This window comes from Legionella sp. PATHC035, assembly GCF_026191115.1.
Classification (GTDB): domain Bacteria; phylum Pseudomonadota; class Gammaproteobacteria; order Legionellales; family Legionellaceae; genus Legionella.
The window spans coordinates 2,251,884-2,462,500 of the sequence record NZ_JAPHOT010000001.1 but is presented as its reverse complement, the minus strand read 5'-3'; the positions used below and the strand labels follow the sequence as shown (position 1 = coordinate 2,462,500).

Genomic DNA, 210,617 nt, shown 5'->3' with positions numbered 1-210,617 from the left:
GGAAATTCGTGAGTTTTGATCAACGCATTTTCTAAAGAATCGCATAGGAGCACACCTTCAATTGAAGGGATACTTCGGCTTAAGACTACATTTAATCTTCCTGGCAAAGGCTTTCCTATAGAAGCAAACGTTTTTCTTCCCATAATAATGGGTTTACCCATAGTTATGGATTTGAAATGTTGTAAATCAGCAGGTAAATGGCAAAGCAATTGGTTGTTGAAGCCTAGCCCTCGTGCTTCATCAATTGCAGCAATTAAACTAATCATGATTTCATCCTTGATAAAGCCATGCTCTTAGCCATGTCGACAGCAGCAAGCATTGAACCTGCATCCAATAAATTTTTACCAGCGAGTTCCAAAGCGGTTCCATGATCTACTGAGGTTCTTATTATTGGCAATCCTAAAGTTACATTGACCGCATTGTGGAAGTCCGCGTACTTAATAACAGGTAATCCTTGGTCGTGATACATAGCAACAAAAACATCACAATCACTTAAATGATTCTTAATAAACAGAGTATCCGCAGGTAAAGGACCTTTAACATTAATACCCATCCTCTTTAACAACAGCAAGGCGGGAGTAATCACTTCAATTTCTTCTCGCCCCAAATATCCAGATTCCCCAGCATGCGGATTTAGACCAGCTACTTTAATGCAGGGATCTTGAATACCAAAATCTCGAATCAATGACTGATGTACCTGAGAAATAACCTTAACTATTAAATCTGAAGTAATTGCTTCGGGTACTTTATATAAGGGAAGATGGGTAGTAACTAAAGCTACCTTCATCTCATGACATGCCAACATCATCACGACATCATCTGCTTTGTAATATTGTGCAAAAAACTCAGTGTGCCCACTAAATGGAATACCAGCCTCGTTAATGTTTGCCTTATGCACTGGTGCTGTAACTAATGCGGAAAACTCACCGCGTTCACACAAAACTGCAGCCTTATGAAGCAACTCAATCACATAAGCAGCATTTTTAGGATTGAGGCATCCACTTTGGACATTGCTTGGACAGTTGACCGGAATCACTGATAGATGACCACTCTTCGTTTCAACAGAGTGTCCGCTCTGATATACATTAAAAGAAACAGTTCGATTTAATTCTTTTGCTCTTGCTTCTAAAACAGCCAGATCACCTAGAATCACTATTGGATAATCATATTCTGCCAGAGCCAAGCATAAATCTGGGCCAACACCTGCTGGCTCTCCGCTGCTAATCAGTAGTGGCTTCACGCCAGTTCCTTTTCGATAATATTAATGTACGCATCTGAACGAATATGTTGCTGCCAATTTTGTACTGCTTCAGCAAACTTACGTTGTTGTAAAAACTGTCGTACTTTCTGCTTTTTAAAAGCTTCTGAGTCATCTTCTTGCTTACGGCCAAGTACCTGAATAATGTGCCAGCCAAATTGTGATTTAACAGGAGGACTAATTTCATTTACCGCCAGCTTATCCATAACTTTTTCGAATTCGGGAACTAATACTCCAGGTGCAACCCAACCTAAATCACCACCTTTTACAGCGCTTGCTGAATCCAAGGAATATTGCTTTGCCATGAGCGCAAAATCTTTACCAGCCTTTACTTGTTGGTAAATATTGTTTACTTGTTTCTTTGAATCTTCAGGCAGCATACTTGGATCGGGTTTTAAAAGAATATGGCGAACATGAGTCTTTGTAATAATATGGTGCTGATTTTCACCGCCAATCGAAACCAGTTTAATTAGCTGAAAGCCATTACCTGCACGTAATGGACCAACTACTTGCCCCACTTTCATGTTCACGACTTCTTTTGCGAATAATTCCGGCAACTCAGCTAAGTGTCGGTCACCTAAATCCCCGCCTTCGAGTGCAAATTCGCCACTTGAATTTTCTATAGCCAATCGACTAAAGTCATCACCTTTCTTTATTTTCGTCAACAAGAATTCTGCTTTGCTTTTGGCTTTCTTTACTTCCTCTGAGGTGGGTTCTTCAGTGAGTGGAATAACTATATTTTGTAGATGATAGGTAAGTGCTGTGCGATCGACTATCCCACCTTCCGTTTTAAGATACTGCTCCACTTGTTCATTCGTCACCATCGCGTCTCTTCCTACCGCTTTTTGCTGTAAGTGCGAAAGAAGCATTTCTTTACGAATATTTTCTCTATATTCATTCCAGCTCATGCCTTGTCTCGCAATTTCTTCGCGCAGCTGTGTCAGAGTGGCATGATTCATCGCTGCAATTTTTTCAATCGCCTGGTTAAGTTCTGTATCATCTACAGTCAGGCCATGTTGTTTTGCCATTTGCAGTTGCACATTAACATCAATTAAATGTTGAAGTACTTGTTTACGCAGCACAGCGGGAGCAGGAACCTGCATTTTTTGAGCAAGAATTTGTTTTCTCGTTAATTCAACTTGTTTGTTCAGTTCACTCTCGGTGATCACTCCATTATTAACGACTGCAACCACTTTATCTAATACTTGTTTTGCCTCTGCCACAGCAACGCTAGCAAACAATATGCATACAAGGGCTATTTTTTTATACATGCCTTAATCCTTACTCACTTTTTTTCGAGCAATTTAGGTTATTTTTATCCAAAACACAAGTGACTTTGTTTTCCACTATTTTATTTAACGATGAAATGGATCATTGTATCCTGGGATATACGTATTCAATACACTTCCGGGATCGCTGTTTGCAACTGATCCTAAGCCTTTTAATAAGATTTGCAAATAGATATTGTTGTTATATTGGGGCGAAAATTCCGAATTCAAACTTTTAAAGGTTCTTCCACCCAAAATTCGCACAGCCCAGCAGCAACTATCATATTGCATCCCCAATAGGGACATCATACTGTAGTCCTTACTGATGTTGTGACTGTATGCCCCCAGCGCACTCCATCGATCACTCATTGGCCAGGAGACGGAGACGGTCCCTTGGTGTAAGGCATTATCTACCCCTGCATTATTCCTGACAGAGGTCACATCCCCATTATATAAATAGGTATATCCTACATTAATAATTGCATTTGGTTTAGGTTGATAATGCAAGTTTAAAGCACCATTATTTGTTGCTGAAGTAGCCGGATCCCATACATAATCACCCAGGATTTTCAAAAATGGACCGAAATGATAAGTTCCTCGCGAAGCGATTGGAGAAACACCATAAAATGGAGACACTTGTCCAATTTCAAGAGGATTAGCAACACAATCACCCGTTGGGTTACGACATAGCTGAACTTTTCTATCTGTGAAATATTTAATTTGCCCAATTGAAAGACTGGCCAATTCAATTCCATTACTTTCTGATAACCACCTGGATGTGAGTGCATAAGATAATTGATTCGCATCACCAATTCGATCAAACCCTGAGAAGCGATTGGTTCTAAAAAGTTGATCAAAATTAAAAATCATATTAGCAGTGTCGTATATAGGCAGTTGGTTTTGATTATAAAATGGAACATACAAATAATATAAACTGGGCTCTAAAGTTTGCGTGTAGGAATTCCCCAGCCAAGTATAGTTCCGATCAAAAATTAGACCACCCTGAGTGCTGAAACGTGGGATAAAGCGATTATAGTCCGTATGAGTATCATTCCAATTATTTTGCACCTGATAATAATTTTCGACGAACTCAGCTGACGGCGTAATATATCCCCAACTGGTTCTTTGGGGTAAAGAAAGCATGGGATTTAGATGAAATCGTGGACCTTGGGGCATTTCCATTAGTGGAGAGGTTGGACCTACAAAAAATTGGCCGGTTTCCAAAGCTTGGTCTATTCCACGAATCTGTCGCTTTGATGTTGGCCAAAAAAACTGATCGTATTGTCCCAATAGATTTAAATTCGCCTGTGCCGGCAAATCATAATAAAACCCACGAGCAGATAATTGCGGCAAGCGTTCATATTGATCAGCAATGGGCGTCTCATTAATCGGATGTAAGGTTTGAAAGCTTTGAACCATACCTCTAAACGTCCAATGCTCCGTTGAATACGTTAAATCGGCTTGTCGCAATAACTGCCGCTGGGTAATTAGAGCCAGGTTAGTACTGAAATCCTGAAAGTAATAGTCATCAGAAACCTGTTGAACATTCACATTGAGCCGCAAATTAGGATTTAATTGCGTGGTGTTAAGAAACCCATAAAACCATCGGTTGTTTGATTTGTCTTTAAATGAAGGAAACTCATCTGCATGACTATTCAGAAAATTCCGATACGCTGCATCATCTGGTAGAAAACTACCCGTGACTAAACCCACACTGTGGGTCGTTAAATAGCGAAACTCACCACCCAACATGACATTACGCTCTGTATAAACATGGGGTGTTAACGTCAAATCATAGTTTGGTGCTATATTCCAATAATAAGGAATTCCTAGATCAAAACCCCCTACATTAGAATAGCCCGATAAAGGCATTAAAAAGCCGGATTTACGTTCTTTGGTGGTGGGAAAACTTAAATAAGGAACATAGAGAAGTGGCCAATCATGGACACGCAACTTAACATGTCTGGCAACACCTATTTTTTTCTTATTATCAATAACAATCGATTTGGCCTCAATATCCCAAGCTTTATCTTGTGGCGCACACGTAGTATAGGTCGCCTGACGCAATAAGTAATCTGAATTAGGAAAACGCTGCATGAGACTCGCTCGTCCCCATGCGGGTAATAAAGCAGCATGCTTATTCATGTTGAAACGATAAAGTACATCTTCAGTTTGCCCCGATTTATCCTGAGGATTAATTGTTGCTTTACGAGCAATCATTAATTTATCGGGTTCCAGGTAATGGACATTACCTAAGAACTCAATTTTTGTAATCTGTTTACTTTGTGGATCCCGATACACATAAGCAGTTTGTGCATTAACTATTCTCTGGTCTTGCTGAATTTCTACATGTCCGCTTAAAGCTGAGGGTTTATCTTGATAAAATGAAACGCGATCCGCCATGATTTTTATTTCATCAGGTGAAGCAAGTGGCGCCACCGTGATCGGTTGATACGAGCCAAGACAAATAGGGGAACTTTGATCTGCCTGCCATCCCAAGCATTGAGCAAACTTTGCACGTATCGCATCGGTTAAATCGACATCACGCGCTATGACACACGCCTGTACGGGTTCATTAATCAAAGAAGCAGAATAGGCTAACGCATGATAGATTACCATGAGTAAAATGAGCAGTGTGGAACATACGCTCATCAAGAACCATTTAAATGAAATCTTGTTCACAAGTAATAAAATGCCTTATTATGCACACAAAATATGTAACTAATTACTTTGAATCGTCCTACTCGCATTGAGAATCGTGCTGTAGAGTTCTTACGACGTTCTTATCCTCTCCTAAAAAACCTGAGAGGGGTCTTAGTTATTATGTTACAACCAGAAATAATGATGGGGAAGTATACCATGCATGAACGAGAAAACGCACTGAAAGAATGGTTAATTGATACGCTAAAGCAACAGGATTTTCAGTTAGCGCCTTTGGCTGGGGACGCCAGTTTTAGAAGATATTTTCGTCTTCGATATAATGGACTAACGCAGATTGTTATGGATGCTCCCCCAGAAAAAGAAGATGTAAAACCTTTCATACATATTGCGCAGGCGCTGCAACAAGCTGATGTTCACACCCCCAAAGTCCTCGCGATGAATCCGGAAGACGGGTTCTTACTGCTAAGCGATTTAGGCGATGAACTTCTTCTAAATGTTCTTAAGCCTGAAACAGTAGATGGTCATTATCATCAGGCCATCAAAACTTTGTTTAAGATTCAAACTTGCTCAATCGATGACCCACTGCTTGCTCCATTTGATGAAGCGCATATGCTTAAAGAGATGAGTCTATGTCCCGAATGGTTTTTGAAAGCGTATCTTGCCTTAGATCTCAGTCAAAGCGAATGCACTTTAGTCCAACAGACTATGGAGTGGATTGCCAAAGAAGTAGCCCAGCAACCACTCGCTTTTATTCATCGTGATTATCATTCTCGCAATCTGATGCTCTTACAGGATCATGCCGAACCAATAAAACTGGGCGTTATTGATTTTCAAGATGCCATGCGTGGCCCATTCACTTATGATTTGGTTTCATTACTCAAAGATTGTTATATTTCCTGGCCTAGGAGTAAAGTACTCGAATGGGTTGAGTTTTTTTACACTCACAGTGCATTAACTAAAGATTACTCTTTGCCTGAATTTATCCGTGCATTTGATCTTTGCGGTTTACAAAGACACTTAAAGGTGTTGGGCATTTTTTGTCGATTGCATTTGCGCGACCATAAACCTGGATATCTTAAAGATCTGCCTTTAACTTTAAACTACGTGCTTGAATGTGCAGAGACTTATGAAGAATTGCACCCATTTTTCCGATTTCTGCAAATGAGAGTTTATTTACCATGAAAACTGCGATGATATTGGCTGCGGGTCGCGGTGAACGTTTGAAACCACTTACCGATGTTACACCTAAAGCCCTGTGTGTTGTTAAAGGAAAACCATTAATCGAGCATCATGTCGTAAATTTGGCAAAAGCGGGTTTTGAACGATTAGTGATTAACCATGCCTATCTTGGAGGAAAAATTCGCCAGCATTTGGGAAATGGGTCCCGCTGGGGAGTCGAAATTTATTACTCACCGGAACCTCCTGGAGGATTAGAAACAGGCGGTGGCATCGTCAATGCCTTGCCGCTGTTAGGAGCCAAGCCCTTTATTACCGTCAATGCAGATATCTATACCGATTTTGATTTTTCTCAGCTGCAGTTTGAAAATAATTCTTCAATTCATGTGATTTTAGTCACTAAAAATCCATCACTTAATCATTATGGGGACTTTGGGTTAATCAATCAAACGCAGCTCAGTAATTCAAATCGAGAATATACTCTTGCAGGAATCTGCTGCTATCACCCCCAAGTATTTAGCCACTGCCAACAAGGGCGCTATTCCGTAGCACCATTAATCCGACAATATGCCGCACAAAATAAGGCAACTGCCCATGTTTATAATGGCCTCTGGTATGACATTGGTACTCTAGAGAGACTGCATGCGGTGAATCAAATTTAAGATAATAAATTACCTATCATTAAAAGTTACTGGTAATTGCAACTCATCCAGTAACTTTTTGAACCCCAAAGTCAGAATTCATTCTATAGCGATGTACACCCTGCTTATTTCGAGAAGTGAACGACTCCTGAAAACAGCCTACGTTAAGAACGCCCCATGGTAGTAGGTTGAACCTCGGTTTCGACCTTTTCTTCGACCTTTTCTTCGGCCTCTTGTTCCGCTTTGATGATTTTGTCTATAGCTTTTTTCCTGCTCTCTTCCAGTCTGTGCTCGCCTGGATAATCACGTTGTCGCGATACAAGTTCCGTATCAACTCCTTTTCCTTTTAAATAGTCCTTATATTCTCGTGCCGAATCAGAGAATAGTTTTTCCACTTCTTCTCTGGTCAATTTATCTTTTTTGTGTCCCATTGCATCCATGTAATAGAAATCACCATTTTCTGTTACAATATTATGTTGGTCAGCTAACCATGCATTAAACAAATTATCTAAAGTTTCAATAGTCCCTTCATCTAGTTGAGAAGCTCCTTTTTCGGTGGAAGCATATCCGCGGACAAAATGTCCCGTCTCGCTGATAGCAAAATCGAATCGAATACCTGGATAATTTTTTTGCGCCAATGAAGTAGCAGCCTGTTTTGCAATTCCCTCTTGCATGTTGATGGTAGAACTCGTTGGTTCCTTACCCGACCAAACTTGCGAGTCCGCCGGATATTTATATGCGACAAGCTGGGCAAACTCCTCCACTGCTTTAAGTATTTGTTGCGTAGCTTCTCTTGCTTCGGGTGTTTTATTTAATAATCTTGATTTCTCCGCTATTTCACGAACTCGTTGACACAAATATTGAGCTACTTCTGGGGAGTTTTCCGCAATTTTCATTGCTCTTAAAAGATCTTCCCGAGTGGGCAAGGTTACATCTTTAGCTTGGGTTATTGGTGATATTGTTTTAGCTTCCATAAATTGATCTCACTACGCAAATTTAATTATCATATTGAATTAATTATAGCAAAGCAAAGTAACCTCTAAGTGCACTAGTTTTTTTGCATCCTGTTAAAAATTTGTAAATATCTTCTCCCTCTTATCTGCTTGCTTTGCTTCGCTTTTAAATCAATCCACAAATTTTTAAGGGTGACGTGATCGTATGTAAACCTAGGCGTGCCAACACGTTATCTCCGCTGCAGTGGGTCGGACTGAAGCCCGCCCCACTCTTGGTCTCTTTCTGGATAACACTCATACAGTGCTCTTAAAACAACGCAAACATCATCAATGATGACCATCATCATCCATAAAGGGCGACTTAATTGCATCAATGACTGAGTTAAATGATTGGTTTTTCATTGACTCAAAAGTAAACTCATCAACCAAAATGGCATCCCAGCGAGCCGCCTCCGTTGCGAGTAATGCATCCATTTCCTCTTGAGTTAATTCCTTGTTTTCAACCTTTTCTTTTAGTTTGCCTTTTAATTTACCAAATTTAACCCGTTTTAAATCACTCATTTTTTTGACAAGCTCATCGGTTTGTATGATTAGTTGTAGGGCATGCTCCACTCTGTCTATGGGTTGTTTCGGATCGCCGCTCAAGTAGACGATGTCCTTCAATCGGTCTCGATACTGATTATTCTTAGTCATCAAACGCGCTAATTTTTGTTCCAACTTATCCGTGGGATAATGCATTGTTTGCCCAAAAGGAAATGCCAAGATACGTGCCAGCCCCCCTAAAAATCGTGATGGGAAATTGTGGCACAATGCAATCATTGCTCGTTGTGCATGATAAAAACAATAAGAGACAGCCCATTGAGCATGCAATTGATCATCAGGACTTTCACCATTCAATTGCACATTCCGTAACACAGCCATCGCCATGTAAAGATATGACATTCCATCAGCAAGACGGGCTGACAGACGCTCTTTACGTTTCAAATCGCCGCCTAACACAATTAAAGATAAATCTGCAAGCCAAGAATAAGCATGACTGAGACGTGCCAACCGTTTGTATTCGCGTCTCATTTTAAGCTTGGGGGCCTTAATAAAGATCCCACCAGTCCAGGCGGAACAAATCGTTTTGGCAAAATTTTGCATGAAATATTGAATATGTTTCCAAATAACCTCTCTGAAAGCCTCTTTATCCTGATTGGAAATAGCATAAAATTCATCGCGTATGTAAGGATGACATGCCATTGAGCCTTGTCCAAAAATTAACAAGTTCCGTGACATCACATTAGCGCCTTCTACGGTAATTGAAATAGGAACCCCATTGTAGAAATTGGTTAAATAATTTCGCGGACCAACAACTACAGCACGTCCAGCATGTACATCCATGGATGCATTCACTACCAATCGTGCGAGTTCAGTATTAAAATATTTAGCAATTGCTGAGGTGACAGAAGGTTTTTTATGCTCATTTACAGCCGCCACGGTCAATAATCGATTGGAATTAATCAAATAATTTAAGCCCGCAATCTCCGCAAGTTTTTCTTCAATCCCCTCAAACTGGCCAATTTCTACATTAAATTGGCAACGTATGCGCGCAAAAGCACTGGTTGCCAAATAGCACGCGGAGGAAGTACCAGCACCCAGTGCAGGTAAAGAAATAGAGCGCCCAATCGATAAACATTCAACCAACATTTGCCAACCATTACCGATACGTTTCTGACCACCAATCACTGTGGTTATGGGCACAAAAATATCTTTCCCACGTATAGTGCCGTTCATAAAGGGCTGATCTGAAGGTAAATGGCGGTTGCCAATTTCGAGATTTTTGGTGTCGCGTGGAATCAAGACACAGGTAATTCCCTCCGTTCCTTCCCCTTGCAATAAACCGTCGGGATCTTTTACATTCACCGCAAGGCCTATTAAGGTTGCTACGGGAGCTAAAGTAATCCAACGTTTATCTAAGGTAATACTCAAGCCAAGCACCATTTTGCCATCCACTTTCTTTTTCATCACGATGGCGCTGGACTGAATGGAAGTAGCATCGCTGCCTGCTCCAGGTTCAGTTAAAGCAAAGCATGGGATATCGATACCTTTTGCAAGACGGGGTAAATAATGATTCTTTTGCTCTTCCGTACCGTAATAATTGATTAATTCACCTGGGCCTAAGGAATTAGGTACCATTACCGTTACTGCTGCGACACCGGAACGAGTGGCTATTTTCATCACCACATCAGAATGGGCACGCGCAGAAAAGCCTTTACCCCCGTATTCTTTGGGAATGACCATACCAAAAAAGCCTTTTTCCTTCATGTAATCCCAAACCTTTTCAGGTAAATCACGGGTTTGACTAATTTCCCACTCATCGATCAAGCCGCATAAAGCTTGTGTTTCATTATCAAGAAAGGCTTGTTCTTCTGCCGACAGTGCAGTAGATACATTCGCCAGTCGCTCCCAATCGGGTTTTCCTGTAAAAATATCTTGTTCTAGCCAAGTATCTCCCGCATTGAGTGCTTCTTCTTCGGTTTTGGACAATTTGGGAATCGACTTGCCTGCTTTTTTATAAATGAAATCGGCAATCGTCGCGCGTAGAGGATCGAGGTATACGACAAGTAATGCCCCAATGATTACAAGCCAAAGGATAAAGCCGACTATCCACGGCAGGCCAATCGCAAACGTCGCAACGATTAGATAAAAGACGCTCCCCAACTCCCAAACTAATGGATTCATTGCCCTATAGAGAACAATCAGGGTAAAGATCAGATAAAGTAAAAAAAACAGAATGCCCATAATATCAATACCTTCCCTTGCTTTGCATAATAAAGGTGTAGTATATACTCTTTATTTTGCGAGTAGCAATTGACTATGAACCAACGTTTGGTTTGGAATTTCGAATTTACCCCAAAAACAAGCGCACCTCTGGCCTCTTTTGTCGATAAAGAGGACGACCATTTGAAATGGGAGATACGTTATTTTTGGCCGGATAGCGAGATAATCATCCTCAATACGATAGACAGTTCATTACTTGATTTAGCCAATTACAAGCAGAAACATAAAGAAGATTATTATTATTTACTACCTGGCTGCAATTACAATATCAAAAAACGCCATGAGCAGTTGCTTTATAAACCCTTACTCGAACATGCAAATCATGCTGTCGGTTATGGGACAAAAATAATTATTAACCCGCTTCTGGAGGAGTCTCTTCCTTTGGATTTACAAAAAATCATCCCTGATATTGAAACGAATGCGGTCGGCATTAATGTTAAAAAAGAAGCCTTTATCTACAAATTTCCAACTACCCCCACAATAAAAATCGAACTGGCTCGTCTTGAGGTGCTTCACAAAATTTATTTTAGTTTATGCATCGAAGGAAAATCGCGTCATTTGGTAGAGACCATTTCCCAGCACTTGCTGAATGAACCGGTTTCCTGCGAATATGTAACATTCCTGAAAAATTTATTAAAATTATGCTAAAAACCCTTTTAGAAATTATCCTAAGCTTTGGAAAAATTGGCCTTATTGCCTTGGGAGGCGGTAATTCCATGCTAAAACTTTTGGAATATGAGGCCGTTGATTATCGACACTGGGTAGGACAGGAAGAATTTATCGCTATGGTGGGTTCAAGTTTTATTTTTCCAGGATTAACCGGTGTTAAATTATCAGCGCTCATAGGCTATAAAGCTGCTGGAATTACCGGTTTATTGCTTGCCGTGCTTAGCCTTAATTTGCCAGGATTGTTGATGACTCTCGCGGGATATCATTGGCTGACCAGTCATAATGGTCCTGGAATGCGTAAGATAATGATTGGCGTCCAGTATGGTGCGTTAGCTTTGCTGGCAGCAGCGAGCTACTCTGTTGCTCAGGGAGTTTTAGGTATGTATTTTTCGATTCCCATTGCACTATCTTGTTTTATTTTTTTTCTCGCTTTAACTTTTTGGAATTTATCACCCTTTTATGGGTTTATAGGCTTTATCGTGGTTTGTTTTTTTCTGGTTCGTTGAGTAAAGTGAGATGTAAGATAGTAGCATAGCAAATCTTATGTCTATGTTATGATGTTAAAAAATAATAGGCACCACATGTCGAATGCTTTGGGGGAAAAGTCAAAGTTGCGAGCAGATGCCCTATTTGACTTATCGTTGCGCGTGGTGACGGGGTAAAAAAATGGAGTTGCTCTTGGAAATAGGGTTGGATAATCCAGAATATTATATCAATCGAGAATTTTCGATTATTGCATTTAATCAGCGAGTTCTCATGTTGGCCAATGATGAACGCGTTCCTTTGCTGGAAAGGATGCGTTTTCTTAGCATTTGCAGTAGCAATCTTGACGAATTTTTTGAAATACGGGTTGCCGGTCTTAAAGAAAAAATTGCCATGTCTTCAGGAAAATTAACTATTGATGGGCTTCGTCCTGAAGAAGCATTCAGTCTGATCAGCCAAAAAACACATAAACTTATCGACCAACTCTACTCAATATTTAATAAACAACTCCTACCGGCCTTAAGCAAAGAAAAAATTTTTTTTCTCGATACCGAACAATGGACTGATGACATTCATTTATGGGCAAAACACTACTTCAAGCACGAGATTCAACCTGTAATCAGTCCCATAGCGTTGGATTTGGCACATCCTTTACCACAGCTGATTAACAAAAGTTTAAACTTTATTATTTCATTAAGTGGCAAAGATGCTTTTGACCGAAACATTAATTATGCAGTAGTTCATGCACCAAGATCGATTCCCAGGGTCATTCACTTGCCCTCTGAGTTATGCGGCGATGCGCATTATTTTGTTCATCTCTCCTCAATTATTACGACGCATGTCAACAGTTTATTCCCTGGTATGGAAATTAGTGGTTGCTATTCTTTTCGCCTGACTCGAAACAGTGATTTGTTCTTACGAGAAGAAGAAATTGATGATTTAGCCAAAGCACTGCAACGAGAGATTTTCTCTCGCCACTATGGCCATGTAGTTCGCCTTGAAATTGAAAAAAATTGTCCTGACAAAATTGTTGATTTTTTATTGCAAAAATATCATCTCCGCTATGAAGATACTTATTATTGTGATGGACCTGTTAATATACAGCGTCATTTAACTGCCATTAACAGTATTGATAGACCTGATTTAAATTACCCGCCTTTTACAGCACAATATCCTCAATTTCCTAAGTCAGAACGAAATTTATTCAATGTGCTGGATGAAGAAGATATTCTGTTGCACCACCCCTATCAAAGCTTTGAAGTAGTCATTGATTTTGTAAGACAGGCAGCAAGTGATCCCAATGTGTTGGCAATTAGCCAGACTTTGTATCGTACTCGCTCCGAATCAGTTATGGTGGATGCTTTAGTTGATGCCGCCCACTCAGGTAAAGAAGTAACTGCCGTGATTGAATTGCGGGCTCGTTTTGATGAAGAGTCCAATCTGAAATTAGCAAATCGTTTACATGCTGCAGGAATTCTGGTGCTTTATGGGGTTGTAGGGTATAAAACCCATGCCAAAATGACTCTTGTTGTTCGGAGGGCGCACGGAAAACTAAAGCGTTACGTCCATTTAAGTACTGGAAATTACCATGAGTACACAGCAAAACGTTATACTGACTTGGGTTTATTAACGTGTGAGCCAACGATTACTTCAGATATTCAAATTATTTTTCAACAATTAACCGGACTTGGTAAAGCGGTCAAACTTAAGGCGATAAGTCATTCACCATTTACTTTACAAAAAACGCTGCTGCAATACATTGAACAATGCACCGCAGCCGCTTTAAAAAAGGGAGACACGGAAATTCTCCTCAAAGTCAATGGCTTGGCCGATAAAACCATCATTCAAGCTTTATATAAGGCATCTCAAGCAGGGGTTAAAGTCAATTTGCTGGTGCGCGGGGTCTGTTGTCTGAAACCTGGAATACCAGGCATTTCAGACAACATAAGGGTCCTTTCTTATATCGGACGATTCTTGGAGCATCATCGAGTATTTTACTTTCGTATCCAAGAAGAAGAATATTATTTTTGCTCCAGTGCTGACTTGATGGAAAGAAATTTATACCATCGCATTGAAATAATGTTCCCTATTCTCGATGAACGCTGTAAAAAGCGCATCAAACAGGAGATTATTAAGAACTATCTTAAAGACAACAGTAATACCTGGGAAATGCAAAGTGATGGGAGTTATAAACCCATACACCAAGGTAATAATAGTGCGCAGGAAAAACTCATTCAGCTCTATCAAGAAGAGGAGAGTTCAATTTAGCCAGAATGGATCATCACATAAGCCTTTTGTCGAAGAGTGTTCAAGTCATTCTTAACTTATGTGCCATAATTATAGATACTATCAGCCGCTGGAAGCGAGTCAGAATATGGAAATTCACACTCAGCAGAAACCAATATCTATGTACCTGGTGCATCAAGATTCGAATCAAAAGGAGTTGATAACCAAAGAATTAAAAAGATCAGGATATCTCACTTCCTCTACCGATAATATGGCTGATGCGCTCATTCAACTGAATCAACTCAAACCGGATTATGTCTTAATCGATGAAGCGCTCTCAGCGGAACAGATCAAAAAATTATCTCAATCGACCTCCTATAAAACCATCATTCTCTCTTTAGACTCAAGCAAAAAAAACATGAGCCCTTATCAATTGGGCGCACATGGCTGTATTTATCAAACGAACCACATTGAATTATTTACTGCTCAGCTTAACCGTATTATTGAAGACAAGATAGATATTGAATTTTGGGGGGTAACGGGTGCATTTCCTGCACCAGGAAAAGATTTTGTTAAATATGGTGGACACACTTCCTGTATCACATTAAATTTTGTTAATGAACGTAATTTAATACTGGACGCAGGTTCAGGAATAATCCCTTTAGGTAATGACTTAATCACTAAAAAGCAAAATCAAATTGAAGCAGATATTTTCATTACCCACGAGCACTGGGATCATATCCATGGATTAACCTTTTTTAAGCCGTTGTATCATCCTGGAAATCAGTTTCGTTTTTATGGTCCACCACAAGGAGTAAAAAGCGTTCATAAGTTACTCTTGGGACTCATGGATGGGACCTATTTTCCCGTTAAGATAGATAATTTACCCTCGACAATTTCCTATCATGATTTAGTGGCAGAACAAAATTTTGAAATAGGTAATATCACCATTTCAACCATCGCACTTCAACATCCATGTGTCACATATGGGTATAAAGTTCAATATAACAATAAAATCATAAGCTATATCACTGATAATGAGCTATATGATCAATCATATCCCTCATATGACGCTGATTTTGTACAAAAACTTATTGAGTTTACGACGAATTCGGATATTTTAATTGTAGATTGCGCGTTCACAGATGAAGAATATGATGCCGGACGTGTATCGTGGGGGCATTCATGCCCTAGGCAAATAAGTCAGTTTGCCCATTTAACCAAATCAAAGCAACTTATCTTGCATCATAATGACCACTATGAAACAGATGATGTTGTTGATGCCAAATTGATTGCAACCCAACGCTTATTAAAAAATCTCGGTTCAGAAATGGAGTGTATCGCACCGGTGTACAGACAAATATTGCGTGTTTAGCCGGAGCCAGAAATAGAGTCCTCGCTCCTCCCCCTAATTGCTGTTCAGTTTGGTAAGCTCCTTCGCCTTGAAAGGATTCATAACCAACAAAAGACTTTCTTGCAGTCACTGTCATCGAAAACACGTTAATTGCGGATGAGTCCCCAATTGCAAATGGACCTCAGTTCCCAAAGGAATAGGATAATTAGTCGACCCATGACCGATTCCCGCGATTCTTAATACCGGAATCGCACAGCTTTCAGCAAAACGCCGTAAGACCGGCTCAATCAAAGAAGTCCCGTTGGGTTCCAGACCATCGAGAAAATCGCCCAATAGGATTGCAGCAGCATGGGTAAAAATATTGGCTTGCTTTAAATGTTCCAGCATACGATCTACACGATATCCTCGCTCACCAATTTCTTCAAGTAGGATAATTTTTTCACGTCCATCGATTTGCCAGCACGTTCCAACCCCTGATTGGATCATTGCCAAATTACCACCAGTGACCTGAGATGTGATCAAACGCTCCTTTTGAGCATCTATGTTCAGTGGGGTTAAATCATTAAACGGAATGGGTGCATCATCAAACAAAATCGAACGTACCGAAGCAATCGATTCCTTGGAAAATTTATCAGGCGCTGCCGCACCATGTATTGTTGGCCAATGCCAATGTTGCTGCAAATAAAGATGAAGGCAGGTGATGTCACTGATGCCAATAAAAATTTTGACTGTTTCTGGAGGATGAACCGCTGCTAACTTCGGGATTAAACGTGTGGCACCATAACCACCCCGCACGCAAATGACCGCTTTTGTACTAGGATTTAAAAGGGCATTTTTTAGATGCTTAAATCGCATTTCATCTGAATTGGCACAGAGTAAATCTCGTGCAAAAATATCTTCCTGAACAATACAGTTTAATCCCCAAGACTCCAATAATTCTTTCAACTCGGATAATTGACGATCAGTGCTCCGAGATGAAGGGGCAATGATTTCTATCGAATCCCCCGGGGTTAACACAGGTAAATTTTTCATTCTTTATCTCTTAAAAATGTCTTTTATCAATCTTAACCCTATATGCTGAAACTGAAGCATCAGTTAGATGAGGAGTGTTTTACTCTGCTTTCCAGGCTCTTCACACACCAATCGCGGCAATAAATATCCTGGTAAGCGATTTTGTAATTGCTGATAAAGGGATTGTACTGCATCAAAAGTTAAATCAAAATGAGCCGCTCCTCTTACCTTATCCAATTTGTGTAAATAATAAGGTAAGACACCATAAGCAAATAATTTTTGACTTAAATCAGCTAAAATACGAGCATCGTCATTGATTCCTGCCAGTAATACCGATTGGTTTAGCAAATAACATCCAATACCCTGTAATTCCTGAAGCACCTGGAGTACCGAATCATCTAACTCTTGTGCGTGGTTACAATGCAGGACAATCACTTTGTTAAATCGTGTATTTTTTAATAATGAAAGCAATCCTTGATCAATTCGCTCAGGAAAAACAATGGGAATTCGGGTATGGATTCGTAACGTATGCAAATGAGGAATTTCCTCTAATTGTTTTATTAGCTCAGCTAAAACCAAATCAGAAGCCAATAAGGGATCGCCGCCACTTAAAATCACCTCAGTAATACTCGGATCTTGGGCAATATAGTTACAAATCGCTTTATACCCATTTCGGCCAGGGTTGTTGTCTTGATAAGGAAAATGTCTGCGGAAACAATAACGACAATTCACAGCGCAAACACCCGTTACCGTTAATAAAACCCGACCATAGTACTTATGCATTAATCCGCGAATTGGATTAGTGTTCTGCTCTTCTAAAGGATCTAGACTGTATTCTTCACCTACGGTTAATTCATTTTCCGTAGCTAAGACCTGGAGTAATAAAGGATCATGAGGATTTCCTTTTTGCATGCGCGCAGCAAATCCCAGAGGCACACGACTGGGGAATTGCTTTTCGGCATGTACATTCCCAGTCGATAAGGGCAACTCTAGAAATGCTAATAGTTCGTTAACTGAAGCAAAACCTTGCGCCAATTTTTTTTGCCAACTTAAAGAGGTATCTCGCATTAATTACACAGACTTGATAAACTGTGCGAACTTTAACTAAAACCAAACAAAATCTCAACTCTGGAGTACTAATGGCAATTTATAGCACCAATGAATTTAAAAACGGCTTAAAAGTAATGGTTGATGACGCCCCATGTACCATTCTCGATTGTGAGTTTGTAAAACCCGGAAAAGGACAGGCCTTTACTCGCATTAAAATTCGTAACTTGAAAACCGGACGAGTTGTAGAGCGTACTTTCAAGTCGGGAGACACATTACCTTCAGCTGATGTTGCCGATGTAGAAATGCAATATTTATATAACGATGGGGAACAATGGCATTTTATGGTTCCTGATAATTTTGAACAATATGCTTTAGGTCAAGAAGTACTTGCTGATGCAGCACAATGGTTAAAAGAACAAGATATTTGCATCGTAACGCTGTGGAATAATGAGCCAATACAGGTGACACCTCCAAACTTTGTAATTTTGGAAATTACTGAAACCGATCCTGGATTAAAAGGCGATACTTCTGGAGGTGGTGGCAAACCAGCCATTTTAGAAACAGGCGCCGTAGTCCGCGTCCCCTTATTCGTGCAAACTGGCGAGCTCATTAAAGTAGATACCCGTAAAGGTGAATACGTATCTCGTGCTAAAGAATAATTAAAAAAATTCCTATGCGGTTTCATAGATCCTCGCTTTACACGAGGATCTGCTTTCAGCCTAATAAACTTGATAAGAATTATACATACCCCAGTAACCCACATCTCCCAAATCGTTATAGCCATAGTAATAAGCATCACTGTCATTGTAATAATCAATATCCCAGAAAGGACTGGTATGATAATACCCAACGGAATAGGCATATGCAGGAGTATAAGTGGGAGTATAGTAAACACGCTCTGTAACGCAACTTGTTACCAAGAACATGGTGCCTAATATCATTAAAGCAAGCATTAATCTGTTCATAATCCCTTCCTTTTCGTTAATTCTTAAGCGATTTATCTTAAAAATTAGTAATAATGCCAATGATGCCATCGATGCCATCGATGCCAATGATGCCACCTATGCCAGTGATGCCATCGATGCCAATAGGCATACCTTGTTCCTGCGGTGGGTAAATTATTAGTAACGACTGAGGCATCTGTCCTTAGTGCTGGATTTTCAAGAGCAGGGGATAGAGCTGCAGAAGCAGGAAACGAAATTAAAAAGAGAGAGGTACATAAAACTACTGAAATAATTAGTTTTTTCATAATAGCCTCCTGACTCTTACTCATAAAATCTAATTATGGGTAGGTTAAGTATAAGACAAGAACAAAATTTAATCAAAGTGGCTATTTTTTATAAATCGAAGGGATGTATTGTTATACGGGCGAAGGCTTTCCGGATCCTGAGCCTCTTTCTTTATTCACTGTGGAGATCTATGCAGCGCTTAAGGCTTCCTATTCATCACATAGGCTTGCACACCACGCTCCAAAACAACCTCCTGACCTGAAGTTATTAAATGGTTCAGTCGGAAAATCACCACCCATATGTATAAAGAATAGACTACCGAGCCCAGGTCCGTTTATTTTTTGCGCAATTTTTACTTATTTCATCTCTCTGTATAAATGATTGGCCGATGCCTGTACAGTCGGCATAATCGTCATTTCTTCGATATCCATATGTTGTGGACGGGTGATACAATAAACTATGGCATCCGCTATATCCTCTGCCCGTAATGGGTGAAAATCTTGATAAAACTCTTTTGCTTTTTGTTTGTCATTCCATCGAACTTCACTAAATTCAGTTTCGACAGCACCTGGTGCAATTTCAGTAATACGCACGGGCTTACCAAGCATATCCAGTCTCATTGATTTTGAAATAGCGTGTACTGCATGTTTCGTTGCACAATAAACATTACCATTGGGATAACACTCATGTCCTGCAATGGAACTGATATTTACGACATGGCCGCGCCCTCGCTCTAGCATTCCAGGAATCAAAGCCCGGCTAACATAAAGCAGGCCTTTAATATTGGTATCAATCATTATATCCCAATGCGCTTCAATCCCCTGCTGCAAGGGTAATGTATCTAATGCCAAGCCCGCATTATTAATTAGAACATCTATAGCCTGCCACTCACTGGGTAAAGAACCCAACTGCTGTGTTACTTGCTCATGATCACACACATCTAAAGGCAAAACATAGTGTTCTTTGCCAAAATGTTGGCTCAGCTCCTTGGCTAACGCCTCAAGACGCTCAATACGTCGAGCACAGAGTATCAATCGAGCCCCATGTTGTGCACATAAGCGGGCACAAGCTTGACCAATTCCGCTCGACGCGCCAGTGACTAAAATAATTTTATTCTCTAAATCATTCATCTTTTGCCCCTCATTGTTTACAACTGCAAAACGTTCTATTGATTTTGGCCAAGATAGTTGAATTGTCAACCGCCCTACTTGAATTTAGAAAAAGTAGAAGGAATGTGTGAACCTATTTGTCACCAAATGAAGTACAAAACATTTCAATAGGTCCTGCTAGGACAACTTAAATCGAACTATGAGCTCTTGGGATATCTAACTTTTCTGCAACAACTCAATTACTTCATCGTCTGTAGTTTGCGAAAAATCATTGTACCATAATCCTACTGCATAAAAATTAGTTGGGCGCTTTGGGCAAATAATCTCATCAACCAAGGGCGCAATTTCATCACAAGTCGATTGCGCAGCAACAGGAACTGCGACAATAATTTTTGCCGGTTTTTTCTGTTTCAAGGCAGCAATTGCGGCGCGCATTGTATAACCCGTCGCAATGCCATCATCGACAAGAATAATCGTTTTTCCAGATAACTCTGGAAAAGGTCTGTTGCCACGATAAACAAGCTCGCGTCGTGATAATTCCTCTTGTTCTGATTGTTTAATTTTATCAATAGCCTCTTTTTGTATATGCAGAATATCGACTACTTCTTGGTTAAATACGGCAATTCCTCCAGAAGCAATAGCTCCCATAGCCAATTCTTCATGTCCGGGAGTCCCCAGTTTACGTACAATAAAAATATCCAGTGGGAGCGATAACTTGGTCGCTACCTCATAAGCAACAGGGACCCCACCTCGAGGTAATGCCAAAACAACCACATCAGTCCTTGCCGCATAGTCCATTAGCAAATCCGCTAGAACACGGCCTGCTTGATTTCGATTATCATAATTCACGCCCTATTCTCCAAAATGCTCCATCAACTTGAAGTTTAGTCCATACTGATTGAGGTCAGCAAATAAGCACACCAAAAACGAGTTAACTCCAGTAGCGGTAATCCCAGAATAGCTCTCTGTGCTATATTTTAACAATCAGTTGTTCTCAGGGAGGAAATAAAGATGAATGTAACCGAAAAGATCATCAAAGCCCATCTTCTTGAAGGCAAAATGGAACCAGGAAAAGAAATTGCCTTAAAAATTGATCAAACGCTATGCCAAGACGCAACAGGAACTTTGGTCATGCTTGAATTAGAAGCCATAGGACTTGAACGAACTCAAGCAGAAATTTCTGTTCAATACGTCGATCATAATCTCATCCAAGAAGATAATAAAAATCCTGATGATCATCTCTTTCTTGCCAGTGCTGCGCGACGTTTTGGTTTTTATTTTAGCCGGCCTGGGAATGGGATCAGCCATGCCGTGCATATGCAAATTTTTGGAAAACCGGGTAAAACATTAACTGGCTCTGACAGTCATACGTGTGCTGCAGGCTCTCTAGGAATGATTGCTATCGGTTCGGGTGGGCTGGAAGTTGCCATGGCTATAGCCGGTTATCCTCTCTTCATTAAAATGCCTAAAGTGATGGGGATTCATTTAACTGGCGCGCTGCCCAAATGGGTTAGCGCAAAAGATGTGATCCTGGAAATGCTGCGTCGTTATGACGTAAAAGGTGGTGTAGGTTACATCTTTGAATATTATGGTGAAGGATTAAAGCACCTAAGCGCCATGGACCGCCATGTAATCGCCAATATGGGGGCCGAGTTGGGGGCAACGACCACCGTATTCCCATCGGATGAAATCACCAAAGAATTCCTGCACAGTCAAGGTCGTGAAAAAGACTGGTTGCAATTGAAAGCAGATAAAAATAGTTCTTATGATGAACATACAGAAATCAACTTATCTAAACTGATACCACTCATTGCAAAACCCACAAGTCCGGGAAATGTAGTTCCAGTTGCTGAGATAGCAGGGGAGGAAGTGTATCAGACCTATGTTGGCTCCTCTGCCAATCCAGGATATCGTGATTTTGCCATTGCAGCTGAAATAGTAAAAGGTCGAACCATCCATCCTAATGTGTCATTTGATATCAATCCAACCTCACGAACCATCTTAGAAGAGTTGGTTCGCGATGGACATTTAGGCAGTCTCATTCACGCTGGCGCTCGCATTCATCAGGCAGGCTGTAATGGATGTATTGGGATGGGGCAGGCGCCCGCAACAGAAAAAAATAGTTTACGTACGGTTCCAAGAAACTTTCCTGGCCGCTCAGGAACGGATGAAGATAAGGTTTTTCTGTGTAGCCCTGAAACTGCTGCTGCATCGGCATTAACAGGGGTCATTACCGATCCTAGAACTTTAGAAATACCTTATCCTGAAATCAAAATACCTAAGAAAAGGATATTAAACCCTGCGTGTTTTGAAAACCCTTTACCGTTAGAAGAGGCAAAAAAAATAAAATTAGTTAAAGGACCTAATATAGTCACCTTGCCCGAATTCGAACCCTTGCCTCATTCGTTGAAAATACCGGTGTTACTCAAAGTCGAGGATAATATTTCTACCGATGAAATTTCTCCAGCCGGTGCGAAAGTGCTTCCTTACCGGAGTAATATTCCTAAAATTAGTGAATTTACTTTCGGTCATGTCGATCCAGATTATGTGGCACGAACTCAAAATCATAAAAAAGGCCATGTGATTGTAGGCGGAGAAAATTATGGCCAAGGCTCAAGTCGAGAACACGCAGCGTTAGCTCCTCGCTATTTAGGTTTACAAGTAGTTATTGCCAAGAGTTTTGCCCGTATCCATTGGCAAAATCTGATCAATTTCGGCATTTTGCCTTTAACCTTTAAAAATCCTAAGGATTATCATGCTATCCAACTCAATGATGTGGTTGAAATCAAAAACCTTCCAGACATTCTGGAGAAAAAATCATTCAAGATAAAAATAAACGATAAAGACGTTGAAGTGGAACAAATGCTATCCCAACGCCAAATCGAATTATTGGTTGAAGGCGGCTTAATTAATTGGGCTAAAAGAGATTTGAAAAAGAAAAATCAAAGCCAATAAAGTGGCGAATTGCTCTACTATGAATCAAAATCCAATTTTGGTCCCAAAGGTACAATTTGCGTTGGGTTTATGGTTTTATGACTGAAATAATAATGTTGCTTAATATGTAAAAAGTTTACCGTTTCGCGCACTCCAGGATGGTGATAAAGACGTTTCAGATAGGGTTGGAGCCCTTCATAATCAGCAATTCGTTGCTGGTTTGTTTTGAAATGACCGTAATAAACCGCATCAAAGCGTATTAACGTCGTAAAAAAACGCCAATCAGCCTCTGTTAACTGTTCGCCCAACAAATATTTTTGGTTATGTAAGCGCGCATCCAGTTCATCAAGCAGAAGAAACAATTGGCCATACGCCTCTTCATAGGCCTGTTGTGTGGTTGCAAACCCACAACGATAAACTCCATTATTAATTGCATTATAAATTCGATCATTCAAGACATCGATTTCTGGACGAAGTGGTTCCGGGTAAAAGTCTTGATTATCCCCAGTTAAATGATTAAACGCCTGATTGAACTGACGAATAATTTCTGCTGATTCATTATTAATAATCGTTTTTTCTTTTTTATCCCATAAAACCGGTACAGTCACTCTACCCGTATATTGGTCATTGGCTTGCAGATAAAGTTCGTATAAATAGTTCAATCCATAAAGCCTATCCCCAGTTGCGCCCATCCCTTTCTTAAACTCCCATCCTTTTTCAAGCATATGCGGATGCACGATCGAAACCTCAATATAATCCTCCAGTTTCTTGAGTTTTCTGAAAATCAAAGTACGATGTGCCCAGGGACAAGCCAGGGAGACGTATAAATGGTAACGTCCCTTTTCAGCAGGAAATCGAGCATTGGGTTCATTACTGATTGCAAAGTGAAATTGGGATGATTCTCGTTTGAACTCCCCTCCAGTTTTCGAAGTATCATACCAGACATCATGCCACTGACCATCAACGAGAAGCCCCATGATTTTTCCTTATGAATTTAAAAGCGCCTGACAGCTCAGTTCTATTTTCATAATCATAGATTATGTTCTTTGTTTAGGCTACATCAAAAAAAATGGTAAGCGAGGTGCGAGCATCCAGAAAATTCGTCTACTGTAAGCCTAGCCTTGGCTCCCTTGAGTATCTTACGGCTAATGCACTAAAATCGGGTCATTCGAAACAACTATTTTGTCGGCCAAAGCCTGACCTTTACATCTAGGAAAGCCTGGTAGCAAGCGACCAGGAATAATGATTCAAGATTCTTGTCTTTAAAACTCAATTATTCCGCAAATAACCCATGCATCGCCTTAATCTAAGTTGACCTCTCTCAGCAACAAAATTTCAAGCGTACTGACGCCACTTAATGTTCCAATAATAATCGCAATATATAATAGAAAAACATCATGTATTTTTTGGAAGCAAGGATGCCTCATTAAGACTTTGAGAAATGAGGTAGAGAAGATGAATAGCAAAGAAGAGTATTATATTGGCGTCTGTGTCAAAGATACTAACTCGGAAAATGGTCCTGGGCATGTATCATCATTTGTTCATAAGGTTAAAAATGATGTTCCTAAGACAGATCATTTTAGTTTCTTTCCAGGACCACTTGGTAGTCTTCTTAACGGATTAACATTCGGCTCCATACCTGTTTTTGGACAATATGCTCCAGATCATAAAGAAGATATCAAAGAAGCAGATGATGTTTTACTTAAAAAAGTAACTAAAGATCAGTATAAAAAGGCGAAACAAGCACAAAAAGAATTGAAAAACGAAGTAGACAGCAAGGAATGTTTTTACTCAGTGTTCGAATATCAAAATCCATTTATATCAGCAGCGACTCAACTACTCATCGGTGGTACTGGAGCAAAATTATCAGTAAAAAATCATGTGTCGCAAACAGGCTGTTTTTTACCAGAATGTTTTGATGGCAGCATTGGGACCATGTACCGCGATGAGCATCATCCAGCGACAGAACTAAAACTTACAGTAGATAATTGCTCCTCTTCGGTAGCAAGGATTTTAAATAAAGCGGATGTTTCGTTTAAAAACCCGGTGATACCAACGTTCTTTAAACAAGTGATGCAAGAACAAGGATTCGTTAAAGTTGAAAAAGATAAGTTAAATAGTATTGGTATCAAACTTGATTAAAACGGTCATCCTAGTGCAGCCAGGCTCTTTCTGCATACCATTCGTTACAGCAGGGAGAACTCTCGCATCGTTTTTGCGATGAAGGACTCCGCAGCCTGTGCCGCCCAAGATGCACTTATTTTAATTTTTGCGTCTCATGTTATGATGCATCACGCACTCCTTTTTAATTCCATGAATGAATAAAAAAATAATATGCATTGGCGGGATCACTATTGATCGAAAATTAACATCCACTCATCAGGTGCAATTGGGAACATCCAACCCTGTTGCATCCAGTTCAACCTTTGGTGGTGTGGCGCATAATGTCGCTCAAAATCTTGCCTTGTTGACTGACAAAGTCCATCTTTGCAGCGTTGTCGGCCAAGATAATTATGGACTGGAAGCAATAGCCCATTTAAAAAGTCTTAATATCGAAACCCAAAATGTTCTTACCCTTCCTGATAAGCCGACAGCTCATTATGATGTCATTCTTGATCAAGAAGGAGAGTTATTCTTAGCTTTAGCAGATATGGACATTTTTGATCATGTTCCGTTTTATCCGTTCACCCAATCCTGGAATGAATGGGATAGTGAAACACTTGTTTTTTTGGATACCAATTTACCAAAGGCAATTATCGAACATACTATTCAATTAGCAGGTAGCAAAAATATTAAATTATGCATTGATCCCGTCTCTGTAATTAAAGCCCAAAAGCTCCCTTCCTGCCTGGAACATGTTTTTTTACTGAAACCCGATCGTTTTGAAGCAGAAGCATTGACTGACCTCCGCATTCATTCAGTAGCGGATTGCATCAAAGCCGGTCATTTATTATTGGATAAAGGGGTAAGAAATTGCGTTATCAGTTTGGGTAAATCAGGCTATGTACTGGTTAATGAAACGGTACAGAAGCATTTCCCAGCATTTTTTATTGACCCCATTGTTGATGTCAGCGGTGCAGGCGATGCATTTGTTGCTGGAGTTCTGTATGAGTTGAAACACAATGCCCCCCTGGTTGACGCCTGTAAAACCGGCGCTGCGATGGCTGCTTTAACCATACAATCTTGCCATACAGTTAATGAACAAATTAATCATGCGACATTAAAAAACCTTCAGTTAACCCAAACACTAAGAGAAACAGATCATGCAGCAATTTTTTGATTATTCGCCAGAAGTAAAATTAGCTCTTGAGCATAAAAAACCGGTGCTCGCATTAGAGTCCACCATCATTTCTCATGGCATGCCCTATCCTGATAATTATGAAACGGCCCAGGCAGTGGAGCAAATTGTCCGCGACCATCAGGTAACGCCCGCAACCATCGCGGTAATTGATGGAAAAATAAAAATTGGTTTAACTGCAAGTGAATTGCAACAATTTGCATGCAATAAAGAGGTTTTCAAAGCCAGTCGACGTGATTTACCTTTCATTGTCGCCAATAGATATTCTGCTGGAACTACAGTTGCTGCCACCTTATTTTGTGCTGCGCAGGCGGGCATTAAATTATTTGCTACCGGAGGGATTGGTGGCGTCCATCGAGGTGATGCGCAGGATATTTCCGCAGATTTAATTGAAATTTCAAGAACACCGATCGCCGTCATTTGTGCCGGTGCCAAAGCAATTCTTGACCTGCCGCGTACTTTAGAATTTTTAGAAACGATGAGTGTACCCGTCATCGGTTATCGCACTCAAGTATTACCTGCTTTTTATACTGATTCTACTGATTATCAGTTATCCACCTGGGTAGAGGACGTACCAACTCTCGCGAAAATATTAGCTGCTCATTGGGAGATAGGTATGTCTTCAGGTATCTTAATCACTAATCCGATCCCTAAAGAATTTAATATCCCAATAGAGATCATCGAGCCGGTAATCAGGAATGCCATACAAAAAGCAGCGCAAAACAATATTTCTGGAAAAGCGTTAACCCCTTTTCTACTGGCTGAAGTGGCACAACTGACCCAAGGTAAAAGTTTATTAGCCAATATCGCTCTAATTAAAAATAATGCTCGCCTGGGTGCCGAGCTTGCACGTGCTATTTTCTAGTTCAGCTAAGAATCCCCCCTCCCCCTGGTGGCAGAGGGAGGGGGGGTGAGGGCATCCCTCATCCGCCCTGCCGAACACCTTCTACCCAAACATTAATTCATAGTCCCCTTAGCCATATGAGCACCAATTGTGTCAGTTGAGCGTTCTTTTGCGACTAAAGCGCCTGACTCCGATGCTGAATAGTTCATATCCAGAGGATTACAAATCATGGCGCGAATCACTCGAGGCCCCATTCCAGGCATACCTGCATGCATGACTTTTTTATTATCGATGAGGAGTACATCCCCTTTTTTCCATAAACAAGATGAATAATAATTTCGCATTAATTGAGCCAGTTCTTTAACTTCCTCTTTATTAAAACAACTTCCTACTTTCACTGTATTCAAGGAAGAGCGTTTTATTTTTCTGCTGGCTTTGAAGTGAGTTAATTTATTGCGCACCATTTTATATGAATTGGTCGGTGAGTTAAAAAAAGAAATAAAAATAATTGCAAGTTTTTCTACGGAGTGAAACACTGCAGTGGGTAATTTCCAAAAAAAACGATGCCAAAACCATTTCTTCCCTTTATAGTCATTCATAAAGCATTTTCGCAGTTCATAGTTCAGGGTAGGAAGTTCAAACATATTGATTTGTAATGCTTTCTCTTTAGTAATCGGGTGCTCTAAGACACCTGGTTTATACATTAAAACAAACTGCTCCTCTCCTTCGCCAATTACCGGGAGTTTAAAGTCATTACATATTTTATGTACTGCATCCTGGCTAATCTGGTATCGGTCAGCCACTTCAGCAATGGACCATTTACAAACAAAAAAGGAATTTTTTTCCAATTTCTGTCTCAATGCATCGTGCAAATGGCTGTAAATTTTTTGTGTATTGATCAAACCGGTTTCACCACCTAATTCCGAAGGTTGAAAACAACAAAAACAAAGATAACTAGGAACATCAGCGGAATAATAATTTTCAGTATGAAATCCACCGAGATAAAGTGTCCCTCCCGTTTTATATACTGAATTAGTATGCAAAACATATTTGAGATCATTCACATGAACTCGACCATTTTCTGACATAAACGCTTCGCTAATACCACGAAACTCGGGAATACTTAAAATGATCCGTTCAAAATGTTCATCCGCCTCGATATTAAAGCCTCTTAAAAGCACAGCCCCATAACGAGCCATATCCTCGAGGATTTGCAGAGAATTGGATGCTAGAAATTGTTGCAGAAATGCAATATCCGCAGAACCATTTGCTTCGATCACTAACGGCATTTCACGTTCTTCGGATTGAATAAGTCGTTCCTCCGGGCGGAGAAATCGAGTGACCACACCTTGGTATTCCTTGCGCATACCCCAAAAATTCCTTATTAGATAGCCATAAAAAACTATACCATAAAAAATGTAAGTTCGATCAAACGCGCCTTTGCTGAAACAGTTCCTCCGGACCTAAGCTTATTTTCGAAGGAACGAAATGAAGCCCTCAGTTTGATTTAGAGTATTGCACTTTTTCAGAAAGCGATATTGCCAAGTTATATTCTTGCTGCCTATAAAAATCAGGCCATGCTTTAATAAATTGGCTTAAATTTTTATTCTCTACAAGAGTTCTTCCCCTAATGTCTTGCCTGGTTATTGGATCTGGAATAGGAACGCTATTACTGACTGTAGGAAGATTCACGTATTTACTGTTTATCCATGTTTCTATAGAACTTTTTTCATATGAATGTCCACTAGGACTTAAAACGGGCTCCTTCATGGTTTTTAAAAGTATTGGATCCTGGATATCTTCTTCTACTTTTTGCAATTTCGCCCAATAATCTTCGGAACTTAAAGAAGTTGCAGAGACGTAATTAATAATCGTCTTTAGTTTGATATTGGGATAAAAATCCTTTCCTTCCTCCAAATCAGGATGAAGCATCAATAGCTGAGAACGTTCATAGCTAATACCATCAGCTACCCATGTAACCGGATCTTTCATCACTTTCATTTGGCCAGAAATTATGGTGACCAATGGACAAGAGAGCGCCATAAGTATCCCTTCTGGCAAACTGACAGTCGTCGACACCAGTTGCGATTCCTTGGAGTCTTGTTGGGGAACATCGGCGTCAGTACGGTAGGAGGTATAACCTATAGATAATGTTTCTTCCCCAATTTTAGGATTTATTCTATTCTCTACTTCATAACCATTTGCAGATAGAATCTGTAATAATCCAGGAAGATGGGGTTGTGTATTCTCATTGGTCATATGAACAATTCCACCGACTGAATCGGCAATGACAAAAAAACCGCAGACTCTGGACACGCATTATTCACAACCCAACCATAGTCATTTGACAACATAAAACGTTGCGGTGCATCCGCCTGCCATTGTGCGAATTCCTTATTCCAGCTAATGGATTGAACCGTGAGCAATCCTTCAACTCGGCTGTCACGGATCAACCATAACTTTGAGCCGTTTTCTTGCAAAAGGGCGATCTTTGAGGAGTAGTTCGATTGATTAGTTAACCAGGAAACCTTAGAAAAAAGAATGAGGTTGGTTTCATCTGGGCCCATTTTACCATAGATAAAAACATTCGCATCTGTAGTGTCTTCTTCTATCTTAAGTCGCATTTTTTCTCCTCATTATCAATGGGTATGCTTTAAACAAAGCAACAGATGTAGTTGGAGCCACAAAACATTTAATTTTATTAAAGATTATTGATAATTCATGTATCTGAGTCCCGCGAGGTGTTCGCGGGATACCGGACTAAAGCATATTGGTTATAGATTCTAAATCGACTCTTTGCAATTTTTTGATCAATAAAAATCCATTCCTCAAAACGACTGGTCATCGACTAGAAGCAACGGGTATTAATTACAAGCTCACTTTAGCTGTTTCACGAGTATGTGCTTCGTCTTCCTTTTCTGGGGCATCATTTTTTTCTTGCCACCAAGACTTCATTTGTTGGACACCATGAGCGGCTGCTTTATATAAATCGGGGAGAATGGATACAATTGCATCGAGAAAATCAGTAAATCCACCTTTATTAAAACCATAAATGCAGCGGCTAAATTCAGCACCCTTTTTACTGAGGGCTATGGTATCGTCTTGCTTAGAGAAAAATCGATCCGTCTTAAAACCTAATTGGAATCTTTGTTCATAATCTTGTAATTCCTTGGCAAATTCTTCCTCAACATCATCCGCAATCAAATGTCTCACTTGCACTTCAGTAAGAACGGGATAAAGTACTGCCATCATAGCACGTATTGCCTCATTCTTGGTGAGATTAGGAATTGTATCTTTACGCTCATCAGGACCTTGTCCAAGACTCCAGTTACATGCTCCAACTAAGAGTGTTAATGCTTCATGATATTCAGCATAGGCTGTGGCGCGTTGGTTTATAAAATAAGCTGTAGCGGCCCAGCCTATCCAACCTAAAAAACCTACCACAGGAAGAAAAGACAAGGCGGTTGCAGTGACACCAAAAACAACACTTCCCGCAATTTTTTGATCAGTACTTTTTAATAGATTTGATTTTTCTTTAACAAGTGTAATGCATTGATTTAAAAATTCGATATGTTGTTGATTGGATGTTCTAAAATCCTGCCCCTTTATGATGTGAACAGCCAGCTTATTGCCATCAGCAGCCTCAGCAGCACGTTCAATAGTAAAATACTGCTGTGATTCAATTTGCCGTTTGTACAGGGCATTATTGATACCGAGTTGAGGAACTGGTGTAGAAAGTTGCTTTTTTATCCCTAGAAATTCGAATACTGATGGCATTTTGGCTTACCCTTAATAAAAAAAGGCATTCTAAAATTTCTTTAGCAGAATAACAATAAATACATGTGCAAAAAATAGTTCTTATGAATTATTTAATACCGTAATAAATCGCAGTGAAGTTGAGGACGCTCATTAATTTGAATGATTAAGAAAAGGATAGATGAATTGATTTATTTAGCTCTTTTTAGCGATTAATTGTTTAATATCAATTGCTATTTCTCGGATGGTTTGTTCCTTATAAATATCATTACGAATATCCAAATCAAACTCATCCTCTAAGTCAAAGAACAAATTAACTAAGTCCAGAGAGCTAGGAACTACCTGGTCAATTGATTGATCCAAATCAATCTCATCAGGTGGAATTTCTTGCGTTCTTGCAATTAAATTAACAACACGACGTTCAACTGTCTGCTCCATAAAAAATCCTTTTTTTATTTGACCGATATCATGGAGGTCAATGACCTTTTATGAGTATACAACCTGCTTCCCTTCAACTCCATTACTATTTATCCCTGACTGATGTTGGTACCATTATACCTTGCAAGTTCGTTGGGTCGATTTAAAAGCCAAAACGTTTAAAACATTGTGCTCCCAATGATTTCATGGCACTGCATCGAATTATTGTGGTTGTCGCATTGGCATCATTGGCTATCTGGATAACATATGAATGACCATCAGAGCAGGCAATATTCCAATATGCTGCACCATTAAGATCGACCCCTTGATAAAAAGATCCAAGAGGAGTACAAGGTTCACCTGCTGCATTGATAATACTGCTTAATATTTGCGTTTTCTGATCTGATGTTCTGCTTAATAAGATGTCATTGGCAATGTTGGCATCAATACAGCAAGAAAATGCCAAAAGGAAAAACATCTTCATAGACTTACGCATAATGCATCCTTTAATAGAAGGTATCCCCACAGGAAAATTTTGGTCTATATGATGTTATTCTAGAATATAGAATGGATTTCTCCATTTCAGTTAGAAAAATTGATAAACAGAGGTATTGAAATTTTTGCAATCACGGCATGGAAGAACCCGCTCCAAACCGCAATCAATTAACGCTTAGCGTTCATCACAAACCGTATAATATCCATGGCGAAAAGGATTGCTACGCGCTCTAAACTGATAATCACGACAACGTTGCCCGTGATCATCGGTATATCGTCTGTCCAAACGAAATGAAAAATCACCGAAATTCATATCTTGCTGCCACTCGCGTTCTTGACGGGCTCTGTCTTCTTCGTCCATGTGTTTCAAAAATTTACTGAGTTTACTGGCATGACCTACGGAGAAAAAAGAAGTCAGAAGTACAAGCACGATTATTTTTTTCATAACTAGACCTTAAAAAACACAAGAAGCACGTTATTAAACCATAATTGTTTTAAATAAACAAAAAATTAAAGGAACAATCAAGAATGTGTATACTAGGAGCTATTTAAGCCATTGAATTACAGGGATTTCTACATGACGGGACAGCCATTTAAAATCACTCTGCCTTTCTTTTTGTTCAGCATGATCATTTATCTTATAGTGCTTTCTTTTATTCAGTTTCCTTTAACTACCCTACTTAAACCCATTCCGATTGCTTTGCTGATGCTCTTTGTCCTACAAGTTAATTGCCACAAACAAGTAAAAGTCTTATCACTCTTTGCCTTAGGATTTTCACTCATTGGCGATATTTTTTTAACCCTCCCCATAAAAGTGGCCTTGCAAGTGGGGATCTTGGCATTTATGGCAACGCATGTTACCTACATCTGTTTGTTTTTAAAAAATAGCCAATTTCGAGGCAAAAATGTTCTTTCTTTTTTACCTATCTTGGTATTCGTCTTAGCAAGCTTCTATTTTTTATCCCCCTATTTGGGCGAGATGAAGAAACCCGTAGCAGCTTATTTATGCTTGCTGACTTTAATGGTCTTTTGCGCATTTCAAGTAAAACGGCAATCGCTTTTGACTCGGCTTGGAGCGATTCTCTTTTTATTGTCTGACTTTGTTTTGTCCTTAAACCTATTTGTTTTAACAAACAATAAGCCCATAGCTGTGCTCGTTATGCTTTTATATTACGCCGCCCAATTTTTATTGGTCGTCGGCGTCACACAGACCAAGGAAATAATCTTCCTTAAATTGTATCAGCTATTACGAGGTTTAAAACTGGCGTAGTAGTTAGGTAACAAGGGAAAACAATCTCAAAAAGTGTAGCAAATAAGCGACCAAAATAACCAGGGTGATATCGGCAATGAAACCCATCTTGTTTATTCCTAAAATCAGGGAAGAAACATATCTTGCCAATTCAGTCATCAACAATAAAATCAAATAGGTAGCGAATATGATGAAGAGTGCCCAATAAAGACATTCTTGGTTAAAATAGAAAGGGACAAATTCGGTAGTGAGGCCTGTGCCTTTTTTATAACATAAACTAAAAAAATAATGCCGGTCATAGATAACTAAAAAAATTATCGCGTACAAGCGGAGAAAATGGATATTGTACAACATAGTCATACTCTGATTCCTGCAGATTGATGCTCCGCTGTATTTGATGTAGGTTGGGCCTTGGCGCAACAAAAGCCCCATCATGCAGTTGCATTTAAGGATGGGAAATATTAGGCCAAGGCCAAACCTGCATGGATGGAGCACATGATACTTCCCGTGCTTTTTATCCTATTTTTTTATAGGAGTCATGGCCAATAAATCGAGCTCCGGGCCCCTCATGAGTAATGTCGGTTGCTTGCTTGTTCAGTATGGAAATTGCATCAATAATCTGTTCCTTCTTATCAAAATGCCCACTCACACTCAATACTGACTCACACATGGGGTAAACAACGCTGAAAGAGAGCACATTCCCTACTCTATAACCGGTAATAGGTCTTTTTTGATTGATAGCTTGCGGACAGGTTTTGGAGGCAACTGCTGTGGTGAAATAACCTTCTATTTTATTATCTGCCAAGTCAGTAAGCACTAAAATTGAACCGCGTTCATTTTTATAGGTTACCTCTTTTTGCGCCGCAAAAACAGAGTGGTTCAATAAAGAGGATAATGCCAATGTAGCGCAAAAAAACGATTTAAAACTCATTCAGATACTCCCGGGTAATTTTTATTTTCAGCGGTTTAACAACGAGTTGATGTGTAACATTTTACTCAGATAAGGTCAAATAGTATCCGCATTTCTCCTGCTTTGCATCAATTCACGAACTCTTTTGACACACAGAATTCTTGGGAATAAGATACGTAATTAAAACCGTAGTCGCATATCTGCCGATACTCCTGCAGTATAAACAAAAAAGATCAGGATGATTTAAATGCGTAAATTGCTGTTGATTGGATTGACTGTCTTACTGTTAACAGCCTGTGGAGAGGAAAATCAGTCTTTTAGTGGGTATATTGATGCCGATCTGGTGTATTTTTCTGCCGATTTTTCTGGACGACTGACTGATCTCGCCGTACTAAGAGGACAACGAGTCAAAAAAAACCAATTTCTACTGAGACTGGAACAAACCAGCGAGCTTTATAATGTACAAATGAGCAAATTAAATAAAAAAGATTTGCTGGCTCAACGGCAACAAACTTTGACCCAACTTCAATACAACGAAATCAATTATCGTCGTGTTCAGGAGATGCGGAAACAAAATGCAGCAAGTCAAAATGATCTTGATGCAGCGCAAAGGGATTTAAATATTTCGAAAGATCAACTTGCAGAGATTGACGCGAAAATTAAAAGTAATCGAGTTGATACTGCTGATAAAAAGTGGCAGGTGACGCGCAAAGAAAATTTTGCTACCGATAATGGAATTGTATTTGATACTTATTATACACAAGGTGAATTTGTCCAAGCAGGGGCACCAGTTCTCTCTTTAGTGACCCCCAAAAATATTAAAGCCGTATTTTTCGTTCCTGAAGAAAAACTCGATCAGTTACGCCTCAATCAACACGTTCAAATCAAAACCGATCATAATGCTCATTTTGCCACAGGCCATATCTTCTACATCTCAAACATTGCTGAATACACGCCCCCAATCATTTATTCCCGGGAGGAGCGTCAACGTCTCGTATTCCGCATCGAAGCCAAAATTGACTCACCCGATCTCGAAAGAATTCATCTCGGCCATCCGGTCACTTTGGAAATAACTCAATGAGTGAACTAACAATTGATGTTAAAGGATTAACAAAGAAATTTGATGAAAAAGTCGCGGTTGATCACATTAACTTACAGGTGGAAAAAGGATCCATATTTGGATTTTTAGGTTCTAATGGTAGTGGTAAGACGACAACGATCCGAATGATTTGTGGTCTTTTAACTCCCACCGGTGGAGAAGGGACTTGTCTTGGTTACGATATTTGCACACAGAGTGATGAGATAAAAAAACGTACCGGTTATATGCCTCAAAAATTTAGTTATTATACTGGGTTAACCGTCCATGAAAACCTTCGTTTTGTTGCGGATATTTTCCAGATAAAAAATTCGGTTAAAGCAATAGAAGAAATTATAAAAGATCTTGAGCTTGAAGAGTATCAAAAGGTACAAGCAGGCAATTTATCTGGTGGGTGGAAACAACGTTTAGCTCTGGCATGTAGCTTGCTGCATAAACCTCAACTTTTATTCTTGGATGAACCTACAGCCGGTGTTGATCCAAAAGCTCGCAAAGAATTTTGGGATTACTTACACAAAATTTCCTCACGTGATGGCACCACAATCCTTGTGACAACTCACTATATGGATGAAGCGGAAAAGTGCAGTAGCCTTGCATATATTAATTTAGGAAAGCTATTGTATACAGGCAGCACCAGAGATTTGATTCCTCACTCCCAGGTCAAAACTTATATACTCAAGGCGGAGAGAAAAGAACAACATCAGTTTATGGAAAAGGTAAATGATTCCTATCCCAAGCTGTTGGCCTCAATTGTAAATAATGAGCTCCGGATTTCATCAAAGGATCATCAATCACTGAAACGGATGCTTGATGAAAACAGTGCGCTGTCATTTAAAGAAACTACACCTTCTTTTGAGGAGGTTTTTATCGGATTAATGCGATGAAATATAAGGATCTAGTACATGGATTATCTATCACGCGGCTCGACGGCTTAATACGTAAAGAATTTATTCTTATCACTCGGGATCGTGGTACTATAGCGATGTTAGTCATTCTCCCAATTATGCTGCTTATTCTCTTTGGTTTTGCCATCCAATTTGATCCCAAACATCTCCCTACTACAATTATTAGCTATGATAATTCGCCATTAACTCGAAGTTATGTCAGCGCTCTTGAGGCTTCTGGATATTTTAGCGTGATTCATGATGAAAAAATGAACGAAAATAAGAAAAATCAGGATTTCGCCAATGGAAAAATAAGCTTCGCCTTCACTATTCCCCCTAATTTTACTCGTAAATACATTCGTAACGAAAATCCCCAATTACTGGTTGAAATCGATGGCTCAGATCCCGGAAGCAGTGCCAGCGCATTGAGCAATGCTCTTCCCATTCTGAACCAGACTATGGAGGCGTTTAATAAACAAGGTTTAGGTTCGCCATCACCTACTCAGTCAAAGCGAAGTGTCAATCTCACTATTCATCGACTTTATAATGAATCGAACACAAGTTCTTATAATATTGTTCCAGGGTTAATCGGCGTACTCCTTACACTAACCATGGTGATGCTTACATCAACCGCCATCACTTCAGAAAAAGAGTCTGGGACAATGGAAATGTTGTTAAGCACCCCTTTAAAACCAACTGAGATAATTCTTGGTAAAGTAATACCTTATATTGTTTTGGGTTATTTACAACTAACCAGTATTTTAATTTTTGGTAAATTATTAATTCATATTCCTACTGAGGGAAGCATCCTCCTACTTTATATTGCAGTTGCACCGTTTATTATTGCCAATTTAATGGTGGGCATGATTTTTTCCACCCTGGCACGTACTCCGATGCAAGCAATGCAACTGAGCGTTTTCTATCAACTCCCTTCAATGTTTTTATCAGGTTACATTTTTTCTTTTTATGGAATGCCTACTTGGGCACAAATGATAGGGTACTGTGTGCCCATGACGTACTTTATTCGGATTGCACGTGGCATTTTGCTGAAAGGCAATACGCTTAGCCAAATTGTTCCAAATATTTTTCCTATTTTATTAATCGCGTTCATTTTGATTCTTTTGACGGGGAAAATATTTAGAACAAAGCTCGACTAGGGTCTGTGTACAATTCGTTCGCTTGAGCCAAGACAAGCGAAATGTACCTACCCTAATTAAATTTAGATTAAATTGGCACCATTATGAAAATAAAAATTATCTTATTGAATCTATCCGCCATTTTGCTTGCAGGTTGTTGCAAAAACTGCCTTGTTCCTGAAAAAGTAAATTATCCTAAAAATTCGCGTAGTGGAATAAAATACATCGATAATAAAAGCGACCTAAGTCGAGTCGCATGGTGGAACAAACTGCATGATCCCGAACTTAATCAGCTGATTATGCAGGCCTTAAGATGTAATGATACAATTAAAAGGTCATATGCAACGATAGAGCAAGCACAAGCTCAACTTAAAGCAGCACAATATGCATGGATCCCCACACTCGATGCGACCGCGACAGGTTTTTCTGGCGGAACTTGGAATTCCCATGTGACCCCCAGAGGTCAATTGGCGAATAATCCTTTTTTTTCAAATCTTTCTCACCTGAGATTTAGAGGATACTACACTGGCTTTACTCCAAAATACACCGTGAACATCTTAAATAATATTTATAATATCAAATCAGCCAAAGCCTCATTAGCCATGGAGCAAGCCCAGGCTCAATCAACAAAGTTGGGGATTATCAGCCAAATGAGTGGCGCCTACTTTATGCTCCTAAGTCAACGAGAACAACTGGCTGTTGAGAAAGAACTGCTTCGTGATTTAAGGAAACTGCATCAACTGGAACAGGTTCGTTTCAAGAAAGGCGCCAGCAATATTGAAGTACCAATCAACATTGATCAACAGCTGTCCCAGGAAGAAGCCAAGATTCCTCAAATTGAAAGTGTCATCGCGCAAAATGAGAATACCATCCGCCTCTTATTGAACCAAAATCCTGGCCCGATTACGACGCATCGAAGCGTACTTTCGTTGAACTTAAATCATTTGATTCCTCAATCCTTACCCTCATCGGTTTTGAAAAATCGCCCAGACATTATGATTGCTTTAAATAATTTAAAAATAGCTCAAGCACAAATTGGAATGGCTTATTCGGCTTTTTTTCCAACCATCGCATTAACCAGTTTAATTGGAGGTGCCTCCATTGATTTAAGAAACATTTTAAAAGTGAGCACCAATATTTGGGTTGCCCAAGCTGCTGCATCAACCAAAATTTTCAATGCCAGTTCCTATGAAGACATCAAATCAACTAAAGCTGGATTCAAAGCAACTTATTATGAGTATTTGAGTACGCTGCATTCCGCATTTGCAGATGTCGATGATGCGCTTACGAATGAACAGAAAAACCATTTATCCTATGTGCAAATTCAAAAAGGCTATTGGGCAGCAAAAAAAGCATATGCTGTCGCTTTAGCACAATATAAAGCAGGAGCCAGAGACTATCGCAATGTAATCAATGCCAAAATTAATCTTGATCGTAGTAAATTGAGTTTAATTCAAGAAAAAGCGCAATTACTTGATAGTATTGTCCAGGTATATGATGAAGTGGCCGGAGGGTATGATGTTGCTTAATATTAGGTAATTTGATGCAACCTGTTTTTTTAAACTCTTTTTCCCTCACCCCAGCCCCTCTCCCGAAACGGGAGAGGGGATTTATAAAGCGTCAATTTCTCTCCCGAAACGGGGGGAGGATTTTATAACGCGACAACGTCTCATCTCGAAACAGGAAAAAGGATTTTTATAGTACCCCAAATCCCTTCTCCCCTAGGGAGGAAGGTGCCCGCTAGGGCGGATGAGGGTCTTTCATTAAGCTTTTTCGTCAAGAGCCTTTTCAACAACTTTGACCAATCGTCCAGCCTCAGGAGAGGTCGTTGAATAGAAATAATCAATTAACTCCCCTTTCCGATTAATGAGGTATTTATGGAAATTCCATTTTGGTGCCGTGCCAAAGCCTAATTTCTCTCTAGCCCAAAGATAAAATGGATGTGCATTTTTGCCTGAAACCACCTCTTTTGCAGTCATTGGAAAAGTAACCCCATAATTGACCTGGCAAAAACTTGCAATTTCTTGCTCAGTCCCAGGTTCTTGACCGCCGAAGTCATTTGACGGAACGCCCAAAATGACTAAACCACGATCTTTATAGTGTTCGTAAAGCTTCTCTAAACGCGCATATTGAGGGGTAAAACCACATTTTGAGGCCGTATTGACAATCATTAATACCTTTCCTCTGAATGATGATAGGGGTAATAGTTCATGCCCACGTAATGTATGAAAGGAATAATCATAGGCATTGTCATTGAGTTTAGGTGAATCAGCTGCTGCGGTATTAGAGGTCATGATGTAACATCCTAGTAAAATGGTTAGAAAGCGCATGGTTATCCCTTAAATGTTCGTTCAAGAGCTGAATCGCTGGGATGTCTATTAACATCTTTATCATATAGCAATGATCCTCTATTGCAAGAGAAACAACTAATGAGAATGCAACTGGTTTCTAATTTTTTCTTGCACTTCAAGCCTATGATGTTCATCCCTATAATGAGTTCGTGGCCAAAAAAAGCCCTTCAGCCCATCGTGTTTGTTTCTGGGAACAATATGGATATGAAGATGGGGTATGCTTTGACTGATGGTGTTATTTATTGCAATAAAACTTCCTGCCGCGCCCATTGCTTTTTCAACCGCGCTGCCAATTCTTTGTGTTAATGAAAAGAGCGGGGATAACATCGAGTCTGGCAGATCATATAATGTTTCAATATGCATCTTTGGGGCTAATAAAGTATGCCCCGGGAAAAGCGGACGAGAGTCCAAAAAGGCAATGAAGCCCTCGTCTTCGAAAACAATAAAAGATTTTTCTTTTTTTGCCACAATCAAATCAATAACACATTCAACTGTCATTTTTATATCCCTATTCATCCCCATGGATCATTTAAACAGTTAGCGCTTTATCCATCGCATTATATGTTTTTCCTTTATGCTCCAACAAATTCTCGTTTTCATCTTTATATTTCAACTTGAGCAAACGACTAAAAAAACCATCCACACAATTGGCAGAGGACATAATTACAGGAGGCGTTTCTTCAGCAATTTCTTGTATTTTTTCAGCATTGATGCGATTGCGCCATCTATAGGCTAATCCAGGAAGAGCGATAATAACTCCTCCAGTATAACCTGCCGCTACACCATAAATCCCAAGTTTGGTTTTAAGTCCAAGAAGTGCCGATCCCGTTATTCCCAGAGATAACGCGGCAACTGAAATCATAGTTGAACCTTTAAGATCCTTCAAAACCCTTAACTGTTGTAAAAGATTATAACGTGCCGAATCCAAAATGACTCCAGCCGACATCATGGGCGCCAAATATTTAAGCATCTCTTTTACTTCCCCAGGATTATTTCCCATTACCAGGACACCGGGCATCACTGCAAAAAATATAGGAACAGGAGCAGTGTACGTCAGAGTAGTTAATAATCCATATTTCCCCATACGGCTTGCATTTTCGTATTTTCTAGCACCAATCAGTCGATTCAGTTCTTGCGAATTACCCTGCCCAAACCCCGCTAAAAGTAAGAAATTAAAGAATATATACTGATTTAAATCAGTGATGGCGGATTGTTCCTTAGTTCCCAACATACCTGAGAGGATGCTTACTGAGAGAGACATCGCCATTTCACTTGCAACAGAAAGAGTAATCGAACCACCAATCGCCAACAGCTCTTTAAGTTGTGCAAACTGGCCGGAAAATTTTTTAAAAATCTTGAAAAATTCGTACTGACTAAAATCTTTATGTTTTGCTAGGTACAGAGCATAGGCTAAAGAAGTGAGATAAGCTTCAATGACATAACCAATGGCAACGCCATCTCCTCTCATCTTGGGCATTCCTAAACCACCAAATCCGAGCCAGGAAGAAATGCCTGTCCCCACTAAAAGACTTGCAAACCCCATAAACATAGCAGGTTTAGAACGTCCAAAACTAAACATCATTTGTTCTGTAGATATTCGCGTCAACACCCCAGCTACTGCCGGTGAATAAACGCGTAAAAAATGCTGGGTAATCTCTGCGACCTGATCATTCTGTCCAAAAAGAGTAGTTAATATCGGTTTGGAAAAGATCATGCCAGCCATAATCGGCGGGGTGAGGACGGCAGAAAGCCAAAGACCATTACGACTGATGCCCGCTATATAATCACGCTTTTCTTGCAAGACTAATTCGTTGGTCTCCCCTTCTTTTTCAGCTTCGGTAAGTTCACCAATTTTATTACTGGCAACCACACTCATGGAGAACAAAGGAGCCATACCAACGACTAAAAGGGTATTGATCATCGTGGAAATTAATGTGGCTGAAGCGGCTTCATCTTCATTTTCACTGAGTGCATTAAGCAAAACAACAATTAAAAAAATCTCAAAGCTAAAAGTAAATGAAAGCGCCATTGGCACAGAAAGCGAACTTAGCGATTTAAAAACATCCCAAAGTCCATATGCAACCTCATCTGCATCCTCAGAATCATTAATTGGCGTAATTAAAGCTTCATCTTCTTTTTGCTCTTCCAATGAGACCGGATCTAATTGATCCTCAGAAGCATGAGCCGCATCAGTAACATGGATTACTATTTGTTGGTTTTCTGGTTCTTGAGAACTTGCATTAATACTCATTCCTGCTTTTTCATTTTTTACTTCTTCAATTTTTTTTTGCATTACTGTTTCCTTTAAAACAACTCATTCCAACTATTAAGGGCCACAGCCTAGATTACATTTAGAAACATCTAAACCAATGTGCCAATAAATTAAATTTAGTGAAAAAATATTAGGCGAAACTTAGGGGCGTGAATTATATCAACCTTTAAAAGCTTTGCACCTGAATTTTTTTATTCTAAAGAATCTGTAAGGACTCAATTGAAGAGAAGCAAACACTGCACTATCATTTGTTTTTCTAATCTATGAATTGATAACGGCTTTTTCTGTCAATTCACTCATTTTTTAAAGGTTGGAGTAACAATAAAATGAAAAAAAATTCTCTGCTTTTGTTTTTTGCATTCTCTCTTTTTCACTGCCATGGTTTTGCTAATACCTTCACTATCGAAAGCGCATCCTTTAAAATGAATTCAATGATTCCGGACCAATATACGTGTAATGGCGTGGATCAATCCCCTCCTTTAACTTGGCAAAATATACCAAACAACACACAGTCACTGGCCTTGGTTGTTGACGATCCGGATGCAGATGAAGGTACCTGGACCCACTGGATAGTATTTAATATACCGCCCACTGTAAAAGAATTAGGTGCTGGGGGACCAATTCCTCCGGGAGCCGCAAATGCAAAAAACAGTTGGGGAGGATTAGGATATCGAGGCCCTTGCCCTCCTTTTGGTTTAGCTCATAGTTATCATTTTAAATTATATGCTCTAGATACGGTATTAACTTTGGGGGATGGGACGACACGAGATATTCTTTTAAATGCAATGACTGGACATGTTATTGGTAATGCGGAATTGATTGGAATTTATCAGCGATTTAAAAATAATACTCCTGCTCAGTGAGGGTGACCGAGCCTTGTTGCGTTAAAGATATTAGGTTGTGCCCCCTTGGCTCAACCTATTCTATTTGATGATTCCCATTACTCTTATCTGGGCTTCCCCCAAACCATTTCTTAAATATTTTTTCATAGGTCCCATCGGCTTGCATTTCTGCTTGGGCCTGATTTACTGCTTGAACCAATTCCTGATTGGCTGGATTCATGCCAAAGCCTAATGGCTGAGGTGCTTTGGGCACAGCAGCAAGAATTTTCAATTGTGGATGGTGTTCAACGTAATAATAAGCTACAGGAAATACCTTCATCACCGCACCAACCCTACCTGCGATTAAGTCATCTATTGCCAGGTTAAAATTTTTAAATGGATATATTTTTACTCCGCGAATTTGTCCCTCTTTTTGCATCTGTTTGGCGATATCAAAATCGGTCGTTTTGGCTTGTACACCCATAGTCAGATTGTCTAAATCAGCAATCGTTTTTGCCTGCGGTGTTTTTTTGGTATTAATCACGATGCTTAAGGTCGTTGTCATATAGGGCTTGGAAAAGGCAATTATTTTCTCGCGCTCATTGGTGATCGTAATCGCTCCCATAATGAGATCATAGTGCTGGTCTCGCAATTCATTTATAATTTGTTCCCATTGGGTGTTTTTAAACTCTAAATGTAAATGCAGTCTTTTGGCAATTTCGCGAATTAAATCCACTTCAAAACCAATTTCCTGTTTATTTTTTAAATATTCAAACGGCGGATTGGTAAAATAAGTAGCAACAATAAGGGTTCCTGGTTTCAGTGTATGCAATGCGGGATAATTTTCAGTGTTTGCATAAGCTAACCGGGTAGTAAGGGCAGAAAATAAAAACACTAAAAAACAAAGAAATAATGTTCTTGAAAATTGTCTTAACATACATAACTCCTTTTACACTCATGCAGAACCTATCTCACCAAAGTATGTCACTTCGTTTGTGAGACTCTTTTGATTAATAACGGTACAAACCCCAGGAGAATTCCTCCCAATGCAACAATATCGGTCACTAAATCAAATTTTGGGATACTAAAGCAGGCGATAAAGACCAAAAATAGCGCACTACAAGTAGGCCAAATAATGTAGCCGAGTAATTCAGCTGTAGTGTTCCACAGAAAACGATGGTACCAGGCACAAGCAAAGCCCGTTAACGAATAATAAAAGGCAACCAAAATACCAAGTGCATGCACCGAATCTTTAATAATCAAGTTTACCGTTGAAAAATTAGAAGAGAGTACTAATAAAATCACGCCCAAAAACCAGATAAAAAGAATTGCTACCCACGGGGTATTTCGAGATTTATGTAGGGTCGCATAACGTGGATGAATTATTTCATCCCGTGCCTCGGCAAATAGAGTTCGTGTAAACTGAACGATGGTAGTCTGCAAGGTACCGATGGTACTGATCATCACGCAAAGAACCGCCAAGTAGCTCCATGGACTAGGTACTATTTTTTCTGCGACTGCAAAAATTACATTTGTTCCTGCATGCTTTATTTCATCATCATTGAGAGCCAGGAGGGTTACAATAGCAAAACTGACATAGATGCATATGATAATTAATACAGACCAAAAGGCTCCTATCCCCGGCGCATGCCGGGTATTTTTAGTTTCCTCATTTAAGTTAAGGGTAACATCCCAGCCCCAGTAGAAAAAGACGGCGGTTAATGCCCCTGTTGCAAATAACTCGGGAGTAAAGCTAGTAAAAGAAAGCCAGGAAAATGAGAAAGGATGCGCTGGATGAGGTGCAAACTTGATCAAACCCACACTAATAATTGTAAATAAGATAAGCACTTCAAACCCAGTCATTAAGATTTGAAGATATGCCGTAGGTTTTATTCCAGCAATAGCGATCGCTGAAATCATGGTTATCCAGAGTATGCTGGTCAAAGTAACCCACCCCGGGCTTTCCACCAGATGAGGCGCGACGAGTAACAATGTTGCTGTGGCTGCAGGAATAGAACCCGAAACCATAAATACAGCGGATGAAACTAAAACCGCCCATCCGGCAAAAAAACCTAAATACATTCCAAAAATTTTGGATATCCACGCATATGAAGCCCCTGCATTGACAATGACTTTGTTCAGGTGAATGAATGCCAAGGAAATACCGAACATGATAAATCCACAATATAAAATACTTCCCGGCGCTAAAGTACCCACTGTAGCGACTAGTGTTGCCGTCGCAGCAGCAACGCTAAAAGCGGGCGCAGCTCCTGCCGTTCCCATAATGATCGATTCACCTATCCCCAGAGAATCCGCAGCAAGCTTTCCTTCATTCTTAATATTCATTTGGTCAAAATTTCCAATTATAAAATTAAGTCATCTTTACTAAGCATATCAATTTTTAGGGAAATATGTGTTGAGCACAAAAATTTCTCAAAAATAATTTAACCCCTTTCTTTGACAAAAAATGAATCAGAATAAATAATTAATTATCAAAAAAGAATCCAACAGGACTTACAGAAACCGCTTTTTTATGAGCTTAACGAGAGATCTCCATCCAGCACAGGGTTCAGTGCGAGGGCAGCTCTCTGGTGACGCTTGAGCTGGTGATACTGAAACACTGTAACATTCCATTCACACAATGAATTGAGAGCAACGATGCAAGCAGATCTCTTTTATACGGTAGATAGTGTCCGACCAATCCCTCTTTATCTCATCTCCCAAAAACAATGGGAAGAGCAAAGTTCTTCATTCACCTCAGTTGAACGTAACTATTTTGGACAAATGCAGTTTCATGGAGCAATGGGAGATTGTTGTTTGTTTTATAATGCTGATGGTTTATTAGAGAGCGCATATATAGGGACTGGAGATGAAAATCAGGTATTGGCAATGGCCCATGCCGCTCAATTACTACCAGCGAACACCTATCAAGTTCAAGGAACTTATTCGCAAGAGGCCGCCTTATATTGGGCATTGGCACAATATCGATTTGAAAAATACAAAAAAAACTCTTCGTCACCTCGTGTCTTAATGGTTGAGTCGCAAAAGGTTGATGATTTACTCCAAATGGCTCAGACACATTTTCTGGTTCGTGATCTCATCAACGAACCGGCCAGTGATCTGGGTCCTAAAGAAATGGCAGAAGTAGTGGCAACCTTAGCCGATACCTATAATGCAAAATTTGAACAATGGATTGGTAATGAACTGTTACGAGATAATTTTCCAGCCATTCACGCAGTAGGCCGCGCAGCCCAGTCAGAACCACGTTTACTCTCTTTAACCTGGGGAGATGAAACACATCCTCGTGTTGCGTTGGTCGGTAAGGGGGTTTGTTTTGACACCGGAGGCCTGAATATCAAATCCGCTTACGGTATGCGCATCATGAAAAAAGACATGGGAGGTGCAGCACATGTGATAGGCCTCGCCCAATGGATTATGGCACGTCACTTGCCTGTTCGCTTACATTTGCTGATTCCCGCTGTGGAAAATGCGATTGGACCCAATGCATACAGGCCAGGCGATATTTTAGTGATGCGCAACGGCTTAACCGTGGAACTGGATAATACTGATGCAGAAGGACGTTTGATTATGGCTGATGCTTTGGTCAAAGCATGTGAGGAGCAACCTGATTTACTGATCGACTTTGCAACCTTATCTTCCTCAGCTCGTGTTTCTGTAGGTACTGAAATGTCAGCATTTTTTACCAATGACGAATCGTTAGCCGCAGAAATCATTGATGCATCGTCTAAAGCGGCTGATCCGGTATGGCGTTTACCCTTATTTGCTGCCTATCAAAAATTCCTGCGATCTTCGATTGCAGATATGACCAACTGCAGTGATTATCCTTATGCAGGAGCTATTATAGCTGCATTATTTCTCCAACGTTACATCACCCAAACTACGTCTTGGCTGCATTTTGACATTATGGCCTGGAGTGAACAAAGCAAACCTGGTAAACCAGAGGGTGGCGAAGTCATGGGTTTACGTGCCGTCATGGCATATTTGTTACGTGTTTATGGGTAATAGTTTGCAGGCAGCCACGCATAAGGTTTACAACTTTTAATTTAAGCGAAACTCTGCCAAAGAATAGTAATTTTGTTTCCCTTGTTCTGGCCTGCTTTCGATGAGATAAATCTTATCTACCCGCATTGGGGGAATACTCGGCATTTTCACTGTGTCTAAGAGTTCGCGCGGTACCTTATGCCGAATCAATCGCCCCAGGGTTAAATGCCCCCGAAAAGAGCGCGTTTCAACTGGGACATTCAAAGCAATCAGAGCTTGTCCGATCGTATCTGACAACCTAGCTAAAGCAGCTTGGGGTTGAACTGTTAACGAGAGAACTTTAGGACGTCGTACCGTTGGGAACCACTCCAACTGCCCGAATTCAAGTTGAAATGGCGGTAGGTTTTGTAGTGCTGCATGCACATATTCGGTCGCAGGTATGAGCTGTTCTTGTGGTAAATGACCTAGAAATTGTAAAGTAATATGCATTTTTTCAACATGGACCCAACGCATATAATCGGACAAGATGGTCTCGTGCAAAGACTTCAGGCAATTGGATAATTTAATTTGTATTTTCTTTGGAAAGGTAATTGCAAAAAAAATTCTTAGCGTATGCATTATCCCTCACTAAAGCAGTATGTTTGGGTCTTGGAGTCCTATTTAAAGGCCCCATCCTTAAAACAACTTAGACTAGATACAATAATAGTATCATAATGGATTAAATAAAATTGCATGTGCACCGAACCTAGGTAACTTAAGCCAGTGGATAATTACTCTCATTCTTAAAAGCACATAAAAAAATTGAATTTATCGAAAAGGGTCGTTTGCTTAGGGGGCCTATTTTAACTTGAGAACTCCATCTTATCTTGCCCCCCAATACGCCGCAAATTGAGACAAGTCATTCCCACTTTACTGTAACGACGATGGATATAGATAAACTAGAACTGAGATGATAGCATTACTATTTTTTTGTTCGAGAGCGAATGAAATACCGACCCGATATTGATGGACTCCGGGCTGTTGCCATTATACTGGTCTTAATTTATCACGGAGGACTCTCCTTTTTTCCATCTGGATTTATAGGGGTTGATGTATTTTTTGTTATCTCTGGCTTCCTTATTACCCACATCATCCATGAGTCAGTTCATCACGGTTCTTTTTCTTTTTTAGACTTTTACAATCGAAGGTTATGGCGTTTACAACCTGTATTTGTTTGTTTGCTCCTTTTGACTACCGCATTGGCATTATTGTTTTTTTTGCCGGATGATTTAATTCTCTACAGCAAAAGCGCGCGTAAAACTTCGTTATTTTTATCTAACTTATTTTTTGATAAAACAACCACTGGATATTTTTCTCCAGAAACATACCAGCTTCCTTTACTGCATACCTGGTCTCTTTCCATAGAATGGCAATGTTATCTGTTTTTACCTTGCCTCATCTATTGCTTGCATCGTTTCTTACCTAAAGGATACTTGTTCCCAATTGTCGTCGGACTGACTTTTATCGCATTGCTCCTCTCGATGTATCATGCGAGAACCTTACCTGCACATACGTACTACCTATTTTCCAGCAGAATTTATGAGTTTTTGATTGGCTCTTGTGTCGCCCTCATTCCAGCGACATTTTGGGTAAACAATAAATATGTTATCAACCTATTTGGCAGTCTTTCATTGCTCACCCTATTGTATGTTGCCCAGCTTAATCCCTCTTTGGCAGGTTACCCTGATGAACATGCTTTTGCCGTCTGTATTGCCACCGGATTACTTATTTTCATAGGGGCATGTGCTCCGGGAAATATATTGAGCCAAATCCTTTCCAGTCAGCCTATGGTATTTATAGGATTATTATCTTATTCCCTCTATATTTGGCATTGGGTAATTTTTTCATTTCTAAGATATCAAAGTATTGTAGAAACCCCTGCTGTTTTATTAGCTGCTTTCGGACTTACTTTTGTTTTAGCCTATCTCTCCTGGCGCCTCATTGAAATACCCTCAAAACGCGGAAAACAAATACCATTTCGTTATACTTTTCTGCTGCTTTTTTTAATTCCTAGCATTGCCTTACATTTGACCGATTATATGATTAAGAAAAACCAGGGATTTCCTCAGCGTTTTACGGGTGAGTTATTAACTATCCATCAACAATTAAACCAATACAACAGCCCACAAAGAGCCGTATGTGTGACTGATTCACAGAGTAAAATTAATAGGCAATGCGGTATCGGTTCAAAAAAACCCAACAGCAAGCAAGCACTCATGATCGGAGATTCTTTTGCCAATCATTATTGGGGTTTTATGGATGAGTTAGGACAAGCAGCAAATATCTCTATTTTAATGCAGACCGTATCTTCGTGCTTAACCTTGCCCGGCATTTATCTTTTTGATTGGTGGCATTTTAAAGATCAAAACTATCAGCTCTGTTATGAGCTGACTCAAAAATATTATCAAATGATTGAAAACAATCATTATGATTATGTAATCATTGGCCAACTATGGGGTAATTATTACAGTGATCACATCATCAATAAGTTAGGTGATAAACGATCTTTACCCTTAGGCCTAAAAAGACTGGAAAAGGCTTTAGACACAGCACTTTCAATCATTACCGCCTCAGGAGCAAAGCCTGTATTAATTCATTCAACAGCAACAATGCAAAATAGTTTTCATGATTGTTTTTATAAACATATAAAACGAAGAACTGCATATAATCCGCACGATTGTGATTTTACCCTTTCGGAAGGAGAATGGTTTGATCGGTTATTTAATAAAATGAAAAACAAATACCCACAGTTAATTATTATCGACCCTAAAAAAATACAATGTACGCAAAATATCTGTAAAGCAGACCTCAATGGTATTCCCATCTATCGTGATGTGGGTCATATCACTGATTATGCCTCTTATCAATTTGGGAAACTTTACTTAAAAAAATATCCTAATCCTTTGGCCTAATCGCCTAAGTATTTTTACCTTCCAGAGGTAGGTTTTAAGCGCGATGGGAAATCAGTATCTCGCTACTTATCGTCTATCCACCGCCACATCAGTTTCTTTTTAATCATTTCCACTAAAAAAAGATAGGTGATTGTTGCCGCGATTAAAAACAGGAAATAGGTTGCGGGTAACGGGACGAATCCCCAAAACTTTGCAATAGGCGTGAAAGGCAATATCGTAGCAGTAAACACAATCGATAAAACCATGATGATTAAAGCCTTACTGGGTTTACTTTGCCAGGGACTTTTCACTGAACGAATCACAAATACGACTAGTGTTTGCGTCGCCAAAGATTCAACAAACCAGCCAGTTTGGAACAATGCTTCTGTTGCTGCAAAGACCTTCAACATCACAAAAAAAGTAATAAAATCAAAAATAGAGCTGATGGGGCCGATATAAAACATAAACTTGCGAATAATTCCTATGTCCCAATGCTTTGGTTTACGTGCAAAACTAGGGTCGACGTTGTCCGTTGGAATCACAACCTGTGATGTATCATAAAGAAGGTTATTTAAAAGAATTTGTGTCGGTAACATCGGTAAAAACGGCAACACCAGAATCGCACCGGCCATACTTAACATGTTCCCGAAATTCGAACTAGTCCCCATCATGAGGTATTTCATCACATTTCCGAATGACTTGCGTCCTTCAACAATCCCTTTCAGCAACACGCTTAAGTGACGCTTTAATAAAATAATATCCGCGGCTTCACGCGCTACATCTACCGCGCCCGCAACCGAAATGCCTACATCCGCCGAATGCAACGAAGGAACATCATTAATTCCATCCCCAATATATCCTACTACATGGCCCCGAGCGCGAAGAACACTTATAATACGTTGCTTTTGCATAGGAGAAATGCGAGCAAATACGTCAACTTCTTCCGCAATCTCTCCTAATGCCATATCCGTAATGTGATTCAATTGCTCACCAAGTAGCATTCGACTTGCATCAAGACCCACTTGCTGACAGATGTGACGCGTCACCAAATCATTATCACCAGTCAAAATCTTTATTTTGACCCCTTCTTTAAATAATTTTTTGATGATTGTTGGTGTTTCCTCAAGAGCTGGGTCAAAAAAAGCCAGGAATCCCGCTACTATCATGTTTTTCTCATCCGGAATATGATAGGAAGTCTTGGTTTTGATTTCGCGGTAAGCTACAGCCAAGGTGCGATAGCCTTGCTCACTTAAAGATAAAAAAGTGGCTGCAATTTTTTTTCTTGTCGCGTCATCCAATGGATGGATTTCCCCTGCCAGATCATAATGAGTACAATCGCAGATCACAAACTCTGGAGCGCCTTTGGTTATCAGCAGATGAGCCCCACTTTTATCGACAACAACGCTTGAGCGCCGACGCTCAAAATCGAAGGGGATTTCATCGACTTTATGATACGTTTGTACGTCAGGATGATCGTGTTTTAAGATCGCAGCATCCAAAGGATTAATGTTTACTTTTTTTAATACCGCAATATTAAACGGGTTAGGAATCTCGGTACCATATAAACTATTTAAATAAGCCAATAACATCACGCTTTCGGATTGATTACCCCAAGGATCGATATGGTGCTCCAGGACCATTTCACCACTGGTTATCGTACCGGTTTTATCACTACAAAGAATATCAATGCTGCCAAAATTCTGAATTGCAGATAAATTTTTGACAATCACTTTTTTCTTTGCCATATGGACTGCACCAGCAGCGAGTGTCACCGTGGTTATCATCGGCAATAACTCCGGGGTAAGCCCAACAGCCAAGGCTACAGCAAATAATAAAGATTCAAGCAAAGAGCGTTTTAAATAAATATTGACCGCAAACACAAATACCACAAGAAAAAAAACCACCTTCATAATGAACAAGCCAAAGCGCGTGATGCCCTTTTCAAATTCAGTGTGTGGTGCAACTTTAGAAAGGCTTTTGACGATATCACCAAACTGGGTATTCGCTCCGGTCGCTACAACCACAGCCGTAGCAGTACCACTAACTACTGATGATCCCGAAAAAACAGCATTTTTCGCCTCTTCAGGATTTTGAGGGGGTGTGCTTTCTTGAATCGCTTCCTTTTCAACGGGTAAAGACTCACCAGTGAGTGCCGCCTGTTGGACATGTAAGTCCTTCGCCTTTAATAATAGAGAGTCTGCAGGGATCAAATCGCCGGCAGCAAGACGGATAATATCGCCAGAGACCAATTCACGGCATGGGAGTTCCCCCCATTGGCCATCACGTAAAACATTTGCAGTGGATGCGATATTCTTCTGCAGTTTTTTCACCGCCACTAAAGAACGATGGCTTTGAAAATAATCCAAGCCAATACTCATCACCACCATAATAATGATGATGGCAGAACTCACCACATTCCCAGTAAACGCTGAAACTCCTGCCGCAATCAACAATATGGCAATCAATGGATTAGTGGAATGAGAAATGGCCTCCATAATAAGCAGACGATAAGGGCTTTGAGTCACTTCATTAAACCCTGACAATGTCTGTCTTTTTTGGGCTTCCGCGCGAGTCAAGCCATCAAGAGAACTATTGAGTTTGCTAAGTATCGTCTGGTTGTCCAAAGTAACTAATGCATGTAAATCCATTGATTCCAACCCATCCTATGTTTCGCCTGTTTGCCTCATTCCATGCAGCCGTCTAACGCAATGACAAGTTCACTGGATTTTTATAGTAGTTATTAATTTTATTGGCAAGCCAACCGCCATCATCACTAGGGAAGCTACCAACACTGGTCGTATTACCTCCGCCCCAAAGAATGGCAAATACATTGCTGCTGGCGGCTTGTTGTAAATTATTTGTTTGCCAAACATAGGTATTGCCCCCATGAGCATCCATCATCAAATAATCCATAATATTGCTGGTACCATAAATTGAACTCGATAAAGAAGTGCCCAGGACATAGGACTTTAAATTGCTTAAAGGATTATATGAATTCCCAAAAAAAAAGTCAGGCTCGGTTGAAGCATGACTTGTTCGCGTGTCCACATCATTATTTTGTTGTAAATGACCTCCAGGGATTTGCCATAACATCACCGGAATATTACCCAAAGAAACGCTAATGTTGTTGACGTAATTCAATACATTAAACCAATCCCGCGCATTAAATAAATATCCAGAGCCAACTGCCCCAGGAATGGCATCCATTTCATATTTATCAAACACAATAAAATCGGGTTTGTAATTGCCTTGATATGCAGTAGTCGCTTCAATTAAGGTAACAGTCGGATCAGAAACATTGGCCTTTAATGTCGCTGCATCATAGTTTTGATGCACCCAATTGGAACTACCAACTCCCCACAAATTCACTTGCCAGCCAAAAGTTACATGAGGTGCAAATTGCCGAATAATCCAATTAGTCGATTGTACCCAACCAGGAAAATCGTTCGTAAAGGCAGGAATAGTAATCGATGCAGGAACAGTTGGGTTGGCAATGCAATGATTAAAATATTGCAGCTTATAGGTATCCCAGGTGCTCATTGCCGACCAATTATCGGTCGTTTTACTCCGGATTGCCTGAAACAATGCTTCATAATTTAAGCCTGTACCATAATTTGTATCAATGGTTGATGTAGCAAAACACACAGCAGTCTGCAATGCTTTTTGCAGTGGCACTTGACTTATCGCCGTATTGGCATCGTTTAATAAGTTTTCTTGTTGCAGCATTCCGAATAAATCAGGATTTAAGATAATCGCCCCCGGATAATTAAACTGTGCTGATTGGAATGATTGGAGTTTTTGCGCCTCCATGATGAGATTAATATAGTGCATCACCATATTGGTGTATTCAAAGTCAGTAAAACTGGTGCCACCACTCATCTGCGCAGTATAAATAACCATTGTAGGGATTACTTTATTGGGTAATTGTTGCTGCTGGTAAAAGGCAGATAGTGCTTGTGCTTGTTGTGCCGTTTCCAAATCAAAAATTGGATAAACAATTTGTCCTGGATCACCATTCCCACCTAATCCACCGTATTTGAAAATGGCATCGATTGGGCGTGATTGCAATGAAGTTTGTATTGCAGGTGAGTCATCAGTAACCGCTCCCATGGCAAGATAATTTGGCCATCCAGGAACTTTGCTTGAACTGGGCGAGAAAGTAATTGTTTCAACCACACCGGCAGCGGCTTGCAAGGGTTGCGGGCTAAAATGTACGGAGTAGCCTGGGATAGCACTGGTAGACAAAGTATAGATTGTCCCGGCAGTCAATGAGACCGTTGCAGAGCCCGAGCCATTGGTCAAATTGACAATCTGGGTCAAAGCAGCAAAACCATCGTTAGGTGTCAAAGTAACACTTACTTGCTTCAGTGATCCAGGGGCCCCGCTGACATTTATCGTTGCGGCTTCTTGTGCTATAGGAGAACAGGCATAGTTTAAATTAACCGTTGGAGGGGTTTCACCAGCCACCACAGAAGCAGGAACAAAAGTAGGAACGCAATTCGTGCCATTAAAAATAATATTCGGCGTAGAAAGGGTGTAGGTACTGCCACTTTCAAGTTGTGTCATTGGAGTCACTGCATTCCACGGTGCATTGGCATTGACTGAAGCCCCGCTGTCTGTCTGGGTCGCGATCACATTAGGGGTATTTGTATAACCACTTAGATCTGATGGTAACGCTTGTACACTAACGGCGATACGTCCTGTGTTAGGAGGTGCTCCTAAATAAACTTGAACACTATTCGCTACATAATCCGCTGTAGGTGCACCATAATAGAGCACAATGGAACCACCTTTAGGTAAGATACTGTTTGAGCCAGTTGTTGTCGGAAAATGTAAATTAAGCGTTGCTACAACAGTTCCGTCTGTCTGCATTTGAGAGGTAATTTGCAAGACATTATCGGGATAGGACAAAGAAGAAAAATCGCCCCAAAATGAGGTATCAAGAGAAGAGGCATCCACAAAGGTTATTTTGGTATTCTGAAAATCAACGCTTTGTCCGCAATTATTCGTTAACTTAAGCGAAATGTTTTGCCAATTTGAATTCCCAGATGCACTAAAACTGGAGTTGATACACGAAGTGGGCTGTGCTGCAAAAGAATCACTAGCGCTCGCCGTATTCAATTGGGCTGTAACAACAAAAACAGCCAACACCATACTCATCAACCTATTCATTATCTAACGAGCCTTATGGAAGTGTCTGGATTAGTAATAGTCAATTAGGTTAATATATTATTAATTTTTTTACAATCAATGATTGATTTGGGAATAAACCGCGCCGTTATCAGGGCTAATTGTTTCCTCAGGATTTCCATTTTGAGGTCCGGCCAAGAAACTTTGTTTTGCAATTGAATGGGAAGTGGTCGTTTGACGCCATTTGCCCATGATGGGTGGTACAAAATGGCTCTCGTTTTGCGGAATAGGCTTTAGGCTCAATTTAGATTGCTGCTCGTCAGTTTGCCTTTTCTCAGACTCATTCTCTTGTTCAACATCAGGAATTTTTGCTTGTTCTTTTTTTCTTAATTCAACTTGAGGCGAATAATAAAACGCAAACAACCTGAGTTTCACAACCAGCCAGAAGGCTTTCGTGGGGGTCAGTTCTTCATATCCATTAAGGCTTGGATTTTTGGTTGTCGCGGTATACTCACTTGGGGATAACATCTTAATGCGTTTTACATCGGAACGAAAATAAATTTTTTTATTATTGGGATCCTGAATGAATAAAGGTTGCGGTTGAGAATCCTTGTAATTGATTTGCGGCAAAAAATCCAAACCTCCGTAATCAACAGATTGTCGCTTTTCACCAGTTTTCATCAAACGCGCAATATCTCCTAGGGAATTATCCATCCCATTGATCAGCATGTTCGCGTTTGCATCATTCTCATGGTAAAAATAAGTTCCGTCACCATAGGCTTTGCTATCCTCCTTGATCATGTCTTGCTCTCTACTAAAGGGCTGAAAAGAATTGGTAACGGCAACGCTGTTTTTATTGTCTTCATTATGCATGTTATTAACAAGAATACTGCCCCATACACCGAACTCTTTTGGAAGAAGCTTTCTCATTTCGCCCATGCGGCTCAAATGGCCTCCAGCAAAATGGTCCGAATAAAAATGCATTGCAAATAAATCACGAGCCACTGCCATAGCATGAAAACGATGCCCCAGTTCCGTAAATAGTTCTTTCTCGGTTAACTTCCCTTCTGTTGATTCAGGGGCCAGTTTATATTTTGCAGGGTCTATTTCAATTTGCTGTACAATTTTCGCTAATCGATCTCGAATTTCTGAAGGAATTTTTTTATCTTCTTTACTGACTTTCCCTCCAGCAATTTGATGACAATAATAAGCTATCTCCGCCATATTTAAGGCAGATTGATGTCCTACAATATATCCACGCAGTGACCATGGTGCAAAATGATCTTCATTGCTTGCTAATTTTGCACCATAATCTTTTACAGTGACTGCATAAATTAATTGTTTCAATAAGCTGGGAATAAAACGTGATCCATCGATAGCGAAAATTTGGCTGATCGCGCTTTTTGTTACAGCGGGTGAGGCTAAATCATCATAGGCTTGTTTGAACGCATCGGTTTCGGCTTGCGTCACTGGGGTGTGGAGTAATTGCTCATTTTCTTCAGTGCCATCTCCGGTTTTTTCAGGAATTTGTAATTGTTCCCACCAGCCTGCTTTCGTATAATAATCACCAGCTAAAGCAACGACATCCCCAGCGCTTAACTTCATAGCAAGCGGCACAGGGATGCCATCAACTTCCTGCATCATTTTAAGACGCAAATTATTGGTATTTTCTGGGGATAAATTCTGACTACCTTTCAGATAACGATTGCCTAATGTTTGAATGCGTATTTGATCGCCAGCATTTTTATGTTCGTTGGTTTCCATAAAAACAACATCATGATAATAAATTTAACATAATTATACTCAATAAAGATTAAAGGAGCCTTAATTGGGTTACCAGCTTGCTTTTTAATTAACTACAAAATGACCTATGCATGTCTGAAAGAAAATGAACAGGTGAACTCAAACTTCCCTTGCTACTAAATGAGTCCCGCAAATCATTTCTTCGGGACGAAAATGCACCCCACAACATTCACAAAATAACTTGCTGTTTTTTCAAAACACAATGGGCAATTGCCTTAGAGCCAATATCCGTTCAAATAGCGCTGATTCTTTTCAACCCATGGCTTCTTTTCTTTTAATAAGACCATTCCCTTATTGTGCAATCATTGTTGAGCAATTTGTTCATGCCATCTGTGATAAGCTGTGTTCCACGGTTCGGCGAGTGGATTAACGAATTGATCGCATTGGATATCCATGGACTTTAAATCATGAGCAATCAAGTCATGATAATAATTACCCGTTTCATTAATTATTTTCGAAAATTTGCAAATTATCGAAAATAACATAAGTTAACTTTTCTTTGAGTTGTTGATGAATGCTTTAAACCAGAATCTTATAATATTTTGGGTGTTACACTTGCGCTGCCTACTAATTCCGGCCTGCTAAACGCTTTTTCAGAAAACCAATCAGCGTACACATTGATATCTGGGGTAAAGAACGCTTTAAAATCCCATCCCAATTCATCATGATTAAAAGGTCCTAACTCAATATTCTTTTCTTTGGCAAGCCCTCGGATCATCCATTCAACAATTGCTGAATTTCCTCGGCCAACGGGTTGTAATTGAGCCAGGCGATAGGCAAGTTTTCCTGCATTAATTAAAAACTCCTTAATGTCTTGACTCGAATCCCAATCACAGCAAGCTTGAAAATAGGGCTCAATTAATTCGAATTGCACCTGAAAATAACTGGATCGATCACGATAATTTTGATTAAACGGAGTAGGACGATGATCGACGACAAGTGATGTTCTGCTATCCTCTTCACCGTAGTCCTCAAAAGTAATCGTAAGAATCACATCGTCTTCGATGAATGGAAATGGTGACTCTGCATTTTTTTGATGTACTCGCTCACATTCCACAGGGGTTAATTTGATCCTAATCGCATATTTTGTACCGTTTTCTATTTGTTGCCCAATTACCTCAACATGCTCCTGGTTATGATGAATTAAATCCATGAGGTGCTTGTATACTAGATTTTTTTGGGTAGGTAGATCGCGAGTCAAGTTAAACTGGTCTGTTGATACAAAACCTGCTTTATTAATCAACCCAAATTGATGTCGAAACGGGCCTTGTTTTAACATCTTAGCGACTTCGCGACGTTTATCGGCCAACCAGGCATAAGTACAACCTACACGGGACAGAAACATCTCGGGAGGACAATGAATATCTTGATGGACTACGGGAGGTATTTGCGGAAAAGAGGATATTTTTTTCCCTAACTCATCAATAATGCTTTTGCTCAGGTGAATCCATTGAGTCTGTTTCGTTGCATCAAAATCTTTGCTGCGATCTTTAGAGGAGGCGGTACTTTGTTCCGAGGTCGAAAATAGGGTGTTACGAAATAATCCTAATGATTCTTTTTTTTCGTCAGTCATCATTTTCTCAAGCGGCTCTTTTTTTAATTATAGAAGTGAAAAAGCCCCCTCGCCCAAAAAAGAAAAATCCACATTTGAAGGATCGCGAATTCATTTTCTTCCAAGTGAGTCTTACTTTATTTGAAGATTTTATAGTTCACTTCTATAGTTAAATTTTTTCCCCTTATTTCTGAACATCATGCTGGCATAGCATTTAGTAATTGATAATTTTTGGAGTGTACTAAAAATAAGAAAAATGGAGCTTGCTTATGAATACAAAAGAACATACGGAACTGGGCGATGCATTACGTTTTCTCGATTGGGAGGTCTTAAAAAACAATCCCTATGTCACTATTGATAAGCAGGGGGGCTTACATCTTCAGGTGCAAGGGTTTAACGAACTTGGCCTTCCCCAATCTGTCGGGTTAAATCTCACACCGGGTAACATTGTGGCCATGTCGGGAGACTATTTTGGTGGTCGAGAAGTATCGCTTAATTTACCGAGTATTGCTGCATATAATGCTAGCCCCCGAAGTTATGATAGTACAGGCACGTGTGAAACATTAGGAAAATATTTAATTAAAGAGCCGGTTAGCGAAAGCGAGGAGCAAAAGTTAATTTGCTCTTATAAACGTCTGGCAAATGACAACGTAGATCAAAGCGATATAGATACTATATATAAAATAAATAATGCCAACTACATCCCATTTTCAAGTACACTCAATTTCTATGTACAACAACTGATGTTTGCCCTGAGGGTAAAAAATTATAGTGAAATTTTGAATAGAAATTTATCCCATTTTACTCCATGGTCAGTGCGTGTATACACTATAGGCCATCATATAGCACTTCGATATGCACGTATTTATTATGAGCTCACTCAATTGCTGGCTGATTCAGAATATCAATCAGAAGATAGTGAATTCAATGAATTACTCAAGATTATCGAGCAGACACCTGAGGGGCTAAATCGTGATACCTTGCAAGATATAGCCTATCGGTATCAGGCTTTGGCTTTGGGAATGGAATTTTTTTGTTTCCACTATTATACCGATCACTTTGCTGCAGGGCATATTGCCTTCGTGGGTGACTTACGTGACCTACTTCCTAAACGTTTCGGAGTTTGGGGCAGTATTTTAGTCAATAATTTACACGATGAGTTAAACCGGGTAACCGTCTACACCAAACGCGCCTATGATCCAACGCCCGATAGCAGCGAGCCCCCTGTTAAAGCAGGAGGCGATGGTGATTTTGATGTTGCAAATAATTATTTTAATAAGCAAGCCTGTTTGGCAGGAATGGCGTGTTCATTGCACGATCTGCATGAGGTATTTAAAGGCTATGAACTTCCTAGGCAAACAGAATACGGTGGCCTAGAGCAAATGCCGGATGTTGATTATCACTATCGCCAACCCCAACCACTGCTTGTGTTAGGAAAAGATCAAAAAATTTATTATCGTACCGATCTCAATCACATTGATATCTTATCTCCGTCTCAATTGCGGACAACCTTTAATGATCCCTTGAGTCATGGATATACTGAATTAAGCAGTAAACTGGAGGCATTTTTATTGGTGTTCAAACTTCGCGTACTCCCCTTCTACAGCAGCCAAGTTCAACCACTTAGTGCAGAGCAATTGAAATTGCTGGAGGCAGAAGAAAGTAAACTCAATCCAGGGAGAAAGCCAGTACCGCAACCACCAACCGTACTCGTCCAAAAGCCTGTCGTGATTCCAGTTTGGCAACAACCTGCAAGTGATCAGGTGGTCATGCAGGGGCTCGTCAAAAATGGCTTATTGACTGCTTCGGGTAAACAAGGTCATCCGTTGGAGCAAGAACTGATTTTAGATGCAGAAACAACTTTAAGTTCTTCGCTCTAAATCAAGGTTATACATTGGGTGTGTTGTCAACACGCCCAATGTAAATAGAATAAATCTCTGCCATTATAAATTGTTCTTATCACATGACTATAGCCCTATTCGATATGGATAACAAAAATTGTTCAAGGCATACCCTATCCCGCGTTTAAATATAACTCCCAATCCAAATTTCTTGCTCAGGCGAGGGCCAATATACCAATATTTTCCTTACCCTGATCTCTTTCCTTACAGCTGTTGATTGTATTGAGAAGAATATGCATCATCCATGTGGTGCAGATCATTTACAGATCGTGTTCTTCTAAGATTACTAAAATGAGAGTGTGATTGAAGCGCTGATGATGAGTGGTCTTCTTTTTTAGAACTTATGTATTGCTGTAGCTTCACTTCCCCCTTTAAACGAGCTATTTCTTTTTCCAACTCCGGCACTCGTGATGCCTCTTTTTCCGATTTTTGTATCGTCAATTGATCTGCTTCGCTTTTCTCCAATTGAGCAATACCGAAATTAAGATCTTTGATTAAGTGGTTTAGATTCGCGGTTTCTTCATTAAGAACCTCAGAGTTGCGTAACTCATCAATTTTTTCTTTGTCCAGTCCCAGCCAACGGCTGATCAGATTCTCGATTTTTGGACGTTCAACATACCAATAAACACTCAGCGCCCCTAAACCAACAAGAATACCCACAGCAAAAATAGCAAGAGGCCATGCTGTTCCAACTACCGAAGCAACAAATAAACCTGCAATCGCCGTAGCCACAGTTTGACCCGCAAAAAGGCCTCCACTAAAAAAGAGAAAACCGGCAACACCCGCAGTGATGTATTTCCCAGCTTTTAAGTAAGGATTGTCTAACGCAGCATTAAGCTGATCTCCAGCTTCTTTTATATCCAAAAGTTGTTGAAGCAACATCCTTGCGATTTCAAGATCTTCACTTAATTGTCCCTTAGTTTTATTTCCAATCCCTTGCAGACGGGCCCTAATGGCTTTTATTTGTTTTAATTGCTCCAGTAACATATCAAGCAATTGAGGGGTATCTGAAGATTTTATACCTAAGTTTTTGGAAATTTCCACTAAGTCAAAGCTATAAAAAACAATCATGGAAAGGATTGAAAACAAAATTCCCACAGCAAAAAGAGCAAGCGAAGGAATCGCTGAAAACATCCCCATAAATGCGGTAACGCCATCAAATCCTTCACAACCAAAATAAATTGTTCCTGCAAGAGCTAATAACCCATATTTGACAGTTGCAGACATATCTGATTTTTTATTTTCATCATCCTTTTGTCCAGCAGGATTAAGGAAATTATGCAGATCTTTTAAAAGAGAGGCTTTCAATGAAGCAATTAAAAAAAATGCTTCATCAGTAGTTTTGGTTTTAGTGGTCAGTGCAAACCAACCTAACAAATCCGGTATTTCAATGGTTGTTGTGCTTTTTTGCAACAACGAAGTGCGATCAAGGTTGCTTGCACTTAATTTTTTAATCAGCTCTTGGCTGTTTGGACTCAGTTCAATTGTCATACAGTAATCTCCCCCTATATTACTGGCTTATTTGCTCTTCTATGGCAAAATTAGGGAATAACTTGTATATGATACTGGTTATTTATTAAACAAACATTAAGTCGTGGATGCAATTTGTAAAAAAATGCTTTTGTTTTGTTAAATAGGAGTAAAATCAGGCGAAAATAATCTAAATATAACTCGCTACTTTTTCCAGCAGTAGAAAAATTGTATGCTAAGGGACAGTGGCATGAGGATGATGTGCCGCTTCGAAAAAATCGCTCCTATTCCATTTTTAGGAGAAGGGATTAACCTCATTTAGTGCTCCACCTCATGAATAAAAGGTGATTTTCTATGATAATTTTGTATTCCTACCCAGAACTCTTTGGCTTACCCGATAATAATCCGTTTGGATTGAAAGTGGATACCTTTCTTCGATTAGCCCAAATAGAGTATCAGCACGAACATATTGTTAATACCCAGAATGCACCCCGAGGACAGTTACCTTATCTGGATGATGCAGGACGCATCATTACAGACAGTAACAACATACTGCATTATCTTTCACAAAAATACGTTAACTTGGATCAACATTTAACATCAGAACAAAAAAATACTCATTTTTTAGTTAATCGCATTTTAGACTATCATTTGTATTGGGTTATGTCCTATTCGCGTTGGCAAGATGATCAATTTTGGCCTTTATTCAAAGCGGAATTCTTAAAACAGCGTCCTGAGTTGTCCGAAACCTATCTTGAAAAGGTAAGAAAATACAATATTGAGAAATATCATTATCAAGGGATTGGCAGATACTCCAGCAAGGAGGTGTATCAATCAGGTATTGAGGATTTGCAGGCAATTCATCATATTTTAGGAGCTAATGAGTATATATTCGGTACTACTATCCATGCTTTGGATGCATGTTGTTATGGATTTTTAGCCAATATCGTTTATTTTGATATCGATACGCCGTTAAAGGAATTTATGAAGCAAACCGCTCTAAGTGATTATACCCATCGAATCAGAGCTTTGTTGAGCTATTAGTCCAAATGAGTTCGAGGGCTTGCAGCTCTTTTTCGCTTAAAAGCTCATATTTGCTCATGGCATTTGTGGTAAGGTTTGGGTAATGCTCAAGGCATTTTTTAATCAGCTTTAATAAATCACTTTCATTTATAGGCTTGGTTATAAAATCAATCGCCCCTGCTTTTATCGCTTTAACAGCCATAGGTATGTCTCCATAGGCGGTGATCATAATAACCTTAAGTAAGCTGTTTTGCCGTTTTAATCGTTCAAATAGCTCTAATCCATCCATGTCCGGCATTCGCACATCCGTAATCAAACAGCCTGTATGAGCCGGATTATATTGTTCCAGAAAAGTTTTTGCATTCAAATAAGTTTTCACTTCAAAGTTCATAGACTCAAAAAGCCATTTCAAAGCACGTAATACATTCTCATCATCATCGACAATATAAATGGTTTTACTCATTGCAAAGCCCCGAAGTTTGCTTAGGCAGCCTAAAAGAACATATCGTCCCCTCCCCTGAGGGATTTTTTTCTATCTTGAAATTCCCACCATGGGCTTCAATTATTTTTCTACAAATGCTTAAGCCAAGACCTAATCCGTATTCTTTGGTGCTATAACATGAAGCAAGTAGATTATCGAGCACAGTTTGTGCCACTCCTGGACCATTATCCCTAATGGTAACCAGCACCTCAGCATCATTATTTTTTATTTGAATCAACAAGATTGGGTTCGTTGTTTGTGCATCAGCCATGGCTTCAAATGCATTATTAATAAGGTTTAAAAATACCTGCCGCATTTGATTTCGATCTAAAGAGACTTCTGTTACATGTTCATCTACTTCATATTGAACTGTTCCAGAAAAATTGGAATACAACTTGGACAAAACAACAGATTGTTTGGCTAATAAAGCCAAATTAACCCGTTCAAAGTGGAGTTCCCCATGAGTAACAAAACTTTTCATCCGCTTAATAATCGTATTGATTAATTCAACTTGTTCCAGTGCCTTTTGAAGTACATTGATAAATTCATCAGCCTCCTTCCCTCCCTGCTGCAAACGTAAAATACTCCCAAGAAGATAAGAATTTAGGGCTGATATGGGTTGAGCGATTTCATGGGCTAATGAAGATGCAGACTCCCCTGAAAAATAACATCTTGAGATACGATCGAGCGTTGCCTGCTGTAATTTGATTAATTCCTCGTTCTTTTTGTGTTCTGTAACAAAATGCCAGGTCCCGATCATTTTAATCGCATTATTCTCTGCGTCGCGAATATAACGACTCTGGGCAGATACCCATTCATAATGCCCTTGCATCGATTGAATCCTGAAATCCGCCTTATGATCCTCAAAATAGGCGAAAGATTCGAGTAATTTATTAGCAACCTCTTCACGATCTTCTGGATGAAGTCGTGTTATAAAATGATCAATATGTCCCACTGCGCTGTCTGGGTTTAAAACGGATAAAGATTTGGAATAACCAAAATCAATAATCTCATTGGTGCTCAAATCCCACTGCCAGACGTTTAATTTACCGACCTCTAATAATTCCATTAAATAATCACGAGAGATTTCGTAAGTGAGCTTATCTGCGAATAGATCCTCAACGCATTTTAAATCAATAGACATCTTGGATTTTATCATTATGTATCCTCTGTGATTGAGTCATCCTTTCCATGATTCATACAGTTCGTCGCATAAGAAACCATTCTTTCGCTTTTGAAAATGATAACACAGTATTAATACATAATTTGAGTTAATATATACCATAATGTTTTTTTATATAAGCATTCAATTGAGCATAAAAAAAATACGACTTGGATTCTTTTTTCCAAGTCGTTATTGAAAGGATTTAAATTGAGCTCAGTCCGCTAATTCATAAGGGATATAAATTGGATTCCATATATTAGCAGCAAGTTCATTTTCAAGCTCAGCCTCATTGACCCCAGCCAGACCCTCTGCAATGGCTTGTTTTCCCACGGCTTTAGCTACCTCAAGACTAATTGCGCGAAGATCGGCAATGGGGGGAAGAAGGTTTGCCGACTTATTTTTTCTCGCAGGAGAACATTCTGCTAGCGCAAGCGCCGAGGCCTTGATCATGCCATCAGAAACACGTTTTGCTTTAGCTGAGATGATACCTAATGCTAATCCTGGGAAAATGTATGAATTATTTGTTTGGTCAATATGAAACACTTTTCCATTATACTGAACAGGTTCAAATGGACTTCCTGTTCCAATCAGGGCACGTCCATCAGTCCAAGTAAGAAGGTCTTGTGGCACTGCCTCACTATGAGAAGTTGGATTAGATAAGGGGAAAATAACAGGCCGATCTGTGTATTTAGCCATGGTTCGCACCACTTCTTCGGTAAATGCACCTTGTTGCGCCGAAACCCCGATTAAGGCGGTAGGTTTTACGTTACGAACCACATCCAGCAAGCTGATTTCCTCACGGTTACTGACTTGCCATTCAGCGACTTCGGAACGTTTGCGAGCAAAAGTGGCCTGATCATCGGTCAATCCTTTACCGCCTTCTACCAGAAGGCCATACCGGTCCACTGCATAGATGCGATCTCCAGCTTCTTCGTCGCTTAATCCTGCCCCTTTAAGAGCACCGCGAATTAATTGCGCAATTCCATGGCCAGTTCCCCCAAAACCAAGGAACACAATTTTTTGATCCTTTAGTGGAATTCCAGTGACATTAATAGCAGAAAGCAGAGTACCTGTCGCCATTGCCGCAGTTCCCTGGATATCATCATTAAAAGTACATAGTTTATCTCGATAACGGCTCAACAAACGAGCCGCATTTGCGCCAGCGAAATCTTCCCATTGCAGCAGAACATTTGGCCAACGACGTTTTACTGCGGAGATAAATGCATCAACAAATTCATCATATTCAGCACCGCGAATTCGCTTATGTCGCCAGCCAATATAAAGCGGATCCGCCAATCGTTCTTCATTGTCTGTTCCTACATCCAGTAAAATGGGTAAACAATATTGAGGTGGGATACCAGCCAAAGCAGTGTAAAGTGCCATTTTACCAATCGGGATTCCCATTCCACCTGCACCTTGATCACCAAGGCCTAGAATACGTTCACCGTCACTGACGACAATACATTTAATCAAGTCATAACGTGGATGAGAGAAGATTTTATCAATCAGGTTCTTATTGGGATAACTAAGAAATAGACCGCGAGGTTTACGAAATACTTCACTGAACTTTTGACATCCTTCCCCAACTACAGGGGTATAAACGATCGGGAGCATTTCCTCAATATTGTTAATGATCAAGGAATAAAAAAGGGTTTCATTGTTATCTTGCAGATCGCGCAAAAAGCTGTATTTTTCTAACGAGGTTGGCAATGCCGTCAATCCATCATGACGACGTTTTTGCTGTTCCTGTAAGGTACTTACTTGGGGCGGTAATAAGCCATGAAGTGCGAAAATATCTCTTTCAGCATTAGTAAACGCAGTGCCTTTATTTAATCTGGAGTTATTGAGCAGATTATAACCGGTTAATTTTGTTTTGATGACGCCATCTTTGAGATATTGCGTTTCTTGATCCGACTTTTTCATTTCAAGGTCCTTTTTGATGAGATTAAGTGTATAAAAGTTTACGTTAACAAAGCACCGCACGATTCAGGGTAAGACTCGCTGCCATTAAGTTATAAGAATCCCCCCCTCATCCGCCGTTAAGGGCGCCTTCTTCCCCTAGGAGGAAGGGAAATGTATTTCACTTAATGGACTTGAAGGCCCCTACTCTGGCAAAGGAACAAATTCTTTTTCATCACCAGGTATTTTTCCAAATTTTCCTTCTTTCCAATCCATTTTCGCTTGCTCAATTCGTTCTCTCGAACTGGAGACAAAATTCCACCACACGTATCGTCTTTCCTCTAGGGCAGCACCTCCCAGAACAATCATATGCACCTCAGAATCCGCCACCACTTTGAGCTCAGCTCCTGGCTTGAGCACTAACATTTGTGGGGCATTATAGATTATCTTGTCAATGATAATCTTACCACTTAAAAGATGAATTGCGCGTTCTTCTACAGTCGATGGGATGATCCACTCCGAATGAGCCTCCAACTTGCATACAACAAAAAGTGCATCGGTTTGAGTCATCACAGAAGATTTAAGTCCCATCCACTCCCCAGCAATTACTCGAAAATGCATCCTCTTATCATGATGTGCAGGGATTACGCTTTTATCATAATGTGTAAATGAAGGATTCGTTTCTTCTTTATTAATAGGTAATGCAAGCCAACATTGAATGCCAAAAAAATGTTGAGGATAAAAACGATCCTGTTGCGGCGAACGTTCTGAATGAGCAATTCCTCGTCCAGCAGTCATTAAGTTCACCTCACCTGGAACAATAATTTGATGACTTCCCAGCGTATCTCGATGCTCCAATCGACCCGAGAATAAATAAGTCATCGTTGATAAACCAATATGAGGGTGTGGGCGTACATCAATCCCCTTTCCTGAATGCAGTTCACTAGGTCCTGCTTGATCCCAGAAAACAAAAGGCCCCACCGTTCTTTTTTCTTTAGAGGGTAATATACGTTTTACTTGAAACCCACCGAGATCCACTGTTCTCGGAATCAACTCTACGCTGATTTGCTTGGGACAATCCTCTGTCTTACCTATTGGGGCTTTTCCATCAAAATAACTCATACTTCCTACTCTCCTAGACAATTCTAGGTCACACTATTCATACTGCAGCATTTGATAAGCATAGCCTAAATTAAGCGTTTCTGTCGCTTTCAATATGAAAGAAAATACAGCGACATAATGATAAAAAATTAACTCTCAACCGCTTTAATGACTATACTTAAAAATAACTTTGTGTCAGGGAAGAATTAACATGAATGTTCATTACTTTGATTGGTCTCAAATAAAAAAACACTTTTTTAGTTTCATCATCATTTTTTTATTTCTAGATTGTTTGAGCATAACCTCTTTTGCAGCGCAACCTATCCTAATAAAAAATCCGGATGGCTCATCTGTAGAAACCAAGGCCGATGGGACGAAGATTATTACCAACGCGAATGGATCTTCGGTGGTAACCAAGCCCGATGGAACTAAGATTATTACCAATGCAAATGGCTCATCTGTAGCAACCAAATCCGATGGCACTCAAATTGTGACGAATGCAGATGGCTCATCAGTTCAAACGAAGCCCGATGGGACCAAAATTGTAACGAACGTGGATCATTCATCTGTACTCTATAAACCCGATGGAACGAAGATCATCACAAACCCAGACGGTTCATCAGTTCAAGTGAATCCTGATGGAAAGAAAATTATTAAGGATCCCAGTGGCAAAATTCTCAACTAGCTGAGAGACGTAAAAGCCCTACGCTTTGTACGTCAGCCCACTCGCTTGTTAAAAAATTGAACGTTTTCCCAAAGCTCCAACTATTTTAATCAGCCTTCTTACAGGTTTGCTTAAATTTCGCAACGAATTCATCGAGCATGTTTTGCGTTAACTTATCTTTACCCTCAGCATGATAAGAAGCAAACAGTTGGTTAAAGCATGGCTGGAGTGTTCCTTGCTCGGTCATCTCTAGCATGTCTTTAGCCTGTTCTAAATCAACAAAATTCAACTGCAACTGCGAATTGGAGCTCAGCTCATAATGTGCTTTTGCAACACAACAAATGGCGCAAGCTGCCAAATCATCATACGCTTTAACCTTTAAATCAGATGTCTTAGATAATGCAATGAGATCATAGGCAGTCAAGTTTTGGCTAAAACTTAAGTGATTATTTACTACTGATACATCTTGTACGCCACCATTACAACGATCACCACCAACCAGCATTTCGATTTCTAAGGTATGGGTATTTTTTCTCTTTACCTTATAGAGGGCAGTGAAGTCTCCTGTACCTCCGCCGCTATTAATGGTGTAAAGCCAATACTCATTTTTTCCAGCATGAAAAAATTTATAATAGCTATAGCCCTCTGCTGGACCTGGATATTCAGGATCTTGCCAATTATAGCCTATATAACCTTTAGCAATTAAACTGGAATTATGCCCTTTTACAGCATATTTAGCTTTTGCTAATCCACAGTGTTCCAGATCAATTTCCTTGCCTTCCGAGTTAAAAAAACAGAGCGCATCAATAGGTTTATTATGAAACATCAAATCAGCAGGAACAGCTGCACTCATTTTTGCGGCACATACAGAGGAAAAAATAATCAAGCCGAATATTCTGAACTTCATTTTAAAAGCCATTCCTTAAATGTCATCGTCATGCTCACGCTTTATTCGACAGAATAAACCATACCCGTTTGTGCCCCCTCAACGCTTTTACTAAATGCTAAAGCGACGCGACGTGCAGGTACCGGTTCAAAGCCGCGAAAAAAAGGAGCATATCGATTCATTGATTCCGAGAGAACAGTAGGGCTTACCGCATTAATCCGGATATGATGCGGTAATTCAATCGCCGCACTTTTAACAAATGCATCAATCGCACCATTCACCATGGCTGCAGAGGTACCCATAGGGATCGGATCATGACTTAAAATACCACTCGTTAAAGTAAATGACCCTCCTTTATTGATGTATTTGATCCCCTCTAACACCAGTCTTACTTGCCCCATTAATTTACTATTGAGACCTACAGTATATTGCTCCTCAGAAAATTTGGTTAATGTTTCAAAACATACTTCTCCGGTTACCGCAACAACGGCATCGAACGAACCGATTGATTGGTAAAGTAATTCAATTGAGCGGGTATCTCGAATATCAACTTGAAAATCCCCATTCGTATGCCCCACGGTAATTACCGTGTGACGTTGAGCTAATTCTTCACAAACTGCATCACCTATTGTTCCAGTTCCACCGACTACGATAACTTTCATTTTGCTTTTCCTTTTGTGAGAGATCAGTCCATACCAAGACCTATTCTAGGCCATACAGCTGTTCAAGAATTTCATCAATACCTTTTCGAGCAGCTAAAATTGCTGAGGCAGTTTTACAGTTCATTTGATTGGCATCCCCTAACAGCCTGTAAGAACGATGTAAATTCGTTCTGGCATTAAACCAGTATTCTTTTAATATGAATTGCCCGCCATGCTCTACTAATCGGGCAGACTCTTGCATCAAGGAGGAACAAGGGTTTGTTTGATTCGCACTTAATTCGTCAATTTTTTGCGATAATTCATGACATTGATTGGCAAGATAAGCTTTCTCCGCTTCAGGCATACTGTATGCAGAAAGAGAACATAGTAAAAATGAAGTGCTGATAAGAAGTTTTTTGAGCATTTGATCATCCTTTAACAATTTAGGTCCAAAATGTTCACACTAGATTCTTACATGGTATTGTTCACTTTTCAATCCTGGCAATCATGAACTAAGGCCTCTTTACCTTATAAAAACAATCGATTAATAAAAACAATTAGTGTACAATAATAAATCATTTTCTGTTCGATAATATTTAAGACTTTGTTAAGAATATATTGATAGTATGAAAAATAATTAAAACCAGGGATTATGAAGATGTTTTACTATTACGTTGATCAGCAAATTAAAAATTATTATAAATGGGGAACTAACGATCAAGGAGCGCCCGAATTTTATCATTTATACGATAACCAATGGACACCACTTCCCATTAAAGGTAAGAAAAAGACAGACCAGGGTTGGGAATATGATCTGGGTAAAATTAATTCAACTCAGATTACACTCAATACATTCAACAATTCTGATAGGATGAGTTTGTCATTTTTTACTCCTCCAGAATCAGGTCTTTTGGGAACAACCCGGTTTATTCCCCTTTATTTAATCAATAAAGATTTAGTGCCATTTCAAAAGGAGACCGTCAAGATTCCTGTGGAAACCCTATCCCAAAACCCGGCTCATTCATCTCAACCCAACAGCAAATTAAAAACTTATAGCCTGACCCCTAAGCAAATAGAAAGGCTGGAACAACACAAAGAAATGCTCAAGGGTCGTTGCTTTGAACGTCGTATCCATGATTATTTATTTTTTTGCCAGGGACGTACTAGAACTGAAAAAATCAGAGAGATCACTAAATTGCTTCATGGCGAGGCTTGCGATCCTGAGGTAATCGAACAAGGACGCACTGGCAAAATTGTAAAGGGATAAATGGTAATGTTCAGGCTCACTTTATTGCGGCCGGAACCAAGTTAAGTGCCGCCCAATGCGGCACTGATGCTCCCTGAGAACACCAAGAAATCCTTCATTCTCACTCATTATCGCATCATCCTTTTATATAACCTCGAGGGTGCTCTAACTTATCTTGGATTCTTTATTTCTGTTATTGATTGCATGATAATAACAGCTGCAAAAACAAATCATCTATTTTTATTCGATAAAAATAATACAAAAGGACCATTATGTATCGATTGATTACTCAATTACTCTCTTGTGTTCTGATGTTCATGAGCACCTCCGTTTTTTCTGCGCCCATCGAAATCAATCTTGAACCCAATAAAGCGGCTGTCTTGGCTAATACGAACAAACAAACACTCTCTTTATTATGTGAAATACATGCGGTTGCAAGCGCAAAAAATTATATTTCCATTCAGGTTATTAGTGGAAAAGGTATGTTCAATGGAACTAGCTTGAAACAAGGCGACTCTTTAGTATCAGCTTTAACCAACCTACAACAAGTTCCCATAGCAGCAGATCCTGGGACCAAAGCGCAAGTCACGAATTTAGGCACGCAACCAATAAAAGCAGTATGCATCTGAGGTGCATCACATAATCCAGGCTGGTTCCATCCAGCCTTCACTTGCTGCCATCATCTGCATTCTCACCTAAAGAATCCCCCTGATGAAGGGCATCATACTTCCTGCTTTGTTCTTCCAAGGCCGCTATATCATTGCTGCAAATATACTGCTGCAAGCGATTAAATTTTTCTTCATCCCAACCATAGATGCCCAAGCGAAGAAGGCGCTGAATAACCGTGTCGTCAAAACGTTTTTTAACCACTTGAGCAGGGCTACCAGCAACAATACTGTAAGGTTCAACATCTTTTGTTACCACACTATTGGCTGCGATAATAGCGCCCTCGCCAATGGTGATTCCCGGCATAATCATGGAACGCATACCCAGCCAAACTCCATCATGAATGATGGTATCCCCTTTGCCTTGGTATGCTTGCACATAATTGTCTGCAAAAGGATACAAGCAAAACCAATCCGCACGGTGATTATGATTCCCTCCCAGCATAATAATTACCTCAGCCGCGATACAGACATAATCCCCAATAAACAGTTGGTCAATATTCCATTGTGGCTGCCAATTTTTTAAACTGAACTCATCGCCATAGAGATACCTGACGACCGTCTCCTCAAAACTTCCTGTCCATGCATCGCTGTAGTAACTGTGGGTGCCTTTAATATGAATGTTGTGATTCTTGACACTCTTGTGCAGGTACTCTACTCGAGACCAATGTTTCTCTACTGCCGTCATGATGATGATCGTTCCTTTAAAAAGTTTCATTCTATCCAAAAGGAAGCAAAAACTAAATTTTTTAAAATAGTCTAGATAACCGCAAAAACATTGGCTATCCTCAAGGAGGAAGGAGTACTCTTAAATCAAAGGAGTGATAAATTATGAATTTTTTCAAAAGAATGGCTATTCCTGTTCTTTCCCTTATGTTTGCTGTACCAACTTATGCAGCAGAAACGGCAGGTGGTGGAGACTTTCAAACGCTTTGTACTAATGCTTGGATGAAAAAAGCAGATGAAGCAAAAGATAAAGTAGACTTTAAAAATTTTGGCGAAAAATATTGTGGTTGTGCTGCCAAACAACCTCTAGACAATGACGCCGCAGTTCAAAAAGCAGTCCATCTCTGCATGTCAAGAACCCTGCTCCATGATGCAATGGATTCGTTGGAAGATGAAGTAGGATTGAGTAAAGCCAAGGATAGCGACGTCACTGATTTTTGCCAAGACAGATGGAATCTGGTTGATCCCAAACAAACAGATGAGGATAAGAAATTAATTAGTGCCTACTGCGAATGTGCGAAACCGAAGTTAGTGGATCTGCTCAAAAGATCAAATGATATGACCGATAAACAATACAGCGATGAAATTGATAACATTGCTGATAATTGTGCTGATAATGCTGTTGCCTCAAAACCCACCCCAGCCAATTAATCTATATCCCGTCTCTCCCCAAGTGGTGAGACGGGACATTTGCTCAAGTAGGATCCGATAAATTAATCGAAACTCCTTCCAGGAATAATAATGGTTTTTTTATCACATTGGCCCATTTCCTTCCCCAACATAGTTGACAAGGAACAAATCGCTTAATGCACGCGATCTTTTCTTTGGTGATGTAAATCATGCAGGTGCGAAAGGCAATATGATATTCCAAACCAGCACCAATTTTTTGTGCAATCGCATCACAATTAGGTTCAATAATTTGTGTGGCTAATGCTTCAGAAGCAAGTAGAGACGCATCGGGCGTTAGATTACTATAAAGTCGTTTAAATTCGTTATCATAAAAAACCATCTCCTTCTCCAAACAATAAGCATAACGATCCCGAGTCAGAGAAAATTGGCATTTACCGCTGTATCGGAAATAATTCGCATGCCCACAAGCCGAAGCTAAAAAAAGACTGAATAAAAAAACAAGATAATATGTTTTTTTCATCATACCCTCACCTGGTTTAGTAGTTCGGCTTTTGTGCCTAGTTCAGTTAAATGGGAAACGGCTTAATCCACTATAAATGCTAACGACGCATTAATTCAACTAGGCTGTGTGTTATGATGAACAACTCAATAAAAAGTAGTGATTCCCCCATGCAATACACAAAATATGGTTATAAAGTAAAACAAATCACCGAAGGTCGTGGATGCAGCTGGTTATTCTTACCAGGTGGTCCTGGTTTGGGCTCTGAGTACCTCGATAACTTATGCAGTAGGTTACAGTTACCTGGATCTATTTTTCTATTAGATTTCCCGCAAGATGGCATCAATACTCAAGGCAAACTTGATTTCAAGCATTGGCAAGAGGGTTTAATTGATTTATTAAAAGACTTTTCTAAACCGGTATTAGTCACCCACAGCTTTTCCGGGATGTTTGCATTAAATTTTCCGGAACTAAAGCATCATCTGGCAGGTCTGGTATTAATGAATACCACCACCGAAAACAGTTTTTTTCAGCATGTGAGTGCCATGCAACAGCAACACCATTTACCCGATTTAATTCCTCCCGCCAGCCAGTATCATTTGGCACCCTCGGATGAGGCATATAAAATGTTTTGGAATAGCTATAAACATTATTGTTTTACCGCTGAAGAATTGGTGGAAGGCGAAAAAATCATGCTTCTTTTTGCCTTTAATAATACCGCTTATCATTATGCCATTGAACATTTTTATCCCGATTATTCATGTAAATGGTTTCCAGAAACCATACCCGCCATGACCATTGCCAGTGAGAATGACTTTGTCTGTCCACCCTTGATTTTTATGAACAATGAAAAATTCCAAGGCAAAAATTGTATCCATAAAATCATCCGCAAAGCAGGTCATTGTCCTTGGTTGCTTTTTTTGAATGATGTTCAGCATTGCTTTGATGATTTTGTAATGACGCTAAATTCTGTGACAATAAATGAGTCGCTCTATTGATTAGGAGAATAAAATGTATCCAATGACCACCATAACCGCCTCCCTGTTCGCCTTTGCCTACATCTATCTTTCAGCCCGTGTTATTAACTTGCGTCGAAAATATAAAGTGAGATTAGGAAGCAACGAGTTTGTTGATTTGGAAATGGCCATAAGAGCACACGGCAATTTTGTTGAGTATGTTCCGTTGACACTGATCTTGCTCTTTTGTGCTGAAGCAAATAAAGCCAACTGGATGGTGCTTTTGGCTTTGATTTTTTTGTTTATCTTGGGACGAATCTTTCATGCTTATGCATTTCTGGCCAAAGAGCATCTGCTTCAATTTCGTGTCCGCGGGATGATTTTGACCTTTATCGTCATGGCCTGCCTTTCGCTTTTAAATTTAATACTTCTTTTGATACAATGATGATGAAGTGAAACGTCTTGAAACATTTTAACCGCTACAGCAGGTCATTCTATTTGCCCGTCCTAAGGAGTGATTGACAGGGCCATGATTGATATTTTTGATTGAATCCATTATGTTTGTTAGGAAAATCGATCCGTTTAGGTTAAGGAATGACCTACCGTCTTATCAATAAGAATGTTGATATTTATAAATTTCCTGATGAACTGGAATCCAATTTAGGTTCAATTACTCTTGGCGATTTACATGGCAATCCAATCAAACTCATTCATTTTCTTTTTCGCCATCAAATCATTCAATTCCACCCTAAAATTAAGCATGTTGCGGAAGCTTATCAACAATTTGTAACGCTTTATGAGCAGTACGGAGCGCTTCTTCAGGAATATTTGGAAAACCGTACGCTCTTACACTATACACAAATCAAAATAGATAATGCCAAAGAACGAATTGCCAATCTGGACAAACAAATAATCGTCGTCGCAACTGCTGAAACCCAAACAACGAACACCTTGTCTCAATTGCGAGAACAAGCCCTAATAAAGCTACCTGCCGCTGAAGAGGAGCAAAGGCAGTTAAAGCAAAAACTATCTGAACCCAAAGAGAAGCTGGCTTATTGTGTGAGCCAATTTAATGAGTTCATGGCCCTATTGGAAATCCACGATAATCAAACCCTGATTCGCCTCATTGGCGATGAAGTAGCAGATCGCGGAAATTGCGATTATTTCACTTTTAGAATTCTTAGTATGCTTCGTCGAAATCATTGCCCGTTAAATATTTTGATTTCTAATCATAGCAGCGAGTTTATTTATGCCTTTGAGCAATTCATGGCGGGGCAATCCTTTGCTCCCCCAGGTTATATTGGTGATGTACAAATTCCTTCATTTTGGGGTCTTAACCTGTTACTTGAGCATCATATTATTCACCCTCAGGAGTTAACCCAGTTAATCAACGAAAGCTATAAACCTTCACTTAAGATGTTGGATTATACACTCAATGAACAGGGGATTACTTTATTTAGCCATGCGCCCATTCGTTTTGATATCATACCATTGCTGGCAGCACGTCTGGGGGTAAATTATAATGATTCCACTGCGGAGGCTTTAGCGGAAACCATTGATCAGATTAATCATCAATTTCAATTCTTCATTGAAAACAATGTCATGAGCTCACTGTTTCATACGGATGCAATTCATGACAGGACCAATATGTCAGAACAAGAAAGAACCGCCTGGCCTTTAATTCATCTTTTATGGAATCGCTGGGATGACGCGAAAGAACGTGAGATGGCAAGACCTGCGACTCATAAAGGCTATCATATTACTTATGTTCATGGTCATGATGGTTTTCAAAGTCTTCTGGCCCACATTTATAACCTGGATACCCTTTGCGGTAAAGATTCGCGAACAAATGAAGAGGAACAGATTAACAAAGCAGTCCTCCAGATTAATGAGAATCGCAATACAACCACGGATACAAAACCATCACAAGCCTATCTGCGAGAAGTTTTAAGATATAAAGTGTTCGACTCAGCCGAACGCTGCTTGGCATTTGAATTGCACCATAAAGAAAAATCACCCAAAGTAGATCTCAATGAGAGCATCAAAAAATTAGGCCTTCTTGGAAAACCTATACCTCAGTGCTTCACCTCATCCGTGGAATTAAATTCACCCACTACAGAGTCCAGCCCAAAAGAGTTAATGATGAGCCGAGAAAACGAGGAAGATCAGGCAGTCTTGACCTATGAGCAATGTAGATCAAGACCTAATGGATACTGAATTATCGTTGGTGCTGGAAAAATAATTTCTTATCACCGTAATTGGAAGCCAATAAAGGACTTTCCAACATTAATGTCCCTATACGATACTCGATACCTTGATATTCTCCATAGACCTCATAGATTGGACCCATGGGCACCTCGGCAAAAGAGAGTCTGAAGTCTTCTCGTGAATTCTCAGGGATTAAATCCTTAACCAAGCTCGTTGGTCGGAAATAGATCCGCTCAGGGAACACAGGGATTCCATCAATTCTTCCTTCACTCGTCCAAGCGGCTAAATGCCATAAAGGAAGGTTATTCGCCGGGTCGCGAGTCCACTCAAATATTTTCTCAATAGCACTCAAGGTCCAACTGGTAGGATGAGGTATTTGGTTCGAAAAATCTTTCGCAAAATAATTCCAATTGCCTTTTTGTCCCTCAAGCAAATTCATCACGTGTAAATTTAAAGAGGGATGTCCTGTGATTAAAAATTTAATTGCCATGCCAGGAATATAATTATCATCAGCTGGAGGGGTTGCTAACGAGAGACGTGCTATGCCGATTGCCCCCGTCTGATAAATACCTGTGAAGGGATGATCTGGTGAGGGAACTAAAGCAATTTTTCCTACTGAACCATTGGCGTGAATGATTTTTACTCGTCCCTCCGGAATTTCATCACTAGCGGTATCAAATGTTGGGCTTAAGTTAAACAATCCTTTTAATTTTTCGAGCACTTCATTAAAACTATTGCCAGTTAGCTCCGGTAAAGGATCTTCTTCATGGCTTGAGGTAATTTCAGCCCATAATAGCTCACGTTTTTCATCAGCAGGTAATTCCTGGTAGTAGCAAGGTAATTGAGCATATAAACCAAAACTCATGAAAAAATAGATGAGTCCGCTAAAAATCAAAATCAAACAACGATGCATCTCAACCTCCTTGTCTTCAAAGTTATTTTTTTGACAGAGTATACGAAATGGCAAGGGTTTTCTAGGTCATGTATTCATTAAGTTTTTTTAAAAAAATAGGGATACTTTACAACACAAAGATAAAGAAATACCCACCACAACGAGCGGAGCAAGAGCGTCCTTGTTGCAGCACCATACAAAATAGTGAAGGTTTTACTGGTACCTGGAATAAGAGCAAATAACCGCGGTTAGGGCTTTGCCCTCACCTTGGCTCCATGGAGCGTGTCCCTAATCATGACTTCATAAAATGGTCATAAATTGCACGACTTGCAAGAGCGATGGCGCGACTGCGTGGATAATCACTGGCTGATTTCGATTTAACATATACTGCAATGGCAACATGGCCTTTATTATTGGGTAACGTAATAATGCCAACGTCACTCACGAAACGATAAAGTTTTTTTGACCCAGGGTATCTTAAATAGTCCCGCTCATAAATAGACCATGTTCCTGTCTTATGGGCTACTTTAACATGGGGAGGCAATAATCCTTTTATTCTGCTGCGACCAGTTCGGCATTGCTCCATGATGTTCATAAGAAGATTAGTACTTGATTCTGAAAGAGCTTGTTTTTTGTACAATTTAACCAACAGTTTTGCCATATCATAAGGTGTTGTGGTATCGCGTATGTCCTTTTCAAAACGCTGCCAAGCTTGCTGCTTTTCTTTCAGCGGAACACGATTTGATATTTTTTGCCAAGAGTATACCGGCTGACGTTTTGTTAAAAATGAACGATCCACATGATTTGTATCGACAAACATTTCCATAATGGAGCGATTGATAAAAATATTTTTTAAACCAAGCGCACTCATACGCTGTGCTACATATTTAGGGCCATTAGCGGCCTGTAATAATGCATCACTTGCACTGTTATCACTATTTTTGAGGGTATGCATCAAGATTTGTTTCAGGGAAATATTCAATTTTTTCTTTTCGAATAAATAATGAAGTGCCCCAGAACCAGGAACCGAATAACGTGAATCCATTTTAATTACACGATTTAAAGAGTCTTTTTTCTCATCGACGCGGTGTAAAAATGCCATCGCAATAGGTAATTTGATTGTACTGGCCATGAAAAAACGCTGATTGCTATTATGGGCAATCACTTTATTTTTTTCTATATAAATGGCAGTAATCCCCATGACTGTATTTGAGTTTTTTTCAATCGCATTTAATTTTTTAATCAGTTCTGCATCACTTGGGGCAGCAAAAGCGCTCACTGAATAGACAAAACCCAAAAACCAACACGCCAGTAATTTTTTCATAAGATATTTAATCCATTGCTCATTATTTTTATTCAATTTTTTAGCGTAATAACCAGTAATACATTCACTAGTGTATCTTTTAAATCGTATGATAAAGCGTACGTTAGAAATTTCCCTATCCGCATGCAACAGTCCATAGTGTGTTCGGAAGGTTTGTAACTTAGATAAGGGAATTAATTTTTCTTTATCGCATTGTGACCATTTTCACTGTCAATGCAATAAAACTTTTAATGCATGTAGCAATTTTTATTCTATTTTTAAATTGATTACAACCTATTGCTTACCTTGAGAGACACTTAACTTACTATTGATTCATAAAGAACAAAAAATACCCATCGCGTTCTCTTCTTAATTCAGCTCCCTCAAAACAAATTCATTCCTATTATCCTGAATAAAACTCCGGTCGCTTGGCTCTCGTTTATTTGTTTTATAAGCGCTTAGGCCATTTACTTAAGAAGTTTAATTTGCCAGTTTCCAGTTCTTGTTTGTTTGCCCGCAGCGGCGATTAAAAGCCCTAAATTAACAAAAATATGGCCGCAAATTATATACAACACCCCAAGATCATCAAGAATCATTTTTGATTTAAGTCTTCATGCGGACCCTTTTGCCTCAAACTTTAGAGTTTGTAAGAAGATATGAATGTTCCATATACCTCATTAGTTCCTCTTGATTGACCGGCATCTGAGTTAAACCTATATATTTATCTGGACGAACCAATACAGCGGTAGGTCGCACAATTTTAAATCGGTGATGCATCTTTTGATCTTCATCAATCAAGATGGAAATCCCCTCATCAACTAAAGTCATTTCAGATTGAGGCAGTATAATATGAGTCTTGATTAAACCCTTAAATTGCTGCGTAACAGCCCTGGCGAGTTCAGAGAAAACCAACAATTGATTACTATTCTCAGGTTCCAGTCCCCTAAATAAAAATAAGTGATGCAGCGTTCCCTGAGTGATTTGCTGCAATTCCTTTTTTTCTTTGCTTTTTGCATCAATAAAAGGGGAATTAATGAGAAATCCACCTATTTTGAATTGGGTTTTTTCACCCAATGCGGTGACGATAGGACTTTTCGCATAGCTCACCCCCAACTCAGCAAGATTATACATAATAAAATTTTTAACTGCGTCGAATGACATAACGGTCTGTAAAAGTAAATTACGTAAAAAAATCATCACCGGATTACTCATCATAATCAAACGAGTCATTACGCCAGTATCTTTTAATACCCCTGCAGCAATCGGATGACGTTCGCGATGATAACTATCAAGTAACACATCGCTTGCCAGTCCTTTATGCACCAGTGCTAATTTCCAAGCGAGATTATAAATATCTTGTAATCCGGTATTTAACCCTTGCCCACCCATAGGACTATGAACATGAGCGGAGTCCCCAGCAAAAAATACTCGTCCATAACGGTAGTTTTCGATTTGCTTGTGATCAATGCCAAATTGACTGATCCAAACTGGATCATGCAGGGTTGCCGGATCCGTACAACGTGCTTTAAAGACTCGAATGATGTCTTCCATTGTCGGGGCTTGATGCATGAGTTTTTCGGGCGCAGTCATGACCAAACGATAACGTTTTTCACCCATCGGGAAACACGCAGCAGGGCCTTCATCACTGACGTAGATAATAAATTTATTTTCAGGAAGTTCCCAATCAATAAGCAGGTCAGCGAGCCACCAAGTTTGTTTAAAAGAAGAGCCTATAAATTCAGCATTAACTAATTTTCTCAGCGTACTGTGCGAACCATCACAAGCAATAATCCAGTGTGATTGAACTTTTTCGATGCTGCCATCAGCCTGTTTTAACGTAGAAACGGTATGGTTAGCCGTTTCTTCGATTTCAGTTAATTCAGTTTGCCATTCAACATGCAAACCTCGATCAACCAGCCCCTGATGGAAAATGTGTTCCGTTTTGCTTTGAGGAAGGTCAATCACAAAATGATAATCCGCTTCAACAGGTGCATAGGTGGCATGAATTAACTCTTTTCCCTTAGATTTAAACAACACCCCATCTACTTTTTGTCCCTGGATGAGTACTTCATCAAGAAAACTGCAATCCCTGAGCAGATCAAGGGTTCGAATATGAATGGCCAATGCCTTAGATTTATCACTGAGTGCCGACTTTTTATCAATGATCCGACAACTCAAACCGTGACGAGTCAGCTCGTTTGCGCAAAATAAACCAACAGGCCCAGCTCCAACGATTAGTACATCCAATAACTTATCAGACATATTCACTCCCTGTTTTAATCGGGTCATTTAGGGCAAAGAACGATTATATGAACGGCTTAATCCTACGTTTTATTATAGTATATTAAGCGGAGTTAATCTTCGCCATGGGCTAAAAAACCTATTGATTTTTCTTGCATTTTTCATATTTAAAAATTCAGCTATTGTGAACCAACTTCATCACCCGATTGAGAAAATCGGGACCAGGATCATCTTTATCGGTCTGATAATTTGGATCCTGTTCGAGCCAAAGAGAGGTTTTTTTAAAATTTAAATAGTCATTATGTCCGATAACATAGTTTATTTTTGGATATTTCTTTTTGAGATAACACACCAAAAAAGCATTTGCTTTGGTTTGTGCGTCGGTTAGATCATCTTTACTGTCAATTCCACCTACATTTTCAATGCCAATTGCATAATGATTCAATCCTATGACATGTCGTGCCATCCAATGCTCCGGCATGAGTTGATAAATACTTCCATCCCGATCCACTACAAAATGGGTTGATACGTTCAAGTCTCCAGGTAGCTCCTTGATTCGTGGCGAATTTTTAGGGAATGTGGGTGGATTAAATACACGAAGAGTGGCTGCCAACGTCGGAATACACGTCCAATGCAAAACAATCATTCTCGGTTCAATTTCAATGGATTTTGAGTCAATTCCATAATGAGTTAATTGATACTGGCGTGTTAAGGCAATACGTTGTTGATCAAATTGAATTGGTGCTTGATGGATTTCTTGCGAATCATTGCAAGAAAAAGCATGAACCATAGAGCTTATAAAGAATGAGCAAAATAAGAAAATTTTCATATTATTCTTTTAATACCATAAAATAAGCGGCCACATAATCGGGTAAGTGCCGAGTTGCCTGAGCGAAAGCGCCTCTTCCTGCATAGCTACCCGCTAAAAAATCAACTTGATACTCGTTATTTTCGAAAGCGCCACCTGTGTCCGCAAAAATACCTGCGCGCGTCACCAGATTACCTGTCCGAGTAGGATATTGCACCATTAATAATTTACCCAAACCAAACTGCTCAAGATCCGCTGCAAAAGTCACCTCCGTATTCACCGTGATTTTATGATCGGCATCCTTTCCATAACCTTTGATGCCTGCCACCTGTTTAAAATACCAATAGCGCTCTTGCTGATAAGGGTTTTGGGTTTTGTCGTAGGCAATATTGTTGCAACGATGAACATTAAAGGTCTTTGTCTGGTTCTTACCAAAATCAGCAACCACAGTACCCTGCATTAGAGCCGCTTCAAGGTCTTCTCGACTCAAGTAACCCAGTGCAGGGACGTTCTTATTCGCTAAGGCCCCTTTTAGGATAGCCTGCTTTCCATATTGAAAACGTATGAGTCCAGGCTTAGCATCTGCTTCTTCTAGAGTCAGTAACGCCTCATCCTGAGGAAGACCATAAAGAGCAAAAGGAAAAGCTGCACTGCGCTTGCTTGATGCCTGAGCACGATGAACGTAATACTTAGTCATTAAAATTTTATCTTTGGGTAAATGAGCAACAAGCGGTTTTTGCGCACTCAGTGACTTGGCTTGCTCAAGATCGGGATACCATCGAATAAAATCGAAGTGTTCTTTAACAAAAGCAGGATTATTCAATTCGCGTTGATGCTGGCAAATAAACATCAGCGTAGCTTTGATTCGGGCAAGCGGGACTTTAAAAGCCTTTCCTTCATGAATCACTCGAGGATCATAACGAGTACCTTTGTTTAAATAAGCCAAGGTTTCTTTAGCCGTAGCACATAAAGCAGGCCCATTGATTTCATAACGAGCTGTTGTTGAGGGTTGAGCTGGCACAAAATGAGGTGCAGCAATAGCTCCAAGGTTTATTAATAAGAAAAAAATACCCCAAAAAACGTTTGTTTTCATCGCATACGACAACTGATTGTTAAAACAAAAGGATATCATAGATAGGTTGCTAATTCTAAAAATGAAACATGAAAAACCAGGGCTCTTATTTTCAAGAGCCCATAGTTTGTTTTTTTCTGTAGCGCACTTCCCTATGAAAAATTAAACAATACCAAACCATTATTGTCATCGCCATTACTGATATTGCAAAGCCAATCGACTACTAATCGTTGCTTATGCAAAATGGGATCAAAAAAATTCACATGTAACGTTGCGGTATTATCTTCAAAAACACTTAAGCGACCTGATAAGGTTAAGAACTCTCCTGAAGGGTTCTGGATAAAAAACTTCATGGACGTGGTCACCGTATCAATTAACTCGTTATTAACAGTCTCTTGGCCATGGAAAAAGTTAGTAAAATTAAATCGAGTGCTCGCGCCGTCTAGCTGTCTTCTTAATTGAGTCGGGAGTGCAGGGCCTGTGACCTGGCAATTATCAAAATGGATGATTGCGCGGACATCTTGCCCACTCTCAACAGCTTGCACTAACTGAGCAAAATTAGTGATATTGTTGGTGATATTATTGTTGATTGTCGTATTGAACTGCGTATTTTGAGCAATCGTCTGATTTAATAAGAGGAGACATGAAACGCCTAGTGCAACAGTTCGCCATATGCTCATTTAAATCCTCCATGATTCGTGCTTTTGCTAATAAAGCCAGCCAGATGACCAATAATAAAACTTCAAATAAATTAAGTGTACGCCCTGTTTGTCCATTTTGCCAAATTTTCTAACCCAAGATCAGAGTCTCAATCCAGATTTTAAGTAAATTTACACACTAAACCCCAGCAAACCAATCAAACTATGAACAAATAAACTATAATTAAAGCATCTTAGATGCATAATTTTTAAATTCCTCAGGAGGTTAATGATGAGATTTTTATATGAAGCAAAGGGGATAACCACCAAAACATCTCAGACAACACGTATGATACAATCCCAACAACAAACCAGAAGCATATTTACTGCAAAAAATGCTGCTGCTGCTCCTATGTATGATAACCACCTCCAAGGAGTGCCATTAATTATTTCAAACCTTAAATTTTTTACAGATACTACGTTCAGAGGAAAACCTATTGGCAAAGATTTTCTTTCTGCCGTATGGAATGAATCGGGATTCAAGCTCGGGTTTAGAGGTATGTCCTTAAGTGAATTAATGAAAAAAGAATCAAGAGCCATGTTAGGAATGGTAGGAAAAAAAGAGATCGTGGCTTATAAATCTGATGGAACCAGAGACCTAGTACAAACCAAAGCAAACCTTGCTGACCATGCATCAGATACGGCAAAAGTTCATGGGATATCGGTTTCCGACAGTATCTTCGTGGGATTTAAATTCTCCAGCTTTTTATTACCATCCACTAAAACAGTGGTCGTTGTTGATTACACCAACATCCCCGAGGATCAACAATTTTCCCCATTAGCAGAGCAATCGGATACCACTCCATCTTACTCCCCACAAGGTGAGCCCGCTGTATATACGAATGAGTATGAAAGAACGATAAGCAACGTGCCAGCATGGGCGATTCTCATGAAAATAACCCGAGATGGATTCACATTCAATGTTGACTTGAATCCTTTGTATGTAGACCGAGCCATTTTATCACCCCAGCTCCAAGAGGACTTTGATAATTTGACTGAAGAGTTTTATAAAGCATGTCGGGTCGTTCGAGATGAGATTGATCATCCAGACGTTCGGGAGTATCGCAAGAGCCTGCATAAATTTTATGAGAACTATGCGATTGAAGCAAAGCTGGGAAGCAAGCAAATACAAGCTATAAAGGAAAATTTAGAACAGTATGGTATGGGAATAGAGGATACCCCAGATACCACAGTCACCACACCTTAAACCGAAGCAAAAGTCTTCCCTATAAATTGCCAAGAAAAATTTATAGAGAAGACTTTATACACAGACTCTAATCCATGAGAAGCATTATCATATGCAGATAAGTCTCGCTTCTGCTCAGACACATAAAATTGAAGCAAAGCATGATCGAGAAACTTTATGCTGTTTATAGCACGGGAGACATCCGGTGACTCTCTGTTGATTGCTCTATTTCATTTCGAATAGCATCCAGCTGATTTTGTCCAGATTTTGCCTCAATCGCATAGCTCTCATAAAACTTGTGAAAATTTTTGCGATATTGATGCACATCTGGATGATCTACATCCTCTTTCACCACCTGACATACTTTATAAAATTCTGCGGCTAAATTATCGAGGTCCGCTTTGAGCTGGGGTGATAAAATGGCTCGGTCTACATAAAAAGGATTCACATCAGCGCGCACTCTCACTGCATCTTTGGCTAATTTCATGATAATGGCCCAAGCAGGAACTGCACTTATTATTCTTCCTGAAGGTTGCAAGGATAATGCCTTTGTTTCATTCACCGGTGTGGTTTGCGACTCATTAGGGATGTTGTTATAGTCAACCACTAATACGTCATGCATTTGGGGGGATACAAAATCAGAAAAATGAAACCCTGGTATCATGGCTTTTGTTTTTTTCGTAGCATCATCCGGGAAATGCTCAAGAAATTTTTGTTTCGTTATTTTTTTCTTTTTACCTAATGCCAAATCTTCATCCCATAATAACCCTAACAGAGTTTGTGCAGGCTTACTACCTAACTCTTCTGCCGATACCTCTCTAAATCCAACAGAAACCCCAGATTCTTTGAGAACATCGCTTACAAAATTTTGCCCAATTGGTTGTCCTCTAAACGTAGTATCCTTGAAAAAATTAAGGTCAATGACTCTTAAAGGAACATTTTTTTTGACTTTGTCAAAAGAATTACTATGAAAAAAATTATATTTCTGATTCGTAACCGCTTTATTAGTACGAAGCAAACTAAATCGTAGCATCATAAGATCACCAAACTCATCAATAAATTTTTGATTCTATATTGACTGATTGTTTATAACAAGCAGTACTATGATCAAAAAATAAACATGCTAAGCTGCTTCTGCCCCATCAAATTCAGAATCACTCGTCGTCAAACGGTTAAAATACCAAGAACTGTAAAGAGCACCTAATCCACAAAAAATTAATCCTAAAGGCAAGGCAATGAGTGATTGCATCAGTAAATAGGCACTTAAAATAGTTAATAGGGATGAGCCAAACATCCGTACCGTATGAATTATGGCCAGTGCAAGACCTGCATTTTCCTTATAGTCTGCAAGCATCATCGACATCGTAGCCGGTGCAGTTAAACTAATGCCCAAATTACAAATTAAAGCAAAAGACAATACGTATAAATTAAATTCAGAGAGATTGGCGCACAATAACATCGCAAAACCGCCACTGATGATAAACCAGCTACCAAGATAAATTGTCGAAGCCATGCTGAAATACTTACGCAGCCAAATACCTAAGTAATTTCCAACAATAATATTTAAGCCATTGATTATAAATAGAATACCGTACACTAAAGGTGAATAACCCAATTGATCGATTATAATATAGGACGAATTAATCACTGAAAGCATTACGGCGGCAAAACTAAACATCATAATGAAAGAACCACTCCAAAGTGTAGGCGATGGAATGATCTCTTGATACGCTTTGATCACTTGTTTCACATTAAAAGGCTCTTTGGGCTGAGTCCAAAATGGCGATTCCAATAATCCATGGCGCGATTTCAGTAACAGTACTAAACCGATCACGGCCATTAACATGAAATTCGCTTGCCAACTGCAATAAGTAAAAATGAGCGAACCCAATACCGGAGCCAGAATCGGAGATATTGAAACAATCATAGAGACATAGGATAAGACCTTGGCGCGCTCTACAGTATCTTCAAAGTCGCGCGAGATTGAAAATGCAACCAGATTAGCACAACACAGAGCAAATCCCTGTAATGCCCTGCCTAGAATGAGCACAAAGATATTTGGAGCAAAGGCACAGATTAAACTGGCAAGAGCGGCAATGAGTAAGCTCCCCGGCAATAAACGACGCCGTCCAAAATGATCAATAAGCGGCCCCCAAACTAATTGAGTCACCCCAAAAACAAACAGATAAATACTTAAGGTTAATTGACTTAAGTTATGTGTGGTACCAAAAAAATTTGTGATATAGGGTAGCGAAGGTTGATAGAGATCAAATGTAAGTAAAGAAAAAGCGGACAGTAAGCCAATAAATAAAATCGAGGTCTTTGGTTGCGACATAATATTCATTTTGTAAAAAAAATAGTGGGCATTATAGTAAAATCTCGATACTTTTGCTCTAAATTCGCAAAAAAATCTGGAATCAAGATTTTATCTGTCTTTCCCTTCTCCGCATGCAGAGCAGGTACCCATTAGGGCGGATGAGGGGTAAGTCGATGAATAACCCTCACCCCTAACCCTCTCCCAAAAGTGGGAGAGGGGATTTTTTAATGGAAAATATCTTGCGTCACTGCCATTAATTCAAGAAATGTCCCTTCTCCCCACGGGGAGAAGGTGCCCGCTAGGGCGGATGAGGGTGGAGTCGATGAATACCCCCTCAGCCACAAGCGGGAGGAGGGATTTTTTTAACTAAACATTTCTTGGCGCCGTGAAATACGCACCGCTATACCCAGGCTACAAAATCAGCCCTGGCGAATCAGATAATTACTGCCCGCATGAATTATTTTTTTCATCCGATTATCTTCTTCTGGATTAGGCTCACAGGCTTTAAATGCATCTTTTACTGAGGCAATACTTAGAGGTAAAACAGGCCGACTATCGGTTTCCAAATAACCGTCTTTATTCTTAAAAATAGTAAACTGGTCCGTAGCAAATTCATGGCAATCCGTTAACGTTTCATCCTGGCAAATGGAAAACTTAATGGAGCGTTCTACACGATAGGACTCACCCACTTCGTCAGCAAAAACGATATCTCCATAAACTATGCTATGGCGGGTACCGCAAAAATAATAGCCAAATTTATATTTACCATTCTCAATAACATCAGTGCGAATAAACCGTCCCTCGCCTTGAGCCAGACCATTGAGCGTCACAATATGCCGAACCTCTTCTTTGGGGTTGTTTGCAGCTACTGCCAAACCCATTAAAGTCCATCCCATGATTAACAAAACAATTTTTTTCATTTTTATTCCTTATCTGAAAAACATCCTCAAGGAACATGTCTTTAAGGATCAATAATCAACTCTAATGTCAATTTAGAAAGAAAAAATTTTAACCAAACTGACATCGCAGTCCATTATGCAAAAAAGAAAGCCTTTTGAACAGATGAAAAAAGTTGACTTTTTGCACAAAGTTTAACCTGGTGATTCTGTTAAACAAGGACAAAACTGCGTCAGTACGAAGAAGGATTGGGGACTTTTAAGCTCCCCAACCTTGAGGTGAAAACCCATTTTTATGGCTTATTTAGATGTTTTAGGCTTTGAGTTGTAGGTGAGAATGACAATCATTAATAAATGCCAGGACACCACCATCTGGGGCACAATCTTTAGGGCTATGGTGCGACTTATCAGGAATATCTAGGGAAGCACCTGCCTCTATAAGCATTTTGATCATTTCTCGATCACCCCGTACCACGGCCTTATGAAGCGGCGTTTGCCCCTCGCTATCCTGAAGATCTAGAGATGCTCCAGCTCTCACTAATGCGCGCGCGCAATCCAAATTTTTGCTATAAACGGCCCAATGCAGTGCTGTGCGTTGATAATTAGAGTCTGTTTTATCCAAATCCGGTTTCGGCATTGATTTGATGAGCACCTTAAGTTCAAATAATCGCCCCCAAGTTGCAGCTCTTCTGAGGGCCTGATCATGCACTGGACTACCCAATTCACCTCTTTTACGTAATGAAGCACAGATATTGGCGAGTTGAACTGAATCGTGTGTCTTACGTGACTCACCCAAAAAAGTAAGCAGTCTTGGTGCGAGTTTTCCACTGGCTTGATCCATAATCGTCTGGTTCGTGTCCACCAATCTGGAGCTGATAGAAGAGATTTCTAACAACTCATGGGTACGCTCCATATCAACCCGACTGAGTGGCTTGTTTGCAAAAAGCAGATTTGATAATTCGATAATCATCTTTGGCATGGCGCCAAATAAAGTGGTATCACTTGCAACCATTGATTTCACAGCAATTAAATAAGCGGCAACGAATTCGGTATTGTTTGACATATCCTGATAATAGGTCAGCTTTTTATCCCTCATCGCTTCCAAAGTACTGGTAACCCCCGTTGACAAAACCAAATCGCCTGATGAACGAGCAACTGTTTGGCGCATTACTCCATTGGGTAAGCTTTGATGGTATTCGATTGCTGGCAGTGACTTGGAAGTAGGCAATGTCGTATCATGATAATATGCATATTGGATATCCGATTTTTTACTGCCAAAATCCCCGACTAGAACATATTTATCTTGACCACTTAACTTAATGTATTGTGCGATTAATTTATAATCTTTAGAAGAATCTACTGCGGCAAGATACATAAAACCATATTTACCCGTCGGAAGAGACGCTTTCTCAGGACCATTTAATGCCGGTAAATCCTCTGCTTTAGTAATGGTAGGTAAACCTAATCGATCTTGGCCAATACCTGCACTGCCAATCAACATATCCTTATCACTAAATGAGTCATAGACCTCAGGTTGATCCTGCTTGGCTTGCATACGGTATAATGTTTGCATAAACATGTCTGCAAAGGCCGCTTGGTTTACGTTTCCTACAAATAAGAATTTGCTGTCAGGAGAGAGAACTCGTTTCACAAGATGAGCAGCTGAATGCTTACACCGATTGGCATCGATAAAGGCTACCACTGTATTTTCAACCGCATCAAACTCTTCCAAGGAAGACAGTCCAACATCAGTACCCTCTATTGAGATACGACCATTGACTGGATTCCCGTACATACTTTTAAATCGAGGAATTCCATCAAGCGTACTGACTAAAACGACATCAATATCCGTTACTCCCTTTTTCCCGAGCTCGCGGACAATATCCTTAGCAATATTACCGGCGAATGCAAAATCACCTTTTGCGGTTGGATTATGACAATTCGCATGAATAACAATAACCTTACCCATAAAATGAATCCTCTAACTGATCAATTTATAAACTATATTTTAGAACCTCAACCTTAACAAAATCTTAACGTTTAGTATTTTTTATGGTTCTTTGGGTTATTTAGATGTCGTTTTTAATTAAAAGTAATTAGATTGTATTTGAATAAATTTTTCTGATTTAAATGAAAGCGAAATGATGTTGTAGCAAATAAAATGGTCAAGTAATGAAGCATTGAGAGGATTTACTTTTCTGCATTTACCCTTCATGGTAAAATATTGTTCGTACATTAGGGGTGCCAGTTATGGCTGAGAGGATGAACCAACCCTTGGAACCTGATCTCATTCGTCTGAGCGGAGGAAAATGTGTCAATAGTGATGTTCTCAGGTGTTATTGCTTTTATTACTTCGTTTATCGGCTTATTGCCGCAAATTATCAAATCCTTAAAAACACGATCAACTCAGGATCTTTCGATGATCATGTTGATTAATTACCTCGTCTGTTCTGTAGCGTGGATTATTTATGGAAGCAGCACGGATTCCTTTTTTGTGATCAGTTCTAACGTCGTAGGCTTAATTGTCAGTTTGCTGCTTATTCTTTTAAAAAGACATTATGATGCACGATGTAATTAATTTAACAGGCTATCAATCGATTTTATGCCTCAATGGAGAATTACCTGAGTCGTCCTTTTTCAAAAGGCTGAACCTGCCCATTATCGCAGCGGATGGGGCAGCCAATAGTCTATTAGCGCGTGGAATTAGCCCGCACTTGATCACTGGGGATCTGGATTCTGTCCGACCAGCGCTCTTAGAAAACCATCCTTATCTTCATTCAGCCGATCAAAATTCTAGTGATTATCAAAAGGCGATGCATTATTTGAAAGAGAATGATTTATTACCTGCGATTATTGTCGGAATCAATGGCGGGCATTTGGATCATGTATTGAATAATATTAATATTTTCATGGAAACAAATTGTCTTTTGTATGCGCCCCCGATACGCGGCTTTGTTTTAAATGAAAATTCAAGTATGGGGTGCTCATTACCCATGCATACAAAAATTTCATTAATCGGAATACCCACAGCAACTATTTCTTCAAAGGGGCTTCAATGGGAGCTGAATCATTCGCAACTTTCTTTTCCAGGAAAAACTTCGTGTTTCAATCGAACACGACGCGCTGATATTATCTTGGAAATTCATCAAGGCTCGGTTTTGGTTTTGATATATGAGCAGATGATTGAGGATGCGGGCCTCATGTTCGCAAATTCATAAAGACACTACAATCATCCTGCATAACCCGAGTGTCGAAGAATGGTCAGCAGCCCCTAATCGATTTCAATGGAGCAATGATCTCCTGTAGTTACTAAAGTCACAATACTGTCTTTAGCGAGCTTTTGGGAACCACATAAAATATCTGGACCAAATGCTGAATTTTTTCGATAGCCAAAAATATATACCTTATTCGCAGGTCCCTTGCCTGAATAGGACTTTCCGCGAGCACCGGATTTTTTACCCTCCACAGTAAATCCTAAAGCAGCAGCTGTTTTTTCATCTGTTTTTACTTGAACGGTGATCGTATCTTTGGCAATAGCTTGAATTGAAAAAGAAAATAGAATGAACCCAATCCAATGTGTTATTAATTTTTTCATCATATAAACGCTCCTTGTTCTATGATTCTCTTAATATAACTTATTTGCGGCTTAAGGAATATAAATTCAACTAAATACTGACAATTTTCTAATTCAAGCTTGTTTCTGGTTATTCTCTTAAGAATAAATCAGTAGAGCGAGTCCGATGAATGAATTCTGTGTCTGAAATCGGTCAACACATGCAGACCTGCGTGCTGTTCTTGAATTCCAAATCATATACACTATTATCAATATATAGCCAGATGAATTCGTCTACGCATAGAATTAGAGGTTTTCAACTCTAATTGATAGAAAGGGAGGGATATAAGGTTCTTTCCAGTAGTCTTTATTAACACTTTTGTTGCCTGTTTGTTTGATGCATTTATTTTAAGATATTGATTCAGAGCGTTCCATAACGAGGCATATTGAATGAAAAAAATAAGGGTTTGTGCATTATGCTACTAAAGTTTTTTAGAGGAAAATCTCCCAGCGTCAGTCATGCGGTAGAATATGCTGCCATTTTTAGTGTTCATGAAGCCCATAAACCCAATTTATTCAAAGGTTCTCTCTCTGGTGAGCTTTGGCGTCATGAAAGCATGGGCAAAACGTTAACTTCAATCAGTGATTTTAAAAAATTACAGGAATTAACAAAGAGAGCAACGGCAAATATGATTTCCTGGGAGAAGAAAAGATCCGAGCCTCCTCCCGTGGTTGAGGTCGTATACCAAGATTGGGGTGTTACGGCGATGGAAGCTACCCAAAAGTATGCAAAAATTTATTCCATATTAAATATGGCCAATTCCCTCTATCCTGGAGGAGGGTCATTGGAAGGTGGAAGTGCCCAGGAAGAAAACATGTGGCATCGAACCACATGCGCACTTTCATTAATTGATAAAATAGTCCGATATGATAAAGATTACGAGAATGCATTTCTTTATACTCCTGAAGGCGTGGAATTGGTAGAAGGCCGAAGGAGAATGACCAATGAAGAACTCGAAATTTTAAAGAAACGTTGTAACGAAGCCTATTCACCGAACGCATGTAAAACATTCCTTAGCGATGAACCGAGAATTTGTTTTCGAGGCCCGGAAGTATTGATTACACCATCAATGGATGATTTTTCAACCAATAAGGTTGCTGATCCGGATATGAGCTTTTCATTTCTCGTGCCAACTAATATTTTTCCCTTCCGTGAATTAAGATCTGCAGCACCAGAACACTTTGCTGAATCCCATTCAAAGGCGCCAGAAGTCGTCAAAGAACACCGGGATGATTTACGACGACGCATTGCAGCACAACTAGACACCTTGATTATTGCCAACCAACCTTATGCAATGTTTGGCGCCTGGGGTTGCGGCGAATTTAAAAATGAACCCGAACTCATCGCTGAAATTTATGCTGAGGAAATTGAAAAAAGAGCCTCGTTTTTCCACCACATCATGTTTCCAATCATTGATACCCGTTCACAAAGCAAAAATTTTGATATATTTCAAAAAATATTGACTGGTATAAAACTTGGAGAGGATAGCGCACCGCAGCCTTCATCCCATATTTAAAAGCCTGCTCTAATGTGCAATGCACCCTCCCGCGACATATTCACCTGACCTTGGCAAAGAACTGCTCAAGGCCAGCCTATGCAGAATGAGAATAGCTCCTCGCTACCAAGATTACTTCGAGTTAGAGAGTTTTCTCTGTTCCTCTATTTCTATTTTCTCGTCATCACTTGCGTCAACCTCTTCTTCATTTTCACTTTTTTCACCCTTTTCTAAATCGTCCTCAGCAGGGCTCTTAATAATCGATTTAAGTAGAAGAGGTGCGACTCCATTGTTGGTAGGTGTTGACGATGTATCTTTAGAAACCTCGCTACCACCCCAGGTAACGAGGAACAAGGCTCCATAGAGGAGTTGAAATAAGAACATGACTTGCTTCACTATTTGGTCATCATGAAATACCAAACTGATTGCCAATCCCAAGATCACTGCAGAAAAAATTGCTTGAAGCCCTTGGATCAATTTTTCATTGAGGTGGGTATCGGAGCGTACTACAGCATACCCGGAGTTTAGGGTCTGGGCAAAAGCGATAGGGATTAACGCAATAGGACTTGTTGTATTATTAATTTGCATTCCTGCCTGTATTGTACTTTGCGTCACCAATAAACCGCCATTCGTTCTTTGCGTATTCCTATGGGCTGAAGAAGAGGTTGGCACGCGTGCCTGAAGACGATTTAATATGTTTGAAGTTGATCCTGGCATTTCAAAATCCTTTTAAAAAATATAAATGGGGATTAAATCCTGGCTTAATCCACTGCGTAATTGAGCTACTGAAAATGCCTGTGCATTTTTTTATTAAGGTTTTCCAGAAGCAAGTCATTATTTTAACTTGTTTTTTTTCAACTTCAACCTTAATTATAGAAGGAATTTAAGGGGTCTTAGTAGAATGATTTCTTATATAAATTCAAAACTTAATTTATAATGTGGCACGATAAAAGGATTTCTATAATTTACAATAATAAGGAGTAGTGAACATGGCTTATGAAAAACAATCTGCAACACCCCAAAAATCGGTGACTATGTATAACCTGTTAAGCTGGAGCACGGTGTATCGAGGCTACAATGCATTGGTAGCTGGGCTTGTTATGTATCAATACATCAATAATCCAGAAGCGGCAGTAATCGAGTATCTTCCGGATGTTGCAATTCATGCATTCGAAGCAATTGCCCCTAATACATTGAATAATTGGGCTGCAGGTGCCAACATCGTTCGAGGAATTCAAGCGGGACTCGGATTTTTCTCACCCAATTCTACAATTCCCAGAGTTGCTAATGGTGTTGATGTAATCAATCACGGAGTCAACACGTTCCACCGAATCTTACAATAACAAACAAAACAGATTGGTTCAGGTTAAGAAATTATCCTTAACCTGATTGCAATAGCCATACTTCTTCTCTTGTTAAGACTTATTTTCATTGATCTGTTACTATACCCCCAATAAAATTAAGCACTTTTTTTATCCTACCTGAGGTCACAAGTTGTTCTTTTCTCAACCTAAAATCAATCGTATTACATTACATTTAGAATCGACTCTTAATGAAACTTGCCGAAAGAAATGGGCATATTGTCTCGGAAAAGCTACTTCTGCCGCATTAATACCTAAACCGACGCACCTAAAAGAAATGGTTGATCCTAATAAAATTTTCAACACCTGGACTTTTTTTCGGGGAAAAGAACATTTTTCTTGGGATCTGATAGCCTTAACAGATGCTGACGAAGTTCCTGCATTGAGGGCAATTAATGCGATGATGCAATATGAGTTTTATAAAGATCTCTATCAAGGGGTGCAAGAAATAAATAAAAAGTTAAGCCAATCTCAACCAGATTACCAGTCCATTATTGATGACGCCAAAAAAATTAAAAGAAGAATAACTGTCGTTACTTCAGTACGAAGTGCCCATGAGACCATAAAAATTGAAGCAGACTCTTGGAAACAAGGCAATCTCTTCTTTGATTTTTGCAAAGGTCTGGTTGGAATAGTTCATGCCCCCCTCATGTTGTTGGTCGGTACCCTGTGTGCGATCCCTTATTATTTATCTCATTCTGAATATTGTGGAGGCCCTGAATTTTTCTTAGATACAGCCGCTTATTTTTGTGAATCAGTAAGGCAAGTGCTATTCTCAGTTTTATTTCCCCTAGCCATGTTGTATTCTGCCTATACTACCAATTCATTTAACCCATTTACTCAAGGTGAGATTTCACGTTCATTGGATGGCATTATTTCATTGGCACAAGCTGAACTGGACAAAGAAGTGGAGCAAATGGTCCATAAGGCAAGTGTTGATTAATTATAAAAACCGACCTTATTAGCCTGAAAATTTGTCTTCGAACCACTGCCTCCATCATCCGAGTGCAACAAGCAACCTCCTAATTGTGGTATTGTCTTGCCACAGGGAGCTCCCTTGTTGTCCTCGAAGTAAGGTGGAACAGGGTCCGAAGATTCCGGCATTGTATAACTAACTAGTGAAGCTTTGTTTTTCCTTTAGTGTCACCAAACAACCAATCCGCACTGACTTCAAGTTCATCGGCAATTTTTTGCATGGATTCGTCATCTAAAGCAACAACACCGTGCAAGAGCGCTTCAATTTTAAATTTAGGTAATTGGAATAATTTGGAGCATACTTGTACCCGCTCAGTCATTAACTCAGGAACACCAAGCTCATCGAGCTCCTGGTTCAAACGTTCAGTAAATTTTTTGTTTGACATGGTAGTCTCCTCTTTCGCTTTTTATCAGTTTAAAACAACTAAGCTTAAGGAGTGATTAACAACTGAAATTTAATGTTGGTTCATAATTCGTTACACGTCCTCTCAAGTACCGGGGATCTCCGCGCTGTGGCACAGAAGTAGGCTTGGGAATACCGCTGAGGCTCGGGATGACTTGAGATTCGGCCAGAAAGTAGCATGGTTATTTCAGAAAATGGCTGATTAGAGGAAGCAGAATTACATTTACAAGACCAACCAAGATCATCGCCAAGCTGGCAATTGTTCCTTCGGTTTGCCCTATTTTACGCGCCTGGGCCGTTCCTGCTGCATGGGCGCCTACACCTAAAAAAGTACCTCGTGCAAGGGATGAATTGAACGATACATACATGAGAATCAGCTCACCAATAACTGCTCCCAAGATGCCCGTAATAATAACAAAAATGGCGGTCAGATCCGGTGTGCCGCCAATGACACGAGAGACTTCCATGGCGAATGGTGTACTAATCGAGCGCGGTAACAAGCTTAGGCGTACATTTTCATCAAGGCCTAACAGAACAGCTAATGCCCAACTTGAGAGTATGGCGGTTAAACTTCCAGTAATGACCCCAATGAACAGCACGGGCCAGTGTTTACGAATCAGCGCACGTTGTTCATATATAGGAATAGCAAAGGCGACAGTAGCTGGTCCAAGTAATAAGACCAGCCATTGTGTTCCTCGAAAATAATCCTGGTAACTGACCTGCAATAGATGAATCATCAAGGCTATTAGAAGGGGGGTGAGAATAAGCGGCATCAGCCACCAAAAGGACCACCGGCGATACAATTGTTTGACAATGAAGTACAGGCTTATGGTTATAAATGACCAAAAGACCGTATGTGTCGCTGAGTTAGCCAGTAGACGACTGAACATGAGCAATTCTCCAACGATAACAGCAATCGACAACCACCGCGGTAACTAACATCACCAAAAGTGTACTTAACACAATCACAAACAGAATTTTAAGACCCAGGACACTCAAAAACTCATGATGCTCGAGGACTGCAAGCACCGCTGGAACAAAGAAAAGCAGCATATCTCCAAGGAGTAGTTCAGTGCCGCGCTTTATACTGTCTAATCTCATGCATTTGGTCATCAAAAGAAGCAAAACCACACCTAAGCCCAGGATTCCTGCAGGCACAGGCAGTTTGGTAAGCTTAACAACCAGATCGCTGGTCAGCCAAAATAGGCAAACCAGTCCAACTTGAAATAGGGGCTTTTTCACCCATTTTAATGCCATATATTCATCCGTTATGATCATTATTCTTTCAAATAAGTGTACATCTTTATTCATTATGAATAAAATGAATTTATAGACTTGTATTCATTCTATTTTGGAATACTTATGGAATTTAAACCGCTTCATACATTTATCGAGGTTGTACGCCAAGGGAGTTTTTCCAAAGCAGCCGAAATTCTTTTCACAACCCAGTCCACCGTGAGTAAAGCAATAAAACAGCTTGAGGATGAATTGGGTTTTCCCCTCATCGAGCGATTTAAGAAACGTAATGTAGCTACAAAAGCGGGCGAAATTGTTTATCACCGAGGCCTCAAACTGATTGCCGAGCGGGATGATCTTCTGAAAGAACTTGATGAGATACGGGGCTTAAAGCAAGGACGATTACGCCTCGGTATTTCTCCTGTAGGAAGCAGCACCCTTTTTGCCCCCCTTTTTGCTCGTTATAATCAGCTCTATCCAGGTATTGAGGTGGAGCTCATCGAACATGGAAGTGATAAGCTCGCAGAATGTTTGCGGGCAGGAGACATCGACTTCGCCGGGACCTTATTACCAATTCCTGAAGAGTTTGATTGTCAACCAATCCGCTCTGAACCGTTGGTGGCGCTCTTAGCATCAAACCATCCCTTGGCAACGAAACATTCCGTTTCTTTATCGGAGCTGAAAGAGATTCCTTTTATTCTTTTCGGGAGTGGCTTTGCTTTACATCGAATGATTATGGATGCGAGCCACCAAATAGGTTTCGAGCCCAAAATAGTGGCACAAAGCAGTCAAATAGATTTTATGTTAGAACTGGTTTCTGCAGGCCTTGGGGTTACGTTTTTGCCACGAATGATTGCGATGCAAAGGCAACACATCCAAATTCATTCTCTTTTACTTAAAGAAAAGGAACTTCAATGGAATATGGCAATGACATGGCGCAGAAACGCTTATCTTTCTGAAGCTGCGAAAGCATGGCTCGCCCTAGTGCGTGAAGTCCATGTGGATCACCAGCGAAGATAAGCGATGCCTTCAATTCCTGCCCTTCTCCTGCAAGCGGGTAAGGGAATTTTTAAAGTGAAAAGCGCTTATACTTACCCGCCCCGTCACCATAAGCATAGCCAGGCCTCTCCATGGAATAGCACCTATCACCATGAGGAGAGCGCTCATTGTACGGGGATGACAGAGAGGGAACACAATGTTCCCCGAGTGGAGGATGGTTATAAATTTCTTCGCTGTAGTGCATTACCCTACTGGAATTAAACCAAAATATTAAGTACCGTTATCATGAAACAAATAGGTTGAATAGCCACCATGAAAATAAACTTAAAACAGTATCTGCAAGCAATAAAAATTGTGCCCTTACCTGATAAAACCTCAAGTGAGGAGAAAATCAATTATTTAAACGCCATCTATTTTGCGCATGTTCAAACCTTTCCCTATTCAAATTTTGAATTAAGGAAAATTTCCCGGCAGCACCCTGTCTATAGAGATTCATTATCTTTTTTTAGCTATAAGAATTTACTTACCGCAGAACATGGTGGCTATTGTTTTCAATCAGCCGCCTTATTATTTGATGCATTATCACAACTAGGGTATGCTGTTTCATTTTGTGCTGCACGCGTCCTTATGGGGGCGGCGGTCAATTCACCCGAAATACTTCAGCTTCCTCTCACGCATCTGATTTTAATGGTACAAATTGATGAACAAAAATTCCTTTTAGATCCGGGCCTCGGTTCTTCGGCACCTCGATTTCCGATACGGATTACAGGAACAAATGAGCCGATTACTCAAAATGAGGATGAATTCAAGTTTCACTCGATTGATAACGTTTATGTGCTCGAAAAAAAGACAAGGCAGGGATGGCTTCGCTTAATGCAGACTAATTTATGCCCTATCAGTCAAGAAAAAGCAGCCCTGAATTTACTCAAACTGGAGCGTTATCCCTTAGCCATTGGAATACGCGATTCTAAAACTGTAATTGGCATCATAACCGAACAGGGTCGTAAATCATTAGCTTGGGATGCCCAATCGAAACACTTGAAATTCTCTAAAAGCGAAGGAAATGATTCCATTCAAAAAATAGTGACTGATTTTGAAGAGGCACATCAACTCCTGGTTGACGAATTCAATATTGACCATATTTCCGCTGAAGATTTGGAAAGTTACTGCACAGAAACCATATTACCACAACCCATAAAGCCTTGGACCATCAATTTTCCTATTGATCAATTGGAACAAACCGAAATGGAAAAAAATCTAAAATTTACATGATGAGTAGTACAGAAAAACGAATAGATCCTGATTAGTGCAATCGCTTTCAACTCAGTAAGCACTGAAAAATATGCTATACTTATTGTCGAAATATCAGTCAATAAGGATTGTTTAATGACAAAAAAGAGGAGGAAATGCAACTCCTAGGAAGGAGTTACCAGTTCAAGGAGAGAGCCATGGACGATAGAAATCATGATGATACACGCCAGCGGATTGTTGCTATTAATGGCAAACCTTTTTCACAAAATATTGCTTTAAAAGGAATGGATTACATAGAGCAAGAGCTCAAAAAAAAGATGGACTTACGTGAGTCGATCAATGCGGAAAAATTAAAGCATTATACCACCATTTTTAACCCTTTAGCGAAACTCATTTATGAAGATAAAGAGGCACAAAAAAGTCTCAAGGAATTGCGGAAAATATCCGAGCATTCAAAGACTAAATTAGTTTTACCCACCTATCCTAAAATAAAACCCAAAATAAAAAGTGGCTCATTGCTTATTGTGACCGCCCCTCCTTATGATTTTGAATGGACCTTTGACTCCTTAGTTCATGATAATACAGGAGGCCAAGCAGAGGCATCTAAGGCAGATGGTCGCTTTATCGCTGACTACAGTGTTTTCAGTGGGGGGACCGCATTGGGCGCTTCCGGTGTGGGGATATTTTTTAGACCAATTGCAGAGAGTACCTGGGTTCGTTTTTCGCCCTTTATAAAATACAGTTTTGCATGGCACGATTGGTCCAATTTGGGCCCTACTGCACATAGTGATGGCTATCTTGCAATTCGGATCATTAGTTTTGATTTTAATGGTAATGATGTTCGGATTGAACAAGATCCCCGCTTTCAACTATGGAGTGATGGAACCGGTTGGTCTGAAGATCACTCCAACTCAGATGACGACGAATTATTTCCCGTAGCCCAAAGTACACTTTATTTTCAAGCAACGAGTGATCGTTTGTATAACTTATGGGTGTGGGGATACTCGGATGGCGACGGAACTGATGGTGATGTATTCTGGAGTAATTCCTGGGGAAGCCTGAAAGTATTTGTACCGTTTGCGGCAATTGAACAATGGAGTTAGCTTCGCAGATTTTATCTCAATTTTAAAAATTGATAAGGATTTGTTGTCCTTTCACTTTGAGAAATTTCTTACACGAATATGAGATAAAAAAGCGATGATAATTGAGGACAGTTTGTTATGCTTAAAATCAACGAGGAATGACAGTGGATGTCTTACAGGGAATTTATAGCATCATGGAAGAAGCTATACCACAAGGATGTGGTGACTCTCCTCGTATTAGTCTGCATAGAAGTCTGATTATGCCCATTAATCAGACTTAATTTTTTTATTTCCACTAGACTCACAAGCCCATAATTTACTTTAGATATTTAGATTGAGAAGACCTTCATGCAGCAGACCTTCCTGTTCCCCTTTGGTCCGGCGAGTGCTGTAGGCCTCTCTACTGAGTTAGGATCTGATGAAAGATGTTCCATTGATCTTCAGAATATTTAACCCCCCTCTATTTGCTCAATGCTTATTTTATTTTGGTCAATTTAATTCCTGTTTATATTCATTTTAGGTAAAGCATATATTTAGGCAACACCAAGCCCAAATTATCATCTTAAAGCCCAAATAATATCTTGACTAGAGCTCATTTGTAGTACATCTTATACCAACTTTACCCGCTCGAGCCAAAAGATGATCATTAATGAGCTATTTAACTGGCTTCATGCCAATGAAGAATTACTTCATCTTTCCGATCACTACCTTTCCAGAGATCTTCTCGAATCAGAACAAATCCAAGCAAAAACAACACACCGAAGACTTTTGGCTGAGGTACGCATTGCCAAATTAAATAAACAAAAAACAGATGAGCTCATAGACCAATTAGAACAACACCAAGTGTTTATGGATTATCTTGAATTTTGCAGTCAAAAATTTGTTGAAGATTCGGCAAGTTCTATATTTTTAATCACGTTGAAATACCTATTATCTAAATCTCAACCGGAAATGCCGTATCTGGGCGCTCGATGGAATGAATTATTTTTTGCCTTATTGAAGACAAATAAAAACAAACTCCTGTCTTTTTATCAAGGCAATGAAGCTTTATTTAAAAATCATCCAGAAATTCAAAAACGTGTTGTGCTTGAGTTGCATGAACTAAAACATAAGGAGGCAATTAAACGAGTTGAAAACCATTTAATTCGTTTAACCGAACAATTAGCCAATCAAAAAAATCCACTAGGAATCATTGGATTATGTCGAGAATGGGTCAGCGAACCCGAATTGTTTGCTGCATTAATACTCTGGCTTTTACAGCGTAATGTCACCACGAAACAAATTCTGCAAACCTATTTATTTCATGACTTTCTCAAATACCATTTATTTACTTTGTACTCGGAAGACAATGAAATTTTTCACTTATTTGCTCTACTCAATCACTTTCCGGAAACCAAGCCCCTCCTGGAAGCAGCGAAACAAACACGAAGCGATGAGCCAGCATTTCAGCACTATGCACTCGACGGAACTTTGAGCAAGAATGAATTAAAGGATATTCCTCGAACAGATTCCCCGTTGCAATTTTCCTTAAAACCAACCAATTTTTTAGCGTTACACAAACTCTTTGGCCAACAATTTCTGATCGCGGCAATCACTTCAGAGGAACAAAAAAATTCAAAATGGTTACACACCTTAAACCATACCTTAAATCAACCTGAAGTTATTGCGCATGAGTTACCTATCATTATTCCGATTGTTGCTCGGGAATATTCTCCTCAAACCTTGGAACACTTAGCTCATTTAATCGATGATGATAGCGCACAACAACTTTTATCCAATAATGAAGGTGCAGTATTTTATCTATTACCCTATAAACCGAAGCTTTTAGAGCATATCAATGAAGAACATGTGACTCGCTTCATTCAACAAATCACCGAGGAACATACCTCGGATCCCGAAATTATTTTTCAGTTGATGGCCTTATTTTCGATGTTGTCTAAGGAAAAAAATCCAGTGACTCAACGTGTATTTGAGGCAATTCTCGATAACCTTGCGCTCCATCCGATGCTGCTGGAGGACGAAAAATTACTGCGCCGGTTAAGAAAATACCCAGATTGCGGGCGAATCATCGACCAAAAAAGTGAAGCCATAAAGCAACACCTGAATTCGTGCATTATCGCGCAAACGAGCCAATCTGCATGGAGTAGTCACAATTATCATCTCATCGAAGATACCTGGCTTCATGCAACTCGCAAACTGAGCGTATTGGATTTAATCAAACCACAAGCAAAGTACGAACTCGATAACAAATATGCTTTGCAAGCAAAAGTAGCTCAAGCCGCCTTCCTTTGTCACGGGCAACATTTTGATTTAAATGCCTTTATCGATGCCCTGTCTTTAAGTCCGGTAGTTGCTGATGAAGTCAGTGAGTACGAACGGGTTTTGATTGAAATTCTTGCCGTCATCGATGATGAGTTCATCAGAAAACAAATTCTTAAACATTTAGAAGATGAGCCGATACGACGACTTAATTGGGCAGCAAAAGAATATGAAGGCAAAACAATTTTTATCAAAGCGGCACAACATGGCAATTTGGGTTTAATTGCTCTTTTAGAAGATCAAATTGCCCCCAACGCATTGAATCAAGCGATAAGAACTGCGGCAAGATCAAATCAATGGCGCGTTGTAGATCATCTTTGTCGAAACAATAAAACACAATTGAGCTCAGCTGAGCTCGAAAAAATAATTTTCCTGGCAGCAGAACAAGGCCAGTTAGAGGTTATCAAGTATCTTTTAAACAGCTATGATTATGAGCCATCCTCAACGGAACTGATGCAGATTCTCAATGCGGCAATTACCTATGATCAACTGGGTATTATTCAATTGTTTTATGATTCTGCGGATAATATGCCCAAACAATCAGGGATTAATAAGCTGTTTCAGGCAGCGATTGAACTAGGGCATTGGGATATCGCCCTATTTATTGCTCAATCAGAGGACAACCCCCCATCCCTTGTGGCAATTGAAAAAGCATTGACCCACGCCGCAAATACCATGCAGCTGGAGGCTATGAAAAAACTTTGCCTTTTATCAACTAATTCCCCTCGGGCGCAGACCATTCAGCGCCTATTTATAAAAGCGTGCCAAGATGGTAATTTAGCCGTGGTTCAAAGCCTTTGTGAGTCTCCTAAACACTTACACCCAGCACTACTTGGAGAAGCCTTAGCACAAGCAAGTATCTACGGGCATATGGACATTATCAGTCATTTATGTCATTTATCCCCTAACCCACCAAACCAATCTTCAATAAACCATGGGCTGGTAGCGGCAGCAAAAGCAGGAAAACGAGAACCTGTTCAATTTTTTTGCTCCATGACTACCCCAAATCAGCCGACCCAGCACGGTGTCAATCAAGCATTGCTGGAGACTGTGAAAAATGACCAGGTAGAACTATTTATTGCATTATGTCGTTCACCTCAGCATGCTCCAAGTAACCAGGCTATAAGAGAGTCATTTTTGCTCGCAGTGAAAATGGGAAAACTGGATAGTGTTGAATGTATCTGTACTTATGAAATGAGCGCGCTCAACCAACGTACTGTTGAGAAGGCATTAATTTTAGCAGTAACACATAAAAAACCCGATATTGTTCGTTATTTATGTGAACGTTCAACCCATTCACCGGAAAAGAAATCATTAAAAATAGCTGTTAATAAAGCAACGGCAAGCAATCAAACTGAAGTGGCTGAATACTTGCGTGAACAAGTGCGAAGTCAAACCAATGCTCAGAAAAAAATAGACCATGAACTGGATAATCATTCAGGGACTCCCAGCGATTCAGAGTTTGGTCCCTTTGCAGAGTTTGATAATCATTCCGAAACGGATATTGAGATTATCAGCAATCCAGGAGAGGATAATAACAACGCAGAAAATAATCACCGCTTACCCGTTGATCATCGTATAGCAATTGAAGGCCACACTGAGGTGAATCAAAATATTGAGGTTAGCGCATCATTAAGGTCTCATGGGCTGTTCAATACGAAAAAACAACACCATACAAGTATTCCATCAGTAGATTTAGGGGCAAGGCATAGCTTATGTTAATAATGGGGTTGTTTTAACTGTTATCCTGAAAGCAAGTCCTGTTTTGCAGTTAATCGACCCAACGAAAACGTCACAAGTTTAATCTCAGGGTTCTCATTGGCTTGTGACCAATGAGTTACATCTCCATGGAAAACTGCAAATCATCGTCCTCCTCATTTTGTTTCTGCGCTAGAGTTTGAGCCATATGCTCTTGTTGTTCAGAAGGTATTAGAATAGCAGCATTTTCTTTGAGTACCTTAAGATTTTCTTGCAAAGTTGTTAGGTTTTTTTCGGATTGATTAAGAAATTGTTGCGTCGATTTGAGCCCCTTAATTTGCTCGTCTTTTGAATCCAAATCAGTCTTTAACGTTGTATTCTCCCTTCTTAAGGTTTCGATTTCAACAACTAATCTTTCCCGAGTCTGCGATGCCAATTCATAGTCATCACATAGTTTTTGCGCCGCCTCGATTGATTTTTGGGGTACAAGTAATAAGAATAGACTCTTAAATGGTCCAGGGCTCTTATCGGCAATAAACTTACTCCAGCCTCCAGGTTCCTTAGGAATGGGGGTCTTATCCAATATTCTTTGCTTACTATCAATTGTTCGATCGGCCTCTGTCTTCCTATTTTTTATTTCTTGATTTTGTTGTTCTAGCGGCTTAAGAGCCACCACCTTCGCCTTCATTTCTTCGATCTCTGCCAAAACCTTGGGAAGTGATTTTTCAAATTCCGCAATTACTCTAAATAAGTCGTCGTCGGTGAGAAAATCTAAAACAGAATGTTTTATATCAGTACGCCGGCTAACAATTTCTGCTTGCCAGACAGCCTTTTTTAAAATATCAAATGCGTTATAGCAATCGTAGCTGATATATTCTTCATCTAAGCTTAGAATGCTACGTATTGCGTTCTTCAATCGTAAACGCACATCTTTATTGAATCCAGATAGCCTGGACAGAGGACTTGCCATTTCAATTATCTAATATTGGTTGGATTGTACAATTTTAGCACATTAATCCTTAACGCTTTCTTAAGTTCATACTTCACAAAACAGGACTGTTACCCAATACGAAATAGCTCCTATACTCAATATATGAGGGATAACGAAAAAAAAGATTAGGAAATTCAATCAGGGACAGGACCGAACGGGAGATTTTTATGACCTATTGCATTCAAGCGGCTATGTTTCGTTTACCCATTCCTTATTTGAATCGTTTTGTGCATGACTTTTGGATTTTAAGAGATCTGGAGCGAAATACGGTAATCGCCCAATTGCATGGCCTTGCTATGTCACGAAGTACTGGATGCATTGTCCCTATTGGCTACCGCAGAGACCATAGTTTAAGGGCATTTGGCCTTACTTATGATCCCCGGTTCGCGCATCAACATGGTTTACCACTCAGTTCTTTTGCACTGCCTATTCATGCCTACTTCACCATGTATCAAAAAGAGGATTGTGTGCACCATTGGTTACGCGCAATAAACGCGGTGAAGGCAATTAACGACTTGGATCTTGATTATCCATTCGCTGGATTCACTATTCCTTTATCTGCCACTATTAATAGTAATTCTATCTATCATACTTTTGCGCAAGTAATGGACGTACCCTTACATGCTTTCGACGGCTTTTTCCATATTGGGATAGAAGCTTCCGTATATGACCAAATTAAACCTCACTTATAAAGCAATCAGACCGTAGTGAGATTAATCAAAGGCGGGCTAAGCTCAGGGCAAGCGGCTGGTTGAACTTTAATCCTGTTAATAACCCAGCGAGGTACGGCTTACGCCCAACCCAGGCCCCCTATTTACAGCGCAATAACGTCTGTTTGTGAGGGCACTGAATAAATGCCCATGGTGTTTGTATCATTTGAAAAAGTGTCCGTCATCCCTAGATTATTTGCGGGTAAGCCATCTAAAAGTACATTAAAGGCACCCGTTAATGGGGTCACTAAAGCCATAAATGTTCCTGAAAGAACGCCTCCCATGGTCCCCGCTTGATCTCCATTCGACTCAGGAATAATAGTTCCTGTATTACAGCTTGGGGATGCGTTGATTAAAACCGTGGGCACGAAATCAACACACATCAGCCAGGTACCAATATTCATAAACGGGTTAGGCGTTCCGCGCGGGGGCATTTTGCATACATCAATGGGGCCCGGAGTCATCACCTCGCCACCTATCATACACGCCATTGTCATTTTATTTATCCTAACTGAACTTGTTTCGCCGCAATCTTTGCATCACCCTGAGCATAAATTTCCATTTCCTCACAATCAATCCGATAGCTGTGTTGTACAATACTTCGTAAGTGACCTACTAATTGATGCTCGAGTTCATTGATTTGCTGATAGAGACGTATTGCTTGCGTATTAATTGTGTCACTAATCGTTTGAATGTACTGACACATCAGGTTTAATGATTGATAGGAAAAGTTAAGTACATCCCCGTTAAATGAAGCATTTTTTATTGAGAATGCCCCTTGGTTGCAATCAATATTTTGGGTGGACGAACTTAAATTTATGCTTTCTTGAGCAACCAGATGAATATGAGGCGCATTCAATTTCAAATCATGATGCTCGCCAATAAGACTCACGTGCTCCCCTAGTTTCATGGTCACAGGAGCGGGTTTTGGACGATGGATAATCGACAAAATATAATAGTTATTTGCCTCTTTGAACAACAACACTTCATCATCAACTATAGGGGTGATAACGCATGAAAATGCAGGTTGAGCATTCACTAAATGACCTTGAATCAGGATATGATATTCATCGTCTGAAAAAAATTTAATTTTCCCTTTCACTAATTCACCCTGAGTGCCAGTAATTGTTAATTCAGGTTCAAGCATGATGGACTCCTTTTATTTCTATGACCACTGTTCTGCTTCCAATAATTCGGGATTTGTTTTCAATACCGTATCGCGTTCTGCATACGCCCAATTGACCTGCTCTTCAGTGATCTGGTGTAAAGAAGCAAGGTTTAATTTTGATTCAGAGAAGTCGCAAGCCGTTAAATGGCTGTTATTGAAGCGAGCGTAATTGAGTACCGCCTTAGTGAATGAAGAATTCTGAATGTCGGACTCTTCAATCAAAGACTGAGTTAAATCGGCAGCAACAAAAAGACAATGACTTATTTGGGACTGACTCAAATTGCATTGATTGAGGTGACAATCGGAAAAATCAACCCCATTTAATTGGGTTTTCTGTAAAACAGCGGGTGCGAAGTCCAATCCCTTAAACGTGGTTTGATTAATAGTTGCTTTAAATAAATTGAGCTGTTTTATTCCTGAAGCGACAGAAAAATCAGACTCAGAAATCTTCGCTGCAATAAACAAACTTCTAAAAAGATTGCAGTGAGTGAACTTAATTTTACTAAACTCACTGGCCTCAAAATTTGCTGCCGTTAAATTAACGGTATCAAATAAAACCGAAACAAAGCGTGCGTTTTTTGCAGTACATTTTTCCATGGTAGAATTCATAAAAACGGACTCAGACAAGTCACATTTTGAAAAATTCGTTTGATTTAAGGTGCAATTTTTAAAATGGCTCTTTTGCAAATTATGTCCAAGCAATTTGCTATTCGAAAAATTAGATTCGGTTGCATGCAGATAAATGGAGCCTTCATTTAATCGAAACAGAGAAGAACTCCAATTGGTTTGCTTACTGGTTAAATGGTTTATGGTACAAGAAGTAACCGTACACAACTGCATAGTGCATGCTTCAAATGTAACGTGTTCAAAACGGCATTTTTCAAAGACAGAGGCCATAAACTTCACCTCCTTAAACACCACATTCTTAAAATCAACTGCCACAAATACTGCACGCAGCACCTCAATTCCTTCAATGGTCATAGAGTCGAAGGCAACGTTTTGGATGATTTTCCTTTGCGCCAGCTTGGTTGCCAATTCTTCAGCATTCATGAAGGTTGTTCCTCCTGATTTAAAGTCAATTTTTTCACAAGGCAATCATCGATAGTGACTTCCTTCCGTTGGCAACCAGTGAACGCGATACTGTATAAATTACAATGATTGAATGTCGTTGTTTCAAAAGTTGAACTATGGAATATACCCTGAAAAAAATTGATGTCCTGAAAAGAACATGCATCAATGGTTGAATTCACAAACCTGAATTTTTTTGCGCTGCATTTGCGGAAAATGGCGGTTTTCCAGGTGCTGTGCACTACCTGAGATGCATCCAAGCTGGAATCGGTCACCGTAAGGCCTTCATAGTGACCACCGAGTAAGGCCGAATTGCTCAAATTGCATTGCTCAAAATGACTCAATGATATTTTGGTTTGCTTATTGCCACGTAGATGAGTCAAATTGCATTGGATAAAATGGCTTTGCGCTACCTTGGCGTTCTGTAAATTGAGTCGGGTTAACTCACTATTCGAAAAAGTACTCTCAGAGATAGTTGACCCTTTACAACTAAGGCGCTCACACTGACTCTTATCTAAAACAAGATGTTCAATAGTACAATCAGTCAGTGAAAGATGAGGGGCGATTAGATGATTCCCGACTACAACCGATAATTGAATGCCTACAAAATGCGCATGCGACAAATCCGCTTTCGAGAAATTAATCGTGCGCCAATCGCCTTGATGAACACTCGCAAATTGCATTCTCGCTTCAGTAAAATCACTCCCCTCAAACGTGCAGTCTACCATATCAAGAAAATTAGCTTTTATGCCAACAAAGTGCCCTTCATGAAAGTGGCATTTCTTAAAATGCACTCGATTTAAAATAGCGTTAGCGAAATTCATCTTTTCACCAGAACAGTCCTCAATCGATGCATGCTGCAGACAACTTTCCGAAAAATTGGTCCCATTCAACCCAGAATTTTTAATTAGTGCATTGGTTAAATTGGCATGGACCAGCTGTGTCTCAGATAAATGAGCATCGAATAATGTGGCCATTGATAAATTGGCTTCGATTAACCTCGTGCGTGTCAAGTTACATGCGCTTAAATTACAGCCTGATAAATTAATTCCTGATAAATCCAAATCCGATAAATCAATTCCTGCCAAATTTTCTCCAGAAAAATCTTTTCCCTCTTTTAGACCTGTAACAACTGCCTCACGTGAATAGGCTGAAGTACGAACTGCCCCTGTTCGAAATTGAGTGATTGCACTGACTTGATCCAGATATTCAATCTGTTGTTCGAGCTTTTCAAACCGGCCTAACTCTTCAGATTGTGTGGATTTTGAAGAAGTTCTGTTCGTGATCTGCTTTTTAAGAAAATCCAGAAATTGCCTCCCCTGCCTATTGCCTGTATAAGGTATTTTTTCAGTGTGTAATTCTGCTCTGAGCTTATTTTTTAATGAGGCAGGGGAAGGAAATTCTTGGTTGCGATTTTTAAAGTACTGCTCCATAGCCAAAAGCGACTCTGTCGGAGTTTTTCCCTGAAATATCTGAAGCGCTGTATTCTGCTCCAAATATTTTTTCCTTTCTGGAAATACATGCTCTACAATTTCATTGACTGCTTCATCTAAATTAAAACCCAATCCCCTTAATACGGATTGATTGGTCGTTTTGGACTTGCTGCGTAGTTTTTCAGGGACTACCTCTTTGGGTTTGCTACGCCGGGTCGCATAATAATCGATATCCTTAGGTGCTTCGGCCAAAACTTCATTCACACTATAGATAAACTCAATATCATTAGCAGCAATATCCTGGGTATCGATAATGCCATGCCAAATGAGTATTCCCTTTTCTTGATCGGGCAATAGCCAAATGGTATCCAAATTCACCTGAAGCTCACTGAGGCGATCGGTGCTATGAATCCGTTTATAAAAACAACGTAGACGCAGTCCTGGCAATTGACCCTCGATGCTTTTTTTCTCAGGATGCATATGAATACAGGAAAATCGTTCATCCCCTTTAAAGAAAATCTCTCGTTGTTGATCTGCTGGGGCAAGATTAAAATAGAGCCAATCAATATCTGCAGGATAGTAAGGACTTTCATTGCGTAACCATTCTTCATCAATTGTACCGAATTTACTCAGTTGGTACCTGCAGGTTGGCGAGTAGGGTACTAATAAGGCAGGTGCAGGAGTATCATTGGGGTGCTTTATCAATTGCCCTGGCAATTCCACATTCGGTACCTTAATTTCGGAGATGGTTTCTGTGTGTTTTACCCATCCCGTCCCATCGGGATTAAGTTCATGCTCCATTCCCCCGTAAGCGTTGTTTAAAGTAATCGGGATTTTTGTGAACTGCTCTGCTTGAGATAAACGATAGTGTTCCTCATCCTTTAGCCATCGCCTGTCACCCCATACCGTGAGTTGTTTTTCCCGATTGTCCAAAGTCACTGTCACAAAACTTTGGCGGGTTTCACGATCATAGCTGTAGCAGGAGCCTTTAACCAAAAACTCAGCCCTTTGCTTTGCCATATGTAAATCAATAAATTCTCCTTCCTTAAAATTAAATGATTTTTTGGCCACACGCCAAAAATCAGCATAACTAAGGAATTGATTTTGTTTTGCGAAAGAAAACATGGCCATAATCGTAATGGCTAATTTTGATTTGCCCTGATGGCGGTAATTGAAGGTGATTACGGTATGTGATTTCTCTTTAAATATCTTCATCTTTGAAGAGTAGTCCTAATGCAACATCAACTTCGAACGTTGCTGACAATATGCGGGATGTACTATGGGTTGTCAATGAGCTTACATGAAAAAGACGGGGGTATCTAACTACCTTGACATGAATAAGAATCCTTCGTTATTGTCAATGCATCCATCTAGAGTGCAAAAACCTCATTCTTTTTTAGAACAGGATGTTTTTCGTACCCCTTAACGATCGAGGCACAGGAGTCTTCATGCAAGCCAAGGTATTGATGCCCAAATTACAAATCCCAGGCGGTGCTCCGTCAGAAATCATTGTCATCGAATTTTCAGGCACCCTGGCTATTTCCTCGTTATATTGCTTCACCGTTGAGTTTGTAAGCAAAACCCCCATTCACGCACAACAAGTCATGAGCCAAAAAGTACAATTACAATTTGCTAAAAAAGGCGGAGGAACAACTCCGTTAAATGGCGAGGTTGTCTCGTTTACTCAACTGGATAATTACGATAAGCATTACCGCTATAAAATTCAATTCATGCCTAAAGTTCATCGTCTACAACACATCCGAAATACAGAAGTATTTCTTAATAAATCGATACCTCAAGTCATTAAACACCTATTGAATAAAAATGGAATAACGCAAGTTGAACTCGACTTAATCATGGAACATAAACCCAGAGAGTTTATTTTTCAATACAATGAAATGGATTGGGATTTCATTACCCGTTGGATGGAGCTTGAAGGATTATTTTATTACTTTACTCAAGAGAAGAACGAGGAAAAATTAGTCATAACCGATGCCAATTCTACTCTCAAGAATAATCAAGACATCCATGAAATGTATTACCAGTCTTATACTCTGGCCAGTCAAAATAACCCTACAGCAAATTTGGTATACAATTTTCAATTGACTACCCAGGCACTGCCACAAAAGGTGACCGTCAAAGCATATAACTCCGAGCAATCATCAAAGCCCTATTCTTCGAAAGCGATTATTGATGCAATGGGCCACGGCGAAATAGTGTATTGGGCAGAACACATCAAAAGCAATCAGGAGAATCAGCAATTCGCGAAATTTATTAGCGAAAGTTATCTATGGAAAAAAGAAATTTTAACGGGAATTTCTTCAGGATCTTTCATTAATCCAGGAACAATCATTCACCATAAAAATTTCAAAGTGGCTTCATTAAACATTCCGATGTTGATTGTTGAAAGTACCTATCATGGCTCGCAAAAGCGCTCCTTTGCATCACTTCACAGTGGCGAGGAACACCACCCTGAAGATTATTTTAAATGTGAGTATAAAGCGATCAATAAATCCGTTGCCTACAGACAAACCATCCAAGATCGAACGCCGCGCATCCATGGCATGTTACCCGGTTTTGTCGATCATGAGGGGGACGATAATACCGTCCAAATCAGTAAAAAAGGATTCTACAAATTTCGAATTGCCATTAGTAATGATAAGCCAGGTAAAGGCTCTGGATGGGTACGCAAAATGGAATCCTATATTGGCGACCATTACGCATTTAGCCTGCCACTTCGTAAAGGCGATGAAGTACTCATCGGTTTTCAATTTGGTAATCCTGATCTACCGATCCTATTGGGTACCGTGAATAATTCCACGCATCGAAATGTGATTACCTCAAAAAATCAAAATTATATGGGGCTTTATACTAAAGAAGAAAATCTGTTCTTCATCAATGAACAGGATGGCGATACTAAAGGGATACAGCTCTCAACACCTCATAATGAAACCACCTTAACTCTGGGTACTGATAATGTATTTGAATCACAACTTGATGCAGGCTTTTTTCTCAATACTAAAAGTAACGCCTATCAACGGATTGAAAAAAACTCTATCAGTGAGATATCCGGACATCAGGCGCAGAATATTGGCGGTAACAACTTCACGGATGTCTGGGGTGTTACTTCTTATTCGAATAAAGGGGCCGCTTATTATGTGTATTATGGTGCCCGAGCCCAATCCGTCTTGGGACTTGATTTTATAGAACGAACCGGTGCCACCATCGATGTAACTTCTGGATTTCAGGTGAAACTTACTAGTGGCTGGCGTTATGAAGAAGACAGTTCGACGAGTTTAAAAACAGCCCCAGTTGTGATGTTGGAAGCCGAGGAAAGCATTTCACTGACGGTCGGGACCAGTTCGATTACCATTACCGATGGTGCAATTACCTTACAAGCACCCGCTCTTGAGTTTGTTGCTGAAACGGCAATCACCTTAGCGGCGCCAACAATCAATTTGGCAAGCGTCATTGTCAATATATCAGGCGAGATGTCTGGAGGTCCCATGGTAGAACTCGGTCCTGAAGCAGGGGAAGCAGCAGAAGCAGCCGCAGCACTGGCTGAAGCTATTGTTGAAGAGGAATTGGTAATGGCTACAGGTTTAACTGCAACGCTCCGAGCATCGGCAGCGGCTGCCTGGGTTGCCGCTAAAGAGGAGATTCCTGGATTGGAAGCCACAGCGGAGGCTGGAGCAACTTTGGTCAATCAGCTGAGTAAAGCCAATGAATCACTGGTTTCTCCTGTTTTGGCAAAAGCCGGAAAGGGAGTGGAACTTGCCGATACCGGCCACGTATTAGCCCCCACAATTCATACCCCAGGTTATATTGAAGAATCAAAAGAGTAAATCCAATACTTAGGAAAGGTTTTATACCCTGTGCTCCCAAGTGCAGCGAAGACTCTCCATACCCTAGCTCTGCGTTCCGATGGGGTTTTACCCGCCCCCCCTCGAGATAAAGAAACAAAATTGTTTCTGGAATAATTTTGTAAATCTTGAAATATATGCTAATTTTTTATTATTACAGGATTTTTTATTATAATGAATTCGGTTTATTAAGGATAAAAAATGACTAATAAGGAACAATCTGTCGCTCCAAAGGAACGTATTAATATTGTTTATAAAGCGCTGATAGAGGGAGTTGAGGAAGAGATTGAACTTCCTTTACGTCAACTCGTTCTTGGAGAGTTTTATCCAGGAGGAGACAACACTCCTTTAGAAAAACGTCGCACCGTTAATATCAACAAAGACAATTTTAATGACGTGCTCAAAGAACACCACATTAAATTATCCCTTCGCGTACCCAATCGTTTTAGTAAAAACAAAGACGATACTGTGAGCATTGATTTAAAATTTGAAACAATGAGAGACTTTGATCCTGATGGAATCTTACATCAAGTCCCACAGTTACAAAAACTCTTTGAGGTACGAGAAGCATTAAAAGCATTAAAGGGCCCACTTGGAAATATTCCGGAGTTTCGACGCAGATTGGATGCTATTGTTAAAGATTCTGCAGCACGCGAGGCACTCATCAAGGAAATTAAGGACAAGAAATAAGCCCCCAAAAATAAAGCCGCAGGATCAAGGAGACAGCCATGGCTGATGCACAAGATAATGCTAAGAAAAAAGAAGAAATAGCGCTGCAGGAGTTATTTGCAGGAACCAACATTACTGAGGATGAAGAGCAATATGCCCTCACCCAGAAAGGTTTGCTTGCTTTTATTGATAATATTATTGAAAACAAACGCACCGATGAAACGGTAACCCCTGCTTTAGTGGATGACGTGATTGCGATATTGGATAAGCAACTGTCGGTACAAATGGATGAAGTCCTCCATAATTCTGAGTTTCAAAAACTCGAATCCGCATGGCGCAGTTTAAAATATTTAGTCGACCGTACCGATTTCCGTGAAAACAGTTTGATTGAATTCATTCATGTATCAAAAGATGAACTGTTTGATGACTTTATTGATGCACCTGAAATACCCAAATCAGGCTTGTATAAACAAGTTTATACCAAAGAATACGGTCAATTTGGTGGTAGGCCTTATGGTGCCATCATTGGTAATTACTCATTTACTCCAAGTTATAAAGATGTCACGCTGCTCAGAAATATCGCGGCTGTTTGTGCGATGGCCCATGTCCCTTTCATAGCCGCAGCGAGTCCTGAGTTTTTCAATATCAAATCCATGTCTGAATTACCTCATTTGAATGACATCGAAGCAATATTTGAAAGCCCTGTGTACATTCCTTGGCACAGTTTACGGGAATCCGAAGATTCACGATATATAGGCCTGGTTTTACCTCGTTTTATGCTACGAATGCCCTACGGTAAAGACACTTATGGGGTTCGTTCATTCAATTATGAGGAAGATGTAAGTTCTGGCGAAAATGCGTTTTCATGGGGAAATAGTGCTTTTGCTTTTGCTGGATGCTTGTCTCAAAGTTTTGCCAAATATCGTTGGTGCGTCAACATTATTGGTCCTCAAGGCGGTGGGGCAGTTGAAAACTTACCTTCTTATTTTTTTGAGGCCATGGGTGAAATTCAAACAAAAATCCCGACTGAATTACTCATTTCCGAACGTCGTGAATATGAATTGTCGGAGCAAGGATTTATTCCACTCACGATGCGAAAAGGGGCAGATAATGCTGCGTTTTTCTCAGCAAACTCAATCCAAAAAGCGAAACATTTTCCAGATACCCCTGAAGGTAAAACAGCTCAAACGAATTATAGATTAGGAACTCAGTTTCCTTATATGTTTATCATTTGCAGACTTGCTCATTATCTGAAAGTGATACAACGTGAAAAAATTGGTCTAGCGAAAGAACGTGATGATATAGAACGTGAGTTAAATACTTGGATTAATGGCTATGTGGTTGATATGGATAATCCAGTCCCCGAAGTCAGAGCAAAAAAACCATTGAGACTTGCAAAAGTGAATGTAGAAGATGTTCCTGGTGAGCCTGGATGGTATAAATGCGTCTTAATTGTTCGACCTCATTTTAAATTCATGGGTGCTTACATCACATTACAATTAACGGGTAGTCTCGATCTTAAGCAAGGAGAATAAAAGTGGCTTCAAATGAAAGTGAGGGAAATGACATAGCCATATTACCTATGTTACCAGACTCTGAGATTGCAAGGACTCAGTATAAACTGATGGCAAAAATTACTACTCAGGCCTCCGGAGTCGTTAAAGGCAGCAGTACTGTAAAAGGATATGAAGGATGGGTTACGCTACTTGATTTTAAACAACGCATCACGCGAGCATTCGATGCGCAAAATCAACTGATTGGCGTTCCCGATTGCAAATATTTTCGTCTCACCGGATTGTGGGATCAGGCAGGCGTTGTACCACATACTCAAAGCATCTTTACCGGCGAGGACATCAATTCGGCCATTATCCATTGCCTACGCTCTAGCGCTTCTGGAGAAGTTGAAGCCGCAGTTGAGATTACTCTAGAGAAAGCCAAAATCCTGGAGGTAGATTATGCGTATTCTCATCCAGCAGGCCCTTTATTCATTGTGGATATGCGCCCTACAGTTTATAAAGTAATGGATAAGAAGAACAATCAAGAATTTGGATGGGATTTAACTAAATTAATGCGAGTTGGTTAATGAGAGAAGAGCGTTTAACGGAACGAGTTCGTCGCTATGCTCGTCAGGGATCTCTTTTATCCGCTAGATTAGATTCATCCATACTGATTGAATCCATACGCAATCACGTTGAAAAAATCTTATCCACAAGACAAGGTAGCGTCCCAATTGATAAGGAGTACGGATTATCTGAATTACCCATACTTGTTGAGGATTACTCTTTTGCTTATCAAGAAGAATTAAGAACTCATTTGGAAGAAATCATTCTTCGTTATGAACCACGTTTGGAATCTGTTCAGGTATCTCAAATTTTTATTGAACCAAGTAAGCAAATTATTACCTGTAATATTTTTGCGAAATTACATAAGTCATTTGATAGCCTCAACGTTTACTTTACTACTATTTTAACAACCAAAGGACGCGTGCTTGTTACGTTGTAACTCTAAGAGCCGCTGCAAAGTCGTTCGCGTGAGGGGCGTTATTGAATAAATAGTTTGGAGGGATACGCACATTACCCAACTGTTTTTTGTCTTTCCCGCCATCGCGGGAATGACCTACGATTTTCAATAGAGCCGCTGGATGCAGGAACATCAGTGTTTTACAGCCAAGACAAGAGACTTTGAACAGGCTCTAAGGCAGAGAAATGATAATTGATTATTACCAGAATGAATTAAATAAAATACGGAAACTAGCCCGAGAGTATGCAGAGCATTATCCCGCAATCGCTCCTTTGTTAAGGGAACAAAGTACTGATCCCGATATCGAGCGATTGTTGGAAGGCGTTGCTTTTCTTACGAGCCAAGTACAGATGGTCATTGATGAAAAATTACCTGGAATGGTAGATGACTTAACCCAGTTATTTTTTACGCTTTATTCAAAACCAGTACCGAGTACGTCAGTCATTCAGTTTATTCCTAAAAGTAACTTAGGTGAACCGCTTTTTGTCCCTGAAGGGACTGAATTAGCCTCTATTCCAATTAATGAGATGAAATGTATCTTTCGTACGACAACCCCCATACAAGTAGAGCCCGTTACTATTACGAGTATTCACTTTCAAGATTCAATTCGTGGAGTGAGTCAATTCGAAATCAATTGCCATCTTTGCGGCATCACCTTAAAAAATTGGCAAGCCTCTTCATTACGCTTTTTTATTAATCAAAATTTGCATGATGCATGTAATACCTTTTATCTACTGCAACGGTTTGTTAGCAGAATTACTATTGAAGCACCAGGAGAAGAAAAACTGGTTTTAACTCCAGATCAGTTGCAACCGTGTGGCTTTGATAATGAGGAGGTGTTATACCCGCTTCCCCCCAACATTCATCACCCTCATCGCGTTTTATATGAGTATCTCCATCAACCCTATAAGTTTCTTTTTCTTCGTTTGGTTGGTTTGGAAAAATGGCAAAGGAATACTGATGGTTTTGATTTTAAAATCAATTTTGAATTGGAAGAAGTGCCTCAATGGATGGAGGGTTTAGATAATTTACAATTGGTATTGCATGCCGTACCTATCATTAATTTGTTTGATCATCATGCTGAACCTATTTATCTGGATCATAAGCAACCCGATTATCAAATTATCCCCAATCATGATTTTGGTGAAAACTATGCTGTATATGATGTAAAGAAGGTTACCGGATACCGCCAGCAAGAACGAAAACGTATTGAGTATGATCACTTATTAAACTTTAACCAAGAATTGAATTTAAACTATAAATATACCTATCATCATCGGCCTTCGGTCACTGGACCTGGACGAAATACCTACATTAGTTTCTTCTACGATTTTGATAAAGGATTTCCTGTCGATGAAACCTTATCCATAGAACTTATGTGCAGCAATGGGGCTTTACCCAGACTATTAGATAAAGGCGATATTACCCTACCCACTGACAGCTCACCTGAAAATCTGACTTATACAAATCTTATCCCTCCCTCTTCTTTTTTAATTCCAACTTATGATAAGGCTTTAATATGGAATTTTCAGTCATTATTGGCACTGAATTTACTGCAACTCTTGGATAAAAATCGCCTCAGACATATTTTTAATTTGTATCTCTATGAAAAAGGAGAAAACTATCAATTGAATATGAGCAGAGTCAAAGGGATTGAAAATATCATTGTGAATAAAGCGCGTCGTCTTTATTATGGAGAGATGATCGCAGGGTCTCATATTACGCTCATTTGTGACCCTGATTGTTTTAAATGCATTGGAGATATGTATTTATTTGGCTGCATGATGGATGTTTTTTTCGGACTCAATGCCCCCATCAATACATTCACTCTCTTACATTTACAAAATGCTCGAACTAAAGAGGTATGGAAATGGCAGCCGAGGTTGAACAATCCGAGCTTAATATCTTAGAAAAGCTATTAACTCAACCTAAAAGTTTTAATTTTTATCAAGCAATTCGTTTGCTTGGCCATCTCATAGACTATGAAGCACAACACGAGGGCTTAAACGGGAAATTAGATATCATTCCCCTATTAACTTTGGCCTTTCCTGAAACCGACATTCATGAGATTCGACGTCATACTGACACCAATCATTTTACTCTAATTGCCACTTTTTTTAGTTTATACGGCACAACTTCTCCACTTCCTACATTTTATACAGAGCAACTTATCCAAGATAATGATCAGGATTCGGATGAGGTAAAATGTTTGCTCGATATCTTTCATAAGCGACTTTACAAGATCCTTTTTGAAGCATGGTCGAAAAATAGGATATTTGAACAATTTGCAGAACATCACGATCCCATTTATAGAGAAGCGCTTTTTGGGTTTATCGGGATGGCAGGAAAAGAGCTGCGAGACAAAATACCGAATTACAATTATTTGCTGCGCTATTCCAGCCACTGGGTTGCAGATAATAAATCCATTTGGAGTCTAAAAAGTTTATTAAATGATTATTTCAAGGTACCGATTAATATTTCTTCATTTTTCCGATCAATACAAGATATACCTGAGGAACAATATTGCCTTTTAGGTAAAGCGAATCATCACTTAAGTAAAACAGCGTACCTGGGAAGCCAATTTAAATCGACGAGCAATAGTTTATTAATTTCTATAGGCCCACTAAGTGCTGATGTATTTCCTAAATTTTTAATCCATACGGAACACATCAACCAACTCAAATTACTCCTCCAACTCTATGTAAAGGAGCCCTTCTCCTATTTTATTGAAGTCATTTTGGACAAAGGGTGTTTCAAACCGATACGACTGGCACACGAGACAACGAGTATTTTAGGCGTTGTCAGCTGGTTATCCCCACAGAAAGATATTGAGATGTTTAAAGTGCGTTACTGGTTAAAATAATTTCATGACATGGGTTCAAATGTAGAATACTTCTAGCGATAGGTAATCCCGGATGAAGAACGCACCTCATCCGGGCTATATACGTTGTAAATGGATTAAGTCTGTAAATTTCCGCTCTCAGAGCCACCTACTCCAAAAAGAACAGCGAATAGAGCACCTGAAATCGAGGATATACTGGGTAAAGCAGTAGTCCAAGTCACCCCGTTATCTGCGCTATAGTAGGCTAAAGGAAGCGAAATATTGTTTGTGTCCGAATAGGAACCTACGGCCGAACAGTTTGTTCCTATGCAACTCACACCGAACAACTCTCCTCGCCCAAAGCCTGAGGGGAAATTGTTCGTTGGAGGAAGCACAATGCTTGACCAGGTTACGCCATTATTTGAGCTGTTATAGCTTACTGGTGCAACTACGGCGAAGCTAGAATCTCGATATAGACCAACCGCAACGCACTGGGTGCCAGTACAGCTTACGCCATTTAAGCCGACCCCTTCACTGCCGACGGGCAGGCCACTCAATGAGAGGAGTGTTGCTTCAGACCAAGAATGTCCCGCATCAGTGCTTGTATAGCTAAAAGGTACATCAGTCGGTCCATCTGTTTCACCAACAGCAGTGCAATTATTGCCAACACAACTCACACCATTCAATTTTGCACCTGTATTCCCAGCGGGAAGCCCAGCAGTCGATGGAAGGATTGCTGATGACCACGTCACACCATTATTGGTACTGTAATAACTTAAAGGTATCCGGTGGCCTAAACTATCATAATAAAAACCAACAGCAGTACAATTGGTTCCAGAACAACTAACAGAGCCTAACCTTGCTCCTTGGTTTGCTGGAGGAAGTGCGGCAATAGAAAGCAAATTAGGCGGTGACCACGTGGTACCATAATCTGTACTAGAATAAGTCAGTGGCAACGGAGTACCTCCACTCGTAGGACCGCTAAAACCTACCGCAGTGCAATTTGAACCCGAACAGCTTACTGCATTAATTTGGTTATAATTATTTATTGCCGGAATGCCATTAGTTGACAGTACATTAACTGCAGACCAGGTCGAACCCCCATCTTTAGTCGAATAACTTATTGGTTGCACCGCGCCATTATTGGTAAAATAATTACCGATAGTGGTACAGAATTTTCCAGTGCATCCAACCCCAAAAAGGAAGGTTTGAAAACTCGAAATTCCAGAAACTGATGGAAGCACCGCTGTAGGCCAGGTCATCCCATTATCGCTACTTTTATAAACAACCGGCGCTCCGGTTGTATTCGTTCCGTAAGCACCAACTGCTAACGAAATCGTAGTGAGACCCGGTCCATTACTATCCACCGTCACATTTAATGAATTTTCTGGCGTAGGACCTGCGCAGGTTTTACCGCCAGGAAGACAAATAAATAAATGATGCTGAGAATTGGGATCGGCGCGATTTACCTCACCCGATACCTTAAGTTTTAATGTACAACTCTGATTAATAGAACCATTTGGTCCCAAGTCAAAAGTGCTGCCGCACACCGTTGGATCGGTGGGGTCTGTAACTTGTGTCACATTGGGTGGCAGCGATTTAACAAAATTATTGACACGGGTCGCTCTCGTATTATTTGTCACTGTATACGAAGCATTGGCTGTTTCCCCCTTAAAAATCGTCGTTGGCAACTTGCCTTGGGGAATGATATTAAAAGGTAACGCATAACTAGTCATTGAGTTTAAAAAAATAGCTAAACCAATTGAATTAAGAGAGTAACGTTTCATGTTCATCCTTTTACATGATAAAGGTTAATTGCCCCATCACTTCATTCGTATAGAAATGGGATTGTGATATTGTGTTAAATGTAGGGACCTGATCTATGGAAGCATTTCCTGACTTTACTTTACCAAAGTCTGCAAATCGATAACCCACACCCACTCGGACCCAGTTATTCACGTCAACGTCAATACCAGCACCAACCCGATACGAAAAGTTAGTAAGAGTCTCATCGCTAAATTGATTACTAAAGGTGGTGAATGGTGGAGTAATCGTCACTTCAAAGTCCTGAAATGAATTTATGCCCACACCTATCCCTCCGGAAACATAGGGATGCAGCACTACTGGTTGAAACGGCAAGTTGTACAAGAGTTTGTTTTCAAACAAAACTTGTCGAACCTGAATATCGTACTCATAGGGAAATGAATCAACGGATAGCTCATCCAAACCTTGGGTGACTGTACCGTTAACATGGAACGATGCAGGTTGATAATAACTAAACCCTGATTGCAAATTCCAAGAAGGATTTAATAAATATTCTGCCCCCATGAAGACACCGAATAAAAATTTGGATTGATCTGAACTATGCGGTGCGTAATCGAAAAACTCGTCTTCAAGCGGATCGGCAATTGGAATAAATTCTGAAGTCCCTACCCTGTCACCGAAAGCTGCAGCTCCTGAAAGAGTTAAAACGGCCCGCCAATTCAGAGAGTGCCAATTGATTGATTTCTCAGCCTGGTCTTTCCATACAGCATGCTTTTTTACTGAGGGGGCCTTAGCAAAAGCCACTGGAGACAGCATGCCGGTGACACAGGAAACCATTAGCAAAAGTCCATCTATTTTTCTTAACAATTTCTTTATCCCCTTAATAATTCAGTCCGTAATTTTTGTGTCCAATTAATTCATTTTTTTCAAGGGATGTTGCTGTAACCCTTAAAAAAAAATTATATTATCAATAAATTATAAGGAATAATAGTAAGTAATCCGATTGGAACGATTGATTTATTTTGCGTTAAATTTGCTGGTTACAATTTATAATTTTGGCCTTTAAGAAAGGTGATACACTAGGCTTCTATTGTTTTCCTTAAAGGTTCTGATACCATGGAATAAATATTCATTCCCTTAGAAGGACTATGTCCCGCCTTCATTGCGGTACGTAGAGTGAAAAAATTTGTGGGGAGTTCTCAGAACACGTTACAGGACGTGGAACGATAAATGATCAAAGCCCCTAATTAACGCTCAGGTTTAAGGATAATAAAATTAAAGTCATGCTAAGAATAATATTTTGCTTCTTAATCTTCATTATAGGTGGCTGCACAACGGGTGGGAAAGAAAAAGAGCCCCAGTTAGCCAGCAGCTATCAAGATAATGCTATTCTTATTCGTGCTGTAGCCAGCAAAGACTTAAATGAATATGATCATAAAAAACATACTTTAAAATTCAGTGTAGTCCAGATTGAAAAATTAGAAGATGTGCAAAACCAAATAGTTACTGCCGAAGGAATTAGTCAATTACTTGATGCGGATACGGAAGCGGACAACATCACCCAAACGAACAAGAAAGTACACATTCGCACTTTTTTTATTGCACCTGGAATGACCCAAACCTTTACCATTGCACGTATGGCTGAGACCAAAAAAGTTCTCGTTGTCGCCGGATATTACAATTTAACCCCTGCCGGGGTAGTTCGTATCTATGAAGTCCCCGTCTTTAATAAATGGAATCCGCTTACTTTTTGGAAAAAAACAAAACAGATGGGACGACTTGGGATTTATCTAGAATTTGGCTCTCAAGCGATTAACTACACTGAAAGCTCTTCAAGAAAGACCGTAATCACGAAAACAAAGAATCGTGTGTCCTTAAAAAAATATTGGGATAAATAAATATGATTTGGAATACGCCGATTGATTGGGAACATGGACTTTTTTTACAACCGCAACACTTTCAATATACTGAACTCAATCAGCATTATATTCATTCGCAATTTTTACGCTACATAACCCCATTTTTTTGGGGATTTTCCGAGTTGGAAATCAATGACAAGGCATTTAAAAGCGGCATTTTCGATATAGAAAAAATGTCATTTTTTTTACCCAGTGGGGAGTTTGTTGAGATTGATGTCAATGCCAAATTTTTACCCCGATCATTTAAATCAGATTGGCCAGCAAACGCCAATTCGCTGAAAGTATACATTGGTGTTAAGGAACTCTCGAAAAATGTAGCTAATGTAACCACAATCGAAAGTTTGGAAAACTTAAATAGTGTGGGTACTCGTTATATTAGTTACAGTGCAGGAGATGAACTCCCCGATTACTACCACCAGGGTGCACAAGCTCATCTACGATCATTATTTTATGTAGTCAAATTATTTTGGGAGTTCGAAATTGAAAATACGCATAACTACTCCATTATCCAGGTGGCAGAGTTACGACGTACCAACGATGAAATTTATTATGCTCCTGATTTTTATCCTTCTTGTGTCAGCATTAATGCGCACAAAAATTTAATTGCACTGCTCAACCGAATTCAGAATGATTTAGTAAAAACAACGAGCAAATTAGAACAATTTAAACAGCCGCTTGATACGTACAGCACCCATATTGACAACAGCAACTTTGCGCGATTGTTTTCACTCCGTTCATTATTACGAAATGTTGCCGTAATGGATCATTTGCTCAATGCCAAAACCGTTCATCCTTGGGAAGTTTATGGTCTTTTACAACAGCTAATCAGTGAATTAAGCTTTTATTCAACAGAAATTAATTTTTTTGAAGGCGGCAGTGGAACTATCACCGCAATGCCTGTTTATGATCACAGTGATCTGAGTAAAAGTTATAAACTCATCGAGGCGTTAGTTACCAAGTTGTTAACCATTATTACCGCCGATCCGGATCGCATTCGTCGAATGGTTAAAGAGAAAAATCATTATTATGCCGATCTTGGCAACAGTTTTATCCGAAAGGATAGAAGTTACTTCCTAGTGATTTATGCTCAGGAGGATCAAGAAGAAATTGCGGAGATGATTAAAGATTTTGGTAAGTTATGTGTTTATTCAGAAATTGAAAATTACATCGATTTTGCATTACCCGGAGCACCTATCTCCAGACTTCTCTCGGCTCCTGAAGGAATACCCAAAGGGGCAAACTGTCTTTATTATCATATTGACCATAAATCCGTAATGTGGTCCAAAATTGAGATGGAAAGAAAAGTTGCATTTTATCTAGGAAAAACACCAGTAGACATTGTGATCGATATTGTCGCTGTAGGAGGATAAAGTGAATCTACAAGCCATTTTTTATGATTTATTTAAATACGTTTGGGATTTAAATGCACATCAATTTGCGACCGTTAGTTATGATGAATTCCGTGGCAAAATCACTTCGTTAATTGCTGAAATTAAAATGAAGGAACATGAAGTTGATAAATATAATTTAAATTCAGCTTTATTTGCGGTCTGTGCATGGATCGATGAACTGGTACAAAAATCAAACTGGATAGGTGTGAGACAGTGGCAAGATAAATTATTACAAGCTGAATATTTTAACACAACGAGTGCGGGCGAAGAGTTTTTTACTCGTTTAAGCAAAATTCCCAGCAAACAAGATGACTTAGTTAGAATTTATTACCGATGTTTGGTTTTAGGATTTGAAGGAGTTTATCATAAGCCGCTCGATAAACCTGATTTGCTAAAGTATAAAAATTTTGCATTAGAACAATTGAGCCACGGGTATAATATGGCAAATTATCCTAGTGAGTTTGTTGCATTCCCTCTAGCATATAAAAATGATAATTTACAAATTATTCCTCCAAAATTAGATCAATATCGAAGCTTTCTGTGGTGGTTGTTACCTATTCCAGTGATTTTAATAATATATTTCTTTTTTTATTTTGTAATTAATAATACAGTTACTAATTATTTACATTTAATTAAATAGGGTTTGTATTACTTACATCGCGAGCTTGAGTCAAAATGACTTGATTTTGAATACCGAAAAGCGGCATACAACCCTTGTCATTCCCAGCGAAGCGAAGGGGCTCCAAGATCTAACATCAGGACAGGAGATCCTCGTTTCAATAGGGATGACGCGGGAGAATGTGGGCATCGGAGCGCAGAAAATCAACAAAGATTGGTCAAGGGAGTAGAAAGGGAAACAAATCCTTAGCAAGAGAGTCGAATGGGACGATTAGGACATATCATTTTTTGGATCTTGCTTGTCGTTATTTTGGGGGCTTACGCCACTTTTATAACGTTTCATCTCGATTATCCTATCTGGGTAGGTGCACTTATTTTCTTGGCCATGCTTTTGGCATTCCTGATTGTCGACAGCATTACCTGGGCTATCAGGAAGTGGTATAAAAAAAGAAAAGCAACGAAGGCCAAAGAGACCGGCGAAAAAATTGAGACTGAAGGTTTACGTTTAACTTTAGAAAATGCGCTGAATTACATAGAAACCAATCATATTGCCGGTGGAGCAAAGCGTTTCTGGCAAATGCCCTGGATACTTTTTTTCGGTAAAACAACGATTCTCATTTCCAACGGATTGAAGCTGCATACCCATTTTATGGTGGGTGATGCGGAAGATGAAGCGCTTCAACGTAATCAAGTTTATGTGCTCGATAATTTTGTCATATGGTGTGTTGATGCAGAGCTTTTTGAAACAAACACCTCAAAAAAAGTAGAAAAGCAATGGCTGGATTTTCTTAAATACATCAAGAGTCAAAAGAAAGCGATTACGCCTATCGATCAAGTGGTCATTGAGCTCCCAGCCTCAAAACTTTTAAATGGAGATAAATCAGACATTGCCCATCTGGCTCGAACCTTGAAAGATCGGATTGATCAAGTCAGTCTGCTCACAGGTTATCGCCAGCAAGTGCTGTTTTGCATCACTCGATGTAATGAGTTAAATGGTTTTCAAGAATTCGTGGGACTGATGCCGGAGAGCCTATGGACTCAAGCCATGGGTTACATTGTTGCGAACCCCCTTAAAGAGTCCACGTCTACAGAACCGCTCAACTACATCAGTAATCGCGCTGAAGAGGTCATTGATATTGTTCTATATGAGACGCAAAAAACCATAGACGTCGCGGCATTTAATTTCCCATCGACCGTAAAAAAACTCAAAGAAAATTATTCAAGGTTCACTAATTTATTTTTTGCTACCTCACCCTATACAGAACCTGCAGTGTTGCATGGGGTTTATTTGCTCGGCGAATATCAGAACAATGGCACTGAAGAAAGTGTTTTTTATTATGATTTTATTGATCAGGTTCAGCTCTCACTGATCCGCCCCATGTCTTTATTAGGCTCAGAAATCAAACAAAGAAACAAACGAAGATGGGAGTATTTAGGTGTTTGGTATTTTGCAAGTGCACTGGCTGCAGGCTATCTAATCTATGTTTATAATGCGACATCCAATCGTTTAGTCGAACTGATAAAACCTTTACCTAAAAAAGAATCCTTCTCCGATCAATTGGAACAAAACTTACTGCTATTTGGTGATTATCATACGCTAATGAGTCAACTCGATCTCTTTAGAAATCAATTGCAAATTAAAGTATTGCCCTATCGTGGAGGTTTAAATCGATTATATACTTATTACAGTGAGCAATATGTAGATCATTTTAAACAATACATCTTGACGCTTCTTGATAATCGAATGGAGCAAATGCTGAGTCATGGCGGCAGTTTAACGGATACACAAAAAGCCTATTTAGTTCAAAATATGGTAAGCCGGATTAATTTAATCCAAGCAAAGATAATAAGTGGTGTCAGTCCCAACACTTTAATGCAAATGCCTGATCCCCAAATAAGATATTTGGGATACAACCGATTACCTGACCGTTTTCTGAATACTTTTGGTCCACTCTACAAAGATTATGTCATTTGGGATTCAAACACCGAGCAACTCAGAGGCGAATCAGGTCGGTTAATTTTATGGCTTGATCAATCACATATCTTGTCTTCGGATTTGCGCTGGCTGCTTGAGTGGGCAAATACCCAAGAAGGGGTGTCGGAAATAGGCTTAAACAGTTTCTGGATAGGCTCCAATATCGTCAGAGATTATCTCATTGCCCCAGCCTACACCAAAGCAGGATTTACAGCCATTCAGTCTCTGCTGGTGCAAATAAATCATGCGTTACCCCTATACATCGACATCAGTGGCCCCAAAAATAGCTTTAAGTTGTGGTATGCCGCGGCGCGACTCAATGTATGGAAAAACTTTGCCCTTAACTTTTATAAAGGAACCAAAACACTGGCCTTTCAATACGAGTGGGATCAAACGTTTAATGACATGCTGCAACCCAGTAGTCCTTATAATGCCTTCTTACAAGATTTAGCATCAGAGTTTCAAGGTAAACTTCCCTTTACAACACCTCATTGGATTCAACTTGTCCTTCAATTCTCCGATCTCATGGTGTACAGCCATAGTAGTGATAAAGGAGTTGAGTTCAAGCAACTTTCCGATCTTGTTTCTCAGTGGATGAAAAAACTCCAAGAAAAACCTTCCCAATGGAACAATAATAGTGCTGACAACCACAATCCTCCTGTTGTTGGTCCCAATAACCTGAACAACAGACCGCCAAGCGTCGCTAATAAATTAAATTTTAATACTCAGGTCAACGCAGTGAAATCTTATATGCGCTACCGTGATTTACTCAAGCAACTTTATAAGGAACCCTACGTACAAGCAGTTAAAGCCTATATGAGCGCTAGAGAACTGTACTTGAGCCAAATTGAAGTAGACCGACAATCCTCTCCAGTCATGCAAGCATATCAAGCTCTAGTCGATATGAGACGATCACTGGAGCATTTTGATCAACTTGACTCATCTAATCCTTTTTGGATGTTGATGCGTGGTCCATTAGATTATTACATTGACTATACCAATCGTTTTGCCTCTTGTTTTATACAACAAAAGTGGCTTGATGAAGTGTATCTCCGCACGATTGCTTTAAGTGGTGAGGAGTTGAATCAAACTTTGTTTGCAAAGGGCGGTTTGGTTTGGATATTCCATGACAAATATTCACTTCCTTTCGTGAAGCAAATAGGAACTCAATTCTTACCCAGATATGTTTTAAATCATGAGTTCCCCTTCACGCCGCAGTATTATCAATTGTTAGCCTTTGGCATGAGAATTAATGAGGGCCTGGAAGCGTTAAGTCATATGAAACAGAAACCCGAAGAAGGCCAAGCCGTTGATTTGATGATTCATGCGCTTCCCACAAACTTAGATGCAAAGGCCACAACGCTGCCTTATAAAACCGTTTTACGCGTTGAATGTAAGGAAAAACAATATACATTAGAAAATTATAATTACCCATCACAGCAACAAATTCCTAATTGGAAATTGGAAAGTTGTGGGCCTACCGAAATTTCTATTTACTTTGGTGGTATTAAATTAGCAATTCAATACCATGGTGATGAGGGATTTTTGCGATTTTTACAGGATTTTAATACCGGTGTAAAAGATTTTTATCCTCATAACTTTCCAGAACATACCAAATTTTTGCAAGAGCACAAAATTGATAAAATTCGCATGAGTTATTACATCAAAGGTGGCGGTGACATCATGTGGCAGATAGAAAAATACTTTGCAGCACAAAGAGACCTTAAAGTAGCACAACAAAATCTCGCCCAAGTCTCTAAGCTTCCAAGAACCATTACAGATTGTTGGGCTCAGGGGGAATACGATGTTTAGAATGGATTCCATCCGTAAGTTAGGAACCAACCCTATTCCTGGATTTAGCAAAGCAGGTCAACAATGTTATGAGTTTTCCCAGTACACACTGATACGTAACGAGATTCAAAAACTATCACGGATTGGTCAATCATCCGAAATTGATTGGCCGCGCATTAGCGATAATGCAATTGAGTTACTGACCTATCACACTAAAGACGTACAAATCGCCTCATACTTGGCGTGCAGCTTATTCCACCAATACCAACTGGAAGGATTAGCAACGGGCCTTGATTTTCTTTTGGATTTCATTATCAATTTCTGGGAAGATGCCTACCCCAAAGGACGTTTGCAAGCAAAAATTGAGTCATTAAACTGGTATGCAACTCAATCATTAAATCATTTATCTCAGCTCAAGCTCACTACTGAAAATGAAGAGTTCCAGCAACCAATTATCCACACCTTAAAAAATATTGAAAGTGAATTACTTGCTCGTGCGGTAAATATTAATCTTTTTGCCAATTTGCGCGAAAAAATCGAATCGATCAATACCTTTGTTCCGCCAGTTATGGAATCAAAGGAAAAAACGATTTTCGAGTTGCACGAATCAAACCAGCAGAAAGAATCAAATATCCATTTAGAACCGGCCTTACTGATGCTCACTCAAGCCGCACGTGAATTAATGGAAAAGGATCCATCCAACCCTTATGCTTATTATTTAAATCGGATTGCGGCTTGGGGGGGGATCAATGCGGTACCTTATAACGAAGAGGGATTGACTCTTGTAAAGCCGCCTGAGTTCTTTAATCGAGAACGCATTAAAAAAGTACAAAATACAGGAAATTTAATTGAAATAGTAGCAACAGCTGAAGAAATCATCCCCCAAGAGCCCTTTTGGTTGGACTTAAATTTGATTAGCCTTAATGCATTAAAAAAACTCGATAAAAAATTTAATCCCATTTATGAAGCAGTCAAACTCGAATTAATCCATTTTATCCACAGAATCCCCGGCATTGAACAATTGCGATTTAATGACGATACACCTTTTCTTAGCGAACTCTATGCAGAACAAATGAACCATCTTATGGTAAAGAGGGCTCCACAGAGTGGGGACAGTGAGAAAGCCTTGTCCGCAATCGAACAAAAGCAACTTCTAGAAATCAAAGAGGCCATCTCACAGCGAGAGAAGAAAAACCAAAACGCCCTCCACCAACTTGAATTACTTAGCAAAGAATCAATAAGCGATAAGGTGAAATTACTCGCCTATATGGCTGTATGTGAGTCATTGCTTGCTGCCGATGAGCACGCCATTTTAAAACCCTATACTGCATTGATTGTGTCGCTCATTGAACAGCATCAATTAATTACTTGGGAACCAAGCTTAGCCTTAGAAGCACTTGTTTTGGCTTATCGGTGTATGAAAATTTTAAAGAACAATACTTCACCACACGAGCTAGATCATGTATTTTCACTGATAACGAAAATGGACGTCAAAGTAGCGATGGAACTTGCCCATACTTAATGCTCGGCCAAAGACTTTAAAAATCGACCGTATTTGTTCCAAGCTAGCGAGAAAAGAAGATTCCGCTAATTATCAATAAGGACTATTGATTGATTACAGCCAATTATAACTTAAATCAAAACCCTCATCCGCCTACGGCACCTTCTCCCCCAAGCGGAGAAGGGCAATTTCTTAAATGAATGGCAATAACTGCAACAAGGTTTTTGTGGTTAAGAATCCCTTCTCCCACTTGTGGGAGAGGGGCAGGGGTTGGGGGTACGTTCAAAGGAATAGAGCCTCAATTTTTTCTTCGGCTAAAGCAATGGCTTTCGTCTTGATCTCCGGGCTAAGATGTAATCCTTCTGCACGTATCACGGTGAAACGAGTTACTCCTATAAAATTAAAAACCGTCTGCAGATAATATTCCTGATGATCCATAGCCTGCATGGATGCGTTATTCGTATAAAAATTACCCCGAGTAGAGAGAATAATCACTCGCTTATCACCTGCAAGTCCCATGACTCCCTGCTCGGTATACTTAAATGTTTTCCCAGCCACTAAAATACGATCGATCCAAGATTTCAACTGTGAGGGGATGCTAAAATTATACATCGGTGCTCCAATGACTATTTCATCGGCACTTAAAAATTCATGCAACACCATTTCAGCAAGCGCCAACTCATTTTTTAACGCTTCGGATCGAATTGTTTCTGGCTGCTTGGCAGCAATCAAAGACTCAGAGGATAAGTGGCTAAGACCTTGCTTCGCCAAATCACGATAAATCATTTCTTCTTTGGGATATGTATGTTGCCAATGATTCAAATAAAAAGTCATTAATTGGCGTGATACAGAGCCTGCTTCAAGGATACTTGAATCTAAAGCCAATAATTTCATAAAACCTCCCAGCATTCATTCGTTTAATTAAGCATATATATAAAACAATGAAAGATAATCTGGTTATTTCATGAAACATTGTCCTATAATTATTACTAATAAGCACTTTTGAATAGGATCTCAGTTGAACCATTTTTTACCCGATTTAAATGATTTATTTTATTTTTGTCGCGTGGTTGATGAAGGAAGCTTTACTAAAGCCAGTCAAGGTTTGATGCTGACTAAATCCAAGCTAAGCAGACGAATTAGCGAATTAGAAAATCATTTAGGGGTACGTTTACTGAACCGCTCGACACGTACGCTCAGTCTAACCGACATCGGGCGATTGGTTTATGAGCACAGCATTGCCATGGTGAATCAAGCAAGCTGTGCTCAAGATGCAGCACTGCAAGCACAAGTTCAACCTAAAGGACGAATTCATGTGACCTGCCCTACTTTATTTGCGCAATCGGATTTCGGCTTGATTCTGATCCATTTTATGCAAAAATATTCTGATATCCAGATCCATCTCTATGCTAATGACCGAAAGGTAGATTTAATCGAAGAAGGATTTGATGTAGCCCTACGTTTTCAGATCAATGATTTAACTGATTCCAACCTCATCGCAAAAAAACTTGGAGAAAGCACCCACGTACTGGTCGCCACCCCTAATTACCTCAATCAGAATTCAGCCCTACAGACGCCTCAGGATTTAACGAAAATCTCTTGGTTGGGAAAAACTAGAGGCGAAGGATATCAGCAAATACAATTCGTACATCAAACAGGAGAAAAAGTGAGCGTGCAATTATCCTCCAGGCTGGAGAGCAATGAATGGGTGATATTAAAACAAGCCGCCTTGGGGGGTTTAGGTGTTGCACTGCTTCCTCTGGAATTGTGCCAACAAGAAATTAATAGTGGTGCATTCAGTCGTATTCTGGCTGATTGGTCGTTATCGACTGCGAGTTTGTACCTCATTTATCCTTCCAAAAAAGGCTTAACTCCCGCGCTCCGTCATTTCATCGATTTTGTCAGCGCTGAAACTCAGAAGGGCTGTGCCAAACAGGCAAGTGTTTTGATAAATCGTTAACCCAACTCATCTCGAAACCAATATATTCATAATGTGACGAATGCATCCTAAGTGTTTTAACGCTGATTGAATTAAGCGCTTACTTCATTAAAGATGCAACCAACCCGCCCATTTCAAAAACACCTTTTGCAAACATCCCAGCAGCATATCCTGCACTTGCCGACTCACTGCCCATCGTGAGCGCGCTGGGAAATGGTTGAGCCGCACTAAACGCTAATCCATCGACTAGACCATATAAAAAGCCTACAGTATTGCATGCTTTATCGACAGCAGAACTTTCATTTTGTGGTGAGGTATTCCCTTGCTCCGATCGCTCAACTGATCGATCAGGTTTCGGACCCACCGTGCTTTCATATAATGCAGCATATTCCGAAGCAGTTTTCATTACTTCTTTGCCAACAGGCGAAGCGCTCAATTCTTTTTTATGCTTCAACAGATCGGTAGCAAACTGATTTCTAGAATAATTATCAGGCCAAGAATCAATTTCATTTTCAGGTAGATTAAATGGCATTTTCGTTTTGTTTCGTATGATTGTGTTGAGCAAAATCATAAAATACATATCTGCTATTTTTTTATTGGACTCTTCATCTAATCTCACTTGATTACGAATGGCTTCTGGATCATGTCCCTCAGAGAGTAAATGCATCGCCTCCCTCTCCTCTGGTGTCCATTGCTCGGCTCCCAACATTTCCTCGGTTATTTGTTGATAAACTTGTTTAAATTCAGAAATTGCTCGTATATCATCGAGATCTTTTTTAACATCTTTTGAACTGCTGAACATAATTACCCCTCTAGGTGGTGCAAAATTAGTACAATTATAGCAAATTCTATGCTCTAGTGGCGAAAACGAAAAGAGTAACCTTTATTTGATATAATTCTTGCTGAGGAGCAGGGCGATTCAATGAAAACTTATAGAAAAGAATTGTGGTTTCATCTTCCCGAACGAATGGGATTTATCAACATAACCGATAAAGTACGAGAATGCTTAAACGACAGTGGCATTCAGGAAGGACTCATTTTAGTAAACGCAATGCATATAACTGCTTCCGTTTTTATTAACGATGATGAAGTGGGTCTACATCAAGATTATAAAAAGTGGTTGGAACTCATTGCCCCTAATGAACCCATATCGCATTATCAGCATAATGACACGGGAGAGGATAATGCGGATGCCCATATCAAGAGACAAATCATGGGTCGTGAGGTAGTCGTAGCAATCACCGAAGGAGCACTCGATTTTGGACCTTGGGAACAAATTTTTTATGGCGAATTCGATGGATGCCGCGATAAGCGAGTCTTGGTAAAAATAATTGGATCCTAATAAAGCATTCCGTACCTTTTAATTTCAATCATGAAGTGGTTTGAACGATAGACAATCCTCTTAATTGGTTAATATAACTCTTTGGCTATTTTTCCCTTTTATTTCTGTGTATTATTCCCGACAACTTTGCATCTATTTTAATAAAAGGGGATTTTTATGAAGCATCTTATTAATAATGTCTTGCGTACAAAGAATATGGTGGAGTTGTTGCACGCCATGGGTATTCCCGTAAAGAAAGAGCAGGTTACATGCAAAGACGAACGTATCATCTTTAATCTGGAAAGCATCAAAGAAGGTGTGGAGTTGGCTGGAGATTTGCAAAATCTGCTACAAAATGACGCGGTAAAACTACCGATTAAACGAAGGACTGTTGCTGAGTTACTTGCCGAGGAGATTGCGAATGCAAGCTGCTCTGACAGTAAAAATAGCGAGACACTCAAAAAGTCCTGTCTCGCGTTATTGGATATTTTACAACTCAAAGACACACTAGATGAGCAGCAAGAATACCTTGATATCCAACTTCCCTCTGCTGTTTATGGACCAATCTTTAGTGCTTTAAATTATAAATACCTGAGCATCGACGGTGAAAAGATAAAATTTAACATCAAAGAATATTTAAAAGTGCACAAACAAGAACTTATTTTAATTGATGGACAATCACCTTTACTCTTTGCCTATTCAGAACTGTTTGAAAATAGAAAGGTTTTTTATGCCGAGAAAAAAGTAAGTGCCGATATCACTGAAGTAACACCTTACTTCTTCGTTCCTGATGCACTGACCCCACCTGCCTATCATTTTGTTTTGGATACAAGCGGCAGTATGTTTGGAAAGAATTTAGATACATTAAAAAAGAGTGTCATCGAACTGGCGGATGCCTTATTTCAATACCAACCCGATGCAGTCATCAATATCTCTGAATTCAATACGGAAAATCGAACTGTTGGTAATTTCCGCAAACAAGATATGAGCCGACTCAAATATGAGGTGAACAGATTATCAGCAGACGGTTCTACACGGCTTTATGCGACGGTCGTCGATCAATTAGCGATGCTGACTCACTCAAAACTACACAATAATATTTTATTATTTACAGACGGAATAAATTCGTCAGATTATGAATCCCTACTTATAAATCAACTGGAACGTACAGTAGAGTCCTTAGGTGAGGAAACTTCTTTAATTCGGGTGAAAAATAAATTCTTCATTTTGAGTTATGGAGTAAAACAACCAGAGGTATTACAAAAAGTGGCGAATGCATTTGCCTCTCCAATTATAAATACAAATACCGTTGATTTTATTGAAGCGTTGTCTCAACAGGATAAGTTACAGGAATGGGCAGCAGCCAGAGAGTTATTCACTTGTCGTCTTGAAGTGGCAGGAAGTTCTACTTTGGATACACAATCAGAAGAGTATGTTTGTTCCTTTGACATGTCTGGCCAATTTGTTGCTTTAAAGCCCCAGCTCCACAAGAATAATGAGCGTCTGCATTTAACGATCACGGACAGTAATGGTAAAATATTGCTCGATGATCAACGATCGTTAGCGAAGAAACCAATGGACTCGGTGCTATTACCTGGTATCGCAAAAACAGCAGTTCAACATGGTGTGTTTGCAGTGCAAAATACGCCCAAAACAGATGTTCCTACACCATCAGTAACGTCAACAATTCTTTAAGTCCTCTGTTAGACTATAGGCCAAGGAAAATTAAAACCAAGGCCTGTAGTCTTAACACGCTTCTCAATCGCAAAATTCCGAATCCAATTGTATTGGAACAATCTCTATAATCAGTCAAAATAAATAGGTGCCCTACTTTAATCGGAGCAACGCACTGAAGTATTAAAGGATCTATAATTGAGCTCAAAGAACAAATTTAGTGATCATGATTTTTTTGGCAATACGATTATTTATCGCACCAATGATTCTTGGGGTGATATTTTTGTCATGGATAGAGGCAGTATCAGAGCACTGAACTTCGATCCAGTCTATGATCAAACCGGTATTTATCTTCAATACCCGCACATTCCTGTCCACGAATATACCCGCGTGATGTTGTTAGTTCTCGCATTTATTCAACATCCAGCACGCATCACCCTATTAGGGTTGGGCGGAGGAAGTTTGCTTCATTGCCTTCATTTTCTCCTCCCCGAATGCTCGCTGTTTTGTATCGAACTGCGTAAAAAAGTTCATGAAGTAGCGATGGATTTTTTTCAATTACCTGCGGCTAAAAATATTGAGATACTCATTGCGGATGCGCAAACCGCCATCAAATTTCAAAAGAGTCACAGCACGCAGATCGTTTTTGCTGATATGTACCTCGATTATGGGATGGACGCCTTTCAAATCCAACAGCAATTTATCGAACAATCTCATCGTATTTTGGATGACATGGGGTGGCTTGTGATCAATTTTCACGAACTTCCACAGTTCGATTCCCCTTTTATTCAATGCATGCAGGATTATTTTGCTGAACTTTTAATTTGTCCCACAGTAAGCGATAATTATATTTTATTTGCCGGCAAATCACCGGTTGGCGATTTGCATTCAGACAGTCATCAAACCACTCTTGCCGAATTGGAAAATAAACTCAACATCAAATTGCTCCGCTTACTTAGAAAAACGAAACGGTGCGATGGAAAGTGAGACGGTCGGGATGGACAATTCGGATTTTATCTCTGCGCGCGAAGCGGGAAAGAGTGTTTCAAGAGTATGTTGAGAAAGCGTTAGTCCACCTTTAAATTTTAATCCCGCATCCAATTTTACGGCTGCGTTTTGCAAATTTTTTATTTCTGCAAAAGCATCAGCAAACCATTTGGAAACAGAATGTTCAGGAGCAAGTTCACCATAAATCATTACTTCTTTAAACCAAGGCTCTTTGGCTAATTTTAAGCATTCTGGGCTGTGGAAATGGAGAATTTCAAGCAATTCATTATCATGAGGTTGATTAAACTTAGAAAAAAAACTGATTCCAGAACGAGGTGCTGGTCCTAGGGCTGCTTGAATTTTATTTATCGATCTTTGGCAATGAAGAAATTTTGCCAATGAGATTTCCTGTCCTTGATAGAAAGCAGCTCAATGATTGCAAGCTTCAATTCTTTGGGTAATAAATCAATGAATGCAGCGTTATTTTTTAAAAACTCTTTAAAATTAGGTACCTTAAGACGCTCATCGTGAATAATGGACAAACTAAGCGCCGGATAATCCCGAGCAATCTTGGTGAGAACAAGGTCTTGTAACCGAGCAGGAGTGTGTGTTGTGGTCTCAGTTGCTATTGGTTTTTCAGATTTATCAAGCATTTTATACATGACGTTAAAAAGGAAAAGAGTCTACGTTATGCCCCTATAAAAAGATAATTTTTTTCGTTTTATTTCAAATTAAATCAAGTAATTATTATAAGGAGGGAACTATTTGAGCAATGATTCTCTACCTGCGGTAGAAATGCCATTCCTTAATAGAACAAACGTAATAAAAAATATAAGCCTATAATATGGAGATAAGGATTCTTTTGAAAAGATGAGGGATACTATGATTAAAGGCGCCGAACTCTTAGTTGCAGCCCTAGAAAACGAAGGTGTGAAACACATTTTTGGCATTCCCGGCGAGGAAAATCTTGACGTTATTGAAGCACTGCGCAACTCGTCCATTGAACTGGTACTGACCCGACACGAACAGGCCGCTGCATTCATGGCAGCAACCTATGGTCGCTTAACGGGTAAGGCTGGTGTTTGTCTCACCACGCTTGGCCCTGGTGCCCTCAATCTTACCACAGGGGCAGCTTATGCACTTCTTGGGCACATGCCCATGATCATGATTACTGGCCAAAAAGGAGTTTTATCATCGCGGCAAGCGCGATTTCAAATGGTGAATACCGTGGCGGCAATGCAACCTTTAACCAAAATGTCTCGCCAAATAGTTTCCCCGTCAATGATTCCTACTATAGTACGAGAAGCATTCCACCTTGCAGAAGAAGAAACCCCCGGCCCAGTTCATTTAGAACTGCCCGAAGACATTGCTGCAGAAAAATGCAAACCGGTGCCCCTCATTCCGCCCCATCCTTTTGAATACCCTATTGCGAGTGAGCAAGCGCTCAATCGTGCCGCAGAAATGATCATAGCGGCGAAGCGTCCACTGGTTATGTTGGGCGCAGCAGCTTCCCGTCCGCGAGCAACCAATGCGCTGGCCCAATTTATTACGCGAACGAATATCCCCTATTTCACCACGCAGATGGGTAAAGGCACGGTTTCTGTAACCACAGAACTTTATATGGGCACCGCAGCCCTTTCAGAACGCGATTATGTGCATGAAGCGATAGAGCAAGCCGACCTCATTATTACTATTGGTCACAGTACGGTTGAAAAGCCACCATTTATCATGGGGCCTCATCTGAAAGTCATTCATGTTGGCTATCAATCCGCTACTGTGGAAAAAATTTATTTCCCTCAGGCAGAGGTTATTGGCGATATGGGCCCTTCCTTAAAACTGCTGGCCGATAAGATAGAAGGCAAGATTCCTCACGCAGATGCCCTCCTGCCGTTGCGAGAAGGTATTTTAAGTAAAATTACGGCGCGCTCTACTGAAGATCGCTTTACACCGCAACGCATGGTTCATGACGTGCGGCAAGTGATGCCACGCGATGGGATTCTCGCGCTGGACAATGGCATGTATAAAATCTGGTTTGCGCGTAATTATCGCACCCAAATGGCCAATACCCTTCTTCTGGACAATGCGCTGGCAACCATGGGCGCAGGCCTTCCATCGGCGATTATGGCCTCACTGTTGTATCCAGAGCGCCGGGTGATGGCGGTGTGTGGTGATGGGGGTTTTATGATGAACAGTCAAGAATTAGAAACTGCTGTTCGTCTTAAATTGAACCTTGTCGTCCTGGTGATCGAAGATCATGCCTTTGGAATGATCCGTTGGAAACAAGCAGTAGATCACTTCCCCGATTTTGGTATGACCTTCTCTAATCCCGATTGGGTTAAATATGCAGAAGCCTACGGGGCACGAGGTACCCGAGTGAAGCACATTCAAGATTTTCAATCCATTTTAGAAACCGCATTCAAGGAGGGAGGGGTGCATTTGGTCATCTTTCCAATCGACTATTCTGAGAATAAACGCGTACTTGTCGATGAATTACAAAATCGCTTGCCTCCAGAGCAAAAGGTGAAATAATGAAAAAAAACCTGCGCGTAGTTCATGCATTTGATCGGACATTAATCAAAGAAATTCCTGCAGATGATGCCCAAGCACTTGCAACCAAGCTGAATACCGCGGCAGCTGCCTTCAAAAATCGCGCTGGTTGGCTGAAACCTCACGAACGCATGAGCATCCTGAAAGGTGCCGCCCAATTATTGGCAGCGGATCAAGACCGCTTTGCACGGCTTATTGCCCAAGAAGGAGGCAAGCCATTTACTGATGCAGCCATAGAGGTCACTCGTGCCATCGATGGATTAAACGATGCCGCAGAAGAACTGCGACATTTTGCCGGCAAAGAAATTCCCATGGGTCTTACCCCTGCCAGTGATAACCGCTGGGCATTTACGATTAAAGAACCCATTGGCGTAGTGGCTGCAATTTCTGCCTTTAATCATCCACTAAACCTCATTGTTCACCAAGTTGCACCAGCAATCGCTGTGGGTTGTCCGGTCATTATTAAGCCTGCAACCACAACTCCCTTATGTTGTCTGGAGCTGATTAAGTTACTCCGCCAGGCCGGCCTTGCTGAAGCGTGGTGTCAAACCTTCATTACTGAAGATAATGCTTTAGCCGAACAGCTCGTCACCGATGAGCGGATCGCGTTTTTAAGTTTTATTGGCTCCGCAAAAGTAGGCTGGTACTTACGAAGCAAACTGGCACCTGGAACGCGCTGTGCCTTAGAACATGGGGGTGCGGCCCCCGTCATTGTCGATCGCAGCGCGAATCGGACAAAAACCACACAAGCGCTAACTAAAGGCGGCTACTATCATGCTGGACAAGTGTGTGTTTCCGTACAACGGATTTTTGTGCATCAAGAGATCCTCTCTTCATTCATGGATGAATTCGTGGAGCGGGTCAAGGCGCTGCGCGTGGGCGATCCGCTTTTAAAAGAAACTGAAGTAGGGCCATTGATTCTACCCCGTGAAACAGAGCGAGTTGTATCCTGGATTGATGAAGCCGTAGCCAAAGGAGCAAAACTTTTTGGTGGCGGTCGTCTTTCTGAAACCACTTTAATTCCTGCCGTACTGCTCAATCCGCCCGCTGATGCCAAAGTCTCCCAATTGGAAATTTTCGGTCCAGTAACCTGTGTTTATGCATACGAACAGATAGAGCACGCCATTGCTATCGCAAACTCATTACCCTTTGCCTTTCAAGCCAGTGTATTTTCTGAAGAGCTAACCCCTGCATTGCACGCCGCCGAATGCCTTGAGGCCTCCACGGTGCTCATTAATGATCACACGGCATTTCGCACCGATTGGATGCCCTTTGCTGGGTTAAAACAATCAGGTTATGGGGTGGGCGGAATACCCTGGACGATGAAGGATATGTCCAAAGAAAAAATGATTGTCATTAAGAGGGATGGCTTTTAGCATTACAATTTATAGAAACCAAAGCGCAGCTGCGTGCTCTTCGTGCGAGTTATATGGCGTTTTTTTAGTAAACTCAGCCCTGCAAACCACCGCAATAAAATAGTCTACACTTAAAATTAATCTCATTGACGAATTGTTATTCGACCGTAATATATTGGAGTGATCATGGAAGCAAAAGCAGAAAAAAATTCAATCATTTTTTCATCCGCAATGAATGCTGATAAGGCTTGTAAACGATTAGACTTGGAAGATGCGCCCCATAAATCAGCGAAGGAAGTATGGCTGTTACGTGAAAGCTCTGTCCCTGGACTTCTGACCGTCACTTTTTATAGTCAAGAAAAAAACAACTATTCTCATGGAAGGTTGGGATTTGTGGCAGGGAGATGGAAGTTTGCTCCCGCGGATAACTTCCAAGCCCAAGAATTTGTAAAACGTGCTGAAGCCGCTTTTAGCCAAGCGCTTCCTGAAAACAGTTTTGATAGTTTAATTGACCTATTAGACAGACAAGGGTTTAACATCAATAAGCTCGTATTTCCCAATCCCAAAGAGTCTTCCCAAACGGAACAATTATTAGCCTATACCGATGATTCGCTTCAGGACCTCCCCGGTGTAATAGAGAGATATAGGACGTCTATGTAATTATAATGAACGGCTTTGGCTCCAAAACGGCCACATTTTAAGAAATGTGCTTCATAGATTGAAATGGTTATTCAAATGCAATTTCATTCCGAGCAGAAATAAAAAACAATGATCAATTTTTTTTATCCACAGAGATCGAGCTGTTTTCACCGTGATCATCATCAGGGATTTCTTTCAATTATTTTAAAACAGTCAATTGGTAAAAAATGACAAACTGGCGCTCGAGGTTTCCGGATTAGTTTTTGGTGTTTCCGAGCTATTCAATAAAGAATCAACTTTTTGTATTAATTGAGCTAATTGCTCCTTAATAAGCCTATTTTCCAGTTTTAAATCCTCAATTGTCCGCTCATGTTCTGTCACTTTTTCTTTAAGTTTTTCTTGTTTCCGTAACAGTACATCGTGCTTCCACTCAAGCAGATTCTCTTGAAAAAGATCATAATTTACGTACGCAACCTCAAGTTCTCTTGTTATTTCGGCCCCCCAAGAGATAAATTTATCAATTAAATCCTTTTTAGTTTCGTTATTCATATGCTTATTATCGAGTACATCCATTACCATTATTTCAAGAGTTTCACTATTTATCGTATGCTTATATTGATCAATGATCTCAAAGATGGGACTTCTCTTTATATCCAAAAGAAAGGGACTGCCCAAAAGATAACTTAACGGGGTATTATATGTCTTAAATGTGCTGTTTATGTCTGCCCCATGCTTCATTAAAAATTCAAAAAAATAAAGTAATTGCGCGAGTTTTTCAGAAAAAAAATCGACACTATTTTTTCTTGCAAAGAGTTCGGCTACTGCCTTCATTAGTTTATGGAGAATGGTCTCTCCATTGCCAAAATCGAATTGAATTAACGGTTCAGGAATTTCAAAAAGAGCATACTTTTTTGTAAAATCATCTGCATCTTTACGCAAGGCATCACGATGAATGGTTTCAAACAGGTCAAGCAGTTCTTTTTCCGTATAAATTCGATTGGTCTTGATCAGTTTCATTTTTTGATTCCTTTCAATTCGATGTTTAGTTAAACCAGGTTCCCTCTTTTATGAAGATAATGATACTTAGTTAAAAGGCGGTTAAAGCCCAAAAAAAGAGTACCACGTCGGTTCTGGATTTGTTTTAACTTGTTCCGAGGATTTTATTAAAGAATCCATTTTCTGAGTCAGTTGCGCCAGTTGTTCGGTAATTAGATTATTTTGTTGTTCTAAACGTCGAATCGCCAGCTCATGCTTTTCTACTTTTTCGTAAGTTTTTTCTTGCTTTCGTACCAATACATCGTGCTTCCATCTATCTTTATTCTGCTTAAAGAATTGATCACTTACAAAAATCGCCTCGTGTCCGAGAGTTATTTCGGCACCAAACGAGATTAAGGAATCAATCAAATTCCTTTTTTTATCTTCATCAGTAAAATGGCGATTTAAGAGTAGATTTTCTACTAATACTGCATAGGTTTTATTATTTATCGCAAATTTAGCTTGGCTAAAGGTTGCTAAAATTTGGTACATATTGATTTCATCGAGTATTTGGCTTTTCAACAGATAAGACAAAGGGGTGATTGGGTTCGAGGATTTGTCGATACCTAAACCACTATTTATGTCTGCCCCATGCTTCATTAAAAATTCAAAAAAATAGAGAAAACAATCAAACATTTGATTGGGATTTTGCGCTTGCTCAAATAGGTTGACTATTTTATCCATTATTAGGTGCAGTATTGTTTCTCCTTTGGGGCTAAACTTGAAGTGAATTAATTGCTCAGGAATTTCAAAGGAATCATATTTTTTTATAAAATCTACTGAGTCTTTAAGCAAGGCATCACGATAAATTGTTTCAAACAGGCCAAGTAGTTCTGTTTCCGTATAAATCCGAGAAGTCTTGATCAGTTTCATTTTTTGATTCCTTTCATTTCGATGTTTGGTTAAACCAGGTTCCCTCTTTTATGAAGATAATGATACTTAATTAAAAGGCGGTTAAAGCCCAAAAAAAGAGTACCACGTCGGTTCTGGATTTGTCTTAACTTGTTCGGAAGATTTTATTAAAGAATCCATCTTCTGAGTCAGTTGCGCCAGTTGTTCGCTAAGTAAATTATTTTGCTGTTCCAAACGTTGCACGTTCAGCTCATACCCATTCACTTTTTGTTGAAGTTGTTCATGTTTTCGTTCTAACACCATGCAACGCCATCTAAATTTATACTCCTGGAAGAATGCATTACTGACAAACACCACCTCGTGTTCGAACGTAATTTCGGCGCCGTGCACAATAAAAAGATCAATGAAGTTCCTTTTTTCAAGTTCAGGCACATCGGGATTTAGAATTAAATGCTGTATCATTTCTTCCAAAACGGACGCTTCTAGAGGAAATTTAGCTCGTCTGCCAATCTCCAAAATTTCGCTCAAATTATTTTTGTCCATGATGATTGGGTTTGATACAAGAAAAGAAAACGGAGTTATTTTGTAACTAGAATTGTCTTTTATCCTAATATTTACATCTGCCCCACTCTTGACTAAAAATTCAAAAAACAGAATTAAATTTGCTAGTGCGCAAGACTCGCCGCTACAATCAGCGATTGCTTTCAGCACCAAACAGAGAGATGTTTCTGCGTTTTCACTTTCCGATTTAAAATGGATTAACTGATCAGGAATTTGAAAAGAATGATATTTGTTCCAAAATACGCGGGGATTCATCGACAATGCATCATCAAGAATGAATCCAACCAGGTTCAATAATTCGCTTTCACTAAAATGATGAGTGGCTTTAATCAATTTCATTCTAATGCTTCCTTACCGGCTTAACCATGCGGTGTAAATTGGGCCAGATTATAGATATTTAATTCCTTTTCTATTTCAGCAACTTGCGACACAATTCCCGCAAACCCTTCCTTTCCAAAGCGCTTATGCTCTTCATCTTCAAATTTTTCGCCTAACTCTTGGTACTCCCTATCAGAGACAATCGACTTAAAGGCAGGAAACAGCACCGTATCTTCGCGGGCCGCATGCGGTTCATACATAGTTATAAATTGATACAAAACTTCGATTAGCTTTTTATCGTGCGATTTGAAACGTTTTGCGCGAGTCGTCTCTAAAATATAATTGGTTAATTTTCTGCCCGCTTGATGTTGCGTTTTCAAGGTGGTCACCAAATCGAGCAGAAGACCGGCTTTTTCAAAGCGGGGGAATAGAAAGTTTTCTTCCAGTTGTTCATGGTATTCTTCAATAAATTGTCTAATAATCGTTGCTGACTTATTAATAAGTACGGGATTTAAATCGCGCGCCTTTTCAATTCGGTTCATCGCTTCTCGATAAATAAGGATGAGCCGACGCAAAACACCATGCTCCCGCATCAAATCCTCATCAGGAGACACGTCCTCCTCTTTTTTTTCCAATCCTAATAGAGGTTTTGCCAATACGGAACCCGCAACAAGAGTGCCGCCAACGACAACGGCAGCATTTTTAAGAAACTGTCGACGATTGCTATCGATTAATTCAGAGGACATCCTTGCTCCTGTAATTGATAGAGAAAATTCAAATTCTTGCTTGGTAGTTTGATTATGCTGAATCGGCAGAAAAAAAACCATCCTGTTAAACAGGGAGAAATTACTTTTACTCGATGTTTAAAACATAAAGCTCACCCCTCCTCCATAGTACGCATTAAAGTTGCCAAGCTGGCCGCTGAGGCTTTTCCCTATTTCCATATCGATTGCAAAATCTTGAGTAATAACAAAAATAAGTCCTATATCTAAATTGTCCGTATCCCTTCTCCCTAATTAGGGAGAAGGTGCCCGTCAGGGCGGATGAGGGGAAAAGTTGCTTACTCTCCTAGAACCATTATTTATGCTGCCAGCCTGAAACTTGTTGCAAATAATGCACCTCTCCCGATGAATCAAACATTTCCGCATCCATTGATTCTTCTACGGTGTAATCATCATACATTCGGGGATGTTTTTCTACCACCTCTCGCTCTGGAGTCGCATTTCCCAGAGGCTCTCCCGGGATGGGTTGAGGGATGGTTTTAAAAAAGGTATATTTTCTGTTGTAGTTAATTTCATTGGTGTACACACAATTTTTGGTATCTGCTGAATATCCATAAAGCAGGGACTCATGATTTTTAATAGAACCATCAGGCCGGGTACTGATATCAATGATACGGGGATCCCAGGCATCAACCTCCCACAATGAGTAATCTTTTTCATCTTTTAATTGAATTTTAATTTCTAAATAAACATGATCGTATTTGACCGAGCCGACAATACGAATTCTTGCATTGGCGCCAAGACGATCAATTTCTTTACCTATCTCCACTAAAAGATAATCTGCCAATTCATGGCAATTACCCATACCCACATACTCGATCAGATCATGTCGATATTTATATTCATTTTCTCCAGTATCGATAAGCGGGCCGCGGACATTTTTAGAGAAATAATTATTTTCTTTAATCTCACGGTGATATTTTATGTATCCCCCTTTTTGGTTACTGATCGCTATTTTCTCTCTGGTGTCTAAAATAGCTTGGGTACATATTGCTACAAACGCTTCTCTTGATAATAAAACCATAATAACAACCAATCCAAACACAACTATAATTAAAAAATAATTATATCATTTAGATGCCAAATTGATCACTAAAGTTATTTAGTGATCAATCATCATCAAAACTGCGGCTACTGTAGAGGCAGTATATTAAGCCTATTCAGAGTCCCCCTTTGCGACAACGCGTGCGTTTTCTCTCCAGTCTGCTCCATTCAAATCCTGGTCCGATGATTTTATCCCTATCCATTTTGCCCCCTGTCAGAAATAACAGATCCGATGATTGTTTATTTTAAGTACAATGAGAAACACCGTACAAAACGACTCATCGTCATAGACGAAACAAATTTTGTTACAATTAAGTAGATAAGCTATGAAAAAATATGTCCTCTTCGCTTTATTTGGATTGACCACCTTGAGTGCTTATGCCTGGGAACCCTTTTGTTCCAAAAGCACAAACAAAACTAATAAAATTGTTGCCTATTTAGGAGCAGACGCACAATGGAATATTGAACAGGAAGATATGACCAAACTCAGGGCACAATTGAATGCAGTTGATGTAGTTAATTATGCTTTTGTACGACTTAGCACAAACGATAAGGGTAATACCTTGCCCAAACTGACAATGAGTGATATCAAAAATATCCAGACACTAAAACAACTTCGGCCTGATTTACCCGTGATCATCGCGATTGGTGGCTGGGGCGATCGCGAAGGGTTCAGTCAGTTTATTAACGACCCCAAACAGCGAGCGGCCTTTATTGAAGCAACAAAATCCTTGCTGCAAGAGAACCAATTCGATGGTATTGATATTGATTGGGAAAATGAGTTGCTGGCCTCGGCTGAGGAGATAAGAAATATCGCCGCATTAATCCGCGAATTAAAAGCTGAAATCGGGCCCTCAGGATATTGTGTGAGCAACGCCGTTCCCGGAACAAGTTGGTATTGGGAAAAATATCCAGATGCTCAACTATGGTTCGAAGCTGTAGATTGGACGACAGTCATGGCCTATGACCATTATGGAACGTTTGGCATGAGAACCGAACATGGTGCTGCCCTGTACGAGGATGATCGTCCGGAAAACACCAATTATCCCTATCCAAAAACCTCTGGCGATATGGCGGTATCCCATTATTATCAACAAGGTTTAGCCGCTGAAAAAATTCTTCTTGGCGTACCTTTTTATTGCCACTCGTATTATGTAGATGGGAAATCAATCGATACTAAAGCAAAAAATCCCGGTTTACATAGACCAGTGATTGACCCTAATATTAATGCTCAAGTGAGTTATAACGGGGCGTGGAACCATTATGGACAGGCATTATTCGCCTACAGTCAGCAATCCAGTTCTACTTTAGATGCACAAAATTATTATGGCCTTATCCCCATAGAAAATACCACCATGTATCGCTTCATGAGTTGTGACAGTCCACAATCTATTGCCAGTAAAATGGCATATATCAAAGGTAAAAATTCGCTGGCTAGCAATCCAAACAAACCCATACTGCTCGGTGGCGTATCATTCTGGAGTTTACAACAAGATTTAGCATTTGAAGATCCTCAGTCCTTATTACGTGCCATTGATCAAGGATTAAAATAAAAATACTCACGACACACTCCATGCCGTCAACACATACGTGCTCGTGAGCAGGCCTTGCGCCCCAGCCAAACATTCAGTATAGTGAAATATCAAGTTGATATGTAGTTCCACATTTAGACTATGGATAGCTTAAAAGGAATTTTACATGACCAGACTAGAAGAATTACTCTACTCCTTAACCACCGTGATCCTTCGTTATCACGACAGCCAACCTAAAGTAAAAAAATCAGTTACGGAAACGGATGAAGAACTATTGCAAGAAGAATACCTCACTTATGCTAAAGAAATAATTCAAAATCAAGAACTGCATTTTAAAATCTATTTAAGTAATCTGATTAAACAATGTACCGATAGTGGAAGAAGCCCTTTCTTATATTATCTCTTGCATGAAGTGTCCTCACTCAAAGCATTGCTGGATCAAAAAAAATCACTTGAACCGATGCAATTAGAGGAATACGCCAATCAAATTGGTCAATTATTCATAGATCTTAAGCGACTATTGGATACCCCAAAATCAAAAACTTATAAAGTCACCTACAGCAAAACTCCAGAGAGTCCGGCGGCTCCCATTCCTCTTTCTGGTTTAAAAATCGAAGGATATTTCGAAGACGGATTATGTAATTCAGGAGAGATTTTAAGAGTTTGCGTTTTAAAACCATTCAAAATAACGACACATTCTTCAAATGAAGATCTTAAAAACATAGCAAAACAAATTTGCAACGAACACCAGCATACTTTTTTAGTGCCTGAATTATTCGCGCAACTTGCTGATTATAAAAAAACAAATTTAGAATATGAAGAGAAACTAAATTCATTAGCAACACAAGAGCAAGAAAAACAAAAAAAATCGGAAAGCGTTTCTTCCAAACAAATGCTGGCTCTTTATTTGCTCTGCTTTCAATATAAAAGAACACTAGCACGAGCAGATCAGCAAAAAACCCTGCTCGACACGCAACAAAAACTCATTGCTGAACTGCAACAAAAAGTCAGTGAGTTAACACAACAGATTGAGAAAAAACCTTCACCTTTCAAATTTTATAGCCCCTCTTTTTAAGCATTCTACCTCCCTCTCAATAGAAGCGCCTTGAAAAATCCATACTGATAGAATGGATTTTTCGCCACATCGCCAATTTTTTTCGGCAAGAAACCCTATCAAATGAAAAAAAAACAGCAAATTATGACAATAAAACGATCGATTAGGTCTTTTTTTAATAATTCCTTAATAAAAAAATACTATCATTGGGTACATTATAGTTAAACCACAGTGAGGTTATATCTGTGTTCAGCAAGCAATTTAAAACCAAGACTGATGCCGTCAATGAAAAAATTAATCGCATTTCGAAAGCGACTGAAGTACAAGACATACGAACTTTGGCACGTTTCGATGAACTTTTGAGTAAAAACCCTCACCGTGAGCATATTCAAGGTTATTTTGCTGAAATTCCATTATCTGAATATCAGACATTTGTACCTAATGGACCTCACTTTCCTGATCGCTATGGTCAACCTTACAAAGGCGGCCAGTTTGATGCCCCCTTATTCACCTTAAAGGAATGGCGTGACCATTGGCAAGAAGGACACCCCGATATGGAGCAGCCCGATTTATTAGTGAATGCAAACTGGTTTAATGTATGGACAACCGGTGTGCCAAACGAGGGAGAAAAAATCAACCCTAGACAACAAGCGCGAACCTATCTTATTGGGTTATCGCTGAGTAACGGTCAATTGGTATCTACCCATAAAGTGCTTGATCAAGAAAATGTTGGCCTGGATACGATTACCTTTGATGCCTCAACGAAAAAAGCGGAGCTCATTCCTCATAATCAAATTGATGATAATTCAGAAAAAAATCCCGATTTTTATAATCAAAAAAATGCTGTGTCAGGATTTATTATTCTTCAGGATCAAACGCAGCAAAAAACCCCTGATTTAAATAACAATCATTCAAATCGATTGCCACGCACCGGTGTGGGATACAAAAATAATGGCAAAACCCTGGTTGTCATGGTCATCCATAATCCGAATCGCAATTATGGAGTCACCGCCGAGGAGTTTGCAGATTTATTCAAGGCGCTCGGTTGTACCGATGCAATCAATCTCGATAATAGCGGCTCAGCAGAACTTTATTACACGGGCTTGGGCGAATTCGGTAAAAAATCGGTCACCGTGCAAACAAAAACGTGTGATGCTGGAACGGTAACGGAACGTCCCAAGCCTAATTGTTTGGGCTTTAAAAATGTAAGTCAATGCACTTTCTTTGCCCAGGATGACTCAGACCTACCAACACGCAAAGAAAAACTGGATACGCAGAAACAATCAGCCAAAACGGATGATGATTTAAGCTATACGTATTACATTAAACGCTAGTTTACGGTCGATCAAAATTGCCGCAGGCAATTTGCTCTCTCTCCTCTATAGAAATTGCATCGGAGGAAGAGCTATCCGATGCAATTTTTAACGTCAACTCCAGAGGAAATTTGCTGGGACTAAAGAAACTATTATTATCACGATAGGCTTGAGCAAGCATATGAGAAGCATATTGAATTTTATAATATTCAGTAAAGTACGAACAAACTACCGCAATATGAAATCGTGAAGCAGTATCATGTATACGTCGGTCATTAAGATAGAGAGTGCGGTCATTGGGATGAGAAACGATAAGATTTGCTTTAGCAAGATTTAGCATATGAATCACGCGATCCTTGGCCTCAACCGTCGGAAAGGTAACCCCTAACAGCTGGCTTTTTGATAGAAAAGCCGGAAAGGAAACTTTATTTCCATCAACAACCAGGGAGTCAGTTTCTTGTAACTCATTGATTCGGTATCGACGCAAAAATACATCCCTTATTTCTTGATTGGGAAACTCAATAACCAATGATTTTTTATCGCCATGAGCATACTCAGATAATTTGATGACTGGACCAAGAATGCGCCGAATAAAATAATTCAATCGCTGTTTTAGCTCCGGTTGATTGGCACAATAGCGATCGATAATTTTGGTAAACCAAGTAGTGCAGCGGTTATTTTCAGTAAGTAGCTGCTCCAGTTGATGATATGCTTGCAGTACTTGCCTTGACTGCCCCGAATCGGATGGGATTTTTTCTAATAAATGGATTTGCTCCTGCATGAGCTGGATAATCGATTGCAGACGTGGGTAATGGGGATGATTTCGAAGTTCATTGGATATGGCTATCAGATCATTCATATCGATAACCATCAATTTTAGTATGATGCTTTTTATTGACATTCTGTTTTCTCACCAGGTTACATGATTCACAGACTCTACCAAAATGAGCTTCATTATGTCTCATTAATTCCATTTTGTCATTTTATTTACCACCATTTTCTAGACTCTGCTCCCATTTCGCTGGCTTGAACCCAAGTGGCAGGAATGTTCTAGAACCTTTAATAAATTCTTTACCCTTGTGGGTATTTTATGTACCCTGGCTTTTCCCAAATTTAATGAATAAGGATCTTTCATGGCCAATTTTTCTACTTTTAGCGTTTATGAAAAAGAAATGCGAGCATTCATAGATAGCGTTGTCGAGACCACTTCCTTAGAAAAAGATAAAATAACCACGTGGCTTTATAGTGATGGCGTAATACAATTTCGTGGGGGACAAGCTGCAGATTATTATCCTTATGTTAATGAAAATCTCAAAAAATTTAACCATAGGCCATTAATCTCCAAACAACATTCGATAGGACAAATATTAACTGGCTTTATGACGCTGAAAAACGCATTCATCAACCAGTTTGCAAACGAAGATCCCGAGCTCAAAATAAAGTTAGAACAATTATTCATTCTCAACTTTTATGGTGCTATTGAAAATCACTTACCCTTTATTCTCATTCAAAGCGAAATATCTTCTCAATTGAACGCTTATCAAGATGAAAACGGTTCCCTTGAACCCAAAGAAGCACTTCAACTCACAATCAAAATGTTTGAAGAAAAGCGGTTAAAACATCCTCAATTGGAGGAAGATTTTAAAAATCAATTAATCTTGATGAATGAGTTTTTAGATGATTTAAGTAAAAAATCACTCCCATCAGAACCAAAGTTCTTTAAACCAACTGCCAATAACCATGGTCCGACAACAACGACGGAACAATTGACCCCCAAATAAGCAAATGTCTTTTGCAGAATGCTGGCTATCCTAAACCCTCGCCCACTTATGGGTAGAGGGTTTAAGCATCCCTCCACCTTGTGGGAAAATGGACTTATTTTTACAATGATTTGCTGGGATCACTAAATTCAACGCGATTTCGTCCCGAGGTTTTAGCACGATACAACGCGTCGTCAGCAAGCCTAATTAAATAAGTGGAATCATCGTTTTGTGGTATACATCCAGCAACACCCAAGCTAATCGTTACAAAACGAGAAACATCTGAATCAGGATGAGGCAGTTTCAATGCATAAACCGCTTCACGTAATGTTTCCGCAAATTTGATAGCACCTGCAATAGGAGTATCAGGCAAAATACAAGTAAATTCTTCACCTCCATAGCGCGCAAGTAAATCGGTACTACGATTGATTGTCTCAGCCAAAGCACGCGCAACGCACTTAAGGGCATCATCACCAGCTAAATGCCCCAGACTGTCGTTGTAACGTTTAAAGAAATCGATGTCGATCATAATCACGGAAATTGATTTGGCATAGCGCAAAGCACGCTTCCATTCATGTTTCAGGAAGTCGTCGAATCGACGACGATTGGCTACGGCAGTTAATCCATCCAGATAAGACATCTCTTGAAGCAAAACTTGCAGCTTCTTTTTTTCTGTAATGTCTTCTCCTACTCCCACATAATGCTGGATTTCTCCATAGTCATTAAAAACGGGCGCAAAACTCCAAGATTGCCAAAACGTACTACCATCCTTTCGGTGAAAGAGAAGTTCACCATTCCAGGATGCACCGGATCGAATCGTTTTTCGTAAATTAGCAAACGCCTTTCTTGGTGTGAGATTATTTTGGAAAGAGTCCGTTGTATGACCATAAAATTCTTCTTTCTTATAGCCTGACAATTGAATCAGTTGGGGATTAACGTAAATAATATTTCTTTCTTTATCAACAATCAGCACAGATACTGGGCTTTGCTCAATTGCCGACTGCATTTCACGCAAACGATTTCGTTCTTGTATCGCTTGGGTTATATCATGAAATGCGATCACAATTCCCTTGGTGCTTTCTTTGAGTTTAATTGGCGTTGTAATTAACGAAACCGGGAAGCATGTACCGTCCTTTCGCCAAAAATAATCATCATCACTCGCATAGGGTTTCTCGGTTTTTATGACTTCCAAATTTTTACAATCTTCAATCGGATAAGGAGCATGAGTATGATAGGAATGATGAAAGAGTAAATGAGAATTTTTGCCAAGCACTTCCGCTTCCTGATACCCTAACATACTGCAGGCAGCAGCATTAATAAACTCTATCGCAGCCTCTTTATTGATAACGAGCAACCCCTCACCAAGCGCCGATGTAATATCACGTAAATACTGTGCGCTGAGTTCCACCTGTCTTTTTGCTAGTTGTAAAGCACGTGTTATTTTTGCATTGAGTTGCAGGGCTTCTTCCAACTCTTGGGTACGTTTTTTTACCTTATCTTCAAGAAAAATTGTATTTTGAAATACTCCAAAATCTGTTCTTGGCGTATTCATATCTTGTTCAGCTCTATCAATCAATGCCTTGATAATTTTATTGAGGCGTTCGATTTCAGCATGCAATTCCTGTGTCGTGTTAGGCTTGCTTTTCTCAGACATCGCTATCCGTCCGTAATTCACCTATTGCCAGGCCGGTGATGGTTTGATTGATATGAATCCCCTTAAATTGTTCTCCATAAGTGCTAAAACCGACGACATGATGATTCTGAAAAATTTTCTCTACGTCCTTTTTCAATCCTTCCCGTTGCATCTCCAAATTGCGTAGAATACAGTCACACGCTAGAACCAATTGCGGCGTACCAATAGATGTTTTAATGTCTTGAAAGGTTTGCTCAATATTTCTTATCAAATCAATACCATGAGCGGCCATAAAAACTAAACCGTTATCAATGGCACAATAAAACTTTAAGCTTCCATCGGGATTAGCCTTTTGGATGGAACGCACATAATCAACTCCGTTGATGCGTATTACAAGTGGTGTCGCAGAAAACTGTTTAGGATCGAGTTTGTCAACTTGAGTATTGACGATACGCGCATATTCCTCCACTGCCGGATAGCCATTAATTTCATTCACAATGCGACGCTCAGGATCTGCTTGCGTCACAACCAGCTTTTCATTGCCACAAACGAAATGTTGTGATTTGAATAGTTTAAAAGGATAGATTGTATTGACTAAGACAAGCGCGACAGAATCAGTATGAAAAGCCCCATCGGCAAATATCCAAGTTTGCTTAAATTGCAGATCATCGCCTGCAGAACCACCAAAAAGTGCGATTTCTCCCAATGCATCCTGCAAAATATGAGTGATTTGCTCTTCGCGAAGGGATAATCCATCCACTAATAAAAAAGCAAAACTGTTTTCAGAATTAGTAGATGGTGCACGTGCTTCAAGATGTTGAAGGAGATTATTAGCAAATTCCTGTCCTTTGTCGTAATTAATATTTTTTATATCATTTAGATGTCCAGCCGCAACGGTAAAACCATCTGATGAAAAACTGACTCCTGAAAGGGAATGCTCTATATAACCGCTGGGTCCGATTTCACCAGCCGTTGTACATCCAATGACCTTCATATTTGGAAACAACTCATTCATTTCTTTGGCTATGGCATCGAGGTTATATTGACTCGAGCAAAAAAATAGAACAAGTTCCATATTGGGCTGGTGCACTGCAGCATAAAATTCCTTCACCGCGGTCTGCGGATCGTTTGCGGTTGACTGCCCTATACGGATAGTTTGCTGGGTGCTCATCTAACATTCTCCATATTTTTAGAGATGCACGTTGAAAAATAAGTTTTTAAAATGACGCTTAATTTATTGCAAATTTACATATAAATATAGCATAGTTGGCGATATGGGGCCAACGAGGGATAGTATCCTACACCCGTTTTAAAAATCAGGAGATGGGGCTTTTGGTTGCTGAGACTCAAGGTATTTCATCAGTTTCGTATAACGCGGTAAAACATAATTTAAAGAGTGCATTTTCGATGATTGAAAAAACGAGACGTGTTGAGGCTCTCCTTTAGCTAAAATTAATTCTACTTCTTTATCTATGTTCATTTCTGTCTCAACCCAACCTGATGCATCGTGTACTAATAAGGGTAAAGCAGTCGCTTTGGGTGATAAAGCCTGATTTAATTGACGACTGTACACTCTTAACTGGAATCTCAGAGCATCTTCGCTACACGTTTCAACACGATAACCCAAGGTGTATAACTTATTTTTTGCATTGGGTATCACCCCAGGCGAAGCAATTTCTATAAAATCATTAAATGAAAATGTCTGAGGGATTCCTCTTAAATAATTATAAACCACGGTCCCTTCAACACTCTCGACTACTCTCTTTGCGCCAGATGAAGCAATTTGAGATAAACCCATTTCATCCAAAGCCTCAAGAACTTTCAGATCCAGCTGGCCTTTAGCCGGTTTTTTTATTAAATCAATGGTAAAAGCGCCATCCATAAACGCAACTTCGCCCTTAATAAAAGATAAATCGGTATCTGCGTCTACATGGGTGATACTGACATTGGCTTTTTTATCGGCAATAAGGAGTGCCACACATCCTTCTAACCCTACTGTAGCCGGGAAGCCTTTTTGGGTCGTGGTTTTTCTCACTGTTTCATTTTGACCTGCAATCAGCATGACCCTGGATTCGCATTCAGTGATTTTTTTTTCTTCCATTTTTAGCGCTACAACAATTTTAACTAGGCTAAGTATACTCGAGGCTTAGCCATTAGCCGATGATTTTCCTAAAAATTTAACTAAATTTAGAGCAAGCGGGACTCTCTTACACACATCCATTTATTTTAGACATCATAAACAAACCATTAATAAATTCTTAAGCTTCACTCGTTACACTATATGCCTTATTGTTAATCTAAAAGGACAAAATATGCCTTTTGTTATAAAAGTATCAGAAGACAATGCGGTTCAATATTCACCAGACCAATCCACCTTTTATCAATTGCACCCAGAATTTGATAAATCATTTCAGACAGATACGACTACTTATGAACCTATATTGATCGATCCTAAAGAAGAGGTTAACTTAGAATCCATCGGGATACACCATTGTCATACGGTGATTGTAAAAGACCGTACGCATAATAATTTTTTCATGCTGCATGTATCACCACAAGCACTGCGAAGACCCTATGATCCAGTTAGTAAATTGGCGGGAAAAGTGGTAAGTACAGGGATGTTTGGTATGTTTTCCATGAATGTTGATGAATCCCTCACCAATATTAAAAAACCAGCCTACATCGATTTAGATCCGTACTATTACGGCACCAATACGATCGGAATTCATCCGGATTCCGAATTAGAAGTGATTGTGGTTGTAAATGCTGAGCATTGGAATGTACAAAAAGTCCAACAAGAAATTGTAGAGACATTACAAGCGCGAATTCCAGGAAAAATCGTCAAGTCTAATGTAATTATTAATAAAGCATTGGAGCATGCTTACTATTACAACATTGTATTTGATCCGAAATCTGAGTCCTTAACGGTCATCTCAACAAATGGGTTATATACCGAACCGTATAAGAACGCTTTCGACAATAATGTACACCAATATACTGATGAGAACCTTCCAGAAGAAATACAAATGAAGCTGAGAAGCCAGTTAAAGAGTTTACAGGGGGAAGCTCAAAAAATTTCCCAGTCTATAATGGACTCAATTGACCCCTATGGAACAATAGAACAGTTCGCGTTAACACCATCAAATGAACTGAATTCCTTGATGCACGGCAAAAGAACAGAACTTGAAAAAATCATTAAGGGAATAGAAGCGGTAATGAGTGAAAGTAAAAATCCAGTAATCAATCTGGGGAGTCACGCTTTGTACGAGACTTATAAACAACTGGGTTTTCTGCATTTATTTGCGGGGAATTATGAGCAAAGCGTATCCTATTTCAGCAAAGTTACACTGTACGCATCCAACATGAGGAAAGCTGAATTCGATGAAGATAAAAGTCGCTACGCAACTCTTACTGGTGTCATTTATGAGCGTCTTGGAAATCTCGAACAAGCTTATATTTTTTATAAGGAAGCGCTGTTAGGCTGCTATTATATGGAGGGTCTTGATGCCAATCTGCGATTTGCCCGTGTTGCATCACAACTAAAAGGAAAAGAAGTGGAGGCTCTGGAGGCGATAATTGATGCCAAAACCATTTTCCTTGATTTAATTGATCGCGTTGAAAATCAGTCACCACCCAAAAAAGAAGAAATACTCAACTCCTTAAAAATAAGAGGCGCCTTCTGTGATGATCAACTTAATGCATTAAAAGAACATTTAATCGAACACCACCATGAGAGCCCTGTCTTACAACAGGAGTTTGATAAACATTTTGCCCTATCAACAAGCGTGAACGATGTTATGCGGCCTTAAGCCCCATAACATCATCGGTTACTCAAACCGAAACGATTCTTGCGCTTAACATTGGAGTGCACAAGATATTTTGTAATCGTGATCCGCGCTCTGGGGATTGAGGGACTCCACATGGGGATAACTGCATAAAAAATTGATACCAGTCTCAATTTCTTGAAGCTGTTTCTCTGCAATAAATCGTCCGTCCACATAGAGACTATAGACTGCAGTTGCAAAAACTAAAGTGGATGCAAGCATCATCCCTAGGCCAAGAAGAGCCGTCCCTAAGGGAGCAGTAAATACAGTAAGCCCAAATAGAACAATTCCAAGCCCAGCAGCAGCGGCAACTATTGAATTGCCGAGTATATTCACACCGCCAAAACACTTACTTGCTTTTTTATTTTCTTCCAGGTCGGATTTTAATCGAGCAAAAAGGTTGGTTAATGGTTTAGCGGCTGAAGCAGGAGTATAATGCTCATCCGATAGTGTCTTATCCAATACCTCGGTAATGAGTGTCTCTAAAGAAGCAGTGTCTAAATATTCTACAACCGCTTTTAATTCATGGAGGCTGGCAGCCATTTTTGAGGCATGCTTCTGGAGCTGCAATAATGCTTGATATTTATCTGTTTCCCAATTTAAAGTTTCTTTGGCTATGAGTTTCTGCCGAATGGCTTTTTCAGAAGCAGTTTGAAAAAAACGTGGGAAGTAAATTGTAGAAAGGATCATAATAGAACTTATTTGGTTATTATTTTAGCGCATTATAAAAATGGAATGTTTCTTTTTCAAGACATCTCACCCCGTTTCGAGCGCTCCTAAAAAAGTGATTCGAAAAATGATTCATACAGTGACTCCAGCAATAATATAAATCGTTGAATTCACAGCGCAACAGCATCCGTAACACATTGTTTCTCTTGCTTATTTAGCAGCACAATTCGGATGCAATTGACACAGAAAGAACTTAAAATCACCCAAAAAAATTATTTTTTTACTAAAAGTAATCTTTAAGTATAATGTGGGCAATATTTTATACTTAGGATCAAAAATGGCTAAAAATACTCTTTTTAACTTTCTTTCTCAAAATGAGTCTATTGTCCAGTTACTTCAAGGACATCAATTGATATTAGACTTCAATAAAAGCAGCCAACACTATTATTACCGTATTGAACTGCCTCTTGAACAATTTAGTATAAAAGACCAAGAAAACATGTATACATTGGATAACCATCACCTGAGTGTGTATGAAAATGAAAATCGTGAAAATCCCAAATTAAGTCAATACCATTACACTGCTGAATTTATCAACCCATCGGGTGAGCGTTATCGTCTTCATGTGTATTTCAATGCGTTCGATGAATTAATTCAAAATATTGCCTTTGAGCAAAAGATTGGTGATGGCTATAAGCTGGTCGACAGCACCCAGATTAGAAATCAATTAATTATTTTAGCACTAAGACACACTGAGCCGCTGATCAATAATTTAAGAAAACAACATCAGGAAAAAATTAAAGATTTAGAAAGTCAGTACCTGGATTGTGATCAACGGCTCTTAAAATATTTTGACTTAGAACAGCAAAATACTACCGAGATATTGGAACTTACTGAAGAAGCCTGTGGCGTGTTAAGGGAGCTGCTCCCACTTGTCCGCTCTTCCAGTTACGCAGCGGCTCTTCGCTTTCATGAAGCGACCGCTCGTTCGCTTAAGCGCGCCCGTACCACCTCGGTTGAACTCAGCAGTACCCTAAGCACTCATGGGGATAATCAGGTCGAAGATATTGCAGAGGAAGTGCCTAATCCTCAAGATGAAGTAGCTTCACACGATAAAGCGTTCTCAAAAGAAGCAAAAGACTATCCTGAAAAAGCAAGCCAACATACTCAACCCAAAGTTTTGATTGTTAATCAATTAGCAGAGGAACTTAAGGCGATAGAAACTCAATTCATAGAATTGAGCAAGGCTCCAACTGAGGTTCAAGCGAAAAAAATCGAGGAATTATTGGCAAAAACTTATGAAATTAACCTAACCTATGAACGTCATCTCCAGTTGAAGGATTTGCATCAGTTACAAAAAATCCGTCGAAAACTGCAGAAACTTGAAGCGGATTTGTTACCTAGTTTATTGTTTGGCAATCAATTTGAACTGGCTGCGTTGTTAACCTCAAGCCATCATCTCGTGCGCGCTGAGAAATTCCTCGCTGTCGCGTTACAAACAGGCAACTCAAGGCTTCTTGATTTTATTTTGACGTATGGTGATATTGACATAAATAACCAACGCGTCACCGTGTTCAAAAAATCATTCGCATCCGCTGTATATGCCTGTTTTCAAGAGGATAGCGCCTCCCATCCTATGAGTGAATGCCTCTCTGTTCTAATTCAACACGGTGCATCTCTTTTTGCACCCGACAATAAAGGACTGCCTCTTGTTTACTCAATTCTCACCGGAGATACACATCCTCTGCGCAAAGCTTTATTTATGAATCGTGCCCGCACCATTGAATCCGTTGAATTTTTCAAAAAATTGAACGCGTTGCTTCGAGTTTATTTAACACGAGAGACACTGAGTATTGAAGAGAAAAGCGCTATAGAGTCTGATCTAAAAAGCTTTGAGTCTCAATTGGAAAACTTGCAAGCTCTGGATATGGAAGACCCAAGTTCGCGTTTTTTAATGAAACGGGTGAACCACCTAGAACAAAGATTCATTGGGGCAATCTTGAGTCAATTGCGGCAAGACCAAGAGATAATCGATTTAAACAAAACAGTTCAAAAAGCTGCCGCCATGCTAAACTCTAAACTCAGTAAACACCAACTACGACAGGCAAAAATTCATGTATCTAATCATATTGAAAGCTTAGAGAAAGTATTGGCCAAAATCGATGTAATGAGTTTTGGTTTTGATTTTCTTAAAACTAAAGCGATTGAAGGTTTGAACAACCTATTAGAATTAATCCAAAAAAAATCTGAACTCCTCGATATTCAAAGTGAGATACTGCGTTATCGAAATAGAAAGGCCAATAAAAACTACAAAGATCTTATGCGCCAACAAAATGTTTTACTGCAAGAAATAAAGGAATTAGAGAAAGAAAATCCCTTGATGCAAGATTTTGAGGCACTGGACAATTCCTTGGAAGCGCTTGGCTCAATAGAGAAAACGCTTAAAAACTTTAACCAAGATCTTCAGGTCTTAAAGGGAATGAGCGATTTATTGAATAAGTTTTCCACTATATTTTCCTTTTCAAGAAAAACTACAGTGGACTCACCCACTGAAAACGATGAAGACCAAGAAAATGATGAAATGCTCGCGAAATTCGAAATGGAGCATGAAGATCTTCTAGCGCTCGTGAATAAACCAAGCTCTTCACTTTAGTCGTTTAGAATCCTAACCCGGGTTTATTCTAAAATCCGGGATACGGCTTAAGCCTTCATCATGGCGACAATACCTAAGGCAATGCAAAATGCCAATTCATTGCTTTGGACAAACCTTCCAGCATGATTTCACCACGGATGCTATTGCCTTTGGCATTCACTTTGGGACTGAGTACCACAATGCCTGCTTTACCAGGAACAACTGCTATGGTGTAGCCCGATACGCCGCTTTTAGCGGGCATCCCGGTTTTGACCATATGGGTGCCTGTCTCATCATAGAGTCCACAGGTTGCCATAATCGCTAGCGTAATTTTAGTGGTTTCAGTAGAAATGATTTGTTCGCCAGAGCTTGGGTCTCTTCCCGCATTCGCTAATAGGGTGGGTAGGAAAAGCATTTGTTCTAAATTGGCTTCATAGGAACAAAGTGCAAAATACAAATCCAAGGTTTCATGAACATCCGCTCCAAGATTGCTTCTACTCTTGAGTAAATAGGCAAGGGCACGGTTACGATTCCCTGTGCGTTTTTCAGAAGCAAAAACGAGGGGATTAATACTCAGGCGTTGATTAAACAATTTTTGTGTCCAATGTTCTAACCAACCAAATTGCTGCTCGCCTTTTCCCGGGATATGGGAGCATAAGGTAATTGCCCCGGCGTTTAACATGGGATTTGATGGCTTGGGACCAAATTGTTCCAAACGAGTAATTGACGCAAAATCATCTCCAGAAGGTTCTACTTTTACCCATTCAAAGACTTGCTCCCCATATTCTTCAAGGAGTCCAATCAAAGGAATCATCTTGGCCGTGCTTTGCAATGTTACCGGACTCAACGGACTATTACTGTAAGAAAGCAGCTGTCCACCTAAGGGTTGTACGGCAATTGCAGTCAAGTCTTGATTCACATTAGCAAGCTCTGGAATATAATCCGCCGTTTTACCCTCTTGATTCACCTCTGCGGTATGAACTAAATCTTCTAACAAATTGATGGTAAGCAATGATGACATGATACCCTTAGACTGAAAAAGCAGCCATTATGATAAATTTAGCACATTAAAACAAATAAATTTGCAAACCGGATTAATTAAAAACTTAATGAAGAGTAGAGCATTTAAGTAGCAACCGCAAATGCGACTAAAGCACGGTGATAGGACGAAAAAAATCTTCTTATTGCTTAGGCAGCTCAATTTTTACAATATCTTCATTAATTTCTTCAATATTGGTTTGCGCTTGCGTTTTTAATTTAAAAAAGATTGGGTCTGCAGGAACATGAGCATACTTGCTATACATTTTCACGGGTAGCGCAATAATTAAATTCAGTATCACTCTTCCAAGCCATGTTCTAAATTTTATGTCTAATGTTTTATTCTCCATTAAATGAGTTACAATTTCTGCCATTTCAGCTTTACATTGTGACTTGATTTCCTGCTGTTTGCTGCCTGGATGCTTTGATAAATAGTCCTTTTTATATTCTTCTTTCGCATTGTTGATTTGACTCTCTAGCAAACCTTTAACTCTTATTAAATGGACGATACGATCGTCATCTGCATTTTTTCCGCGAATTCTCTCTATTTCTCTTTCAATTCTACCCTGAATCGTTGCAGCTGCGGTAAAGAACGGATCCTTTGTTACCCGATCAGACGCTCTTAGTATTTTCCTTTTTTGTTCTCTTTCCTCTTCTTGTTTTACTTTTTCTTCCTTTAAATCCTGAGCCTTTGTTATAATTTTTGGAAAATCAGCTTTAAAAATTTCTACAGACAGTAACGATGGACTAAGAGCTGTGGTTACTTTTGCTGATGCTTCTCGCAGCTTCTCAGCCAAATCCATAGCTAACGGTAGCTTTTCGGGTGATTGAACTTCAAAAAACGTACATGCCTTTCCTAAAAAAGCTTGGGCATCAAGAAAAAATTTATCGCTTCCAGCTATTTTTGCAGATCCTCTTAGGAGACCAACAGTCATTTGTCTAAAACCTGACCATGACTCCATTAACTCTAATAATTCTGCTGGCTTAGGTAAATGCAAGGAGAAAATACTTTCCCATTTTTTCTTGGATACAAGCCATGGCTCCATAATCTGTTTGGACGTGGCCATAATGCCCCCCTCCACTACATCTCATAAATACAGTTTACCTTTTTATTATTAACAAAATATGACGCTGCTTTTTTTGAAGTTAAAATGACTCTTGGTCGTTTTTCTTTGAGTTTTTAATTGATTTAATGCCGTTCCTTATCTTTAAATCAATGAGGGAGGTTTAGTATTCGTATTGATGAGGGTAGTTCATCCGCCACTAAAGCCATGCGTTCCATGATAGATTTCGCTCCAGCAACTGCCGCAATCCCTAAAGAACACTTAAAAGTAATTGGCCTATTTGACAGATATGAGACCAATCTACTATATGTTTTATACGGAGGTAAAAAATAAAAGGGTTCACAATGTCACGATGCTCACGCTGTGAGTCTATTGATTCATACGTATTGCAGGGGAAAGTATTTCTCCATATCATAACCCCCACCAGCCACACATTTTCCAAATTAAAATCCGGGTTGGAGCCTGAATTTAATTTGGAAACAGCCGATCGCGGCTACCTCTACCTCGATCTGGCCCCTGAACAATTTGATCACTTTGCTACCTTAGTCAAGGCATTATTAAGCCAACAGGAACTCAATGACTCCAGCGTTATTATACTGTCTGATAATCAAACCAGCATCAGCCCTGCACAGGCGCTTAAGTCAACGCGAACGCTGGCTTCCTTTGTAAATATGGCCTCGGCACAATGGCTAGTTCAGATGCTCGACCAAAACCTGCTCAGAATCTGGTTTCAACCGATAGTTTCCAGTGCAACGCATGAGATTTATGCTCACGAATGTCTGCTCCGCGCCGAACAACAAGGCAAAACCATCGGTGCCCAGGCTATTCTTTCTGCTGCCAAAGAAGCGGATATGCTGTTTATACTCGATCGCCATGCCCGTATCAACGCCATTAACACGGCAAGCAACCACAAGAAAAAGCTGGAACGGCTGTTCATCAACTTCAATCCCACATCCATTTACGATCCGCAATTCTGCCTGCGGACCACTGATGAAGCAGTAAAGCAGGCACAATATAAGCCCGAGCAAATCGTATTTGAAATCACTGAATCAGGCCTTGTGGATGATAGAGAACACTTAGTGCGTATTACACGATTTTACCGGGAGAGAGGTTATCGTATCGCCCTCGATGATTTAGGATCAGGATATAGCTCGCTTAATATGCTACATGAGCTGAAGCCCGATCTGGTCAAGCTGGATATGGACCTAATCCGCGACATTCATAACTCACCAGTCAAACAGATCATGGTTGAAAAAATTATTGAAATAGCTCAGCAAATGAGCATAAAAACCGTTGCTGAAGGTGTCGAAACCAGGGAAGAACTCGATTGTCTGAAACATTATCCAATTGATTTTTATCAGGGCTACTATTTTGGCAGACCTGCGCCAATATAGGCGAGTGTGTTGACGCATTGACCCAACTTTACCTCATCTGATTCAATAAGCATTTTTGTAATTACTGGGTGATCTCATAGGAATACTTGGCTTTCTGCTGAAATCTTCTTGTGCTAACCTACTGGGTCCATAACCGCTACCTAGTGGCTTCAAATAGTTTTCTATTGATTTCATTTCAAGCGCCTCATTTTGAGAGGCTCAGTTTATCCATTATTTAGCTTGTAGGTCGGTTTATTTGGCCTAACCCGTCCGATGTTTATCTTTTTCAAGAGAATCTCTCCATGCTTGTTCCTCAGACTCAGTTGCAAAAATTTCGGTGTCTGATTTTTCTGTGCCCTCTTCTTCTCCTTTTTTTTGTCTAGGCATGGGCACCGTGCTGGGTATATTCTTAAGTTGATTAGTTCGTTCCACCGCATGGGGTTGAGGATTGAGATAGATTTTCATAAAAGTCCTTTTATTAACCCTTGTGACTATAAGTATAGCTCCTGTAGCCATGGCAAAGTTGAGGATGCTGGATGATATTGAAACACGGTGGAATTTGAGTAGGGATTACGCAAAAATAATACTGATGAGCTGGGCACGCATTAGTCTGTAATACTCTAGAAGAATTATTATTGCGCAAATAAAGCCATTGAGCGAATTGGGGGGCAAAGCATGTTAATTCGCTCTTGGTGACCGGCCATTATATGAAGCAACCCGAGCGCCCCATTCTAACAGATTTTTATTGCAATCATCTTTATCTAAAATCACCTCTATAAAGCATAAAGCATCTGTTTTCTTTGCTTCTACGATTGCATCCAAAAGCGCTTGATGCGTTGGTGCTTTAAAAGCTCGAGCTTTGGCCTGCTCGCCATTAAAAACTTCGACTAAATCAGCATAATGCCAATTGTTAATCACGTTATATGGGCCATCATGAATTTGAACTTCAATTGTATAAGAAGCGTTATTCATTAAAAAGATAATGGGTTTATAGCCATAACGAATGAGCGTTGACAGTTCTTGAGCACTCATTTGGAAAGAACCATCCCCAATCAAAGCGATAACGCGCTTTTTATTATGAAGCGCTGCCTGCATACCCAAAAGTGCTCCTACAGACCAACCAATCGATCCGTATTGCATTTGAATTTCAAACGGGCAGTTTTCGGGTAAATTGAGACGCATGCCATTAAACCATGAATCCCCGGTCTCCGCCAAAATTCCATAATCACTACTTAATAGTCTCTGAATTTGGCCAAACAGGAATCGTGTAGTGAGCGGTGAGTTCAAATCATCCGGCTCTTGATATAAGGGGGCTGAACCTGCGATGCGTTTATATGCTTTCACAGAAGCATCATTGACTTTCAATTTATCCTTCAAACCGCGCAAAAACTCATTCATGTACACTTCGGTATATACTTTACCTGCAACAGAAACACTACCATCAGCAATGACAATAAGCTTCTTGGGTTGGATATTACACATATGACCAACCGTGGTGTAATCGTTAAAATTAGGCCCTATAAAGAAATAAAGGTCGCTTGATTCAACAATTTCTGCACATCCTGGAGAGCTGACTGGTCCCCAATAAATGCCAATATAATTAGGATGTTGTTCTGAGACAAAACCCTTCGCATCAGGCATTGCGGCGAGGGCATAACCGCAGGAATGGCTTAAGGCTTCAATCATCGCCGTAGCCTCACAGGGACGCGATTTACTTCCAGCGATTAACACAGGCTTGACTGCAGAATTAAGTTGATTGGCGGCCTCTTCAATTGCGGCAGCAAGAGAAGAGGTATCACTCAACCGTTTGACATTAAGCGCCCGCTGAGTTGGCGGGGAAACACTTGCTCCAGCAATGTTGCAGGCAATTTCAATGTAAACAGGTTTTTTCTTTTCAAGGGCAATAGCTATGGCAGAGTCAATTTGCATGGGCGCATCGCTGGGCCTGTGGATAAATACGCTATGTGCTGTAATTTTCGCAAATATTTCAAGGACATAGCTGTAATTTTCCGTTGCCAGTGTATGGTGTAAAATTTCCGCATCTTGTACCGAGTTTGTATTAGGCCCCCCGGAGATCACGATGATCGGCAAATTCTCCGCGTAAGCCCCTGCAACGGCATTGACCGCACTCAAGCCCCCAACGCTATACGTTACAACCAGTGCAGAAACCCCTTTGATACGCGCATAACCATCCGCTGCATAGCCTGCATTCAATTCATTACAACAATTGATCATGTGCAGCGAGTCGTTTTTTAAGAGCTCGTCGAGCAAACCCAGATTGTAGTCCCCAGGAATTGCAAAATAATCATTCACTCCCAATTCTTGGAGGCGTTGTGCGAGATAAGTGCCTACAGTAGCCATAAAAAATCCTTTTGCGGAAATACTGCTTAACAAGTAAATTTATTATGGCAGTGGCCTGTTCTTTCTTCAAGGAATTCTTTGAAACACCTTAAATTCCCCTGAGTGGGGCAATCTCCACTACAAGCTAACCTTTCAGTGCGGTAAGCGCTTTATTCTATACGCTGTCATCCCATCGCAGGCGTGAGCCATTCTTGGAAAGAGTTCATCACTCGCTCAAGTTTGGGCAAGCCATACTTCTTAGTCATTTCAAACGACTTCGATTTCAACAGGGGCAGTGCCTTTTATACCGAGTTTCTTAGCGGCAGCAAAGGATAAATCAATAATCCTGTTCGATAAAAAAGGACCTCGATCAGTAATCCGAACCACAATTGACCGGCCATTGTTCAGGTTTTTAACCCGTACTCGTGTGGCAAATGGGAGTGTAGGATGGGCTGCTGTCATCGCATACATGTTGTAGCGTGCTCCGCTCGAGGTTTTTTGATTCCGAGCATGTGACCCATACCAGGAAGCAATTCCTTTTGCTTTGTAGTTTTTGGCAGATTTCATCACATGATATGTTTTCCCTCTGACCACATAGTGATCCGGACCATTGGCTTGCTGATGAACACAAGCAACCAGCAGCATCGGGAGTATGCCTGTAATAAGACGTTTAATGGTTAATAATATTGCATCATAATTCATAAGTTATTTTCTACTTCCACAACAGATATTTTACCGAAAAAATTTTAAAAGTTGTCGAGATGACCTCTTTAAAAAACTTAATTCAAAAATTAATAGATCACGAAGGATGTCACAATATACCAGAATAAATCTATTTTTAATCAAAAAAAATGCATCATAGCGCAAGTGAAGCGCTAGGCCAAATATATTCTTTTTCCATAAGCAAAACCAGTTAAAGAGCATGAAGGGCCAGAATCCATTGATGCTACCTCATTGATTCGAATAAGAGCTATGTCTTGCCTATTTATTTTTCTGATCCACTGCGCTGTTTTTAAAATCGATTTTTAATCGCTAGTCATCAAATATCGAGATTCATCCATTGATTATCATCCTAACGCTTACAGTTTCATCTCTTTACAATTTTTCTCACAACTCCCTAAAAAAATAATCCTTTTTTCTGAGAAACCAGTCTACTTTAGATGAGGAATTGAGATAAGAAATTTTGATTTTAATTGCATAGCGGAGCTAAAAAGAGGTGCGCGATCAATGGGGGCAGACACGATTGATTACAAACTGAAAAGATTAAAACTAATCTCATCAATCGAGTCTGCCCCCTGATCTTATAAATGGTCAACAAAATACTCCCCTATCCTCCGTAAGACATATGAATCCATGAAATAAACAGAATGGTTTGCATTAGGAACTAATAACATATCAAAATTTTTATCGGCCTTAATTAACGCATCCACAAGCTGCATCATATTGGCTGGATGAACGTTATCATCGAGATCCCCATGAATTAAAAATAAATTTCCCTTCAATCGATCCGCCAGCAGATAGTTTGATTGGGCGGTATAATCTACATCGCTTGGCAACCCGTGATATCGCTCCCCCCAAAATGCCAAATAACTCCGTAAATCTTGTAACCCAGAAATACAGACACCCACCTTATAAAAATCAGGATACGTGAATAATGCGCGCGTTGCCGCATATCCTCCCGCTGACTGTCCCATAATCCCCACTCTATCGATATCGATATAAGAATATTGCTTCGCTAAGTTTCTAATGATCTCGACATGGTCCTCTAATCCTCCAGCCGTTTCTAAATGCTGGTAAGAATATTCATGAAACTTTTTAGAGCGCAACGGGGTACCACGCCCGTCCACATTAATGACGATAAAACCCAGCTCAGCGACACTTTGAGGCCACCAACAACCATATATGTATTCGGGAAGATCCGAACAATATGTTTTGGGTACCCGAGTCAACTGAGGTCCAGGATAAATTTCATCAATGATTGGATATTTTTTCTTTGGATCAAAATCTGTAGGGAAATAAATAAGCCCATAAATATCAGTTTCCCCATCGGCACCCTTGAGACAGAAGGGCCGTGGCTGCCTATATCCCAAAGCAAATAATTGGGAAAAATCGGCTTCTTCCAGGGTAATGATTTCATGGCCATTTTTATCGCGTAATTTAGTGACTGGCAAGGACTCCATAGACGAATAATAATCGATAAAATATTCCTGGGATGGTGAGAAAACAATCGTGTGATCAGCTGTTTCCGGGGTCAGTAATTGCACCTCACTCCCATCCAAACGAGCACGATATAAATAACGAAAATAAGGATCAACAGCTGGTTCTCTACCATTCCCCAAAAAATAAATCCACCGATTGGTACCATCCACATGGAATACTTTGCGCACCATCCATTCTCCTTGAGTGAGCGGATTTTTTACTTGTCCGGTCTGTAAATCATGTAAATAAAGATGCGCCCATCCATTCTGATTCGATAACCAAACAAACTCTTTCGAGTCCTCTAATATTCGCGTGTAATTCTGCCAGAGGATAAGCTGGCTAGGCTCGACGAAGCCGGTGGACTTTTCAGTTAAAATAGTCCGCTGCTGTTCTGTAGCAACATCCAGTTCACATAAAGACAGTTGATGATTTCCACGCTCTTCTTTTAAAAAAAAGATTTTTTTGCTGTCTTCACTCCACCATACGTAGCCTGCTTCAATTGGCGATCCCACCAATGCCGGCATCAAGGGAGGCAAGTCTACCGCGCGCAGCTTCTTTTTTTGCACGTCAATCAGGCATAATTTAATTTCTGGGATCACTTCATCCCCTACAAAAGGAATATGGGCCTCAAAAACTTGGGGACGCAGAGAACCATCTTCAGGAGCATGTTGCAACAACGGTAATGTTTTTACATGCTCTTGATTGCATTGGAATGTCACGATCTTTTGTGAATCAGGCGACCAAAGCGCCATAGGTGGAAGGGTTATCTGCATACGACGCAGCGACAAGGAAGTTAAATTCGTATCAGGGGAAGCAGCATAGGCATTGCTTGCACTACCATCGGCAGTCAATTGATATTCTTTATGCTCATCCAGTGAAAAAAGAAATAAATTATGAGCCTTGCTGTATAATTCCCAACGCTGATCGGGTGAACGTATTCGCGATACAATTAAGGCAGGAACAAATCCCCAAATTTCCATAATCGAAGGGCAATGGGACATGGCCGTTTGCTTTGATGTATCTGCCATAAGTTCAAGGGTCTGCGTCGCTCGATTGTATTGAAAAATAAACTGTTCTATATAGAGCTGTAAAATATGCTCATTAAAAAAATCGACTTTATTGATGGGTAAAGCAAAAGCATTTACTTCGCTTTTTAATTCTTTCGCAATTGTTTTTGCCAGTACTGAATGGTCAAATGCACGCTCTTTTTTTTTAGTTTCCAGATTAAAAATAAGATACTCATAACCTTCGGCAGTATCATGACGATAGCAAATAAGCCTTTCACTGGGTGACCATGCGATCGCAGGTTGTAAGTTCTTGATTAAACCAAAAACATTTTGGGGGAGAAATTTTTTTGACTTCTCATAACGCGCCGCTCTGTCCTTGTCCATAATTAGGCCCTTTATTTTTGATTTTGTTGCATTTTGGCAATCATGTCATTCAAATCACTATACACCCAAGCTTCAGCAATTTGATTATTATCATCCAAACGAAAAATGGTAATGCCGCTATAAAATACAGATGTCCCTGTGGCGGGAATGCCTGAAAATTCCCCTCGGTGAGTTCCCTGACCATGCCAGCGCGTCACCACTTTATCGCCACTCACTATTAGATCATCAATAGAATGCATCAGATCTGGAAAGGCTTCATACCATTCCAACAAAGCTTGTTTAAAATCGTGTAAATTTGCTGCTTGATCATAGCTGAAATGAATTAATGTCTTTACTGAAAAGAGCTCATCGGCTACTGCAGCCCTTTGTTGGTTCCACATTTCATCAAAAACTCTTCTCACTGTCTTTTCTATTGCTGTAGTCATCTTCATTCGTTCCTTGATTGAGAAGATCATTTTTTAAGGCATCAAATTGAATCGCTGCCTCGTTTTCAAAATCATTTAATGGGATATTTAATAAATGATCGACTCTTTGTTTAAAAACGTCTAATTCTTTTGCGAAAAAAGCCTGCATTCCCATGTAAGCATAACCATTACAGATTCCATCCTCATCAGAGGGGTATCCTAATACTTTCATTAAGCTAATTAATTGACTATGCTTGCTGATCGTTGTTTCAACTTTTTCTTCCATTTTTAAATCACACAATAACGATGGAATACTGATAATTATAGATGACTTATTGTGTATTTTATGGGGTAGTACTGGCCTTACTTAGGGCAGTTGCAGCAACTACTGCCGCCGCGGTTAATCCTAAGGCTAAAGCAGGCTTAAAAAAACTAAATTGATTGGGCTTCCTTTCTACTCCATGCATTTTCGGTTGTTGAGTCATTGTAGGATCCTTTGCCAAGCTTGCATCCATCAGCATGGTAGGCCCTTGTGGCGGGCTCGCGTTCACTATCATCCCTTTACGTGCCTTAATGCTTACCTTAGAAAAAGGGATGTTATTCTTGCGTGCCTCCATAGTGTACTCACCGGGCGGAACATTGAGAAAGGCCACGCCGCCATCGAGCGAAGTCTCTTTCAATGTGCGGATAAAAGGATTGGTTTTATGGACAATGGGAAAAATACCGAAATAAAATGTTTTTACATCGACTTTAGGGGATAAGCTGACCGTAACCCCCTCGATACCTTGAGGAATATCATCCATGGTTGTGTTAGGCGGTGTAACGGTTGCCGCAATTTGGCATGCTTCCGGGTTTTCAGTCTCTCCCATTGCGAAAGCAAGAAATTTATAAGCCATATTTGAAGCGACTTGGAATGAAATATTTTTTAGGAAATTTTCGTTATTGATTCCTTCTGTGGGGACAATCAAAGTGGCTGTTTGGGTCGTCTTATAGCCAGTCCAAAAAGATCCAGGCTTTTCAAAAACTAAAGTAATCGGTTCGCCAACAGGCCATTCAAATGGCCCGAATTTGCCGGAAGAATCGGTCTGAAATTTTAGCTGGTTGTTTTCAACGACGGTGATAGTTGCACCTGCAATAGGCTGACCGGATATAAACGAACGCGCAAATCCAGATACCAATGCTGTTTTCATAAATAAGTTCCCTCTATAGATTAACCCCAAATAATTATTCCGTACTCTAATGGGTTCTACCAAAAATAGAAAGACTCAATTACCGTGAGTCTACGGGAGAGTCTATAACAGGCTAATCGCCTTACGAAAATAACGTATTGTCGTGTAGAAAAAAATGGAGCCAATCAAACCAGGGGCGGCCAAATGATTTTTTCTGCTTCACTGAATTGATATTCCGGCTTCTTTTCTTCTATAGAGGCCATTTTTTCTGAAGTACACTTCAGCTGCCGTTGAAAGAAACCTGGGCGTCCTTTATGAGCTCACGCTGATTGGTATTGCCTTAAAGGCTTGAGCGAGTTCAGCACCCGATTTTCTACCTAAACCATTTTCTGCTAAAACAAGAGAGTCCACATGATTGGGAATTGCTGCCAAAATCTCAGCTAATTCACTACCTGATCTTGCCCCCAAACCATTATTTTCCAAATTGAGTAGCACGATGCTTATCGGAATTCCTGCAAAGGCTTGAGCTAATTCTGCACCTGATTTGATACCAAGGTAATTGCCGCCTAAATAAAGCCTGATGACATGGATTGGAATTTTTGAAAAGGCTGCAGCTGATTCCGCGCCAGATTTATTGCAAAGCTTATTTGAGCATAAACTCAGGCTGTGGCAACCATTAGGGACACTATGAAATGCTTCTATGAAATGATTTCCTGAAAGCGCAGCTAGATTTTTTAACTGATAATGATATGGGGGGGGGGTAAATAAATTACAGACGATTCACATTTTAACCCATTAGTTTATAACATACAAAATTACAAGCTGAGCTTTACTGTCACTAACGGCGTACCTATTTTTGTCTGGTGCCCATCTATAAGCCTATTTCATCAATAGGCTATCCAAAGTGATGGGCTAAATAAGCACTGAGTTTAGGCACAATAAATTCTGGTTTTAGCTCTTTAAACAGCTCAAGCGCGTTCCCCCTCAATTCAGTTTCAGGAGTATCCATTAATAATTCATTCTTAAAATCAGAAAGATGCACTGCGACATGATTAAAGTCATCTTCAAAAGTAGACCAATCCTGTTTCTTGATCCAGGGAGAAAAAATCGTAAACGAAGGTTTGTTCAGCGCTTTGGCGATATGGATTGCACCGCCTTCATTGCCGATAATTGCATCACATTCATTCATTATGGCAATAAACGTTCTTAAGTCATAATTGGATAACTCAAAGAATATATTTGCTTTAGCTTCCTCATTACATAGTTCATACACTTTTTGTGCTTCATCTTTTTGGTGCGGCATAAAATTAAATAAAATATTCACATTGACCTGACTTACGATTTGATTCACCAGAGTCGCCATGTATTCAAGGGGATATGTTTTTACAGGACTACTCCCCGTAATATTAAGCATGAGGTTTTTTTTGGCAGGAAGATGATGTTTTTTAAATAAAAGCGCTGCCTTGCGTTTTTCATCATCAGCAAGATATATCTGCGGAAGACGCTCCGGTATCACATCATTTAAAAACGGTTGAATTAAAAGAAGTTTTAAGTCAATCATCCGACCAGGTTGGGTAGCCTTTACCGCTTCCCGGGAAAGATTATCTGTATACAGAAAGGCTCTATATTTTTTCTTATATGAAATACGCCGCTTTGCTGCACAAAGCCAAACAATAATCCAGCTTTCCAACTTGGTATAGGCATCAATCACAATGTCATACTGCTCACGTCTGATTTGCAAAGCAAACTTTATAAAAGTACGGGCATTTCTCTTATGTTTTGGATGAAGTGTAATGATCCGATTAATGTTAGGATTTCCCTCTAATACAGGCAAAGTCTCTTTATTAACTAAGTAATGAATCGTTGCATTTGGCATTATTTTTCTTAAGTTATTACCAATAATACTACTTATTAAAACATCACCAATGGCCTTATGCTGGATGACCAATATTTTCATTTTTCCCTCTTAGTACTCAATCAATAAAGAGACCAGAATCTCACTGTTCATAATTTCCACCTGCGATGAACCCACCACCATTGCTCGGGATGTTCGAGAATTAATTGTTCCAATTTTTGATTATAACGTAAGGTATTATTGTAAATTGCTTGCTCTTCATCTGGATGAGGTTCCCATGATAAGGCAGGATGAAACTCAAGCACATGTTTCCCGGAGGGTTGGCGATAACATGAAATTGGAACCACCGGCACTTGATATTTATTTGCGAAAAAAGCCAGGCTTCGGTAAGTCCCAGCCTGAGTACCGAAAAAATTTACTGCAATGCCTTCTTTATTCTTAAGTTCAGCATGTTGATCCAGAGCAAACAGGATGGTTTCCTTATTTTTTAAGGCCTTGATTATTTTTATAGGTGCGCCGGATTTATCAATTCGTTGTAACCCATAACGGATATTACGATTAAAAATAAATCGCTCAAACCATTGAATACGGATGGCCTTTCTAATGACCTGTATAGAGCCTATTAAAGGGTATAATTGAGAATTTGCCAATGGAATAGCCATCTCCCAATTTCCCAAATGTCCCATAAGCAGGAAACACCCACGCTCCTGTTTTTTTGCCTCCAAAAGACATTCAATCCCCCTGATCTCTACCCGGTTATCAAGGCGCGCATACCAATCCATAAGGATTAACTCTTTTAAAATTGAAACCACATGCGAATAAAATGCCATGGCCAATCTTTTTTTTTCTTTTATGGAGAACCGGTCTTTAAAAACTCGCTCGATATTATCAAGCACAATCTGTCGACGTATGGGCAGTAAATGATAAAAAAGAAATCCATAAACACTAACCCGAAATTTAGTCCCCAACTGCTACATCTCCTGTTACATTACCATCGCTTATAAGACCAAAGCCATTGCTCAGGATATGCAAGCAGCATGTCCTCCAGTCTTTTATTATATTTTTCCGTATTTTCCAGATAGGTTTGCTTTTTGTCTTTAGACGCGTTACTGGGAATTTCAGGGTGAAATTCGATGATGTGTTGCTTTTTGTTTAATCGATAAAAACTAACCGACAAAACAGGGCAATTCAGACGATACGCGAGATGAGCAAGGCTCCCATATGTTTTACTTGACTGTCCCAGAAAGCTGGTTCTTAAACTGGACTTACTATGACAAGGTGGCCGCAAATCAAAAGGAAAAAAAACAACATTTTTTGCTTTTAATGCGATACGGGTCTCAGCAAGGGCATTGTTTTTCTTAATTATCTTAAAACCCGCTTTTTCAAAACGGCCCCAGAAAATGGAGTTTAAAAAATTTAATCGCAATGGCTTACGAACACAGTAAAAATGATGCGTTCCTTTTTCAACTTGATTCAGAGAAAAAAGAGGAGCAAATTCCCAATTACCAAAATGTCCGGTTAAAATAAGCACCCCTTTTTCTTTTTTGAGGGCATTATAGAGATGTTCAACTCCAACAATTTTAACCCACTTCGCTAAATATTTTTTTGTTAGAAAATTCATTAAAAAAAGTTCTTTGATGCAAAGAAACATGTGTGAGTAATAAGCAACCGTAATACGTTTTTTCTCATATGAAGAAAGAAGGCTATGGAACACTCGTTCAATATTTTTTTGAGCCATGCTGTACTTTGAAGGCATTAGGAAATAAACGATCCATCCCACCCAATGTACCGGAAGAAGATTAAAATTGCGTTTCAACTCGAGCATATAACATCCTAATCTGTGGATTGAAACAAGCAGAAAATTTGCTCACGCAGTCTACCTGCGGCGGTTTAGAAAGTAAAATAGTATTTGGCTTTTAAATACCAGTTAAGTAATATCGGCGAATTACAAATCCACATATTAATCATTATGGATACACTCAAAGCGCCCACACGGATTGCCCTAGTTGCCGGAGAAGCTTCTGGAGACTTACTGGGTGCAGGATTAATACGGGAGTTAAAAAAGCATCTGCCTCATATTGAATGGATGGGTATTGGTGGCCCTGAGATGATCCGGGAAGGATTTAACTCCATGATCAATATGCAGCGCCTTTCTGTGATGGGCATTAGCGATGCCCTGCTTCATTATCCCAAATTATTTAAAATCAGAAAAATGCTTTATAAAGAATGGCAAAACAATCCACCTGATGTGTTTATTGGGATTGATTATCCTTATTTTAATTTATCACTGGAATCGCGCTTAAAAAAATTGGGGATTAAAACCGTTCACTTGGTCAGTCCCAAAATTTGGGCCTGGCGACAAAAACGAGTTTTTTACGTCAAAGAAGCGGTTGATTTGATTCTTACTTTATTCCCTTTTGAAGAAGCTTTATATAAGAAGTTCGATGTCCCAGTACGCTATATAGGTCATCCTCTTGCCGATCAGATCGACCTGGATATTGATGCAGAGCCCATAAGAAAGCAGTTTGGCTTTTCAGCGCAAGACAAAATAATTAGTGTCTTGCCAGGAAGTAGAGCCAGTGAAATAAAATATATGGGACCTTTGTTTCTTGACGTCATGCACGAACTCACCACGCAGATGCCTGAACTTCAGTTTATTGTGCCAACAGCAAATGCCCATTTAAAAGCTCTTTTTTTACAGCAAATGCAGGATAAAGGGTACCATTTAAAACTTAAGCTCTTGGACGGACAATCCCGTGAAGCCATGCTTGCTTCAGATTTTGCTTTGGTCAAATCAGGAACGGCCACATTAGAAGCAATGTTATTAAAGCGTCCGATGGTTGTTGCCTTTAAATGGAGCGCTTTGAACCACGCCATTATCGCCCCCCAAGTTAAAATACCCTTTATCTCATTGCCTAATATTTTAGCGAACCAGGAATTAATTCCTGAGTTTATCCAATCTGAAGCATTGGCCAAACCGATTGCACGAAAAGTATTACAGTTGTTTAACGCTGCAGAGACTGAGGAACTAAAACAACAGTTTACGTCTATCCACCACTGCTTAAGACAAAAAGCAAATGAAAAGGCAGCCTTAGCTATTTATCAGCTTCTGGAGTCTTCCCATTCTTAATCCATTTTTTTAAAAAATAGGTCTGTCTGTGCCAGTCGCGGTCATGGAGGGCAGGATATCCACCCACACGGGCACCTGGCTCGACATTCTGAATTGCTGTAGAGCCCACTAGAATCGTTGCCCCATCCCCTATGGTAAGATGACCACTTATACCTACTTTACCGGCTAAAGTGACGTACTCACCTAATTTACTGCTGCCCGCAATACCAACTTGTCCACAAAGAATAGAGCCTTTCCCTACTTTTACATTATGACCAATCTGCACCAGGTTATCCAAACGGCACCAATCACCAATTTCGGTATTCTCCATAGAGCCTCTATCAATACACGTATTAGCACCAATTTCGACATTGTTTCCAATAACGACTCCGCCCGCCTGAGGTATTTTATAATATCCTTGCTTATCACCAGCAAAACCAAACCCATCTTGGCCAATACAAGCCCCTGGATAAATCAATACTTTATTTCCCATCACGGTATGACTAATACTGACGTTATTTTCAATGCAACAATCATCCCCAATGACTACCCCATCACCAATAAAGGTATTGACTCCAATTTTACAGCGCGCACCGATGCGAACCTGTTCACCTATATAAGCACCGTGAGCAATATAACACTCTGGACCAAGGGTAGCGCTTTCCGCAACAAAAGCGGAGGGAGCAATGAAACTCTTAATGGAATCAGTTGGGTAAAAAACCTGGGCGATCAGTGCATAAGCTTTATAGGGATTATCATGAACCAATAAATGCATCTGTTGAGGCGCATGATGTACATAATTTGGTGAAATAATGCATGCCCCGGCCCGAGAGGTTTTTAACGCGCTGATATATTTTTTCTCATGCAACATGGAAAGATGGTTTTCTTGAGCATTCGAAAGGGGCGCAACATCTGAAACAGTATATGTCGCTCCCTCATGATGATGAAGTGATGCACCTGAGCACTCGGCTAAATAAGCCAAGCTAAAAGGACCTTTGGGAGTAGAAAAACGAAATGGCGTCATTTACATACCTTTAATTAATTAATCTTAACGATACACTCCACGCGTTGAACCTTTAAGAAATTGCACGATGTGATGGATGTCAATATTATCTGCAAACTCAGATTGTACTTGTATGATTGCTTCTGCAATACCCAATCCCTTATTAAATAAAGTCTTATACGCACGCTTGATGCTACTTTTTGCTTCAGATGAATACCCTCTACGGCGTAGGCGTTCTACATTAATGCCATATAATTTTGCAGGATTTCCGGAAACCAAAGCATAAGGACAAACATCTTTGGTGATTAAACTAAGGGCCCCTATCATCGACATACGGCCCAACTTGATAAATTGATGCAAACCACAAAGCGCACCCACAGTGACCCAATCTTCAATGACGACATGTCCACCGATGGCAACAGCATTTGAAATGATATTATGATCCCCAATGAGCACGTCATGGCCGACATGTGCTGAGGTCATCAGCACATTATTATTGCCAATACACGTCTTACCGCCTCCTCCTCTGGTTCCACGATTTATCGTGACGTACTCTCGAATAATGTTATCGTTGCCGATGAGTACTTTGCTGATCTCTCCATTAAACTTGAGATCCTGAGGAATGCCTCCGATAATTGCCCCCGCGCCTATCTGATTACGCTCCCCAATTTCTGTCCACCCCTCTATGGTTACGTGGGAAGCAACTGATGTTCCTTGAGCAATCCTCACATTTTCACCAATTATAGAGTAAGGACCAATTGTGACATTAGGACCGATTTTAGCCCCAGGTGCAATCAATGCAGTTGGATGAATCTGATTTAGGGTAGGAATAACAGGACTTGCTAAATGATCTAATTGACTCACTAGCATTTTTACCTCCACAACTTAAATCTCAAAACGACAGTCCTTTTTCAAAGGTGCATTAAGTATGCAAACCCTAATGCACCTCATAAAGTTTTTATAAGTCTAAATAAGCGAACTTTGGTAGTTCACGTTTTTAAATTAACAAGTGTAACTTAATTTAATAAACACATCACGAACAGCAAATCGTTGCGCAAAATAGACATTATTTTTAGTAATGCTGCTACGTATCGCATCGGCATTAACCTGTGACCAATATTGCTCGGTATTAATACCCCCTTGAACACCAAAACTGCTGCCATTGCTAAAAGGAATCTGTGCCGCAACTGCTAAATTTGAGCCCAATACAACAGAGGTCCAAAGAGTTGTTGGCGTAGATTGATTGTAACCATAATGATCATTGGCTGGGGTAACTGGAATATTAGGAATGGCTCTTGAAGTATTTAAATCCTCATCCCAGCTAGAACTATAGGAACCACCCAAGGCAGCCGCAGATACATCACCAACGATACTAATATAACGATTTAGGCTCCAAGTTGCGCCCATACCAATTTGGGGACCAATTCCGAAAAATTTTGCTGCGTAATCAATTTCGTCCTCTAATGGAACTAGAACTGTTTCCGGTGGAAATGCATTAAAATCGAATAATGCCCATGATCCAGCATACTCAGCAGAAAATCCTTTTTTAAACTCAGTAGCCTTTATTCCATAAAATCGTGAGAATCGGACATGACTTAAAAATGAGTTTTGGAAATAATGATGGGTGAGTAACTCAACCGTTTGAAAATCATAATGAGAACTGACGGATGCGCTCGCATCGATCATTTGCTGCCCATTAAACGATATATTAGTTACAGGATTATTTATAATGAAATTTTGGTCATTTTGTACGATTTGACTTAAGCGATTAGCCAATACGCCATTGGGGCCAGTATTATCGATATCGTTAAAACCTTTGCTTTTTAAATTGGTATAAGTCAAGGTGATGTCATTGTCCGCGTTCAATTTATAACCAGCGCCAACCAAGAAACCCCAACGTGAATCAAGACTTATTTGGTGTCCTTCAATGTCACCATTAGCAGAAAAAGTATCGGCAAATAAAGTTTTATTAATCCCTTCATCACTTAAAGAGCCATAGATTGGAGCTCCCATAACGAAAAAGCCATGGGTAAGATCTTGAGCACCACCCATAGCACCAGCAAAAGCCAAGGTGCTGTTTGCTAGAAAGACGCTGAAAAGAAATTTCCTTTTTTGTTTTAATATAATCACGTTCACTCCATATAACAGATTGCAAAAGAATTGAATCAGAAATTTTCTGATTGCTATAGGTTAACAGAAACTTATTGTATGTCTACAGGGATATGCTAACTGGTATGCAATAAACCTCTAGTCTTAATCAGATCAAGAAGAGAACAACAAAAAGGAGGCTTATTAGAAGGTTTTTTATCGCTATACTTCCTTGATATTTCAATCAAAATTACATAAGCTGATGCATCAATTCCTTTAAAGAAAGCACGATCGCAATGATCCATTTTAAAAAAATAATACTCATTTTTTTCTATTTCTTTTTAAGTATCAACGCGTACAGCCAATCGCCCACAAACCAGCAGACCATCTTGGTGAGCTATACGAATATTGGCACATTGTCTCGGGAAGCAGCACAGATAATGTTAAAAAAGATGCCTCCACTGGATGTACTTGAAGCCCGTTACGATGTGACACTTTATAAAATTAACTATAAAACTCCCGCCCCGGATGGACAGATGACGATTGCCTCAGGGCTAATGGCTGTCCCATCAGTAAACGCTGACTTGGGTATTGTGAGCTATCAACATGGAACTCGTTTCCATCGTGAAGATGCTCCTTCCAGAATGAAGGAAAGCGATTCGATTTATCCTGCCTTGTTTGCCAGTCATGGTGGTTATCTGACGGTTCTGCCGGATTACCTTGGTTTTGGTGATAACGAGTTAACGCTGCATCCTTATGTACAATATGAAACACTTGCCAGCAGCAGCGTCAATATGCTTTTAGCGGCCAAAGAACTTGCGCAAATAATACATATTAAAGTCAATGATCAGCTTTATGTTGGTGGTTACTCCGAGGGCGGGTACTCCTCTTTAGTCCTATTTGAATTACTGACCAAACAGTATCCAAACATACCCGTTACTGCAGTTGCATTAGGTTCGGCCCCTTATGATTGGGATGAAACCATGAAATTCATTATGCTTGATCCTGGTCCAAGAGCTACTGCATATTTAGCGTATTTTTTCTTTTCCCTGCAAACCTATAAAAATTATTGGACTGATTTAAATCAGATCTTTGTGAGTCCGTATAATGCCCTAGTTCCTGAATTATTTGATGGGCTCCATTCCTCTAAAGAAATACTTAATGCGCTTCCTCAAAATCCGGCATTAATTTTTCAAAAAGAATTTTTCAATTCCATCTTAGAGCATACAGATGGCAATTCCGAGAACCTTAGGAATTATTTCAATCATTATGATTTTTACCCCACTGCACCTTTGCTGCTTGTTGGCACCAAAGGAGATAAAGACGTTCCTTACCATGGCGCTGAACTTGCTTATGACCAATTTACAAAATACAGCAGCGCGGTTTCTATCCAATCGGTCAGTGATACACTCGATCATCGAGAGGCAGCACCCTACGTTTTTTATGAAATGCTACAATTTTTTAAACGATTCCATCCTCAATAAATTCCCTTCTCCCCTTGGGGAGAAGGTGCCTATAAAGCGAATGAGGGTACCAGCCGGCACCATATCCTAAAAGTACCGGTTAGTTTCTTCCCGCCATAACGCCCCCATCAACATTCATAATCTCTCCGGTTACCCAGCTTGCTTTATCGGAAAGAAGAAATTCAATGGCATGAGCAACATCTGTGGTTTGTCCCACTCTCCCCAAAGGATGAAATCCATTAAAACTTTGCAGCGATATTTCAATCTTGTCTTCGTCCATAAACGATTTGTAGATAGGGGTTACAACCACGGCCGGTGCGACCGCATTGACTCTGATATTAAATTCTGCAAGTTCCATTGCTAAATGTTGGGTTAGCGAGTGCAACGCTGCTTTTTGCATTGAGTACGCTGATGAAGGTGTTGCCTTGACTGCTTGCTTTGCCCACATGGAGCCAATATTAACTATTGACCCGCCCCCATCCTGTTTCATTTTTTCAGCAACGGCCTGGGTGATAAAGAAGAAGGCCTTATTGAGATCCACCTGCAGATCATAATCTTCCTCTGTATGCTTTAAAAAGGGTACCGGTTTAAAATAGCCCGCCGCATTTACAAGATATTTTATTGCGCGTGTTTCTTTTTTTATGCTCACAATCAATTGAGACACCTGAGTTTTATCATAAAGACTAACCACTAAACTCGTTACATTTCCCCCTATACTCTTGATTTCATCAACGGCATGCCTCAGTTTTCGCTCATTCGTACCCGTGATCAATAAATCCGAACCATTTGCTGCCAGTCTTTTTGCTGTTTCCAATCCCATACCACTGGAACCACCGATAATTATCGCTAATTTCTGATTTGACATGTTGCTCACCATTTTTAAAAATATTTGTTCCATAGATTATGGGTACTATATAATTTTAAAAAAAGTAGGTACTTAGTGGTACGGTAGGTACTTTTTGGTATGTCTTATTGAATGACTTGAAGAAAAAAATTGGAACAAAAAAAACCGCTAAAAACAATGACCATGGTGGAGACGATTTATGGTTGTAAATGGTCACTTACCGTGTATTCTCTCTTGCAAAAGGGAGTGAATCGTCCTGGCGAGATGGTGCGCCGTGTCGAAGGCCTCACCACCAAAGTTTTAAATCAATGCCTGAGAAAAAACTTAGAATTTGGTATTCTTGGTAAGCATATTTTTCACGAAATTCCTCCCAGAGTGGAGTATTTTGTTACTCCTTTTGGGATACAATTTTTAAAGATTCTTGAGCACATCGAAGCACTGAACCGTACCATCGAATCGTAATTAAAAACAATGGCTTAATTCACCAGACAAGAAACCTGACCGTTATCAAGTTGCAATTCATTTCCACCAAAATCCGTCATAAATTGACCGATGTATTTCTGACGTTGTTTGTCTAATTGCGCTGAAATAAAAATTCTTGGCCGATCTTTCTCATCCTGATCCATGGCAACGAGCAGTAAATTACCGGTACGCATACTGAATCGGGTCACCTCCACTGGATAATCAAAATCAATTTCAGGCATATCACCTATTTTTTCAGGCAGCTTAAAGGAGATGGAATCTTTTATTCCTTGCAGATGACAAACAACAGCTTTTTGCCCCGCATAGCTTGCATCAATTCCAACCCAAGTCAGTAGTAATGAGCAAAACAGACGTTTCATGGAAATAAACTCCGAGCATATTTTTGAAGAACCTTAAAAATAAATAATAACTGAATAGGCAAACATTCACCAGTTACTCTCATGAAGTTCTTTGAAACCAGAAATTTAGGGCGTATTTGTGTGAAAAATACTGGGTACTTTTCAGTTAAATTTGCCAATCGTATCCAGCAAATACAGATTGACACCTACGATTTGCATTAGAGGTTATGCGGTATAAAATGAAACCGCTTCCCGCATTTTCAGCACTGATTGAAGCACCTTAAAAAGATTTTTTTCTTCCGGTGTTTCAAGAAACACTCTTAGTCCTCAGTTGGAAATGCTCCTGTTGATTCCAGAACTCTCAAGCGGTGATGTATTTTTATGAGCGAGATTCTGCTGAGTTGCTGAAAATAATCCTGGCGCTTTTGGTGCGGCAAGTTTCGTGGATTTGCGCTGTTGCTTTTTTTGGAAGCCCCACTCACTCTCATTCTCATTTTCTTTTTCTGAGGGAGGTAATTTTAGCTCTAGCTTCGTTTCTTGCGCTTCATGCAGGACATCCATAGGAAAAGATAAATTGTGCTTACGAGTACGATTGATTTTTTCTGACGCAAAGACCCTTTCTATAATTTGTTTTTTTAATGCATAAGCCTCTTGGATACATTGGATATCATCGCGATTAGGGTGCCAGATTGTTACTCCATCCAATGGATACCGACTATAGATGTCTAAGGGAACAAAGGCATCAAAAGGTATATTCCCATAACGTTTCAAATCTACAGAAAATGCAGGTTTACGTGCACGATTCTCAAAATCAATAACTTCAATCATCGCCAGAAAGTGTCCTTCTTGCCAAAAAGTAATCAGCAAATCACCCAGTTTGACGCAAAATTTAGCGTATCGATCAAAATTTAAGATAACAAAATCTTCCTCTTCATATAAATAGTATTCCAAATCTGCCCACTCTATTTTAGGAAGTTGCTGGATATCAAATTGGTAACCATTAAATACTTCGCTCGCATAGTGCTTTTCTTTAGGTTCATTCGCTCCCTGAAACGCAGCATCTAGCAAGGTTGGAAATTGACTTGGCCGATTAGAAGAGCCAGGACTTGTAAAGTAGAGCATGTACCACAGTTCCAGACTAATTCCTAAAGCTCGGGCCAATTTAATGCCATCATTTAATTGAGGATATTTGGCAATACACTTTTTCAAGCGCTTGTATTCCCTCTGATGCATTATTTTAATCCCCATAGGATCCAGTGGATCATCGGGTATTTTTTTTCCTGTATCCCTATTGATTCCATTAAGAATACTTAAAATGCGCTCAATAATTCCCTGAGCCTCTTTTTTCAATGGATGCTCTGGAATATCCTCCTTGGGTTGCAATGAAGTCCATTGTTTTTTCAACTCATCGCATGCATTTTCAAATGGGAATAGTCCTACAATCCTATCTTCTTGTTCGATCATAGCCAAGGCTACATCTAATAGTTCTATTTTTTCGTTTCTAGTTCGTTCCGCATCGATTTCGATTGAATCAGCAATTTCCTTAAGCAGGTGCTCTTCTAGTTTTCGTTTACTTATTAGTGAATAATTTGCGATGCTTTTTTCAAATTGAGTTAAAAACGCACGCAATTCTTTCGGGCTGTTCAGTGCATCCTGAGGCAACAATTTGACGTTGCGAATAAAAGCCCACTCAAAATCAATCCCCTCTAAATTGATTGCGGATAAATCGACTTCTTCAAGGTTCGCTCTATTTAATTGCACCCCTTTTAATTCAGCTGCAGTAAAGTCTGCCTCGCTTAAAAGCGCACCGCTGAAGTCAACGCCCCCTAAATAGGCGCCTCGAAAATTGGCACCACGGAGATCAGCGTTACTGAATTGTACCCCACTGAGATTAAGATAAGAAAAATCGATATCGGTGAGCTGCAAGCCACTCAAATCAGCGCCAAACAAATTAACGAATTGATGAGGGTGTTGGCGATGGTGACGGTTTAGATGGTCTAATAACTTCGTTTTATAATAATTCACGCCCTTAGCATGTATGACTCCCTTCAATTGATCTTGAATTGCCCGTATTTCCTCAGACAGGGTCATAATCAGTTTTAAATGTTCGCGGGTATTCTCATCGAGCTCAACCGCATCCATCGCTTTTTTTAAGTGAATGGGCAATACCTTGCAATCCCGGGTGAGCGTATAACAAATGGCTTCTTCTGCAGAAAGGGGTTCCTTAGCCAGGACTTTACGCTTTAATTCTTGATATCGCTGTGTTCGTTGATAAAACGCAGTAAATTGATGGCCTGTAATCCCATCCGCACGACTTAAATAATTGATGATGAAATGCGGTTTGGTTAACATCTCTAATGTCGCATCAACTACCCCCATTTTTGATTTGGCCATAAGTCGGGCATTGAGCAAATCGGGAGGGGGGACGTGACTCAGAATAGACATCATCATTTCATCAGGAAGGTCGAAAAATGGGTTGCCTTGATTGATATCCTCATCACGTTCATCCGCATTCATTTCTGCCGTAGCAGCGGATGAAGCGCTTTTTACATCCACACCAAGGCGCTGTTTTTCTCTTATCACAACCCCTTGTTCCTGCTGATTCATATCGCGCTTGTCTTTCATGTAATACCCAGTTAAAAATGAATGATGTGGCCCAGCTAACCTGCTAAAAACCGACGAATAATTTGCAAAAATTGCAGATGAATTCCAAGCCTAGAAATCGTATCAATGAGCTGTGTAGTTTTTGGTGATGAGAAGATGTTAAGGAATAGTCAGATAAAAAACGCGACCTCAAAGGCAAGGTTCTTTATCTTTATATTACTGATTTAGCAGAACTGATAACTTAAAAATCTATTTCAAAAAACAATACAGCTAATTGATTTAAGATTATCTAAGTGCTACCAGTCCTCCGCTCATGCAAACCCTTTATGAGTTGGTTTATTGCATGAATAGTAAAAAATTGACGCATTATATCGTTTAATTATTAAGTTGAATATTAATTCATTTAAAAATTCATCGAACAGAAAATGATCGGAAATCTTTAGTCAATACCATTATAAGTACAACACAAGGCACCGAGCCAATCCCTCTAGGAATAGCTCAGGGCTTTGCTGGCTTTCTCTATAACCGACTCAGTATCAGTTGAAATATGACAAAAACCGCGCGTAAGGCAATGTAACACTTTATCTAAAAATATCATGAAGGGATTGTTGTGCCTTTGCTCACTGGTTTCCTCCAGAGTATACTTGTTCGCTTCAGTAAAAGCCTTACTTAATTGGTTTTTTGATTCTTGAAGAAAGTGGTGTGCTGCTTTAACCAACATGGTTCTTCTGTAACTAAATTGTTCTTCTAAAGAGGGTTGTTGATCGAATAGGTCTTCTGCTTCTGGCTCTTCCGCAGGGAATAAAGAAACCATCTGCCATTTGGACATTTCTTTTTGTTCACGCTCACGATGCGCTTTATACTTCATACTGAGTTGAGGATGTTTTTTAAGCATGCCCTGAACTTGTGATCGTAATTCTTCCAATTGCGCTAATTCTGAGTCCTGTCCGCTGTCATGAGCCAATAAGTTAGCTAAATTGGCAGCCATTTTTTTACTGATTTGGGAGGGCTTACACGCCAAATAATATCGGAAGAATGTAGTTTCTAATTGATCTTTAATTAATTGCAACCGACTTATCTTCGTCCGAAGATTTTCTTCTGTATCAAAAAAACCTGGACTTTTTTGTCTGTATTGTAATGACTCCATTTTATCATCGATTAACTCCAGAGCTTTCTCCAGAGCCTTCATACGATTCACTAAAATTCGATTAAAATATTGGGGATCTTCTGCAAGTTCTTGTTGTTTTTGAATTATTCGGGTTACCAGCTCAATTAACTGTTCTTCCATGAGATGTTTTTGAGCTAATTTTTTATCAATTACCTTTCCCCTATTTTGAAATTTTTCTCTGTCGAGCTCATATCGTTTCAGCTGTTCCAGCATTTTTTCATTCAATGGGAAATAAAAAGGGGGATCAAAAAAATCTTCAGCAATCGGTGATTTCAGCATTTCTTCGATCAAAGCTGGGGTAATTTCAGCATGATGGGTTAAAACTTCTCCAACGCTACTGACTTCAAAAGCGCCAAGCCCCCCCATATATCCCTCCTTAAGGACAGCGAGGATATTATTGAGATTTTCATAAAATTGAGTTATTTTCATTACTATGGACTCGAGGCTGATATTAAAGCATTATAACATAATGATCTTTTTATGAGCAACCAAGTCAGTAATTGAACTTCCCCCAAGCGGTGTATCCTATTCCTAGCGATCTAGAGAACATGTCCTCCATCCACTGCAAAAACTTTACCTGTAATCCAATTGGCTTTTTCTGAAGCAAGAAATAAAACCATATTAGCAATATCATGGGGCGTGCCCGGTCTCTGTAAAGGAATATTGCTCACATAATATTGCCATAATTCTGGATTGCTGGTCGCCGTATCTTCATTCATTCCTGCTTCAATCACACCTGGTGCAATAGTATTCACTCGTATGCCGTGTTTCGCCAAATCCAAGGCCGCATGTTTGGTCCATTTATTCAGCGCAGCCTTCGAGGATCCATAACCAATTCCTTTGTTCATCGTCATAATGCCGCTGATTGACGAAATATTTAAAATACATCCCTTATTAACCTGTTCCACCATGTTCTTAGCACATAATTGTGCTAAATAAAGTGGGGAAATCGTATTCACCTGAAAAACTTGCTGCATTTTTTCCGGAGATAATTCAAATAAGGTTTCGCGACAGAGCATCCCGGCATTATTCACTAAAATATCGATACCGCCTAAATGCTCCATTGCCTGCGCAGCAAAGGCTGCAACATGCTCCATTTTGGCGAAGTCAGCATAAAATGCGTTAGCATTTCGCCCTAGTGCCTTAATCGCTTGAACCGTTGCCTCTGCCCCCTGTGCATCACTGCGATAACTGATAACCACATCGGCTCCTTGCTCCGCAAAAGCGATGGCTATTCTTTGGCCTATACTGCGATTCGCACCGGTAACAATGACTTTTTTCTTTTTAAAATCCATGTTGTTCCTTATTTATATGTAACTCAGATGCAGGGCTGCTCTTTATGTTGAGCTGTCTATCCGGCAACTATCGATAACCGATAATTTTAAGCCAAATCATCATGAAATGCAGGCAATAAATACCCCCCACTCATCAAATCAAAAAAATTAAACACCTTGACACCGATGCCTGCGCACTGTAGAAATTAAAGCACAAAAGGATTTAGAAGGAGAAGATTATGGGAGGAGAATTAGAGCTTTGCCAGAAAGAAATGAATACGGCGATTCAGCCTGTTTTCGCACGTCTTGAGCACTACCGTAATGCGATGTTTCAAATAAGGAAATTGTTGAAGGACTATTTTTTTGATACATGGCGAACACAAAAACTCACTGAAGTCGCCAAAAACGAGGAACTCGTTTTTAGCTTCAACTTGGTTCAAGAGGCGATGGAACAATGTCTGGTTGAAGAGGAGACTTTAGTAAAAGCCGCGCAAACAATTAGTGATGATAAAATCAATCCAAGTCTTGCGGCCGCTCTTGATGCTCATGTTCTAAACTGTGGCTTGCCCATTGAGTTGCGTGAAACAGATGGAGTATATCTCTTTAAACCTGCTAAACCCTATACGCCCTCGGCGCAAGCCTTTATGTGCCAGTTTGCTTATGCCTTGAGCGCATATCGGGTATGTTTAGGAATTTGTGAAACCTATTATGCTCTGTATCGTCATGAAGGGATACAAACAGAGTATTTGTCCAATTACATGCAAGCAGCGACTTTGTTACAACAACAAATCGAAGGAAGTGACCATTTAATTTCCTTACATCAACAAGCAAGAGCAATAGAAAAAGAAATTATAAACGCGTTGCGGTCTGAGAAAGTACGTGAAGGATTAGCTCAGTTTCAAATGGATATCGATTTGCTTACCGGCAAATTGGTCGAATTATTAGAATCCGGCATCGTTCATTTGCAAAATTGTTATCAGGAGTTTCCTAACAATCCCATCTTATGGATGCTCCATGACCGGAGTTGGCATGCGTTACTCAAGACCCTCTCTGGATTATTGTATGCCGATCATTATACTTACTCTACTTTATATGGCTCACTGACCATTAAAAAAGAATTTATTGAGCTTATAAAAGCAGAAATAGACCATTTTGGCTCCGTCACATCAGCCAAAACGCCTTTGCTCAAAGTCGAATTATTAAGAGAAGCAGCAAAGCTCATTACTGAAATAAAAATTGATATTTTAGCAAAACTTGCTGCGCAGGGAATCGAATTGGTTAAAGCACCCCAAATAGGCATGTTTTCAAAAGCTCCAGCACCCGATCTTTACGCTCTTTTATTGGCTTCCTGGAAAAAAAGTCTTCCTATAACAGAACCGGATGATCAAGAGAAAAAGGTCGAGCTCCCTTTGGGTATCAGTTCGTGAGCGATTCGCAGCATTTTTTACCTTATTTAAATGATGGTTTTAGAGACTATCTAAAAACGAGTGAATAAATGAAAATAAGGGCAATGGTATACACTAATAAACATAAAATTCGCGGTGCAACTTTCATAGACACCGCAAAAAAAACAAAAATTAAGTGAATCAAAAAGAGTACGGCAATTATAAATTGGTTGATACGTTCTGCTGAAAGATAAACATTATTTCTAGGGAATCCATCAGGGAATACATTTAAGCGCGTGACGACTGTTGCTATAAGAATGATTAAATAAAATATATACAAAACAATGGGGTAAGTAATTAAAAAGATCGGTAACTTAAATGCTTCACCTTCTTCTTTATCTAATCTTTTAACAAAAATGAGCGCAATGAGTGAAACAATAATACCAATAAAATTAAAGCGGACGAAAGAGGAGCTGATTAAAGGAAAAAAATCGAAGTGAGCCAACAAGGACCATTTATACTCTGCAATGATCGCGATGAGTATCAGAGGAAAAAATAATGCTGCTTTTAATACTAAAGGGTTTGCTTTATCCATCTTAAATAAAGAACTTGTATGATTAAGATGAAAAAAAATATTCCAAACAAATGAAGTAACAAAGAATAAAAAAAACGCATTGATAAGAAACAACAGCGTCATCGGGCTAAACCACATCGAGATAAAATGTTCTTGCATTGCATTTTCTCAAAAATTATTCACATTTCATAATTATAGAATGTCTTTTTTATATTAACTCGTTCGCGAAAAACACTTCTATGGGCACAAGCCAGAACAAAAAATAATCACCTATACTATTAAAAGAAGCAAATGACTTTATTTTGATCGTGAAAGAACAATTTGAAGCGATTTCCAAGCGTTTATCGGGGTTAGGCATTAGTCTGCAAAATGCACCCCCGCTGGAAAACAATGATGCGACACTGCAACATATGGCCTATGTTGATCATTTAAATCATGCGGCCTATGCAGCAATTGAAGAACAATACTCAAAATTTGACCCCAATTTCGATAAAGATGAGCAGCTTCAATTTTTTAAAAGAATTATCGCGATAAAAAATATCTTAAGAGAATTACAAGTTATTCATAATGAGCTAACGAAAAATTTGTGTGAAAAATCAGAGATATATATACATCACGAAGCGGATATTTCGTTAAATGAAAAATACATACTTCCTGAGTTTAAAGGAAAAAAACCTCAAGAAATCGTACGTGCAAACTTTTATCAACTCTTAGAAAATATAAAAAATAATAATTCGCTTAGTACAGAAGAGACAGATTATGTTAACTCTCTCTTAATGCAAATTGTCTCCAGGCCAGGAGGGATAAACTTAATTGTAAAACTTAATTACATGTTAACAACCAAAGAGGCTAAATTACTCTTAACCCCCAGTAATGATTTTGAGTGCTCTATGGCAGCAGCTGGATTTGCAAAGATCAACCCAAACTTCAGCAGCAAATCCCTAACTCCTGAGCAAGAGCTTCGAACCATATTAAAGAGAGAAACCGTGCCTGGAGTTGGGGTCAAAAAAATACATATTGGTATCGATTTTCGCTATAACGATAAAATTTCGTTTTTGAATTTAGATGCCTATGCATCAGCTGGAAATGGATTAACTGATGCGGGCCCACCTTTTATTTTATTAGCCCATGAACTCATTCATGGCCTACATAATCTGACCGGCAAAGCACGCTATAATTTTGCGCCTTTTTTTCACGGCCCCCAATACCGTGATGATCCTTTGATGAGTTTACTATATCCGATGAGTTCCCTATTCAGCTTGGGTCCTGCGGCTGAAGAGTACTGGACTATTGAAGAGGGTAATTTATGTGAAAATGTCATCCGCAAAGAGCACGGTTATTTTTTTAGGACCGGGCATATCAGCGCCGAACCAGGTGGTCGAGGGATTCGAGATCTCTATTATCTTGGATTAGCACGCAGTTATAATATCTCTGATCTAAAGCGCTGCCAAGAGTATATCAATATGCTAGAGGTCGAAGAGAGTGACGTCGATGACGTAGTCGTTGACAAACTACTTGAATTTGAAAAATTTAACACCTGGTCATACTCTCTAACCGACATCATTCATTTATGTGCAAGCATTTCTCCTTACCAACTGAAGAAAATGGAAAAAATGATTGCTCAATTTAAAAATTCACTAGATGATGCTCCGGATCAGGAAGTCATTTTGCAAGACTTTTTAATGGAAATACCGCCTAAAATGGCGCAACTATTTATCGCTATTTCAAAAGGTAACCTGGTTGATAAGGACAAAGAAATAGACTCAGAGGTCCTCGATAAAGCCCTCACAACAATTAAAAAAATCAATGAACTGTTAAACGCCTCCGATTTACCGAGCCCGCTTCGAGAGCATTTTGAACAATTTAGCAAAGACATCGAATCAAAAGCAGAGCGCCCTCCTAGGCTCGTCTTCTAGCATCATTTATTTTATCGTGGACAAGCTAATGGTCTTAATTTTTTTAAAATCAAATCCATCTCAAAAAAGCACACAACAACCGGCATTTGGGACATTTTCTTCATTTTGCGGCGCAAAATAGTGTCTTAACGTTTCTTGATTCAAGTGCTCATAGAAAAAAAAATTGTGGTTGCTTAATAATCGATTTAACGATGACGCATTCATATTGAGTGTTGAATTATAAAAATCAGCAAGTAAAGCAATATCGGTCAGTGCGAACATATCACCTATCCAGGGATCAAGTAGGAATTCCTTTGTAATTACCACCGTATGTTTTATGTCTTCAATATCATAAATTAATGCAGGAATGTTTTGTTGCCTCAGTATGGCGGCTAAATAAAATGCCTGATGTTCACAATTCCCCGTCTTCCATGTAGACATGAGGTATTTTATTGGCGCCCTAGCATCGAGAAAATTAATCTGCTTGTCCTCGCGATATTGTGATACTTTAAATAAAAAAGTTCTTATTTCACCGATTCCACGCACAGCCAATAAACTATTTTCATTATATTGAGCCGCCCGTTCCATGCGTATTTTTGCTGTCAATGGATTAATAACTAAAGCAGAAGTACTCGCAAGACATACCGACATGGTCGTTTCTAAGGCTTTGCGCAACTTTTGACGATATTTTGGCGAGTGAATCTCAATTTCTTTGAATTTATAAAATTTAACCACAGCCAATCTCCATTTGAGCTCATAGGGTTTGTGAACCCAACTACTATTCTGCACAATGCGGTACTTTTGGCGAGTCCATGGGCACATCCTCCAAGTATGCTGAATTTCTGTGCTTTAAAATCACCCCCGTTTAGTGAATTGTCAAAGGCCTTAGTTCAAACTGCACCCCATGAAATACCATGAAAAATAAAATTTATAAACACTTATCCCAGTGGTGTTTGCTGTTAGTGTCACGACAAACACTACTATCTGGGTCCCGCGGCTTGCCCACGGAATCCCGCTCATTCGTAACTTAAAATCCGATAAAAATAATCTAGCTCAGTGACTTTTCGTGCCACGTGCAATGAGTTAATATTAGGCACTGTGATTATCTAACCTATTATTTAAACAATTTATTTTTTGAATCACCCAATGGAATGCAGGTTGGGAAATTCATTATGAGGACATGATAGCGCAATAGAAAAAGACCTTGATAGTATTTTTGAAAACGAAGCTGTGAAGAGTAAAGACGGATATTTTCCTGAAAGTATATAACTTATTTTCAGGCACTTTCAAGCGAACAAAAAAGAGAGGGACAATGTGCATTTTTAAAGATATTACACACCGTTATTGTCAAAAAATATTGGATGCCTATCAGGCGCAGGTAGATGAGAAGACATATAAGGGTAAAGAAGCTGAATTATTAATTCAACGAAATGAAATTGCTCGAGATTTAGTCACAGCCATTAAAGAGATCGAATTTGAAAATGATTATGTTAAATATTTCGATCAGGTTTTAAACACCATTAACGCGAAATTAAAAGAAGCGACCAGTGCTGTTTTAGAATATAACAAAAAATATAAAACTTCGTTCACCACTGATCTTTATGAAACTTTTTTCACTGCAAGCTTGATCAGTTTTATTAACGCATTGAGCGACCTGGTTCAAAGTAGTCCTCAGATCATCGTCAATATTAAGGATGAATCCTTATTTACGAGTAAAAAAGACGCCCCGTGGTTTTATCATTTTTCATCTGTTTTATATGAATATATTCTTGATAAAGAATTTGAATTCGCTACCACTAATATCGATAGAGATATTTTTGATGCCAAAAAAACTTTAATCCTTAAGTACATTCAAAATGCCGGAAATCTTTTTTCTCGCTATGAAAATGAGAATGAGCGGGAATACCAAGAGCTCATGAAGGTACTTTTAAATAGTCTGTGCTCTGAGGAAAAAGACATTCAACGACGTAAAACCGAAGAACCGAATTCAGGGTATGTGTACGCTTATCTTTCCCAATCATTTTATAAGGCATCGGAAAAAATCATCGGGAAAAATCAATTAGGACAAAAAATAGAACTGTTGACGAAGGAGTTTAGTGAGAAATCAACGGGTAAAGAACTAAGTTGTAACTAATCCTCATTACTACCCCTAAATCAAAGGCGGATGGATTAAAAAACTATTCGCCTTGGTAACGTTCAATTATAAGTAATACCAGGACTTTCTGGTCCTGGCTTTAATTCATCATTCTTTTTGATGTCATCATAGCTTTCTGGTTCTGGATTTAGATCAGCACCTGCTTTAATTTGATTAGCGTTTTCTGGTTCTGCATCATTCTCTTTAATGTCACTGAAGTCTTCCTTAAAGTTCCTGGTTTTTTCAACACCTTTTGTAATTATATTTTTCTCAAAATAGGACGCCACTTTTAAGAAAAATTCGCATATTTTCATTAAGACTCGGTTTTTTCGGTAGCAGAAACGCTCCAAAACTTGTGGATCGTTAATAGTATCAAGAAGAGTTGTACAAAATTGGGTTAGTTTTTGTTTGTTCATTATTTTATGGGCGGGCTCTGCGCGGTGAAGTTCTCTATCAAGAAGAGATACAAAATTATAGACATCTTTCTTCAATAAGCTCACTTGATCCAAATGGTGAACCTCTTTTCCTTCTTGCTGATATCGAGACCTAATCGACTCTAATAACCTACCTCGAAGTCCATAGGTAAAGCCTCCTCCCTTTGGTAGCCCCGTCTTCTCACTCACCGCATCAATTAATTGCTGAGCTGTCAAATGAATTTTTGTATTCTGATCCAGCAATTCTTGAATATCGTGGGGAACAGTCACTTTTTTACTCTCAGTGCTCTCTTTAGCACAAGCCTCCTTTAAGCAGTCTTGGACTATTTTCTGATCAGCTTGGCTGTAATCTTTCATACTTCGAACTATCTCACGAACATCATCCCACCGTTCTTTCTGCACATATAATGGAATTAATTCTCGTTGTACTCCAATTGTGTTTTGCATGCCTAATTTTTTTTCTAAAGCGTTTATTTTATCTGTTGCATCATCTATAAGATGGATTTGTTCGATAGCAAATAGTGCCTCCTCATTCAGCAGCTCACTGATATCGGGAGGAACCGTTACTTTCCTGCTTTCGGAACTCACTTTAGTACATGCCACCTCCAAACATCCTTTTATAATTTGCTGATCAGTTCGGCTGTATTTGGCATGCCGCACAATCTCACGAACATCATCCCACCGTTCTTTTTGCACGTATAATGGAATTAATTGTCGTTGTACTTCAATATTATCTTGGATTCCTATCTTTTCTAAAGCGCTTATCTTTTCAGCTGAATCGACTATCTGATGAATTCTTTCGAATTCTGCTTTAATCGCTGAATTAACTTCGGGAATAATTGAAATATCTAAAAGAGTGCGCTCTACTGTACCGGCTGGTAATTGGTGGAGAAGATCCTGGATTTCTTTTGCGGCTGCCCACCATGTTTTTCCATTTTTATGTTGAAAAGCTTCTTCTAAGAGCGCATCAATTTTTTTATCTTGAGACCCATGTTGCTGTTTTACAAATAAACAATAGGCCTGAGGAGAACAATAGGTACTAGGATTAGAAAGATTAAGATCGATTTCCTGGACTTTTTTACGAAGCATTGAATTCATATAGGGGTCTTGTCCAACAACCGCAGTTCCAACAAGACCAATGTTCTTTTTCCACTCGGCAAAGGGAATAGACGCCGACTTCTCCTCACCCCAAGTCATAATTCGCACATGCACCATATCCGTATCTTTATCAAAGTCTATGTCTCGAATAATAAAAAAATGACCATCCATAAAACGTTGCACGAGGTTTTGACTATCCGGTGCTCCTTCCTCCGGATTCAAAATATAATTAGCCAGACTTCCAGTACCAGCAAGACCCACCATATAGCCGTCTTTAATCAGCAAATTTAATTGCTTTATGGCTGCTCTTTCATGGACAGGTATATTCTGTACGTGATGATACCCCGCTTGTTTCATCCAACGTTTTATTTCATTGTGGGTCGTCACCCCAAAAAGTTGTTTGGCAAGCTCCGATCCTTCGTTTCTATAACCGACAATCGCGTTTTTTGATGAACGGATGCCATTCAAAATAATATGATCCGCATCACGAATGTCGCTTCCATCCGAGCTTTCTTTATTGGCCACGCCCTCAGTGACTTCGACGCGTAACACGCCTTCTTTACCAGCAAATTCTTTAAGATCGCAAACCCCTGTTGCAGCCAATTCTGATACCATACGGACGTATTTCATAGGATTAAACAGGGTGATATTGTGCACAAAAGCGTTGACCCCACAGACCTGCTCATCCCGTTGATTGATGAAACGAGGATCCAGGACGCGCATCATCATCTGTAAGGCGAGTAGGGGACGATTAAAATTTTTAAATTTGAGCGGTTCGAGGTTATCCAGAAAATTATCCTGTTGATACGCTTCGTAGTTGGTTTTTATTAATTTTAATAAGGGAAACTCTCCAATAATTGCCTCAATACCCTCTTGCTCCCCAGTTAGAAAAGCAAAAGCTTCCAGCTGCTTTGCTACCGTAAATAACTTGGGATTATCCTTATCATACCAATCGCTTTGAGTTGCCCGAAGATGTTCTTGATATTTTTCTAATAGAATTTTTGTTAACTTCTTTACATAAGCATTGGCTAAGAACGCCTCCCCTTCATCTTCGCAAATTTGCGTAATATGATCCAATACATACAGATACTCTTCCAAAGTACTTGGTGTTCTATCTCCATCAGTGAGTTTTACCTCAACCGTATGCTGTCCATTGTCTCCAAAAGTAAACGCTTGTGTTAATGCTAGCCCCATAACAACCTCACTTAGAACAGAGGAATGAGTAGACTCCTTAGCGCAGTAGTCACTAAAGACAGCTCTATCAATTCACTATAAATAAGTATAGTTAAGGATTTACTCTTTGCGGCACTTTAGTGGGCTGAGAGAACATCAAGTGTGTCGATACAAGCCTAGGAGTAGCCCCGCGAAACCCCAGAGGGCTAATGCAGCCCCCGAAATCCAATGCGCTGCGTCTACAGATACGGCTGCAAAAAATCAAAAGCTTTTTTAGCATACTGGAGGGGGGGCGCTTTCGCGGGATCTTGCTCTGCTTCTACAATCATCCAACCAGAATATTGGTACTTGCGCATCATTTCAAAAATGGGAGCAAATTCAAGAGCCCCATCGCCTGGAACGGTGAAGACTCCTGCACGTACGGCATCCATAAAGTTCATCTGTTCGTGCTTCACTTTATGCAGCACGTCCGCGCGAATATCCTTTAAGTGAACATATAAAATACGCTCATGGTATTTATTGATTAGAGCAAGCGAATCAATATCAGCAAAGGCCGCATGTCCGGTATCCAGTAACAACGAAATCAATTGCGGACTGGTATTTTCCATTAAATAATCGATTTCATGCTCATAAAAAACCCCTGTTCCTGCATGATAGTGATAAACAAGGTGCAGATTAAAATCATGGGCCATACGACCCATAGCATGTAGACCTTGAATCAGCTGTTCCCATTGCTCCGCGCTCAATTCAGGTTTATGCGGGCTTAGGATAGGAAGTTCTGTTCCTTGAATCGCATGCCCACATTCGCATACATTGATAAACGATGCGCCCATCGCTCTCATAAAACTTAAATGGTCCATAAAACGTGATAAAGTGGCTTCATATTGTCCTGGCTCAGTAAAAAAAGTGCTAAACCACGCACTGGACAATTGTAATCCCCGCTCAGTTAAAGCTTTTTTTAAAATTGAAGGATCGCGTGGGTATTTATTACCTAATTCAGTACCCACATAACCCGCCTCTGACATTTCCCTAATGCATTGTGCAAAACTAATTTCTTTACCTAATTCAGGATCATCATCATTGCACCAATTGATTGGTGCAATTCCCAGTTTGATGTGCATAAATAATTTCCTTAATATTCTCTCACTTGTTTTAACTGTGCGCGCATCGCTTGATGCGCATGGCTTACATCTACAGAATTAGATACCTCGGCAACGCCTACACGCCACCAGGTTTGATAACCATGACTCATGGTTTTAGGTAATATGGGTAAGACGATCACTGACGAATGTTTTTCATGACGTGCCGCATCCAGAGCCACAGGCAATTGCTCATAAGAATCTACAAAAAAGGTTTTTGCCCCTAACCCTTCGGCGTACTTACAAAAATCAATTGGTAGATATTCTCCAGACAACTGATGGGTTTGCTCTTCCCGAAAGCGAAACTCATTACCAAAACCTTGACTTCCTTGACTTTCCTGTAAGTTTCTAATGCATTGAAAACCATGATTATTAAAGAGAATGATCGTCATTTTTTGATGTTCTTGAATGCTGGTAAGCAACTCTGAATGCATCATCACAAAACTCCCATCGCCTACGAGTACGTAAACCTCACCCTTATTGTTAGCTTGCGCCAAGCGCACGCCTAAACCTGCAGCGACTTCATAACCCATGCAGGAATAAGCATATTCCAGATGATAATCTTTGGGTTTTTTCGATTTCCAAAGACGATGCAAGTCACCAGGCAAACTACCTGCCGCACCGATAATAACATCCTCATCCGTTACCATCTCGTTTAACATAGTAATCACTTTGGCTTGTGATAACCCCTCTTGCTCAGCATGGGGCACCGCACCGATACGCTTTAATTCCTGTTGCCATTCATGCTGATAGTGTTTTACGCCTTGCTGATATTCTTTAGATGTTTGATAAACCCCTAGTTTTTTCCCTAGTTGCTCTAAACCTGTTTTCGCATCGCCTTTCAACATCAAACCATTCATTTTGATCGCATCAAAACGAGACACATTCAGATGAATGATACGACATTCTTCATTTTTAAAACCCCATTTAGATGCGGTTGTAAAATCTTGTAGCCGTGAACCAATCACTAAAATAACATCCGCTTGCGCAGCAAGCACATTTGCGACTTCAGAGCCAGTGACTCCTATTCCACCCACATTCATGGAATGACTCGCTGGCAAAGCACTTTTACCAGCCTGGGTTTCCGCAACTGGAATTTTATGATGTGCGGCAAATTGCGCTAAAGCCTCAGTAGCCAATGAATAATGCACCCCTCCCCCTGCAATAATGAGTGGTTTTTTTGCTTTTAGAAGCAATTGGCTTGCTTCCTCAAGGGCGCGCTCACTAACGGCTTCTCGATCAATATGCCAAAGACGTTTGTTAAAAAAAGAGGCCTCATAATCATAGGCCTCGGATTGCACATCTTGAGGAAGACAGAGGGTGACTGTACCCGTTTCAGCAGGATCAGTTAAAACCCTCATCGCATTAAGGCATGCCGTCATTAATTGCTCCGGCCGAGTAATCCGGTCCCAATATTTACTGACGGGTTTGAAGCAATCATTGACCGAGAGCGTGTAATCATAGGCCACTTCAAGTTGTTGCAATACGGGATCTGGCTGTCTGCAGCTGAATGTATCGCCTGGAAGCAACAGCAAAGGAATTCTGTTCGTAGTTGCTGTTGCCGCAGCGGTAATCATATTGGTCGCCCCCGGTCCTATTGATGAGGTACAGGCAAAAATACTTAATCTGTTTTTTTGTTTTGCATAGGCGGTAGCAGCATGAGCCATTCCTTGTTCATTATGGCCTTGGTAATAGGTCAAGCCATAATTATCGTATTCAAGTGCCTCACCTAAACCCGTGACATTACCATGACCAAAAATTCCAAAAACCCCTGCGACAAATTGATGTTCTTTACTATCCATGACAACATATTGATTCGCTAAAAACCGTAATAAAGCCTGAGCCATTGTTAATCGAATTTTCATAAACATCCCTTAATATTGTTTATTTTTCCGGACTTTTACTCCCCCCCCTCCACTACCTCCCGCGGCGTGTTCGCGGGCTCCAGAGACTGTTGCTCTAGAAAGAACTTGGAGTGCCTCAATGCCTCATTCTGAATAACGCACATAAAGTGCGGTAAGGAGGCTCTAGACACATCGGTGGTCTAAGTCTTCCTCCAAACCCTATTATTTGCTTTACTGGTTCTCGTCCATTCATGCTCTTTAATAAAAGTGGGTATCGTATAGGGGTTGTCTTTTAAATGCCGTATAAACCAAAGGGTATAAAGCGCATATCCCGGCGCCGCGCAATGAGCATGGCTCTGACCCTTTGCAATGTGATAGGTATCATAATTTTCGATGCGCAAAATCTCTTTCCCATTCTCCGCAAATGCATAGCCTTGAGGTTCAGAAAAACGGTAATGGTAGATTTCAGGTTGGTCATGATAGTGGGAGGGATAACTTGACCAACGTCCTTGGAAGGTAATGATTTCGCCCACCACTAAATTAGACTCGGGTCTATTGCGCTTATCAAATACTGTCCTCACAATGCGGTAGGAGCTGTCCTCCAAAATATCTTTCCCACGATTATCTAATTCCAAAAGATTCGCCTGGTTAAATAATAAGGGAGCAAAGGAAGCGTCATTCTGAGTTTCAATCAATAAAATTTCACAATCGCTCAAAGCTTCAACCGAAGCGCTTTGGCCTGAAGGACAATGTAAAACAATAGGCTCTTGAGAAAAATAATCGAACCGCTCCGCATGTTGGCTTTGATGTGCGTAATGAAATACGACTTTTCCAATCATTAATAAAGCCGCAAATTCATACTGCGCATTAAATAAATATTTTTGTCCCGCATCTAATTTGAGCGAGCTAAAATTCATGCCGCTATCAGAGAGGGGGGGCATAGTAACAATTGCATTCGCTCCCCGAGCAAAACCTTGTGGGTTTTTAATCAACATCTGTGGATTATTCGTCACGTTCTTTTGATGTAATTGGCTCAAAGAGGCACTGTTCCAAATCTGCGGCTCCGCATCAAAATGTTGAATAAAATAATCTAATTCTTCTTTATAGGGTATGGCTGGAGCACAACCATGACGGGTGACGACTAAAGCGCCACAGGCATTTGCCTGAGTCGTAGCGAGTTCCCAAGATCCTCCTTGTAACAACGCCGATAAGAGTCCCGCCATGAATCCATCGCCGGCTCCCAATACATTAAGGACTTCAACAGGAAATGGTTGCGAGGATAAAGGTTGGCTGTTGCCTGCAAAATAGACCTCCGCTCCTTTTTCACCTCGTTTGAGTACGACAGGAGCCTGAGTCAATGCCCTGATGTTCTTAAGCGCAGTATGAACCTCATCACAGCCACCCGCAATACAAATTTCTTCTTCAGTGCCGACGATTAAATCACAAAAAGGCACGATGCCTTGGTAGGTTTTAGTTACTTTTTGACTGGAGCAGTATCGCGTTTCCCCATTCCCGCGCGCGGTCAATCCCCAAAGCACAGGACGATAATCCAGATCGAGCACTACGGCAGTTTCAGCCTGTCTTGCGAGCTGCATCACTTCTGCTGTAGTGTGCAACATGGCATCTGTCGATAAACCTGTACCCGTAATTAGAATCGCTTTGGTCTGTTGTAATAGATCCTTGTTAATTTGCCGCGACTTAATTTGCATGTCGGCACAATCAGTACGATAAAACATTAAGGGAAAGTCATGGGGTGGCTTAATGCCCAGCAGTACGAGTCCAGTCAAATGATCTTCGCTTTCATATAATAAATCAGTATTGACGCCCTCAAGTTCTAATTCTTGTTTTAAAAATCGACCCATCTCATCCTGGCCAACGCAAGAAAACATCATGCACTTCAACCCAAGACGTGCCACTCCTACAGCAATATTTCCAGCGCAACCGCCTAAATATTTTCTAAAACTCTGTGCCTCACTGAGCGATACACCAATTTGTTCTGCATATAGATCAACAGCCACACGTCCCATACAAATCAAATCAACAGGTCTTTTCACATCATAATAAAATGGTGGGTAAGTCATAGGTCCTCAACTCAAAGAAACAGGCAACTTGGTCACTAAAGATTGTTTCGCTGCTTGAGCGATACGCAAAGCCTGTAAACCATCCCTTCCAGAAACCGGACTTGGACTGTTATGCAGCCAGGCATTATAGAAAGAATTCAATTCTGCCCTAAACGCTTGATGATACCGTTCTAGAAAAAAGTATTCGGGATTCGCTTGCTCTGTGACCGCATTGGCGTAATGCATCACAGAATGCTTCAGATGGTTATTGGCGATTAACATCCCTTCCTTGCCAAATACCTCAATCCGTTGATCATATCCATAAACGGCCTGGCGACTGTTATCAATTACTCCTAATCCACCATTAGCGAAACGCATTTGGATAATTGCCGTATCGATGTCGTCCAATGCTTCAAAATCAGGATTAATCAGCACAGCGCCCGTCGCATACACTTCGACGACTTCCGATTGCGTCAGAAAACGTACCATATCAAAATCATGGATGGTCATATCCAGGAACAGGCCACCTGAGGTTGCACAATATTCTTTTGTCGGACAAACCGGATCGCGCGAAGTAATTTTAACAAGATGCACTGCACCAATTTCACCCGCTTGAACTTGTCTTTGTAAATGGGAAAAACTGGGGTCAAATCGACGATTAAAACCAAGTTGCAGTAAGGTATTGTTCGCCTGAACTATTTTTAGTACCCCCAAAATTTCTTCTTCATGCAAGCCAATTGGTTTTTCACAGAAAATAGCCTTGCCCGCTTCGCTTACTGCTTTAATCTGTTCCACATGCAAATTCGATGGGGAAGCAATCAAAATGGCATCTAAATTGGGATGCGCAAGCACTTCCTCAAATTGAGTATATTGACCGGCAATAGACAATTTATCCGCCCATGCTTTATTCAGATAAGGATCAGCTATCGCCTGTAACTCAAATTGAGGCAAATGATATTTGATATTTTCTGCATGTAATTTACCGATTCGTCCCGCACCAATGACTCCTATACGACACGTTCTTTGTTGATTTGTACTGTCCATTTCTAATCTCTCACCCATTCAAATTGGTTTGTTTTTATTCCCGATAATTCTTGACCTATATCTCTGATTTTCTTACCCGCCAACAAATTTTTTTCTATTTTTTCCAAGGAAGTTCCCGTTGTCTCGGGTACAAAATAATAAATAAAGAAGAAAGCCGCAAAGCATAATGAACCAAATAAAACAAAAGTAAGTACACCTAAATTTTGGTAAATTGCCAAGAAGGATATCGAAACTACAAAATTGGCCCCCCATTGCACCACTGTGGCAATGCTCATTGCTAAACCACGGACAGATACAGGATAAATTTCAGAGATCAGGACCCAGAATAAAGAGCCGACACTGATGCAATAACCCATCACATAGATTGATAAAGCACCCAAAATCCAAAATTTTTGACTCGGTACTTCCAGATTAAATAACAAGCCAACCGCAAAAAGACTCAGTGCCGCGATCAGCGTACCGGCTAACAATAAGAAACGTCGGCCTAGTTTATCGACATAAAATAAAGTCAGTAATGTAAATGAAAAATTAACAACCCCCATACAAAAAGTAGCTAAAATGGCATTGGAAATCGGATAAAATCCGGCTGATTCAAAGATCACTGGCCCGTAATACATCACCGCATTTATTCCTGAAAATTGTTGAAAGATTCCTAAAGCGATCCCTACAGCAAGAACAAAAATAATCGGCGGCTTCAATAAAAGATTAAATTGGGGCTGAACTTCATTCAAATTCCGCTGGATTTCATCCATTTCTTTTTGAACGTTATAGCCCGAAGGACGAATCCGTTTTAAGGCATACAGTGCCTTATCGATGCCATATTTTTTCATGAGCCAACGCGGTGAATGAGGAACAAAATGCATTCCTATAAATAAAACCAAGGCAGGAATAGTGCCCATGGCAAATAAAAGTCGCCAGCTGTTTGCAGCGTAATCATGAAAAAAATAGCCTATTAAATAGGCGATAGCCTGACCAAAAGTAATCGCTAAGCCATTAATTAATATTAAAGTTCCTCTGCGATTAGGTGGCGCGATTTCAGCGATAAATAATGGCGCAATGTAAGAAGCGATACCAATACAAATGCCGATGATGAATCGCCCGATTAATAAAAGCGTGAGCTCATGCGTCAGTGCGCAAAGAAGCGTTCCAAAAATAAAACCTAAAGCAACGGTTTTTAACAGATAACGCCGACTGAGTTTATCCGCAAAAAGTCCACTGAAAGGAATGCCCAAAACGCAACCGAGCAAACTGATACTCACCACCTGAGACCATTGCCATTCTGAGAGAGATAATTGGAGCATGACCTGATCCTTCACATCGGCAATCACACTGGAATCAAAACCAAATAAAAAACCACCGAATCCGGCAATCAAGGCAACAAAAAAAACAAATGAATTAACTCCTTCATTCATAGTATCACTTTCCCTAGCTTTACTTAATCGCTGCTGATGTTATCACCGTATATGGTGAATAAATAGATGGTAAGTCAGAATAAATCTCACTGAGGCCAGCCTTAAAATTGTACTAGACCCTTCGCACCTGTTATTTGCTCGACTGATGCGCGCCCCAAAGTTGTCATAGGTACTTTCTTCTTATAAACTCTGTTCGGTAACATTCACATTTTAAAATAATGGGCCGGATGATCAGCGAAATGGCTGAGCATGTTCGGTTAGGTACGACATGATGTAAATGGACACGGTCGGTTATCAATCAACAAGGAATGCATCATGAGGACCTATCAATTGTTTCGAAAAATGATCATCATTTTTTATTTAGGAAGCGTTGTATTATCCCTTGGTTCGTGTGCAGGCAATAAAAACGCCATTCCCCAGAATGTCGCGGGAGAAGAATACGGAACAAACGACTACGGTGGATGGCGTTAAAGTGAAATTTGACCTCAATCGCGTTGTCAGTGACAATCATTCACTCTCTTTGGTTTCCATTTTAAAGGACATGTACCTCTTATGAGAATTCATTTGTTCCTGTTTGCCTTAGTCTATTGTGTCGTTGTTCAAGCAAAACCAATGATTGCTTTTGAACGTAATGGTTCCATTTGGACTGCCTCCCTTGATGGCAGTCAAGTCCAAAAAGTAACCCAGGGGTACATCCCAGAAATTTCTCCTGACGGGAAATATATTGCCTACAACGTAATGGATAATAGCCCATCAGCGAACCGTTACCTCGCTATAGTGGAGCTTGCATCAGGTAAGGTAGCCCAATTGAAAAATATGCCTTCGGCAAATAATTTCAATCCGGTATGGTCGCCTGATAGCAAAAAATTACTGTTCAATACATTTGTAGACAGTCATTGGCATCTGGCCTTAATCAATATCGATGGGAGTGATTATCGCATCATCAAGAATACTGAAGATGAATACAGCCCTGCCTGGGCTGCAGATGGAAAATCCTTTCTCAGTCATGATATTGAATCAATTTATTGGATGGATTTTGAAGGTAATCTAATAAAGAAATGGTCACTCAATGCAATAATTCCTCACGGCATGATGAGCAGTGGCTCCCGTATTCACGTCGCACCCAATGGAAAAACGTTGATAATGGACATAGATATGGATGAAAACATCGACAGGAAAAACTGGGATGAACCGCCGCCGGCCATTTGGACACTTGACCTTGCCTCAGGAAAGGCCATACGAATTACTCCTAAAGGCATGCTGGCGTGGAGTCCTTTTTGGATTAATTCTGAAACCTTTGTTTTTCTGGAACAAGGTGTAAAAGAGAACTCCCCTTCATTGCATCGTGGGTCGCTAAAAAATCCATCCGAATCACTGGTATTAAAGAATGTGCAAACGCCCAGCGTTTCAAACTAATTTATAACTTTTTTCTCAAGTCATTTAAGGTAACCCGAATTAAAGACTCATGATGCGGGATTTGCGCTTGTCAATGCTGGACGAGCCTCATTTGCTGCAGTGCGGTAAAAAAATACTCATCAAACGATGTTTTTTGTATTTTATCTACTATACTCTCTAGTAATTGAGCTCAATAACTATACAGGTTGTATTAAAGATGTTTTCGTCGTTGTATTCATTTCACACACTTATCCATCAAATAATTCAGCATAAAAATAAAAATCCGCAAAAGGTTGCCTATCGATTTATCAACAAGGATCGCGAATCGGGTTCCATAACCTACGATGAGTTATGTCGCCAGGTTTTTCATTTGGGGTCCCAAATCCAGCAAAGAGCAAACCCCCAAGACCGGGTAATACTGTGTGCGCAACCTGGTTTGGATTTTATTGTGGGCTTTTATGCGTGTCTTGCTACAGGAACGATAGCAGTCCCGCTGATCCCCCCTCTCAATAAAATGATGATGAGTCGATTTTTACATATCATCCATAATGTCGAAGCTCAATTAATTCTATTTGATAAAAAAACGTCACACATGTTGCGTATCGATCAACAGACCAATCAGTTTATGCCCTATTTATTAAAGCCATTTCTAAGGGAATCAAGTGTTCATGAACATTTATTGCATCAACTGAAAGAGACACGTCTTGATACCTTATTTATTGACCCCTCCCATGAAGTAACTCCACCCTCAGAAATTGTTTATCCCTGCGCAGAAAACGATGTCGCATTCATTCAATATACTTCTGGATCTACTTCTGACCCCAAAGGGGTTTTAGTTACCCATGCTAATCTTATGGATAACTCATGCATTATTAAAGAAATGTGTCAAAGTCCGGAAATGAACTCTGAAGATATGATTACCTACTCCTGGCTCCCCCCTTATCATGACATGGGCTTAATTGCGGGAATTATCCAACCCACTTATGCGGGTGGAACCTCTATCATATTACCGACCTTAGATTTTATTCAGCGCCCTGCACGTTGGGTTGAGGGAATCTCCAAATACCGTTGCAACCTCACCGGGGGCCCTAATTTTGCCTATGAATTATGTGCTTCAAAAACACCTGAAGATATACTGAATCAGCTGGATTTAAGTTGTTTACTTGTCGCTGCCAATGGAGCAGAACCAATTCACTATAAAACAATGGAACTGTTTTATCATACTTTTGCTAAAGCAGGCCTCAAACGAAATGTCATCTTACCCTGTTATGGCCTAGCTGAGTCTACACTGATGGTATCTGGTAAATCATGCTTGACTGACGATATAACCTTTTCAGTCAATAAGAAAAAATTAAAACATAATCGTGTTGAGGCCTGTGACATCGAAACAGAAAAAACGGTTCTTGTAAGCTCCGGACGACCACGAATGCCTTTAAAAATAGTGAATCCCGATGAGCAGAACGAATGTGCTTCCTTAGAGATTGGAGAAATTTGGATACAAAGCCGCTCTGTAGCCAAAGGTTATTACAATAACCCCGATGAAACAGAGCACGCATTTCATGCTCGTATAAAATATAAACCCGAAGAAGGGCAATACCTGCGAACAGGTGATCTTGGTTTTTTATATCAGAATGAATTGTATGTATGTGGGCGAATAAAAAACATGATCATTATTCGAGGTCAAAATTATTATCCCCATGATATGGAACTAGCCGTTGCTCATGCGGATCCTTCAATTCGCAAAAGCTGTGTTGTGGCCTATGCAAGTCAATTTAATCATGAAGAGGGAGTGGTTATTGTCGCTGAGGTAAAAGCAAACACTGATCCCCAAACTTATCTTGAAATAACCATTAATATCAATCAAATGCTCGCCCAGGAAATTCATCTTGCAGCGAAACAAATCCTATTAGTACCCCCCAAATCAATTCCTAAGACCACCAGTGGTAAATTACAGCGAATCAAATGCAAAGAACTCATAGAGGGAAATAAAATTATCCCTTTATTCTCTTATTATGCTCCAGATGATTTAAAAGAAATGAATCAGTCTTATCAGAAATTGGAAAATCAACTGCTGTCCATTCTTGAAAATACATCAGAGGACAAACGCCCAAAACTTTTGCAAAATTATCTGCAACAGCTGGTTAAAGAGGTGGCGCATTTACCGAAAGAGACGGTGATTGATCCACAGCGTCGTTTTTTGGAATTGGGCCTTGACTCGGTAATGTTCATTGAATTTAAAAACACGCTGCAAAAGCTTTTAGGAGATAGGGTCACTCTAACGAATGAGTTATTTTTTGAAAACGATCATCTTGCATCACTGAGTCATTATCTTTTAGAGCAACTGCAATTTATAAAACCGCTTGCATCATCGTTACCCGCTAAAAATTTGCATCAGGATATCCATTTTGAGGGAGGAGAGCATGCCGTCTTGTTATTATACGGGCTGAGTGGTACGCCGCTTGAATTAATGTATTTAGCCAGAAATCTCAATCAACAAGGTTATAGCATTGAAATTCCTCATATTGATGGCTATGCCTATCTTAAAGATAAAAACACCAATGTCCCTCATGAAGAATGGGTAGAATCAATCGCGCACTATTTTCAGCGCATGAAAAAAAAATATAAAACCGTTTCCGTTGGAGGTTTATGCGTGGGTTCTATTCTCAGTCTCAAACTTGCCGCATTGTTTCCCTCACAGGTTAAATCGTTGATCATTCTTTCCCCCTCCTTTTTTTATGATGGTTGGGCCGTTCCCTGGTATTCTTTTTTATCGCCGATTATCTATCACACCCCGCTGAAATATTTCTTTTATTATAAAGAAAAGGCACCTTATGGCATTAAAAATGAAGAAACAAGAAAAATGATTGCAGATGAAATGCAGGAAAATCGATACTCAATTACTGGCGGCTCAAAGATATCCTATTACCGCCTCTATGAGGCACAGCGATTAAACAAAAACGTAAAACGACATTTAGCGAATATCAATTGTCCTGTTCTGATGATCCATGCCGCTGAAGATGAAACCGCAAGTGTTCGAAATGTACGATTTCTAGAAAAAAAGCTTCAATCTAAAACCAAGAAAAAAGTCATCTTAACCAACAGTTATCATATTGTTACAGCAGATAACGACAAAGATATAGTCGTTCATGAAACCATTAATTTTCTGAGACAAAATGTAACTGAATGAGGTCCTCTTGAATGGGATGGTTTTAAGGGTACATTCATGATAGCTTTAAGGAATCAATACACCTAATCGCTCCAATATCATGAATCATCGGATTATTAAAAGCATTTTATGCAGTCTACTGTTCACCTACTCAACTTTTGGTTTTCCTCAAACACATAGGGACAGTGTCTCTAAAGAAGAAGTGAACGGTACCTTTATTATGCATTTTCCTGCCCCTCATCATGATGTTGCCAATACGCTGACTGTCCATGCATTGGGTGGTGGAAAAATTAATATTTCTTTTCAGTTAATCTACCCTTATATGGCCAATGGAACGCTTCAAGCCAATACTGGAGAACTATCCGGCATAGCCCGTATTAAGGGGGATACTGCCATTTACTCTTCCTCTGAATTTGGCCAATGTACCATTACCATAACCTTCATCAAGCCAGGAATGGTGTCTGTAAAACAGGAAGGTGCTGATTTTGATTGTGGTTTTGGACATAATGTCTACGCCAATGGAATTTATTATAAAAAATAGCCAATTATTTCGAATCTTCCAGTCGACGCGAAGGGATTCAGTTGCTTTCGTGGAGTGATTATGATTTGATTTTACTAAAGGGAATTCACTGGCAAGTATAATGATATACGTCCTTTATTTGTTTCTCTTAATCAGTCTACTGATTGTATTGAAACTTAAGTTGATATCATTTAATCAAATTCCGTCCTTATCCTACTTTACATCAAAACGTAATGCCTTAGAGCATGAAGATTTATTAACTCTTTTTGATAAATTTAATTATGAACATGGCGATGGAGTCTGCCATGGTTTTACATTAACCTGGGCACAGGAAGCAGCCCTAGGGTTAGATTATCAATTTTATAATCGACTTAACATAATTAAAAAAGAAAAGGCAACCTTACCCCATACCTTACATACAATTACTGAAAAAATAAAAGCGAGTCTGTCATTAAGCAAAAAAGAGCGAAAACTCAATGAAATCAAGCCTTTTCTTGAAGCCATCTGCCTGGCTCAATCTCCCGATGATTATGCTGAGATTTATGCCCAATCAATCCAGCAGTCCGACATCGATATCATTTATAAGATGATTCAATTGAACCTAAGTAGAAATCAAAATAGCGTTAAAAATCTTTTCAGTAAAACAATGAGCTTCGCATCCCCCAAAGAGGTTAATGATTTTTTTCAACAACTTAATGTGCTCCTCAACGCGAGAAATCAAGTCGTGGTGGTATGCAGCAGCGAAGAACATACGGTGGGCTTTAAAAAGCAGAGAGACAATACGTGGTTATTTTTAGATATCAATCACTTGTATGAACAAACTGAGGAATACCCCTATCAACTTCTAACGAGTGAGGAGCTGGTCCCCATTTTGTATCAATCCCTTTTTGAAACCAGCAAGCATTTAATAGTGCATTGCTCTTTCATTGCAAAAACCGGTCAGCGAAGATTAACTGAACATCTCCGGGGGCTTGATTCATTATACCCTATCGACTCAAAAAGCCTCTTAATCACCAATTGTCGAGGTTACGGAGCGCTTGCTTTAGCCGTGCAAAATGATGATCGCAAAACCGTACGCGAACTACTGCACTTAGATAAAAAATCCCCGGTAATCAGTCAATCCGAATTAGAACATGCGCTCTTTTATGCCGCAGCATGCAATCGAGCAGACATTATGAATCAACTCAAAAATATTCCTAAAATGAACCTCAACCAAACTTGCGATCAGGCAGGGAATTCTGCACTTGGAATTGCTTGTAAATATGGCAATGAGGCCATTGTGAAACTGCTACTTCGTGATAACCGAATTGAAGTGAACTCAACAAACGCATCGGGAATGACCCCCTTGATGTTAGCCTGCAAATCCTCCTACACACACAAGAAGCCTGCACTCTTTCAAATGCTTTTAGCAGCAGGAGCCAACGCCGAACTTACGAACAGCCATGAAAACACAGCTTACGACATCGCTAAGAAACATGATAATCAAACGGCTTTGCAAATTATAGGCTTCTCTCAGACTAAACCGGCTCCGCAACTCAGTTCTGCTCTAGTAAACAGCCAGAATTGCGGAAGATCAAAACATGGAACCATAGTTTCATTTTTTCTAAAGACACCGGAGAAATCGATAATGAAATCCTCACCAGAAGAGTGCGACAGTACAATGGAAACGCAAAGCACACATGCGGCTCAAACAGAAATTTCCTATCCTTAAATCACGTTCATGATTCAATTAGTTCTGTCATTTCTTAGATCAACTTCTCTGATTTTAGGTCGTTCCGCTTACACTGCTCACACAACCCTTTAATTTCTACAGTACAATTGATTATTGAAAATTCGATTGAATTTGCAAATTCTGTAACCGCCGCGAAATCAATAATACATTCTAATTCTTTGACAAAATCACATTGATTGCAAATCAGAAATTGCGCCTGCCCCACATGATGTCCATGCAAACAAGCTACATAGGATTTAAGGCTATCAATACAATGAATAAACCCTTCTTGATGCCAAAATTGAATCGCACGATACACGGTAGGGGGTTTTGGATTCTCAATTTGTTGGGATAATCTTTGCAGAATGTCATAAGCACCAAGAGGTTTTCTCGCATCCGCCAATATTTTAAGGACACGCTCTCTAGGCTCTGTAAATCGGTAGCCATGTTTCATACAATGCTTATAGGCCTTATCCAACAAAGTGCATTTCATCAATCATTTTTATTTAAAGTGCTCGAATATTCTATTATACCACAGTCATTACTGTCTGTTTACCATTCTGCTGTCTTGGTCATAAACAAGGTCAACATCGAATACAGTGAGGGGCTTGCACGCTGAAATACCATTTTGCGATAAGAGCGCGTGCTTGGTTGAAGTGAACATCGGTGTTTAAACCGACCTTATTTTACAAAAAAACAATTAAATTCATTGTAAAAATTATTTTGGTTTAAAAATCATTAAAAGTGTCTTGTTCTTTGGCAAGAGAATGTTACAATGTAACACTTTTTTGATATTAGAATGTTTAGCAGTCACTACTCTGACGATTTTTTAGCAGAAAACTCTTTGCTGAACCAGAGTCAAAATCGAATCGTTAGGTTTAAAAAGTACTGTAATGGTCATGATATGTCTGAAATTAATATTGACGTACAACTGATAAAGTCAGGAAAGCTCTCT

183 protein-coding genes and 1 riboswitch (1 of these 184 only partly in view) are annotated in these 210,617 nt (G+C 39.8%); of the genes, 76 read left to right on the top strand and 107 right to left on the bottom strand.

The window, feature by feature from the left end; genetic code table 11:
- The 4 genes from OQJ13_RS10830 to OQJ13_RS10815 all read right to left on the bottom strand — a co-directional run.
- Positions 1-266, bottom strand: the 5' portion of a protein-coding gene (locus OQJ13_RS10830) for a dihydrofolate reductase (protein ID WP_265710864.1). 217 nt of this gene lie to the left of the window's left edge; 266 of the gene's 483 nt are visible here — the first part of the coding sequence; its start codon is at positions 264-266; the stop codon falls past the left edge of the window.
- A complete protein-coding gene (pdxA, locus tag OQJ13_RS10825) occupies positions 263-1,240 on the bottom strand; it encodes a 4-hydroxythreonine-4-phosphate dehydrogenase PdxA (protein WP_265710863.1) in 978 nt (325 codons plus the stop codon). The genes OQJ13_RS10830 and pdxA overlap by 4 nt, the downstream gene beginning before the upstream one ends.
- Complete coding sequence (locus OQJ13_RS10820) at positions 1,237-2,529, bottom strand: peptidylprolyl isomerase (protein WP_265710862.1); 1,293 nt, start codon at positions 2,527-2,529, stop codon at positions 1,237-1,239. The genes pdxA and OQJ13_RS10820 overlap by 4 nt, the downstream gene beginning before the upstream one ends.
- Positions 2,530-2,613: 84 nt before the next feature.
- Positions 2,614-5,178 carry an LPS-assembly protein LptD gene (locus OQJ13_RS10815; RefSeq protein ID WP_265710861.1) on the bottom strand — a complete coding sequence of 855 codons (2,565 nt, stop codon included), beginning with the start codon at positions 5,176-5,178 and terminating at the stop codon, positions 2,614-2,616.
- Between the two features lie 207 nt (positions 5,179-5,385).
- Here OQJ13_RS10815 and OQJ13_RS10810 point away from each other — a divergent pair, with 207 nt between their 5' ends.
- Together OQJ13_RS10810 and murU are read left to right on the top strand one after the other, a co-directional pair.
- Positions 5,386-6,369, top strand: a complete 984-nt coding sequence (locus OQJ13_RS10810; protein WP_265711928.1) for an aminoglycoside phosphotransferase family protein — start codon at positions 5,386-5,388, stop codon at positions 6,367-6,369.
- The gene (gene murU, locus OQJ13_RS10805; protein WP_265710860.1) at positions 6,366-7,025 is read left to right on the top strand and encodes an N-acetylmuramate alpha-1-phosphate uridylyltransferase MurU; all 660 of its coding nucleotides are present in this window, start codon (positions 6,366-6,368) and stop codon (positions 7,023-7,025) included. The genes OQJ13_RS10810 and murU overlap by 4 nt, the downstream gene beginning before the upstream one ends.
- A gap of 143 nt (positions 7,026-7,168) precedes the next feature.
- Here murU and OQJ13_RS10800 read toward each other — a convergent pair whose 3' ends face one another.
- A complete protein-coding gene (locus OQJ13_RS10800) occupies positions 7,169-7,978 on the bottom strand; it encodes a hypothetical protein (RefSeq protein ID WP_265710859.1) in 810 nt (269 codons plus the stop codon).
- Between the two features lie 306 nt (positions 7,979-8,284).
- A complete protein-coding gene (locus OQJ13_RS10795; RefSeq protein WP_265710858.1) occupies positions 8,285-10,741 on the bottom strand; it encodes an acyl-CoA dehydrogenase in 2,457 nt (818 codons plus the stop codon).
- Between the two features lie 75 nt (positions 10,742-10,816).
- Between OQJ13_RS10795 and OQJ13_RS10790 the strand changes: the two genes are divergently transcribed.
- The 4 genes from OQJ13_RS10790 to OQJ13_RS10775 all read left to right on the top strand — a co-directional run bounded on the left by OQJ13_RS10790 (position 10,817) and on the right by OQJ13_RS10775 (position 15,533).
- Complete coding sequence (locus OQJ13_RS10790; protein WP_265710857.1) at positions 10,817-11,428, top strand: hypothetical protein; 612 nt, start codon at positions 10,817-10,819, stop codon at positions 11,426-11,428.
- A complete protein-coding gene (locus OQJ13_RS10785; protein WP_265710856.1) occupies positions 11,422-11,955 on the top strand; it encodes a chromate transporter in 534 nt (177 codons plus the stop codon). Before OQJ13_RS10790 ends, OQJ13_RS10785 begins: the two co-directional genes overlap by 7 nt.
- Before the next feature lie 172 nt (positions 11,956-12,127).
- A complete protein-coding gene (gene ppk1, locus OQJ13_RS10780) occupies positions 12,128-14,200 on the top strand; it encodes a polyphosphate kinase 1 (protein WP_265710855.1) in 2,073 nt (690 codons plus the stop codon).
- Positions 14,201-14,306: 106 nt separating this feature from the next.
- Positions 14,307-15,533 carry an MBL fold metallo-hydrolase gene (locus tag OQJ13_RS10775; protein ID WP_265710854.1) on the top strand — a complete coding sequence of 409 codons (1,227 nt, stop codon included), beginning with the start codon at positions 14,307-14,309 and terminating at the stop codon, positions 15,531-15,533.
- Between the two features lie 111 nt (positions 15,534-15,644).
- Here OQJ13_RS10775 and OQJ13_RS10770 read toward each other — a convergent pair whose 3' ends face one another.
- Positions 15,645-16,544 carry a S66 peptidase family protein gene (locus OQJ13_RS10770; RefSeq protein ID WP_265710853.1) on the bottom strand — a complete coding sequence of 300 codons (900 nt, stop codon included), beginning with the start codon at positions 16,542-16,544 and terminating at the stop codon, positions 15,645-15,647.
- 63 nt (positions 16,545-16,607) lie between these two features.
- The gene (epmB, locus tag OQJ13_RS10765; RefSeq protein ID WP_265710852.1) at positions 16,608-17,591 is read right to left on the bottom strand and encodes an EF-P beta-lysylation protein EpmB; all 984 of its coding nucleotides are present in this window, start codon (positions 17,589-17,591) and stop codon (positions 16,608-16,610) included.
- A 71-nt stretch (positions 17,592-17,662) separates the two neighbouring features.
- On the opposite strand from epmB, the gene efp reads away from it, so the two are divergent.
- The gene (gene efp, locus OQJ13_RS10760; protein ID WP_265710851.1) at positions 17,663-18,232 is read left to right on the top strand and encodes an elongation factor P; all 570 of its coding nucleotides are present in this window, start codon (positions 17,663-17,665) and stop codon (positions 18,230-18,232) included.
- 60 nt (positions 18,233-18,292) lie between these two features.
- On the opposite strand, the gene OQJ13_RS10755 is transcribed toward efp, so the two are convergent.
- The 4 genes from OQJ13_RS10755 to OQJ13_RS10740 all read right to left on the bottom strand — a co-directional run bounded on the left by OQJ13_RS10755 (position 18,293) and on the right by OQJ13_RS10740 (position 20,760).
- Entirely contained in the window at positions 18,293-18,538 is a 246-nt protein-coding gene (locus OQJ13_RS10755; RefSeq protein WP_265710850.1) for a hypothetical protein, read from the bottom strand.
- Positions 18,539-18,582: 44 nt separating this feature from the next.
- On the bottom strand, positions 18,583-18,822 hold the full coding sequence (locus tag OQJ13_RS10750) for a hypothetical protein (protein ID WP_265710849.1): 240 nt from the start codon (positions 18,820-18,822) through the stop codon (positions 18,583-18,585).
- Positions 18,823-19,158: 336 nt separating this feature from the next.
- Positions 19,159-19,932 (bottom strand): SDR family oxidoreductase, encoded by a 774-nt coding sequence (locus tag OQJ13_RS10745; RefSeq protein WP_265710848.1) that lies wholly within the window; start codon positions 19,930-19,932, stop codon positions 19,159-19,161.
- 195 nt (positions 19,933-20,127) lie between these two features.
- Positions 20,128-20,760 carry a phosphoribosyltransferase gene (locus tag OQJ13_RS10740; RefSeq protein ID WP_265710847.1) on the bottom strand — a complete coding sequence of 211 codons (633 nt, stop codon included), beginning with the start codon at positions 20,758-20,760 and terminating at the stop codon, positions 20,128-20,130.
- Positions 20,761-20,922: 162 nt separating this feature from the next.
- On the opposite strand from OQJ13_RS10740, the gene OQJ13_RS10735 reads away from it, so the two are divergent.
- Complete coding sequence (locus OQJ13_RS10735; RefSeq protein ID WP_265710846.1) at positions 20,923-22,866, top strand: aconitate hydratase; 1,944 nt, start codon at positions 20,923-20,925, stop codon at positions 22,864-22,866.
- A gap of 17 nt (positions 22,867-22,883) precedes the next feature.
- Here OQJ13_RS10735 and OQJ13_RS10730 read toward each other — a convergent pair whose 3' ends face one another.
- Positions 22,884-23,822 (bottom strand): glutathione S-transferase family protein, encoded by a 939-nt coding sequence (locus tag OQJ13_RS10730; RefSeq protein ID WP_265710845.1) that lies wholly within the window; start codon positions 23,820-23,822, stop codon positions 22,884-22,886.
- Between the two features lie 478 nt (positions 23,823-24,300).
- Between OQJ13_RS10730 and OQJ13_RS10725 the strand changes: the two genes are divergently transcribed.
- From OQJ13_RS10725 to OQJ13_RS10715, 3 genes are all read left to right on the top strand, one after another.
- The gene (locus OQJ13_RS10725; RefSeq protein ID WP_265710844.1) at positions 24,301-24,987 is read left to right on the top strand and encodes a hypothetical protein; all 687 of its coding nucleotides are present in this window, start codon (positions 24,301-24,303) and stop codon (positions 24,985-24,987) included.
- 175 nt (positions 24,988-25,162) lie between these two features.
- Positions 25,163-26,125 carry a carbohydrate kinase family protein gene (locus tag OQJ13_RS10720; protein WP_265710843.1) on the top strand — a complete coding sequence of 321 codons (963 nt, stop codon included), beginning with the start codon at positions 25,163-25,165 and terminating at the stop codon, positions 26,123-26,125.
- Positions 26,109-27,008: a pseudouridine-5'-phosphate glycosidase gene (locus OQJ13_RS10715; protein WP_265710842.1), complete on the top strand. Its 900-nt coding sequence runs from the start codon at positions 26,109-26,111 to the stop codon at positions 27,006-27,008. The genes OQJ13_RS10720 and OQJ13_RS10715 overlap by 17 nt, the downstream gene beginning before the upstream one ends.
- A gap of 92 nt (positions 27,009-27,100) precedes the next feature.
- Here OQJ13_RS10715 and OQJ13_RS10710 read toward each other — a convergent pair whose 3' ends face one another.
- The 7 genes from OQJ13_RS10710 to OQJ13_RS10680 all read right to left on the bottom strand — a co-directional run bounded on the left by OQJ13_RS10710 (position 27,101) and on the right by OQJ13_RS10680 (position 32,100).
- On the bottom strand, positions 27,101-28,354 hold the full coding sequence (locus tag OQJ13_RS10710) for a TauD/TfdA family dioxygenase (RefSeq protein ID WP_265710841.1): 1,254 nt from the start codon (positions 28,352-28,354) through the stop codon (positions 27,101-27,103).
- 130 nt (positions 28,355-28,484) lie between these two features.
- Positions 28,485-29,246, bottom strand: a complete 762-nt coding sequence (locus OQJ13_RS10705) for a U-box domain-containing protein (protein WP_265710840.1) — start codon at positions 29,244-29,246, stop codon at positions 28,485-28,487.
- Positions 29,243-29,611, bottom strand: coding sequence for a hypothetical protein (locus tag OQJ13_RS10700; RefSeq protein ID WP_265710839.1), 369 nt, complete (start codon positions 29,609-29,611; stop codon positions 29,243-29,245). The genes OQJ13_RS10705 and OQJ13_RS10700 overlap by 4 nt, the downstream gene beginning before the upstream one ends.
- Before the next feature lie 244 nt (positions 29,612-29,855).
- The gene (locus OQJ13_RS10695) at positions 29,856-30,764 is read right to left on the bottom strand and encodes a hypothetical protein (RefSeq protein ID WP_265710838.1); all 909 of its coding nucleotides are present in this window, start codon (positions 30,762-30,764) and stop codon (positions 29,856-29,858) included.
- A gap of 174 nt (positions 30,765-30,938) precedes the next feature.
- Positions 30,939-31,181 (bottom strand): acyl carrier protein, encoded by a 243-nt coding sequence (locus tag OQJ13_RS10690; protein WP_265710837.1) that lies wholly within the window; start codon positions 31,179-31,181, stop codon positions 30,939-30,941.
- 142 nt (positions 31,182-31,323) lie between these two features.
- The gene (locus OQJ13_RS10685) at positions 31,324-31,656 is read right to left on the bottom strand and encodes a hypothetical protein (RefSeq protein WP_265710836.1); all 333 of its coding nucleotides are present in this window, start codon (positions 31,654-31,656) and stop codon (positions 31,324-31,326) included.
- A gap of 174 nt (positions 31,657-31,830) precedes the next feature.
- Positions 31,831-32,100: a hypothetical protein gene (locus OQJ13_RS10680; RefSeq protein ID WP_265710835.1), complete on the bottom strand. Its 270-nt coding sequence runs from the start codon at positions 32,098-32,100 to the stop codon at positions 31,831-31,833.
- A gap of 132 nt (positions 32,101-32,232) precedes the next feature.
- Between OQJ13_RS10680 and OQJ13_RS10675 the strand changes: the two genes are divergently transcribed.
- Positions 32,233-32,925, top strand: a complete 693-nt coding sequence (locus OQJ13_RS10675) for a lysoplasmalogenase (RefSeq protein ID WP_265710834.1) — start codon at positions 32,233-32,235, stop codon at positions 32,923-32,925.
- Between the two features lie 493 nt (positions 32,926-33,418).
- Here the strand turns inward: OQJ13_RS10675 and OQJ13_RS10670 are convergent, their stop codons facing one another.
- On the bottom strand, positions 33,419-33,835 hold the full coding sequence (locus OQJ13_RS10670) for an avidin/streptavidin family protein (protein WP_265710833.1): 417 nt from the start codon (positions 33,833-33,835) through the stop codon (positions 33,419-33,421).
- 226 nt (positions 33,836-34,061) lie between these two features.
- Between OQJ13_RS10670 and OQJ13_RS10665 the strand changes: the two genes are divergently transcribed.
- From OQJ13_RS10665 to OQJ13_RS10650, 4 genes are all read left to right on the top strand, one after another.
- Positions 34,062-34,895, top strand: coding sequence for an HlyD family secretion protein (locus tag OQJ13_RS10665; RefSeq protein WP_265710832.1), 834 nt, complete (start codon positions 34,062-34,064; stop codon positions 34,893-34,895).
- Complete coding sequence (locus OQJ13_RS10660) at positions 34,892-35,794, top strand: ABC transporter ATP-binding protein (protein WP_265710831.1); 903 nt, start codon at positions 34,892-34,894, stop codon at positions 35,792-35,794. Before OQJ13_RS10665 ends, OQJ13_RS10660 begins: the two co-directional genes overlap by 4 nt.
- Positions 35,791-36,951 (top strand): ABC transporter permease, encoded by a 1,161-nt coding sequence (locus OQJ13_RS10655; RefSeq protein WP_265710830.1) that lies wholly within the window; start codon positions 35,791-35,793, stop codon positions 36,949-36,951. Before OQJ13_RS10660 ends, OQJ13_RS10655 begins: the two co-directional genes overlap by 4 nt.
- A gap of 83 nt (positions 36,952-37,034) precedes the next feature.
- The gene (locus OQJ13_RS10650) at positions 37,035-38,459 is read left to right on the top strand and encodes a TolC family protein (protein WP_265710829.1); all 1,425 of its coding nucleotides are present in this window, start codon (positions 37,035-37,037) and stop codon (positions 38,457-38,459) included.
- 234 nt (positions 38,460-38,693) lie between these two features.
- On the opposite strand, the gene OQJ13_RS10645 is transcribed toward OQJ13_RS10650, so the two are convergent.
- The 3 genes from OQJ13_RS10645 to OQJ13_RS10635 all read right to left on the bottom strand — a co-directional run bounded on the left by OQJ13_RS10645 (position 38,694) and on the right by OQJ13_RS10635 (position 41,574).
- Entirely contained in the window at positions 38,694-39,224 is a 531-nt protein-coding gene (locus OQJ13_RS10645) for a glutathione peroxidase (protein ID WP_265710828.1), read from the bottom strand.
- Between the two features lie 132 nt (positions 39,225-39,356).
- Positions 39,357-39,779 carry an HIT family protein gene (locus OQJ13_RS10640; protein WP_265710827.1) on the bottom strand — a complete coding sequence of 141 codons (423 nt, stop codon included), beginning with the start codon at positions 39,777-39,779 and terminating at the stop codon, positions 39,357-39,359.
- A 31-nt stretch (positions 39,780-39,810) separates the two neighbouring features.
- Positions 39,811-41,574: an MATE family efflux transporter gene (locus OQJ13_RS10635; RefSeq protein ID WP_265710826.1), complete on the bottom strand. Its 1,764-nt coding sequence runs from the start codon at positions 41,572-41,574 to the stop codon at positions 39,811-39,813.
- Between the two features lie 305 nt (positions 41,575-41,879).
- On the opposite strand from OQJ13_RS10635, the gene OQJ13_RS10630 reads away from it, so the two are divergent.
- Positions 41,880-42,416, top strand: a complete 537-nt coding sequence (locus OQJ13_RS10630) for a YbhB/YbcL family Raf kinase inhibitor-like protein (RefSeq protein ID WP_265710825.1) — start codon at positions 41,880-41,882, stop codon at positions 42,414-42,416.
- Between the two features lie 55 nt (positions 42,417-42,471).
- Here the strand turns inward: OQJ13_RS10630 and OQJ13_RS10625 are convergent, their stop codons facing one another.
- Both OQJ13_RS10625 and OQJ13_RS10620 read right to left on the bottom strand, forming a co-directional pair.
- Complete coding sequence (locus OQJ13_RS10625; protein ID WP_265710824.1) at positions 42,472-43,311, bottom strand: ABC transporter substrate-binding protein; 840 nt, start codon at positions 43,309-43,311, stop codon at positions 42,472-42,474.
- Between the two features lie 47 nt (positions 43,312-43,358).
- On the bottom strand, positions 43,359-44,720 hold the full coding sequence (locus OQJ13_RS10620; RefSeq protein ID WP_265710823.1) for an APC family permease: 1,362 nt from the start codon (positions 44,718-44,720) through the stop codon (positions 43,359-43,361).
- Positions 44,721-45,032: 312 nt separating this feature from the next.
- On the opposite strand from OQJ13_RS10620, the gene OQJ13_RS10615 reads away from it, so the two are divergent.
- Positions 45,033-46,397: a leucyl aminopeptidase family protein gene (locus tag OQJ13_RS10615; RefSeq protein WP_265710822.1), complete on the top strand. Its 1,365-nt coding sequence runs from the start codon at positions 45,033-45,035 to the stop codon at positions 46,395-46,397.
- A gap of 36 nt (positions 46,398-46,433) precedes the next feature.
- On the opposite strand, the gene thpR is transcribed toward OQJ13_RS10615, so the two are convergent.
- The gene (gene thpR / locus OQJ13_RS10610; protein ID WP_265710821.1) at positions 46,434-46,994 is read right to left on the bottom strand and encodes an RNA 2',3'-cyclic phosphodiesterase; all 561 of its coding nucleotides are present in this window, start codon (positions 46,992-46,994) and stop codon (positions 46,434-46,436) included.
- A 365-nt stretch (positions 46,995-47,359) separates the two neighbouring features.
- Here thpR and OQJ13_RS10605 point away from each other — a divergent pair, with 365 nt between their 5' ends.
- Positions 47,360-49,327, top strand: coding sequence for an acyltransferase family protein (locus OQJ13_RS10605; protein ID WP_265710820.1), 1,968 nt, complete (start codon positions 47,360-47,362; stop codon positions 49,325-49,327).
- Positions 49,328-49,389: 62 nt separating this feature from the next.
- Here the strand turns inward: OQJ13_RS10605 and mgtA are convergent, their stop codons facing one another.
- The 4 genes from mgtA to OQJ13_RS10585 form a co-directional block, all read right to left on the bottom strand.
- Positions 49,390-51,954: a magnesium-translocating P-type ATPase gene (mgtA, locus tag OQJ13_RS10600; protein ID WP_265710819.1), complete on the bottom strand. Its 2,565-nt coding sequence runs from the start codon at positions 51,952-51,954 to the stop codon at positions 49,390-49,392.
- A 52-nt stretch (positions 51,955-52,006) separates the two neighbouring features.
- Complete coding sequence (locus OQJ13_RS10595) at positions 52,007-54,466, bottom strand: hypothetical protein (RefSeq protein ID WP_265710818.1); 2,460 nt, start codon at positions 54,464-54,466, stop codon at positions 52,007-52,009.
- 87 nt (positions 54,467-54,553) lie between these two features.
- On the bottom strand, positions 54,554-56,200 hold the full coding sequence (locus OQJ13_RS10590; protein ID WP_265710817.1) for a hypothetical protein: 1,647 nt from the start codon (positions 56,198-56,200) through the stop codon (positions 54,554-54,556).
- A gap of 571 nt (positions 56,201-56,771) precedes the next feature.
- Entirely contained in the window at positions 56,772-57,815 is a 1,044-nt protein-coding gene (locus tag OQJ13_RS10585) for a hypothetical protein (RefSeq protein ID WP_265710816.1), read from the bottom strand.
- A 245-nt stretch (positions 57,816-58,060) separates the two neighbouring features.
- On the opposite strand from OQJ13_RS10585, the gene OQJ13_RS10580 reads away from it, so the two are divergent.
- The gene (locus OQJ13_RS10580; RefSeq protein WP_265710815.1) at positions 58,061-59,671 is read left to right on the top strand and encodes a hypothetical protein; all 1,611 of its coding nucleotides are present in this window, start codon (positions 58,061-58,063) and stop codon (positions 59,669-59,671) included.
- Positions 59,672-59,896: 225 nt separating this feature from the next.
- On the opposite strand, the gene OQJ13_RS10575 is transcribed toward OQJ13_RS10580, so the two are convergent.
- Positions 59,897-61,183: a hypothetical protein gene (locus OQJ13_RS10575; protein ID WP_265710814.1), complete on the bottom strand. Its 1,287-nt coding sequence runs from the start codon at positions 61,181-61,183 to the stop codon at positions 59,897-59,899.
- Between the two features lie 333 nt (positions 61,184-61,516).
- Between OQJ13_RS10575 and OQJ13_RS10570 the strand changes: the two genes are divergently transcribed.
- Positions 61,517-62,206, top strand: coding sequence for a glutathione S-transferase family protein (locus OQJ13_RS10570; protein WP_265710813.1), 690 nt, complete (start codon positions 61,517-61,519; stop codon positions 62,204-62,206).
- On the opposite strand, the gene OQJ13_RS10565 is transcribed toward OQJ13_RS10570, so the two are convergent.
- From OQJ13_RS10565 to OQJ13_RS10550, 4 genes are all read right to left on the bottom strand, one after another.
- Positions 62,184-62,648 (bottom strand): response regulator transcription factor, encoded by a 465-nt coding sequence (locus OQJ13_RS10565; RefSeq protein WP_265710812.1) that lies wholly within the window; start codon positions 62,646-62,648, stop codon positions 62,184-62,186. The two genes, OQJ13_RS10570 and OQJ13_RS10565, sit on opposite strands and share 23 nt — an antisense overlap.
- Complete coding sequence (locus OQJ13_RS10560) at positions 62,641-63,825, bottom strand: sensor histidine kinase (RefSeq protein WP_265710811.1); 1,185 nt, start codon at positions 63,823-63,825, stop codon at positions 62,641-62,643. Before OQJ13_RS10560 ends, OQJ13_RS10565 begins: the two co-directional genes overlap by 8 nt.
- A 219-nt stretch (positions 63,826-64,044) precedes the next feature.
- On the bottom strand, positions 64,045-65,754 hold the full coding sequence (locus OQJ13_RS10555) for an NAD-dependent malic enzyme (RefSeq protein WP_265710810.1): 1,710 nt from the start codon (positions 65,752-65,754) through the stop codon (positions 64,045-64,047).
- Positions 65,755-65,934: 180 nt separating this feature from the next.
- Entirely contained in the window at positions 65,935-66,852 is a 918-nt protein-coding gene (locus OQJ13_RS10550) for a pirin family protein (protein WP_265710809.1), read from the bottom strand.
- A gap of 190 nt (positions 66,853-67,042) precedes the next feature.
- Here OQJ13_RS10550 and OQJ13_RS10545 point away from each other — a divergent pair, with 190 nt between their 5' ends.
- On the top strand, positions 67,043-67,516 hold the full coding sequence (locus tag OQJ13_RS10545; protein WP_265710808.1) for a hypothetical protein: 474 nt from the start codon (positions 67,043-67,045) through the stop codon (positions 67,514-67,516).
- Positions 67,517-67,601: 85 nt separating this feature from the next.
- On the opposite strand, the gene OQJ13_RS10540 is transcribed toward OQJ13_RS10545, so the two are convergent.
- From OQJ13_RS10540 to OQJ13_RS10530, 3 genes are read right to left on the bottom strand one after another with little or no spacing between them, the layout of a single operon-like run.
- Positions 67,602-68,402, bottom strand: coding sequence for a hypothetical protein (locus OQJ13_RS10540; RefSeq protein ID WP_265710807.1), 801 nt, complete (start codon positions 68,400-68,402; stop codon positions 67,602-67,604).
- Positions 68,403-68,443: 41 nt separating this feature from the next.
- Positions 68,444-69,043, bottom strand: coding sequence for a short chain dehydrogenase (locus OQJ13_RS10535; RefSeq protein ID WP_265710806.1), 600 nt, complete (start codon positions 69,041-69,043; stop codon positions 68,444-68,446).
- Between the two features lie 40 nt (positions 69,044-69,083).
- Positions 69,084-69,446, bottom strand: coding sequence for a hypothetical protein (locus tag OQJ13_RS10530; protein ID WP_265710805.1), 363 nt, complete (start codon positions 69,444-69,446; stop codon positions 69,084-69,086).
- Positions 69,447-69,680: 234 nt separating this feature from the next.
- Between OQJ13_RS10530 and OQJ13_RS10525 the strand changes: the two genes are divergently transcribed.
- Together OQJ13_RS10525 and OQJ13_RS10520 are read left to right on the top strand one after the other, a co-directional pair.
- Positions 69,681-70,289 (top strand): hypothetical protein, encoded by a 609-nt coding sequence (locus tag OQJ13_RS10525; protein WP_265710804.1) that lies wholly within the window; start codon positions 69,681-69,683, stop codon positions 70,287-70,289.
- Positions 70,290-70,540: 251 nt separating this feature from the next.
- Entirely contained in the window at positions 70,541-70,897 is a 357-nt protein-coding gene (locus OQJ13_RS10520; RefSeq protein ID WP_265710803.1) for a hypothetical protein, read from the top strand.
- A 37-nt stretch (positions 70,898-70,934) separates the two neighbouring features.
- On the opposite strand, the gene OQJ13_RS10515 is transcribed toward OQJ13_RS10520, so the two are convergent.
- Positions 70,935-71,651: a CatB-related O-acetyltransferase gene (locus OQJ13_RS10515; RefSeq protein WP_265710802.1), complete on the bottom strand. Its 717-nt coding sequence runs from the start codon at positions 71,649-71,651 to the stop codon at positions 70,935-70,937.
- 113 nt (positions 71,652-71,764) lie between these two features.
- Here OQJ13_RS10515 and OQJ13_RS10510 point away from each other — a divergent pair, with 113 nt between their 5' ends.
- Positions 71,765-72,310 (top strand): hypothetical protein, encoded by a 546-nt coding sequence (locus tag OQJ13_RS10510; RefSeq protein WP_265710801.1) that lies wholly within the window; start codon positions 71,765-71,767, stop codon positions 72,308-72,310.
- Between the two features lie 43 nt (positions 72,311-72,353).
- On the opposite strand, the gene OQJ13_RS10505 is transcribed toward OQJ13_RS10510, so the two are convergent.
- On the bottom strand, positions 72,354-72,812 hold the full coding sequence (locus OQJ13_RS10505; protein WP_265710800.1) for a hypothetical protein: 459 nt from the start codon (positions 72,810-72,812) through the stop codon (positions 72,354-72,356).
- Positions 72,813-72,958: 146 nt separating this feature from the next.
- On the opposite strand from OQJ13_RS10505, the gene OQJ13_RS10500 reads away from it, so the two are divergent.
- The 3 genes from OQJ13_RS10500 to wip all read left to right on the top strand — a co-directional run bounded on the left by OQJ13_RS10500 (position 72,959) and on the right by wip (position 75,961).
- Positions 72,959-73,786, top strand: coding sequence for an alpha/beta hydrolase (locus OQJ13_RS10500; RefSeq protein ID WP_265711927.1), 828 nt, complete (start codon positions 72,959-72,961; stop codon positions 73,784-73,786).
- Positions 73,787-73,799: 13 nt separating this feature from the next.
- The gene (locus tag OQJ13_RS10495) at positions 73,800-74,189 is read left to right on the top strand and encodes an MAPEG family protein (protein WP_265710799.1); all 390 of its coding nucleotides are present in this window, start codon (positions 73,800-73,802) and stop codon (positions 74,187-74,189) included.
- Between the two features lie 149 nt (positions 74,190-74,338).
- Positions 74,339-75,961, top strand: a complete 1,623-nt coding sequence (gene wip, locus OQJ13_RS10490) for a Dot/Icm T4SS effector Wip (RefSeq protein ID WP_265710798.1) — start codon at positions 74,339-74,341, stop codon at positions 75,959-75,961.
- Between the two features lies 1 nt (position 75,962).
- Here the strand turns inward: wip and OQJ13_RS10485 are convergent, their stop codons facing one another.
- The 6 genes from OQJ13_RS10485 to OQJ13_RS10460 all read right to left on the bottom strand — a co-directional run bounded on the left by OQJ13_RS10485 (position 75,963) and on the right by OQJ13_RS10460 (position 82,948).
- On the bottom strand, positions 75,963-76,865 hold the full coding sequence (locus OQJ13_RS10485) for a hypothetical protein (protein WP_265710797.1): 903 nt from the start codon (positions 76,863-76,865) through the stop codon (positions 75,963-75,965).
- 271 nt (positions 76,866-77,136) lie between these two features.
- Positions 77,137-78,168 (bottom strand): class A beta-lactamase, encoded by a 1,032-nt coding sequence (bla, locus tag OQJ13_RS10480; protein WP_265710796.1) that lies wholly within the window; start codon positions 78,166-78,168, stop codon positions 77,137-77,139.
- Between the two features lie 609 nt (positions 78,169-78,777).
- A complete protein-coding gene (locus tag OQJ13_RS10475; RefSeq protein WP_265710795.1) occupies positions 78,778-80,409 on the bottom strand; it encodes an FAD-dependent oxidoreductase in 1,632 nt (543 codons plus the stop codon).
- 154 nt (positions 80,410-80,563) lie between these two features.
- Positions 80,564-81,217, bottom strand: coding sequence for an N-acetylmuramoyl-L-alanine amidase (locus OQJ13_RS10470; protein WP_265710794.1), 654 nt, complete (start codon positions 81,215-81,217; stop codon positions 80,564-80,566).
- Position 81,218: 1 nt separating this feature from the next.
- On the bottom strand, positions 81,219-82,289 hold the full coding sequence (locus OQJ13_RS10465) for a hypothetical protein (RefSeq protein WP_265710793.1): 1,071 nt from the start codon (positions 82,287-82,289) through the stop codon (positions 81,219-81,221).
- Positions 82,290-82,420: 131 nt separating this feature from the next.
- Positions 82,421-82,948, bottom strand: a complete 528-nt coding sequence (locus tag OQJ13_RS10460) for a hypothetical protein (RefSeq protein WP_265710792.1) — start codon at positions 82,946-82,948, stop codon at positions 82,421-82,423.
- Positions 82,949-83,195: 247 nt separating this feature from the next.
- On the opposite strand from OQJ13_RS10460, the gene OQJ13_RS10455 reads away from it, so the two are divergent.
- The gene (locus OQJ13_RS10455; RefSeq protein WP_265710791.1) at positions 83,196-84,173 is read left to right on the top strand and encodes a hypothetical protein; all 978 of its coding nucleotides are present in this window, start codon (positions 83,196-83,198) and stop codon (positions 84,171-84,173) included.
- A 163-nt stretch (positions 84,174-84,336) separates the two neighbouring features.
- Here the strand turns inward: OQJ13_RS10455 and OQJ13_RS10450 are convergent, their stop codons facing one another.
- The 4 genes from OQJ13_RS10450 to ankY all read right to left on the bottom strand — a co-directional run bounded on the left by OQJ13_RS10450 (position 84,337) and on the right by ankY (position 89,334).
- Positions 84,337-85,188: a hypothetical protein gene (locus tag OQJ13_RS10450; protein WP_265710790.1), complete on the bottom strand. Its 852-nt coding sequence runs from the start codon at positions 85,186-85,188 to the stop codon at positions 84,337-84,339.
- A gap of 87 nt (positions 85,189-85,275) precedes the next feature.
- Positions 85,276-86,487 carry a multidrug effflux MFS transporter gene (locus tag OQJ13_RS10445; RefSeq protein ID WP_265710789.1) on the bottom strand — a complete coding sequence of 404 codons (1,212 nt, stop codon included), beginning with the start codon at positions 86,485-86,487 and terminating at the stop codon, positions 85,276-85,278.
- A gap of 401 nt (positions 86,488-86,888) precedes the next feature.
- The gene (locus tag OQJ13_RS10440) at positions 86,889-87,389 is read right to left on the bottom strand and encodes a hypothetical protein (RefSeq protein ID WP_265710788.1); all 501 of its coding nucleotides are present in this window, start codon (positions 87,387-87,389) and stop codon (positions 86,889-86,891) included.
- A gap of 289 nt (positions 87,390-87,678) precedes the next feature.
- The gene (gene ankY / locus OQJ13_RS10435) at positions 87,679-89,334 is read right to left on the bottom strand and encodes a Dot/Icm T4SS effector AnkY/LegA9 (RefSeq protein ID WP_265710787.1); all 1,656 of its coding nucleotides are present in this window, start codon (positions 89,332-89,334) and stop codon (positions 87,679-87,681) included.
- A 258-nt stretch (positions 89,335-89,592) separates the two neighbouring features.
- Positions 89,593-89,690, top strand: a riboswitch (TPP riboswitch).
- Between ankY and OQJ13_RS10430 the strand changes: the two genes are divergently transcribed.
- Both OQJ13_RS10430 and OQJ13_RS10425 read left to right on the top strand, forming a co-directional pair.
- Positions 89,677-89,943: a SemiSWEET family sugar transporter gene (locus OQJ13_RS10430; protein WP_265710786.1), complete on the top strand. Its 267-nt coding sequence runs from the start codon at positions 89,677-89,679 to the stop codon at positions 89,941-89,943. It overlaps the preceding riboswitch by 14 nt.
- Complete coding sequence (locus OQJ13_RS10425; RefSeq protein ID WP_265711926.1) at positions 89,927-90,583, top strand: thiamine diphosphokinase; 657 nt, start codon at positions 89,927-89,929, stop codon at positions 90,581-90,583. The genes OQJ13_RS10430 and OQJ13_RS10425 overlap by 17 nt, the downstream gene beginning before the upstream one ends.
- A gap of 53 nt (positions 90,584-90,636) precedes the next feature.
- On the opposite strand, the gene OQJ13_RS10420 is transcribed toward OQJ13_RS10425, so the two are convergent.
- Positions 90,637-90,963, bottom strand: a complete 327-nt coding sequence (locus OQJ13_RS10420; protein ID WP_265710785.1) for a hypothetical protein — start codon at positions 90,961-90,963, stop codon at positions 90,637-90,639.
- 431 nt (positions 90,964-91,394) lie between these two features.
- Between OQJ13_RS10420 and OQJ13_RS10415 the strand changes: the two genes are divergently transcribed.
- A complete protein-coding gene (locus tag OQJ13_RS10415; RefSeq protein ID WP_265710784.1) occupies positions 91,395-92,495 on the top strand; it encodes a poly(ADP-ribose) glycohydrolase domain-containing protein in 1,101 nt (366 codons plus the stop codon).
- Positions 92,496-92,606: 111 nt separating this feature from the next.
- On the opposite strand, the gene OQJ13_RS10410 is transcribed toward OQJ13_RS10415, so the two are convergent.
- Positions 92,607-93,191, bottom strand: coding sequence for a hypothetical protein (locus OQJ13_RS10410; RefSeq protein WP_265710783.1), 585 nt, complete (start codon positions 93,189-93,191; stop codon positions 92,607-92,609).
- 272 nt (positions 93,192-93,463) lie between these two features.
- Between OQJ13_RS10410 and OQJ13_RS10405 the strand changes: the two genes are divergently transcribed.
- On the top strand, positions 93,464-93,817 hold the full coding sequence (locus OQJ13_RS10405) for a hypothetical protein (RefSeq protein ID WP_265710782.1): 354 nt from the start codon (positions 93,464-93,466) through the stop codon (positions 93,815-93,817).
- A 151-nt stretch (positions 93,818-93,968) separates the two neighbouring features.
- Positions 93,969-94,778 carry a hypothetical protein gene (locus OQJ13_RS10400; RefSeq protein ID WP_265710781.1) on the top strand — a complete coding sequence of 270 codons (810 nt, stop codon included), beginning with the start codon at positions 93,969-93,971 and terminating at the stop codon, positions 94,776-94,778.
- A gap of 172 nt (positions 94,779-94,950) precedes the next feature.
- Here the strand turns inward: OQJ13_RS10400 and OQJ13_RS10395 are convergent, their stop codons facing one another.
- The 3 genes from OQJ13_RS10395 to OQJ13_RS10385 all read right to left on the bottom strand — a co-directional run bounded on the left by OQJ13_RS10395 (position 94,951) and on the right by OQJ13_RS10385 (position 96,470).
- Positions 94,951-95,196 (bottom strand): hypothetical protein, encoded by a 246-nt coding sequence (locus OQJ13_RS10395; protein ID WP_265710780.1) that lies wholly within the window; start codon positions 95,194-95,196, stop codon positions 94,951-94,953.
- A 199-nt stretch (positions 95,197-95,395) separates the two neighbouring features.
- On the bottom strand, positions 95,396-96,103 hold the full coding sequence (locus OQJ13_RS10390) for an LrgB family protein (RefSeq protein ID WP_265710779.1): 708 nt from the start codon (positions 96,101-96,103) through the stop codon (positions 95,396-95,398).
- The gene (locus OQJ13_RS10385) at positions 96,081-96,470 is read right to left on the bottom strand and encodes a CidA/LrgA family protein (protein ID WP_265710778.1); all 390 of its coding nucleotides are present in this window, start codon (positions 96,468-96,470) and stop codon (positions 96,081-96,083) included. The genes OQJ13_RS10390 and OQJ13_RS10385 overlap by 23 nt, the downstream gene beginning before the upstream one ends.
- 105 nt (positions 96,471-96,575) lie before the next feature.
- On the opposite strand from OQJ13_RS10385, the gene OQJ13_RS10380 reads away from it, so the two are divergent.
- From OQJ13_RS10380 to OQJ13_RS10365, 4 genes are all read left to right on the top strand, one after another.
- Positions 96,576-97,469, top strand: a complete 894-nt coding sequence (locus OQJ13_RS10380) for a LysR family transcriptional regulator (protein ID WP_265710777.1) — start codon at positions 96,576-96,578, stop codon at positions 97,467-97,469.
- 291 nt (positions 97,470-97,760) lie between these two features.
- Complete coding sequence (locus OQJ13_RS10375; RefSeq protein WP_265710776.1) at positions 97,761-98,720, top strand: arylamine N-acetyltransferase family protein; 960 nt, start codon at positions 97,761-97,763, stop codon at positions 98,718-98,720.
- Between the two features lie 176 nt (positions 98,721-98,896).
- Positions 98,897-99,802: a hypothetical protein gene (locus tag OQJ13_RS10370; RefSeq protein WP_265710775.1), complete on the top strand. Its 906-nt coding sequence runs from the start codon at positions 98,897-98,899 to the stop codon at positions 99,800-99,802.
- Between the two features lie 618 nt (positions 99,803-100,420).
- Positions 100,421-103,822, top strand: a complete 3,402-nt coding sequence (locus tag OQJ13_RS10365; protein WP_265710774.1) for an ankyrin repeat domain-containing protein — start codon at positions 100,421-100,423, stop codon at positions 103,820-103,822.
- A 115-nt stretch (positions 103,823-103,937) separates the two neighbouring features.
- Here the strand turns inward: OQJ13_RS10365 and OQJ13_RS10360 are convergent, their stop codons facing one another.
- Positions 103,938-104,768, bottom strand: coding sequence for a hypothetical protein (locus OQJ13_RS10360; RefSeq protein WP_265710773.1), 831 nt, complete (start codon positions 104,766-104,768; stop codon positions 103,938-103,940).
- Between the two features lie 188 nt (positions 104,769-104,956).
- Between OQJ13_RS10360 and OQJ13_RS10355 the strand changes: the two genes are divergently transcribed.
- A complete protein-coding gene (locus tag OQJ13_RS10355) occupies positions 104,957-105,481 on the top strand; it encodes a hypothetical protein (RefSeq protein WP_265710772.1) in 525 nt (174 codons plus the stop codon).
- Between the two features lie 122 nt (positions 105,482-105,603).
- Here OQJ13_RS10355 and OQJ13_RS10350 read toward each other — a convergent pair whose 3' ends face one another.
- The 4 genes from OQJ13_RS10350 to OQJ13_RS10335 are packed head-to-tail and all read right to left on the bottom strand — an operon-like array spanning position 105,604 to position 110,383.
- Entirely contained in the window at positions 105,604-105,996 is a 393-nt protein-coding gene (locus OQJ13_RS10350; protein ID WP_265710771.1) for a PAAR-like domain-containing protein, read from the bottom strand.
- A gap of 5 nt (positions 105,997-106,001) precedes the next feature.
- Positions 106,002-106,646, bottom strand: coding sequence for a DUF3540 domain-containing protein (locus OQJ13_RS10345; protein WP_265710770.1), 645 nt, complete (start codon positions 106,644-106,646; stop codon positions 106,002-106,004).
- 18 nt (positions 106,647-106,664) lie between these two features.
- Complete coding sequence (locus OQJ13_RS10340) at positions 106,665-107,717, bottom strand: pentapeptide repeat-containing protein (RefSeq protein ID WP_265710769.1); 1,053 nt, start codon at positions 107,715-107,717, stop codon at positions 106,665-106,667.
- Positions 107,714-110,383, bottom strand: a complete 2,670-nt coding sequence (locus tag OQJ13_RS10335; RefSeq protein WP_265710768.1) for a DUF2169 family type VI secretion system accessory protein — start codon at positions 110,381-110,383, stop codon at positions 107,714-107,716. Before OQJ13_RS10335 ends, OQJ13_RS10340 begins: the two co-directional genes overlap by 4 nt.
- A 233-nt stretch (positions 110,384-110,616) precedes the next feature.
- On the opposite strand from OQJ13_RS10335, the gene OQJ13_RS10330 reads away from it, so the two are divergent.
- The 7 genes from OQJ13_RS10330 (at position 110,617) to tssG (ending at position 119,083) form a co-directional block, all read left to right on the top strand.
- The gene (locus OQJ13_RS10330) at positions 110,617-113,013 is read left to right on the top strand and encodes a type VI secretion system Vgr family protein (protein ID WP_265710767.1); all 2,397 of its coding nucleotides are present in this window, start codon (positions 110,617-110,619) and stop codon (positions 113,011-113,013) included.
- 219 nt (positions 113,014-113,232) lie between these two features.
- Complete coding sequence (gene tssB, locus OQJ13_RS10325; RefSeq protein WP_265710766.1) at positions 113,233-113,721, top strand: type VI secretion system contractile sheath small subunit; 489 nt, start codon at positions 113,233-113,235, stop codon at positions 113,719-113,721.
- Positions 113,722-113,759: 38 nt separating this feature from the next.
- Entirely contained in the window at positions 113,760-115,235 is a 1,476-nt protein-coding gene (gene tssC / locus OQJ13_RS10320) for a type VI secretion system contractile sheath large subunit (protein ID WP_265710765.1), read from the top strand.
- 2 nt (positions 115,236-115,237) lie between these two features.
- Positions 115,238-115,783, top strand: coding sequence for a type VI secretion system tube protein Hcp (locus OQJ13_RS10315; RefSeq protein ID WP_265710764.1), 546 nt, complete (start codon positions 115,238-115,240; stop codon positions 115,781-115,783).
- The gene (gene tssE / locus OQJ13_RS10310; protein WP_265710763.1) at positions 115,783-116,202 is read left to right on the top strand and encodes a type VI secretion system baseplate subunit TssE; all 420 of its coding nucleotides are present in this window, start codon (positions 115,783-115,785) and stop codon (positions 116,200-116,202) included. The genes OQJ13_RS10315 and tssE overlap by 1 nt, the downstream gene beginning before the upstream one ends.
- Before the next feature lie 203 nt (positions 116,203-116,405).
- A complete protein-coding gene (tssF, locus tag OQJ13_RS10305; protein ID WP_265710762.1) occupies positions 116,406-118,130 on the top strand; it encodes a type VI secretion system baseplate subunit TssF in 1,725 nt (574 codons plus the stop codon).
- Positions 118,091-119,083, top strand: a complete 993-nt coding sequence (gene tssG / locus OQJ13_RS10300; RefSeq protein WP_265710761.1) for a type VI secretion system baseplate subunit TssG — start codon at positions 118,091-118,093, stop codon at positions 119,081-119,083. The genes tssF and tssG overlap by 40 nt, the downstream gene beginning before the upstream one ends.
- Positions 119,084-119,178: 95 nt before the next feature.
- Here tssG and OQJ13_RS10295 read toward each other — a convergent pair whose 3' ends face one another.
- The gene (locus OQJ13_RS10295; RefSeq protein WP_265710760.1) at positions 119,179-120,828 is read right to left on the bottom strand and encodes a sialidase family protein; all 1,650 of its coding nucleotides are present in this window, start codon (positions 120,826-120,828) and stop codon (positions 119,179-119,181) included.
- A gap of 10 nt (positions 120,829-120,838) precedes the next feature.
- A complete protein-coding gene (locus OQJ13_RS10290; RefSeq protein WP_265710759.1) occupies positions 120,839-121,672 on the bottom strand; it encodes an outer membrane beta-barrel protein in 834 nt (277 codons plus the stop codon).
- Positions 121,673-122,088: 416 nt separating this feature from the next.
- On the opposite strand from OQJ13_RS10290, the gene OQJ13_RS10285 reads away from it, so the two are divergent.
- The 5 genes from OQJ13_RS10285 to OQJ13_RS10265 all read left to right on the top strand — a co-directional run bounded on the left by OQJ13_RS10285 (position 122,089) and on the right by OQJ13_RS10265 (position 130,021).
- The gene (locus tag OQJ13_RS10285) at positions 122,089-122,703 is read left to right on the top strand and encodes a type VI secretion lipoprotein TssJ (RefSeq protein WP_265710758.1); all 615 of its coding nucleotides are present in this window, start codon (positions 122,089-122,091) and stop codon (positions 122,701-122,703) included.
- 2 nt (positions 122,704-122,705) lie between these two features.
- Positions 122,706-124,094: a type VI secretion system baseplate subunit TssK gene (tssK, locus tag OQJ13_RS10280; RefSeq protein WP_265710757.1), complete on the top strand. Its 1,389-nt coding sequence runs from the start codon at positions 122,706-122,708 to the stop codon at positions 124,092-124,094.
- A 1-nt stretch (position 124,095) separates the two neighbouring features.
- Positions 124,096-124,755: a DotU family type IV/VI secretion system protein gene (locus OQJ13_RS10275; protein WP_265710756.1), complete on the top strand. Its 660-nt coding sequence runs from the start codon at positions 124,096-124,098 to the stop codon at positions 124,753-124,755.
- Between the two features lie 240 nt (positions 124,756-124,995).
- Positions 124,996-128,520: a type VI secretion protein IcmF/TssM N-terminal domain-containing protein gene (locus OQJ13_RS10270; protein WP_265710755.1), complete on the top strand. Its 3,525-nt coding sequence runs from the start codon at positions 124,996-124,998 to the stop codon at positions 128,518-128,520.
- Positions 128,513-130,021, top strand: a complete 1,509-nt coding sequence (locus OQJ13_RS10265; RefSeq protein WP_265710754.1) for a TssA family type VI secretion system protein — start codon at positions 128,513-128,515, stop codon at positions 130,019-130,021. Before OQJ13_RS10270 ends, OQJ13_RS10265 begins: the two co-directional genes overlap by 8 nt.
- A gap of 261 nt (positions 130,022-130,282) precedes the next feature.
- On the opposite strand, the gene OQJ13_RS10260 is transcribed toward OQJ13_RS10265, so the two are convergent.
- Positions 130,283-130,894, bottom strand: coding sequence for an FMN-dependent NADH-azoreductase (locus OQJ13_RS10260; RefSeq protein ID WP_265710753.1), 612 nt, complete (start codon positions 130,892-130,894; stop codon positions 130,283-130,285).
- 124 nt (positions 130,895-131,018) lie between these two features.
- Here OQJ13_RS10260 and OQJ13_RS10255 point away from each other — a divergent pair, with 124 nt between their 5' ends.
- Positions 131,019-131,960: a LysR substrate-binding domain-containing protein gene (locus tag OQJ13_RS10255; RefSeq protein ID WP_265710752.1), complete on the top strand. Its 942-nt coding sequence runs from the start codon at positions 131,019-131,021 to the stop codon at positions 131,958-131,960.
- 79 nt (positions 131,961-132,039) lie between these two features.
- Here OQJ13_RS10255 and OQJ13_RS10250 read toward each other — a convergent pair whose 3' ends face one another.
- Positions 132,040-132,741 (bottom strand): hypothetical protein, encoded by a 702-nt coding sequence (locus OQJ13_RS10250; RefSeq protein WP_265710751.1) that lies wholly within the window; start codon positions 132,739-132,741, stop codon positions 132,040-132,042.
- Positions 132,742-132,861: 120 nt separating this feature from the next.
- Here OQJ13_RS10250 and OQJ13_RS10245 point away from each other — a divergent pair, with 120 nt between their 5' ends.
- The 3 genes from OQJ13_RS10245 (at position 132,862) to OQJ13_RS10235 (ending at position 135,921) form a co-directional block, all read left to right on the top strand.
- Positions 132,862-133,281: a secondary thiamine-phosphate synthase enzyme YjbQ gene (locus OQJ13_RS10245; protein WP_265710750.1), complete on the top strand. Its 420-nt coding sequence runs from the start codon at positions 132,862-132,864 to the stop codon at positions 133,279-133,281.
- Positions 133,282-133,437: 156 nt separating this feature from the next.
- A complete protein-coding gene (locus OQJ13_RS10240) occupies positions 133,438-134,955 on the top strand; it encodes a VWA domain-containing protein (protein WP_265710749.1) in 1,518 nt (505 codons plus the stop codon).
- 177 nt (positions 134,956-135,132) lie between these two features.
- Positions 135,133-135,921 carry a spermine synthase gene (locus OQJ13_RS10235; protein WP_265710748.1) on the top strand — a complete coding sequence of 263 codons (789 nt, stop codon included), beginning with the start codon at positions 135,133-135,135 and terminating at the stop codon, positions 135,919-135,921.
- Here OQJ13_RS10235 and OQJ13_RS10230 read toward each other — a convergent pair.
- Both OQJ13_RS10230 and OQJ13_RS10225 read right to left on the bottom strand, forming a co-directional pair.
- Positions 135,886-136,320: a hypothetical protein gene (locus tag OQJ13_RS10230; protein WP_265710747.1), complete on the bottom strand. Its 435-nt coding sequence runs from the start codon at positions 136,318-136,320 to the stop codon at positions 135,886-135,888. The genes OQJ13_RS10235 and OQJ13_RS10230 overlap by 36 nt on opposite strands.
- Positions 136,287-136,574, bottom strand: coding sequence for a hypothetical protein (locus OQJ13_RS10225; RefSeq protein ID WP_265710746.1), 288 nt, complete (start codon positions 136,572-136,574; stop codon positions 136,287-136,289). Before OQJ13_RS10225 ends, OQJ13_RS10230 begins: the two co-directional genes overlap by 34 nt.
- Before the next feature lie 229 nt (positions 136,575-136,803).
- On the opposite strand from OQJ13_RS10225, the gene OQJ13_RS10220 reads away from it, so the two are divergent.
- The 3 genes from OQJ13_RS10220 (at position 136,804) to OQJ13_RS10210 (ending at position 140,483) form a co-directional block, all read left to right on the top strand.
- Positions 136,804-138,450 carry an acetolactate synthase large subunit gene (locus tag OQJ13_RS10220; protein ID WP_265710745.1) on the top strand — a complete coding sequence of 549 codons (1,647 nt, stop codon included), beginning with the start codon at positions 136,804-136,806 and terminating at the stop codon, positions 138,448-138,450.
- On the top strand, positions 138,450-139,844 hold the full coding sequence (locus tag OQJ13_RS10215) for an aldehyde dehydrogenase family protein (protein ID WP_265710744.1): 1,395 nt from the start codon (positions 138,450-138,452) through the stop codon (positions 139,842-139,844). The genes OQJ13_RS10220 and OQJ13_RS10215 overlap by 1 nt, the downstream gene beginning before the upstream one ends.
- 165 nt (positions 139,845-140,009) lie before the next feature.
- On the top strand, positions 140,010-140,483 hold the full coding sequence (locus OQJ13_RS10210; RefSeq protein ID WP_265710743.1) for a hypothetical protein: 474 nt from the start codon (positions 140,010-140,012) through the stop codon (positions 140,481-140,483).
- Between the two features lie 192 nt (positions 140,484-140,675).
- Here OQJ13_RS10210 and OQJ13_RS10205 read toward each other — a convergent pair whose 3' ends face one another.
- From OQJ13_RS10205 to OQJ13_RS10185, 5 genes are all read right to left on the bottom strand, one after another.
- Entirely contained in the window at positions 140,676-141,479 is an 804-nt protein-coding gene (locus tag OQJ13_RS10205; RefSeq protein ID WP_265710742.1) for a hypothetical protein, read from the bottom strand.
- Between the two features lie 81 nt (positions 141,480-141,560).
- On the bottom strand, positions 141,561-142,370 hold the full coding sequence (locus tag OQJ13_RS10200) for a hypothetical protein (protein ID WP_265710741.1): 810 nt from the start codon (positions 142,368-142,370) through the stop codon (positions 141,561-141,563).
- 81 nt (positions 142,371-142,451) lie between these two features.
- A complete protein-coding gene (locus OQJ13_RS10195; RefSeq protein ID WP_265710740.1) occupies positions 142,452-143,249 on the bottom strand; it encodes a hypothetical protein in 798 nt (265 codons plus the stop codon).
- Between the two features lie 20 nt (positions 143,250-143,269).
- Positions 143,270-143,974, bottom strand: coding sequence for a hemerythrin domain-containing protein (locus OQJ13_RS10190; RefSeq protein ID WP_265710739.1), 705 nt, complete (start codon positions 143,972-143,974; stop codon positions 143,270-143,272).
- Positions 143,975-144,305: 331 nt separating this feature from the next.
- Positions 144,306-145,034, bottom strand: a complete 729-nt coding sequence (locus tag OQJ13_RS10185) for a hypothetical protein (RefSeq protein WP_265710738.1) — start codon at positions 145,032-145,034, stop codon at positions 144,306-144,308.
- A gap of 346 nt (positions 145,035-145,380) precedes the next feature.
- Between OQJ13_RS10185 and OQJ13_RS10180 the strand changes: the two genes are divergently transcribed.
- The 3 genes from OQJ13_RS10180 (at position 145,381) to OQJ13_RS10170 (ending at position 148,974) form a co-directional block, all read left to right on the top strand.
- Positions 145,381-146,607, top strand: coding sequence for a glycoside hydrolase family 18 protein (locus OQJ13_RS10180; RefSeq protein WP_265710737.1), 1,227 nt, complete (start codon positions 145,381-145,383; stop codon positions 146,605-146,607).
- A gap of 145 nt (positions 146,608-146,752) precedes the next feature.
- Positions 146,753-147,661 (top strand): hypothetical protein, encoded by a 909-nt coding sequence (locus OQJ13_RS10175; RefSeq protein ID WP_265710736.1) that lies wholly within the window; start codon positions 146,753-146,755, stop codon positions 147,659-147,661.
- A gap of 224 nt (positions 147,662-147,885) precedes the next feature.
- Positions 147,886-148,974, top strand: coding sequence for a phosphodiester glycosidase family protein (locus tag OQJ13_RS10170; RefSeq protein WP_265710735.1), 1,089 nt, complete (start codon positions 147,886-147,888; stop codon positions 148,972-148,974).
- Between the two features lies 1 nt (position 148,975).
- On the opposite strand, the gene OQJ13_RS10165 is transcribed toward OQJ13_RS10170, so the two are convergent.
- Entirely contained in the window at positions 148,976-149,812 is an 837-nt protein-coding gene (locus tag OQJ13_RS10165) for a hypothetical protein (protein WP_265710734.1), read from the bottom strand.
- A 274-nt stretch (positions 149,813-150,086) separates the two neighbouring features.
- Here OQJ13_RS10165 and OQJ13_RS10160 point away from each other — a divergent pair, with 274 nt between their 5' ends.
- Positions 150,087-150,734: a hypothetical protein gene (locus OQJ13_RS10160; protein ID WP_265710733.1), complete on the top strand. Its 648-nt coding sequence runs from the start codon at positions 150,087-150,089 to the stop codon at positions 150,732-150,734.
- Positions 150,735-150,834: 100 nt separating this feature from the next.
- On the opposite strand, the gene OQJ13_RS10155 is transcribed toward OQJ13_RS10160, so the two are convergent.
- The 3 genes from OQJ13_RS10155 to OQJ13_RS10145 all read right to left on the bottom strand — a co-directional run bounded on the left by OQJ13_RS10155 (position 150,835) and on the right by OQJ13_RS10145 (position 154,447).
- Positions 150,835-152,367 carry a diguanylate cyclase gene (locus OQJ13_RS10155; RefSeq protein WP_265710732.1) on the bottom strand — a complete coding sequence of 511 codons (1,533 nt, stop codon included), beginning with the start codon at positions 152,365-152,367 and terminating at the stop codon, positions 150,835-150,837.
- A complete protein-coding gene (gene nosP, locus OQJ13_RS10150; protein WP_265710731.1) occupies positions 152,360-153,517 on the bottom strand; it encodes a nitric oxide-sensing protein NosP in 1,158 nt (385 codons plus the stop codon). The genes OQJ13_RS10155 and nosP overlap by 8 nt, the downstream gene beginning before the upstream one ends.
- A 138-nt stretch (positions 153,518-153,655) precedes the next feature.
- Positions 153,656-154,447, bottom strand: a complete 792-nt coding sequence (locus OQJ13_RS10145) for a hypothetical protein (protein ID WP_265710730.1) — start codon at positions 154,445-154,447, stop codon at positions 153,656-153,658.
- A 211-nt stretch (positions 154,448-154,658) separates the two neighbouring features.
- Between OQJ13_RS10145 and OQJ13_RS10140 the strand changes: the two genes are divergently transcribed.
- Positions 154,659-156,155 (top strand): tetratricopeptide repeat protein, encoded by a 1,497-nt coding sequence (locus OQJ13_RS10140; RefSeq protein ID WP_265710729.1) that lies wholly within the window; start codon positions 154,659-154,661, stop codon positions 156,153-156,155.
- Positions 156,156-156,200: 45 nt separating this feature from the next.
- On the opposite strand, the gene OQJ13_RS10135 is transcribed toward OQJ13_RS10140, so the two are convergent.
- On the bottom strand, positions 156,201-156,860 hold the full coding sequence (locus tag OQJ13_RS10135; protein WP_265710728.1) for a hypothetical protein: 660 nt from the start codon (positions 156,858-156,860) through the stop codon (positions 156,201-156,203).
- A 316-nt stretch (positions 156,861-157,176) separates the two neighbouring features.
- Here OQJ13_RS10135 and OQJ13_RS10130 point away from each other — a divergent pair, with 316 nt between their 5' ends.
- Positions 157,177-159,492: a hypothetical protein gene (locus OQJ13_RS10130; RefSeq protein WP_265710727.1), complete on the top strand. Its 2,316-nt coding sequence runs from the start codon at positions 157,177-157,179 to the stop codon at positions 159,490-159,492.
- Positions 159,493-159,565: 73 nt separating this feature from the next.
- Here OQJ13_RS10130 and glsA read toward each other — a convergent pair whose 3' ends face one another.
- Together glsA and OQJ13_RS10120 are read right to left on the bottom strand one after the other, a co-directional pair.
- The gene (gene glsA, locus OQJ13_RS10125) at positions 159,566-160,495 is read right to left on the bottom strand and encodes a glutaminase A (protein WP_265711925.1); all 930 of its coding nucleotides are present in this window, start codon (positions 160,493-160,495) and stop codon (positions 159,566-159,568) included.
- A 157-nt stretch (positions 160,496-160,652) separates the two neighbouring features.
- Positions 160,653-161,576: a hypothetical protein gene (locus OQJ13_RS10120; RefSeq protein ID WP_265710726.1), complete on the bottom strand. Its 924-nt coding sequence runs from the start codon at positions 161,574-161,576 to the stop codon at positions 160,653-160,655.
- 341 nt (positions 161,577-161,917) lie between these two features.
- On the opposite strand from OQJ13_RS10120, the gene OQJ13_RS10115 reads away from it, so the two are divergent.
- On the top strand, positions 161,918-162,967 hold the full coding sequence (locus OQJ13_RS10115; RefSeq protein ID WP_265710725.1) for an EAL domain-containing protein: 1,050 nt from the start codon (positions 161,918-161,920) through the stop codon (positions 162,965-162,967).
- 240 nt (positions 162,968-163,207) lie between these two features.
- On the opposite strand, the gene OQJ13_RS10110 is transcribed toward OQJ13_RS10115, so the two are convergent.
- The 11 genes from OQJ13_RS10110 to OQJ13_RS10060 form a co-directional block, all read right to left on the bottom strand.
- On the bottom strand, positions 163,208-163,411 hold the full coding sequence (locus OQJ13_RS10110) for a hypothetical protein (protein ID WP_265710724.1): 204 nt from the start codon (positions 163,409-163,411) through the stop codon (positions 163,208-163,210).
- A 213-nt stretch (positions 163,412-163,624) separates the two neighbouring features.
- Positions 163,625-165,307 (bottom strand): thiamine pyrophosphate-binding protein, encoded by a 1,683-nt coding sequence (locus tag OQJ13_RS10105; RefSeq protein ID WP_265710723.1) that lies wholly within the window; start codon positions 165,305-165,307, stop codon positions 163,625-163,627.
- Between the two features lie 246 nt (positions 165,308-165,553).
- Positions 165,554-165,988 (bottom strand): septal ring lytic transglycosylase RlpA family protein, encoded by a 435-nt coding sequence (locus tag OQJ13_RS10100; protein ID WP_265710722.1) that lies wholly within the window; start codon positions 165,986-165,988, stop codon positions 165,554-165,556.
- A gap of 599 nt (positions 165,989-166,587) precedes the next feature.
- Positions 166,588-168,876, bottom strand: coding sequence for a S9 family peptidase (locus OQJ13_RS10095; protein WP_265710721.1), 2,289 nt, complete (start codon positions 168,874-168,876; stop codon positions 166,588-166,590).
- A gap of 11 nt (positions 168,877-168,887) precedes the next feature.
- Positions 168,888-169,301: an ester cyclase gene (locus OQJ13_RS10090; RefSeq protein ID WP_265710720.1), complete on the bottom strand. Its 414-nt coding sequence runs from the start codon at positions 169,299-169,301 to the stop codon at positions 168,888-168,890.
- Positions 169,261-169,566 (bottom strand): hypothetical protein, encoded by a 306-nt coding sequence (locus OQJ13_RS10085; protein WP_265710719.1) that lies wholly within the window; start codon positions 169,564-169,566, stop codon positions 169,261-169,263. The genes OQJ13_RS10090 and OQJ13_RS10085 overlap by 41 nt, the downstream gene beginning before the upstream one ends.
- A 58-nt stretch (positions 169,567-169,624) precedes the next feature.
- Positions 169,625-170,470, bottom strand: coding sequence for a carboxypeptidase-like regulatory domain-containing protein (locus tag OQJ13_RS10080; protein ID WP_265710718.1), 846 nt, complete (start codon positions 170,468-170,470; stop codon positions 169,625-169,627).
- 291 nt (positions 170,471-170,761) lie between these two features.
- On the bottom strand, positions 170,762-170,944 hold the full coding sequence (locus OQJ13_RS10075; protein ID WP_265710717.1) for a hypothetical protein: 183 nt from the start codon (positions 170,942-170,944) through the stop codon (positions 170,762-170,764).
- Positions 170,945-171,344: 400 nt separating this feature from the next.
- Positions 171,345-172,406 carry a glycosyltransferase family 9 protein gene (locus OQJ13_RS10070; protein ID WP_265710716.1) on the bottom strand — a complete coding sequence of 354 codons (1,062 nt, stop codon included), beginning with the start codon at positions 172,404-172,406 and terminating at the stop codon, positions 171,345-171,347.
- Positions 172,407-172,453: 47 nt separating this feature from the next.
- On the bottom strand, positions 172,454-173,272 hold the full coding sequence (locus OQJ13_RS10065; protein ID WP_265710715.1) for a lysophospholipid acyltransferase family protein: 819 nt from the start codon (positions 173,270-173,272) through the stop codon (positions 172,454-172,456).
- Positions 173,273-173,292: 20 nt separating this feature from the next.
- Positions 173,293-174,129 carry a lysophospholipid acyltransferase family protein gene (locus tag OQJ13_RS10060; protein WP_265710714.1) on the bottom strand — a complete coding sequence of 279 codons (837 nt, stop codon included), beginning with the start codon at positions 174,127-174,129 and terminating at the stop codon, positions 173,293-173,295.
- Positions 174,130-174,273: 144 nt separating this feature from the next.
- On the opposite strand from OQJ13_RS10060, the gene lpxB reads away from it, so the two are divergent.
- Positions 174,274-175,434, top strand: coding sequence for a lipid-A-disaccharide synthase (gene lpxB / locus OQJ13_RS10055; RefSeq protein ID WP_265711924.1), 1,161 nt, complete (start codon positions 174,274-174,276; stop codon positions 175,432-175,434).
- Here the strand turns inward: lpxB and lpxD are convergent.
- From lpxD to OQJ13_RS10040, 3 genes are all read right to left on the bottom strand, one after another.
- Positions 175,400-176,437 carry a UDP-3-O-(3-hydroxymyristoyl)glucosamine N-acyltransferase gene (gene lpxD / locus OQJ13_RS10050; RefSeq protein WP_265710713.1) on the bottom strand — a complete coding sequence of 346 codons (1,038 nt, stop codon included), beginning with the start codon at positions 176,435-176,437 and terminating at the stop codon, positions 175,400-175,402. The genes lpxB and lpxD overlap by 35 nt on opposite strands.
- 24 nt (positions 176,438-176,461) lie before the next feature.
- Positions 176,462-177,286, bottom strand: a complete 825-nt coding sequence (gene lpxA, locus OQJ13_RS10045) for an acyl-ACP--UDP-N-acetylglucosamine O-acyltransferase (RefSeq protein ID WP_265710712.1) — start codon at positions 177,284-177,286, stop codon at positions 176,462-176,464.
- 132 nt (positions 177,287-177,418) lie between these two features.
- Complete coding sequence (locus OQJ13_RS10040; protein ID WP_265710711.1) at positions 177,419-178,546, bottom strand: Lpg1974 family pore-forming outer membrane protein; 1,128 nt, start codon at positions 178,544-178,546, stop codon at positions 177,419-177,421.
- 254 nt (positions 178,547-178,800) lie between these two features.
- On the opposite strand from OQJ13_RS10040, the gene OQJ13_RS10035 reads away from it, so the two are divergent.
- A complete protein-coding gene (locus OQJ13_RS10035) occupies positions 178,801-179,988 on the top strand; it encodes an alpha/beta hydrolase family protein (protein WP_265710710.1) in 1,188 nt (395 codons plus the stop codon).
- A 79-nt stretch (positions 179,989-180,067) separates the two neighbouring features.
- Here the strand turns inward: OQJ13_RS10035 and OQJ13_RS10030 are convergent, their stop codons facing one another.
- Positions 180,068-180,832: an SDR family NAD(P)-dependent oxidoreductase gene (locus tag OQJ13_RS10030; RefSeq protein ID WP_265710709.1), complete on the bottom strand. Its 765-nt coding sequence runs from the start codon at positions 180,830-180,832 to the stop codon at positions 180,068-180,070.
- 156 nt (positions 180,833-180,988) lie between these two features.
- On the opposite strand from OQJ13_RS10030, the gene OQJ13_RS10025 reads away from it, so the two are divergent.
- Complete coding sequence (locus tag OQJ13_RS10025; protein ID WP_416209923.1) at positions 180,989-181,273, top strand: winged helix-turn-helix transcriptional regulator; 285 nt, start codon at positions 180,989-180,991, stop codon at positions 181,271-181,273.
- Between the two features lie 14 nt (positions 181,274-181,287).
- On the opposite strand, the gene OQJ13_RS10020 is transcribed toward OQJ13_RS10025, so the two are convergent.
- The 4 genes from OQJ13_RS10020 to OQJ13_RS10005 all read right to left on the bottom strand — a co-directional run bounded on the left by OQJ13_RS10020 (position 181,288) and on the right by OQJ13_RS10005 (position 186,699).
- A complete protein-coding gene (locus OQJ13_RS10020) occupies positions 181,288-181,653 on the bottom strand; it encodes a hypothetical protein (RefSeq protein WP_265710707.1) in 366 nt (121 codons plus the stop codon).
- Positions 181,654-181,959: 306 nt separating this feature from the next.
- Positions 181,960-184,257, bottom strand: coding sequence for a pentapeptide repeat-containing protein (locus OQJ13_RS10015; protein ID WP_265710706.1), 2,298 nt, complete (start codon positions 184,255-184,257; stop codon positions 181,960-181,962).
- A gap of 466 nt (positions 184,258-184,723) precedes the next feature.
- Positions 184,724-185,770, bottom strand: a complete 1,047-nt coding sequence (locus tag OQJ13_RS10010) for a hypothetical protein (RefSeq protein ID WP_265710705.1) — start codon at positions 185,768-185,770, stop codon at positions 184,724-184,726.
- Between the two features lie 173 nt (positions 185,771-185,943).
- Positions 185,944-186,699 (bottom strand): SDR family NAD(P)-dependent oxidoreductase, encoded by a 756-nt coding sequence (locus OQJ13_RS10005; protein WP_265710704.1) that lies wholly within the window; start codon positions 186,697-186,699, stop codon positions 185,944-185,946.
- A gap of 218 nt (positions 186,700-186,917) precedes the next feature.
- On the opposite strand from OQJ13_RS10005, the gene OQJ13_RS10000 reads away from it, so the two are divergent.
- On the top strand, positions 186,918-188,105 hold the full coding sequence (locus OQJ13_RS10000) for a hypothetical protein (RefSeq protein ID WP_265710703.1): 1,188 nt from the start codon (positions 186,918-186,920) through the stop codon (positions 188,103-188,105).
- A gap of 46 nt (positions 188,106-188,151) precedes the next feature.
- Here OQJ13_RS10000 and OQJ13_RS09995 read toward each other — a convergent pair whose 3' ends face one another.
- Complete coding sequence (locus OQJ13_RS09995; RefSeq protein WP_265710702.1) at positions 188,152-188,796, bottom strand: hypothetical protein; 645 nt, start codon at positions 188,794-188,796, stop codon at positions 188,152-188,154.
- Between the two features lie 149 nt (positions 188,797-188,945).
- Here OQJ13_RS09995 and OQJ13_RS09990 point away from each other — a divergent pair, with 149 nt between their 5' ends.
- Complete coding sequence (locus OQJ13_RS09990; RefSeq protein WP_416209922.1) at positions 188,946-190,553, top strand: hypothetical protein; 1,608 nt, start codon at positions 188,946-188,948, stop codon at positions 190,551-190,553.
- 60 nt (positions 190,554-190,613) lie between these two features.
- Here the strand turns inward: OQJ13_RS09990 and OQJ13_RS09985 are convergent, their stop codons facing one another.
- On the bottom strand, positions 190,614-191,267 hold the full coding sequence (locus tag OQJ13_RS09985; protein ID WP_322783744.1) for a hypothetical protein: 654 nt from the start codon (positions 191,265-191,267) through the stop codon (positions 190,614-190,616).
- A gap of 577 nt (positions 191,268-191,844) precedes the next feature.
- Between OQJ13_RS09985 and OQJ13_RS09980 the strand changes: the two genes are divergently transcribed.
- Positions 191,845-192,666: a hypothetical protein gene (locus OQJ13_RS09980; protein ID WP_265710700.1), complete on the top strand. Its 822-nt coding sequence runs from the start codon at positions 191,845-191,847 to the stop codon at positions 192,664-192,666.
- Positions 192,667-192,728: 62 nt separating this feature from the next.
- Here the strand turns inward: OQJ13_RS09980 and OQJ13_RS09975 are convergent, their stop codons facing one another.
- The 6 genes from OQJ13_RS09975 to OQJ13_RS09950 all read right to left on the bottom strand — a co-directional run bounded on the left by OQJ13_RS09975 (position 192,729) and on the right by OQJ13_RS09950 (position 202,870).
- Positions 192,729-195,392, bottom strand: coding sequence for a hypothetical protein (locus tag OQJ13_RS09975; RefSeq protein WP_265710699.1), 2,664 nt, complete (start codon positions 195,390-195,392; stop codon positions 192,729-192,731).
- Between the two features lie 218 nt (positions 195,393-195,610).
- The gene (gene iolE, locus OQJ13_RS09970) at positions 195,611-196,492 is read right to left on the bottom strand and encodes a myo-inosose-2 dehydratase (protein ID WP_265710698.1); all 882 of its coding nucleotides are present in this window, start codon (positions 196,490-196,492) and stop codon (positions 195,611-195,613) included.
- Between the two features lie 11 nt (positions 196,493-196,503).
- Complete coding sequence (gene iolD, locus OQJ13_RS09965; RefSeq protein WP_265710697.1) at positions 196,504-198,375, bottom strand: 3D-(3,5/4)-trihydroxycyclohexane-1,2-dione acylhydrolase (decyclizing); 1,872 nt, start codon at positions 198,373-198,375, stop codon at positions 196,504-196,506.
- Positions 198,376-198,554: 179 nt separating this feature from the next.
- Positions 198,555-200,435: a 5-dehydro-2-deoxygluconokinase gene (iolC, locus tag OQJ13_RS09960; RefSeq protein ID WP_265710696.1), complete on the bottom strand. Its 1,881-nt coding sequence runs from the start codon at positions 200,433-200,435 to the stop codon at positions 198,555-198,557.
- Between the two features lie 6 nt (positions 200,436-200,441).
- Positions 200,442-201,458 carry an inositol 2-dehydrogenase gene (gene iolG / locus OQJ13_RS09955; RefSeq protein ID WP_265710695.1) on the bottom strand — a complete coding sequence of 339 codons (1,017 nt, stop codon included), beginning with the start codon at positions 201,456-201,458 and terminating at the stop codon, positions 200,442-200,444.
- Between the two features lie 2 nt (positions 201,459-201,460).
- Positions 201,461-202,870 carry a sugar porter family MFS transporter gene (locus OQJ13_RS09950; protein ID WP_265710694.1) on the bottom strand — a complete coding sequence of 470 codons (1,410 nt, stop codon included), beginning with the start codon at positions 202,868-202,870 and terminating at the stop codon, positions 201,461-201,463.
- A 315-nt stretch (positions 202,871-203,185) separates the two neighbouring features.
- On the opposite strand from OQJ13_RS09950, the gene OQJ13_RS09945 reads away from it, so the two are divergent.
- From OQJ13_RS09945 to ankG, 5 genes are all read left to right on the top strand, one after another.
- Entirely contained in the window at positions 203,186-203,341 is a 156-nt protein-coding gene (locus OQJ13_RS09945; RefSeq protein ID WP_265710693.1) for a hypothetical protein, read from the top strand.
- An 81-nt stretch (positions 203,342-203,422) separates the two neighbouring features.
- Positions 203,423-204,286 carry a TolB family protein gene (locus OQJ13_RS09940; RefSeq protein WP_265710692.1) on the top strand — a complete coding sequence of 288 codons (864 nt, stop codon included), beginning with the start codon at positions 203,423-203,425 and terminating at the stop codon, positions 204,284-204,286.
- Between the two features lie 196 nt (positions 204,287-204,482).
- On the top strand, positions 204,483-207,452 hold the full coding sequence (locus tag OQJ13_RS09935) for an alpha/beta fold hydrolase (protein ID WP_265710691.1): 2,970 nt from the start codon (positions 204,483-204,485) through the stop codon (positions 207,450-207,452).
- A 79-nt stretch (positions 207,453-207,531) separates the two neighbouring features.
- On the top strand, positions 207,532-207,972 hold the full coding sequence (locus OQJ13_RS09930) for a hypothetical protein (RefSeq protein ID WP_265710690.1): 441 nt from the start codon (positions 207,532-207,534) through the stop codon (positions 207,970-207,972).
- Between the two features lie 100 nt (positions 207,973-208,072).
- Positions 208,073-209,662 (top strand): Dot/Icm T4SS effector AnkG/AnkZ/LegA7, encoded by a 1,590-nt coding sequence (gene ankG / locus OQJ13_RS09925; protein ID WP_265710689.1) that lies wholly within the window; start codon positions 208,073-208,075, stop codon positions 209,660-209,662.
- 34 nt (positions 209,663-209,696) lie between these two features.
- Here ankG and OQJ13_RS09920 read toward each other — a convergent pair whose 3' ends face one another.
- Positions 209,697-210,155, bottom strand: coding sequence for a Fur family transcriptional regulator (locus OQJ13_RS09920; RefSeq protein ID WP_265710688.1), 459 nt, complete (start codon positions 210,153-210,155; stop codon positions 209,697-209,699).
- Positions 210,156-210,617: the final 462 nt, after the last annotated feature.

Bases quoted from the DNA above. Each gene is read 5' to 3' on its own strand.
- OQJ13_RS10820 (WP_265710862.1), bottom strand. From the start codon at position 2,529: ATGTATAAAAAAATAGCCCTTGTATGCATATTGTTTGCTAGCGTTGCT.
- OQJ13_RS10815 (WP_265710861.1), bottom strand. From the start codon at position 5,178: ATGAGCGTATGTTCCACACTGCTCATTTTACTCATGGTAATCTATCAT.
- OQJ13_RS10810 (WP_265711928.1), top strand. From the start codon at position 5,386: ATGCATGAACGAGAAAACGCACTGAAAGAATGGTTAATTGATACGCTA.
- murU (WP_265710860.1), top strand. From the start codon at position 6,366: ATGAAAACTGCGATGATATTGGCTGCGGGTCGCGGTGAACGTTTGAAA.
- OQJ13_RS10800 (WP_265710859.1), bottom strand. From the start codon at position 7,978: ATGGAAGCTAAAACAATATCACCAATAACCCAAGCTAAAGATGTAACC.
- OQJ13_RS10795 (WP_265710858.1), bottom strand. From the start codon at position 10,741: ATGGGCATTCTGTTTTTTTTACTTTATCTGATCTTTACCCTGATTGTT.
- OQJ13_RS10790 (WP_265710857.1), top strand. From the start codon at position 10,817: ATGAACCAACGTTTGGTTTGGAATTTCGAATTTACCCCAAAAACAAGC.
- OQJ13_RS10785 (WP_265710856.1), top strand. From the start codon at position 11,422: ATGCTAAAAACCCTTTTAGAAATTATCCTAAGCTTTGGAAAAATTGGC.
- OQJ13_RS10775 (WP_265710854.1), top strand. From the start codon at position 14,307: ATGGAAATTCACACTCAGCAGAAACCAATATCTATGTACCTGGTGCAT.
- OQJ13_RS10770 (WP_265710853.1), bottom strand. From the start codon at position 16,544: ATGAAAAATTTACCTGTGTTAACCCCGGGGGATTCGATAGAAATCATT.
- epmB (WP_265710852.1), bottom strand. From the start codon at position 17,591: ATGCGAGATACCTCTTTAAGTTGGCAAAAAAAATTGGCGCAAGGTTTT.
- efp (WP_265710851.1), top strand. From the start codon at position 17,663: ATGGCAATTTATAGCACCAATGAATTTAAAAACGGCTTAAAAGTAATG.
- OQJ13_RS10755 (WP_265710850.1), bottom strand. From the start codon at position 18,538: ATGAACAGATTAATGCTTGCTTTAATGATATTAGGCACCATGTTCTTG.
- OQJ13_RS10750 (WP_265710849.1), bottom strand. From the start codon at position 18,822: ATGAAAAAACTAATTATTTCAGTAGTTTTATGTACCTCTCTCTTTTTA.
- OQJ13_RS10745 (WP_265710848.1), bottom strand. From the start codon at position 19,932: ATGAATGATTTAGAGAATAAAATTATTTTAGTCACTGGCGCGTCGAGC.
- OQJ13_RS10735 (WP_265710846.1), top strand. From the start codon at position 20,923: ATGAATGTAACCGAAAAGATCATCAAAGCCCATCTTCTTGAAGGCAAA.
- OQJ13_RS10730 (WP_265710845.1), bottom strand. From the start codon at position 23,822: ATGGGGCTTCTCGTTGATGGTCAGTGGCATGATGTCTGGTATGATACT.
- OQJ13_RS10725 (WP_265710844.1), top strand. From the start codon at position 24,301: ATGAATAGCAAAGAAGAGTATTATATTGGCGTCTGTGTCAAAGATACT.
- OQJ13_RS10720 (WP_265710843.1), top strand. From the start codon at position 25,163: ATGAATAAAAAAATAATATGCATTGGCGGGATCACTATTGATCGAAAA.
- OQJ13_RS10715 (WP_265710842.1), top strand. From the start codon at position 26,109: ATGCAGCAATTTTTTGATTATTCGCCAGAAGTAAAATTAGCTCTTGAG.
- OQJ13_RS10710 (WP_265710841.1), bottom strand. From the start codon at position 28,354: ATGCGCAAGGAATACCAAGGTGTGGTCACTCGATTTCTCCGCCCGGAG.
- OQJ13_RS10705 (WP_265710840.1), bottom strand. From the start codon at position 29,246: ATGACCAATGAGAATACACAACCCCATCTTCCTGGATTATTACAGATT.
- OQJ13_RS10700 (WP_265710839.1), bottom strand. From the start codon at position 29,611: ATGCGACTTAAGATAGAAGAAGACACTACAGATGCGAATGTTTTTATC.
- OQJ13_RS10695 (WP_265710838.1), bottom strand. From the start codon at position 30,764: ATGCCATCAGTATTCGAATTTCTAGGGATAAAAAAGCAACTTTCTACA.
- OQJ13_RS10690 (WP_265710837.1), bottom strand. From the start codon at position 31,181: ATGGAGCAGACAGTTGAACGTCGTGTTGTTAATTTAATTGCAAGAACG.
- OQJ13_RS10685 (WP_265710836.1), bottom strand. From the start codon at position 31,656: ATGCGTAAGTCTATGAAGATGTTTTTCCTTTTGGCATTTTCTTGCTGT.
- OQJ13_RS10680 (WP_265710835.1), bottom strand. From the start codon at position 32,100: ATGAAAAAAATAATCGTGCTTGTACTTCTGACTTCTTTTTTCTCCGTA.
- OQJ13_RS10675 (WP_265710834.1), top strand. From the start codon at position 32,233: ATGACGGGACAGCCATTTAAAATCACTCTGCCTTTCTTTTTGTTCAGC.
- OQJ13_RS10670 (WP_265710833.1), bottom strand. From the start codon at position 33,835: ATGAGTTTTAAATCGTTTTTTTGCGCTACATTGGCATTATCCTCTTTA.
- OQJ13_RS10665 (WP_265710832.1), top strand. From the start codon at position 34,062: ATGCGTAAATTGCTGTTGATTGGATTGACTGTCTTACTGTTAACAGCC.
- OQJ13_RS10660 (WP_265710831.1), top strand. From the start codon at position 34,892: ATGAGTGAACTAACAATTGATGTTAAAGGATTAACAAAGAAATTTGAT.
- OQJ13_RS10655 (WP_265710830.1), top strand. From the start codon at position 35,791: ATGAAATATAAGGATCTAGTACATGGATTATCTATCACGCGGCTCGAC.
- OQJ13_RS10650 (WP_265710829.1), top strand. From the start codon at position 37,035: ATGAAAATAAAAATTATCTTATTGAATCTATCCGCCATTTTGCTTGCA.
- OQJ13_RS10645 (WP_265710828.1), bottom strand. From the start codon at position 39,224: ATGACCTCTAATACCGCAGCAGCTGATTCACCTAAACTCAATGACAAT.
- OQJ13_RS10640 (WP_265710827.1), bottom strand. From the start codon at position 39,779: ATGACAGTTGAATGTGTTATTGATTTGATTGTGGCAAAAAAAGAAAAA.
- OQJ13_RS10635 (WP_265710826.1), bottom strand. From the start codon at position 41,574: ATGCAAAAAAAAATTGAAGAAGTAAAAAATGAAAAAGCAGGAATGAGT.
- OQJ13_RS10630 (WP_265710825.1), top strand. From the start codon at position 41,880: ATGAAAAAAAATTCTCTGCTTTTGTTTTTTGCATTCTCTCTTTTTCAC.
- OQJ13_RS10625 (WP_265710824.1), bottom strand. From the start codon at position 43,311: ATGTTAAGACAATTTTCAAGAACATTATTTCTTTGTTTTTTAGTGTTT.
- OQJ13_RS10620 (WP_265710823.1), bottom strand. From the start codon at position 44,720: ATGAATATTAAGAATGAAGGAAAGCTTGCTGCGGATTCTCTGGGGATA.
- OQJ13_RS10615 (WP_265710822.1), top strand. From the start codon at position 45,033: ATGCAAGCAGATCTCTTTTATACGGTAGATAGTGTCCGACCAATCCCT.
- thpR (WP_265710821.1), bottom strand. From the start codon at position 46,994: ATGCATACGCTAAGAATTTTTTTTGCAATTACCTTTCCAAAGAAAATA.
- OQJ13_RS10605 (WP_265710820.1), top strand. From the start codon at position 47,360: ATGAAATACCGACCCGATATTGATGGACTCCGGGCTGTTGCCATTATA.
- mgtA (WP_265710819.1), bottom strand. From the start codon at position 51,954: ATGGATTTACATGCATTAGTTACTTTGGACAACCAGACGATACTTAGC.
- OQJ13_RS10595 (WP_265710818.1), bottom strand. From the start codon at position 54,466: ATGAGTATGGTGTTGGCTGTTTTTGTTGTTACAGCCCAATTGAATACG.
- OQJ13_RS10590 (WP_265710817.1), bottom strand. From the start codon at position 56,200: ATGGAAACCAACGAACATAAAAATGCTGGCGATCAAATACGCATTCAA.
- OQJ13_RS10585 (WP_265710816.1), bottom strand. From the start codon at position 57,815: ATGATGACTGACGAAAAAAAAGAATCATTAGGATTATTTCGTAACACC.
- OQJ13_RS10580 (WP_265710815.1), top strand. From the start codon at position 58,061: ATGAATACAAAAGAACATACGGAACTGGGCGATGCATTACGTTTTCTC.
- OQJ13_RS10575 (WP_265710814.1), bottom strand. From the start codon at position 61,183: ATGACAATTGAACTGAGTCCAAACAGCCAAGAGCTGATTAAAAAATTA.
- OQJ13_RS10570 (WP_265710813.1), top strand. From the start codon at position 61,517: ATGATAATTTTGTATTCCTACCCAGAACTCTTTGGCTTACCCGATAAT.
- OQJ13_RS10565 (WP_265710812.1), bottom strand. From the start codon at position 62,648: ATGAGTAAAACCATTTATATTGTCGATGATGATGAGAATGTATTACGT.
- OQJ13_RS10560 (WP_265710811.1), bottom strand. From the start codon at position 63,825: ATGATAAAATCCAAGATGTCTATTGATTTAAAATGCGTTGAGGATCTA.
- OQJ13_RS10555 (WP_265710810.1), bottom strand. From the start codon at position 65,754: ATGAAAAAGTCGGATCAAGAAACGCAATATCTCAAAGATGGCGTCATC.
- OQJ13_RS10550 (WP_265710809.1), bottom strand. From the start codon at position 66,852: ATGAGTTATTTTGATGGAAAAGCCCCAATAGGTAAGACAGAGGATTGT.
- OQJ13_RS10545 (WP_265710808.1), top strand. From the start codon at position 67,043: ATGAATGTTCATTACTTTGATTGGTCTCAAATAAAAAAACACTTTTTT.
- OQJ13_RS10540 (WP_265710807.1), bottom strand. From the start codon at position 68,402: ATGAAGTTCAGAATATTCGGCTTGATTATTTTTTCCTCTGTATGTGCC.
- OQJ13_RS10535 (WP_265710806.1), bottom strand. From the start codon at position 69,043: ATGAAAGTTATCGTAGTCGGTGGAACTGGAACAATAGGTGATGCAGTT.
- OQJ13_RS10530 (WP_265710805.1), bottom strand. From the start codon at position 69,446: ATGCTCAAAAAACTTCTTATCAGCACTTCATTTTTACTATGTTCTCTT.
- OQJ13_RS10525 (WP_265710804.1), top strand. From the start codon at position 69,681: ATGTTTTACTATTACGTTGATCAGCAAATTAAAAATTATTATAAATGG.
- OQJ13_RS10520 (WP_265710803.1), top strand. From the start codon at position 70,541: ATGTATCGATTGATTACTCAATTACTCTCTTGTGTTCTGATGTTCATG.
- OQJ13_RS10515 (WP_265710802.1), bottom strand. From the start codon at position 71,651: ATGAAACTTTTTAAAGGAACGATCATCATCATGACGGCAGTAGAGAAA.
- OQJ13_RS10510 (WP_265710801.1), top strand. From the start codon at position 71,765: ATGAATTTTTTCAAAAGAATGGCTATTCCTGTTCTTTCCCTTATGTTT.
- OQJ13_RS10505 (WP_265710800.1), bottom strand. From the start codon at position 72,812: ATGATGAAAAAAACATATTATCTTGTTTTTTTATTCAGTCTTTTTTTA.
- OQJ13_RS10500 (WP_265711927.1), top strand. From the start codon at position 72,959: ATGCAATACACAAAATATGGTTATAAAGTAAAACAAATCACCGAAGGT.
- OQJ13_RS10495 (WP_265710799.1), top strand. From the start codon at position 73,800: ATGTATCCAATGACCACCATAACCGCCTCCCTGTTCGCCTTTGCCTAC.
- wip (WP_265710798.1), top strand. From the start codon at position 74,339: ATGACCTACCGTCTTATCAATAAGAATGTTGATATTTATAAATTTCCT.
- OQJ13_RS10485 (WP_265710797.1), bottom strand. From the start codon at position 76,865: ATGCATCGTTGTTTGATTTTGATTTTTAGCGGACTCATCTATTTTTTC.
- bla (WP_265710796.1), bottom strand. From the start codon at position 78,168: ATGAAAAAATTACTGGCGTGTTGGTTTTTGGGTTTTGTCTATTCAGTG.
- OQJ13_RS10475 (WP_265710795.1), bottom strand. From the start codon at position 80,409: ATGTCTGATAAGTTATTGGATGTACTAATCGTTGGAGCTGGGCCTGTT.
- OQJ13_RS10470 (WP_265710794.1), bottom strand. From the start codon at position 81,217: ATGAAAATTTTCTTATTTTGCTCATTCTTTATAAGCTCTATGGTTCAT.
- OQJ13_RS10465 (WP_265710793.1), bottom strand. From the start codon at position 82,289: ATGAAAACAAACGTTTTTTGGGGTATTTTTTTCTTATTAATAAACCTT.
- OQJ13_RS10460 (WP_265710792.1), bottom strand. From the start codon at position 82,948: ATGAGCATATGGCGAACTGTTGCACTAGGCGTTTCATGTCTCCTCTTA.
- OQJ13_RS10455 (WP_265710791.1), top strand. From the start codon at position 83,196: ATGATGAGATTTTTATATGAAGCAAAGGGGATAACCACCAAAACATCT.
- OQJ13_RS10450 (WP_265710790.1), bottom strand. From the start codon at position 85,188: ATGATGCTACGATTTAGTTTGCTTCGTACTAATAAAGCGGTTACGAAT.
- OQJ13_RS10445 (WP_265710789.1), bottom strand. From the start codon at position 86,487: ATGTCGCAACCAAAGACCTCGATTTTATTTATTGGCTTACTGTCCGCT.
- OQJ13_RS10440 (WP_265710788.1), bottom strand. From the start codon at position 87,389: ATGAAAAAAATTGTTTTGTTAATCATGGGATGGACTTTAATGGGTTTG.
- ankY (WP_265710787.1), bottom strand. From the start codon at position 89,334: ATGGGTAAGGTTATTGTTATTCATGCGAATTGTCATAATCCAACCGCA.
- OQJ13_RS10425 (WP_265711926.1), top strand. From the start codon at position 89,927: ATGCACGATGTAATTAATTTAACAGGCTATCAATCGATTTTATGCCTC.
- OQJ13_RS10420 (WP_265710785.1), bottom strand. From the start codon at position 90,963: ATGATGAAAAAATTAATAACACATTGGATTGGGTTCATTCTATTTTCT.
- OQJ13_RS10415 (WP_265710784.1), top strand. From the start codon at position 91,395: ATGCTACTAAAGTTTTTTAGAGGAAAATCTCCCAGCGTCAGTCATGCG.
- OQJ13_RS10410 (WP_265710783.1), bottom strand. From the start codon at position 93,191: ATGCCAGGATCAACTTCAAACATATTAAATCGTCTTCAGGCACGCGTG.
- OQJ13_RS10405 (WP_265710782.1), top strand. From the start codon at position 93,464: ATGGCTTATGAAAAACAATCTGCAACACCCCAAAAATCGGTGACTATG.
- OQJ13_RS10395 (WP_265710780.1), bottom strand. From the start codon at position 95,196: ATGTCAAACAAAAAATTTACTGAACGTTTGAACCAGGAGCTCGATGAG.
- OQJ13_RS10390 (WP_265710779.1), bottom strand. From the start codon at position 96,103: ATGTTCAGTCGTCTACTGGCTAACTCAGCGACACATACGGTCTTTTGG.
- OQJ13_RS10385 (WP_265710778.1), bottom strand. From the start codon at position 96,470: ATGGCATTAAAATGGGTGAAAAAGCCCCTATTTCAAGTTGGACTGGTT.
- OQJ13_RS10380 (WP_265710777.1), top strand. From the start codon at position 96,576: ATGGAATTTAAACCGCTTCATACATTTATCGAGGTTGTACGCCAAGGG.
- OQJ13_RS10375 (WP_265710776.1), top strand. From the start codon at position 97,761: ATGAAAATAAACTTAAAACAGTATCTGCAAGCAATAAAAATTGTGCCC.
- OQJ13_RS10370 (WP_265710775.1), top strand. From the start codon at position 98,897: ATGGACGATAGAAATCATGATGATACACGCCAGCGGATTGTTGCTATT.
- OQJ13_RS10365 (WP_265710774.1), top strand. From the start codon at position 100,421: ATGATCATTAATGAGCTATTTAACTGGCTTCATGCCAATGAAGAATTA.
- OQJ13_RS10360 (WP_265710773.1), bottom strand. From the start codon at position 104,768: ATGGCAAGTCCTCTGTCCAGGCTATCTGGATTCAATAAAGATGTGCGT.
- OQJ13_RS10355 (WP_265710772.1), top strand. From the start codon at position 104,957: ATGACCTATTGCATTCAAGCGGCTATGTTTCGTTTACCCATTCCTTAT.
- OQJ13_RS10350 (WP_265710771.1), bottom strand. From the start codon at position 105,996: ATGACAATGGCGTGTATGATAGGTGGCGAGGTGATGACTCCGGGCCCC.
- OQJ13_RS10345 (WP_265710770.1), bottom strand. From the start codon at position 106,646: ATGCTTGAACCTGAATTAACAATTACTGGCACTCAGGGTGAATTAGTG.
- OQJ13_RS10340 (WP_265710769.1), bottom strand. From the start codon at position 107,717: ATGAATGCTGAAGAATTGGCAACCAAGCTGGCGCAAAGGAAAATCATC.
- OQJ13_RS10335 (WP_265710768.1), bottom strand. From the start codon at position 110,383: ATGAAGATATTTAAAGAGAAATCACATACCGTAATCACCTTCAATTAC.
- OQJ13_RS10330 (WP_265710767.1), top strand. From the start codon at position 110,617: ATGCAAGCCAAGGTATTGATGCCCAAATTACAAATCCCAGGCGGTGCT.
- tssB (WP_265710766.1), top strand. From the start codon at position 113,233: ATGACTAATAAGGAACAATCTGTCGCTCCAAAGGAACGTATTAATATT.
- tssC (WP_265710765.1), top strand. From the start codon at position 113,760: ATGGCTGATGCACAAGATAATGCTAAGAAAAAAGAAGAAATAGCGCTG.
- tssE (WP_265710763.1), top strand. From the start codon at position 115,783: ATGAGAGAAGAGCGTTTAACGGAACGAGTTCGTCGCTATGCTCGTCAG.
- tssF (WP_265710762.1), top strand. From the start codon at position 116,406: ATGATAATTGATTATTACCAGAATGAATTAAATAAAATACGGAAACTA.
- tssG (WP_265710761.1), top strand. From the start codon at position 118,091: ATGGCAGCCGAGGTTGAACAATCCGAGCTTAATATCTTAGAAAAGCTA.
- OQJ13_RS10295 (WP_265710760.1), bottom strand. From the start codon at position 120,828: ATGAAACGTTACTCTCTTAATTCAATTGGTTTAGCTATTTTTTTAAAC.
- OQJ13_RS10285 (WP_265710758.1), top strand. From the start codon at position 122,089: ATGCTAAGAATAATATTTTGCTTCTTAATCTTCATTATAGGTGGCTGC.
- tssK (WP_265710757.1), top strand. From the start codon at position 122,706: ATGATTTGGAATACGCCGATTGATTGGGAACATGGACTTTTTTTACAA.
- OQJ13_RS10270 (WP_265710755.1), top strand. From the start codon at position 124,996: ATGGGACGATTAGGACATATCATTTTTTGGATCTTGCTTGTCGTTATT.
- OQJ13_RS10265 (WP_265710754.1), top strand. From the start codon at position 128,513: ATGTTTAGAATGGATTCCATCCGTAAGTTAGGAACCAACCCTATTCCT.
- OQJ13_RS10260 (WP_265710753.1), bottom strand. From the start codon at position 130,894: ATGAAATTATTGGCTTTAGATTCAAGTATCCTTGAAGCAGGCTCTGTA.
- OQJ13_RS10250 (WP_265710751.1), bottom strand. From the start codon at position 132,741: ATGTTCAGCAGTTCAAAAGATGTTAAAAAAGATCTCGATGATATACGA.
- OQJ13_RS10245 (WP_265710750.1), top strand. From the start codon at position 132,862: ATGAAAACTTATAGAAAAGAATTGTGGTTTCATCTTCCCGAACGAATG.
- OQJ13_RS10240 (WP_265710749.1), top strand. From the start codon at position 133,438: ATGAAGCATCTTATTAATAATGTCTTGCGTACAAAGAATATGGTGGAG.
- OQJ13_RS10225 (WP_265710746.1), bottom strand. From the start codon at position 136,574: ATGCTTGATAAATCTGAAAAACCAATAGCAACTGAGACCACAACACAC.
- OQJ13_RS10220 (WP_265710745.1), top strand. From the start codon at position 136,804: ATGATTAAAGGCGCCGAACTCTTAGTTGCAGCCCTAGAAAACGAAGGT.
- OQJ13_RS10215 (WP_265710744.1), top strand. From the start codon at position 138,450: ATGAAAAAAAACCTGCGCGTAGTTCATGCATTTGATCGGACATTAATC.
- OQJ13_RS10210 (WP_265710743.1), top strand. From the start codon at position 140,010: ATGGAAGCAAAAGCAGAAAAAAATTCAATCATTTTTTCATCCGCAATG.
- OQJ13_RS10205 (WP_265710742.1), bottom strand. From the start codon at position 141,479: ATGAAACTGATCAAGACCAATCGAATTTATACGGAAAAAGAACTGCTT.
- OQJ13_RS10200 (WP_265710741.1), bottom strand. From the start codon at position 142,370: ATGAAACTGATCAAGACTTCTCGGATTTATACGGAAACAGAACTACTT.
- OQJ13_RS10195 (WP_265710740.1), bottom strand. From the start codon at position 143,249: ATGAAATTGATTAAAGCCACTCATCATTTTAGTGAAAGCGAATTATTG.
- OQJ13_RS10190 (WP_265710739.1), bottom strand. From the start codon at position 143,974: ATGTCCTCTGAATTAATCGATAGCAATCGTCGACAGTTTCTTAAAAAT.
- OQJ13_RS10185 (WP_265710738.1), bottom strand. From the start codon at position 145,034: ATGGTTTTATTATCAAGAGAAGCGTTTGTAGCAATATGTACCCAAGCT.
- OQJ13_RS10180 (WP_265710737.1), top strand. From the start codon at position 145,381: ATGAAAAAATATGTCCTCTTCGCTTTATTTGGATTGACCACCTTGAGT.
- OQJ13_RS10175 (WP_265710736.1), top strand. From the start codon at position 146,753: ATGACCAGACTAGAAGAATTACTCTACTCCTTAACCACCGTGATCCTT.
- OQJ13_RS10165 (WP_265710734.1), bottom strand. From the start codon at position 149,812: ATGAATGATCTGATAGCCATATCCAATGAACTTCGAAATCATCCCCAT.
- OQJ13_RS10160 (WP_265710733.1), top strand. From the start codon at position 150,087: ATGGCCAATTTTTCTACTTTTAGCGTTTATGAAAAAGAAATGCGAGCA.
- OQJ13_RS10155 (WP_265710732.1), bottom strand. From the start codon at position 152,367: ATGTCTGAGAAAAGCAAGCCTAACACGACACAGGAATTGCATGCTGAA.
- nosP (WP_265710731.1), bottom strand. From the start codon at position 153,517: ATGAGCACCCAGCAAACTATCCGTATAGGGCAGTCAACCGCAAACGAT.
- OQJ13_RS10145 (WP_265710730.1), bottom strand. From the start codon at position 154,447: ATGGAAGAAAAAAAAATCACTGAATGCGAATCCAGGGTCATGCTGATT.
- OQJ13_RS10140 (WP_265710729.1), top strand. From the start codon at position 154,659: ATGCCTTTTGTTATAAAAGTATCAGAAGACAATGCGGTTCAATATTCA.
- OQJ13_RS10135 (WP_265710728.1), bottom strand. From the start codon at position 156,860: ATGATCCTTTCTACAATTTACTTCCCACGTTTTTTTCAAACTGCTTCT.
- OQJ13_RS10130 (WP_265710727.1), top strand. From the start codon at position 157,177: ATGGCTAAAAATACTCTTTTTAACTTTCTTTCTCAAAATGAGTCTATT.
- OQJ13_RS10120 (WP_265710726.1), bottom strand. From the start codon at position 161,576: ATGGCCACGTCCAAACAGATTATGGAGCCATGGCTTGTATCCAAGAAA.
- OQJ13_RS10115 (WP_265710725.1), top strand. From the start codon at position 161,918: ATGTCACGATGCTCACGCTGTGAGTCTATTGATTCATACGTATTGCAG.
- OQJ13_RS10110 (WP_265710724.1), bottom strand. From the start codon at position 163,411: ATGAAAATCTATCTCAATCCTCAACCCCATGCGGTGGAACGAACTAAT.
- OQJ13_RS10105 (WP_265710723.1), bottom strand. From the start codon at position 165,307: ATGGCTACTGTAGGCACTTATCTCGCACAACGCCTCCAAGAATTGGGA.
- OQJ13_RS10100 (WP_265710722.1), bottom strand. From the start codon at position 165,988: ATGAATTATGATGCAATATTATTAACCATTAAACGTCTTATTACAGGC.
- OQJ13_RS10095 (WP_265710721.1), bottom strand. From the start codon at position 168,876: ATGGACAAGGACAGAGCGGCGCGTTATGAGAAGTCAAAAAAATTTCTC.
- OQJ13_RS10090 (WP_265710720.1), bottom strand. From the start codon at position 169,301: ATGACTACAGCAATAGAAAAGACAGTGAGAAGAGTTTTTGATGAAATG.
- OQJ13_RS10085 (WP_265710719.1), bottom strand. From the start codon at position 169,566: ATGGAAGAAAAAGTTGAAACAACGATCAGCAAGCATAGTCAATTAATT.
- OQJ13_RS10080 (WP_265710718.1), bottom strand. From the start codon at position 170,470: ATGAAAACAGCATTGGTATCTGGATTTGCGCGTTCGTTTATATCCGGT.
- OQJ13_RS10070 (WP_265710716.1), bottom strand. From the start codon at position 172,406: ATGAAAATATTGGTCATCCAGCATAAGGCCATTGGTGATGTTTTAATA.
- OQJ13_RS10060 (WP_265710714.1), bottom strand. From the start codon at position 174,129: ATGCTCGAGTTGAAACGCAATTTTAATCTTCTTCCGGTACATTGGGTG.
- lpxB (WP_265711924.1), top strand. From the start codon at position 174,274: ATGGATACACTCAAAGCGCCCACACGGATTGCCCTAGTTGCCGGAGAA.
- lpxD (WP_265710713.1), bottom strand. From the start codon at position 176,437: ATGACGCCATTTCGTTTTTCTACTCCCAAAGGTCCTTTTAGCTTGGCT.
- lpxA (WP_265710712.1), bottom strand. From the start codon at position 177,286: ATGCTAGTGAGTCAATTAGATCATTTAGCAAGTCCTGTTATTCCTACC.
- OQJ13_RS10035 (WP_265710710.1), top strand. From the start codon at position 178,801: ATGATCCATTTTAAAAAAATAATACTCATTTTTTTCTATTTCTTTTTA.
- OQJ13_RS10030 (WP_265710709.1), bottom strand. From the start codon at position 180,832: ATGTCAAATCAGAAATTAGCGATAATTATCGGTGGTTCCAGTGGTATG.
- OQJ13_RS10025 (WP_416209923.1), top strand. From the start codon at position 180,989: ATGACCATGGTGGAGACGATTTATGGTTGTAAATGGTCACTTACCGTG.
- OQJ13_RS10020 (WP_265710707.1), bottom strand. From the start codon at position 181,653: ATGAAACGTCTGTTTTGCTCATTACTACTGACTTGGGTTGGAATTGAT.
- OQJ13_RS10015 (WP_265710706.1), bottom strand. From the start codon at position 184,257: ATGAAAGACAAGCGCGATATGAATCAGCAGGAACAAGGGGTTGTGATA.
- OQJ13_RS10010 (WP_265710705.1), bottom strand. From the start codon at position 185,770: ATGGGGGGGCTTGGCGCTTTTGAAGTCAGTAGCGTTGGAGAAGTTTTA.
- OQJ13_RS10005 (WP_265710704.1), bottom strand. From the start codon at position 186,699: ATGGATTTTAAAAAGAAAAAAGTCATTGTTACCGGTGCGAATCGCAGT.
- OQJ13_RS10000 (WP_265710703.1), top strand. From the start codon at position 186,918: ATGGGAGGAGAATTAGAGCTTTGCCAGAAAGAAATGAATACGGCGATT.
- OQJ13_RS09995 (WP_265710702.1), bottom strand. From the start codon at position 188,796: ATGCAAGAACATTTTATCTCGATGTGGTTTAGCCCGATGACGCTGTTG.
- OQJ13_RS09980 (WP_265710700.1), top strand. From the start codon at position 191,845: ATGTGCATTTTTAAAGATATTACACACCGTTATTGTCAAAAAATATTG.
- OQJ13_RS09975 (WP_265710699.1), bottom strand. From the start codon at position 195,392: ATGGGGCTAGCATTAACACAAGCGTTTACTTTTGGAGACAATGGACAG.
- iolE (WP_265710698.1), bottom strand. From the start codon at position 196,492: ATGCACATCAAACTGGGAATTGCACCAATCAATTGGTGCAATGATGAT.
- iolD (WP_265710697.1), bottom strand. From the start codon at position 198,375: ATGAAAATTCGATTAACAATGGCTCAGGCTTTATTACGGTTTTTAGCG.
- iolC (WP_265710696.1), bottom strand. From the start codon at position 200,435: ATGACTTACCCACCATTTTATTATGATGTGAAAAGACCTGTTGATTTG.
- iolG (WP_265710695.1), bottom strand. From the start codon at position 201,458: ATGGACAGTACAAATCAACAAAGAACGTGTCGTATAGGAGTCATTGGT.
- OQJ13_RS09950 (WP_265710694.1), bottom strand. From the start codon at position 202,870: ATGAATGAAGGAGTTAATTCATTTGTTTTTTTTGTTGCCTTGATTGCC.
- OQJ13_RS09945 (WP_265710693.1), top strand. From the start codon at position 203,186: ATGAGGACCTATCAATTGTTTCGAAAAATGATCATCATTTTTTATTTA.
- OQJ13_RS09940 (WP_265710692.1), top strand. From the start codon at position 203,423: ATGAGAATTCATTTGTTCCTGTTTGCCTTAGTCTATTGTGTCGTTGTT.
- OQJ13_RS09935 (WP_265710691.1), top strand. From the start codon at position 204,483: ATGTTTTCGTCGTTGTATTCATTTCACACACTTATCCATCAAATAATT.
- OQJ13_RS09930 (WP_265710690.1), top strand. From the start codon at position 207,532: ATGAATCATCGGATTATTAAAAGCATTTTATGCAGTCTACTGTTCACC.
- ankG (WP_265710689.1), top strand. From the start codon at position 208,073: ATGATATACGTCCTTTATTTGTTTCTCTTAATCAGTCTACTGATTGTA.
- OQJ13_RS09920 (WP_265710688.1), bottom strand. From the start codon at position 210,155: ATGAAATGCACTTTGTTGGATAAGGCCTATAAGCATTGTATGAAACAT.